This window comes from Pseudomonas sp. 43mfcvi1.1 (assembly GCF_900115935.1).
In the GTDB taxonomy this organism is placed as follows: domain Bacteria; phylum Pseudomonadota; class Gammaproteobacteria; order Pseudomonadales; family Pseudomonadaceae; genus Aquipseudomonas; species Aquipseudomonas bijieensis.
In genome coordinates this window covers 1-186,656 of sequence record NZ_UETT01000015.1, presented here as the reverse complement: position 1 = coordinate 186,656, position 186,656 = coordinate 1, and the positions used below count along the sequence as shown (strand labels likewise).

Here is a 186,656-nt window from a genome sequence, read left to right as displayed (position 1 = left end):
CTCGACGGCGGCCGTGGCACGGCGGGCACCCAGTTGCTGCCGGTGCACGATGACGGCCGTCCTGCCGATGACTTCGGTCGCCTGGGCGTGGCTCTCAAGGCCAAGGTGTCGAAGACCGAACTGAAGGTCGGCGAATGGATGCCAGTGCTGCCAATCCTGCGCTCCGACGATGGTCGCTCCCTGCCGCAAACCTTCCGTGGCGGCCAGGTGACCTCCACCGAAATCAGCGGTTTGACCCTCTACGGCGGCCAGTTCCGCGCCAACAGCCCGCGCAACGACGCGAGCATGGAAGACATGTCCATGAACGGCCGCGGCGCCTTCACGTCCGACCGTTTCAACTTCGGCGGCGGCGAATACGCTTTCAACGAAAAACGCACCCAGGTCGGCGTCTGGTACGCGGAACTGTCCGACATCTACCAGCAGCAATATTTCAACCTGACCCACAGCCAGCCCATCGGCGACTGGACCCTGGGCGCCAACCTTGGCTACTTCATCGGCAAGGAAGACGGCAGCGCGCTGGCCGGCGACCTGGACAACAAAACCGCGTTCGCCATGCTCTCGGCGAAATACGGTGGCAACACGTTCTACGTCGGCCTGCAGAAAGTCGGCGGTGATGACGCCTGGATGCGCGTCAACGGCACCAGCGGCGGCACCCTGGCCAACGACAGCTACAACTCCAGTTACGACAACGCCAAGGAAAAATCCTGGCAGTTGCGCCACGACTTCAACTTCGCCGCCGTCGGCGTGCCGGGCCTGACCCTGATGAACCGCTACATCAGCGGCGACAATGTGCACACCGCCACGGTCGACGATGGCAAGGAATGGGGCCGGGAAAGTGAGCTGGCCTACACCGTACAGAGCGGCGCGCTCAAGAGTCTGAATGTGAAATGGCGTAACTCGACGATGCGTCGGGACTACAGCACTAATGAGTTCGATGAAAACCGGTTGATTGTCAGCTATCCGATCAGCTTGCTGTAAGAGCCAACATGGGGTGGAGGCTGTACCGGTGTGGGAGCGAGCTTGCTCGCGATGGCGTCATCTCATTCAAGATCGATGCAAGCTGACCCGCCGCTATCGCGGGCAAGCTCGCTCCCACAGGGGGATCAGTGTCGGGCACAAAATTTGTACTCACTGAAGATCCAGTGTGGGAGCGGGCTTGCTCGCGAAGGCGGTGGTCCATCCAACATCATCGCCAACTGGCCCACCGCTTTCGCGAGCAAGCCCGCTCCCACAGGAATTAGCGGTGGATGTTAAGACCGGGATTCGACACCCAGCTCATCCCACACCGACTCGGCCAGGTGGAAGGTGGCGTTGGCCGCCGGAATGCCGCAGTAGATCGCGCTCTGCATGATCACTTCCTTGATCTCGCTGCGGCTCACGCCGTTGTTGGCGGCGGCGCGCAGGTGCAGCTTGAGTTCCTCATTACGGTTCATGCCGATCAGCATGGCGATGGTGATCAGGCTGCGGGTGTGGCGCGGCAGGCCCGGGCGGGTCCAGATGTCGCCCCAGGCATGACGGGTGATCATCTCCTGAAATTCGCTGTTGAACTCGGTCAAGGCATTGAGGCTGCGGTCGACATGGGCATCGCCCAGCACCGCGCGGCGTACCTGCATGCCTTCGTCGTAACGTTGTTTCTCGTCCACAAAAAACTCCTCAGGCTCGGCCAGAATCAAGCAGGAAATCCAGCACCCGGGCGCTGAACGCAGCGCCGGCCTGGACGTTGGACAGGTGCGCGGCATAAAACTCGGCGTACTCGGCGCCACTGACCCGCTCCTGGATAAAGTGCCCACCCGACGGCGGCGTCACAGCATCTTCAGTGCCGGCAATCACCAGCAGCGGCACCTGGATCGACGACAGTTGCTCGCGAAAATCGGCATCGCGCACCGCCGCACAGTTGGCCGCATAGCCCTGGGGCGAAGTGGCGGCGAGCATGTCAGTGATTTGTTTCACCGTCGCAGGCTGCGCCTCGGCGAAGTCTGGGGTAAACCAACGGGCAATCGAGGCATCGCGCAACGCCACCATCGCCGCCTTGCCATCACGCAGCACGGTTTCGATGCGCGGGTTCCATACCGAGGGGTCACCGATCTTCGCGGCAGTGTTGCACACCACCAGTTTATGTAGCCGCTCACCGGCATTGATCCCCAGCCATTGGCCGATCAACCCGCCCATGGACAAGCCACAGAAATGCACCTTGTCGATGCCCAACTGATCAAGCATCGCCAGCACATCGCGGCCCAGTTGTTCGATGCTATAGGGCCCTTCGGTGACCAGCGACTGGCCATGGCCACGGGTGTCAAAACGCAATACGCGAAAGTGTTCGCTGAAAGCCGGGACCTGCGCATCCCACATGTGCAGGTCAGTGCCGAGGGAGTTTGAAAGCACCAGCACCGGGGCCTCTTGCGGCCCGTCCAATCGGTAATTCAGATCGCCCTCGGCGAGTTTGACGAATCCCACAACAATCTCCTTTCAGGCGTTCAAGGCAAGGTGTTCGGCCACCGCTCGGGCGACCCAGGTCTGGGCCTGGCCGAGGTAGTGAGCGGGGTTGAGTAGATGATCGATTTCAGCAGCGGACAACTGTGCAGTGACCTGGGGTTCGTCCCCCAACACGTCCCGCAGATGCCGTTGTTCGGCCACGGCGCGCTTGCAACATTGCTCCAGCAGATGATGCGCCGTGTCGCGCCCCACCCGCTGGGCCAGGACGATGCTTACCGCTTCGGCCAGCACCAACCCCTGGGTCAGTTCCAGGTTGCGGGCCATGCGCGCCGCGTCGACTTCCAGCCCTTCGGCCAGCAATCGCGCCTGTTGCAAGGCACCGGATATCAGGCAGCAGATCTCCGGCAGGGTTTCCCATTCGGCGTGCCACAGGCCCAGGCTGCGCTCATGTTCCTGGGGCATGGCGCTGAACAATGTCGACAACAAGCCCGGCACCCGCGTCGCCGCACCGATCAGCACCGCCGCGCCCACCGGGTTGCGTTTGTGGGGCATGGTCGACGAACCGCCCTTGCCCGGCGCCGACGGTTCGAACGCTTCGCCAGCCTCGGTCTGCATCAACAGGCTGATGTCGCGGCCCAGCTTGCCCAGGCTGCCGGCGATCAAACCCAACACCGAGCCGAACTCCACCAGGCGGTCGCGTTGGGTGTGCCACGGTTGTTCCGGCAGGTTCAGTTGTAGTTCGGCAGCCAAGGCTTCGGCGATGGGCAAGGCGTGTTCGCCCAAGGCGGCGAGCGTTCCAGAGGCGCCGCCAAATTGCAGCACCAGCAAGCGTGGCTTGAGTTCTTTCAGACGTTGCCGACTGCGGGTGATCGCTCCCAGCCAACCAGCGATTTTCATACCCAGGGTCACCGGCGTGGCATGCTGCAACCAGGTACGCCCGGCCAGCGGAGTGGCGGCGTAGCGTTCGGCTTGGCGGGCCAGGGTGCCGGCCAGCTGGGCCAGTTCTGCCTCGATCAAGCCCAACGCCTGGCGCAGTTGCAGCACCAACCCGCTGTCCATCACGTCCTGGCTGGTTGCGCCCAGGTGCACGTAGCGTTCGGCTTCAGCATCCTCGGCGGCGATGCGTTTGCCCAACGCCTTGACCAGCGGGATCGCCGAATTGCCGGCACTGGCGATCGCTTCGCTCAAGGCCGAAAAATCGTAAAGCTGGGCACGGCAGGCCTGCTCAATTGGCGCCACCGCGCTCTGGGGAATCAAACCCACCCGCGCTTCGGCCCGGGCCAATGCCGCCTCGACGTCGAGCATGGCCTGGAGCCGGCCCGCATCGCAGAACACCTCGCGCATGTCGCGGGCGGTGAAGTAGGCATCGAACAGTTGATTGCCCAGTCGGTCGCTCATAAACAGTCCTTGGGAGCGCCGGCCTCAAGGGTCGGCGCAGTTGAGTCAAAGGTCGTGATGCAAGTATGCCGGTTGCTTGGGCAGGCGCAGGCTGAACAGGAACGCCACCACCATCATCACCGTGACATACCAATAAAAGGCGTTCTCCATGCCCTGTGCCTTCAGGCTCAAGGCGACGTACTCGGCCGAACCGCCAAAAATCGCATTGGCCACCGCGTACGCCAACCCTACTCCCAGCGCCCGCACTTCAGGTGGAAACATTTCCGCTTTCACCAAGCCACTGATCGACGTGTAGAAACTGACGATCGCCAGCGCCAACGTGATCAGGACGAACGCCAGGAACGGGCTGCTGATGCTTTTGAGGGTCAGCAGGATCGGCACCGTGCACAACGCCCCCAGGCCACCGAACCAGAGCATGGAATTACGCCGGCCGATCTTGTCCGCCAGCATGCCGAACAGCGGCTGCATGCACATATAGAGGAACAACGCGCCAGTCATGATGTAGCTGGCGGTCTTGGCGTGCAGGCCGGCGGTGTTCACCAGGTATTTCTGCATGTAGGTGGTGAAGGTATAGAAAATCAGCGAGCCGCCAGCGGTGTAGCCCAGCACGGTGATGAACGCGGCCTTGTGGTCGCGAAACAGCGCCGCGATACTGCCGGCGTCCTTGTTCTCGCGCATTTCCTTGCTGCTGGTTTCCTTCAGTGAGCGCCGCAGGAACAGGGAGATCAACGCAGCCAGGGCGCCCACCACGAACGGGATCCGCCAGCCATAGGCGCGCAGTTCGTCCTCGTTGAGAAACTGCTGCAGGATCACCACCAACGACACCGCCAGCAGTTGCCCGCCGATCAGCGTCACGTACTGGAACGAAGCAAAAAAACCACGCTGGCCCTTGAGGGCGACTTCGCTCATGTAAGTAGCGGTGGTGCCGTACTCGCCACCCACCGACAAGCCTTGTAACAGGCGTGCGAACAACAGCAGCACCGGCGCCCAGACGCCGATGTCTTTGTAGGTGGGCAGGCACGCGATGAGCAACGAGCCGAAGCACATCATCAGCACCGAAATCATCATCGAATTCTTGCGCCCGTGACGGTCCGCCACCCGGCCGAAAATCCAGCCACCGATGGGTCGCATCAGGAACCCGGCGGCGAACACACCCGCCGTGTTGACCAGTTGCACCGTGGGGTTGTCCGACGGAAAAAACGCCGGCGCGAAATAAATCGCACAAAACGCATAGACATAGAAGTCGAACCATTCGACCAGGTTGCCGGATGAGGCACCGACGATGGCGAAGATGCGCTTGCTGCGTTCTTCACCGGTGTAGTGGCTGATTGGGATGGTCATGGGCTATTCACTCGTTGGGGACTGGACAGAGTCTAGACACACTTCGTAACAGTCCCGTTCCACAGTATTGCATTGCCTGTGCCGCCGCCATGTGGGAGCGAGCCTGCTCGCGATGAGGGCGGCACATTCAATAATGGATGCAAGCTGACCCACCGCTATCGCGAGCAGGCTCGCTCCCACAGGTGTAATCACTCAGTAGTCGAAGAACACCGTCTCGGCATCCGTGCCCTGCAGGATCACGTTCCACTGATACACGCCCGAGGCATCGGGTTTGCTCACAATGGTGGCACGACGTTCCTCGGGCACGCAGGCCAACAGCGGGTCGGTTTCGTTGGTCGGCTCGCCATCGAAGTAGATGCGCGTCAGCAAATGCTTGACCAACCCGCGGGCGAACACCAGCACTACCAGGTGCGGTGCCTGGGTCGTGCCGCTCAACCCTGGCACTGTGCCTGGCTTGATGGTGGTGAAGCGAAAGCGCCCTTCAGCGTCCACCGGCACCCGACCGAAGCCTTCGAAATGCGGGTCCAGGGGCTTGTCCTGGTCGTCTTCGGGGTGGGCGTATTTACCGGCGGCGTTGGCCTGCCAGACTTCCAGCATGGCGTCGTTGACGAATTCACCATTGCCGTCGACCACCTGCCCGGTGATCGCCACGCGTTGGCCAAGGGTTTGGGCAACAGTCAGGTCTTCACGGTTCAGCCAGGTCAGGCCGATATGGTAGTAAGGGCCAACGGTGTGGGATGTGGTGGCGGTGAGCGTCATCTTATTTCTCCATCGGCGTGGCATCGCGGCCGCGCAAGACGATGTCCCAGCGGTAACCGAGGGCGTAGTGAGGGACGGTTTTTTCCAGGTCGAAACTGGCGATCAGGCGTTCCTTGGCGCGGGTGTCCGGCACGCAGTTATAGATCGGGTCGTAGGCCAGCAACGGATCGCCGGGGAAATACATCTGCGTCACCAGGCGCGTCAGAATGCTCGGCCCGAACAGTGAGAAATGGATATGCGCCGGGCGCCAGGCATTGTGGTGGTTGCCCCACGGATAAGCACCGGGCTTGATGGTCTGGAACTGATACCAGCCGTCGGCGTCGGTAATGGTGCGACCGGTGCCGGTGAAGTTCGGGTCCAGCGGCGCGTCATGGTTGTCACGGTCATGGTTGTAGCGACCGGCGGCGTTGGCCTGCCAGATCTCCACCAGGATGCCCGGCACCGGCTGGCCGTGCTCATCCAGCACCCGTCCGTGAATGATGATCCGTTCCCCCAACGGCTCGCCGGCATGCTGGGCGGTCAGGTCGTTGTCCTTCTCCTGCACGCGGTCGGCGCCTATGGTCGGACCGGTGATTTCCGACAGCGAGTGAGGCAGATACACCAACGGCTTGGATGGCGAGCGCAGGTTGGTGGACTGGTACGGCGGGTGCAGATACTCCGGCTGGGTGCCCGCTTGAGGGCGACGATAACCAGGCTTGTCAGTCATGTAGCATTCCTCGGTTTCTTATTAGTAGAACGACGCGTCAGACGCGTTCGATTGCCAATGCCAGACCCTGGCCGACGCCGACGCACATGGTCGCCAGGCCTTTCTTGCCACCGGTCTTTTCCAAGTGGTGCAGCGCCGTCATCACCAAGCGCGCCCCGCTCATGCCCAACGGATGGCCCAGGGCAATGGCGCCGCCGTTAGGGTTGACCTGCGGCGCATCGTCCGCCAGCCCCAGTTCGCGCAGCACCGCCAGGCCCTGGCTGGCGAAGGCTTCATTGAGTTCGATCACATCGAAATCGGCGACCGCCAGGCCCAGGCGCTCAGTGAGCTTGCGCACCGCCGGCACCGGGCCGATGCCCATCACCCGTGGCGCCACGCCGGCACTGGCCATGCCCAGCACTTTGCCCCGTGGCGTCAGGCCGTGTTTCTTCACCGCTTCGGCCGACGCCAGGATCAACGCCGCCGCGCCATCGTTCACACCCGAGGCGTTGCCGGCAGTGACGGTCTTGTCCGGGCCATTGACCGGTTTGAGTTTGCTCAAGGTTTCCAGCGTGGTGTCAGCGCGAGGGTGCTCGTCCTGCTCGACCACGGTTTCGCCTTTCTTATGAGCAATGCGCACCGCAACGATTTCCTCGGCGAAAAATCCTGCGGCCTGGGCCGCTGCCGTGCGTTGTTGGCTGCGCAGGGCGAAAGCATCCTGGTCGGCGCGCGACACGGCGTAATCGTCGGCCACGTTGTCCGCCGTCTGTGGCATCGCGTCCACACCGTACTGGGCTTTCATCAATGGGTTGATGAAGCGCCAGCCGATGGTGGTGTCTTCCAGTTTCATGTTGCGCGAGAACGCCGAGTCGGCCTTGCCCATCACGAACGGTGCGCGGGACATCGACTCCACGCCGCCAGCGATGGCCAAATCCATTTCACCGCTGGCAATGGCGCGAAACGCCGTGCCTACAGCGTCCATGCCCGAGGCACAGAGGCGGTTGAGGGTCACCCCGGGAATGCTCTCTGGCAGGCCTGCCAGCAACAGCGCCATGCGCGCCACGTTGCGGTTGTCTTCACCCGCCTGGTTGGCGCAGCCGAGGAACACCTCGTCCACAGAGCTCCAGTCCACCGATGGGTTGCGCTCCATCAGCGCCTTGATCGGCACGGCCGCCAGGTCATCGGCGCGCACAGCGGATAGACCGCCGCCAAACCGGCCGATAGGGGTTCGAATCGCATCACAGATATACACGTCGCGCATCAGGCTTCTCCCGGTGCCTGGCCGTGGGCCGCCGCGGTACGAGCTTCAAGATCGCGCAATGCGCGCAGCTCCACCTCGGTCGGTTCGGCGGTGGTTTGCACCTGGTCGGCGAAACGGATCGCCCACCCGGTGGCGGCAATGACTTGCTCGCGGGTCACGCCGGGGTGCAGCGCGGTGACCACGAACTCATGGCTGCCGGCTTCCGGCTCCATGATGCACAGGTCGGTGATGATGCCCACGGGACCGGCACCTGGCAGGCCCAAGCGCTTGCGCGAATCGCCACCCTCGCCATGACCGACCGAGGTGATGAAGTCCAGCTTGTCGACAAACGAACGTGCCGACTGCTTGAGGATGATCAACACGCTCTTGGCCGAACCGGCGATTTCCGGTGCGCCACCAGCACCCGGCAGGCGGACTTTCGGCTGATGATAGTCGCCCACCACCGTGGTGTTGATGTTGCCGAAGCGGTCGACCTGGGCAGCGCCGAGGAAACCGACGTCAATACGCCCGCCCTGCAACCAGTAGCGGAAAATCTCCCCGGTCGGGACGACGGTATCGGCGGTTTCCGCCAACTCACCGTCGCCAATGGACAACGGCAGCACGCTGGGCTTGGCACCGATCGGACCAGACTCGTAGATCAGCACTACATCCGGCGACGAGGTCAGCCGCGCCAGGTTGGCCGCTTTCGACGGCAGGCCGATGCCAACGAAGCATACGGCGTTGTTCTGCAAGCGACGCGCCGCGGCGACGGTCATCATTTCATTGGTGGAGTAAGTCATGATTTCACCTGCGAAGCGGCTGCCAGTCTGGCCTGGAACTCACTGAAATCCTTGGTGCCATGGATGTATTCATCGATCCATGCAGTAAACGTCTCACGATCCCGGGCGATCGGATCCCACGCCTGGTAGAAACGATTGTCACGTTCGGTGTAGCCATGGGCGTAGGACGGATGGGCCCCGCCCGGTACCAGGCACACGGCGCTCAACGCCCAGGTCGGCAGGACACAGGCGTTCATCGGCGCATTCAGGTCGTCGACGATTTCTTCCACGGTGACGATGCAACGCTTGGCGGCCAGGGCGGCTTCTTTCTGCACACCGAGAATGCCCCACAGCAACACATTGCCCTTGCGGTCGGCTTTCTGGGCGTGGATCACCGTGATGTCCGGGCGCACCGAAGGTACGGCGGCCAAGACTTCACCGGTGAAGGGACAGGTCACGCTCTTGATCAACGGGTTGACCTTCGGCAGGTCGGAGCCGGCGTAGGCCCGCAACACCGCGAACGGCAGGCCGGAGGCGCCAGCGACGTAGGCGTTGGCCAGGTCGGCATGGCTGTGTTCCTCGATCTCCAGCGGGTGCGGCCATTGTTTCTCCACTGCATCGCGCAGGCGGTGCAACGACCCGACGCCAGGGTTGCCGCCCCAGGAAAAAATCAACTTGCGAGCACAGCCGGCGCCGATCAACTGGTCGTAGATCAGGTCAGGCGTCATGCGCACCAGGGTCAGGTCTTTCTTGCCCTGACGAATGATTTCATGACCCGCCGCCGTCGGAATCAGATGAGTGAAGCCTTCGAGCGCGACGGTATCGCCGTCGTTGACGAATTGCTTCACCGCGTCGTGCAGCGAAAGGATTTCAGCCATGGGGCAGGCTCCCGTTTTCCAGTAGACCGACATGAAGAAAAAGGCGCGAGGTTAGGCGCCGGAGTGACTGAAGATTAAGCTGCGGGAAAAGGCCGAACAATCCGATAATCGACTGAGTGTTCGTTTATCGAACAGATTGTTGTTTGGCTATCGATTTTTTCAGACACTCCGACCTTGTGGGATCGAGCCGGCTCGCGATAGCGGTGTGTCAGCCACCGCATGTGGGGCTGACCCAACGTTTCGCGAGCAGGCTCGCTCCCACAGATCCATCACAGGACTCATAGTCCTTGGATCAGGTCGCATCCGCATGGCTGACCATGCCCTTGATCACCACCGCCGTGGTGGCCAGGGCCGCCGGGATCACCAAGGCAGTCAGGACCTGTTCGAAATTCCAGCCCAGGCCCAGCAGGGTCGCGCCCATCCAGGCGCCGAGGATCGCGCCGAAACGACCGATACCCAGCATCCACGACACACCGGTGGCACGGCCCTGGGTCGGGTAGAAACGCGCGGCCAGGGATGGCATCGCCGATTGCGCGCCGTTGACACACATGCCCGCCACCAGCACTAGCGTGGCGAGCAAGGTGATGTTGCCCAGGCTCTGCCCCACCGCGTAGGCAAACAGCCCGGCCATCAGATAGAAAAGGCCGATGACCTTGTGCGGATTGAACCGGTCCATCGCCCAGCCCACCCCGACAGCGCTCAACACGCCGCCAAACTGAAACAACGCACCGATAAACGCAGCCTGTTCCATGCTCGCGCCGCTGTCGCGCATCAGGGTCGGCAACCAACTGGTCAACAGGTAGACGATCACCAGGCCCATGAAATAGGTCAGCCACAGCAATAACGTACCGACGCTGTAGGTGCCGGAGAAAATCACCGCCAGCACGTTGCGGGCCTTCACGGTTTTCTGTTCCGGCACACTGAAGCTCGCCGCTTGGGCGACGATGGCCGGATCGATCGGCGCCAAGGTCTTGCGCACTTTGTCGCTGCCGCGATTGCGCACCACCAGGTAACGCGCCGACTCCGGCAGCCACAACAGCAGGACGACCGCCAGGATCAATGGCAGGATCCCGCCGATCAGCAACAGGCTGTGCCAGCCGAATGCCGGGATCAGCTTGGCGGAGATGAACCCGCCGCCGGCCATGCCCAGATTGAAGCCGCAGAACATGCTGGTCACCAACAGGGATTTCTTGCGCTCCGGGGTGTATTCCGAGAGCAAGGTGGTAGCGTTCGGCATCCCGGCGCCTAATCCCAGGCCGGTGAGGAAGCGCAACACCAACAATTGATCGACGCTGGTGCTGTAGGCCGACGCCAGGCTGAACGCGCCAAACAGCAGGACCGCGCCCACCAACACGACTTTTCGCCCGAAGCGGTCAGCCAATGGCCCGGAACCTAGCGCGCCGAAGACCATGCCGATCAGCGCGGCACTCATCACCGGGCCAAGGCTGGCGCGATCGATCCCCCAATCCTGGGACAGGGCCGGGGCGATGAAACCCATGGCCGCCGTATCGAGGCCGTCGAGGAAGACAATCAGGAAACAGAGAATCACCACCCGCCATTGGTAGCGCGAAATGGGCTGGGCATTGATGAAGGACTGCACATCGAGGCAGGAGCCTACGGAGGTCTGGGGCTGGTTCATTTTATTTTTATTCCACGCAAGAAACGCAGGCGAACGGACAGAGACCGGCGAAACTCGCCGGATGACGCTGCGCGACATTAATGAGGCCAGGCAAAGACCGTCAATTCATCGCCGCTGACTGTGTGCGTTTATCGAACAGCTTAAGTGAACAGCTGCGCGCTCAAGTCGCGACTGGCCCCCAACAGACCGGGCAGGAAGCGTTGTTCCAACTCATTGCGGCTGACCCGTCCGGCGTGGGTACTGACATTCAGTGCCGCTACCACCTGGCCGGAAGCGTCGTAGACCGGCACGGCAATCGAACGCAGGCCCTGCTCCAGTTCCTGGTCAACGATGCACCAGCCCTGCTGCCGTACCTGTTGCAGGCACTCAAGCAACGCTTCGGGGGTGTGCAAGGTCCGGCTGGTCTTGGCTTGCAGGTCGGCGTGGTCGAGGTAGTCACGCAACGATGCATCATCCAGGGCGGCCAGGAGAATCCTGCCCATTGAAGTGCAATAGGCTGGCAGACGCCCGCCAACCGATAGATCGACCGAAATCAGGCGCTGGGTGGTGGCGGACCGGGCGATATAGAGGATGTCGTCGCCTTCGAGCGTCGCCATGTTGCAGGCTTCGTGCAATTGTTCGCTCATGCGGTCCAGGTACGGCTGGGCGGAAACGGCCAGGGGCGTCGAGGACAGATAGGCGTGCCCCAGGGTCAGCACTTTGGGCAGCAGCGAATAGGTGCGCCCGTCCGTGGTGGCGTAGCCAAGCTTGATCAAGGTATGCAGGCAACGCCGGACGGCGGCGCGAGGAATTTCCGTGCGGTGGCTGATCTGGGCGATCGTCAGGTGCCGCTTGCGCTCCTGGAAGGCCTGGACTACGGCCAACCCGCGGGCCAGGGACGTCATGAAGTCGGGATCACCGGTCAGGGCCTGGATCCGTTTGGCCGGCGAGGCGACGATCGGTGGCGCGACTGAAGTGAAGGCATTGCGCAATTGGTCGTTCATGTCTGGTCCTTCCCCGGGAATGACGGCTATTACAAGCGGCTGCCTGACGGATCGACAAGAGCCGGACCGCCAACAGCGTTCGATTATCGAACCGACGACCGATAATCGCAATCCCGTCGCCAGCCGGCGAACTCGCGATAACAAGTTGAGCGACAGTGGCAGCGGTTTGAGGTGAAGAATGCGGGCGATATTGAACTTGTCGCCTTGAACGGTATCAGGATACCGGCACTCGCCAGCATCTTCTGAAACCTCATTGACACAAGTTTGGACATACAAACATCGACTCACACAACAGCAGGCCCTTTAAATTTTTCCCGATAGTGTTATTCAGCTAGACCGCTATAATGCAATTCAGCGACGGTGCGGCCAATCGACCGCTCCCATACGCAGGCGCCGTGGTTGATACCGTGGTGCCCGAAGCATCTTCAAGGATCGCTTCCCCTGTATTGGCAACAACACGAAGCCCTGATGCTACGTCAGCTGTCAGCTCTGGTGCCGTGGCCGTCTGCATGTCTACATGCAGTGCGTATCACCAGATTCAATTTCAATTAATTAGGTAGAACTGTGACGAAAGACGAACTGCGCGCGGAACTTGAGCGCCAGGAACAACGTTACAAGGAAGTTTACGGCGGGGAAATCACCACCTACGCCGCGCAACCTGAACCGGAACGCAAACCCTGGCGTAAGCGCGCCACCGTTCAGGACCAGGCCTTCACCCAGGAACTCCAGAAGATGGAAAAAGAACTCAAAGCCGAAGAGCAGTGACGCTCTGGGCCAGATGTTCTTGTGAAGAGGTCTCCGGTCGCCACCCAGGCTGGAAACCGTAGTGCACGCCCGCCATGAGCGGGCCGCCATCCTTTCCCCGCCCGACGGCTGGGACGCGTCTATGGCCGACCTTCTTTCAGATATTTCATACAACCGCGTGAGGCGCTCGTCAGCTTGCGACGATCCTGTTCGGGTGCGCTTTGCGCCCCTGAATCAAAGGGTTACGTACCCCGCGGAAAACCTGGCACCAGAGGCTTTCCTACAAATTATTTCGTTGAAGAATGTTACCGATGAGCAGGCAATGCATCGATTGCCAAGGTTTTCTGGCATAATCGCGCCCCCTTACGACCGGGTCAGAAAACCTTCATGATCGATTTATTCAGCGGACTGGATGCTTGGGTGCTTGTGAGCCTCTTGCTCGCCCTGGCTTTTGTCCTCGCCTTCGAGTTCATCAACGGCTTTCATGACACCGCTAACGCGGTTGCCACTGTTATCTACACCAAAGCCATGCCGCCCCATCTGGCGGTGTTCTTTTCCGGTGTGTTCAATTTCCTCGGTGTACTGCTGGGCGGCGTGGGGGTGGCGTACGCCATCGTTCACCTGCTGCCCGTGGAGCTGCTGATCAATGTGAACACCGGACACGGGCTGGCCATGGTGTTTTCGCTGCTCGCAGCGGCCATCACCTGGAACCTGGGCACCTGGTACTTCGGTATCCCGGCGTCCAGCTCCCATACCTTGATCGGCTCGATCCTCGGCGTGGGCCTGGCCAACGCGTTGATCAACGATATCCCGTTGGCCGACGGGGTGAACTGGCAGAAGGCGATCGATATCGGCGCCTCCCTGGTGTTCTCGCCCATGGCCGGCTTCCTGATCGCCGCCCTGGTGCTGATCGGCCTGAAGTGGTGGCGTCCGCTGTCGAAGATGCACAAGACGCCGGAGCAGCGCCGCAAGATCGACGACAAGAAACACCCGCCGTTCTGGAACCGCCTGGTGCTGGTGATCTCGGCCATGGCCGTCAGCTTTGTCCACGGCTCCAACGATGGTCAAAAAGGTATCGGCTTGATCATGCTGGTGCTGATCGGCATCGTGCCTTCGCAGTTCGTCCTCGACCTGAGCAGCACCACCTATCAAATCGAGCGGACCCGCGATGCGACCTTGCACCTGAGCCAGTTCTACCAGCGCAACAGCGAATCCCTGGGGGAATTCCTGGCTCTGGGTAAAAGCGTGGAAGGCGATCTGCCGGAGAAATTCCGCTGCAACCCGCAACAGACCGAACCCACCATCGACGCGCTGCTCAGCACCCTCAAAGGTGTGGCGGACTACCATTCGCTGCCGTCTGAAAGCCGTATCGAAGTACGTCGCTACCTGCTCTGCCTGGATGACACGGCGAAGAAGGTCGGCAAGTTGCCTGGCTTGGCCGCCCGTGAAAAAGACGACCTGAACAAGCTGCGCAAGGACCTGACCGGTACCACCGAATACGCCCCGTTCTGGGTGATCCTGGCGGTCGCCCTGGCGCTGGGCCTGGGTACCATGGTCGGCTGGAAGCGTGTGGTGCTCACCATCGGTGAGAAGATCGGCAAACAAGGCATGACCTACGCCCAGGGTATGTCGGCCCAGATCACCACCGCGTGCATGATTGGCATGGCGAACATCTTCAGCCTGCCGGTCTCCACCACTCACGTACTGTCCTCGGGCGTGGCCGGCACCATGGTCGCGAACAAGAGCGGCCTGCAAGGTGGCACTGTGCGCAACATCCTGCTGGCCTGGGTATTGACCCTGCCGGCAACGGTGGCGCTGTCGGCCGGGTTGTTCTGGCTGGCGTCCAAGGCCTTGGGTAGCTGATTCCAGTAGCTCACAAAAAAGGTGCGGTCCTGGCGGATCGCACCTTTTTTTATGCCCAACAGAAAACCCTGTGGGAGCGAGCCTGCTCGCGATAGCGGTGTGTCAACCACTATTCATATTGGCTGAACTGACACTATCGCGAGCAGGCTCGCTCCCACAGTTGTTGTGTGTGAAATAGAAAAATTTGCTGCTCAAAAAAAAGGGCGACCGAAGTCGCCCAAAATGCCTTGCGTGCTCGTTGTCGCTGGAAAGACCTACGGTTTTTTCCGCTTGTGTGCGTCTTTCCAGATGAATAATCCAAAGCCTGCGAAAAATACGAACATGAGGCCGACCGTCAACACCCCGGCAAACACCACATTATCGAAAAACATGACTGGCCTCCTGGTCTTGCCCCTGTTGCGATGGGTTCAAGTTAACCAATCAGGCCTGGATGAAAATTGACCGGGGTCAATAACGCCCGCAACGGGGCGAAAAGGAGGGGCAATAACTGATCTGCATCAATGGATCGAGGGGGTTCAGCGCTTTTTCGGTTTGTTTTTCGGCTTTTTCTTGGGCTTGCCCAAAGGCATGGCCTGTTCGAAAGCCTGACGGACTTCGTTAAGGCGTTTTTCATTGAGGTCGTGAACGCGCTTGGCGCGCTCGGCACTGAGGTCGATCAGCTTGTCGTCTTGGCTCATGGCGTGTGGGCATCGTGCAGTGAATTGCGGTGTGCCCATGATGCGTGCTGTTGGCGGCGTTGACCAGCCTGTGCGGGAGGGCAAACGCCTGAATCAGATCTGGATATCGACCCACAGGCCCTGGCGGGACTCTTCGTCTATCAGCGGCACCACCGGCACGGTGTTGTCGGCATTGAGTTCGGTACCCGGTACGGCCAGATGTTCTTCAGGGTCTTGATCGGCCTCGCGGCGGCGCCTTTGGCGCTCCTGCTGGCGACGCTGTTCTTCGCGCAACAGCAGCGCGGCCTCTTCCGGGTCGCGATTTTGCAGGTCGATGGTGCTTTCGTTAGAGCTCTGCTGCACCGGGACCACGGGCGGTATGTCCGGTCGCTGGCGAACCGGATCCTGTTGAGCGGTGATGGGTACGGCGCTCAAAGGGAGCATGGGTGGCAACATAAAGGTCTCCTGTCTTCAGGTTGTCGGCTAGGATAGTGGCAGCTTGAACCGCCGGTCTGAAACTTGTGACCCAGTTGGCATTGCTGCAATCCCCGGGGCCGAGCTTGTTTGATCGCAGGGCAAGCTTAAGTTCCGTGTCGTCGGTAATGAATCAGCGTGCGTAAATCCTTTGGTCTGAAGGTTCCTTCCGTTAAGATAACCGGCTTTTTCAAGGCGGGAGTCAGGCAGCATGGCGCAGCAGTATCAACCGGGGCAACGCTGGATCAGTGACAGCGAAGCCGAGCTGGGTTTAGGCACCGTTCTGGCACAGGACGGCCGCTTGTTGACCGTGCTCTATCCGGCCACTGGCGACACTCGCCAGTACGCGCTACGGAATGCGCCGCTCACCCGTGTACGGTTTTCCCCGGGCGATGTGATCACTCACTTCGAAGGCTGGAAAATGACCGTGCGCGAAGTCGATGATGTCGATGGGCTGCTGGTCTACCACGGCCTCAATGGGCAGAACGAAGTCGTCACCCTGCCGGAAACCCAGCTCTCGAATTTCATCCAGTTCCGCCTGGCCAGCGACCGTCTGTTCGCCGGTCAGATCGACCCACTGGCCTGGTTCTCCCTGCGCTACCACACCCTGGAGCACACCAGTCGCCAGTTGCAGTCTTCGCTCTGGGGCCTGGGCGGCGTACGCGCACAGCCAATCGCCCACCAGTTGCACATTGCCCGTGAAGTGGCCGACCGCATCGCACCACGGGTGTTGCTGGCGGACGAAGTCGGCCTGGGCAAGACCATCGAAGCCGGACTGGTGATCCACCGTCAACTGCTCTCCGGCCGTGCCAATCGCGTACTGATCCTGGTGCCGGAAAACCTCCAGCATCAGTGGCTGGTGGAAATGCGTCGGCGTTTCAACCTGCAAGTCGCGCTGTTCGACGAAGAACGCTTCATCGAAAGCGATGCCAGCAACCCGTTCGAAGACACCCAGTTGGCCCTGGTGGCGCTGGAGTGGCTGGTGGACGACGAGAAGGCCCAGGACGCGCTGTTCGCCGCCGGCTGGGACCTGATGGTGGTCGACGAAGCTCACCATCTGGTTTGGCACGAAGACCAGGTCAGCCCGCAGTACGCCTTGGTCGAACAGCTCGCCGAGACGATCCCGGGCGTGCTGCTGCTGACCGCGACCCCGGAACAACTGGGCCAGGACAGCCACTTCGCCCGCCTGCGCCTGCTGGACCCCAATCGCTTCCATGACCTGAAGGCCTTCCGCGCCGAGAGCGAAAACTATCGCCCGGTGGCCGAAGCCGTGCAGGAATTGCTGGACAAGGGCCGTCTCTCGCCCGAAGCCCACAAGACCATCCACGGCTTCCTGGGCAACGAAGGCGAAGCCTTGCTGACCGCCGTCAATGACGGCGATGTCGAAGCCAGTGCCCGCCTGGTCCGCGAATTGCTGGACCGCCACGGCACCGGCCGCGTGCTGTTCCGCAATACTCGCGCCGCGGTGCAGGGCTTCCCGGAGCGCAAGCTACACGCCTACCCGCTGCCCTGCCCGGACGAATACCTCGAGCTGCCGTTGGGCGATCATGCCGAGCTGTACCCGGAAGTCAGCTTCCAGGCCCAGCCGGACGCCAGCGAAGAAGAGCGCTGGTGGCGTTTCGACCCGCGGGTCGAGTGGCTGATCGACACGCTGAAAATGCTCAAGCGCACTAAAGTGCTGGTGATCTGCGCCCACGCCGAAACCGCCATGGACCTGGAAGACGCCCTGCGCGTGCGTTCCGGCATCCCGGCCACGGTGTTCCACGAAGGCATGAACATCCTGGAGCGCGACCGCGCGGCAGCCTATTTCGCCGACGAAGAATTCGGCGCCCAGGTGCTGATCTGCTCGGAAATCGGCAGTGAAGGCCGTAACTTCCAATTCGCCCATCATTTGGTGCTGTTCGACCTGCCGTCCCACCCGGACTTGCTGGAGCAGCGCATCGGCCGTCTGGACCGGATCGGCCAGAAACACACCATCGAGCTGCATGTGCCGTACCTGGAAACCAGCCCGCAAGCGCGCTTGTTCCAGTGGTATCACGAAGCCCTGAATGCCTTCCTCAACACCTGCCCGACCGGTAACGCCTTGCAGCATCAGTTCGGCCCGCGCCTGCTGCCCTTGCTGGAAGAAGCCGACGATGGCCAGTGGCAAGCGCTGATCGACGAGGCCCGCGCCGAACGCGAGCGCCTGGAGGCTGAGCTGCACACCGGCCGCGACCGTTTGCTGGAGCTCAACTCCGGCGGCGCGGGTGAAGGCGATGCGCTGGTGGAAGCCATTCTCGAGCAGGACGACCAGTTCACCCTGCCGATCTACATGGAAACCCTGTTCGACGCGTTCGGCATCGACAGCGAGGACCACTCGGAAAACGCCCTGATCCTCAAGCCAAGTGAAAAGATGCTCGACGCCAGCTTCCCGCTGGGCGACGACGAAGGCGTGACCATCACCTACGACCGCAACCAGGCGCTGTCTCGCGAAGACATGCAATTCATCACCTGGGAGCATCCGATGGTGCAAGGCGGCATGGACCTGGTGTTGTCCGGCTCCATGGGCAACACCGCCGTGGCGCTGATCAAGAACAAGGCCCTCAAGCCTGGCACCGTGTTGCTGGAATTGCTCTACGTCAGTGAAGTGGTAGCCCCACGCTCACTGCAACTGGGCCGCTACCTGCCACCGGCCGCCCTGCGCTGCCTGCTGGACGCCAACGGCAACGACCTGGCCGCCCGGGTCTCGTTCGAAACCCTGAACGACCAGCTCGAAAGCGTGCCCCGTGCCAGCGCCAACAAGTTCATCCAGGCCCAGCGCGACCAACTGACGCCACGGATCAACGCCGGCGAAGAGAAAATCGCCCCGCGTCATGCCGAACGCGTGGCCGAGGCCCAGCGCCGCCTGGCCGCCGATACCGACGAGGAACTGGCGCGCCTGACCGCCCTGCAAGCGGTCAACCCGACCGTGCGCGACAGCGAACTGGTGGCCCTGCGCCAACAGCGTGAGCAGGGCCTGGCGATGCTTGAGAAGGCCGCGTTGCGCCTGGAGGCGATTCGGGTGTTGGTGGCGGGCTGATTGCCGCAGCAACCCGACAAAAGGCCCGCAGCGATGCGGGCCTTTTTTTGTGGAACCTGCCATACACAGAACTGTTTAGACCGGAGACATGATCACTGTGGCGAGGGGATTTATCCCCGCTGGGTTGCGCAGCAACCCTCTGCGTTCTAACTAATGATCGTGTTGGTTGATGGATTATGGGGCTGCTGCGCAGCCCAACGGGGATAAATCCCCTCGCCACAAATACACGCGCCTCGGTGCCAGCCTCAAGGACTGTAATACCCCACCGCCACCAGGAAATGCCCGACCTTCTTCAGGTACGCGTGCTTGTCCTCGACCTTGCCGGTCACCGGGTTCTTCCAGCGATATTCATACTCCCCCACGTCCTGCTTGCCGATCATGGCCAGGATCGGTTCCCCCACTGGCTTGCCATCGGGGTCCTTGACCTTGGCGAAGTCGGTATTGATCAATCGCAGGTTGGTGCCGTGGCCGACATAGCGCCGGGTATTGAGATCGACGACAAAGACATACAAGTCATCCTGCAGATAACCGCCCTTAAGGGAGTTAACCGCCGTCAGCGTGGCTTTTTCGTTTTTCAGTAAATCGCTCGAAGCCTTGTCGAGCAAGGCCCTGGCCTGCTCGGCAGAGGCCCGTGGCAGGTAGTAGCCGACGGCCAGGATTCGCTCGCCGACGCGTTGGAAATACACATGCTTGCGCTCGACCTTGCCATCCGCCCAGTTCTGCCAACGGTACTCGGCTTGCTGGATGCCACTGGCCTCGGGGGTTTTCAAGGCGTCCTTGAAGGCTTTGCGCAGATCCGGTCCCAACACTTCGGAAACGTCTCGCCCGATCAGCGCCGAGGAAGGCCCGCCGCTGGCGAGCATCACACCCTGGGTGTCCACCACGAAGACGTAGCGATCCTTGTCGACGAATTCCCCTTGGCGACTGAAGGCGGCAAAAGCTTTGTCGCCGTTGTCGTGGTAATAGGCCAAGGCTTTCTCCAGCAGCGCCCGGGCCGCCTGGCCGTCATCAGGTGTCGCTGCATGAGCCTGTGCCAACCCCAACACAAGCATTACCCCCAGCCAGGCCATCCTGCGAAAAAAACCCATATACGCGCCCCTCGTTCTTGTTGGTATTTCAAGAGCGTAGACGGCGTGGGGTGATGTACGAGTATTCAGGGGATTGCTGGGGGAAATCAGTGGATATGGACATTGACTGAGATGGCGCTATCGCGAGCAAGCTCGCTCCCACACTGGACCGCGTTGGTGGGAGCGAGCTTGCTCGCGATGGCGGTGGCACATTCACCCATGATGCCACTGGCCCTGCGCTATCGCAGGCACGCTCACTTTCACTGGCTCACTGAGCCCGAGCGTTGAGCTGCTGCTGCAAATGCTGGATCTGCGCTTGCAAAGTGTTGATGTTACGGGTGACCTGGCCGCGAAAGGCGTCGAACTCGGCGGTGTTGCCGCCCTTATCCTGCTGGCTCTTGAGCACGATCACGTCCTGTTCCAGACGGTCGATGGCAGAATTGGAGGTGGCTCTTTTCAGGGCGGTGATGTCGGCGCCGATGCTCTTGAGCTGGGCATCCAGGGCACCGCCCTCGCCCTGGCTTTTCAGGGCGGTAACTTCAGTCGCCAGCGTCTTGACCTGGGCCTGGAGCTCCTTGTTGGCCGCTTGCAGTTGAGTGTTGGTGTTCTGCTGTTCAGAGGCCTGGGCAATGAGCTGGGCCAGTTCCTTGTCCAGGTCGGCGGACGGGCCGAAGGTGGCTTGCTGTTGCTTGTACTGCTCCAGCAGTTTGCTGTCGAATTGCCTGCCCTGATCCTGCAGCTTGCTTTCCAACTGCTTGATCTGCAGTTTCAAGGCCTCACTGTCGCTCATCACATTGGACTGACCGGCGACGACCTTGCCGGAAAACTCCTGCAGGCGCCCCGCCGCATCTTCACTGATCCGGGCGAAGCTTTCCTGGGTAGCCACCAATTGCTGCTCCATCATGGAAATCTGCTGGAAGCTCCACCAGGCCAGGAAACCGAACGCACACAGCAGCGCGCCGACCAATGCCCACAGCGGCCCGGTGCTGGGACCCTTGACCTTGGCCGCAGCCACGGGCGCCGGGCGCGCTTGCACGTGGGGCTGGCGGTTGGGCAGGAAATCATCGTCATCGGGAATGTCGGCCCGCATCCGCAGGCTCGGTACATCATCGAAGTCGTCGTTGGCATCGTTACGCATGGGCATGGATTCAACCTTTGAGAAACCGGTGATGGCGTGATGCGGCGAGTATAACCCCCTCGCCCGCCGCACCGATTGACCCCGAACATGACACTCGGTTCATGACGGGCCGATCAGCGGGCATTTTGGACCCTCCACCAAGCGCAAAATTCATCGAGGGCGGTCCACAGGCTGACTTGCGGATCGTAATCCAGATAATGCCGCGCCCGGCTGATGTCCAGGGTGAAACTTTTGTTCATGACCTGCATGCCCAGGCGCGACAGCGTCGGTTCGGGGCGGCCCGGCCACAGCTTGCAGAAACCTTCATTCAAGGCCGCGACACTGTAAGCCAAGCCGTAGGAACGATAACGCCGGACCTGTGGGACTTCCATCTGACGCATCACATAATTGACCACGTCCCATAGCGGAACCGGTGCCCCGTTGCTGATGTTGTAGGCCTTGCCCAAGGCTGAATCGGTCGCCAGCAGGCTGCTGAGCAATGCTTCATTGAGGTTTTGCACGCTGGTGAAATCCACCCTGTTCAACCCGTTGCCAACAATGGCCAGGCGCCCCTTGCGCTGCATTTTCAACAGGCGCGGGAAAATGCTCATATCACCGGCGCCGGTCACGAAACGCGGGCGCAGGGCCAGCACTTCGAGGCCGAATTCCTGGGCGCCGAAGACCTTCTGCTCGGCCAGGTACTTGGTGGCGGCGTAGGGGTGCTTGAAGCGCTTGGGCACTTGTTCTTCGGTCAGCCCGAGGTGATCACGGCCGTCGAAGTAGATGGACGGCGAGGACAGATGAACCAGGCGGCGAACCTTCTGCTTGAGGCAGGCCTCGACGACATTTTCCGTCACCTGGACATTGCCCTGGTGAAAATCCTGGTAGCGGCCCCAAAGCCCCACGGAGCCGGCGCAATGCACGACGGCCTCGACATCCAGGCACAAATCGCGGGCCAGCAGCGGGTCGCTCAGATCCCCTTGGACAAACTGTGCACCGCGCCGCACCAGGTGCTCCACGCTCTCGGCCCGGCGACCGTTGACCCGTACATCCAGGCCTTGCTCCAGGGCGAAACGCGCAAAGCGCCCGCCGATGAAGCCGCTCGCGCCGGTGACCAGAATTTTCATGAATGCTCCTAAGAAATGCGGTTACGAGCCTCAAGCTACAACCTGCAAATTAATCTGTGCGCTGCTTATTTAGTTGCAGCTTGACGTCTATTGCGGCTCCCAAGGCACCAGCCATTGCCGGGAGGATTGAATCAACTGTTCGGTCAATGAACCGAGCAACTGCCCGCCGTTGCGCCAATAATGCCAGTACAGCGGCACATCGATCGGTTTATCTGCCAACAACTCCACCAGCTCGCCTCGTTCCAGTTGCCCACGCACTTGCAGCTCCGGCGCCAGCCCCCAGCCGAGGCCGGCCTCGGCAAGACGGATGAATCCTTCGGACGACGGGCACAGATGGTGCTCGAAACCGCCCTCCACCCCCAGGGACGCGAGGTAGCGGTGTTGCAGGAAATCGTCCGGGCCAAACACCAGTGCCGGCGTATGGGCCAACTGATCAGCGCGCGCGCCATCGGGGAAATGCCTGGCTATGAACGCCGGACTGGCCAGGGCCCGATAACGCATGGCCCCCAGCAATACGCTGCGGGCGCCAGCCACAGGACGCTCACTGGCGCAAACACACGCCGCCACTTCGCCAGCGCGCATGCGCTTGAGGCCGACGGTCTGGTCTTCTACCACCAAGTCGAGCAACAGATGATGCCGGGCGCAGAAATCGCCCACAGCCGCTGCCCACCACGTCGCCAGGCTGTCGGCATTCAAGGCGATGCGCAGGCGTTCGGGCAGGCCCTCTTCATCCAGTGCCGGTACCAAACTTTGCAGGTCACGCTCTAACAGACGCACCTGTTGCACATGGTTGAGCAAGCGGCGACCGATCTCGGTCGGCGCAGGCGGCGTGGCACGCACCAGTACGGGCTGGCCGACCCGCGCCTCGAGCAGTTTGATGCGCTGGGAAATCGCCGATTGCGACAGCCCCAGTACCTGGGCGGCCCGCTCGAAACCGGCTTGCTCGACGACCGCCGCCAGGGCGGAAAGCAATTTGTAATCGAACATCAGTTTTCCTAATGAGCAATCAGCAAGATTGGTTTTTCTTATACAGCTTGCCACCGGAGAATGGCCAGCATTCAAGCATCGACGGGGGAGTAAAAATCATGTGGCAAAGCTACGTTAACGGACTGCTGGTGGCACTTGGGCTGATCATGGCCATTGGCGCGCAGAACGCGTTTGTGCTGGCCCAGAGCCTGCGTCGCGAGCATCACTTGCCGGTAGCGGCGCTGTGTATCACCTGCGATGCGTTGCTGGTCGCCGCCGGCGTGTTCGGGCTGGCGACCTTGCTGGCTCAAAGCCCGTTGCTGCTGTCGATCGCTCGCTGGGGCGGCGCGATATTCCTGCTCTGGTACGGCAGCCAGGCGTTGCGTCGGGCCTGCTCGAAACAGAGCCTGCAACAAGGGGAAAAACAGGCCGTGCGCTCGCTACGGGCGGTACTGCTCAGCGCGCTGGCGGTGACGCTGCTCAATCCCCACGTGTACCTCGATACCGTGTTGCTGATCGGCTCCCTCGGTGCCCAGCAAAGTGTCCCCGGTGCCTATGTGGTGGGGGCGGCCAGCGCCTCACTGCTGTGGTTCTTCACCCTGGCCTTCGGTGCCGCGTGGCTGGCACCCTGGCTGGCTCGTCCAAGCACCTGGCGGATTCTCGACCTGCTGGTGGCGGCGATGATGTTTACCGTGGCGGTGCAATTGATCGTCAACGGCTGATTATTCCAAACCGCTCTGGAACCTCTATCCCACACAGTTGTTGCGTGGTTATGCCGCACCCCCGGTGCTATGATCCGACTCCTGCGCCGCAAAGAGTACAAACTCCCCGGCGCTAGTCTGGCCGCCCGTGATCGGCCTTGCGCTCACCGCAACTGACCTGATTAGGAGAATCACCATGGCTTTCGAATTGCCGCCGCTGCCCTATCCACACGACGCACTGGCGCCGCACATCTCCAAAGAAACTCTGGAATTCCACCACGACAAGCACCACAACACCTATGTCGTGAACCTGAACAACCTGGTGCCAGGCACCGAGTTCGAAGGCAAGTCCCTGGAAGAAATCGTCAAGACTTCCTCGGGCGGTATCTTCAACAACGCCGCTCAGGTCTGGAACCACACCTTCTACTGGAACTGCCTGGCGCCAAACGCCGGCGGTCAACCAACCGGCGAATTGGCCGAAGCCATCAACAAGGCCTTCGGTTCGTTCGACAAGTTCAAGGAAGAGTTCAGCAAGACTTCCATCGGCACCTTCGGTTCCGGCTGGGGCTGGCTGGTGAAAAAGGCTGACGGATCCCTGGCCCTGGCCAGCACCATCGGCGCCGGCAACCCGCTGACCAGCGGCGACACCCCGCTGCTGACTTGCGACGTCTGGGAACACGCCTACTACATCGACTACCGTAACCTTCGTCCGAAATACGTCGAAGCGTTCTGGAACCTGGTCAATTGGGAATTCGTGGCCGAGCAGTTCAAAGGCAGCAAGGCCTTCGCCGCGTAAGTCGCGATGCCAGACAAAAGAACCCGGCACCGCGCCGGGTTTTTTTCGCCGGGTAAAAATGTCCGCAGGCAAAATACCTCGCGTCTGGAACCCAAGAAAAAATCCCTGGAGGCCTCAAGTTGCGGCCCCTTCCAACCGACACAATGGTCATAGAGCAAACACTCTGGAAAAAACGTACATCGGTCAGGTTTCAAGCGAAAACCCTTGTGTTTGATTGTCCCTTTGACTGCCATCACAGGATTGCCAATACTCATGGCAACTTGACGCTACCCGCACGGAACAAGGAACCACTCTTTGAAGCTGGAACTCAAGAACAGCTTGTCTGTGAAGTTGCTCCGGGTCGTGCTCCTCTCGGCATTGATCGTTGGCATGATCTTGAGCTGCGCCCAGATCGTGTTCGATGCCTATAAAACCAACCAGGCTGTCGCCAGTGACGCCCACCGTATCCTCGATATGTTCCGCGATCCTTCGACCCAGGCCGTCTACAGCCTGGACCGGGAAATGGGCATGCAAGTGATCGAGGGCCTGTTCCAGGACAAAGCCGTGCGCATGGCTTCCATCGGCCATCCCCGCGAAACCATGCTCGCCGAAAAAACCCGGCCCTTGCAGCACTCCGAAAGCCGCTGGCTGACCGACCTGATCCTGGGCAAGGAGCGCACTTACACCACGCAACTGGTAGGACGCGGGCCCTACAGTGAATATTACGGCGACCTGAGCATTACGCTCGACACCGCCACCTACGGCGAGGGTTTCATCGTCAATTCGGTGATCATCTTCATTTCCGGGATGCTGCGGGCCCTGGCCATGGGCCTGGTGTTGTACCTGGTCTATCACTGGCTGCTGACCAAACCGTTGTCGCGGATCATCGAGCACCTGACTGAAATCAACCCGGATCGCCCCAGCGAGCACAAGATCCCGCAGTTGCGAGGCCACGAGCAAAACGAGCTGGGCCTGTGGATCAATACGGCCAACCAATTGCTCGAATCCATCGAGCGCAACACGCACCTGCGCCACGAAGCGGAAAACAGCCTGCTGCGAATGGCCCAGTACGACTTTCTCACCGGCCTGCCCAACCGTCAGCAGCTTCAACAGCAACTGGACAAGATCCTGGTGGATGCCGGGCGCCTGCAACGCCGGGTAGCGGTGCTGTGTGTGGGGCTGGATGATTTCAAGGGTATCAACGAACAGTTCAGCTACCAGACCGGCGACCAGTTGCTGCTGGCCTTGGCCGATCGGCTGCGGGCCCACAGTGGCCGGCTCGGCGCCCTGGCGCGACTGGGGGGCGACCAGTTCGCCCTGGTCCAGGCCGACATCGAACAGCCCTACGAGGCCGCCGAGCTGGCCCAGAGCATCCTCGATGACCTGGAAGCGCCGTTCATCATCGACGACCAGCAAATCCGCCTGCGGGCCACCATCGGTATCACCCTCTTCCCCGAAGATGGCGACAGCACCGAGAAACTGTTGCAGAAAGCCGAGCAGACCATGACCCTGGCCAAGAGTCGCTCACGCAATCGCTACCAGTTCTACATCGCCAGCGTCGACAGCGAAATGCGCCGCCGGCGTGAACTGGAAAAAGACTTGCGCGAGGCCCTGGCCCGCGAGCAGTTCTCCCTGGTGTACCAGCCACAGATCAGTTACCGCGACCTGCGCGTGGTGGGCACCGAAGCCCTGATCCGCTGGCACCATCCCGAGCACGGCCTGGTGCCGCCGGACCTGTTCATTCCCCTGGCCGAGCAGAACGGCACCATCATCGCCATTGGCGAATGGGTACTGGACCAGGCTTGCAGTCAATTGCGCGAATGGCACGACCAGGGCTTCGTCGACCTGCGCATGGCGGTCAACCTGTCGACGGTGCAACTGCACCACGCCGAATTGCCACGGGTGGTGAACAATCTCCTGCAAATGTACCGGCTGCCGCCGCGCAGCCTGGAGCTGGAAGTCACCGAAACCGGCCTGATGGAAGACATCACCACCGCTGCCCAGCATTTGCTGAGCCTGCGCCGTTCCGGGGCGCTGATTGCCATCGATGACTTCGGGACCGGCTATTCGTCCCTGAGCTACCTCAAGAGCCTGCCGCTGGACAAGATCAAGATCGACAAGAGCTTCGTCCAGGACCTGCTCGACGACGAGGACGACGCCACCATCGTCCGGGCCATCATCCAATTGGGCAAGAGCCTGGGGATGCAGGTCATTGCCGAGGGCGTCGAGACAGTCGAGCAGGAAGCCTACATCATCGCCGAGGGCTGCCACGAAGGTCAGGGGTATTACTACAGCAAACCACTGCCGGCACGGGAATTGGGCGCTTATCTGAAGCAGGCCGAGCGCAGCAAGGTTTCCATCATCTGATTCCCCCCGCCCAGGCGCCTACAGACGCTGCCGAAAGGCAGCGATCCGCATCATTAAATAAGAAATATTTACAACCATAACCCTTTACACATAATGCAAATCTTTCGCATTATGTCGCAGTTTTTGCGCACCCTCGCGCCTGTCCCATCCATCACCGAAGCAGGATGTTCGCCATGATTCGTATGCCCCTGGCTACCGCCAGTCTGCTGGCCATCGCTATTTCCCTCGCCGGTTGCGGCGAAGGCAAAGACAAGGCCGCCGCGCCGCAAGCGCCAACGCCTGCCGCCAGCACCGCGGCACCGGTCGCCCCTGCTGCTGCCGGCAAAGTCGACGAAGCCGCCGCCAAGGCCGTTGTCGCGCACTATGCCGACATCGTCTATGCCGTCTACAGCGATGCCGAATCCACTGCGAAGACCCTGCAAACCGCCGTCGACGCGTTCCTGGCCAAGCCGAACGCCGAGACCCTGAAAGCCGCCAGGGCTGCCTGGGTCGCCGCACGCGTGCCGTACCTGCAAAGCGAAGTGTTCCGCTTCGGCAACACCATCATCGACGACTGGGAAGGCCAGGTGAACGCCTGGCCCCTGGACGAAGGCCTGATCGACTACGTCGACAAGTCCTACGAGCACGCCCTGGGCAACCCGGGCGCCACCGCCAACATCATCGCCAACACTGAAGTCCAGGTGGGCGAAGACAAGGTCGACGTGAAGGACATCACCCCGGAAAAACTCGCCAGTCTCAACGAGCTGGGCGGTTCCGAGGCGAACGTCGCCACCGGCTACCACGCCATCGAATTCCTGCTGTGGGGCCAGGACCTCAACGGCACCGGCCCTGGCGCGGGCAACCGTCCGGCTTCGGACTACCTGCAAGGTGCCGGCGCCACGGGCGGCCACAACGACCGTCGCCGTGCCTACCTCAAGTCCGTGACCCAATTGCTGGTCAGCGACCTGGAAGAAATGGTCGGCAACTGGAAGCCGAACGTGACCGACAACTACCGCGCCACCCTGGAAGCCGAACCAGCCGAAAGCGGCCTGCGCAAGATGCTGTTCGGCATGGGCAGCCTGTCCCTGGGCGAACTGGCGGGCGAGCGCATGAAGGTGTCCCTGGAGGCCAACTCGCCAGAAGACGAGCAGGATTGCTTCAGCGACAACACCCACAACTCGCACTTCTACGATGCCAAGGGCGTGCGCAACGTGTACCTGGGCGAATACACCCGCGTCGACGGTACCAAGATGACCGGTGCCAGCCTTTCGTCCCTGGTGGCCAAGGCCGACCCGGCCGCCGACACCGCGCTCAAGGCCGACCTGGCGGATACCGAGGCCAAGATCCAGGTCATGGTCGATCACGCCAACAAGGGTGAGCACTACGACCAACTGATCGCCGCAGGCAACACTGCCGGCAATCAGATCGTGCGCGACGCCATCGCCGCACTGGTCAAGCAGACCGGTTCGATCGAACAGGCTGCGGGCAAGCTGGGCATCAGCGACCTGAACCCGGACAACGCTGATCACGAGTTCTGATCAACGCGAGAAACAAAACCTGTGGGAGCGAGCCTGCTCGCGATGAGGGCATATCAGTCGACATCACGGTTGGCTGATCCACCGCTATCGCGAGCAGGCTCGCTCCCACAGTTGATTTCAGCTGTTCACAAAAGTGATGCCAGCCACAGACCCTGTGGGAGCGGGCTTGCTCGCGAAGACGTCGGCACAGTCGACATTGATGTAGCCTGACACTCAGCCTTCGCGAGCAAGCCCGCTCCCACAGGAACTTCGTTGTTTGTGGTTCATCGCTGCAATCCAGCAAGCCGCCCTTCGATAAATCGCCGTTCGGGCAGTTGCTGCGTCAGTTCGAGCGCACGTCGGTACGCGGCCCTGGCCTCGTCCACTTGCCCCAACTGCCGACAGAACTCCGCCCGTGCCGAATAGGCCAGGTGATAGTCAGTCAAATCCCCCCTGGCGAGTATCCCGTCAACGAGGCGCAAGCCTGCTTCCGGTCCGTCGCGCTTGGCCAGGGCGGCGGCGCGATTGAGCTCGATTACCGGCGACGGCACAGCCCGCAACAAAACATCATAAAGCCCGACGATCTGCGGCCAGTCGGTCTGCTCCGCCGTCGGCGCTTCGGCATGCACCGCCGCAATCGCCGCTTGCAGGCAGTACGGCCCGAACCGCCGGGTCTTCAGCGCGGCTTCCACCAACCCACAGCCCTCGGCGATCATCTCGGCGTCCCACAACGAGCGCTCTTGCTCATCCAGCAGGATCAGCTCGCCAGTCGACGACGTTCGCGCCGGTCGCCGGGACTCGTGCAGCAACATCAACGCCAGCAACCCCATGACCTCGGCCTCGGGCAGCAACTCCATCAACAAACGCCCAAGGCGGATGGCTTCGCGGGTCAGGTCTTCGCGAGTCAACTCAGCGCCCATCGACGCCGAATAACCTTCGTTGAACACCAGGTAGATCACCCGCAGCACGCTGTCCAACCGTTCCGGCAGCTCCGCACGAGACGGCACCTGGTAAGGGATCCCGGCATCGCGGATTTTCGCCTTGGCCCGCACGATGCGTTGGGCTATGGCCGCCGGGGCGGCGAGGAAAGCCCGGGCGATTTGCTCGGTGGTCAGGTCGCAGACTTCCCGCAGCGTCAGGGGCACCTGGGTATCAGCCGCCAGGGCCGGGTGGCAACAGGTAAAAATCAGCCGCAGGCGATCGTCTTCCACGTCTTCCTCACTCCATTGGCCCTGTTCCAGCTCTTCGAGCTGGGCGATCAACATCGGCCGGGACGCGGCGAAACGCGCGCGCCTGCGCAAACTGTCGATGGCCTTGAAACGCCCGGCAGACACCAGCCAAGCCCGCGGGTTGTCCGGCACACCGTCGCGCTGCCAGCGCTCGACCGCAATGAAGAAGGCCTCGTGCAAGGCTTCTTCGGCGAGGTCGAAGTCCCCCAGCAGGCGAATCAGCGTCGCCAGGATCCGCCGCGAGTCTTGCCGATAAACCTGCTCGACGCGCGCCTTGACCGTTTCGGCCGACATCAGTCGGGCATGCCTTGGGTAACCAGTGCCTCAAGCCGATCCAAGCTCTGGCCCCACCCCTCATGGAAGCCCATGGCTTCGTGCGCCTGACGGTCCTCCTCGCTCCAGTGCAGCGCACGGGCGGTGTAATGGGTTTTGCCGTCCACCTCCTCGAGCAGCACCTCTGCGGTCATGAAGGCCTTACCGGAGGGGATCCAACCGGGCACGAACGCATCGGTGAACACCAGGCGCCGCGGGGCGAGGATTTCCAGGAACACGCCCATGGTCGGGTATTCACTGCCGTCGGGCGCATGCATCAGGGTGCGAAACTGGCCGCCGACCCATAGGTCCATTTCGCACTCTGGCGTGGTCATGCCATGGGGGCCCCACCATTGGACCAGCAAGGCCGGCTCGGTCCAGGCGCGGAAAATCTTCTGGCGCGGGGCATCGATCACCCGGCTGATGGATAACGCGTAAGCGGCAGCTGCAAGGTTCATGAATGAAATCCTGTTTGTGCTTGTTGTTCAGGGGTTCAGTTGGCGAACCGGTCGTACTTCGACGCAGCCGACCCGGGCCGCCGGAATATTGCCGGCGACCTGGATGGCTTCGTTGAGGTCCTTGGCATCGATCAGGTAGAAGCCCGCCAGTTGCTCCTTGGTTTCGGCGAACGGACCGTCGGTGATCGACAGCTTGCCACCGCGCATGCGCACCGTGGTAGCGGTCTGCACCGACTCCAGGGCCTCGGCGGCGAGCATGCGCCCACTGCCTTGGATCGATTCGGCATAGGCCATGCACTCGGCGTCCTCCGGGCTGTCGGGCGAGTTATGCAGCGTGTGTTCGTTGCTATACACCAGGCATAGGTACTTCATGGAAGGCTCCGTGATCGAACTGATCAACTATGAACGGCTGGAAGACACTCGGCGAAAAAACCGACGATCAGGGTTGCAGGTCGAACAGCGCCGTACCGGCCATCGGATCGAACGGCGCGGACCAATGCTCATGGACGATCCGCCATTGCCCGGCTGCACGCTGGTAGCAGGCCGTCACACGCATCCAGCAGGCCTGTTCTTCGCCTTTGTCGTTGGTGCCGCCGCAATAGGCCAGCCAGTGGGCGAAGGCGATGTTCTCAGCCGGGGTGATCTTGACCTGGTGGAAGTCGAACTTGTGCGGGCCGGGGCACATTTCCATGCAGGCTTGCCAATGGGCCCGGTAAGCGGCCTTACCCTTGAATTGCAAGGCCTGGATGGCGTCGAACGAGACAATGTTCTCGTCGTAGAGCGCCATGACCTTGTCAACGTCCTTGGCCATGACGGCTTGGCGATAGGTGTCGATCAGGGCCTGGATCTGGGTTTCAGTGGCTTGGGTATTCATGGTGATTCTCCGCAGGTTTTTATTGAAGACACCCTTTGTCGTTTGGAGAAACAGCGAATCGACAACCCAACAAAAATAATTCAAGGAAAAAAATTCGCTAGAATCCAAGTCCTATTCTGCCGGCAGACAACGGACGCTTTTGTGACCGCTCAGCTCGTACCCTACGAAGACCTGACCCCGCTTCAACGCGAACAGGTCAGCGCCATCGAAATCCACCCCGAACAGATCAAGTTCGCCGGCGATATCCACGGTGCCCTGCACACGCTGCTGTCCAAGCCCGGCCCCGGGGTCAGGGGCTTTGCACTATTGGCTGAGCAGGTGCCGGTGGCCTTCCTGCTGCTCAAGCGCCCGCCGGTACTGCCCGCCTGGGCCAATGAACACAGCGCCACCCTGCATGCCCTGCAAGTCGACTATCGGGCCCAGGGCAAAGGTTATGGCAAGGCCTGCCTGCAGGCGCTACCCGCCGTGGCGCGAGCCGCCTGGCCGGAAATCCGCGGGCTGGAACTCTCGGTGGACGCCGACAACGACTCGGCCATCGGCCTGTACACCCGGCTGGGCTGGGTCGACAGTGGCGAGGCCTACAGGGGCCGCATCGGTTATGAGCGGCGGATGGGGTTGGTGTTTTGACCAAGGCATGACACTTCTGTGGCAGCGAGCGCGATAGCGGTGGCACATCCAACCTCAATGCAAGCTGGCCCACCCCAATCGCGAGCAGGCTCGCTCCCACAGGTTTCCCATTGCGCAAAAAGGGTGATGATCAGCTCGGCTTGAGCGGGATCCAGATCTCCAGGGTGCCTTGGCCGGTCCTGGGGTTGAAGTCTTCGCTGTAGCGTTCGAATTCCGGTGTGCAGGCCCCTTCATGACCGGACTGCGGTAACCACTCGCTCCAGATGTACTGGAAAGTTTGCGGCAGTGTCTTCAACGGGCCCCGATGTTCGAACACGGCGTAGCGCCCGGGCGGGATTTCGATCCAATGGTATTGTTCCGGCAGATCGTCGAGCCGGCTGATTTCCACGCCGGCAATGTATTCGAACCCGCCCTCCTCGTCCGGGTTGCAACACACACCGTAGGTCACTTCATCTTTCTGCCCTGGCACCTTGCCGAGCCAGGGCAGGAACTTTTCCCAAAGCAAAGGGATATCTTGGGCAGTGTCCTGGGTAAAACGAGCACCGAAGCCGGCGATGAGCTGAAAACGTCCCTGTTCAAAGCGTGGTTCGGCTGTGTAATCGCGTTTATGCTTTTCCATGCGGCAACACTCCAGCAAAACTTGAAGTCGGGCTTGGCAGTATAGAAGCCAAACGGTGATTGCCAGGGCCGTTTCGCTTATCAGATGCCAGGCAAGGCGCCGGCGACGGTTTTTCCTACAAACTCGTTGTAGCCAGAAACAATCACATACACCGCAAAATAACAGAAGATCGCAGCGGATGCCCAATAGGAGTAACGCAACAGTTTATCCCCCAACAGTCTGCCGCCCTGGGTCGCTGCCAGGCACAGAGCCGCACACCACAGCAGCCCGGCGCAGAGAAAACCGCTGAGAAACAGCGCCGAACTGAGCAAGGTCCCGCCACCCGAACGAGCGATCAACGTACCACCCACCGCCGCGAACCAGAGAATGGCACTGGGCGATGACATGGCCAGGAAAATCCCGCGAAAAAACTCCTGGCGCGAGGAGTTGCCCTGCACCTCGCCAGCCTCGGCCAGCACTGCGCTGTGATAGATCGCCGAATGGATCATCTTCGCCGCGAAATACAGCAACAGCACCGAGCCACCGAGCCACAACACCCAACGCACCGCTTCGTATTGCAGCAGCACGGTCATGCCGGCCAGGGCCAGGACCGCATAGACCAGGTCGCCCACGCAGGTGCCCAGGCCCAGGGCGAAACCCTGGAAATAGCCGCGCTGCATCGCCAGGGTGATCATCGCGATATTGGCCACGCCAATGTCCAGGCACAGGGAGAGACTCAGCAGGAAACCGCTGGAAAATTCCATCATTCATTCCGTTCGATTGGGGTGCGGCGAATTCAACTGCCCGCAGCCGTCATTGATGGCCGCGCGGCGAGGCCGACAGTGTCGTCGAAAATAGTTGCGCGCCGCTACTGGACAATTGGCCATCAGCGCCATTATCTTCCGCCACAGGCCACCGCAGTGGCCAACGTCGCTCGGACGGTTCCGGGCGCTCACGTATCTCGAGGCAACAATGGCCGAACAAGGTTCGCCGCGCCGCTTTGCGCGCATCGATCGACTCCCCCCCTATGTATTCAATATCACTGCCGAGCTGAAGATGGCTGCGCGTCGGCGCGGCGAAGACATCATCGACTTGAGCATGGGTAACCCCGACGGCGCCACGCCCCCGCACATCGTGGAAAAACTGGTCACCGTCGCCCAGCGTGAAGATACCCACGGTTATTCCACCTCCAAAGGCATCCCGCGCCTGCGCCGCGCCATTTCGCGCTGGTACAAGGACCGCTATGAGGTGGACATCGACCCGGAAACCGAAGCCATCGTTACCATCGGCTCCAAGGAGGGGCTGGCCCACCTGATGCTGGCGACCCTGGACCAGGGCGACACGGTACTGGTGCCCAACCCCAGCTATCCGATCCACATCTACGGTGCGGTGATCGCCGGCGCCCAGGTGCGTTCAGTGCCGCTGGTGCCGGGCGTGGATTTCTTCGACGAACTGGAACGGGCCATTCGCGGCTCGATCCCCAAGCCAAAGATGATGATTCTCGGCTTTCCCTCCAACCCCACCGCCCAGTGCGTGGAGCTGGACTTCTTCGAACGGGTCATCGCCCTGGCCAAGCAATACGACGTACTGGTAATCCACGACCTGGCCTACGCCGACATCGTCTACGACGGCTGGAAAGCCCCGTCGATCATGCAGGTACCCGGCGCGAAAGATATCGCGGTGGAATTCTTCACCCTGTCCAAGAGCTACAACATGGCCGGCTGGCGCATCGGTTTCATGGTGGGCAACCCGGAACTGGTCAGCGCCCTGGCGCGGATCAAGAGCTACCACGACTACGGCACCTTCACGCCGCTGCAAGTGGCCGCCATCGCCGCCCTTGAAGGCGACCAGCAATGTGTGCGCGACATCGCCGAACAGTACCGCCAGCGCCGCAATGTGCTGGTCAAGGGCCTGCATGAACTGGGCTGGATGGTGGAAAACCCCAAGGCGTCGATGTATGTCTGGGCCAAGATCCCCGAGGCTTATGCACATCTGGGTTCACTGGAGTTCGCCAAGAAGCTGTTGGCCGAAGCCAAGGTCTGCGTCTCGCCAGGGGTGGGTTTCGGGGAATATGGGGATGATCACGTGCGCTTTGCGCTGATCGAAAACCAGGACCGGATTCGCCAGGCTGTCCGTGGCATCCGTGGGATGTTCCGGGCGGATGGCTTGATAAACAAACCTGGCGCCTGAAACAAAACCAGGCTGATCAGCAGAAACAATGTGGGAGCGAGCTTGCTCGCGATGGCAGACAGACAGTCAATACTTGTGTCGACTGTCACACCGCTATCGCGAGCAGGCTCGCTCCCACAGTTGTTATGCGCTGCTGTAAGTCAGACCACCAGCGACAGCAACAGGATAAAGATCAAGCCCACCACGGACAGGATGGTTTCCATCGCGGTCCAGGTCTTGAAGGTTTCGGCCACGGTCATGTTGAAGTACTGCTTGACCAGCCAGAAGCCCGCATCGTTGACGTGAGACAGGATCAACGAACCGGCACCGGTCGCCAGGACCAGCAGCTCACGGTTCACGCCTGGAATCATCCCCACCACCGGCACCACGATCCCGGCACCGGTAATGGTCGCCACCGTCGCCGAGCCCGTCGCAATACGGATCACCGCTGCCACCAGCCAAGCCAGCAGGATCGGGGAAATCTGCGCACTCACCGCCATGTGACCGATCACATCGCCCACGCCGCTGGTGACCAGCATCTGCTTGAAGCCACCACCGGCACCAATGATCAGGATGATCGCAGCGGTCGGCGCAAGGCTGGCGTCCAGCCATTTGAGCATCTGGCTGGAACCGATGCCTTGTTTGTAGCCGAAGGTGTACAGCGACAACAACAGCGCCAGCAGCAAGGCCGAGATCGGGTGGCCGATCATGTCCATCCAGGCGCGGAAGAGGTTGCCGTCCGGCAGCGCCACGTCAGCGAAAGTCTTGAGCAGCATCAGGAATACCGGCGACAGCACGGTGATCAGGGTGATGCTGAAGCTTGGCAGCTCGGCGGAGTTCGTCTCGCGAGCCAGTTGGTCCACCAGTTCCTGATTCGGGTGACCGGGGATGTGCTTGGCAATGAACGTACCGAAGATCGGCCCGGCAATGATGGCGGTTGGCAGCGCGACGATCAGGCCATAGAGAATGGTCTTGCCGATGTCGGCGCCAAACACGCCAATCGCCAGCAGCGGCCCCGGGTGCGGTGGCACCAGGCCGTGGACCGCGGAAAGACCGGCCAGCAGCGGGATACCGATCTTGATGATGGACACGCCGGTGCGGCGCGCGACGATGAACACCAGCGGGATCAGCAACACGAAGCCGATTTCGAAGAACAGTGGGATGCCCACCAGAAACGCGGCGAACATCATGGCCCACTGCACCTTGTCCTTGCCGAAGGCGCGGATCAGGGTCTGGGCGATCTGATCGGCCCCGCCCGACTCGGCCATCATTTTGCCGAGCATCGTGCCCAGCGCCAGGATGATGCCGACAAAGCCCAGCACGCCACCGAAGCCGTCCTGGAACGCCTTGATGATGGTGCCGGTCGGCATGCCCGACGTCAGGCCGAGGAACGCGGCAGCGATGGTCAGGGCAATGAACGGGTGGAACTTGAACTTGGTGATGAGGATGATGAGTCCGATCACCGTGACCACTGCATCGAGCAGCAGGAACGTCTCGTGGGACATGCCGAACATGGGAGGTGTCTCCTGATTTGTTGTTGTTATTGAAGCAGTTATTGGTTAGCCGTCGGGGTAGCGCTATCTTTCTGACGCAAACTTTTGAAACTCAGCTGGCAAGCTTCAAACCATGGTCCAACCACCAGACGTAAGCCTGATGCGCCAGTTCATCCACACTGTGGCTGGACGCATCCAGAGCCAGGGTCAGGGGCTCGCCGACAGGGGATTGAAGGGTGGCAAACTGGCTGTCGATCAGGGTCGACGGCATGAAATGGCCGGGACGATGGGAAACGCGATCGGCGGCCACTTCGGGGGTCAATTCAAGGAATACGAAGCCCAGGCCTGGCAAGGCGCTGCGCAGACGCTCGCGATAACTGTGCTTGAGGGCCGAGCAGGTCAGCACCGGGCGCTCGCCCAAGGCATCGACACGGCGCAACTCGTCGCAGAGGCTGTCGAGCCAGCCGGCACGGTCGTCGTCGTTCAAGGGGATACCGGCGCTCATCTTCTGGATGTTGGCCGCAGGGTGGAACGTGTCGCCTTCGATGGCGGTGGCGCCGCTCAACTGGCACAGGGCCTGGCTGACGCAGGTTTTGCCGCAACCGGCAACGCCCATGATGACCAGGGCGGAGATGGGATTATTCATGTAACACCTCAGCGCGCAGACAGCGCTACCTTTGCCAGTTATGACACCGCAGCAAAAGCAGAAGTTGCCGACGCCTTCTTGTCATTTTTGTGGTTGCAGCATGTTCGTTCACGACGCCAACGGACGGGGCTCAGGCAAACCCCACTCACGCATTTGCAGACGCGTCGAGACAGCGCTACCTTAGTGCCTTGATTTTTGTTTGGCAAGCCGCCCTGATGACCGCCCCTAAAAACGATAAGAATACTCGCACCACTGGTCGCCCTACGCTCAACGAAGTCGCACGCCTGGCCGGTGTCAGCCCGATCACCGCCTCCCGTGCCCTGCGTGGCGTCAGCACCGTCGCCACTGAGCTGGTGGAAAAAGTCCGCCAGGCCGCCGTGGAGCTCAACTACGTCGTCAACCCCGCCGCCCGAGCCCTGGCTTCGGCCCAGAGCCATTCGGTGGTGGTGCTGGTGCCGTCGTTGTCCAACCTGTTATTCATCGACACCCTGGAAGCCATTCATCGGGTGCTGCGACCCAAGGGCTTCGAAGTGGTGATCGGCAATTACCACTATTCCCGGGACGAAGAAGAAGACCTGCTGCGCAACTACATGGCCTATCAGCCGCGTGGTTTGCTGTTGACCGGTTTCGACCGCACCGAAAGCGCCCGACGCATGATCGAGGCCAGCAATATCCCGTGCGTGTACATGATGGAGCTGGACCCTGGCGCGGGGCTCAACTGCGTCGGTTTTTCCCAGCTCAAGGCCGGCGAAACGGCGGCCGAGCACTTGATTTCCAAAGGGCGCAAGCGCCTGGCCTACATCGGCGCGCAACTGGATCAGCGCACCCTGCTGCGCGGCGAAGGCTTTCGTCGCGCCCTGCAGAGCGCCGGGTTGTATGACCCGGACCTGGAAGTGCTGACGCCGCGCCCGTCCTCGGTGGGCCTGGGCGGCGAGCTGTTCCTGCAACTGCTGGCCAGTCATCCGGACGTCGATGCGATCTTCTTCGGCAACGACGACCTGGCCCACGGCGCCTTGTTCGAGGCACTTCGCTGCGGCATCAAGATTCCCGAGCAAGTCTCGGTCCTGGGTTTCAACGACCTGCCCGCCTCGGCCCACATGGTGCCGCGCCTGAGCAGCATCAGCACCCCACGGGAAGCCATCGGCCGCCGCGCCGCCGAACAAATGCTGACGTTGATGGCTGGCAACCGCATCACGCAGCCGGTGGTGGACATGGGCTTTGAGCTCAAGGTCCGCGAAAGCACCTGATACCCACAAACGCGGTCGATCCATGCCGTCCGCCGGCAAGGGTTGGCCGCCCCGCCCGCCGACCGCCTGCGCACAACCCATGACACAGAGGCCTTGCGGCGACGGCACGGGAATTGCTCCTGCCCATCGCTCAGCCATTACCCACAGGTGTTCATCATGTTGGTCAGTGCAAAACAGCAAGCGATGGTCTTGCCGCTCAAACGCCCGGGCGAAGACCCCACCGCCGAAGCCGCCAGCGGCCTGCAAAGCGCCGCGTTGCAGGCGTTGCGCGATAACGTCCAGGCCCAGGCGAGCCAGGGCAGTGCCCAGGTCCGGGACTCCTTCACCCGACAAGCCACGCAACAGGTCAACGCCGCCACCGCCATCAGCGACAAGGTGGACGAGGCCTTCGCCAAGACCCGCGTACAATTGCAGACCGTGGCTTCGCCAACGGCCGAAGAAACCAAGGCGCTTGGCGGCTCCGCGACAGCAGCATTCAAGGACTACATGAGCAAGACGCCCGAAGAGCGCCTGCGCGACAGCATCCTGGAAGAAATGGGCATTACCGAGGAAGAGTTCGAGGCAATGCCGCCCGAGAAGCAGATGGCGGTCAGCCAGGAAATTGCCCAGCGTATGCAGGACAAGTCGGCGATGGCGCAAGTGGAAAAGGCCCAGGAAAGCCGCACCGACGACAAAATCTCGGCCACGGACATGTTTCTGGCTTCGCTTTGAGCCTCGACGCATTGCATAGCGTTTGAGCTGGGGTTAGCGCCCCAGCTCATCCTGAGGTCAATCAAGACGGTAGCGGTTCAATGACCGAACAGGTTCACCTTCTTGGTTTTTTTGTCGGCGCGTTTTTCATCGGCGGTCTTCGCCGGTTTTTTCTTTGCCGCTTTTTTTGAATCCATGCCTTTGGCCATGATACGTACTCCAGTCATACGGGATGTGAAGTCAGGTATACACCTATCGCCGCACTCGCGTTCTTTTATAATCGCCCTCCCCTTATCGCCCTCGACCCTGCCATGTCCGAAATCCACTACACACAGCTCCAAGAGCCGCTGTGGCCGCTGATGAACAAGTTTTACCGCACCCACCAATCCTCGATGAAAGCGGTTCGGGAAGCGCAGCTATGGGTGGCGCGGCGGGATGAAATCGTCGCCGCACTGTGCTTGCGACCGGTATCGGGCGGGCATTGGTTGACGGGGTTGTTGGTCGACCCGGCGTATCGCGAACAAGGGATTGCGGCGCGGTTGATCGCTGAAGCGGTGAAGGGTGTCGAAGGACCGGTGTGGCTGTTCTGCCACCCGGATTTGCGCGGCTTTTATGAGCGACGTGGTTTCAGCTTCGACCCTGAACTGCCCTATGCGATGGCTGAGCGTCTGAGCCGGTATGCGCGCAGCAAGCCGATGATTGCGATGGGGCTTGAGTCAAAAGTACTCTTCTGAAATTCAATACAATCCATTGTGGGAGCGAGCCTGCTCGCGATTCCGGTTTAACATCCAGCAGATGAGCTGACAGGTACACCGCTATCGCGAGCAGGCTCGCTCCCACAGGGGATGTGTGTGGTGATTTCGTCAGTCGTCCGCAGTCGGGTCCAGGTCGGGAAACATCACCTCGGTAAACCCGAACTTGCTGAAGTCCGTAATCCGCGAGGGGTACAAGCGCCCGATCAGGTGATCGCACTCATGCTGCACCACGCGCGCATGAAAACCTGAAGCGGTGCGCACGATCGGCTCGCCCTTCGGATCAAAACCTTCGTAGCGAATGTGCTGGTAGCGATCCACCGCCCCACGCAAGCCAGGCACCGACAGGCAGCCTTCGAAGCCCTCCTCCATCAGTGGACTCAGCGGGGTAATCAACGGATTGATCAGGATGGTCTGGGGCACTGCCTCGGCGTCGGGGTAACGCTCGCTGTGCTCGAAGCCGAAGATCACCAGTTGCAGGTCGACGCCGATCTGCGGCGCCGCCAGGCCGACACCGCCAACGCTTTCCATGGTCTGGAACATATCGTCGATCAATTGCCACAACTCTGGGCTGTCGAACATTTCGACAGGCACCGGCGGGGCGATGCGCAGTAGGCGTTCGTCGCCCATTTTCAGGATTTCACGGATCATGGTCGGGCTTCGTCAGGATGGGTGAGAGGAATGGAATGGTCGCGGCCCAGGCCCGACACATGCTGTTTTTCGTGCTCGCCCGCGCTCTTTTCGCCCGGGTTCTTGCCCTCGCTAGACATGTGTTCGATCACCGCATTCATCTCCGCGCCAAGCAACAGCACCGCCGAAGAAATATAGAAATACAGCAACAACACGATGATCGCGCCGATGCTGCCGTACATGGCGTTGTAGTTGGCAAAGGTCTTGACGTAAAACGCGAAGCCCAGGGAAGCGATGATCCACACCACCACCGCCAGCACCGACCCCGGCGTGATGAAGCGAAACTCCTGCTTGACGTCGGGCATCACGTAATAGATCAGGGCCACGGCCACCATCAGCAAGATCACGATCACCGGCCAGCGCACGATGGTCCAGAGCGTGACGATGAACTCCTCCAGGCCGACCTGGGCCGCGATCCAGCCCATCACTTGCGGCCCGAGCACCATCAGCGCCGCAGCCGCCAGCAGCATGCCGGCGATGCCGACCGTGTAGAAGATCGATAGCGGAAAGCGTTTCCAGGCCGGGCGGCCTTCCACCACATCGTAGGCGGCGTTCATCGCGCTCATCATCAGCCGCACGCCCGCCGAGGCGGTCCACAGGGCAATGACGATACCCACCGACAACAACCCGCCCTTGGATTGCTGGAGCTGGTCGATCACCGGGTTGACCTGCTCCAGGGCCTGGGGTGGCAGCACCAGCTCCGATTGCAGGCGCAGCCAGGAGAAGAAGTCCGGCAAGTGCAGGAAGCCGATCAACGCGATCAAAAAGAGAATGAACGGAAACAGCGAGAACAGCATCTGGTACGCCAATGCCGAGGCGTAGGTCGACATCTCGTCGTCGAGAAACTCGGTCACGGTACGCATCATCACACGATGCAAGGGTAAGCCTTTCAAGGCCGGGAACATCATGTGCGTCTCCTTTCGCCGCAAAAAAGGAAGGTCGCCTGGCGACTCACGGGTTTGCTATCCAAGACAAAAGTAACCTGTTTGGCGACTTTGGAACAATTTCCCCGGTGCAAGTTCGAGCCGACATGAAAACGGCCACCCGCAGATGGCCGTTTCAATCGATTTTTCAACAGGCCGGTTATGCCTCGTCAACGCCTTTCTTGACTGCATCCTTGGCCTTGCCCACGGTTTGCTGGGCTTCACCTTTTTTCTCCTGGACCACGCCCTCGGCGCGCATGCGGTCATTGTCGGTGGCCTTGCCGACGCCTTGCTTGATGTTGCCGACGGCTTCGTTGGCAACGCCCTTCACTTTATCGCTCGTGCTACCCATGATGTTTCTCCTGTGAACAACTGTACGAAAAGTCATTACATAAGGGTTGACCGAGGCCGTTTGCGGGGAGTTTCATTTTTTCAGCAGCGCATTTCATCGTCAGATGCAGGTTGCGCTTTATGTTTGCCGATCCACCCCCGAGAATGCCCCACGTATTCAGGCTGCGCCCTGAAGCTCCAATCTCGTAGGAACGTTATGAAACTCGATAAAAAGCAGGCCATCGCCCGCAGAAACCAGGAACTGGGCGGCGCCGTACTGGGCGTCAATAACTGCCACTTCAGCGAATTGAACCGCAATCGCAACATCTTCTGGTTCGATATCCCGGTGGCGCGCCTGGCCATCGGTCAATACGAATGGATTCATCTGTTGCTACACACGCCAGCCACCGATGAGCTGCTGCACCTGAAGGTGCCGACCGTGTTCCTGCGCGAGAAGATGGAAGGCCTGGAAGTGCGCAACCAGGGCAAGCGCAAGGCAGCCCTGAGCCTGGAACTGAGTGCCGACAAGGATTCCTACCTGCAAGACATGCGGCCCGGTGGCACCAACCTGGATTTTGCGCAGTTTCGGTTGTAGCGGGTAGCGGCGCAGGGGCTTAATCCCCTCCTCACAGGTTTTGTGCTTTGCAAGAAAAATCCGATACCTGACCAGGTGTCGGATTTTTTTATGCGTCTCGCTTGGGCACTGGAACTGCCCAACACCCTCGAACAGGCCCTTGAACAACCCTGCACCAGCAACGCGGTTCCCGCGCTGCGGCTCGTTCATTTCTCATCGTTGCGTCTGATACCAAACTGATACCGAGCTGATACCGCCGTGGCCTGTCGCCATGAGCGTCGTCGCCTCATATTGGCTCCACCCGATAAGGCCAAGACAAGGCATACATCTATCAATCCATTATTGGGCAGGAGCAAACCATGAATAACAAAATGGATATACCAGGCGTCCTCCAAGCCGCGGATTACAACAAGCTCAACGGCGATCTCGGCTATGGTCGAAACCGCCTCAGCGCAGCCCGGGCACCGGATGAACGCGTATTTGACCCGACCTCCGGCGCCGGCATCAAACGGCACACGGATACCCGACGCGAAGATTACTCATCGTTCTTCCAATCGATTCTGGACTATCGCCACACAACAAAGGCCGAATTCAATTCGAGTGCCAGCTACGGTGAATTTTCCGCCGAATTTCACCTCAACTTTGAAAAGAAATATACCTCTCACCAAGACAACACGGCCGCCGTGCGGACCCTGCGCCTCATCTTCGGCGGCGCGAAACTCGATGCGGTCTCGGACGCGGCGCTCTCGCCCAGGTTCAGCGAAGAAGTCGCCCGCCTGCCGACGGCGTTCACCCCCCAGGACGCGCATGAGTTCTATCGGTTCTTCGACCTGTTCGGGACCGACGTGGTGACCTCGATCACCCTGGGCGGCAATCTGTACTTCCAGGCCCTGGTGCAGAAATCCAAAGTGACGGAACTCGAAAAGATCAAGGTCGAACTGGAGGCCGAGTACGGCATCTTCTTCACGGCCGACGGTTCGATCGACGATACGGTCGAGCGCAAGCAATACATGGAGAGCCGCGACGCCTCGGTCACCACTGAGGGCGGCGACAACGACATCTTCTCCGACGTCATCTTCACCAAGCCGAAAAAGTATGACGGCAAGACGAACCAATGGATCGCTTCGGTGGGGAAAAAACCGGTAGTCGTCGGGCGAGAATTCAAGCCTGTCTACGCCTTCATTGCCGACAAGCAGCGGCGCATCGCGGCACAGACGGCCTTGGAACACTATAGGGGCCGCTCGCTGAGCGTCCATTCGACCTGGCGCTACAGCAGCCTCGACGTCGGCAACGTGACACGGCAAGCGCTTGCGAGCGGAGCCGTCGGCACGCCCGGGATCAAGGTGCGGGTGGTTGATCGCAAGACATTGCAGGGCCGGGAAGAGCATTTCGCAGCCCCCGCCATCGGTAGCGCCGTGTCCGACATCAACCAGTTCTGGAATACGTTCAAGTCCGGTGTCGAGTCCATGGGACTTGAGCACGCCATCGTACTGCTGGCGACGCAATTCTGGCCGCGGGAAAGCCGCTATAGCCCGCCGGATCACATCATTGCGTTCCTGAAGAATAAATGCGGCGGCTCGGAGGCGACACTGCATCGCTGGCGCGACGATTCCCTTCGCTGCGTGCCATGCCCCTATGCCGGAGCCAGCTATGGGCTGATCGGCTACGGCAACGGCACATCCCATGACAAAGGTGGGGATGTCTACGTGATCGGCTTCGGCGATCCGGAACGAACACTGCGCACGGAGCTGGAGATTGACGCCGACCTCTATACCACTGAAGACGGTACGGCGAAGTTCACTTGCAACGACATCTTCAAGGGGCAAGCCATCCCCTTCGTGAAGTTCCGCAGCCACCATTGGAACACCTGGCAGATCGCCGTCGACCCCCATGTCCCGGAGCGCATCACATTGGAAGACGATAGCGCGGGCGATGGCGCCAAGGCGCTGTGGTACGCGCAGCCGGCGGGGCCAAAATACGGCATGCACCCCTTCTATCTGATCAACGCCCAGACCTGCGGGGTTCTGCAATGGGACAGTGGCGGCGCGGCCCAGGAGAAGGAAGCCGTGTTGCGCCCCTTCGTGCCCAATCTCGATATCAACCTGTGGGACCTGCGCTACCCCTACATTTTGTGCCTGTCTTACCAGCCGAATTGGGACCTGCGCGCCTTTGGAGATCGGCGCGTGAAAGTGGCGTCTTACCGTGGCCAGGACACGGAAATGCGCTGGTCGCCAAGTAACGTCAGTCGTGTGCTCTGACCCCTATCTGAAACTCTATCTGAAAGGAGTATTGAAATGCCTAAGGGATACCAGTCGTTTCTGCAGAAATCGACCCGCACTACCTACTGCAGCAAAGAGAAATATGCCAATCACGACCTCTCTGCAGTATGGGTCGCCGCTGCACTGAAGCACTTTAAAATCGAGGCCTCGGACACCAAGGACTATAAATTCCCTCTCGACAGCCAGCCGGCCCGAGCCAAGATCTGGCCGGCCTGAACGCAAGTGTTCCAGGTGCCGTGAAGGAAGGAGCTGACCCGCCACTTCGTTCACCGGCGGGAATGTAAAAAACCCGGTTCTTGGCGGCAATGCCAGTCAGTCAAGTTGACTGGCATTGCCGCCAAGAACCGGGCTTTTCATTGGCAACGGTCTTACTTCTTCAGCCCCAGCTTCCTGAGCTCTTCGTCACGCAATTCGCGCCGCAGGATCTTGCCCACGTTGGTGGTCGGCAACGCGTCGCGGAACTCCACGGCCTTGGGCACCTTGTAGCCGGTGACGTTGGCGCGCATGTGTTCCATCACCTGTTCCTTGGTCAACGTGACACCCGGCCGTGCGACGATGAAGATCTTGATCGCCTCGCCGGACTTCTCGTCCGGGATGCCGATGGCCGCGCATTGCAGCACGCCCGGCAGGGTTGCCAACACATCTTCCAGCTCATTGGGGTACACGTTGAAGCCGGAGATCAGGATCATGTCTTTCTTGCGATCGACGATGCGCATGTAGCCGTCTGGCTGGATCACCGCGATATCGCCGGTCTTGAGCCAACCTTCGCTGTCGAGGATCTCGTCGGTGGCTTCCTGGCGCTGCCAGTAGCCCTTCATGACCTGCGGACCTTTCACACACAATTCGCCGATTTCGCCCAACGGCTGTTCGACGCCCGCGTCATTGATCACCTTGCACAGCGTCGACGGCACCGGAATGCCGATGGTGCCGACCTGGATGTTCTGGATCGGGTTGACGGTAGCCACCGGGCTGGTTTCGGTCATGCCATAGCCTTCGCAGATCGGGCAGCCGGTCACCGCTTTCCAACGTTCAGCCGCTGCCAGTTGCAGGGCCATGCCGCCGGACAGGGTGACTTTCAGTGCCGAGAAGTCCAGCTTGCGGAAGGCTTCGTTGTTGCACAGGGCCACGAACAGCGTATTGAGGCCGACGAAACCGCTGAACTTCCACTTCGACAACTCCTTGACCATCGCCGAAAGGTCGCGCGGGTTGCTGATCAGGATGTTGTGGTTGCCGATCAGCATCATCGCCATGCAATGAAAGGTGAAGGCATAGATGTGGTACAGCGGCAGCGGCGTGATCAGCACTTCGCAACCTTCATTGAGGTTGGAGCCCATCAGCGCCTTGCACTGCAACATGTTCGCCACCAGGTTGCGGTGGCTGAGCATCGCGCCCTTGGCCACGCCAGTGGTGCCGCCGGTGTATTGCAGCACAGCCACATCGTCGCTGGTGGGGTTGGCTTCGTTCACGGGTTGGCCATGACCTTTGCTCAGCACGTCGTTGAACTTGACGGCCTTGGGCAAGTGGTAGGCCGGGACCATCTTCTTGACGTACTTGATCACGCTGTTGATCAACAGGCGCTTGAGCGGCGGCAGCAGGTCGGCGACTTCGGTGACGATGACGTGCTTGACGCCCGTCTTGGGCACCACAGTCTCGGCCAGGTGCGCCATGTTCGCCAGGCACACCAGCGCCTTGGCCCCGGAGTCGTTGAACTGGTGTTCCATTTCCCGCGCGGTGTACAGCGGGTTGGTATTGACCACGATCAGCCCGGCGCGAATAGCACCGAACACGGCCACCGGATACTGGAGAACGTTGGGCAGTTGCACAGCGATTCGATCGCCCGGCTGTAAATCGGTATGCTGTTGCAGGTATGCGGCAAAGGCCCCGGACAACTCGTAGAGTTCACCGTAGGTGATCGTCTTGCCGAGGTTGCTGAATGCCGGCTTGTCGGCAAAGCGTTGGCAGGACTGCTTCAACACCGCCTGAATATTCGGATACTCATCTGGATTGATGTCGGCAGCAATCCCAGCTGGGTACTTATCCTTCCAAAAGTCTTCGATCATGGAAGCCCACTCCTCAGCAACGCGAATTCTCACCGCATTTGATGCGATTATTATTGGTGTGTTTATTGGTGAATCTGGCTTGAATCAAGGCCGAGAAGTCACAAAAGCGCGCCGAGAGTAGCAGCTTTGCCAAGGGTCGCCTAGAGCCAAAAGTGGGCCTAACGGTCATAAACATGACTCAAGAATGTGCAATGGTCACTTTTAGAGTAAAAATTCCAAAACTCACTAAATCGCTCTGAATACACAAACAGCTGTGGGAGCGAGCCTGCTCGCGATTGCGGTGTACCAGTCAACATCTCTGTCACTGATATACCGCAATCGCGAGCAGGCTCGCTCCCACAGGGTCTTCTACGGGACCTCTCTGGCGTCAGGCGATATCCCGCAACTCCCGTCGCAGGATCTTGCCCACCGGCGTCATCGGCAGCGATTCTCGCAACACGATGTGCTTGGGAATCTTGTAGCCGGTGAAATTCTCCTTGCAGTAGGCCTTGAGCTCTTCAAGGCTGACCCCGCTTTCGCGCGCCACCACGAACAGTTTTACCGCCTCCCCCGAGCGCTCGTCCGGCACACCGATCACCGCACAGTTGGCCACCTTGGGGTGGGCCATCACCACGTCTTCGATCTCGTTGGGGTACACATTGAAACCCGAGACGATGATCATGTCCTTCTTGCGGTCGACGATGCGCACGAAACCGTCCGGGTCGATCACCGCGATATCGCCTGACTTGAACCAGCCCTCACTGTCCAGCACTTCGGCCGTGGCCTCGGGCTTGTTCCAGTAGCCTTTCATGATCTGCGGGCCCTTGATACACAGCTCGCCGCGCTCGCCCAGGGGCTGTTCGACACCTGCGTCGTCGATCACTTTCATCAGCGTGCCTGGCACCGGCATTCCCACGGTACCTAGCCGGGACTTGCCGCCATAGGGATTGGCACAGGCTACCGGCGAGGTTTCGGTCAGGCCATAACCTTCGGTAATGCCGCAACCGGTGATCTGCTCCCAGCGTTCGGCGGTGGCCTTGATCAGCGCAGTGCCGCCAGAGTTGGTGACCTTGAGGTGGGAAAAATCCAGGGTTTTGAAATCCGGATGATCCATCAGCGCCACGAACAGCGTGTTGAGCCCCAGCAGCAACGAGAAACGCCAGTTCTTCAGTTCCTTGATGAAGCCGCCGATGTCCCGTGGATTGGTGATCAGCACGTTGTGGTTGCCGGTCACCATCATGCACATGCAGTTCGCCGTGAACGCATAGATATGATAAAGCGGCAGCGGCGCGATCATGACTTCCTGGCCTTCGCGCAGCAGTGGATGACCGTCATCGCCGAGCTGCCCCAGGCAAGCCCGCGCCTGTTGCATGTTGGCCACCAGGTTGCCGTGGGTCAGCATCGCGCCCTTGGCCAACCCGGTGGTGCCGCCGGTGTATTGCAGCACTGCAATATCATCGAGACCGACTTTCAGCGGCTTGATGCCCTGGCCACGTCCCAGGCGCAAGGCGCTCTTGAAGGAAATGGCCTGGGGCAGCGAATAGGCCGGGACCATTTTCTTGACCTTGCTCACCATCGTGTTGACCAGCCAGCCCTTGGCGCCGGGCATCAGGTCGCCCATCTTCGCTTCGATCAGGTACTGCAGGTCCGTATCGGGCAGCACCTCCTGGACCTTCTGCCCGAACATGTTCAGGTACACCAGCGCGCGAGCACCGGAGTCCTTGAACTGATGACGCATTTCCCGCGCGGTGTACAGCGGGTTGGTATTGACCACGATCAGCCCGGCGCGCAAGGCACCGAACACGGCGATCGGGTATTGCAGGATGTTGGGCATCTGTACCGCGATACGATCGCCCGGTGCCAGGTCGGTATGGGCTTGCAGGTAACCGGCGAAGGCCGCGCTGTAGCGTTCGAGCTCGGCATACGTGAGGGTTACCCCCATGTTGCTGAACGCCGGACGGTCGGCGAATTTCTTGCAGGAACGCTCGAACACCTCGACCACCGACTTGTAGCCCCCAAGGTCAACATCCAGGGGCACGCCGGCCGGGCGTTTGTCATTCCAGAAATCAGGCTGCATTGTTTTTGTCCTCTTTACCTGAGCGTATCCGGGCCGCTTCTGTGTCGCTTGCAGAGGCGGAGCTCTTGGGACACTAGCAGCTATGGCCAATCAGGCAAATATGGCGACCTGCGTCATAGATTGTGTGAATCTTCCTGCCTCGGTTCAGACGAGACGCAACGGATGCGCTATACAATGCTGCGACGCTGCGTCTGACCTTGTGCAAAGGAATCGCCATGATCCACCAAACGTTCTGGCTGACAGCAACCGACCATAGCCGCCTGTTCGTCAACCAGTGGTTGCCCGACACCGCCCCATTGACGGTGATCATGCTGGCCCACGGCATGGCCGAACACAGCGGTCGCTACGCACGCCTGGCCCAGGCGCTGTGCGACGCCGGCTACGGCGTCTGCGCCATGGATCTGCGCGGCCACGGCAAGACCGGCGAGCAAGCGACTCTCGGCCATTTTGCCGACGAGGACGGCTGGGCCAAGGTCGTGGGCGACCTGGCCAGCCTCAACCACCATATCGTCCAGCAATACCCCGATACCCCCATCCTGCTGCTGGGCCACAGCATGGGCAGCTACATCGCCCAGGGTTACCTGTTACATCACAGCGCCAGCCTGCACGGGGCGATCCTCAGCGGCTCGAACTTTCAGCCGGTGGCGCTTTACCGCAGCGCTCGCCTGATCGCCCGCTTCGAACGCTGCCGCCAGGGTGCCACGGGGCGCAGTGCCCTGATCGAGTGGCTGTCGTTCGGCAGTTTCAACAAGAAATTCAAACCCACGCGCACCCCCTTCGACTGGCTCAGTCGCGATCCGGCCGAAGTCGACAAGTACGTCCACGATCCGCTGTGCGGCTTTCGCTGCACCAATCAACTGTGGGTCGATCTGCTCGGCGGGTTGCAGCAAATCAGCAAAGCGTCCAATCTCGCCCAGATCGATCCGGGCCTGCCCCTGCTGGTGATCGGTGGCGAATGTGATCCGGTGAGCGAAGGCAAGCGTCTGAAGGATCTGGCTGACGCTCTGCGTGACGCCGGCAGCCAGCACCTGCAATTGACGATTTACCCGCAGGCCCGGCACGAATTGTTCAATGAAACCAACCGCGATGAAGTGACCGCCGATGTGCTGGCCTGGATAGCCCAGGCCCTGAGCCACAAACGGCCGCCACGCAGCGAGTAGGCTTGCAGCATTTTTCCTTTACTCTGTCACAGGATCTGAAACAGATGACCCAGGTTACCAACACCCCTTACGAAGCCCTCGAAATCGGCCAGACCGCCAGCTACAGCAAGACCGTCGAAGAGCGTGACATCCAACTGTTCGCGGCGATGTCGGGCGATCACAACCCGGTGCACCTGGACGCCGAGTTCGCCGCAGCGAGCATGTTCAAGGAGCGCATCGCCCATGGCATGTTCAGCGGTGCGCTGATCAGCGCGGCGGTGGCCTGCGAGTTGCCTGGGCCGGGCACCATCTATATCGGCCAGCAGATGAGCTTCCAGAAACCGGTAAAGATCGGCGACACCCTGACCGTGCGCCTGGAAATCCTGGAGAAAATGCCGAAGTTCCGTGTGCGCATCGCCACGCGCGTATTCAACCAGCGCGATGAACTGGTGGTGGACGGCGAAGCCGAAATCCTCGCCCCGCGCAAACAGCAGACCGTGACCTTGCCGACGTTGCCGGCGATCACAGTCGGCTGATTACCACCCTCTAAAGTGAATGAACTGTGGCGAGCCACTGTGTGGGAGCAAAGCTTGCTCGCGATGCAAGCGCCTCGGTTCCCTGAGAGACCGAGTCATCTTCATCGCGGGCAAGCCTTGCTCCCACATTTATGGCTGGTCTTCGCGCACCTGCACGCTCGCCGTCATCCCGGCACTCAGATTCACCCCTTCCGGCACCTTGTCCAGCTTGATCCGCACCGGTATCCGCTGGGCCAGGCGCACCCAATTGAAGGTCGGCTCGACCTCTGCCAGCAACTGCGCATCGGGGTTGGTGTTGCGGTCGGTAATGCCACGGCTGATGCTTTCGACATGGCCTTCCAAGGCATGGCCGGCACTCATCAGCCAGATCTTGACCGGATCGCCCACACGAATCCTGGGTAATTTGGTTTCTTCGAAATAGGCCTGCACATAGAACGTCGAGTCATCGATCAGCGCCATGACCGGCTGCCCGGCATTCACGTAGTTGCCTTCGGCCAGGCGCAGGTTGGTGATGTGGCCGTTGCGTGGGGCCAGGACCTGGCTGCGGGCCAGGTTGAGCTCGGCCACCTTGGCCTCGGCCTGGGCTTCGCGCAGTTCGCCTCGGGCGATGCCAGCGTTGATCTGGGCGTTTTCCCGCAGTTCGGCACTGATGGCCTGAGGCCCCAGGGCCGCGCGGCGACTGGCTTCGTGTTCGCGCAGGCTCAGTTGCTGCTGGCGCGTCTGGACCACCGCCCGGGCTTTCTCCAGCGCCGCCTCGAAACGCTCACGGTCGATACTCAGCAACACATCGCCGGCCTTGACCTGCTGGTTGTCCACAGCCTTGAGTTCGCGCACCCAACCCGACACATCGGGTGCAATCACCACCACGTCGGCACGGATCCGCGCATCACGGGTCCAGGGCGTGAGCATGTAGTACTGCCACAGGTGAAACCCGGCGAAGATCGCCACGGCCACCATGCACAGCGTGACGGCAACACGTACGGAGGTACGCATGTTCAACTCCTATAGCGGCCCGAGGACCACGGTAATAACGGTCAGGACACAGACATACAGGGCGCAGTCGAACAAGGCTTCATGCCAGATCCAGCGCCCGGCCGGCACCAGGCTGAGCAACAGGCGCAACGCGCCGGTCACCAGCAACGCCAGCACCACATAAATCAGGAACGGGCTGAGCAACACCCCGCCAATCGACCACTCACGCAAGCCCATGGCTGTGCTCCCGTCGTTCAGGTTCGTGCTGGTGGCACCAGGCGCGCCAGCTGTTTTGCAATTGCACCACCGCGCCCTGGGCCAGCTTCAAGGCGTCACCGGGTGGTTGGGTCGACAACACGTTCAGGAACTCCGTGCTCGCCGCAGCCAACGCATCGGCCTGGTCACCGGCCGGGCCGCGCTCGAGCACCTGCTCCAGCGCTTCGAAATAACGCCGCTGCGCCCGGGTATCGGGTACTTGGGCGACGGCCAGGCTCAGGCGCAGATGCAACAGCTCATCGCCAATGTCCAGGCCAAGCAAACCATCATCCCAACGGCTGCGCGCCTGCACCGGCAACTCAGGGTAATGCCGCGCCAACTGCAACAGCCGGTCGGCCATGCGCCCGCCGAACCAGCTCTCGGCACCACGCAGGCTGCGACGGGTCAGGCGCACCAGATCGTGGAGGGTCGCGGCCAGCAGACGGCGGCTGTGCCAGGCCGGATTGCGCAAAATCAGCAGGTTGAAAGCCAGCACCGCCGCGCCTACGCCAATCATCATTGCCTGGGCATTGTTGAAGAACGCCGCGACGTCGTATTTCATGGTATTGAGTGGTGAAACCAGCACGACAAAATGCAGGCAGAACGATGTCGCGGTGGCGAAGATCTGCGGCTTGGCCATACCCAGCGCACCGAAAAACAACGGTACGCCCATGGCCATGCAGAGCATCGCAAAACTGCTCCATTGCGGTAGCACGAGCTCACCGATCACAAATGCCGTCGGCACGGCCAACAGGATGCCCCGCAGAAAACTCATGCCGATCTGCGCGCCGTTTTCGCGACTGGCAAACAGGCTGCACACCACGCACGTCAGCACCAGCGCACCCGATGCGGCGGGCCAGGCGGTCGCCAGCCAGAAACAGGCGACCGCCAGGAATGCCAGGGCGCTGCGAGCACCGAAGACCATAGCCAGGGACAGATCACGATGGGGCGCCAGGGTTCGCGGCGGATCCGCCGCTTCCCTGCCCTCCTGTACCGCCGTCAAGGCGGCGCAGGCGGCCAGGGCGGTATCGAGCAACAAGGCGAACCGTGCCAGGCAGTAACTTTGCGCCGAGCTCATCTGGGGGTCGTGAGACGCATCCCATACCCGGGGGCGCAAGGCTTGCAAGGTCGCACTGTCGGCGTCGAGGGCTTGCCGCACCTCGTTCATCCACGGCTGGAGGGCCTGCGCCTCCTCGGGCTCAAGCTGTTTCCACTGCCGGCGCACCGAACGCGAAAGGCGCAGCAGCATCAGCAATTTCTGGCTCAAGCCGCTGATGGCCCGGGCTCGCTGTCGGCCACGGCTACCTTCGAACCAGGCATGCTCGCGCTGGGCATCCACCGCGACAATCCTGCCAAGAATTTCCAGCAAGCCTTTACGGGCCTGGGCATCGCCAGCCAGGGTGGCACGGGCGGCCTGCATGCCACTCTGCCAGGCAGCAAAAGCCTGGCCGGCCAACTGGCGCTCGACCCGCAACGGCCAGAGCAAGGCACTGGCCGCCGTGGCGCAGACGATGCCCAGGCTGATCTCAGTGCAGCGCGCCACCGCCTGGTCGAACACACTCAGCGGATGGGAAATGGCCGGCAGCGCAATAATCGCCACCGTGTAACCGGCCAACACGAATGAGTACGACCAGGCACTGCGCAGCAGCGTCGAACAGGCGGTGCACAACCCCAGCCAGAGCGCCAGGGCCAGCAGGAACAGCCAGGGCGCCTGGGCAAACAGGCCCATGAACAGCACCGACATGACGGTGCCCACCAGCGTGCCGACCAATCGCGCCAAGCCCTTCTGTACCACCATCCCGGACAGGGGCTGAGCGACGATGATCGCGGTCATCAGCGCCCATGACGGCTGCTCCAGACCCCAGCGCAACGCCAGCCACAACGCCAGCCCAGCGCCAAGCACGGTCTTGGTGGCGAACTGCAAAGCGAGGCGGTCAGGGGCAAACAAGGCCTGGAAGGTTATGGGCACGCGAAAAACTCTTTGGGGGACGCCAGTAACAATAGATGCAATGCGGGGAGATAGCCGATGCAATTATTAGCTAGCTACCTATTAAGAGTCCACAGCTGATTATTGTGGATTCAACAACACACTGTTTCTATCTGGCGCCACAACAGTGGTCACCTTGAGCCTGAGTCGTCCCCATAAAAAAACGCCAGGCAAGCTGGCGTTTTCTGGATCAGGACGCGTTATTTAGCTGGCACGTGCCTGGTTGCGCAGAGCCTTGACCTGGTCATGGTTGCGTTGCACACCGTGGTACTGACGCTCGACCAGGTCACGAATACCGACCAGGTTGTGCTTGGTGATTTTCTCCAGTGCTTCCTTGTAGGCCTTGAGCGCATGGTCCTCGCCACGCTCGGCTTCGTTGAGCACCGCTTCTTCATCCTTGCCGGTGAACATGGACTTCACGTCCACCCAACGACGGTGCAGGTCACCGGCGACGCTGGTGGAGGTTTCCGGATCGCCACCCAGCGAGCGAACGGCAGCTTGCAGCTCGGCCGCCGCGGTTGCGCAATCAGCGGCACGTTGAACGAACAGAGACTTGAGTTCCGGATGCTTGATGTCTTCAGCGCAGGTCTTGAACCCTTCCTGGCCATCTTTACTGGTCTCGATCAGGTCGTTCAAGACGGAGATGGATTCTTTGTTGATGTCAGTCATTTTTCAGTTCCTTTGCTTGGTGAATAGAAAACCTGCAAGGGATATTGCATCGGCCATGCCAGCCATCAACTCCACAAAAATTACTTAAAAATCAATAATTTAATTAACACCCTGAAATCTGTATCCGCGTTATTTGCATGATCTGTCATTTGGCCTGCATGCAGAATGCCTGTATTTTCCAAGTTGTTTGAATCAAGACGATTGCCATGAACCCGGAAAAGCTCGAACTGCTGGTCACGCGCCAGATGCCCTTCGGTAAATACAAGGGTCGAATCCTGGCTGACCTGCCTGGTCAATACCTGAACTGGTTCGCCCGCGAGGGTTTCCCTCACGGTGAACTGGGTGGTTTGCTGGCACTGATGCAGGAAATCGATCATAACGGACTGTCGGACCTGCTCGATCCATTGCGCGCCAAACACGGCAAACCCAAGCCTCGCCCCTGACCAGTTGAGCCCCCGTCATGCCCGAAAACACGCTACGCGCCCACGATGAAGCTTTCTGGCAGACGTTTGTCGGTCGCTACGATGTCGATCCCGCCGGGCCACTCAATCTGGAGAACGGCTACTTCGGCCGCATGTCCCGTACCGTGGTGGAGGAATACCAGCGCCATATCGAATTCATCAATCGGGGCAATTCGGTGTACGTGCGCCAGCATTTCGACCGTGGACACGGTGAAGCCATTCGTCAGCAGATCGCCCGGCTGATCCACGCTTCCCCCCAGAGCGTGGCGTTGGCCGGCAGCGCGGTGGATGCCTTGCAGACGCTGATTCGCAACTACAACGGTCTGAAGCCGGGCGACCAAGTGCTGATCTGCGATCTGGAATATGCCTCGGTCAAAAGCGCAATGCGCTGGCTGGCTCGCCAGCGGGGCGTGGAGGTGATCGAAATCGTCCACCAGCACCCTGCCAGTTTCGAAAGCCTGGTGGGCACTTATCGCGAAGCGTTCATTCGCTACCCGCGTCTCAGGCTGATGACACTGACCTACGTTAACCACCTCACCGGCCTGGTCATGCCGGTCCAGGCCATTGCCGAGAGCGCCCGGGAATTTGCCGTCGATATCATTCTCGACGGTGCCCACGCCCTGGGCCAGATTGATTTCGACCTGAGGAAGCTGGGGATCGAATTTGCCGGGTTCAACCTGCAGAAATGGATCGGCGGCCCTCTCTCCCAGGGCTTCCTGTACATCGCGCCGCAGCGGTTGGCCGACATCGCCCCGGACATGGACGAAGACAGCTACCCCTCCACCGACGTCCGCTCGCGCACGCCCCACAGCACGCCCAACATTCCTGCCTTGCTCACCCTGCCCCTGGTCTTCGAAGAACACCGGAGCCTGGGCGGCGCCTTGGCCAAAGGCGCGCGCCTGTGCTACCTGCGCGACCTGTGGGTGAATGCCGTGCGCGATGTGCCGGGCATCGAAGTCATGACCCCGGATGACCGGCGTCTCTATTGCGGCATCACGGCGATGCGCTTCACCGCCCATGTCGATCAACAGGCGATGGCCGATCGACTGCTCAATGAGCACGGGATCTTCACCGTGGTGCGCAATACCAGCGTCGGGCCGTGCATCCGCATAACCCCGGGGCTGATTACCTTGGCCAGTGATATCGAGCGGTTGACTGCGGCGCTGATCAGCCTGAGCCAGACATAGTTGTGGCGAGGGAGCTTGCTCCCGCTGGGCTGCGCAGCAGCCCCAAAAAGGCACGATGAGATTGACCTGGCGGACCGTGGTGACAGGTTTCAGGACTGCTTCGCAGCCCAGCGGGAGCAAGCTCCCTCGCCACAGGAAATCTGTGCCGGCACAAAAACCCGGGCAAAAAAAAACGGCGCGCCGACCAAGCGCACCGTAAAGCCGTAGAACACCCAACGAGGTTTCGGTAAAGCAATCAGTCCAGCAGCGCCAGGGCCTCGGCGGTGCATTCCTGGATGCGAGCCCAGTCGCCGTTCTTGATCCACTCCGGATCAAGCATCCAGCTTCCGCCCACGCACATCACGTTCTTCAACGCCATGTAGCTCTTGATGTTGGCCGGGCTCACGCCGCCGGTCGGGCAGAACTTCACTTCGCCGAACGGGCCGCCCAAGGCCTTGATGGCCGCGACACCGCCGCTGACTTCGGCCGGGAACAGTTTGAAGCGACGATAGCCCAGGCCGTAGCCCTCCATGATGCCCGAAGCATTGCTGATACCTGGCAGCAACGGGATCGAGCTATGGACGCTGGCCTCAAGCAAATCACGGGTGATGCCTGGGGTGACGATGAACTGCGAGCCCGCGACCTCGGCGGCCTCCAACATGTGACGGTCAAGCACCGTGCCCGCGCCGGTCACCAGTTCCGGACGCTGCTCGCGCAGCACCTGGATGGCCTTGAGGCCGTATTGGGAGCGCAGCGTCACTTCCAGCGCCGTCAGGCCACCGGCGGCCAGGGCATCGGCCAGTGGCAGGATGTCCTGTTCGCGGGCGATGGTGATCACCGGCAGGATCCGCGCCTTGGCGCAGAGGCTGTCGATCAGGGCAACTTTGTCCGCCATGGAAACGGTCGGGGATGGGTTTGTCATAGCGGCTGATCCTTGGTTCATGGGCACCAGTAAATCTCTAACGTAGGTTGCAAAAACGCGCGGATTGGCATTTCGGCGACATCGTCACCCGCCACCGCGGCGTTCAGAGTGGTCAATTTCGACTGACCGGAAATCGACAGCACTTTGTATTGCGCCGAAGCCAGCAAGGCGCGGCTCATGGTCAAGCGCTGGTGCGGCACGGTCGGTGCCAGCATCGGCCAGCAACGGCGCGTGCCGTTGGCATCCAGGGCTTGCGCCAGGTTCGGGCTGTCAGGGAACAGCGAGGCGGTGTGCCCGTCATCGCCCATGCCCAGTACCAGTACATCGATAGGCGGCAGCTCGGCCAGCAAACGATCGGCCTGCTCGGCAGCCGCTTCCAGGTTGGCGCTGGCGCTGTAGAGGCTGAGGAACTGGGCCTTGGCCGCGGCGCCTTGCAGCAGGTAACGCTTGAGCAGGCCGGCGTTGCTGTCAGCGTGTTCAACCGGTACCCAGCGCTCGTCGGCCAGGCTGACCACCACTTTGGACCAGTCCAATGCCTGTTTGGCCAGGTGCTGGAAGAACGCCACCGGGCTGCGGCCACCGGACACCACCAGGGTCGCCGTACCGCGCGCGTCGATCGCGTTGCGCAACTGCTCGGCCACGTTCAGCGCCAGGCCTTCGGCCAGCAGCACCGGGTTCTTGAATTCATGGGCGCTGACGCCCTGGGGCAGTTTCACTTCAGATATCGCCATACCACGACCTCCCATCCCGCGTGATCAGTGCAATGGAGCTCATCGGCCCCCAGGACCCGGCCGCATAGGGCTTGGGCGCATCGCCGGATTTTTTCCACCCGGCGATCAACTGGTCACACCACGTCCACGCGGCTTCAATTTCGTCTTTACGGACAAACAGGTTCTGATTGCCGTTCATGACTTCCAGCAACAACCGCTCGTAGGCATCGGGAATCCGTGCGCTGCGATAAGTGTCGGAGAAGTTGAGTTGCAGCGGACCGCTGCGCAATTGCATGCCCTTGTCCAGGCCCTGCTCCTTGGTCATCACCCGCAAGGAAATCCCTTCGTCCGGTTGCAGGCGGATGATCAGCTTGTTGCTGATCTGCAAACGCTGCTCGGGGGCGAAGATGTAGTGGGACGGTTCCTTGAAGTGGATGACGATCTGCGACAGCTTCTGCGGCATGCGCTTGCCGGTACGCAGGTAAAACGGCACCCCGGCCCAACGCCAGTTGCGGATGTCGGCGCGCAGGGCGACGAACGTCTCGGTGTCGCTCTGGGTGTTGGAGTTGGGTTCTTCGAGGTAGCCCGGCACCGCCTTGCCCTCGCTGTGACCCGCGATGTACTGGCCGCGCACCACCTGGGTGGTCAGGCCTTCCGGGCTGATCGGCGCCAAGGCCTTGAGCACCTTGACCTTCTCGTCACGGATGCTGTCGGCGGACAAATCGGCCGGTGGGTCCATGGCGATCAGGCAAAGCAGCTGCAGCAAGTGGTTCTGGATCATGTCCCGCAGTTGGCCGGCCTTGTCGAAATAGCCCCAGCGGCCTTCAATGCCGACCTTCTCGGCCACGGTGATTTCCACGTGGGAAATGTAATTCTGGTTCCACTGGGTTTCGAACAGGCTGTTGGCGAAGCGCAGCGCGATCAGGTTCTGGACCGTCTCTTTGCCCAGGTAATGGTCAATGCGATAGGTGCGGTTTTCCGGGAAGAACTGCGCCACGGCATCGTTGACCTTGCGCGAGGACTCCAGGTCCGAGCCGATGGGTTTTTCCAGCACGACCCGAGTGTTTTCGCTCAAACCGACCTTCGCCAGGTTCTCGCAGATCGCCCCATACACCGCCGCAGGGGTGGCGAAATAGGCAATGACCTGCTGGGTCGAACCGACCGCTTCGGCCAGGGCGACATAATCGTCGGCCTTGAGGAAATCCACGTGCAGGTAGGTCAATCGTGCCAGGAAGCGCTCGAGTACGGCTTCGTCCAGGTCTTTTTCACCCACGTAACGACGCAGCTCGGCGGCGATGAATGTCAGGTGCTGCTGCTCGCTACCGGGTTCACGGGCCAGCGCAATGATCCGCGTGTCCTCGTGCAACAATTGGGCGCCATCGAGCTGATACAGGGCAGGAAAAAGCTTGCGCAAGGCCAGATCGCCCAACGCGCCGAACAAGGCAAAGGTGCACGGTTCAACCGTAATCGAAGGCATGATGTTTGTTCTTTTATCAAGTTAAACTACAAATACCTTTTTTCAAGGTATCACTCAAGGAAAAATGTAGTAATAACCACAACATTTTTCGAAAATACCGATTCCGAGTGGTGGTCCGCCGGAGCCATCAGTAGGATAGGCCACCGCAAAGGGTCGTATCAAAGACCCGTCTTTCTAGGAATCTTGTATGGACCGCGTGCGAAATTTACTGGAACAGATCCAGAGTCGCCTTGAAGACCTGAACAAGGCTGAACGCAAGGTGGCCGAGATCATCCTGCTCAACCCGCAGCAGGCGACCCGCTTCAGCATCGCCGCCCTCGCCCAGGCCGCTTCGGTCAGCGAACCGACCGTCAACCGTTTCTGCCGCTCGTTCGGCGTCAGCGGCTACCCGGAGCTCAAGCTGCAACTGGCCCAAAGCCTGGCCAGCGGCGCCGCTTATGTCAGCCGTGCGGTGGAAGCCGACGACAACCCGGAAGCCTATACCCGGAAAATCTTTGGCAGTGCCATTGCCTCATTGGACAGCGCCTGCCAGGCCCTTGATCCCAATTTGATCAGTCGTGCCGTGGACCTGCTGATCCAGGCCCGGCAGATCCACTTCTTCGGCCTCGGCGCCTCCGCCCCGGTGGCGCTGGATGCCCAGCACAAGTTTTTCCGCTTCAATCTGGCGGTGACCGCCCACGCCGACGTGCTGATGCAGCGCATGATCGCCTCGGTGGCCCATACCGGCGAACTGTTCGTGATCATTTCCTACACTGGCCGCACCCGTGAGCTGGTGGAAGTGGCGCGCATCGCTCGGGAAAACGGCGCTTCGGTGCTGGGCCTGACCGCCGAAGGCTCGCCCTTGGCCAAGGCCAGTACCCTGAGCCTGAACATTCCGTTGCCCGAGGACACCGACATCTATATGCCGATGACCTCACGGATCATCCAGCTCACCGTGCTGGACGTGCTCGCCACCGGTATGACCTTGCGCCGAGGCGTGGACTTCCAGCCACACCTGCGCAAGATCAAGGAAAGCCTGAATGCCAGCCGGTATCCGGTGGGGGATGAGTTCAACTGATCGGACCTGAGTGCTTTATTGCCTGACAGGCCGTCATCGCGAGCAGGCTCGCTCCCACAACTGGATCTTTGGCGTTCACAAAACCCCTGTGGGAGCGGGCTTGCTCGCGAAGGGGCCAGCCGCCACACCAGAGATCCTGAGCTAAGCCCCCACCCACGCCTGCAAACTCAGATGCGCCCGCTCCCCCGGCGCCAGGCACAGGCTGTCGGTGCCGCCACTGGCGGCTTCGACGCAGACGAATTCGCTGACCTCATCCCAACTCACCCCCAGCAACGGCCGCGCGCCGGGATGCCAGACCACGGTGTCGGCGCTGTCACCGGTGTCGATGCACAATTCGCGCTGCCAAGCGTGGTCCTTGAGCTGCAATTCGCCCTCATGCTGAAACACCCGCTGACAACCGCCCTCGACGCGCAACTCGCCTTCCTGCTGACAAGCCGCACGGTTCAACTGGTCGTAACCCTGTGCACCTTCGAGCCCAGACAGCGCTACCTCACCAACGTCACCAATACGCCAGTAGGCGTGCAAAGCCTGGCTCAACTGGCACGGCAGGCTGTCCTGGTGCTCGGTGCTCAAGCGCAGTTCCATGCGTTCACCCAGGTCCGCATGCAGGTCAACCTGCCAGTCGCACAACTGCAATTGCCAATGCAGGTGCACACCCTCTTCGTCACTACGGCTGTCGAGCAGCTTCCAATCGATCAACCGCGCCCAACCGTGGGACGGCCAGGCGTTTTCGCTCGGATGGCGGCCATACCACGGCCAGCACACCGGCACCCCGCCGCGGATCGCCCCGACTTGCGGCCACTTGGCCGCGCACCACAACCAGGGCTTCTGGCCCTTGGGCTGAAAATGCAGCAACTGTGCGCCCTGACGACTGAACACCGCCTGGCACAACGGGTGATCGATCACCAACACGTCGCGCTGTCGATAGCGCTCCCAGGCGAACACCGGGCGCTCGCGCAAGGATCTGAAAAAGCGTTGTAGCGGATGCTCATGCATGGGCCGCAGTCCTGGAAATCATTGAGTTGCTCATCTGGTTGCAACGCGTTCTTTTTGTGGCGAGGGAGCTCGCTCCCGCTCGGCTGCGAAGCAGTCGTAAACAAGGCAAATGCGGTCAGGCTAAGGCACCGCAGTGAATGGCTTTGGGGTCGCTTCGCAACCCAGCGGGAGCAAGCTCCCTCGCCACAGGTTCTGCGCTAGCCAAACGCACACCCCAAAAAAAAGCGGACAGCCTTGGCCATCCGCAAATATGCGCACATAGAGAGGAGCTTATCGCAACAGCGTTAGAACACCGACTGAATTTTCAGGCCGGCCACCAGCGCGTTGTCCACTTCATCCACACCGCCTGGATGAGTGATGTATTGCAGGTTAGGACGTACGGTCAGCCAGTTGGTGACATGGATGCCGTAATTGAGCTCGTAGTTGTACTCAGTGCTACGCAACGGCGCGAACAGTGGATCGTTGTAGTCAGACACACCATTGGCAGCGTTGGTCAGCTCAGCGTTTTTCTTCACGTCTTCGTTGACATGGATACGGGCGAAGCCAATCCCGATGTCATCCTTGGGACGTGCGTCGAACGGCCCCTTGTACACGAACATCAGCGACTGGTAGTTGTCGACGACGTTGGTGTCCTTGTCGTGGAAGGTCGCATTGGCTGCGATGTTCAGGCCGCGGGAAGCGTCACCGTTGTGGGTCGTGAGTTGTTGCTGCGCCACGAACCAGTAGCCGTGCTTGCTGCTGTGGCTGCGATAGGCGTTACCGGTGGTCGCCGCATCGTCGCCGTTGTCGTCCTCACGGACGTCATCAGCCTTGGCCGTGCTCTTGTAGTAGCCGACACGGTATTCGCCCGGCAGGTTGTTGACCTTCGGCGACCAGACCAGCTCGACCGGAATGACGGTGCCCTTGGTACCACTGCCGCTGAGCTTGAAGCCGTTGCCGTGTTCCAGTTGCGAGGGGTTCTGGTTGTACGCACCGATCTGCGCATAGAACTCAGGCGTGATGTTGTACTTCACGCGGATCGCGGCCTGCATGACCGGCCAGTTGTACCAGATACCGGTCGCCCAGTTACCCACTTGAGAGCCGCAGAAGGCCAGGTTCTGGAATTCGCAAGGGAAGGTGTTGAAGTCTTCGCCTTCGCCGAAGTAACCGGCCTTGACGTCCAGTTTGTTATCGAGGAACTGGTGCTTGATCCACAACTGGGTCAGACGGACCATGTGACCCCGGCCATAGACTTCCTGAGAGGAACTCAAGGTCCCGGCACGCGGATCGCCGACACGGTCGTTGGAGATGTTCTCGCCATTACGATTGGTCAGCTGGATCTTGGCCTGGGTGTTATCCCAACCCCACAGCTTTTCCAGGTCCAGCGCTACGCCCAGGCCAAACTGGTCGGAGTAACGCGCGGTCTTGTCGTTGTTGTAGCCGCCATGCAGGTTGGCGCCCATTTCGCCGACGTAGTCGGCCTTGATGTCGATACCCTGCTCGATCAGCTTGGTCCGTTCGCCACCCCAGTCACCCGTCATCCACTGCGAATCGGCGCTGAACGCGTCGGCAGCCTGTGCGCTACCGACCAGCATCATCGCCGCAACGGCTGACAACTGGCAGATAAGCTGGGCGTTATTTTTCTTCTTCATCCCTACATCCTCGTCTTTATTGTTATTAACTGTTTTTATCTAACGCGGTTTACAACGATTGCGATGGGTGGTCCCCCACTCACCGCATACTCCTTTTCCTGTTGGAGCGGCTTGCTCCCACACAGGCCTCTCATCGGCCTTTGAACTGCGCGACGTTTGCGCTCCGGGCATCTGTTTGCGCCTGGCCGGCCACGCCCAGGCGTTCGCCGGACTGGGCATCGAACAGCAGCACTTTCGACGGATCGAATTGCAGCGTCAGGGTTTCTCCAACCTGCGGCGCCACGTCCGGCGCCAGGCGGCAGCAGACCTTGGTGTCGTTGAGGTTGACGAATACCAGGGTGTCCGGCCCGGTAGGCTCGGTGACCTGGACTTCGGCGCGGATGGTCGGCAAGCCATTGGGCTCGCTGCCTGCCAGCATGATCTGCTCCGGGCGCATGCCCAGGATCACTTCGCGGTCTTCCAGGCCGGCGTCCTGCATGCCCATCGGCAGCTCGCAACGGGCCTGGCCGCTGTCGAGCAGCGCCAGCAGGCGACCGTCCTTGCGTTGCAGGCGCAACGGGATGAAGTTCATCGGAGGCGAACCTATGAAACTCGCCACGAACAGGTTGGCCGGGTTGGTATAGATCTCTTTCGGCGTGCCGAACTGTTGGATGATCCCGTCCTTCATCACCGCCACTTTGTCGCCCAGGGTCATGGCTTCGATCTGGTCGTGGGTCACGTAGACCGTGGTGGTCTTCAGGCGTTGGTGCATCAGCTTCATTTCGGTACGCATCTCGACCCGCAGCTTGGCGTCGAGGTTGGACAGCGGCTCGTCGAACAGGTAGATCTTCGGCCGCCGCGCCAGCGCCCGGCCCATGGCTACACGCTGTTGCTGGCCGCCGGAAAGCTGGCCAGGCTTGCGGTTGAGCAGGTGTTCGATCTGCAGCAGCTTGGCCACGCGCGCGACTTCTTCGTCGATGGCAGCCTGGTTCATCTTGCGGATTTTCAGACCGAACTCGATGTTCTCGCGCACGCTCATGGTCGGGTACAGCGCGTAGGACTGGAACACCATGGCGATGTCACGATCCTTCGGGCTCATGCCGCTGACATCCTGGTCACCGATCATGATCGCGCCGCCGGTGATGGTCTCAAGGCCAGCGATGCAGTTCATCAGTGTGGACTTGCCGCAGCCCGAAGGTCCGACGAGGATCAGGAACTCACCGTCCTTGATCGACAACTCGATGTTCTTCAGGGTGTCCGGCAGGCCGGCACCATAGGTCTTGTTTACGTTGCGAAGTTCAAGCGTTGCCATGATTACCCCTTGACTGCGCCGGCCGTCAGACCGCGCACGAAATACTTGCCTGCGACCACATAGACCAGCAGGGTCGGCAGCCCGGCGATCATCGCCGCCGCCATGTCCACGTTGTATTCCTTGGCCCCGGTACTGGTGTTGACCAAGTTGTTCAGCGCCACCGTGATGGGCTGCGAATCACCACTGGAGAACACCACGCCGAACAGGAAGTCGTTCCAGATCTGGGTGAACTGCCAGATCAGGCAGACCATGATGATCGGGGTGGACATCGGCAGGATGATCCGCCGGAAAATGGTGAAGAACCCCGCACCGTCCAGTCGCGCCGCCTTCACCAGTGCATCGGGAATGCTGACGTAGTAGTTGCGGAAGAACAGCGTGGTGAACGCCAGGCCGTAGACCACATGCACGAACACCAGGCCCGTGGTGGTACTGGCCAGGCCCATCTTGCCGAGGGTGAACGAGGCCGGCAGCAGGACGGTCTGGAACGGCAGGAAGCAACCGAACAGCAACAGGCCGAAGAACAACTGCGAACCGCGAAAACGCCACATCGACAACACGTAGCCGTTCAAGGCACCGATGGCGGTAGAGATCAGCACCGCCGGGACGGTGATCTTGATCGAGTTCCAGAAGTAGCCGTCCACCGTGGCCCAGGCCTTGACCCAGCCGATGCCGCTGACCACGGTCGGCCAGCTCAGCAGGTTGCCGGTGCTGATGTCTTCCGGCGTCTTGAAGCTGGTCAACAGCATGACCACCAACGGCACCAGGTAAAGCAATACGGCGAGGATCAGCACCGCGTAGATCGCGATGCGGCTCAGGCTGATGGAAGGTTTGGCAGCGAGACTAGTCATGACGCTTGGTCCTCAGCTCGGAGTACAGGTAAGGCACGATGATTGCGAGAATCGCACCGAGCATCAGGATTGCACTGGCCGAGCCCATGCCCATCTGGCCGCGACTGAAGGTGAAGGAATACATGAACATGGCTGGCAGGTCGGAGGAGTAACCCGGGCCGCCGGCCGTCATCGCCGCCACCAGGTCGAAGCTCTTGATCGCGATGTGCGCCAGGATCATCACCGCACTGAAGAACACCGGACGCAGGCTCGGCAGCACCACTTTCCAGTAGATGCGCGGCATGCTCGCGCCATCGATCTGCGCGGCCCGGATGATCGATTGATCGACACCCCGCAGGCCGGCCAGGAACATCGCCATGATGAAGCCCGAGGCCTGCCACACTGCCGCGATCACCAGGCAGTACACCACGCGATCCGGGTCGATCAGCCAATCGAGGCGGAAGCCTTCCCAGCCCCAGTCCCGCAATAATTTGTCCAGGCCCATGCCCGGGTTGAGCAACCATTTCCAGGCCGTACCGGTAACGATCATCGAAAGCGCCATCGGGTACAGGTAGATGGTGCGGATGAAACCTTCGCGACGAATGCGCTGGTCAAGAAACACCGCCAGCAGCACGCCGATCACCAGGGTGATACCGATGAACATGCCGCCAAAGAGCACCAGGTTCTTGCTCGCCACCCACCAGCGATCGTTGTCCATCAGCCGCGCATACTGCGCCAGGCCTGCCCACTTGTAGTTCGGCAAGAAGGTCGAGGTGGTGAACGACAGGACGAACGTCCACAAGATATAGCCATAGAAGCCCACCAGAACGATGAACATGCTCGGCGCCAGCACCAGTTTTGGGAGCCAGCGCTGCAATGCATCGAACGGCGAGGCCTTGCTGAACACAGCAACAGAACTCATGGGAAGATCCAGTACAAGAGAAAAAGACTACAAAACATTCCCTTTGTGGGAGCGAGCTTGCTCACTCCCACAAAGGGACCGCGGCGCTAATTACTTGGCAGCCTGCACCGCTGCGCCCAGTTTCTTGGCGGCATCGGCAGGGTCGGCTTTCGGGTCGTTGATGTAGTTGGTCACCACGTCAAAGAACGCACCTTGTACCGCCAGCGTGGTCGCCATGTTGTGCGCCATGCTCGGCTGCAGGCCGCCGGACTTGGCGTCCGCCAGGAAGTCCTTGGCAGCGGTCTGGGCGCAGGAATCGAACCCATACTTGGCCATGTCGCCGAGCATGTCGTTGCGCACCGGGATCGAGCCCTTGTTGATGCTGAAGACTTTCTGGAAGTTCTCACCCAGCACGACCTTGGCGATATCCTGCTGACCAGCCGCAGTGCCTTTGTCTTTCTGCTTGAACACCGCCAGGGAGTCGATGTTGTAGGTGAACGCCTTGTCGGTCCCCGGGAACGCTACGCACTCGTAGTCCTTGCCGGCGACTTTCTTCGCGGCGGTCCACTCGCTCTTGGCCCAGTCACCCATGATCTGCATGCCGGCCTTGCCGTTGATGACCTTGGCCGCTTCCAGGTTCCAGTCCTGGCCCTTGCCGTCGGCGTCCATGTAGGTCGCGACTTTCTTCAACTCGGTCAAAGCCTTGACCATTTCCGGACCGGTCAGCGCCTTGTTGTCCAGGTCGACCAGGGCCTTCTTGTAACCATCGGCGCCCATGACCGAGAGCACCACGGCTTCGAACACGGTGCTGTCCTGCCAAGGTTGACCACCGTGGGCAAGCGCAATGAAGCCCGCGGCCTTGAGCTTGTCACCGGCGGCGTAGAACTCTTCGAGGGTGGTCGGGTTCTTGGTGATACCGGCTTTCTTGAAGACTTCCGGGTTGATCCACAGCCAGTTGACGCGGTGGATGTTCACCGGCACGGCGACGTAGTCACCGTCGTACTTCACGGTATCGGAGACTTTCTTGTCGAGCAGGCTGTCCCACTTCTCTTCTTTGGCGACGTCTTTCAGGATGTCGGTGTCGAGCAGCCCGGTGGACGCCCACTCCTGGATGTCCGGGCCCTTGATCTGGGCGACACCCGGTGGGTTGCCAGCCACGGCGCGGCTCTTGAGCACGGTCATGGCAGTGGAACCACCACCGCCGGCGACAGCGCCGTCCTTCCAGGTAAAGCCGTCTTTCTCTACCTGGGCCTTGAGCACATCGACCGCGGCTTTTTCGCCACCCGACGTCCACCAGTGGACGACTTCCACGGAACCTTTGGATTCGGCGGCAAGGGTGCTGACAGGGAATGCTGCGACGGGAAGCAGGGAAGCAAGAGAAATGACAGTAGCGAGGCGAGAAATCGCATTCATCTAGAAGTACCTTTCTTGTTGTTATGCATGCAAGTCTGGTGCTTGCGCTGCATGGATTCTAAACAGGGGAAATCCCTTCGCAGGTAACGAAGGGACGCGTAAATGTCACGACATGGTTACACAGGCGCGGGACTGGAAAGTTTCGCCAGGGCCGTGGCCATGCTCGGTGCCAGGGGCAAGCGCGGAATCAGCACCGCCTGCCAGGCGTGATACAGGTCCGGCTTGCCTGGCCAGATGTCGGCGCTGGGGCGGTTTTGCGGGTCGAGTTCGTGATGCCAACTGCCATTGCAGCGGTCGATGAAGTGTTTGTCACAGAACTCCCAGAAGCGCCGATACCAGGCTTCGTATTTTGCCTCGTCGGTACGCTTGAGCAAGGCGCTGGCGGCCGCCGCCGCTTCAGCGTGAACCCAATGCAGGCGATGGCGAACCACGGCGCGGTTGTCCCAGTCCAGGGTGTAGACGATGCCTGGCGCACCATCGACGTCCCAGCCATGGCGGCAGTTCTGGTCGAAGAGTTTCTGCGCGTCCTGGGCCAGCCAACCCGGGGTCAGCATGCCGATCTGCACCCGGGCAGCTTCAAGGTGCAACAGCAGCCGCGCCCATTCGAAACCGTGGCCGGGGGTGGTGCCGTAGGGGCGGAAACCGTCGGCGGGATTGTCCTGGTTGTACTCGCGCAAAGGTTGCCAATGGCGATCGAAATGCTCCACCACCAGGTAATCGTTGGCGGCGGCATGGCCGTGGATGACCCGTTCGACGATGTGCAGGGCGCGGGCCAGCCAGCGAGGATCATCGGTGGCATCGGCCAGGGCCAGGAAGGCTTCGGTGGCGTGCATGTTGCTGTTGGCACCGCGATAGGCCTCTTCGACGCTCCAGTCGCGACTGAAGGACTCGCGCAGGGCGCCCTCTTCTTCACTCCAGAAATGCGTGTCGATGATCCGCACCGCTTCGTCCAGCAACGCTGGCGCGCCGGGACGCTGGGCCACCACCGCGGAACTGGCGGCCAGGGCGACGAAGGCATGCAGGTAGGCAGCCTTGTCGGCGCCGTCTTCATCGGGTCGCGTCGTGGCAAACCAGCCACCGTGCTCGGCGTCGCGCAACGGGCCGCTGAGGGCCTGGATACCGTGATCCACCAGCTCGGCGAAGCCCGGCAGGCCCTGAATGTGGGCCATGGCGAAGCTGTGGGTCATGCGCGCGGTGTTCATGGTTTCGGCCCGGGCGTCGGCCGGCAGATGGCCGTGCTCGTCCAGGTTGCCAAAGCCGTCCGGCAGCTTCGAGGCCTTGGCGAACGCCAGCAGCCGCAAGCCTTCGTCGGCGAGCCAGCGCTGGTGGGCAGGCGCGTTCAGCCAACTGCTGAAGGCCGGTTGGAAGGTGTCCATCGGGAGGTACCTTTTTTGTTGTTTTGACGCAGGGAGTCTAAACAAGGGATGACGGGCGGCAGGTAACGAAAGGGACGAGTTATGTCACCGACTTGTGACATTTCCCTGGAGAGATGTATTGAGGTTCATGGCGCCATCGCGAGCAGGCTCGTTCCTACATTGAGCGCCATGGTGTACACAATTTTTGTGTCCACCACTGAACCCTGTGGGAGCGAGCCTGCTCGCGATGAACGATAACGCAGTCCAATCAATCCACACTGCGCGGCAACTGCAACGTCACCCGCAACCCACCCTCGCGCAGGTTCTGCAAGCTCACTTCACCACCATGGCTGTGGGCGATGTTGCGGGCGATGCCCAGGCCCAGGCCATAGCCCTGCTGTTGCCCGGCGAGGCGAAAGTGCGGTTCGAAGACTTGCTCCAGGCGCTGTTCCGGTACGCCCGGACCTTCGTCGTCGACGTGCAGGATGAACGCGGTTTCATCGTCATCGATATGCAGGTGGGCGTTCTGCCCGTATTTCAAGGCGTTGTCGATCAGGTTGCCTATGCAGCGTTTGAGGGCCAGCGGCTTGCCGGGATACGGTGCCAGCGCCCGGCCATCCTGGGTAACCCGGCCGTTGCCGTTGGGCGCCAGGTAAGGTTCGACCAGGCAATCGAGCACATGGTTGAGATCCACCGGCTCGATGTTCTCGTGAATGTCGGTGTCCTTGACGCATTGCAGCGCGCCTTTGACCAACAACTCCAGTTCGTCCAGGTCGCGGCCGAACTTGGCTTGCAGGTTTTCGTCCTCCAGCAGTTCGACCCGCAAGCGCAGCCGCGTGATTGGCGTGCGCAAGTCATGGGAAATCGCGCTGAACAACTGGCTGCGTTCAGTGAGGTAACGGCTGATGCGTTCGCGCATGGCATTGAACGCCCGCCCCACCTCCACCACTTCGCTGCCGCCGCCCTCGGCCACCGGCTCCACTTCGGCGCCCAGGGACATGTCCCGCGCCGCCCGCGCCAAACGCTTGAGGGGCCGGCTCTGCCAATGCACCAGCAAACCAATGAACAGCAGCAACAAGCTACTGGTGAGCACGATGAAACCGACCTGTTGCTTGGGCAGGTCTTGTTCTTCAAGGCTGGTGTAGGGCTCGGGCAGCAACGAAGCGATGTACAGCCATTCGCCTGGCGCCATCTGGATCTGCGTGACCAGCACCGGAGGGTTCACGGGCTCCAGGGTCAGGGCATAGTGAGCCCACGAGCGGGGCAATTCATCGAGCTTGAGCCCGGCGTTGAAAATCCGCAGGTCGTCGGGGCTGACAAAATTCACCGAGATATCGGCGTTACTGCCCAACGAGCGCCGCAGCACATCGTCCACTGCCTTGAGCACCGCCAGCTTGCGCGGCGTGACCGGCAGCACGTCCATGCCCAGGGGCTTATCGTTGAGCGTCACGACAAACCGCGTACCGCCCATGCTGCGCAACTGGTCCAGCACCAACGGCCGGTACGCCACGGGTAGCGAACGCAAGTAACTGACGCTGGCAGTCATCGAATGGGCCAGGCTGCGGGCGCTGGTGACCAGGCCCTCGAGCTGGGTGGCGCGCAGTTGCGAGACCCAGATCAGGCTGGACAGGGTCTGGGCGAACAGCACCACCAGCAAGGTCAGCAGTAGCATCCGTCCCAGCAATGAGCGCGGTAACGGCACCCGCCGAGCGACTTTCTTGACCCAATCAATGACCATTGCTGGCAACCACACTGGCCGCCAGTTGATAGCCGCTGCCACGCACCGTGCGAATCAGCCGCGGCGGCTTTTCGGTGTCACGCAGGCGCTGGCGCAGGCGACTGACCGCCATGTCGACGATCCGATCCAGAGGCATCAGGTCACGCCCACGGGTCGCATTGCCGATGGTGTCGCGATCGAGGATTTCCTGGGGATGGTCGAGAAACAACTTGAGCAGGGCGAAGTCGGCACCGGAGAGAATCACCTCTTCACCGTCAGTGTGGAACAGCCGATGGCTGACCATGTCCAGCCGCCATTCATCGAAGGCCAGCACTTCGCTGCCGGAGCGCTCCTGGCCGAACTGCGCCCGGCGCAGCAGAGCCTTGATGCGTGCCTGTAATTCACGCGGGCTGAAAGGCTTGCCCAAGTAATCATCGGCGCCCAATTCAAGGCCGATGACCCGATCGGCCTCGTCGGAACTGGCGGTGAGCATGATGATCGGCACATGGGCCTGGCGTGGGTGCTGGCGAACCCAGCGACAAAGGCTGAAGCCGTCTTCATCGGGCAGCATCACATCGAGGATTACCAGGTCGCTCGGCGCCTCGTTCAGCGCCTGGCGAAACCCGGCGCCGTCGGGCGTGGTACGCACGTGGAAACCCGCACGACTGAGGTAAGTGTCCAGCAGTTCGCGAATCTCCTGGTCGTCGTCGACCAACAAAATCGATTTGTTCACTGAACTCACGGGGCCTCGTCCTTGTTGTTTGGATTGCGGCGATTATGCCTGATGGATTAGGACTACAAACATCGCTAAACCATTGTGGGAGCGGGCTTGCTCGCGAAGGCAGTGTGTCAGACAACGAAAATATTGAATGACACACCGCCTTCGCGAGCAAGCCCGCTCCCACAGGAGACCACATTTCAACTTTAAACGGGGGCCGATTGCTCCAACGCCACGCCCGCGCCCATCAGGCCGGAGTACGGCGCAGTCACCAGCCAGACCGGAATGCCCTTGAAGTAGTCGCTCATGCAGCCCTTGTCGGCGAAGCAGCGGGCGAAGCCGCTTTCGAGGAAGAAATCGGCGAACCGCGGGATCACGCCACCGACGATGTAGACGCCGCCGCGCCCGCCCAGCGTCAACACGTTGTTGCCGGCCACGCGCCCCAGCCAGCGGCAGAACTGCTCGAGCACTTCCAGGGCAATGGGATCGCCAGCCAGGCCAGCTGCGGTGATGGACTCGGGAGTGTCGAGCACCGGCACATGGCCGTCCACCGCGCAAATGGCCCGGTACACCCGCGGCAAACCGCTGCCGCTCAGGGCAGTTTCGGCGCTGACGTGGCCGATCTCGTTGTAGATGTGCTGCCACAGCTGGGTTTCCCGCGGGCTGCTCATGGGCAGGTCGACATGGCCACCCTCCCCCGGCAACGCCGCGAAACGGCCTTCCCCCAGATCCAACAGCGTACCGACGCCCAGCCCGGTGCCCGGCCCGATCACCACCGCCGGACGCATCGGCTCCGGAGTACCTTCGCAGACGACCCGGTATTCATCGGGACGCAAACGGGTCATGCCCAGGGCCATGGCCGAGAAGTCGTTGACCAGCAACAGCTTCTCCACCTGCAGGGTCTTGCAGAACGCCAGGTTGCTCAGGCGCCAGTGATTGTTGGTGAACCGAAACTCATCGCCGCTCACGGGACCGGCCACCGACAGGCACACCGAACCGATGGCGCCCGGTTTCAAGCCCAAGCCGCTCAGGTAAACCTGGATGGCATCTTCAGGGCAGGCGTAATCCGCCGTCGCCAGCACCTGGATGTTTTCCAGGTTGTGGTTCTTCCACAACGCGAAACGTGCGTTGGTCCCACCGATATCACCGACCAAAGCCAGTTTCAATTAAGCGTCTCCAGGGCAGAAGTGAAGGCGCTGGCGCCCTGCTCCGCCGAGCTGAAGGCCATGCGCATGAAACCGAACAGCTCACGACCGGTGCCGATGTTGTTGCCCAACAGGCCCTTGGCCGGCGTGCGCGCGGCGAATTCCTCGGCGTCCACCTTCAATTCCAAGGTGCCTTTGACGCCATCGACGCGGATGATATCGCCCTCCTGCACCCGGGCCAACGCACCGCCGACATAAGCTTCGGGGCTGACGTGAATGGCCGCCGGGATTTTCCCCGACGCGCCGGACATGCGCCCATCGGTCACCAGCGCCACTTTGAAGCCACGGTCCTGCAACACACCGAGGAATGGCGTCATCTTGTGCAGCTCCGGCATGCCGTTGGAGCGCGGGCCCTGGAAGCGCATCACCGCGACGAAATCCTTCTCCAGCAAACCGGCCTTGAATGCATCGGCCAGGTCCTGCTGATCCTGGAACACCATCGCCGGCGCCTCGACAATCTGGTTTTCCAGGGCCACGGCCGAGACCTTCATCACCCCACGCCCCAGGTTGCCTTCCATCACCCGCAGGCCGCCTTCAGGCGAGAACGCGCGGGCTACCGGGCGCAGGATGTTTTCGTCGAGGCTTTCGATCGGGCCGTCGCGCCACACCAGCTCGCCATCCTCCAGGAACGGTTCCTGGGTATAGCGGCTCAAGCCATGACCGAGCACGGTGTTGACGTTTTCGTGGAGCAAACCGGCTTCCAGCAGTTCACGGATCAGGAACGACATACCGCCCGCCGCCTGGAAGTGGTTGATGTCGGCCTTGCCGTTCGGGTAGACGTGGCTCAGGGTCGGCACCACCTCGGAAAGGTCGGCCATGTCCTGCCAGGTCAACTGGATGCCTGCCGCCATGGCGATGGCCGGCATGTGCAGGGTGTGGTTGGTGGAGCCGCCGGTGGCGTGCAGCGCAACGATGGAGTTGACCAGCGAGCGCTCGTCGACGATCTCGCCGATGGGCATGAAGTTGCCGCTTTGCTTGGTCATGCGCGTGACCTGGAACGCCGCTTCGCGGGTCAGGGCATCGCGCAACGGCGTGTTCGGGTTGACGAACGAGGCGCCAGGCAAGTGCAGGCCCATCACTTCCATCAGCAACTGGTTGGTGTTGGCGGTGCCGTAGAAGGTGCAGGTGCCAGGGCTGTGGTAGGACTTCATCTCCGATTCCAGCAGCTCTTCGCGGGTGGCCTTGCCTTCGGCATAGCGCTGGCGCACGTCGGCTTTTTCCTTGTTGGAAATGCCCGAGACCATCGGCCCGCCCGGCACGAAGATCGTCGGCAAGTGACCGAAGCGCAGCGCGCCCATCATCAGGCCCGGCACGATCTTGTCGCAGATGCCGAGCATCAGCGCTCCATCAAACATGTTGTGGGACAGCGCCACCGCCGTGGAGAGCGCGATCACTTCGCGGCTCGGCAGGCTCAGTTCCATCCCCGCCTCGCCCTGGGTCACGCCGTCGCACATCGCTGGCGTACCGCCGGCAAACTGGCCGACCGAGCCGATTTCGCGCAGGGCTTTCTTGATCTGTTCCGGGAAGGTTTCGTAGGGCTGGTGGGCCGAGAGCATGTCGTTATAGGACGACACGATGGCGATGTTGGCGGCGTTCATCATCCGCAGGTGGTGTTTGTCTTCGGTGCCGCAACCGGCCACACCGTGAGCGAAGTTGGCGCACTGCAGCTTGCCGCGCATCGGACCATCGCTGGCTGCACCGTGGATCAATGCAAGGTAAGCCTGACGCGTGGCGCGGCTGCGGGCGATAAGCCGTTCGGTGACCTCAAGAACGCGGGGATGCATGTGTAGAACTCCAGGCTAACGGGTGTGGCGACCTGATTGTCTATGCTGGTCAAAAGCCCGCCGCACGCTGTGTAAAGGCGAGGCGGCAGACTGTTTATTGACCGTTCGGACCAGTTGATTCAGGTCACTCGTTGTAGATAAAACAAAATATTGCCACTAAAAAGGCTTGTTTTCTATTTTTATGCGAATAATCTTGTAATTCCAACAACAAATCGACGGCGGCGCAGTTAATGACTCTTCGAATCGCAATCAATGGTTTTGGCCGCATCGGCCGCAACGTCCTCCGAGCACTGTATACCCAAGGCTATCGTCGCGACTTGCAGATCGTCGCCATCAACGATCTGGGCGACAGTGCGATCAATGCCCATCTGCTCAAGTTCGACACCGTCCACGGCACCTTCGATGCCGAGGTACAGCATGATCACGAAAGCCTGACGGTCAATGGCGACCGCATCTCGGTCAGCGCCATCCGCAACCCGGCCGAACTGCCTTGGGCCGCTGAAAAAATCGACGTCGTGTTCGAATGCACCGGCCTGTTCACCGATCGTTCCAAAGCGGCGGCCCATATCAGCGCCGGCGCGCGCAAGGTGATCATCTCGGCCCCGGCCAAGGGCGCCGATGCCACCGTGGTGTATGGCGTGAACCACGACATCCTGCGCCAGTCCCATCAGATCATCTCCAACGCTTCGTGCACCACCAACTGCCTGGCCCCGGTGGCCCAGGTGCTGCACCGCGAACTGGGCATCGAAAGCGGCCTGATGACCACCATTCATGCCTACACCAACGACCAGAACCTGACCGACGTCTACCACAGCGACCCGTACCGCGCCCGTTCGGCCACCCAGAACATGATCCCGAGCAAGACCGGCGCCGCCGAAGCGGTGGGTCTGGTGCTGCCGGAACTGGCGGGCAAGTTGACCGGCATGGCGGTACGTGTACCGGTGATCAACGTGTCCCTGGTCGACCTCACCGTGCAGCTCAAGCGCGAAGCATCGGCCGAAGACGTCAACGAACTGCTGCGCCACGCCAGCCAGCATTCCAAGATCCTCGGCTACAACACCCTGCCGCTGGTCTCCAGTGACTTCAACCACAACCCGCTGTCGTCGATCTTCGACGCCAACCACACCAAGGTCAGCGGCAAGCTGCTCAAGGTACTGGCCTGGTATGACAACGAATGGGGCTTCTCCAACCGCATGCTCGATAACTGCCTGGCGTTGTGTAACGCCGAGTAATCCTCGCAGAGCCGGCCGCGCCTTGTAGTGTGGGAGCGAGCCTGCTCGCGATAGCGGTCTATCAGTCAACACTGTGCTGGCTGATACGACGCTATCGCGAGCAAGCTCGCTCCCACATTTGCTTCGGCGCCAATGAATGAACGCTTGACCCGCCCCGTAGATGATAAGCATTATCATCTACTCAAACCGGATCGGGCCCTACCGTGAGTCAATCGCGCTTTCATCACGTCTTCCTCGCCCAGCGCACGCCGCTGCTGCGCACCCTTGAGCGCATGGTCAGCAACCCCAGCACCGCCGAAGACCTGCTTCAGGAAACCTACCTGCGCGTGACCCGCGCACTGGGCGAACGCACGGTCGAACACCTCGAACCCTTTGTTTTCCAGACCGCCCGCAACCTGGCGCGGGACCATCTGCGTGCCCGGCGTATCCAGTCACGGACCTTGCTCGATGACGTGCCGCTGGAAGTCGTCCACAACGTCGTCGCCCCCCAGAGCAGTGCCGAGGACGCCGCCCACGCCCAGCAACTGCTCGAGCGCCTGAATGTCAGCCTGCAGGCCCTGAGCTCGCGACAGCAGCAGATCTTCATCCTCAGCCGCCTGCATGGCCACAGTTACCAGGAAATCGCCGAACGGCTGGGCGTGTCCCTGAGCACCGTGCAGAAGGAACTGAAACTGATCATGGCGATCTGTGTGGGTGTGGCGGAACGCAGCCACGGCGAGCAGTGACCTGCCTCACGCTTCAGGCCATGAACTGCCTACAGACTTGCCACTTGCTGCGTCCAACTTGTAGCTTGGGCCCGTGCCGCTAATACCGAGATCCTACTGTGACGGACAATCACCGCTCTGCTGAGCCGACTGCGACGCAGGAAACCGCCCATGCCATGGAACAGGCGCTGGACTGGCTGATCCTGCTGGACAACCCCAGCGAGGAACAGACGCGGCAGTTCCACGCCTGGCTGGCGGCCGATCCACGCCATGGCGAGGCGTTCGCCCGGGCCCAGGCGATCTGGAACGGCCCGCAGGTGATGGAAAGTGCCCGTCGACTCGACGCCGCGCCCAAGGTCACCGCACTGTCGCGCCTGCGTGCCCACTGGAAGCCCCTGGCCACCGCCGCCGTGCTGCTTCTCGGCCTGTTCAATTTCAGCGACCTGCCCCTGCGCTTGCAGGCCGACCACCTGACCGTGGTCGGTGAGCGCCAGCGCCTGCAATTGGAGGACGGCTCCCAGGTCCTGCTCAACACCGACTCGGCCTTCTCCAGCACGTTCAATGAACAACGGCACGTGGCGCGCCTGTACAAGGGCGAGGCGTTTTTCGAAGTGCCGGGCAACCGCAACTTGCCGCTGCAAATCGATGCCGGCCCCGTCACGGCCAGCGTCAGCGACACCACCTTCGCCGTGCGTTACCTCGACGGCGTGGCCCAGGTCCAGGTTCAGCGCGGCGATGTGGACCTGCGGGCCAACCGCAACGACACCCATGTACGGCTGTCCGCTGGCGAAAGCATCCGCATAGGTCCCAACGGCTTCGACCGCCCGGCCCGGCTCGATGCCAACACGGACCTGGCCTGGGTCCAGGGTCGGCTGGTGTTCGAGAACCGGCCACTGAGCCAGGTACTGGCCGAGCTGCGCCGTTACTACCCCGGCTGGATCATCAACAGCAACGAACAGTTGGCCAACGTTGCCGTGACCGGCAATTACCGCCTCGACCAGCCGTTGGACGTGGTCCGCTCGCTGGCCCATATCACCTCGGCGCGGCTCCAGGAGTTCCCGGCGCTGGTGATCCTGAACTGAATGAGAATTATTTTTACTCGATAGGCTTCGCTGGTTCGTCTCGTTATAGCCAATGCAATTGATTCGCATCCACAGATGTGAGTCTGCACCTATAACAGATGCGACACGGAGCGCTATCGATGTCCTCTCGCCTTACTTGCCGGTTTCTTGCCCCCTCTTGCACGTTGTCACTGCTCACCGCCGCCATCCTGATGGCCGGCACCGCACCGCTCGCCCTGGCCGCCGCCACGGTGCAACCCCCTGCACGCAACACGGGCGACTACACCTTTGCCATTGCCCGGCAGCCATTGGTCTCGGCCCTGAATGCATTCACCGCTGTCACAGGCTGGCAAGTCGGCATGCCGGCGGAACTGGCCGAAGGCGTCGCCTCGCCGGGGGTGAGCGGCTCGCTGCCACCAGACAAAGCCCTGGAGCGCCTGTTGGTGGGGACCAACCTGAGCTACCGCAAGCTGGGCGACAACAGCATCATCCTGCAAAAGCGCAGTACCGGCAGCGCGCTGGAGTTGCAACAGGTGACCATCAGCGCCACCCGCCAGGAACAGGACATCACCAGCGTACCGAGCACGGTCACTGTCCACGACCGCCAGGAACTGGACCGCAACAACGTCAACACCCTCAAGGACCTGGTGCGCTATGAACCGGGCGTATCGGTGGGCGGCGCGGGCCAGCGCGGCGGCATCAGCGGCTACAACATCCGCGGCATCGACGGCAACCGGATCCTGACCCAGGTCGACGGCGTGGAAGTACCCGATGGTTTTTTCAACGGTCCCTATGCCAAGACCCAGCGCAACTACGTCGACCCGGAAATCGTCAAGCGCGTGGAAATCCTGCGCGGCCCGGCCTCGGTGCTGTACGGCAGCAATGCCATTGGCGGTGCCGTCAGCTACTTCACCCTCGATCCGGATGACATCATCAAACCAGGCCAGGACGTTGGCGCTCGCCTGAAGACCGGCTACAGCTCCGCCGACGAGAGCTGGCTCAAGTCCGCCACCGTCGCCGGTCGCAGCGGGCCGTTCGACGGCCTGTTGCACTACAGCCAACGCGACGGTCACGAAACCGAATCCTACGGCAGCCACAACGGCACCGGCCTGGACCGTACCGCCGCCAACCCGGAAGACGTGCGCGCCAACAACGTGCTGGCCAAGCTCGGCTGGAACTACAACGACGACGCGCGCCTGGGCCTGGTCTACGAGAAATACAAGGACGACCGCGACACCGATCTGAAAAGCGCCTATGGCGGCCCCTACTCCAACGGCCGCCCCACAATCCCCACCTCCATGCTGCCCGGCGGCATGTACCAGTGGCGCACCGGCAACGACACCATCAGCCGCGAGCGTTTCGGCCTGGAGCACAGCTTCGCCCTCGACAGCCTGCTGGCCGACCACGTCAAGTGGAGCCTGAACCACCAGATCGCCAAGACCGACCAGAGCACCGCCGAGTTCTACTTCCCCATCACCCGCCAGGTGCTGCGCACCCGGGACACCCTCTACGAAGAAAAACAGTGGGTCTTCGACGCGCAACTGGACAAGGCCTTCAACGTCGCCGACACCGATCACGCCCTGACCTACGGCACCACGATCAAGCAACAGAAAGTCACCGGTTCGCGCAGTGGCAATGGCGTGTGCCTGGCGGTAGGCGTGGGTTGTTCAGCAGTGGGCGCCATCAGCACCCGGGACGTGCTGGCAAAAGCCAGTGATTTCCCGGATCCGACCATCGACACCTACAGCCTGTTCGCCCAGGACCAGATCAGTTGGGACCGCTGGACCTTCACACCCGGCCTGCGCTACGACTACACCCGCCTCAAACCTCACCTGACCGAGGAGTTCCTCAACACCGTGGACCCAACCAGTGGCGGTGAAGTCAGCGACAAGAACAAGACCTGGCACCGCGTCTCGCCCAAGTTCGGCATGACCTATGCCCTGACCGACCAGTACACCTGGTACGGACAGTACGCCGAGGGTTTCCGCACCCCGACCGCCAAGGCCTTGTACGGGCGTTTCGACAACCCCGGCGCTGGCTACAGCGTGGAGCCCAACCCCGACCTGGAGCCGGAAAAAAGCAAAAGCTACGAGACTGGCCTGCGCGGCCGTTTCGACGCCGGCTCGTTCGACGTGGCGGTGTTCTACAACAAGTACCGCGACTTCATCAACGAGGACGCCATCACCCCCGGCGCCAACCAGTTGACCTTCCAGAGCAACAACATCAAGCACGCCACCATCAAGGGCGTCGAAGCCAGGGGACGCCTGGAACTGGACGTGCTGGGCGCGCCAAAGGGCCTGTACACCCAAGGCTCGGTGGCTTACGCCTACGGACGCAACGCCGACACCGGCGAGCCGCTCAACAGCGTCAACCCGCTGACCGGCGTGTTCGGCCTGGGTTACGAACAGGAGCACTACGGCACCTTGCTCAGTTGGACCCTGGTCAAGAAAAAGGACCGCGTCGACGACAGCAACTTCAACTCACCCGATGGCGTGAGCAGCCAGTTCAAGACCCCGGGTTTCGGCATTCTCGACCTGAGCGGCTTCTACAAGGTGACCGACGACATCACCGTCAGCGGCGGTCTCTACAACCTCACCGACAAGAAGTACTGGCTGTGGGATGACGTGCGCGGCTACGACAGCGTCGGCGAAGCGGCGGTACTGAACCCCGCCAACCTCGATCGCCTGACGGCGCCGGGGCGCAACTTCGCGGTCAACCTGATCTGGGATATCTGACTCGGTTGCCCAGGCCAAACAAATACCCGTAGTGAGGAGGGTCATGTGGGAGCAAGGCTTGCCCGCGATGAAGGCCATGCGGTCTTTCCAGAGATCGAGGCGCCTGTTCGCGAGCAAGCTTTGCTCCCACAGCCCCTCGCCACACCGTTCTAATTCGAAGGAGTTTCCATGACCACACAACATCCCACTTCACGCTCCCAACGCCTGAACCAGATCACCCACGAGCCCCACAGCAAGCTCGACGCACTGGTCAAGGCCCACGCCCCGTTCGAAACCCCGGCCAGCTTCGCCCGCTTCGTCGTGGCCCAGTACCTGTTCCAATCGGAACTGGTGGCGCTGTACAACGATGCCGAACTGTCCACCCTGATCCCCGACCTGCCGGCCCGTTGCCGGGCAGAAGCGGCCAAGGCGGATCTGGCAGACCTGGACACCGAAGTCCCCACGCCAGTGACCGGAGCGGTGAAAAACCCGACCCTGGCCGAAGCCCTGGGCTGGCTGTTCGTCTCCGAAGGCTCCAAGCTCGGCGCCGCATTCTTGATCAAGCGTGCCGTGGGCCTGGGGCTGAGCGAAACCTTCGGCGCCCGGCACCTGGCGGAACCCGCTGGCGGGCGCGCCGAAGGCTGGAAAACCTTCACCCGCACCCTCGATGGCCTGGCCTTCACCGAGCAGCAGGAAGCCGAGGCGGACCAAGGCGCGCTGGATGCCTTCAACCGCTTTACGGTGTTGCTAGAGCATGCCTATGCGGTCGAGTTGGCCTGAAAATTCACCGCTGTCCCTTGTGGGAGCGAGCCTGCTCGTGATTGCAGTGTGTCAGCTCCAATGATGGCGCCTGACACACCGCTATCGCGAGCAGGCTCGCTCCCACGAGGACATGCGTATGCGTGAAAGATACTGATGAACCGTCCCACGAAACTCACCCAACTGCTCTTCGCCCTGCTCGCCTACACCAGCCTGGCCATCGGCCTGGTCGCCATCGTCGTGCCCGGCCTGCCGACGACCGAGTTCATCCTGTTGGCCGCCTGGGCCGCAACCCGCAGTTCGCCGCGCCTGAGCGCCTGGCTGGAGAACCATCGGTTGTTCGGGCCGATGCTGCACAACTGGCGCAACGGAAAAATCATCCCGCGCCGGGCCAAGCTCGGTGCCACCGCCAGCATGCTGTTCTGCGCCGGATTGATGCTGGTGATGCTTGACCACGGCTGGCCGGTTTATCTGGCACTCATGGGCATGGGCCTGGGCAACCTGTGGATCTGGTCGCGACCGGAACAGGTACAGGGCACTTGTTCCCGCTGGACCGCAAAGCAGCCCCCAACGGGATTTTGAACTATGATCGCCCTCTCGTACCGGAGGGCTTTCGATGTCAGTTCTGCTCACGTCCATGCAAGCCGCGCTTGGTTTGCCCACGACCCCGATCACCTTCACCGGCGACGGTGCCCTGTCCTCGGCGTTCGCCGTCACGGAACTGGCTTGCGCCAGCATCGCCGCGGCCGGCCAGGCCGCCGCCGAGCTCATCCACCAACAAACCGGCCGCCTGCCGCCCGTGGAGGTCGATCGGCGCCTGGCGTCGTTCTGGTTCTCCACCTCCCTGCGCCCCGTCGGCTGGAGCGTGCCGCCGATGTGGGACCCGGTGGCCGGCGACTATGCCAGCGCCGACGGTTGGATTCGCCTGCACACCAACGCGCCACATCATCGCCTTGCCGCGGAAAAAGTCCTCGGTACCTGCACCGACCGCGCCGACATGGCGGCCAGGGTGGCCCGCTGGAACAAGGCCGAGCTGGAGCAGGCGGTGGTCGACGCGGGCGGTTGCGCCGCCGAGATGCGTTCATGGCAGGCATGGCAAACCCACCCTCAAGGCCTGGCAGTCAATGCCGAGCCGCTGGTGCACCTGAGTGAAACGCCTGGAGAGCAGCGCAAGCCCTGGCTCGGCTCCGTGACCCAGCCACTGGCGGGCCTCAAGGTACTGGACCTGACCCGCGTACTGGCCGGCCCCGTCGCCAGTCGCTTCCTCGCGGGCCTGGGGGCCGACGTGCTGCGCATCGACCCACCGACCTGGAACGAACCCGGCGTAGTGCCGGAAGTCACCCTGGGCAAACGCTGCGCTCGCCTGGATTTGCACCAAGCTGAAGATCGCGTGGCATTCGAGGCTCTGCTCAAGGACACCGACATCCTCCTGCACGGCTACCGTGCCGACGCCCTGGAACGCCTGGGCTATGGCGCCGAGCAGCGCCGGCAGATAGCCTCGGGCCTGATCGACGTCAGCCTCAACGCCTACGGCTGGAGCGGCCCGTGGCAGAACCGGCGCGGCTTCGACAGCCTGGTGCAGATGAGCAGCGGCATTGCCGACGCCGGCATGGGCTGGAAACACACCGACAAACCGACACCGCTGCCGGTGCAAGCGCTGGATCACGGCACCGGCTATCTGCTGGCGGCCAGCGTCCTGGTGTTGTTGTCCCGGCGCCTGGCAAGCGGTCACGGCGGCTCGGCACGCTTGTCACTGGCGCGTACGGCGAAGCTGTTGATCGAGCGTGGCGCAGGGGACTCGACCCCATTGCGCGCCGAGGCCGCCGATGATCAGGGACTGCTGGTCGAGCAGACACCCTGGGGACCGGCCCATCGCCTGCAGGTGCCCTTGAAAATTACCGGGACACCGCTGCAATGGACCTTGCCGGCGGCTGAACTGGGTGCACATCGCGCGCAGTGGTGATAGCCGCCAACGCGAGCAAGACATTGTGGCGAGGGGATTTATCCCCGCTGGGGCGCGAAGCGGCCCCCCAAGAGCAGGTTAGTGATTTTCCTGGCACACCGAGGCGCCAGGTTTCAGGGCCGCTTCGCGCCCCAACGGGGATAAATCCCCTCGCCACAACGGCCGCCTCTAACCCGCCGCAAAGGTGACCTTCGCCTCACAGTGTCAAAAACCCACTGTACAACCCATAAGCCGCCAAGCCCGCCCCGGACATCACACACGCAAAGACGCCCTTCTCCACGTGAGTGAACAACGGCTGCCGCTGCTCACGCTTGGCCTGGGCAAACAGGATCACCCCCGGCGCATACAACAGCGCCGACAGCAGCAGGTATTTCACCCCTCCGGCATACAGCAGCCACACCGCATAACACAGCGCGACGCCACCGATGCACAGGTCTTTCATGCGCCGGGCCGAGGCCTGTTCATAGGTTTCCCCGCGGGCGCACAGCAGCACCGCATAAGCCGCCGACCATAGGTACGGCACCAGGATCATCGACGAGGCGAGATAGATCAGGCTGGTGTAGGTGCCTGCGGAAAACAGGGTGATCAACAAAAACAGCTGGATCATGCCATTGGTCAGCCACAGCGCATTGACCGGAGCATGGTTGGCATTCTCCTTGGTCAGGAACGCGGGCATGGTCTTGTCCCGGGCGGTGGCGTAGAGAATTTCCGCGCACAGCAACGCCCAGGACAGCAGAGCGCCGAGCAGTGACACCGCCAATCCGACACTGATCAGCAAGGCGCCCCACGGCCCGACAATGTGCTCCAGGACGCCAGCCAGGGACGGGTTCTGCAACTGCGCCAGTTCAGGCTGGCTCATGACCCCCAGGGACAACACATTCACCAGTACCAGCAGCGCCAATACCCCGAGGAACCCGATCACCGTCGCACGCCCTACGTCCGCACGTTTTTCTGCCCGTGCCGAATACACGCTGGCGCCTTCGATACCGATGAACACGAACACCGTGACCAGCATCATGTGCCGCACCTGGTCCATCACACTGCCCAGGTCCGGGCTCAGCACGCCCCAGATATCGCGGGTGAAAATCTCTGCCTTGAAGGCCACGGCGGCCATGACGATGAACATCAACAGCGGCACGACCTTGGCCACAGTGGTCACCAGGTTGATGAACGCCGCCTCCTTGATCCCACGCAGCACCAGGAAATGCACCGCCCACAGCAGCAACGATGCACACCCGATAGCCACCGGCGTATTGCCTTGACCAAACACCGGGAAGAAATAGCCCAAGGTGCTGAACAACAATACGAAGTAACCGACGTTGCCCATCCAGGCGCTGATCCAGTAGCCCCAGGCGGACGAGAAGCCCATGTAGTCACCGAACCCGGCCTTGGCATAGGCATACACGCCCGAGTCCAATTCCGGCTTGCGGTTGGCCAGGGTCTGGAACACGAAGGCCAGGGTCAGCATGCCGACGGCGGTAATGGCCCAGCCGATCAGCACCGCACCGACGTCGGCCCGAGCCGCCATGTTTTGCGGCAGGGAAAAGATCCCACCTCCGATCATCGACCCCACCACCAGGGCGACCAGGGCGCCAAGTGGCAACTTTTCAATCGGCTGCGACATGTTCTCTCACTATTAAATAAGTAAATAAAGCGACATAACGTTTTTGAATAACGTCACCCCCGCAAAGTCCAAAAGCTTATGTCCTGTCCATTATCCAAGACGTTAACTTAAAAGACCATGCGGCACGATTATTTCTGTCATGCAGGCAGCCTACAAAATAGTTGCGACTCAGTGAAAATCAACTAGCGTGAATAATCCCAAGGCGAGGAAAACTTCCAACACCCTCGCCGAAGCCGCACGAAACGGGCCTTCCAAGCACTACAGACACCCACGGACGCTGTTAACTTCTTCATTAACAATGGAATGTTGCCATGCACTGATCCAGATCAGCTATTCAACTTTCAAATCGACTTAGTCTGTTGACTCTCTTCTCCTGCGCTGGAGTCTCGCAAATGTCTGATACCCCCGCAAAACTTCGATTGGGTGCATTGGTTGCACTGGTGGTCGGCTCGATGATCGGTGGCGGGATCTTTTCCTTGCCACAAAACATGGCGGCCAGTGCCGATGTCGGTGCGGTGCTGATCGGCTGGGCCATCACCGCCGTCGGCATGCTGACCCTGGCTTTCGTGTTCCAGACCCTGGCTAACCGCAAACCCGATCTGGACAGCGGTGTGTATGCCTATGCCAAGGCCGGGTTCGGCGACTACATGGGTTTCTCGTCGGCCTGGGGCTACTGGATCAGCGCCTGGCTGGGCAACGTCGGTTACTTCGTATTGTTGTTCAGCACCCTGGGCTACTTCTTCCCGATTTTTGGTGAGGGCAACACCGTCGCCGCAGTGATTGGCGCCTCGGTGTTGTTATGGGCGGTGCATTGGCTGGTGCTGCGCGGCATCAAGGAAGCGGCGTTCATCAACCTGGTGACCACCGTCGCCAAGATCGTACCGCTGGTGCTGTTCGTGCTGATCGCGGTGTTCGCCTTCAAGCTCGATATTTTCACCGCCGACATCTGGGGCCTGAAGAACCCGGATCTGGGCAGTGTGATGAACCAGGTGCGCAACATGATGCTGGTCACCGTGTGGGTGTTCATCGGCATCGAAGGTGCGAGTATTTTTTCCGCCCGGGCCGAGAAACGTACCGACGTGGGCAAGGCCACCGTGATCGGTTTCATCACCGTGCTGCTGTTCCTGGTGCTGGTGAACGTATTGTCCCTGGGCATCATGACCCAGCCTGAATTGGCAAAATTGCAGAACCCGTCCATGGCCGCCGTGCTGGAGCATGTGGTGGGGCACTGGGGCGCGGTGCTGATCAGCGTCGGCCTGATCATCTCGCTGCTCGGCGCCCTGCTGTCCTGGGTGTTGCTGTGCGCCGAGATCATGTTCGCCGCCGCCAAGGACCACACCATGCCCGAGTTCCTGCGCCGGGAGAACGCCAACCACGTACCGGCCAACGCCCTGTGGCTGACCAATGCGATGGTCCAGCTGTTTTTGGTCATCACCCTGTTCTCGGCCAGCACTTACCTGTCACTGATCTACCTCGCCACCTCGATGATCCTGGTGCCCTACCTGTGGTCGGCGGCTTACGCACTGCTGCTGGCGGTACGCGGCGAGACCTACGAAAACGCCCTGGCCGAACGCCGCAAGGACCTGATCATCGGCGCCATCGCCCTGATTTACGCGATGTGGTTGCTGTATGCCGGTGGGGTCAAGTACTTGCTGCTCTCCGCCCTGCTCTACGCCCCCGGCGCGATCCTGTTCGCCAAAGCCAAGCACGAGCTGGGCAAACCGGTTTTCACCTCTGTCGAGAAGCTGATTTTCGCCGCAGTGATCGCAGGCGCCCTGGTGGCTGCCTATGGGCTCTACGATGGCTTCCTGACCTTGTAGCTGGCTGATTGTTTTAACTGGAGGATTTGTAATGACCACGGAAAAAGTGAAATACGGCGTTCATTCCGAAGCCGGCAAATTACGTAAAGTCATGGTGTGTTCCCCAGGCCTGGCCCATCAGCGGTTGACCCCGAACAACTGTGACGAGCTGCTGTTCGATGACGTGATCTGGGTCAACCAGGCCAAGCGCGATCATTTCGATTTCGTCACCAAGATGCGCGAGCGTGACATCGACGTGCTGGAAATGCACAACCTGCTGACCGACATCGTCGCCATCCCCGAAGCCCTCGACTGGATCCTGGAGCGCAAGATCACCGCCAACTCGGTGGGCCTGGGCCTGGTGAATGAAGTCGGCTCGTGGCTGCGCAGCCTGGAGCCACGCCATATCGCCGAATTCCTGATCGGCGGCGTCTCGGCCGATGACCTGCCGGACAGCTTCGGTGGCAAGACCATCCAGATGTTCCGCGACTTCCTCGGGCACTCCAGCTTCATCCTGCCACCGCTGCCCAACACCCAGTTCACCCGCGATACCACTTGCTGGATCTACGGCGGCGTGACGCTGAACCCGATGTACTGGCCGGCGCGCCGCCAGGAAACCCTGCTGGCCAGCGCCATCTACAAATTCCACCCCGAGTTCACCCAGGCTGACTTCCAGATCTGGTACGGCGACCCGGACCAGGATCACGGCAACGCCACCCTCGAAGGCGGCGACGTGATGCCCATCGGCAACGGCGTGGTGCTGATCGGCATGGGCGAACGTTCGTCCCGCCAGGCCATCGGCCAACTGGCGCTGAACCTGTTCAAGCACAAGGCCGTGGAACGGGTGATCGTCGCCGGCTTGCCGAAATCCCGCGCCGCCATGCACCTGGACACCGTGTTCAGCTTCTGCGATCGCGACCTGGTGACGGTTTTCCCGGAAGTGGTGAGCCAGATCGTCGCCTTCTCCCTGCGCCCAGACGAAAGCAAGCCCGGCGGTATCGATATACGTCGCGAGGAAGGCAGCTTCCTCGACACCGTCGCCTCGGCCCTCAGGCTGAAGGCGCTGCGAGTAGTGGAAACCGGCGGCAACAGCTTCGCCGCCGAGCGCGAGCAATGGGATGACGGCAACAACGTGGTGGCCGTGGAGCCGGGCGTGGTGATCGGCTACGACCGCAACACCTACACCAACACCCTGCTGCGCAAGGCCGGTGTGGAAGTCATCACCATCAGCGCCAGCGAACTGGGCCGGGGCCGGGGCGGTGGTCACTGCATGACCTGCCCGATCATCCGCGACCCGATCGACTACTGACCTTTGAGCCTGGACCGGCACCGCTCTCCATCCCACGGCAGAGACCGGCCCAGGGGATAACCGAACCCAAGGAGATCCAAATCATGGCTTTCAACATGCGCAACCGCAGCCTGCTGAGCTTGATGCATCACACCAACCGCGAGCTGCACTATCTGCTGGACCTGTCCCGCGACCTCAAGCGTGCCAAGTACACCGGCACCGAACAGCCGCACCTCAAGGGCAAGAACATCGCGCTGATCTTCGAGAAAACCTCGACCCGCACCCGCTGCGCCTTCGAAGTCGCGGCCCATGACCAGGGCGCCCATGTCACCTACATCGACCCGGTATCGTCGCAGATCGGCCACAAGGAAAGCATGAAAGACACCGCCCGGGTGCTGGGGCGGATGTTCGACGCCATCGAATACCGTGGCTTCGAACAGGAGATCGTCGAGGAACTGGCCAAGTTCGCCGGGGTGCCGGTGTTCAACGGCCTGACCGCCGAATTCCACCCCACCCAAATGATCGCCGACACCCTGACAATGCGCGAGCACAGCGACAAGCCGCTGCATGACATCAGCTACGCGTACCTGGGCGACGCGCGCTATAACATGGGCAATTCGCTGCTGATGATCGGCGCCAAGCTGGGCATGGACGTACGCATCGGCGCACCGAAAGCACTCTGGCCGCATCAGGACTTCATCGACCAGTGCCAGACCTTCGCCGCCGAAAGTGGCGGGCGCATCACCATCACCGAGGACCCGAAGGAAGCGGTCAAGGGCGTGGACTTCATCCACACCGACATCTGGGTGTCCATGGGCGAGCCAGTGGAAGCCTGGGATGAGCGCATCGAGCAATTGCTGCCCTACCAGGTCAACGCGCAAATGATGAAGGCCTCGGGCAACCCGCGGGTGAAATTCATGCACTGCCTGCCGGCGTTCCATAACAGCGAAACCAAGGTCGGCAAGGACATCGCCGCCCGCTATCCGAACCTGGCCAACGGTGTGGAAGTGACCGAAGAGGTCTTCGAATCCCCGGCCAACATCGCCTTCGAGCAAGCGGAAAACCGCATGCACACCATCAAGGCGATCCTGGTGTCGGCGCTGGCGGATATCTAGAACCTCATGCAGTTGCGGGAGCAAGGCTTGCCCGCAATGGCATCGCCCCGGTCCATCAGTTACACCGAGGTGTTTGCATCGCGGGCAAGCCTTGCTCCCACAGGCCAGCTTCCACAAGGGAACAGCATTGTTCGATCCATTTTTGAAAGGACAGCATCATGCGTATCGTCGTTGCCCTGGGCGGTAACGCCCTCCTGCGTCGGGGTGAACCCATGACCGCAGACAACCAGCGCATCAATATCCGTACCGCGACCGAACAGATCGCGAAGATCCACCCCGGCAACCAACTGGTCATCGCCCACGGCAACGGCCCGCAGGTCGGCCTGCTGTCGTTACAGGCGGCAGCCTACACCTCGGTCACACCGTATCCGCTGGACGTGCTCGGCGCCGAAACCGAAGGCATGATCGGCTACATCATCGAACAGGAATTGGGCAACCTGCTGGACTTCGAAGTGCCCTTCGCAACGCTGCTGACCCAAGTCGAAGTCGACGCCAACGATCCGGCTTTCAAGAACCCGACCAAACCGATCGGCCCAGTCTACGACAAGGTCGAAGCCGAAAAACTGGCCGCCGCAAAAGGCTGGGCCATCGCCCCGGATGGCGACAAGTTCCGCCGCGTGGTCGCAAGCCCCAGGCCCAAGCACATCTTTGAAATCCGCCCGATCAAATGGCTGCTGGAAAAGGGCAGCATCGTGATCTGCGCCGGCGGCGGCGGCATTCCGACGATGTATGGCGCCGACGGCAAGCTGCAAGGCGTGGAAGCAGTGATCGACAAGGACCTGTGCTCGGCGCTGCTGGCCGAACAACTGGAAAGCGATCTGCTGGTGATCGCCACCGACGTCAATGCCGCGTTCATCGACTTCGGCAAGCCAACCCAGAAAGCCATCGCCCAGGCCCACCCCGACGAAATGGAAAAACTCGGCTTCGCCGCCGGCTCCATGGGGCCGAAGGTGCAAGCGGCCTGCGAGTTTGCGCGCAACACTGGCAAGGTCGCGGTGATCGGTTCACTCTCGGACATCGACGCGATCGTCCAGGGCACGGCCGGCACCCGCATCAGCACGGCGACACCGGGCATCGCTTATCGATAACAGGAAACTTGTCGGGCAGATCCAGGGTCTGCCCTACTCCCATGCCTTCGAAGGAGAGTCGCTTATGGCCATGTTCGAACCCGGTCACCTGCACATGGAACGCCATGCACTGAACAAGGATGATTTCAGCTACAACCTGTGCATCGACTACAAGGTCGACCAGGACGAAAAGGAAGGCACAGGCATGTCGTTCCGGGTGCATGGCACCGTCGAAGACAAGCCCCTGGACGAGACGTTCTTCCTGGCCAAGGACCAGGCCTTCGACTTCGCCCGCCATGCCACGCGCATCGCCCAGAAATACGGCTTGCCCAAGACCGCCAGCATCGGCTCGATGCACAAGTATTACGACGAAATGTTCGAAGACGTGCGCAAGCAACTGGACGTCAAGCCGGGGGATCCGATGAAGCCTGAACACCTGGAATAACCCGGTTAAAAGACCACCCCAGTCCCCTGTGGAACTGATCTGTGGGAGCAAGGCTTGCCTGCGATGGCATCGCCTCGGTTTATCCGCTACACCGAGGTGTCTGCATCGCGGGCAAGCCTTGCTCCCACAAGCTCGCTTCCACAGGGGAGTATCAGCGATCTGAATATCGGGTTAAATGCAACACCTGCCTGGCTGGCATCCCACCACGGCTGACCTATGCTCAATGTAGTACCCCCGGGTATTCGTTCAGAGGTCACCGCCATGAACATCAAAACAAGAAGACGCCTCGCCATCTTCGTCACCTGCGCCGCCACGCTTGCGCTATATGGCACTGCGGCCTACCGGGTCGAGCAGGCCAGGCAACTGCCCCGTGAATACGCCAGTTGCAACTTCGAACGTTGCATCCCCCACAGTGCGACCCTGAACGCCCTGCGCTAAGGCGTGGTCAGTCGTCCTGTTGATCGGTCTTGAGCCGGTCCCGGAACGCCTTGGGCGAGATGCCGACGCGCCGGCGGAATAGCCGGGTGAAGTTGGTCGGGTCGGAAAACCCGAGCATTTCGGAAATCTCGTAGATGGTCATGCCGGTGTAGGTCAGCAGCCGCTTGGCTTCCAGCAACTGACGCTCGTGCATGATCTGCAACGCCGGTTGCCCCGCCAATTCCCGACAGGTGCCATTGAGGTGCGACACGGAAATGCCCAGGCGATGGGCCAGGTCTTCGACCTTGACGTGCTCGCGATAGGTTTCTTCCACCAACTGAATGAACCCGTTGAGGTATTCCCGGGCCCGTTGCGGGCGCTGGGCCTGGGTGTGGCGCTGCATCACCTGGCGGCTGACCCAGACCATGATCACGCTGACCAGTGCATGCATCAGCATTTCCCGGGCCGGTTGATGCCCCACGTACTCATTCTGCAAGGCGCTGAACAGGCTATTGAGGTACTCGGCATTCTCAAGGGCGGGGTAGCTTTCGGCCTGGGCCAGGACATTGACCGAATGCCCCAGTTGCGCTTGCAGGTGCGTGACCAGCGGTGCAGCCAGGGTCACCACGTAACCTTCCACATCCTCGGAAAAACGAAAGCCATGGACCGACAACGGCGGCAGGATCTGCACCGCCGGTTCGGTGAGTAGCGTGCGCCGGCCTTCGATCTCCAGTTCCGCCTGGCCCTTGAAGACAAACAGCAACTGGCACAGATCCGCATGCCGATGGGGTTTGATTTCCCATTGATGCTCGCGGCTGCGCTTGGAGATGGTTTCGCAATGCAACAGGTCCGGCGTCGGCCATTCCTGGCTTTCACCGTAGAGCTTGAACACCGGGATCGAAGGCAGGTCAGGTTTTTTCATAACGTGGATCCGGGCCTGGGGTGGCGGGCGATAATCGCACCAATTGGCGAAAAGAACAGGTATCGGCTCAGTTTTCCCCTTCAACTGACAGGTCCGCAAGCGAAAAATGTAGGCACTCGATTTCTAATAATCAACACCGACCCTGGTCGCGTGCTTCGTGCGAGTAATAAGAACAATGAAAACCCTCAAGACCCAAGTCGCTATTATCGGCGCCGGCCCCTCTGGCCTGCTGCTCGGCCAGTTGCTGCACAACGCCGGGATCGACACTGTCATCCTCGAACGCCAAACCCCGGAATACGTACTGAGCCGCATCCGCGCCGGTGTGCTGGAGCAAGGCATGGTCGAGCTGCTGCGCCAGGCCGGCGTTGGCCAACGCATGGACGCCGAAGGCCTGCCCCATGACGGCTTTGAACTGGTGCTCAACGATCGGCGGGTACACATCGACCTCAAGGGCCTGACCGGTGGTAAAAACGTCATGGTCTACGGCCAGACCGAAGTCACCCGAGACTTGATGGCCGCCCGCGAAGCCGCCGGCGCCCGGACCCTGTACCTGGCCAGCAACGCCCAGCCCCACGACATGCAAACCGAACAGCCCTTCGTGACCTTTGAGCATGAAGGGCAATCCTGGCGCCTGGACTGCGACTACATTGCCGGTTGCGACGGTTTCCACGGCGTGGCGCGACAGTCCATTCCTGCGGAAAAACTCAAGGTCTTCGAGCGCGTCTACCCGTTTGGCTGGCTCGGCGTGCTGGCCGACACGCCGCCGGTCCACGAAGAACTGGTCTACGCTCGTCACACCCGCGGTTTTGCCCTGTGCAGCATGCGCTCCAAGACCCGCACCCGTTATTACCTGCAAGTACCCGCCGAGGAGCAAGTGGCCGACTGGCCGGACGAGCGCTTCTGGCAGGAGCTGAAAAACCGCCTGCCCTTTGATCTGGCCGAAGCACTGGTGACCGGCCCTTCCATCGAGAAAAGCATCGCACCGCTGCGCAGCTTCGTGGTCGAGCCGATGCAATACGGACGCATGTTCCTGGTGGGCGATGCCGCCCATATTGTCCCGCCCACCGGCGCCAAGGGGCTGAACCTGGCGGCCAGCGATGTCAGCACGCTGTTCAACATCCTGCTCAAGGTCTATCGCGACGGGCGGGTGGATCTGCTGGAAAAGTATTCGGCCATCTGCCTGCGCCGCGTCTGGAAAGCCGAACGGTTCTCCTGGTGGATGACCTCGATGCTGCACCGCTTCGACGACGATGCCTTCAACCAGCGCATCAGCGAAGCCGAGCTGGAATATTTCGTCGACTCCGAGGCCGGGCGCAAAACCATCGCGGAAAATTACGTCGGCCTTCCTTACGAGGCTATCGAATAGCCGGCTACCGATTTAAACTGCGGGCCTTGTCTCATTCGCCTCTACGGCCCGCAGGTTCTGCCGTGACTCAGTTCAATACGCTCCAAGCCCCGAAGCCGGCCATCCGCAGCGTGCTGGTGGCGCTGATGCTGGCGATTTTCCTGGGTGCACTGGACCAGACCATCGTCGCCGTTTCGATGCCGGCCATCTCCGCCCAATTTGCCGACGTCAGCCTGCTGGCCTGGGTGATTTCCGGCTACATGGTCGCCATGACCGTGGCGGTGCCGATCTACGGCAAGCTCGGCGACCTCTATGGGCGTCGGCCGCTGATGCTGTTCGGCATGGGCCTGTTCACCCTGGCCTCGCTGTTCTGTGGCCTGGCGCAAAACATGGAACAACTGGTGCTGGCGCGGATTTTCCAGGGCATCGGCGCCGGCGGGATGATTTCGGTGAGCCAGGCGATCATCGGCGACATCATCCCGCCCCGCGAGCGTGGCCGCTACCAGGGCTATTTCAGCAGCATGTACGCGGTGGCCAGCGTGGCCGGGCCGGTGCTCGGCGGCTACATGACCGAATACCTGTCGTGGCGCTGGGTGTTCTGGATCAACCTGCCGCTGGGGCTCGCGGCCTGGTGGGTGGCCCGGCGCACCCTGGTCGGGCTGCCGGTGCCGCAACGCACGCCGATCATCGATTACTTGGGTACCGTGCTGCTGATCATCGGCCTGACGGCGCTTTTACTGGGGATCACCCAGGTCGGCCAGGGCCATGCCTGGCACAGCCAGGAAGTACTGGGGTTACTCGGTTGTGCGGGGGTAACGCTGGGGGTGTTCGCCTGGCACGAGCGCCGGGCTCGGGAACCATTGCTGCCAATGCACCTGTTCGCCAACCGCAGCGCGGTGTTGTGTTGGTGCACGGTGTTCTTCACCAGTTTCCAGGCGATTTCCCTGACCGTGCTGGTTCCGTTGCGCTTCCAGAGCGTGACCGGCGCGGGTGCCGATAGCGCGGCGTTGCACTTGTTGCCGCTGGCGATAGGGCTGCCGATAGGCGCGTACTTCGCTGGACGCCGGACCTCAATCACGGGGCGCTACAAACCGATGATCCTGAGCGGTGCCCTGCTCTTCCCGCTCGCCATCCTCGGCATGGCCTTCACCCCGCCCGCCGCGTTCTGGCTCAGCAGCCTGTTCATGCTGCTCTCTGGCATCGCCTCCGGCATGCAATTCCCCACTTCGTTGGTGGGTTCGCAAAACTCCGTAGACCAACAGGACATCGGCGTCGCCACAAGCACCACCAACCTGTTCCGCTCCCTCGGCGGTGCGGTGGGCGTGGCACTGATGTCGGCGTTGCTGCTGGCCCTGCTGCAGGATTCGAGCTTCGCCCAACTCGCGGGCACGTCGCTGATCGGCGAAGGGCATTCTGGCAGCGTCTTGCTGGATGGCCTCAACGCCGCCCCGGGGGAAGCGCAGAATGCCTTGCGCCAGGCATTGCAGGCGACGTTCCGGGACTTGCTGTTGATCAGCGCGGCGGTGTCGCTGTTGGGGCTGGCAGCGGCGGTGGCGATGCCTGATCGCTTGCTGCGGGGACGGGATGAAAAGGTTGGATAACCTGTAAGACACGATCTGTGGCGAGGGAGCTTGCTCCCGTTGGGGCGCGAAGCGGCCCCAAAAATGTTGCGGTCGCTGCGCAACCGAGCGGGAGCAAGCTCCCTCGCCACAAAAGCATTGTTGTCACAAAATCTCTTCAGGCCGTCGCCGCGACACCCTCCGGCATCACCTCCGCGCTCATCCCGTCCTTCATCCGCTTGGCATCGCGCACGAAGCAGCGTGACGCCAGGAACAGGAACACCATGGTCAGGAGCAGCGCCACCGGGATCAGGTACATCGCGTCGTGCAGGCCGATGGCCTTGAACGCTTCGGTCATCTGGTCGACACCCGCGGTTGCCATGGCCGTGCGGGCAAAGTAGTCGGACAAGCCGCCCACCACCACCGGCCCCAAACCGCCACCGAGCAAATACAGCCCGGCAAAGTACAACGCCATCGCCGTGGCGCGCAGGCGCGGTTCCACCACGTCCTGGATCGCAGTGTAGACACAGGTGTAGAAGTTATAGGCAAACAGCCAACCGACGCTGAACACCGCCACGAACACGCCGATTTCAATGCGCCCGGCATGCAGGGCCCACGCTGTGGTGACCGTCGAGATCGCCAGGCTGAACGCTGCGAACAGCAGCCGACCGTTGGGCACGCGCTGGTGGATCTTGTCCGCGACCCAGCCACCCAGGGTGAGCCCGAACAGCCCCGTCACACCCACCATGATCCCGGTGGCCACGGCCGCCTCGTGCAGCGGCATCAGGAAATAACGTTGCAGCATCGGCACCAGGAACGAGTTGCAAGCATAGGTGGCGAAGTTGAAGCACAGCCCGGCCAGCACCAGCCATAGGAAAGTGGGAATCGCCAGTACCCGGCGAACCGGCCTGTCGATCTTTTCCTGGGACACCTGCACGGTTTCCGCCGCGCCGCGCTTGGGTTCCTTGATGAAAAACATGAACACCGCCAGCACCAGCCCCGGCACCGCCGCAATGAAGAACGGCGCACGCCAGCTGTCGAACGCCTTGACCATCGCGCCAATGGTGAAAAACGCCAACAGCAGGCCCAGCGGCAGCCCCAGCATGAAGATGCCCATGGCCCGCGCCCGACGGTGGGCCGGGAACAGATCGCCAATCAGTGAGTTGGCGGCTGGCGCGTAGCTGGCCTCGCCGATGCCGACGCCCATGCGCACCACCAGGAACGCCCAGAAACTGCCCACCAGGCCGTTCACCGCGGTCAGTCCGCTCCAGGCTGCCAGGCCCCAGCCCATCAACTTGCTGCGCGAACCGGTATCGGCCATGCGCCCCAGCGGCAATCCCGCAATGGCATAAACGATGGTGAAGGCGGTGCCGATGATGCCGATCTGGAAGTCGCTGAGGCTCCACTCCATACGGATCGGCTCGATGATGATCGCCGGGATGGTGCGGTCGAAGAAGTTGAACAGGTTGGCCAGGAACAGCAGGAACAGAATGCGCCAGGCATTCGCCGCTTGGGTCGAGTTCTGCATGGGTCCGTCTCTTTATTGTTATGGGGGCAACGGCGAGGCATCCGAGCCCGAAGTCTGCAATCTAGACAGCGGCGCGTGGACTGTCTCCAATCATTCGCAAGGTTGATACCCGCCCATGGCGAGGGGCGTGTTTATTGATAGCGGTCAATTTCCTGTAACAATTGCCATCATTTTGCCCGTTCTTGATTAAAGATCGTCTCCAGGTGGCCGATTCAACCTATCAGGAAAGAATCTCCCGAGCGGCGCTCAGGCACAGTCCTGAACGCTCGGGCCGACCTTCGCGCCATCCAAGGACGCGAGCTCCCATCCGCGACGGTTCGATGACAGCGCTCGTCGAACCAACCAGTTCAGGCATATGGCGCACAATGACTTCCAAAAAAACAGCCACTGCGGTATCCGATCTGACCCTGAGCCCGGCCGCCAACGGCCCTGAAGTCTCGAAACCCTCGAGCAGCTCGCGTCCCCTGTCGACTCAGCAGTATCTGTATTTCACCGAAACCAACACCGATCGGATCCTCGACAACCTCGATGGCCTGCGCGACGCGGTGTTCCCGCGTCCGCCCCATCTGGTAGAAGACGAGAGCGACCGTACCCAGCAGGAATTCCCGTCGGTGTGCCTGATCGGCCTGGGGCGCTGCGGCTCCAACATTGCCCTGGACGTGGCCGAGCTGGTGTACAACGCCCGCAAGTTCTACCTCAACGAATTCAACGCCGAAGACAAGGCCTACAGCGACAAGGGCTACAGCCCCGCGCAGTGGATCCGCAACAATCTGCGCCTGGGCACCAGCAAGGCCAGCAAACCGGTGTTCCTGGTGGAACCGCTGGTAATGCTCGGCGACCTGGACAAGGACATCGCCGGGCGCATCCGCTTCTCGCGCAAGGGTGAGAAAAGCGGCTTTTTGCGCGACTACAGCAAAATGAAAATCATGGACCTGTCGGAAGTCCACGCCGGTGGTGCCGGTAACGCGCCGATCCTGGGCCAGTACCTGGCCAAGATCATCCTGAACAAGGACACCCAGCGCTTCTCCAGCCCTGACTGGAAAATGATCCACTCGTACCTGATCGACAGCTGCGGCATCAAGGCCAACCAGTCGCGCCTGTACTTCTCGATCTTCAGTGCCGGCGGCGGTACCGGTTCGGGCATGGCCTCGGAGTTCGGCCTGGCCCAGCAATACTCGTACATGAACAAGACGTTCGACACCAAGCCGATGGACGAACACGACAGCAAGAGCGGTCATTCCTTCGTCTTCGAACCGATCTTCACCAGCGGCATCTGCGTGCTGCCGAACATTTCCGACCACCGCAGCGAAATGTCCGAGGCCCTGCACATCAACGCCGGACGCCTGCTGTGCAAGTACCTGTCGGAAGAATGGGATTTCTCGTACAACTTCGCCAACGAAGACAGCAGCGAAGCCAGCGTCATGGGCCGCATCCGCCCGTGGAACGCGATGATGCTGATTTCCAACGACATCATGCGCTACGCCGAAGAAAGCGATGACGGCAACATCCAGAACATTGATGTCAATGCCATGGAGAAGCACGCCAACCAGTACATCTCCCAACAGATCTTCAACATCCTGACGGCCCAGGCGGTCACGACCGATTACGACCAGAACTACTTCAGGCGTGCCGGCATCGACATCGGCGAAACCATTCGCCTGGACGCCAACGACCTGTTCATGAGCCTGGCCGGGCCGGTAGCGATTGCCTACGCCGAATCCGTGGTCCCGGAAACCCCGGCGCCAAGCGGCGACAAGTTCAAGGTGTTCGAGAAAGAGCCACCACGCCTGAACATCGACGACCTGTTCTTCCGCTCCATCGACCTGCCGCACTTCAACAAAGTCACCCAGGCCATCGAAGGCATCAGCCTGTTGCCGATCGAATCCAAGCGCTACCGCGCCTCGCTGGAGCAGTACAAGAATTCCGGCTACGACGCAGCCGCCCTGCACGACCTGCACTTCTTCAAGAACTGCTCGTCGGTGGTGTCCATCGTCTCGTTGCCCAAGGACTACAAGCTGTCCTACATGGACCTGAACCGGCTCAAGACCCATCTCAACAGCCTGTTCCCCAACACGACCCTCAAGCGTTACGCGTTGGTGATCGGCGCCTCGGCCAACCTGTCGCTGACCACCCTGATCGCCAAGAGCCCGTGCCTGTCGGACGACTTCCTGACCCTGATCGTGGCCTTCATCAAACGCTGCTTCGCCCGCACCCCGTACCGTTTCGACGACACCCTGGACAACTCGATCCTGGACTTCATCATCAATGAAGACTTCGACGAAGAACGGATCGACGATCTGCTCAACGAATTCGAGAACCCGGCGAAGATCCTCGACACCAACTGGTACGCGATCAAGCCGATGTACGAGAAGAAATACCGCGAGCTGATCAATGACAAGGACAAGTTCGTCTCGATCAACGATATCCGCCTGTCCCGTGACTGCGTGAAGAAGTCCATCAAGTACCTGCGCGAGATCTACCGTCACCGCATTGGCAAGACCAAGGTTATTTCCCTTAATAACCATACTGGCAGGACTTATTGAGGTAGGCGCAAGAGCGCGTCGCCCCGAATCGCGAGCAGGCTCGCTCCCACATTTGATCGCGTTCTTCCTGAAGAAACTCGGTCTACTGTGGGAGCGAGCCTGCTCGCGATGGCGATCTCAAATACACTACACAACAACATCCAGAAACAATTAACCAGCCCCATGGCTGGTCCAGAAACTGTTCCCGTTACGTATACGTCACCCTCTCCTGTGGCGTTTCGCCACGGCAGGACGCCATCACGCTACTCACCTACACACTTTCATTCGACAGAAATCACGAACCAAGTTGGTGCACCGATCAGTTTGACGCCCTTTCCTGGATCATAATCCAGGGCGAAACCACCACCGCCCAAAGCTGCGGATCACGCTCCAGAAAATCCAGCGCCCGCGTTTCAGACAGCTTGGCGAGCTGGTCGGCGGCCAGCCAGGCAGCGACTTTGGTACCTTCGTCCTGGGCAACGGCTTCGGCGGCGGCGATCAAATCCAGTGCCGGATCGACCCACAATAGGGCACCCTTGGCAAAGAACGGCTCCAGCTCTTTCCAGGTGATGGATGCGGTTTCACCAAGCAGCTTGGCATAGAGGGTGCTAGGTTCTTGATTCATGGGACCTGTCCGGAAAAGAAATCGGCGCGAATGATAACGTCGGTGGTCTGGCAGAAAAACCCGGTAGTAATTGCAGCACCGATTGAAAAGCGCAGGAAAGCCAAGGATTGCCGATATGACCGGACAACCCCCGCCGCCATTCTGTCTTTTTCTTTCAATTAAGCGACACCCTCAGGTTTTGCCCCCAAGCGCCAGCTTCCCTTGCCAACAACCGGCGCTCTACACTGTACCGGTACAGTTGCCGGGGGCATTTCCGCGAGGGTATCCAAGATATCTGACCCGGTTCTGCTGCTACGGCGCCAGGACTATAAAAACTACAACAGCATGAGTGGAGCACTATGACTAAGGCTACTAAGCAGATTTCCAAACTGTTTGCCGCTATGGTTCTGGCCGGGGTTGCCAGCCATTCGTTCGCCGCCGACACCATCACCATCGGCATTGCCGGTCCGAAAACCGGTCCGGTCACCCAGTACGGCGACATGCAATTCATTGGCGCGAAACAAGCCATCAAGGACATCAACGCCAAGGGCGGCGTCGACGGCAAGATGCTCGAAGTCAAGGAATACGATGACGCTTGCGATCCTAAACAGGCCGTTGCCGTGGCCAACAAAGTGGTCAACGATGGCGTCAAGTTCGTCGTCGGCCACCTGTGCTCCAGCTCCACCCAGCCAGCTTCGGACATCTATGAAGACGAAGGCGTGATCATGATCACTCCGGCAGCCACCAGCCCGGACATCACCACTCGTGGCTACAAGATGATTTTCCGCACCATCGGCCTGGACAGCGCCCAGGGCCCTGCCGCCGGCAACTACATCGCCGACCACGTCAAGCCGAAAGTCGTCGCTGTACTGCACGACAAACAGCAGTACGGTGAAGGCATCGCCAGCGCCGTGAAGAAAACCCTCGAGGCCAAAGGCGTCAAAGTAGCCGTATTCGAAGGCCTGAACGCTGGCGACAAGGACTTCTCCTCGATCATCCAGCGCCTCAAGCAAAACAACGTCGACTTCGTCTACTACGGCGGCTACCACCCTGAACTGGGTCTGATCCTGCGTCAGTCCAAGGAAAAAGGCCTGAAAGCCAAGTTCATGGGCCCGGAAGGTGTCGGCAACGACTCCATCTCGCAAATCGCCCAGGACGCCTCCGAAGGCCTGCTGGTCACCCTGCCGAAGTCCTTCGATGCCGATCCGGCGAACAAGGCCGTCGTCGACGCCATCAAGGCCGACGGCAAGGATCCGAGCGGTCCGTTCGTGTTCCCGGCCTACTCCGCGGTCCAACTGATCGCCGAAGGCATCAAGGCCGCCAAGAGCGAAGACACTGCCAAGGTCGCCGAGGCCATCCACAAAGGCACCTTCAAGACCCCGACCGGCGACCTGTCGTTCGACGCGAAGGGCGACCTGAAGGACTTCCAGTTCGTGGTCTACGAATGGCACTTCAACAAACCGAAGACTGAAGTCTCCCCTCAGTAAGCCAGGCCTTACTGGTCAACAAGCCCACTGTGCGAGCAGTGGGCTTTGTTTTACGAGGTTTATGGGCCAGGCACCCGCGATCCGGGAGCTGGTTCACCTGAAAATCTTAAAACCGTCACCAGCGGTTCGCTGGCAAACGCTCGGGGCGAATGTGATCAGAGAACACAGCACCGGGCCGGAACATGACTCCACCAGTGAAATGCGTATCGGGTTTTTAGGAGCGCTGTAATGCCTGAGATCTATCATTTTTTCCAACAGCTGGTTAATGGCCTGACCATTGGCAGCACCTATGCCTTGATAGCCATTGGCTACACAATGGTCTACGGCATCATTGGAATGATTAACTTCGCCCATGGCGAGGTCTACATGATCGGTTCCTACGTGGCTTTCATCGCCCTTGCCGGGCTGGCCATGATGGGTATCGATTCACTGCCGCTGTTAATGACCGCCGCGTTCGTGGCGTCGATCATCGTAACCAGTGCCTATGGCTACAGTATCGAGCGCGTTGCCTACCGCCCCTTGCGTAGCAGCAACCGATTGATCCCGCTGATCTCCGCCATCGGCATGTCGATCTTCCTGCAGAACACCGTATTGCTGTCCCAGGACTCCAAGGACAAGTCGATTCCCAACCTGATCCCGGGGAGCTTCTCCTTCGGCCCGGGCGGCGCCGAAGAAGTACTGGTTTCCTACATGCAGATCCTGGTGTTCATCGTGACCCTGGTCGCCATGCTCGGGCTGACGCTGTTCATCTCCCGATCCCGCCTTGGCCGCGCCTGCCGCGCCTGCGCCGAGGACATCAAGATGGCCAACCTGCTGGGCATCAACACCAATAACATCATCGCCCTCACCTTCGTCATCGGTGCCGCGCTGGCGGCTGTCGCCGCGGTGCTGCTGAGCATGCAGTACGGCGTGATCAACCCCAACGCCGGTTTCCTGGTGGGCCTGAAGGCCTTTACCGCAGCGGTACTGGGTGGCATCGGCAGCATTCCGGGCGCGATGCTCGGCGGGCTGGTGCTTGGGGTGGCCGAAGCGTTCGGTGCCGATATCTTTGGCGACCAGTACAAGGACGTCGTGGCGTTCGGTCTCCTGGTCCTGGTCCTGTTGTTCCGGCCGACCGGCATCCTGGGCCGTCCGGAGGTTGAGAAAGTATGAACAAATATCTTAAACAGGCGCTGTTCAGCGCCGCGCTGGTCTGGGCCGTGGCCTTCCCTGTGCTGGGCCTCAAGCTGAGCATCGTCGGGGTCAACCTTGAAGTGCATGGCACCGGTCCCCTGACATTGAGCGTGATTGCCCTGTGCTCGGTGCTGATGTTCCTGCGGGTGCTGTTCAGCCAACAGGTCGGCACGCTGTTGCGCTCCAACCGCGGCCCGCTGGTTTCGCCCAAGGTCAGCCAGTTCCTGTCCCTGCCTCGCACCCAGCGCCAGATCATCATCGCGTTGATCGTGGTTGCGCTGGTCTGGCCGTTCTTCGGCTCCCGCGGCGCGGTGGACATCGCCACGCTGATCCTGATCTATGTCCTGCTGGGACTGGGCCTGAACATCGTGGTCGGCCTGGCCGGCCTGCTCGACCTGGGTTATGTGGGCTTCTACGCCGTCGGTGCCTACAGCTATGCGCTGCTGTCCCATTACTTTGGCCTGAGCTTCTGGATCTGCCTGCCCATCGCCGGGATGATGGCGGCCACCTTCGGCTTCCTGCTGGGCTTCCCGGTGCTGCGGCTGCGGGGCGACTACCTGGCCATCGTGACCCTGGGCTTCGGCGAGATCATCCGGTTGTTCCTGCGTAACCTCACCGACCTCACCGGCGGCCCCAACGGCATCAGCAACATTCCCAAGCCGACGTTCTTCGGGCTGAGCTTCGACCGCACCGCGGCCGAGGGCATGCAGACCTTCCACCAGTTCTTCGGGCTGACCTACAACCCCGTCAGCAAGGTGGTGTTCCTCTACCTGGTCGCGCTGTTGCTGGCCCTGGCCGCGCTGTTCGTCATCAACCGCCTGCTGCGCATGCCAATCGGCCGTGCATGGGAAGCGTTGCGTGAAGACGAAATCGCCTGCCGTGCCCTGGGTCTCAACCCCACCGTGATCAAGCTGTCGGCCTTCACCCTCGGTGCCGCTTTCGCTGGTTTTGCCGGTAGCTTCTTCGCCGCCCGCCAGGGCCTGGTGACGCCGGAATCCTTCACCTTCATCGAATCGGCGATCATCCTCGCCATCGTGGTACTGGGTGGGATGGGCTCGCAGCTGGGCGTGATCCTGGCAGCCATCGTGATGATCCTGCTGCCCGAAATGATGCGTGAATTCAGTGAATACCGCATGTTGATGTTCGGCGCCTTGATGGTGCTGATGATGATTTGGCGTCCTCAAGGTCTGCTGCCTATGCAACGCCCCCACATGGAGCTGCGCAAATGAGCCGCGAGATCCTCAAAGTCGAAAACTTGAGCATGCGCTTCGGCGGCTTGCTGGCGGTCAACGGCGTGGCCCTGACCGTGAAAGAGAAACAAGTGGTTGCGCTGATCGGACCGAACGGCGCGGGCAAGACCACCGTGTTCAACTGCCTGACCGGCTTCTACCAGCCCACCGGCGGCACCATCGTGCTGGACGGCGAGCCGATCCAGGGCCTGCCCGGCCATCAGATCGCCCGCAAGGGTGTAGTGCGCACCTTTCAGAACGTGCGGCTGTTCAAGGACATGACGGCGGTAGAGAACCTGTTGATCGCCCAGCATCGTCACCTGAACACCAACTTCTTTGCCGGCCTGTTCAAGACCCCGGCGTTCCGCAAAAGCGAACGCGAGGCCATGGAGTACGCCGAGTACTGGCTGGAGAAGGTCAACCTCAAGGAGTTCGCCAACCGTACCGCCGGGACCCTGGCCTACGGTCAGCAACGGCGCCTGGAAATTGCCCGCTGCATGATGACCCGTCCGCGGATCCTCATGCTCGACGAGCCGGCCGCCGGCCTGAACCCCAAGGAAACCGAAGACCTCAAAGCCCTGATCGGCGTGTTGCGTGAAGAGCACAATGTCACCGTGCTGCTGATCGAGCACGACATGAAGCTGGTCATGAGCATTTCCGACCACATCGTCGTGATCAACCAGGGCACGCCCCTGGCCAACGGCTCGCCGGAACAGATCCGCGACAATCCTGAAGTGATCAAAGCCTACCTGGGGGAAGCGTAAATGCTGCAGTTCGAAAACGTTTCCACCTTCTATGGCAAGATCCAGGCCCTGCACAGCGTCAACGTGGAGGTCCGCCAGGGCGAAATCGTGACGCTGATCGGAGCCAACGGCGCCGGCAAGTCCACCCTGCTGATGACGCTCTGCGGTTCGCCCCAGGCCCACAGCGGCAGCATCCGCTACATGGGTGAGGAACTGGTGGGCCAGGACTCGTCACACATCATGCGCAAGAGCATCGCGGTGGTGCCGGAAGGCCGTCGGGTCTTTGCCCGCCTGACCGTGGAAGAAAACCTCGCCATGGGCGGGTTCTTCACCGACAAGGGCGACTATCAGGAGCAAATGGACAAGGTGCTGCACCTTTTCCCCCGCCTGAAAGAACGCTTTACCCAGCGCGGCGGCACCATGTCCGGCGGCGAACAGCAAATGCTCGCCATCGGCCGCGCACTGATGAGCAAGCCCAAGCTGCTGCTGCTCGACGAGCCTTCGTTGGGCCTGGCGCCGATCATCATCCAGCAGATCTTCGACATCATCGAACAACTGCGCAAGGATGGCGTGACGGTGTTCCTGGTGGAGCAGAACGCCAACCAGGCGCTGAAAATCGCCGACCGGGCGTACGTGCTGGAGAACGGTCGCGTGGTGATGCAAGGCACCGGTGAAGCGCTGCTGATCGACCCGAAAGTGCGCGAGGCGTACTTGGGCGGTTGAGTCTGTCGCAATGAAAAAACGGCCTTCGGGCCGTTTTTTTTGGGGGCAAGCCTTGCTCCCACAAAAACCTACCCTCACCCCATTGGGTTTCGAAATAAAAAATCGAGAACCGCTGTAACACTTCCCCACGCCCCTTCTCTAGTTCAGCAGACCGGCGCTAACGCCGGTTCATTTCCCTGAAGAACTGGAGAATCACCATGACTGCTTCGACTCGCACCCTGTCCGCCACCGCCCTGATCCTGGCCCTGGGTTCTGCCCTGAGCATGACGGCCGTCTCGTCCGCCCACGCAGCCGACGACAACATGGAAAAATGCTTCGGCGTCGCCCTCAAAGGCATGAACAACTGCGCCGCCGGTGCCGGCACCACCTGCGCCGGCACCGCGAAAATGGACTATCAAGGCAACGCGTGGAAATCGGTCCCTAAAGGCACTTGCACCACCCTTGAAAGCAAGACCTCCCCCACCGGCTTCGGCCAACTCCAAGCGTTCAAAGCCAAGTCCTGATCGCATCTGCCTGAGGCCCACTGCCATGTCCACTGCGCTTTTCCTCGCCACTGATACCCGATTGCCGCCAAGGGCGGGTCTGGGGCTCAAGGCCGAGCATTTCCATGAAGTACTCCAGACCCAACCGGATCTGGGCTTCTTCGAAGTGCATGCGGAAAACTACATGGTGGCTGGTGGGCCGTTTCATCACTACCTGGGGCGGATACGCGAACAGTACCCGCTGTCGCTGCACGGCGTCGGCCTGTCGATCGGTGGCGAAGGGCCGCTGGATGTCACGCATTTGCGGCGCCTGGCCACACTGATCGAACGCTATCAGCCCCAGTCCTTTTCCGAACACCTGGCCTGGTCCAGCCATGGCCCGGTGTTCCTCAATGACCTGCTGCCCCTGGCCTACGACCAGGCGAGCCTCGACCGTGTCTGCGAACACGTCGATCAGGTGCAGTCCAGCCTCAAATGCCGGCTGTTGCTGGAAAACCCGGCCACTTATCTGACGTTCGAGGAATCGACCCTCGACGAACCTCACTTCATTGGCGAAGTCATTCGTCGCACCGGCTGCGGCCTGCTATTGGATGTGAACAACGTCTACGTTTCGTGCATCAACCACAGCCGCGATCCACAGGTCTACCTCGACGCCCTGCCCTTGCAAGCCACCGGCGAGATTCATCTGGCCGGGTTTGCCGAAGACGCCGACAGCCTTGGCGAGCGCCTGCTGATAGACGATCACGGGGCGCCCATCGCCAACGAAGTCTGGCAGCTGTATCGCAAGGCACTGGCGCGAACCGGGCCGGTAGCCACCCTGATCGAGCGAGACAACCACGTCCCTGCATTCGAGGTGCTGCTGGCCGAAGCGCGCCAGGCCGAGCGACTGCTAAGCGCCGCCGGAGCCCGGCCATGAGCCGCCAGAGCGAATTTGCCGCGGCCCTGCTCGATCCGCGCCAGGCCTGTCCGCCGGGCCTGATCAGCGCCAATGGCGCCGATTCCGAGAGCCGCTTCGCGGTGTACCGCAACAACGTGCTCAGCTCATTGATCAACGCCCTGGCCGACAACTATCCAGTGGTGACACAACTGGTGGGCGAGGAATTCTTCCGGGGCATGGCCGGTGTCTATGTCCAGTCGGCGGCACCACGGAGCCCGATCATGAGCGACTACGGTGCCGATTTTTCCGGTTTCATCGAACGTTTCGAACCCGCCGCCGGCGTGCCCTATCTCGCGGACGTGGCTCGCCTGGAACGGCTGCAAATCGAGGCCGGGCATGCAGCCGACGCCCAGCCCATGAGCGCGGAACAAGTCGTGGAATTACTGTCCTGCCCCACCCTCGCAGCGCATCTGAAGATCGCCTTCCACCCATCGCTGCGCCTGCTGAAATCACCTTTCGCCGTGGTCACGATCTGGGCTGCCCATCAACAAAAGCCTCTCGTAGCGTTCGAGCCGCGCGCCGCACAAAACGCCCTGGTACTGCGCAATGGCCTCGACGTGGAAGTGCTCGCGATCAGCCATGGTGCCCATGCCTTCATCACCTCCCTGCAGCAAGGCCTACCCCTGACAGCGGCAATCGAGCGCTACACCGACCTCGACCTGGAGCACCTCCTGGGGAGGCTCATCCGCCACCAGGCCATCACTGGCCTCCTATCTGAACAGGTAACCCAATGAACGCCCTGATTACTGGTTTCATTCAATGGCTGGAGAAAATCCCCCACAGCCTGATCGCCTTTATTGCCCGTTTCTCCATCGCCGCGGTGTTCTGGAAATCCGGCCAGACCAAAATCGAAGGCCTGGCCATCGACCTGTTCGACGGCACCTTCCAGATCGGCCTGCCGCATCTGGCGGACTCGACCATTCCCCTGTTCAAAAGCGAATACGCCCTGCCGTTGCTGTCGCCGGAACTGGCGGCGCATCTGGCGGCCTCTGCTGAACATGTATTCCCGGTGTTGATTCTGTTTGGCCTGGCAACACGTTTCTCGGCGATGGCCCTGCTGGGCATGACCTTGACCATTCAGCTGTTTGTCTACCCGGACGCCTACCCCACCCACGGCACTTGGGCAGCGGTATTGCTCTACCTGATGGCGCGCGGACCGGGGTTGCTGTCCATCGACCACCTGATCGCCAGGCGTTACACCCACTGACTAAACCCAGAACACCTGTGGGAGCGAGCCTGGTCGCGATAGCAATACTCGCTTCAATACAGTTGTTGGCTGACCCACCGCTATCGCGAGCAGGCTCACTCCCACAAGGTTTATTCAATGGGTTTGGACCATTATCACTTGAGCCGATCCAACGCCTCGCCACTGCGCTTGAACCAATCGATCAAGTAATCGGCCAACACCTGGGTGCGCTTGGGCAATCCGCCCTGGTACGGATGCACCAGGTACATCGGCATACGCCGAGTCTGGTAATCGCGTAGCACCCAGCGCAGGCGCCCGTCAGCCAATTCTTCATGCAGCAGATACGACGGCAGCCGGGCGATTCCGGCGCCGGCCAGGGCGGCTTTTTTCAGCAAGCTGTAGTGATTGCTGGCAAACGGCCCCGACACGCGGACCCGCAGCAGTTCGTGTTGCTGGTGATAGAGCCATTCTTCCCGGCCGCTGTAGTGGCTGTTGAGCAGGCAGCGGTGTTCGGCCAGGACCTGGGGGGTCGCGGGTTCGCCATAGTGTTCGAGATAGGCAGGGCTGGCGCAGGTCATTTCGTGCCACGCCAGCAACGGCCGGGCCACCAGCCGCTCATCGATGGCGGCGTCGGAGCGGATCGCCAGGTCGAAGCCGTCGCGGGTCAGGTCACGGTAACCGTTGTTGAGCTCCAGTTCGATCTGCACATCGGGATAGGTGCGAGCGAACTCCATCAGCAAGCCTTCGAAGAAGGTTTCGCCCAACGAAACCGGAACCGTCATACGCACCGGTCCAGAAACATCATCCTTCAATCGAGCCAATGCCTGACGTGCCCTTTCCACTTGCACCAGCAGCGCCTGGGCCTGGGGTAACAACGCCGCCCCTGCCGCCGTGAGGCTCAAGCGCCGGGTGGTACGTTGCAGCAACACCACCGAAAATCGGCTCTCCAACAGGCTGATGCGCTTGGACAACTGGCCTTTGCTGCAGCCCAACTGTTGGGCCGCCAGGGTGAAACTGCCGGCCTCTATCAACACGGCAAACGCCGCCAGGTCATCCATTTCGCTCATTGGATTGTTTCCAATTGAAAACCAAAGGTTGCCTATTAGCATGATTATCCAAGGAAAGAACCCCTCTAGACTGAAAACTCATTCAACCCATTGAGGAACAGCTCATGAAAATCCTGTTGATCGGCGCTAACGGCACCATCGGTTCGGCCATTGATAAAGAACTGTCGCCCCGCCACGAAATCATTCGGATCGGCCGCCACAGCGGTGAACTGCAGGTGGATATCAGCGACAGCGCCTCGATTCGCGCGCTGTTCGCAAAGACCGGCCGTTTTGATGCCCTGGTCTGCGCAGCGGGCAATGTCACCTTTGCCCCCCTGGCCGACATGACCGAAGACAGCTTTGCCCTGGGTTTGAAAGACAAGCTGATGGGCCAGGTGAACCTGCTGCTGATCGGCCGCGAATTCGCCAACGACGGCGCATCCTTCACCTTCACCACCGGCGTGCTCAGCCACGATCCGATCAAGAGCGGCGCGTCGGCGGCCCTAGTCAACGGTGCCCTGGACAGTTTCGTGCGCGCCGCGGCAATCGAGTTGCCACGGGGCTTGCGAGTCAACTCGGTGAGCCCGAACGTGTTGGTGGAAGCCATGGGCAAATACGCCCCCTACTTCCGTGGCTACAAACCGGTGCCAGCCGCCGATGTGGCATTGGCCTACGCCAAGAGTGTCGAAGGCCTACAAACCGGTCAGACCTTTCACGTGGGCTGACACCCCTTGTGATGCAGGAACAGTCTGAGTAACGTGGCGGCACTTGTCTGGAGACCCAATGATGCGTGCCGCCCGCTCCCTGCTGTTTGTCGCCCTCCTGCCGCTCTTTGCCGGCTGCCAATTGCTCGACGCCCCGCGCCAGAGCGTGTCCCACGCCGACCAGACGCGCATGCAGGGCGAACTCACGGCGGCCGATGGCAAGCTGGTGTTCCAACCATGCCAGGAACAGCGCCGCTACATCGTCAACGACAGCGGTGGTACCAGCGTGCTGCAACAGGCCGCCAGCCTGGCCGATGAACAGGGCAAACTGTTTGCCGATATGCGCGGTCGTATCGGCTCCAGCGCGGCGGCCGGCACCGATAGCCAGTTGGAGGTGGAGCAGCTGTATCGCCTGGAACGGTCGAGCACCGCATGCAATGACGAAAATTTCAGACTGTTGATCCTGCGCGCCGCCGGCCATGGCCCCGAGTGGAACCTCAAGGCCAGCGGCAAGGGCCTGGTGCTCGAACGTGAGGGCCAGCCGCCACTGGCGGTGCCTTACATGGAGGAGCAACTGGGTGATGGTCGCCTCAACATCAGCACCGAAGCCAACGGCCAGAAGGTCGAGCTCTGGCTGGCCACCCAGCGCTGCGTCGACAGCGTCACCGGCAGTGTGCAACACATGAGCGCCGAACTGCGGGTCAACGGACAGGTCCAGCGCGGCTGCGCCTATTTCGGCGGCGCGCGCAACGACTGACTCACAGGTTTTGGCTTATAATCGCCGGTTCACGCCCTGATGCAGTTGTGCATCCCGCGAACCGGACCCCGCCATGTTACGAATCACCGAACTCAAGCTGCCAATCGATCATCCCGAAGAAGACCTGCGCCCCGCCATCGTGCAACGCCTGGGCATCGCCAGCGATGATCTGCTCGATTTCACCTTGTTCAAGCGCAGCTACGACGCGCGCAAGAAATCCTCCGAACTGTGCTTCATCTACACCATCGACCTGACGGTGCACGATGAAGCCAGCCTGCTGCGCAAGTTCGCCGATGACCGTAACGTCAACGAGGCGCCGGATGTCAGCTACAAAGTGGTCGGCCAGGCACCAGCCGACCTGAGCGAACGGCCAATCGTGGTCGGCTTTGGCCCGTGCGGGATCTTCGCCGCCATGTTGCTGGCACAGATGGGCTTCAAGCCGATCATCCTCGAACGCGGCCCGGAAGTACGCCAGCGCACCAAGGACACCTGGGGCCTGTGGCGCAAAAGCGTGCTCAACCCCGAGTCCAACGTGCAGTTCGGTGAAGGCGGCGCGGGGACGTTTTCCGACGGCAAGCTCTACAGCCAGATCAAGGATCCGAAATTCCTCGGTCGCAAGGTCCTGCACGAATTCGTCAAGGCCGGCGCACCGGAAGAAATCCTCTACGTCAGCAAGCCGCACATCGGTACGTTCCGCCTGACAGGCGTAGTGGAAAACATGCGTGAGCAAATTCGCGCCCTGGGCGGTGAAGTGCGCTTCCAGCAGCGCGTCACCGATGTACTGATCGAGGACGGCCAGTTGGTCGGCGTCGAACTGGCCAGCGGTGAACGGATTCATTCCAGGCATGTGATCCTGGCCCTGGGCCACAGCGCCCGGGACACCTTCCGCATGCTCCACAGCCGTGGCGTGTACATGGAAGCCAAACCGTTCTCGGTGGGTTTCCGGATCGAACACCCGCAATCGCTGATCGACAGCGCACGCCTGGGCAAGTACGCCGGCCACCCGAAACTGGGGGCCGCCGACTACAAACTGGTGCACCACGCCAAGAACGGTCGCTCGGTGTACAGCTTCTGCATGTGCCCGGGCGGTACCGTGGTGGCCGCGACCTCCGAGCCGAACCGCGTCGTGACCAACGGCATGAGCCAGTATTCACGCAACGAGCGCAACGCCAACTCCGGCATCGTCGTCGGCATTACTCCGGAAGTGGATTATCCGGGTGGCCCACTGGCCGGGATCGAGTTGCAGGAGCGCCTGGAGTCCCACGCGTTCGTGCTCGGCGGCAGCAACTACGAGGCCCCGGCGCAACTGGTGGGCGATTTCATCGCCGGCAAGCCGTCCACGGCACTGGGCAGCGTCGAACCGTCCTACAAACCCGGCGTCTCCCTGGGCGACCTGGCCCTGGCCCTGCCGGACTTCGCCATCGAAGCCATCCGTGAAGCCCTGCCAGCGTTCGAGAAACAGATTCGCGGTTATTCGCTGCACGATGCGGTGCTGACCGGGATCGAAACCCGCACCTCGTCGCCCCTGCGCATTACCCGCAACGAATCGCTGCAGAGCCTGAACGTCAAGGGCTTGTTTCCCGCCGGTGAAGGCGCCGGTTATGCGGGCGGGATTTTGTCGGCGGGCGTGGACGGGATCCGGATTGCCGAGGCGGTGGCGCGGGATATCCTGGGGCTGGAGGCCTGACAGAAGCGTCCTTGTGAGGGCAATGCTGTTCACTCAAGGCCGAATTTGCTTAAGTGAACAGCATGACCCTGTGGGAGCGAGCCTGCTCGCGATGGCGGCCTGGCATTCAACACAGATGTTGACTGGTCCGCCGCTATCGCGAGCAGGCTCGCTCCCACAAGGGATTCCGGTGTTTTCAAGGTTCAGATATTCGCCCGCAACACACTCTCTGGCAACGCATCTCCCCTCTCCACACTCGCCGCCACGGCCGCCATCAGCCCGCTCAACTCATAGCCCTGGGCTTTGAGCCACGCGGGGTCGTAATAGGTCGTGGCATAGCGCTCGCCGCCGTCACACAAAATCGCCACGATCGATCCCGACTCCCCTGCCTCCATCATCTGCTTCGCGGCGATCAACGCACCGATCAGGTTGGTACCGCTGGAACCACCAACCCGTCGTCCCAAGCGCTCGGCCAGGTAATGCATGGCCGCCAGTGACAGGGCGTCCGGGACCTTGACCATCGCATCGATGACTTTGGGCAAGAACGACGCCTCGACCCGTGGTCGGCCGATACCCTCGATGCGCGAGCCGCAATCCATGCGCAGATTGGCATCGCCGCTGCGGTAGTAGTCGAAGAACACCGAACGCTCGGCGTCGGCACACAACACCCGGGTGCCGTGCTGGCGATAACGCACGTAGCGCCCCAGGGTGGCCGTGGTGCCGCCCGTGCCGGGACTGGAAATCAGCCAGCTTGGCTCCGGATGCCGCTCGAAGCGCATCTGCTGGAAGATCGATTCGGCAATGTTGTTATTGGCCCGCCAGTCCGTGGCGCGCTCGGCATAGGTGAACTGGTCGATGAAATGCCCGTCATGCTCGCGGGCCAGGCGTTCGGATTCGGCGTAGATCTGCGTCGGATCGTCCACCAGATGGCTCTGGCCGCCATAGAAGGCGATCTGTGCGATTTTTTCCCTGGAGGTGGTCGCTGGCATCACTGCAATGAACGGCAGGCCCAGCAGACGGGCAAAGTACGCCTCCGAAATGGCTGTCGAACCGCTGGAAGCTTCGATCACCGGCGCCCCAGGCTTGAGCCAACCGTTACACAACGCATAGAGAAACAGCGAACGGGCCAGCCGATGCTTGAGGCTGCCAGTGGGATGGCTGGACTCATCCTTGAAATACAGTTCGATGCCCGGCAGGCCAGGCAGCGATAGCGGAATCAGGTGGGTATCGGCGCTGCGCTGGAAGTCAGCCTCGATGATGCGGATCGCTTCGCGCGCCCACTGGCGGTGGTCGTTCATGGTGTTTTCTCACTGGATCGGTTCGACGCGGGGAACCTGACGGTCATGCAGGCGCGACTTTGGTCTCGGAAAAACCAGGCACAAGCTTAGGAAAAAACCGACAGCGCGCACAGGTACAGCTAAGGTCCAATATGCGCCGTAACTGCCCGACCGCGCCGTGCAGGCGTTGTAGCGTCATATAACAAAAAAGAATATAACTTTTGTTTTAACAACTAACAGTACGGGTTAGGGTGTGCCATCTTTTTGATTCGATGAATGGAGAGCGATCGTGGCTCTACGTAATTCTCTGACACGTTTTTTCCAGCTGGAGGCGGCCAGTGGCCTGCTGCTGATCGCTGCCGCCGTACTGGCCCTGGCCATCAATAATTCGCCGCTGTCCTGGCTGTATAACGGCCTGCTGGACACCCCGGTGGTGGCCCAGGTCGGCGCGCTGAAAATCGCCAAACCCTTGCTGCTATGGATCAATGACGGCCTGATGGCGATGTTCTTCCTGCTCATCGGCCTGGAGGTCAAGCGCGAGGTCCTCGACGGGCAACTGTCGAAACCTTCGCAAATCGTCCTGCCGGGCGCGGCGGCGATTGGCGGCATGGTGGTGCCGGCGCTGATCTACTGGTTCCTCAACCGTGACAATCCCCCCGCCCTCGCCGGCTGGGCAATCCCGACGGCCACCGACATCGCGTTCGCCCTCGGCGTGCTGGCCTTGCTCGGCAAGCGGGTGCCGGTGTCGCTCAAGCTGTTCCTGATGACCCTGGCGATCATCGACGACCTGGGCGCCATTATCATCATCGCCATCTTCTACTCCGGCGCCCTGTCGACCTTGTCGCTCATGCTGGCAGCTGCCTGCATCGCCGCATTGGTGGCGATGAACAGGATGGGCGTGGTCAAGCTCGGGCCCTACATGGTCGTGGGCCTGATCCTCTGGGTCTGCGTACTCAAGAGCGGTGTCCACGCCACCTTGGCCGGTGTGACCCTGGCGTTCTGCATCCCGCTGCGCACGAAGAATGCCGAATCTTCACCGCTGCTGAGCCTGGAGCATGCACTGCATCCCTGGGTGGCCTACGGCATCCTGCCGCTATTCGCCTTCGCCAACGCCGGCCTGTCCCTGAGTGGCGTCACCGTCGAAAGCTTCACCCATCACGTGCCGATGGGTATCGCGATCGGCCTGTTACTGGGCAAGACCGTCGGCGTCTTCGGCCTGACCTGGCTGGCCGTGAAAATCGGCATTGCCAGCCTGCCCGCCGGCGCCAATTGGGGTCAGGTACTGGGCGTGGCGATCCTGTGTGGCATCGGGTTCACCATGAGCCTGTTCGTCGGCTCCCTGGCGTTCGAGCCTGGCGTGAGTGACTACGCCGGCATGGATCGGATGGGGATTCTCACCGGTTCGATCCTCGCGGCGTTGTTGGGTTACGCGGTGACAGCGGCGTCCAGTCGCAAGCAGCCTGCATTGCCAAGCTGATTCCTGGCTGCCTGAGGGGTGCGTATATCCATTGCTGCGGTAACGGCTATGTACACCGCCCCGCCCCCGGAAACAAAGCCATAAAAAAACGGCGCCTTCCGTCCAGGACAAGGCGCCGTTTTCTCAAACAATTCCAGCTTAGTGGGATACGCGACTCGTACCATCCACAGTGGAAATACGAACCCGCTCACCCACACGGAACACCTCGTTTTCCTGAACCTGCTGCACATAGGCACGCATGCTGCCGTCATCTTCACGAACGGTGATTTCCACACCCTGGGTACGGGTCAGGCCTTCTTCGGTGGCGGAGCCGATCAGGCCACCGGCCACAGCGCCAATCACTGCGGCGACGATGCTGCCACGACCGCCACCGATGGCGCTACCGCCTACACCACCGACCACGGCACCGGCCGCACCACCGATAGGGGTCTTGGTGCCTTCGATCTTGACCGGACGCAGGGATTCGATGGTCCCCATGCGAATCGTCTGCACGCGACGCGCTTCGTCACGGGAATAGGAGTCACCGGTCAGGCTCGACTGACAGCCAGTGAGCAACATCGCCATCGTGGAAAAGGAAGCAACCAGCAAAACAGACTTACGCATAGCATCAACTCCAAAAGACAGGGATTCATTAAACTCCGCGACTTGACGCCTGTCACGGTCTCGCCGGGATAAAATTGTTTTCATTCAGGTGGGATACAGGCGCACCGGAAAAATTCACCCAACAGTAGCGCCAATTTCCAAAACCTGCGTCATCAACCCGGGGATTTTTCATGGATTATTTCATTATCGTCGCGATCACCGTGGCCGGCTTGTACTTCCACTGGTGGTTGTACGTACGGATCAAACGCTGGATGGACCGCGACCTGGCGCTGTCCCTGGCGGGGCAGGATGAACGGAAAAAGACCTACATGCTGCAACAACTGGCCCGCGCCCGGGAGCAAGGCATCAAGCGCCGGGACTTGCCGCAATGGCTTCAAACCGCTGCGGCAGGTTATCGCGGCTAAGGCGCCAGGCGCTCGCGAATCCAGTTCGTCCCTTGCAGACGATAGTTGAGGCGATCGTGCAGGCGGCTCGGACGGCCTTGCCAGAACTCGATGCGCTCGGGCAGCAAACGATAACCACCCCAATGCTCCGGGCAGTGCGGCTGGCTGTCGCTGAAACGTTGTTCGGTGGCCTTGAGCAAGTCGTCCAGCTCAGCGCGCCCTGAAATCACCCGGCTCTGGGGGGAAGCCCAGGCGCCGAGACGGCTGCCCAGCGGGCGAACCTGATAATAGGCGTCCGACTCCTGCGCCGTGACCTTGACCACTTTGCCTTCGATGCGCACCTGGCGTTCCAGGGCCGGCCAGAAAAACGTCATGGCCGCGAATGGATTCGCGGCCAGTTGCTGGCCCTTGGCGCTGTCGTAGTTGGTGAAGAACGTGAAGCCCAAGGCATCCAGGCCCTTGAGCAGCAGAATTCGACAGTGCGGTCGCCCTTGTGCATCCACCGTGGCCAGGGTCATGGCGTTAGCCTCAACCGGAGCCTGCTCGGTTTTCACCGCGTCGGCGAACCATTGGTGGAACAATGCAAACGGCTCGGCCGGGGCTTGTGCCTCGGTCAAGCCATCGCGGGTGTAGTCGCGGCGCATATCAGCCAGCGGTTGGGTCATGGCGCGTTCCTTGTGGTTAGCCCATCACTGCTTGGGAGTATCGGCGGCCGCGACTTTCTTGGTATCGGTGGCGGCTTTGGCCGGTTGGGGTTTCTTCGCCGCAGTAGTGGCCTTGGCTGGCGCTTTCTTCGCCGGAGCCTTGGCCGCGGCTTTTTTGGCCGGAGCCTTCTTGGCCGTTGAGGTCACGGCTTTTTTAGCCGCAGGCGCTGGGGTCGGGGCTGCGGGCTTCACGTCCTGGGCCGCCACCAGCGTCACCGGCGCAGGGGCCGGCATGTTGTACTTGCTCAGCAGCGCAACCATGGTGTTGGCCGGCGTGACCAGCAGTTCCACGCGACGGTTCAAGGCACGGCCTTCCACGCTGTCGTTGGCCGCACGAGGTGCCACTGCGCCCATGCCACGCAGCATCAGGCGATCACGTTGCAGGCCGCTGAGACGGAAAATCGCCGCCACGGACTGGGCACGCTCCTGGCTGAGCTTCAAGTTCGCAGGCGCGGCGCCCGAAGTATCGGCGTGGCCGAGGATCAGCACAGCGGTCTTCGGGTCGGCTTCAAGGATCTTCGCCACGCGTGTGAACGGGCCGAGGGTCACGGGCAGCAGCATGGCCGGACGGTCTGGGTTGAAGGAGCCGTCCACGGGCGCGGTAACCACCAACACGTTGTCGCGACGTTCGAGTTCGAGCTTGCTGTCCTTGATGGCTGTGCGCAGCTTCGGTTCGTAGTCGTCGAGCCAGGCCTGGGTGACTTTCGGATCGGGCATCGGCACCGCCTTGGCGGTTTCCTGGTCCTTGCCGCCGAACGGCCACCACCACTTGCCGTTGCTTTCGGCTTCGGCCTTGGCAACGGCCGGCGCCTTGGCTTCAGGCTTGTCTTGAGGCTTGACGTCATCTTTCTTCGCGACGTCAGCAGCGTCATCGGAAGAGAACGGCCACCACCAGTGCGTAGCGCTCTCGGCCTTGGCTTGCGGAGCGACGGCGGCCGGTTTCAGGGGCGCCGCGGGTGTCGTTTCCTTGGCTACCACCTTGTCGGAAGAGCCGAACGGCCACCAGCTACTGCCGGCCTCGGCATCATTTTGTGGGGTTTGTGCGCAACCGGTGATAGCGAAGCACAGCGCCAGAGCGAGGGTTTTATTCGATGACATTGGATATCCACAAAATGATCTAAATGAAAAAACAAAAGGCCATGTTCGGGCCGCATAAACAGACGCTTGGAAACTGAAAAGGACACGAGGTTCCGGTGTCCGCTGCCTTCAATGGCGTTTTACAGACAAGTGGCTAACACCCTCGCCAGGTTCTGCGCGCGCGGATCCATCAGCACATAAGGCCCGAGTGTGTTGGTCACGAAACCAAAGGCAACATCCTGTTCCGGATCGGCAAACCCGATGGAGCCTCCCGCCCCCGGATGGCCGAATGCCCGTGGGCCGAGGCCGTAGGTCGCGTTCGGTATATCCGGTTGATCGAGCATGCAACCCAGGCCGAAACGGGTCCGGGTCAACAGTGTCTTGTCCTCGCCGAGGCTGTGCTGGCGAGTCAGTTCGTCGAGCATTTCGCCTTCCAGCAGGCTGCCGTCCAACAGACCGGCGTAGAACCCGGCCAGGCTGCGGGCATTGCCGTGACCGTTGGCCGCCGGTTGCTGCATGCGTCGCCACTCCGGCTTGTTGGTGCTGGTCATGATCGACGGCGGGTTGGTGAAGGCCCGGGTGGTCATGGCCGTGGGCTCGCGCATCGTCACCTGCAACAGGCGCTGGGCCGCTGCATCCCCCACGTTGCCTTTGCCACGGGCAATGTGGGCCACGCGATGAAACTCCTCATCGGCCAGGCCGACATGGAAATCCAGGCCCAATGGCTTGGCAACGCGGGCCACGATGGAGTCCCCCGGGCCACGCCCATCGGCCCGGCGCAGCAGCTCGCCGACCAGCCAGCCATAAGTGATCGCCGCGTAGCCATGGCCTTCGCCCGGCGTCCACCACGGCGTTTCAGCGGCCAGGGCATCGACCATGGCTTGCCAATCATAAAGCGCCTCGGGCGGCAGCAATTCATGCAGAGCTGGTAGTCCAGCCTGATGGCAGAGCAACTGGCGCAGGGTGATGGATTGCTTGCCGGCGGCGGCAAATTCCGGCCAATAGCGGGCAACCGGGGCATCCAGTTGCAGCTTGCCCTCGGCTACCAGTTGCAAGGCAGTGACGGCGGTAAATGTCTTGGTGCAGGAAAACAGATTGGCGATGGTGTCGCTGTGCCAGGATTCGCTGCCATCCTTATCGGCGGTACCGGCCCACAGATCGACGACAGTCCGGCCACCCACTTGAATGCACAACGCGGCGCCACGCTCCTGGGGATCATCGAACAGCGCCGCGAAGGCTTCACGCACCGCCTCGAACTGAAGTTCATAATGGCCTTGAATCTGCACCCGCAACTCCTTTGAAACAAACACTTTTTAAAGTGCTGGCATTGTTTCAGCCATTCAGGCTTTTGGGAACCGCCGCAAGACGGCTGACCGGACTGACACAGCCCCCGTCAAGCAAATCACCAGAATCTAGGAAATCTCCCGCCGAAACGGTGGCAGCGCATTGAGGATCGCCTTGCCGTAGCGCTGGGTTACCAGCCTGCGGTCAAGCAAGGTGATGGTGCCGCGGTCCTCTTCGGTACGCAGCAAGCGGCCACAGGCCTGGACCAGTTTCAGCGATGCGTCCGGCACGGAGATTTCCATGAACGGGTTGCCGCCACGGGCTTCGATCCACTCGGCCAGCGCGGCTTCCACCGGATCGTCAGGGACGGAGAACGGGATCTTGGCGATCACCACGTGCTCGCAATAGGCACCGGGCAAATCCACGCCTTCGGCAAAACTCGCCAGGCCGAAGAGCACGCTGGAGTCCCCGCCGTCGACCCGCGCCTTGTGCTTGTTCAGGGTTTCCTGCTTCGACAGGTTGCCCTGGATGAACACCTGTTTGCGCCAGTCACGGTCAAGCCCATCGAACACGTCCTGCATCTGTTTACGCGAGGAAAACAACACCAGGGTGCCCCGCGAGCCTTCCACCAATTCCGGCAAGTCACGAATGATCGCCGCAGTGTGGGCGGCGGCATCCCGTGGGTCGGCCTTGAGGTCTGGCACCCGCAACACGCCGGCATCGGCGTGATGGAAGGGGCTCGGGACCACCGCGGTCACGGCTTTCTTCGGCAGGCCGGCGCGCATGCGGAAACGGTCGAACGTGCCCAGGGCGGTCAGCGTCGCGGACGTCACCAACGCACCGTAGGCCACGTTCCACAGGTTGCGCCGCAGCATTTCCGCCGCCAGGATCGGGCTGGCATTGACCTCGATGTCAAACAGCGAACCGCTTTCGGCCAGGGTCAGCCACCGGGCCATCGGCGGGTTGTCCTCCGGGTCTTCGGCGGTGAAGGCCGTCCACAGTTCCCAGTTGCCCTGGGAGCGGGACAACAGGCTGCCAAATAGCGGGTACCATTCCTCGGCCTGGTTGCTGGCGATGCCGATGTTGACCTCGCCATCCATGCCTTCCTTGAGCAGGTCGGTCAGGCGGGTGAACAGATCGGTCAGGCGGGCGAAGCCTTTCTTGAGCTCGATGCCCATTTCGCGCATGTGTTCAGGAATCACCCCGCCGACGAAGCGATGGCGTGGCCGCTCGCGGCCCTCGACGTCTTCGCCGGGCTTGAAGTCGGCCACTTGCTCGCAGGCGGTGAACATGAACTGCTGGTTCGTCTTGATTTCCCGCGCCAGCTCCGGCACTTGCTCGATGAACTTGCCCAGGTCACCCGGCAATGGATGCTGGGCCAGCAGTTTGGTGAGGTTCTTGGCGGTGGTTTCCAGCCAGTCGGCGGTGGAGCGTAGCCGGGTGTAATGGGCGAAATGGCCGATGGCCTTGTCCGGCAGGTGATGGCCTTCGTCGAATACGTAGATCGTGTCGCGCGGGTCCGGCAGCACCGCGCCACCGCCCAGGGCCAGGTCGGCCAGGACCATGTCGTGGTTGGTGACGATGACGTCGACCTTGCCCATGCCTTCGCGGGCCTTGTAGAAGGCGCACTGGCCGAAGTTCGGGCAATGGCGGTTGGTGCATTGGCTATGGTCTGTGGTCAGGCGCGACCAGTCGGCGTCTTCCAGGGCCGTGGACCAGCTGTCGCGGTCGCCGTCCCACTTATTGCCGGCCAGTTTCTCGATCATGCTGGTAAACAGCTTCTGGCTGGCTTCATCGACTTCGATCTTGAAGCCTTCTTCTTCGAACAGCTGGGCCGTGGCGGTCTGCGCCTGGCCTTCCTGGAGCAGCATGTCGAGCTTGGACAGGCACATGTAGCGCCCACGGCCCTTGGCCAGCGCGAACGTGAAGTTCAGGCCGCTATTGCGCATCAGGTCGGGCAGGTCCTTGTAGACGATCTGCTCCTGCAGGGCGACGGTCGCGGTGGCAATCACCAGGCGCTTGCCGGCGGCCTTGGCGGTGGGGATCGCCGCAAGGCTGTAGGCCACGGTCTTGCCGGTACCGGTGCCGGCCTCCACCGCCACGACGGCGGGCTCGCCACTGCGCCGGCCTTCGTCATCGGTGTCGATGTCACCCAGGACTTTTGCCACTTCGGCAATCATCAGGCGCTGGCCATATCGCGGCTTGAGGCTCTTGGCTTCGAGAAAACGCGAATAGGCGCCCTGGATCGTGGTTTTGAGTTCGGTGCTGATCATGAATGGTCGGGCGCTAAAAACGCTGGATAAATTTTCAGTGGTTCGGATCGGCGGCTATCATACCCCGCTAATGAATCCTGCGCAGAACGGAGTAACCCAATGACACCCTTTGCCCTTGTCTACACCCTGCATTTGCTGGCGGCCCTGGTTTGGGTCGGCGGCATGTTCTTCGCCTGGATGATCCTGCGCCCCGCCGCAATGACGGCACTTGAGGGCCCTGCCCGGCTCAAATTGTGGGTAGAAGTGTTTCAACGTTTTTTCGTCTGGGTCTGGGTGGCGGTGGTGCTTTTGCCGATCAGCGGTGTAGGCCTGATCCACGTGCGCTTCGCCGGCTTCGAAACCGCGCCGCGTTATGTGCAGATCATGATGGGCCTGTATGTGGTGATGGCGGCGCTGTTTATCCGCATCCAGGGCCTGCAACTGCCTTCGTTGCGTAACGCTGTGACTGCGCAGGATTGGCCGACGGGTGCGGCGGTGCTGGGGAGAATTCGCAAACTGGTGGGGATCAATTTGCTGATCGGGCTGCTGGTGGTGGCGATTGGCGCGGCGCGGCCGATGTTCTGAAAATATTGCACCTAACCCTGTGGGAGCGAGCTTGCTCGCGATGGCGGCACATCAGGCAATACTTGATCGACTGACCCAATGCCATCGCGAGCAGGCTCGCTCCCACAAGTCGGGATCAGATTTTCTTCAGAACCGCTGCACCGTCACCGCCCCCGCCGCGCCGGCAGGCCCCGGCTGGCCATCAGCACCCGGACGGCCGCTCTTACCGCCGTCAGCGGTATAGACCAGACAACCCTTGGCCTTGCCACCGACACCGGGTTTGCCGCCGTGCCCAGCCGCGCCACCGGCGCCGCCGTCCACCGTCACCTTGATCTGCTCGGCAGGATAGGCGCGGGGCAGCTCAAGACGCACCAGTGCACCGGCCGCACCGGGCTGGCCATCGCTGCCGTTGCTGCCGTCGGCCCCGCGACCGGCCGCCCCCCAGGTGCAACCTGGCGCCTGGCCATTGGCGCCGTCCAGGCCGACGAAACCCGGCGCACCGGTGCCACCACGGGCATCCACCGACAACAGCGGCGCATTCAAGGCATTGAAGCGCAGGTTCAGATCCCGCCCCGGCCGCGCCGCCTTGGTGTAGGTACCCGGTGCGCCGCGTGAAGTGATCTGGCTGCCTTCGGCCAACTCGGCCTGGGCCACCTTCATTTCCAATACCTGCTGCGCCGGCACGATGGCGATCCGTGCTTCACGTCCCAGGTGCAATTGGTCGACAGTCAGTTCCGTGACATTGGAAGGCACCAGCAGCGTGCCGTAGTCGGCCACGTCCAGCCGCTCCAGGGTCAGGGTACTGGTGGTGTTGGGCAGACGCATCAATGAATGGCTTTCGACCTGGACCACCTGGGCCGAAGCCCATGGGCATACGAATGCGGCGAGCAGACACAATTTACGCATGGGAAGCCTCTGGCGCGGTCGGGAGGGTTTGCAGATGGAAGATGCCGAACAGCAGCACTCTGAGGCGATCGCGGCCAGCCGAGGGACGGCCACGAAAACTGGCCCTGAACACCAGCAGTTCCAATAGATGGAGCGCCAGTAAAAACGCTGCGGCGAAATTGACCAGCAGATGCAACGGATGGACGAACGGCATGATCAGGTTGACCAACACCACCAACCAGAACAGTAGGGTCAGTAAACGCCCCAGCCCCCAAAACACCTTCATACGTCCCCCCCGATGAGTATTATTCTTTGGCCGCACAGTAACGGCATGCGCGCAGGATAAGCCAGAGGGCAAGGCAAATTTAATTTACCGCCGGCCAGCGACCGTCGAACCGCCCTCCTCGCGATCCGACGGCTCTGGCTCAGGGCTCAACGCTGGATATGCAGCTCGACCCGACGGTTCTGTGCCCGCCCTTCGTCGGTGTCATTGTCAGCCACCGGCTCGCTTTCGCCCTTGCCTTCACTGGTGAGTTTGTCGGGGGCCAGCCCCTGGGTCAGCAAATACTCGACGACGCTGCTGGCCCGACGCTCGGACAGCCCCTGGTTATAGGCATCAGTGCCGACACTGTCGGTGTGCCCCACCACCCGGATGCTGGCGACATTGGCATGGCTGAGTTTACCCATCAGCCCATCGAGTTGGCTTCGGGCTTCTGCGGTGAGATCGGATTTGTCGAAATCGAACAGCACCTTGCCGGCATCGTTAAGGGTGATGACTTCGGTGGCCGGTGCTTCAGGCTCGACCGGCGGGGCGCTGGCCGGGTATTGCGGCAGCGGGCAGCCGTGATGCTCGACGGGAGTATTGGCCGGCGTATCGGGGCAACGGTCGCGGCGGTCGAACACCCCGTCGTTGTCTTCATCGCCATCTTGGGCGTAGCAGATCAAACCACCGCCCAGCAGCCCCAACGCGGCGCCACCGGCGGCCCAGCCGCTGCTTTCGATGGCCCCCAATCCGCCACCGATCAAGCCGCCGATCAGGCTACAGATCGGCCAGGTGCGTTGATTGAGGGGGGCGCTGCCATCGCTGTGCGTGGCACAACCGGACAACACGCTGCTGGCCAGCAGCACCGGTAAGACGGCCTTGATAAGAACGTTCATGGTGAAGGCTCCTGTGTCACCGGCCCATACCGGTCACACAGGAGTAAAGACTGTCATCCGCCACTCTACAAGCCGCGGATGGCAAGGGTTTTAGCGATTTATCCGGATTTCCGTGCGACGGTTCTGGGCGCGTCCGTCGGCGGTCTTGTTGTCGGCCACTGGCTGGCTTTCCCCGGCACCACTCACCGAGACGAAACTGGCGCGAGGCACGCCTTGATCGACCAGGTAGTTCACCACCGAATTGGCCCGTTTCTCTGACAGGCGTTGGTTATAGGCATCGCTGCCGACGCTGTCGGTATGGCCGGTGACGCGCAATTGCGCGGTGGACGTTTCCTGTTTCAGCCGGGTGGCGACTGTGCTCAGGACCTCTTTGTCGCCCGGGGTCAACGTGGCTTTGTTGAATTCAAAGTGCACATCGCGGATCACGATGGTTTCTTCCTTGACCACTGCGGGTTCTTCAACCACCGGCGCTGGAGCGGGCGGTGGGCAACCGTCGGCATCGACCTGCACGCCCTTCGGTGTGCCCGGGCACTTGTCGCGGCTGTCCGGCACGCCATCGCCGTCTTCGTCGCCGTCGCCATGGGCCCAGCACCAGCCCGCCGCAACGGTGCCGGCCACCAGCGCTCCCGGGCCGATCCAGGAACTGCTTTCGATGGCGCCCAATCCCGCGCCGACCACACCACCAGTGGCCGCACAGATCGGCCAGTCGGTTTTCTGCAAACCTGCGCAACCAGTCAACACACTGGTTAGCAGAACCAGGGGTAACGCTGTCCGAACTATGCTCATTGGGTTTTCTCCTTGAGGGATCGGCTCTGCGCCGATTCAGGGGAGTAAAGACCCGTCTGCGGATCTGCGCCAGCCTGAGCAATCGCGGGTTTTCGCCCCGTGTTTGCGACGTTTGCGCCCATTCAGGGACAAACCGCTCTAGGCCAGGATGTCCGGGCAGGCTATCGTGACGCTTCTGACTGAGGAACTTCGATGACCGTTGCCATTTCTTCGCGTACGCCCCAGCAAGCCCTGGCGGCCGTGCTTGACCGTTATGCCCCGCAAAAACTGCTGTTGATCGGTGCCAGTGGCTTTCCCGCACTCGAAGCGTTCCAGCAGGCCCACCCCGACACCGAAGTGGTCCATGCCGGCCCAGGCGCGCTGCCGGCGGACGTGGCGGCGCGGCGTTTTGACCTGGCCCTGGCGCTCGATTGCCTGGAGCATTTGCCCAAGCGCGACGGTCTGAACCTGTTGGGCGGCATCCGCAATCTCAACGCCAGCCGTATCGCCGTGCTGGCAGACCTCAACGCCTGCGGCTGGCAAGAGACGGACTTTTTTTCCCTGGCCCTGCAAGCCAGCGAGCGATTCCAGCGCGAAGAGCAGGTGCTGACCCTGTTTACCTATGATCTGCTTGAATACAAGCAAGTCCCCGACTGGCTCAACTCGCGCTTTTGGGCCAACCCGGAAAACTTTGGAAAATATTGGTGGTAGCCGTGAACACAAGCCCGCACACACCCATTTGCCCCTGCGGCAGTGGCAACACACTGGACGCCTGCTGCGGCCATTACCACGACGGTCACCCGGCGCCTTGCGCCGAAGCCTTGATGCGCTCGCGCTACAGCGCCTACGTGCTGGGCCTGGTGGATTATCTGGTCGCCACCACCCTGCCCGCCCAGCAGCAAGGGCTCGATCGCCAGTCGATCAGCGAGTGGAGCGCCAACAGCACCTGGTTGGGACTGGAGGTGGAAAGCAGCGAAGTGTTCGGCGGGCAACCGGAGCACGCCTTTGTCACGTTCACGGCGCGCTGGCACGACGGCCAGGGGGAGCACAGCCACCGTGAACAATCTTCGTTCGTACAGAACAACGGGCGCTGGTACTTCATCGACCCGACCGTGCCAGTCAAGACTGGCCGCAACGACAACTGCCCGTGCGGCAGCGGGCACAAATTCAAGAAGTGCTGCGCCGGCTACTTCAATCGCTGACTTTTCGGAAACGTCCGACGCTCGTCCATCGGCCCATAGGGCTAGACTGGGGATAAACCAGAGGCACGGACATGACCCCACCATCACTCTTGCTGCGCATCACCTGCCTGCTGCTATTCGTCGGGCTCGGCGGCTGCGCGTCCTGGTGGGGTGAAGAAGCCCCTGAGCCACAAGTGCATCTGGTCAAGGTCGAGGTGGTGCGGGCCCGGCTGCTGGAACAGAAGTTCATGCTGCACTTTCGCGTCGACAACCCGGGCGACAGCGACCTGACCGTTCGCGGCCTGACGTATCGCATCCACCTGGGCGACCTGTTGCTGACCGAAGGTGAGCATGAACACTGGTTCACCGTACGCCCCAGACACAGTGCCTACTTCAAGGTGCCGATCCGCACCAACCTGTGGCCGCAGGTGCGGGATGTGGTGAAGTTGCTGGAGAAACCCCGGGAACAGATCCCCTATCGTCTGGAAGGTGAGCTGGAAACCGGATTATTCATCGCCCACTACGTGCACCTTGAGCGCAATGGCGTGATAATCGCCGCCGATTTTATTGCGGAGTAACCCCGATGACCCAGCAACCCCATGTCCACGGCCCTGATTGCAACCACGATCACGACCATCATCACGATCATGACCACGGCCACGTCCACGGCCCGAACTGCGGCCACGCCCACCAGGAACCGGTACGCAACGCCCTGAAGGATGTCGGCCGCAACGACCCTTGCCCATGCGGTAATGGCAAGAAATTCAAGAAGTGCCACGGGGCTTGAAGGTTCGGGCGCAGATAATCTTCGCCTGTTGAATCGCTATCGCGAGCAGGCTCGCTCCCACAGGGGGTCTGCGACGCTCGTAAGGCCGGGGCTCACCACCGACTTCTGTGGGAGCGGGCTTGCTCGCGAATGCGGCGGGTCAGTTGGCATTGATTAACCTGACACACCCTCTTCGCGAGCAAGCCCGCTCCCACAAGGGCATTGCGGTGAAGCGATATTCCATGATCAGTGCAGAATCCAGTGTGGGAGCGAGCCTGCTCGCGATGAGGCCGGCACTTTCAATGCCTGTCTATCAGACTGCCTCAAGAACCCGCTTCACACTGACCACCGTCGCATACTCGCCATGCAAGTTGCCCAGGGACATGGCGTGCACCTCGCCAGCCGAACGGGCATTGCCGAAATAGTCGGTCTTGTCGAAGGTAAAGCAGGCATCCTCGACCACCCACGTGTCGAACCCCAGATTACCGGCCGTACGCGCCGTGGACTCCACCGAGTTGTGCGTCGCCACGCCGACGATCACCAGTTGCCCGATGCCTGCCCTGCGCAGGTCTTCTTCCAGGGGCGTGCCACTGAACGCATCCGGCACCTGTTTTTGAATCAACCACTCCCCGGCCATCGGCTCGAACCGTGGCTGGACCTCCACGCCCGACTGTCCCGGCCAGAACACCGAATCCGGCGAGCGGGACAAGTGGTGGACATGAATCACCGGTCGAACCGTGTGCCGCCAGAAAGCCAGAAGCTCCAGCATCCGCAGTTCTGCCTCGGGGTTGTTGCGAGGGCCGAGCCTGGGGTGAAGAATGCCTTTTTGTTGATCGATGAGGATCAGCGCTGCGTTGATCTGTAGCTCCATGCCGATTTCCTCTTGCTCAGTCATTGAATTTCCACACTTGGGCATCACCTCTTCCTGACAGGCAAGCCCTCGAGCGAAAGAGCTTACCCGAGCCCTGGGTTTTGTCGCCAAATCAACAAATAACCCTCGCCCCCGCTTGCGCGCCCCCCTCCTGCTCACTAACGTAGCGCCTTTATTGCCGCCACCCCCTCCCGCAGGAGCTTTGCCATGGCCTCGCCAGCCTCTATTTCCTTCATCCCCCGGCTCGGCGTTGCCGCCGCGGTGGCCAGTGTGCTCGGTTTGAGCGGATGCCAGACCTGGAATGCCCAGGACACTGTCCCGCCCACTTCCGGCGTGCAGCCGCTCAAGGGGCTGGCGCAGAACGTCTCGGTCCGCCGCAATGCCACGGGCATGCCGCTGATCGAAAGCAACAGTTTTCATGACGCCCTGTTCACCCTCGGCTACGTCCATGCCAGTGACCGCATCACCCAGATGGTGACCCTGCGTCTGCTGGCCCAGGGGCGGTTGGCAGAGATGTCCGGCGCCGAACGGCTGGACGTCGACCGCTACATGCGCGCCGTCAACCTGAAGAAAAACGCCGATGAGCTGTACAAGGCGTCTTCGCCACGGCTCAAGCGCTTCTTCGAAGTCTATGCCCGCGGCGTCAACGCCTACCTGTTCCGCTACCGCGACAAGTTGCCGGCGGACTTGGCCGCCACCGGTTACAAACCCGAGTACTGGAAACCGGAAGACTCGGCGCTGATGTTCTGCCTGCTGAATTTCAGCCAATCGGCCAACCTGCCGGAAGAAATCGCTAGCCTGGTGCTGGCCCAGACGGTCACCAACGACAAACTCGCCTGGCTGAGCCCATCCTATCCGGATGAACAACTGCCCCAGGCCGAAGCCGACAAGCTTCAGGGCGTGCGGCTCAACGGCCAGATTCCGGGCCTGAACGAGATCAGCAAGGCCACCAGCCAGTTGGCCGGGCTGAACCTTTTGAGTGCTGCCTCTTCGAGTAACTGGGCCATCGCGCCGCAACGCAGCCGCAGCGGCAAGAGTCTGTTGGCCAGCGACAGCCATGGCCCGCTGGGCATGCCAGGACTGTGGAGCCCCGTACAGATCCGGGCGCCCAAGTACCAGGCGGCCGGGGTTTCCGTGGCGGGCATTCCGATGATCCTGGCCGGTTTCAACGGCAAAGTGGCCTGGAGCATGACCAGCGTGCTGGGCGATAACCAGGACCTGTTCCTGGAAAAAATCCGGCGCCAGGGCAACGGCTTGTCCTACGAGGCCAACGGCAAATGGCAACCGGCAATCGTGCGCAACGAAACCTATTTCATCAAAGGCCAGCGGCCGATTCGTGAAGCGGTGTTCGAGACCCGCCACGGCCCGCTGCTCAACAGCGCCCAGGGCCCGGCCATGGCCAACGGCTTTGGCCTGGCGTTGCAGATGCCGAGCCTGGGCGACGACAAGACCCTGGATGCCTTCTTCGACCTGTCCCGGGCACAAAACGTCGAGAAAGCCTCCGATGCCAGCCGGGAAATCCGCGCCATGGCCGTGAATATGGTATTCGCCGACGCCAGCAACATCGGCTGGCAAGTCACCGGTCGCTACCCCAACCGCCGCGAAGGCGAAGGCCTGTTACCGTCCCCAGGCTGGGATGGTCGCTACGATTGGGACGGTTACGCCGACCCGATGCTGCACCCGTACGACCAGGATCCGGCCCAAGGCTGGCTCGGCACAGCCAACCAGCGGGTCATTCCCCACGGCTACGGCATGCAGTTGTCCAACTCCTGGGCCGCACCGGAGCGTGGCGAGCGCCTGGCCGAACTGGCCAGCGCGGGCAAGCACGACTCCCGCAGCCTGACCGCCATGCAATACGACCAGACCACGACCTTCGCCGCCAAACTCAAGAAGGTCTTCGAAGCCCCGGGCATGTCCCAACCGCTCAAACAGGCGATCGAAGCCCTGCCGGTGGCTGACCGGGCCAAGGCCCGCGAAGCCTATACCCGCTTGATGGCATTCGATGGCCGGCTCAGCCCGACCTCCGCCGATGCGGCGATCTATGAGCTGTTCCTGCAGGAAAGCATGAAACAGATCTTCCTCGACGAACTGGGCCCGGACAGCAGCCCGGCGTGGAAAGCGCTGATCGCCAATGGCCAATTGTCCTACTCGGCCCAGGCCGATCATCTGCTGGCTCGCGAGGACAGCCCGTTCTGGGACGACGTGCGGACACCGCAGAAGGAAGACAAGGCCGTCATCCTGGCCCGCAGCCTCGCCGCGACCATCAGCGCCGGTGACAGCCAGTTGGGCGGTGACCACAAGGCTTGGCAGTGGGGCAAGTTGCATCGCTACGAGTGGAAGAACAGTAACGGCCAGATCGTGCGCGGACCGCTGCCGGCCGGTGGCGACGCCACCACGCTCAACACCGCGGCGTACGCCGTGGGGCAGGATTTCAATACCACCCTGGCACCGGCCATGCGTTTTATCGTTGACTTCGGCCAACCTGAACCGCTGATGATCCAGGACGGCACCGGCCAGTCCGGCAACCCGGTCAGCCCGAACTATGCCAATGGCATCGATCCGTGGATCAAGGGGCAGTATCAGAACCTGCCCTTGCAGCCGCAGAACTTCGATCGGGCCTATGGCAAGACGCGGTTGACCCTGGTGCCGGGCAAATAGACTCTCCACTGTGGCGAGGGGATTTAGCGAAACGTCGCACCGCCCCGCTGGGCTGCGAAGCAGCCCTGAAACCAAGCAACTCGATCTTTCAGGCAAATTGAGTTGGCTGATTTGGGACTGCTTCGCAGTCCAGCGGGGCGGTGCGACGTTTCGCTAAATCCCCTCGCCACATTTTTCCCTCCTGTCACCTGATCCTGTCCGCCAAAAATCCGATAGAACTTCCCCTCTCGCCTGAGCCTCTACCTGACAAGCCCATCGCCCCGGTGACTGCATGGATCTTGTCATTGCCCGCCCCGAAGGCCTGTACTGTCCGCCTGGAGATTTCTACATCGACCCGTGGCGCCCGGTCGAACGTTCGGTTATCACCCACGCCCACGGCGATCATGCCCGCAGCGGCAACCAACACTACCTGGCAGCGGCACCCGGCGAAGGCATTCTGCGCTCACGCCTGGGCCAGGACATCAACTTGCAAACCCTGCCCTACGGCGAGCGCTTGCGGCATCACGGCGTGACCTTGAGTTTCCATCCCGCCGGCCATGTACTGGGTTCGGCCCAGGTGCGGCTGGAATACCAAGGTGAGGTCTGGGTGGCATCGGGGGATTACAAGGTCGAGCCCGACGGTACCTGTGCGCCGTTCGAACCGGTGAAATGTCATACATTCATTACGGAATCGACCTTCGGCCTGCCCATCTATCGCTGGCAGCCCCAGGCGCAAGTCTTCGACGAGATCAACCAATGGTGGCGCGGGAACATCGCGGTCGGTCGCGCCAGCGTGTTGTTCTGCTATTCCTTTGGCAAGGCCCAGCGGATTCTCCACGGCATCGATGAAAGCCTCGGACCGATCCTGGCCCATGGCGCGGTGGAACCGCTGAACCGGGTCTACCGCGAGGCCGGCGTGCGGCTACCGCCGACGATCTATGCCGGCGACGTGAAGAAGAACGACCCGATCATGGGCCAGGCGCTGGTCATCGCCCCGCCCTCCGCCGGGGGGAGCAGTTGGATGCGCCGTTTCGGTGACTACAGCGACGCCTTCGCCAGCGGCTGGATGCGCCTGCGCGGTACACGTCGGCGGCGTGGCGTGGACCGGGGGTTCGTGCTGTCCGATCACGCCGACTGGCCCGGCCTGCTCTGGGCCATCGAACAGACCGGCGCCGAACGGGTAATGGTCACCCATGGCTCGGTCGGCGTGCTAGTGCGCCATTTGTGCGAGCAAGGCCTCGACGCCCAGGGTTTCATCACCGAATACGGCGACGATGAAGAAGAGCTCGGTGCCGACACCAGCGAGGGGGCGTCATGAAAGCCTTCGCCGAGCTGTACGCGGAATTGGACGCTACGACCTCCAGCAACGCCAAGCTTGCCGCCATGCAAAATTATTTCACCCTGGCCCCGCCCCAGGACGCCGCGTGGGCCGTGTATTTCCTTTCCGGTGGACGCCCACGGCAACTGGTGCCGGTCAAGATTCTGCGGGAATTGGCAGTGCAGGTGTCGGGCTTGTCGACGTGGTTGTTCGAAGAGAGCTACCAGGCCGTGGGCGACTTGGCCGAAACCATTTCGCTGGTATTGCCGGAATCGCCCCACAGCTCCGACGAAGGCCTGGCGCTGTGGATCGAGGAGAAATTGCTGCCGTTGCGCGGCGAATCGCCCGAGGTGTTGGCGCAGCGGCTGCCAGCATTGTGGGCACAACTGGACCGACCGAGCCTGATGCTGTGTATCAAGCTCATCACCGGCAGTTTCCGCGTCGGCGTATCCAAACTACTGGTAACCCGGGCCCTGGCCGGCATGGCCAACCTGGACAGCAAGCGGGTGGCCCAGCGCCTGGTGGGCTATACCGATCTGTCCCATCGTCCGACCGCCGCCGGCTACCTCAAGTTGATCGCCGCCGAATCCGCCGATGAGCACGCCCAGCGCGGCGGCCAGCCTTATCCATTCTTCCTGGCCCATGGGTTGTCCGCACCGGTGGAGCAATTCGACGCGCTGCTGGGGCCGGCCAGTGACTGGCAAGTGGAATGGAAGTGGGATGGCATCCGCTCCCAGGTGGTCAAGCGTGACGGCCAGCTCTGGGTCTGGTCCAGGGGTGAGGACCTGGTAACCGAGCGCTTCCCTGAATTGCAGGTGTTGGCCCAGGCGCTGCCCGACGGCACGGTCATCGACGGAGAAATCGTCGTGTGGAAAACCACCGAGCCGTTGACCGAAGACGCCTTCGACCCGGATGCGCCGCTGCAACCGGCGGTGCAACCCTTCGCCCTGCTGCAACAGCGCATCGGGCGCAAGACCCTGGGCAAGAAAATCCTCGAGGATGCGCCCGTGGTGGTGATGGCCTACGACCTGCTGGAATGGCAAGGCGAAGACTGGCGCAGCCGCCCCCAGGTCGAGCGCCGCGAGCAACTGGAAGCGCTGATTGCCCGCGCCCATAGCCCGGTGCTATTGCCATCGCCGATCGTCACCGGCCCGGATTGGTTCGACCTCGCCCGGCAACGCGAAGCCTCTCGCAGCCTCGGTGTCGAAGGCATGATGCTCAAGGCCCGCGATGCCCTGTACGGCGTCGGTCGGACCAAGGACATGGGCGTGTGGTGGAAGTGGAAGATCGACCCGTTCAGTGTCGACGCGGTGTTGATCTATGCCCAGCGCGGCCACGGTCGGCGCGCCAGCCTCTACAGCGACTACACCTTCGCGGTGTGGGACAACCCGCCGGGCAGTCGCGAACGCAGCCTGGTGCCCTTCGCCAAGGCGTATTCGGGGCTGACCGATGAAGAAATGCGCCAGGTCGACAGCATCGTGCGCAAGACCACCGTGGAAAAGTTCGGCCCGGTGAGCAGTGTCACGCCGACCCTGGTATTCGAGCTGGGCTTCGAGGGCATCGCCCTGTCCAAGCGCCACAAGAGTGGGATCGCGGTGCGCTTTCCGCGGATGTTGCGCTGGCGCCAGGACAAGCGCGTCGACGAAGCCGACACATTGGCAACGCTCCAGGACCTACTGAAATAGCAGGCACTCCCTTTGTGGCGAGGGGATTTATCCCCGCTGGGCTGCGAAGCAGCCCCAAAAAGCCTGAGATGAACAACCTGACACTCCGAGGCGGCTGACTGTTGGGTCTGCTGCGCAGCCCAGCGGGGATAATCCCCTCGCCACAAATAATTGCTCCCCCCATAGTGTTTCCCCAAACAACGCACGCTCCATCCCGGTGCGCTTTTTGATGTACGCTCACCCTCGCGCACCATCGCGTTCCGTCCACAGCCGTCCGTGCTTTTAAAACACTTGTTCGGCACTCTGGTTCGGAAATTGCTACCTTTATGCCGTCATACCGTTCTCGCCTTCACCGGTAACAATACTTACGCGCCACAAGCGCTCATATTGGTTTTAGGGATTGAATAATGAAAAAAGCACTGCTGACCCTTTCTGCACTGGCGTTGTGCATGGCCGCCGGCGTCGCCACGGCCAAGGAATACAAGGAACTGCGTTTTGGTGTCGACCCCTCCTACGCCCCGTTTGAATCCAAGGCCGCCGACGGCAGCCTGGTCGGTTTCGACATTGACCTGGGCAATGCGATCTGCGCGGAACTGAAGGTCAAATGCAAATGGGTCGAAAGCGATTTCGACGGCATGATCCCTGGCCTGAAAGCCAATAAGTTCGACGGTGTGATCTCTTCCATGACCGTGACCCCGGCCCGCGAAAAAGTCATCGACTTCTCCAGCGAGCTGTTCTCCGGCCCGACGGCGTATGTGTTCAAGAAAGGTTCAGGCTTGAGCGAAGACGTTGCCTCGCTCAAAGGCAAAACCGTCGGCTACGAACAAGGCACCATCCAGGAAGCCTACGCCAAGGCCGTGCTGGACAAGGCCGGCGTCAAGACCCAGGCCTACCAGAACCAGGACCAGGTCTATTCCGACCTGACCTCCGGCCGCCTCGATGCAGCGATCCAGGACATGCTGCAAGCCGAGCTGGGCTTCCTGAAATCGCCAAAAGGCGAAGGCTATGAAATCAGCAAGCCAGTGGACAGCGAACTGCTGCCGGCCAAGACCGCCATCGGTATCAAGAAAGGTAACACCGAGCTGAAGGCTCTTTTGGACAAAGGTATCAAAGCGTTACACGACGACGGCAAGTACGCCGAAATCCAGAAAAAACACTTTGGCGATCTGAATCTGTACAGCGGCAAATAATGCGCGGCGCCCATCCGGCCTCGGATGGGCGCTTTTCTCCTGCCAAAGGCCTCTTTCATGTTCGAACAACTCCTACAAAATCTGGGGCTCTCCGCCTTCAGCCTGCAGGGCTTTGGCCCGTTGCTGATGCAAGGCACCTGGATGACCATCAAGCTGTCGGCCCTGTCCTTGTTGCTGAGCGTCTTGCTCGGCCTGCTGGGCGCCAGCGCCAAGCTGTCCAGCGTCAAACTGCTGCGAATTCCTGCCCAGCTCTACACCACGCTGATTCGCGGCGTGCCGGACCTGGTGCTGATGCTGCTGATTTTCTACAGCCTGCAAACCTGGCTGACCTCGTTTACCGACTTCATGGAATGGGAATACATCGAAATCGACCCATTCGGCGCCGGGGTGATCACCCTGGGTTTCATCTATGGCGCGTATTTCACCGAAACCTTTCGCGGCGCGATCCTCGCGGTCCCCCGGGGCCAGGTCGAAGCCGCCACCGCGTATGGCCTCAAGCGTGGCCAGCGCTTTCGCTTCGTGGTGTTTCCACAAATGATGCGCTTTGCCCTGCCGGGTATCGGCAACAACTGGATGGTGATGCTCAAGGCCACCGCGCTGGTGTCGATCATCGGCCTGGCCGACCTGGTCAAGGCCGCCCAGGATGCGGGCAAGAGCACCTACCAACTGTTTTACTTCCTGGTACTGGCGGCACTGATCTACCTGCTGATCACCAGCGCGTCCAATTTCGTCCTGCGCTGGCTTGAACGTCGCTACGCCGCCGGAGCCCGGGAGGCGGTGCGATGATCGAACTTCTGCAAGAATACTGGCGGCCGTTCCTTTACAGCGATGGCGTCAACGTCACGGGCCTGGCCATGACCCTGTGGCTGCTCAGCGCCTCGCTGCTGATCGGTTTCGTGGTGTCGATCCCACTGTCCATCGCCCGGGTTTCACCCAAGTTCTACGTACGCTGGCCGGTGCAGTTCTACACCTACCTGTTCCGTGGCACGCCGCTTTATATCCAATTGCTGATCTGCTACACCGGCATCTATAGCATCGCAGCGGTGCGCGCCCAGCCATTGCTCGACAGCTTCTTCCGCGATGCGATGAACTGCACGATCCTGGCCTTCGCCTTGAACACCTGCGCCTACACCACGGAGATTTTCGCCGGGGCGATCCGCAGCATGAACCATGGCGAAGTCGAAGCGGCCAAGGCTTACGGCCTCACCGGCTGGAAGCTGTACGCCTACGTGATCATGCCCTCGGCCCTGCGCCGTTCGCTGCCGTACTACAGCAACGAAGTGATCCTGATGCTGCACTCGACGACCGTGGCGTTCACCGCTACCGTTCCTGATGTGCTGAAAGTCGCCCGGGACGCCAACTCGGCCACGTTCCTGACGTTCCAGTCGTTTGGCATCGCCGCGTTGATCTACCTGACCGTCACCTTTGCGCTGGTGGGCCTCTTCCGCCTCGCCGAACGCCGCTGGCTGGCCTTTCTCGGGCCGACCCACTAGGGCTTTTGTTCCAGGACACACACGCAAATGCGCCACCAGATCCATGACTTGCTGGGTCCCGTACCGGGGACCGCGCGCAAGATCCACAGCTTCCACTTCGGCCCGGAAAAAGCCGAGGGCAAGATCTACATCCAGTCGTCCCTGCACGCCGATGAACTGCCCGGCATGCTGGTCGCCTGGCACCTCAAGCAGCGCCTGGCCGAACTCGAAGCGTCGGGCCACCTGCGGCACGAGATCGTGCTGGTGCCCGTCGCCAACCCCATCGGCCTCGAACAGGTGTTGATGGACGTGCCCCTGGGCCGCTACGAAACCGAGAGCGGGCAGAACTTCAACCGACGCTTCGTCGACCTGAGCGAAGAGATCGGCAACGACATCCAGGACCTGCTCACCGACGATCCGCAGCACAACCTGATGCTGATCCGCACCAGCTTGCGCGACGCTCTCGCCCGGCAGACCCCAGGCACGCAATTGCAATCCCTGCGCCTGACCCTGCAACGGCTGGCCTGCGACGCCGACATGGTGCTGGACCTGCATTGCGACTTCGAAGCCGTGGCCCATCTCTACACCACGCCCGAAGCCTGGCCGCAGGTCGAGCCGCTGGCGCGCTACATCGGTGCCGAAGCCAGCCTGCTGGCGACCGATTCGGGTGGCCAGTCGTTCGACGAATGCTTCACCCTGCTCTGGTGGCAACTCAAGGAACGCTTCGGCGAACGCTACGAGATCCCCCTGGGCAGCTTTTCGGTCACAGTGGAATTGCGTGGCCAGGGTGACGTCAACCACGGGCTGGCGAGCCTCGACTGCCAGGCCCTGATCGAGTACCTGATCCGTTTCGGCGCCATCGACGGCGAACCGATGCCAATGCCCGAACTGCCCTACCCTGCCACGCCGCTGGCTGCTGTCGAGCCGGTGGCGACGCCCGTGGGCGGGTTACTGGTCTACAGCGCCCTGCCCGGCGAGTATCTGGAGGCGGGGCAACTGGTGGCGGAAGTCATTGACCCGGTCAACGACACTGTCACCCCTGTCCATTGCCGTAACGCCGGGCTGATGTACGCCCGCTCGCTGCGCCGCATGGCGACTGCCGGCATGGTCATCGCCCATGTCGCCGGCACCGAAGCCTACCGCAGCGGCTACTTACTTTCGCCTTGAGGATGCATGCTCCATGTACAAACTGACCATCGAAGGCCTGCATAAAAGCTATGGCGAACATGAAGTGCTCAAGGGCGTTTCGCTCAAGGCCAAGACCGGCGACGTCATCAGCCTCATCGGCGCCAGCGGCTCAGGCAAAAGCACGTTTTTGCGCTGCATCAACTTCCTGGAACAACCCAACGACGGCGCCATGAGCCTGGACGGCCAGCCGATCCAGATGATCAAGGACCGCCACGGCATGCACGTGGCCGACGCCAACGAACTGCAACGCATCCGCACGCGCCTGGCCATGGTGTTCCAGCACTTCAACCTGTGGAGCCACATGACCGTGCTGGAAAACATCACCATGGCGCCGCGCCGGGTGCTGGGTGTCAGCAAACAGGAAGCCGACGACCGCGCCCGTCGTTATCTCGACAAGGTCGGCCTGCCGGCGCGGGTTGCCGAGCAGTACCCGGCGTTCCTCTCCGGCGGCCAGCAACAGCGCGTGGCCATTGCTCGCGCCCTGGCGATGGAGCCGGAGGTGATGCTGTTCGACGAACCGACCTCGGCCCTGGACCCGGAGCTGGTGGGCGAGGTGCTGAAGGTGATCCAGGGCCTGGCCGAAGAAGGCCGGACCATGATCATGGTGACCCACGAAATGAGCTTCGCCCGCAAAGTCTCGAATCAGGTGCTGTTCCTGCACCAGGGCCTGGTGGAAGAAGAAGGCAGGCCGGAAGACGTGCTGGGCAATCCCACCAGCGAACGCCTCAAGCAGTTTCTCAGTGGCAACCTGAAATAAACCTTGTGGCAAGGGGATTTTGTGGGAGCAAGCTTTGCTCCCACAGGCCCCCTGCACTGACTCCCCATTAAACCTTTCATCGCTCGCCGTGGTCACTGAAGAAGGACTTTCAGGGCGCACACGGCAGGCATGGCGACATCCAACGACTTCGCAAACCAGTGGTTCAGCGCCCGCGGCTGGAAGCCGTTCGCCTTTCAGAAGCAGGTCTGGACCGCCGTCAAGCGAGGACAATCCGGTTTACTGCATGCCAGCACCGGTGCCGGCAAGACCTACGCCGTGTGGTTCGCCGCCCTCAACCGCTACGCCCGCCCCGCCCCACCGCCGGATAAACCGCGCAAACGCAAACCGCCGGCCGAGCCGCTCACGGTGCTGTGGATCACGCCAATGCGGGCGCTGGCTGCCGACACTGGCAAAGCCCTCGAAACGCCCCTGGCAGACCTGAACCTGCCGTGGAGCGTCGGCCTGCGTACCGGCGACACCAGTGCCAGCGAACGCGCCCGCCAGGGCCGGCGCCTGCCAACCGCGTTGATCACCACTCCCGAAAGCCTGACCCTGATCCTCGCCCGGGCCGATGCGCAAGTCGCCGTCTCGAGCCTGCGCATGGTCGTGGTGGATGAATGGCACGAGTTGCTCGGCAATAAACGTGGTGTGCAATTGCAACTGGCCCTGGCGCGCTTGCGGCACTGGCATCCCGAACTCATCGTCTGGGGCGTGTCCGCGACCCTGGGCAACCAGGCCCACGCCGAACAGGTATTGATCCCGCAGGGCAACCGGGTCAGCGTGCAGGGGGCCGACGGCAAGGCACTGCAGGTCGACACGCTGATACCCCCGGCCCTCGAACGCTTCCCTTGGGCCGGGCACATCGGCCTGAAAATGCTGCCCCAGGTCGTTGCCGAAATCGACGCCAGCAGCAGTTGCCTGGTCTTCACCAATACCCGGGCACAGTCGGAAATCTGGTATCAGGCGCTTCTTGAGGCGAGGCCCGATTGGGCCGGGCTGATCGCCCTGCACCACAGCTCGCTGTCGCGTGATACCCGGGACTGGGTGGAACAGGCATTGAAGGACGGCCAGCTCAAGGCGGTGGTCTGTACGTCCAGCCTGGACCTGGGGGTGGATTTCCTGCCAGTGGAACGGGTACTGCAGATCGGTTCGGCCAAGGGCGTAGCACGTCTGATGCAACGGGCCGGGCGCTCCGGCCACGCACCGGGGCGCGCCTCGCGGGTGACGCTGGTGCCGACCCACAGTCTGGAGTTGATCGAGGCCGCCGCCGCACAGGACGCCGTGGCCCAACGGCGCATCGAACCTCGCGAATCGCCCCACAAGCCGCTGGATGTCCTGGTGCAGCACTTGGTCAGCATGGCCCTGGGTGGCGGCTTCGTGCCCGATGAACTGTTTCGGGAAGTGCGCGGCGCCTGGGCCTACCGCGATCTCAACCCAGCCGAATGGGCCTGGGCCCTGGCTTTCGTACGTCATGGCGGCCTGTCCTTGACCGCCTACCCTGACTACCGACGGGTCGAGCCGGACGAACACGGGATCTGGCGCGTCCCCGACGCACGCCTGGCCCGCCGCCACCGCATGAGCATCGGCACCATCGTCAGCGATGCCAGCCTGCAATTGAAGTTCTGGAGCAAGGGCGGAGGCGGCAAGACCCTGGGCAGCGTAGAGGAAGGCTTCATCGCCCGCCTGCGCCCCGGTGACGGTTTCCTGTTCGCCGGGCGGTTGCTGGAATTGGTCCGGGTCGAAGACATGACCGCCTACGTGCGACGCAGCCAGGCCAAGAAAGCCGCCGTACCGCGCTGGAACGGCGGACGCATGCCGCTCTCCAGCGAACTGGCGGCCGCCGTCGTGGCCCGTTTGAGCGAAGCCGCCGCGGGCCGTTTCGAGGGCCCGGAGATGCAGGCCGTGCAGCCCTTGCTGCTGACTCAGCAACGCTGGTCCGGGTTGCCCACGCAAAGCACATTACTGGCCGAAGCCCTCAAGTCCCGGGAAGGCTGGCATCTGTTCCTCTACCCGTTTGCCGGACGCCAGGTTCATCTGGGTCTGGCCAGCCTGCTGGCATGGCGTGTCAGTCGGCAACAGCCGCTGACGTTTTCCATTGCGGTCAACGATTACGGCCTGGAGCTGCTCAGTGCCACGGCAGTGGATTGGTCGCAGTACCTGACCCCGGGACTGCTGAGCGTCGATCACCTGCTCGCCGACGTGCTTGCGAGCCTGAATGCCGGGGAACTGGCCCTCAGGCGCTTTCGCGAAATCGCCAGGATCGCCGGGCTGGTCTTCGCCGGCTACCCCAGTGCGCCGAAAAGCACCCGGCAAGTGCAGGCGTCCAGTGGGTTGTTCTTCCAGGTGTTCAAGCAATACGACGCCGACAATCTGCTGCTGGCCCAGGCTGGGGAGGAAGTCCTGCGTGAAGAATTGGATATCCATCGACTGGAGCAGACCTTGCAACGCCTCGATACCTTGACGCTGGACCTGCACGTGATCAAGCGCCCCACCCCACTCGGGTTCCCGCTGCTGGTGGAGCGGTTCCGGGAAAGCATGAGCTCGGAAAAGCTCGCCGACCGCATTCGGCGAATGGTCAGCGAGCTGGAAAAGACTGCCGATCGCGGTGACGCCTGATGCCAGCGCCCTATCCTGTCAGCCTGGCCGGAGAAGAACTCTGGTTGCTCCCGGAAAAAGCCCTGTACTGGCCCGCCCAGGAAACCCTGATGGTGGCCGACGTTCATTTCGGCAAGGCCGCCGCCTACCGCAGCCTCGGGCAACCGGTACCCCATGGCACCACCGCCAGCAACATCGCCGTACTCGATGCAATACTGGCCAGCCTGCCGTGTCGACAGTTGCTTTTCCTCGGGGATTTTCTCCACGGCCCGGGCTCCCACGCGCCCGGCACCTTGCAGGCCCTTGCCGATTGGCGTGAGCGACATCCGCACCTGGCCATGACGCTGATTCGTGGCAACCATGACAAACGCGCCGGCGACCCACCGTCAGCGCTGAATATTCGCGTCGTACCGGAGCCCCTGCTGCTGGGCCCTTTCGCCGTACAACACGAGCCTGACCCGCACCCCAGCCGCCATGTGCTGGCCGGTCACGTGCACCCGGTCTACCACCTGAGCGGCAAAGGCCGGCAACGCCTGCGCCTGGCCTGCTTTCGACTGGGCAGCGAGATCAGCCTGCTACCGGCCTTCGGTGCGTTCACGGGCGGCTATCGAGTCGAGCACGACAGCGATTGCAGGATTTTTGTCATCGGCGATAACGAAATATGGCCCGTCAACTGAAGCACGCTGTGCTATCGCTGCCGGGCCATCGTCTCATCAGGCAACAGGCGCAGGAGGCGGCTCATCCGGCAAGGTCGGTTCGCCGGGTTCAGTGGGATCGTTGGGTTGTTCGTTGGGAGTATCGGGATCGGGCTGGCCGGGAATGCCACCCGCCGCTTCGGCAGGATGGGCCAGCAATGACCAGGCCATGACGCCGATCTGATTGGGCTCAAGCCTTGCCAGTTCGGCACTGATTCGCGGATCGATCTTCATAGAGCAACTCCTGAGCGAAGGCCCGCTGCGCTGACGCACAAAAAACGGGCAGTACACGCAATAGAGTGCCTACCCGCCCAGGAATTCCAGCAGCTCGTCAGATTCAGGTACGCGGCAGCGTTACACCGCGCTGGCCCTGGTATTTGCCGCCACGATCCTTGTAGGACACTTCGCACTCTTCATCGGATTCGAGGAACAGCATCTGCGCCACACCCTCGTTGGCGTAGATTTTCGCCGGCAAGGTCGTGGTATTGGAGAATTCCAGGGTCACGTGGCCTTCCCACTCCGGTTCCAGCGGCGTGACGTTGACGATGATGCCGCAACGGGCGTAGGTGCTCTTGCCCAGGCAAATGGTCAGCACGTTGCGCGGAATGCGGAAGTACTCGACAGTGCGGGCCAGTGCGAAGGAGTTCGGCGGGATGATGCAGACATCGCTCTTGACGTCGACAAAGCTCTTCTCGTCGAAGTTCTTCGGGTCGACGGTAGCCGAATTGATATTGGTGAACACCTTGAATTCGTCGGCGCAGCGCACGTCGTAGCCGTAGCTGGAGACACCGAAGGAGATCAGCCGGTCGGCGCCTTCGCCACGCATCTGGCGCTCGACGAAGGGCTCGATCATGCCGTGCTCTTGCGCCATGCGGCGAATCCACTTGTCCGATTTGATGCTCATGGCGGTTTCCTGAAATAGCGAGGTGGAAAAAATACGTCCGGCATCTTACCGGGGCACAGGGCCGGGTTCAAAGCGTGACACGCAATTCTCGCCGATCCACCTTGATTTCCGGGTCCTGACGGCAATACCGCGCACCGCCAGTCACTAAATCCGAGAAACCTTCGCAAAGACCATTGGCACGTTCCGGAAAAAGGGTTAAGGTGGCGCCACTGTGCTGCTTGTGTCACTGAGAATCTCTACACGATATGTTGAATTTCGATCCAACCATCTACAAGAATTTTTCCTGCTCTTTGCACTCAGTCTCGGCCAGGGTTCTTCCTGAGTCGCAGTTATCTTTGTTCAAGGAGTTACACCATGTCTAATCGCCAAACCGGTACCGTTAAGTGGTTCAACGATGAAAAAGGCTTCGGCTTCATCACTCCACAATCCGGTGACGACCTGTTCGTTCACTTCAAAGCTATCCAATCCGACGGCTTCAAAAGCCTGAAAGAAGGCCAACAGGTTTCTTTCATCGCTACCCGCGGTCAGAAAGGCATGCAAGCTGAAGAAGTTCAAGTTATCTAACTTGTCCTTGCTTTAGTAAAAGGCCCCGCCCTCAAAAGCGGGGCTTTTTTGTGCCTGTCAGTTTTCTACTGTGCACAAAAAACTGTGGGAGCGGGCTTGCTCGCGAAAGCGGTGGATCAGCAACATCAACGTTGACTGACACACCGCTTTCGCGAGCAAGCCCGCTCCCACATGGGTTTGCTGGTTAGCCTGGGACTACCAGGTAACGCCAAACCCAGCCGTGTAGCGCGTCTTGCTCAAGTCGCTGTCTTCGGTACCCTCGATGACATCCTTCTCGGCCTTGAGGTTGAGCGACGCCCAATCGGTCACCTTATAGCGCAACCCGATCTCTGCGTCGTAAGCGTAATCCGCCACATCGGACAGCGGTTTGCCCACTTCGCCGTTGGTGAAGAACTCGACGCGCTTGCCAATCAGGTAGCGGTTGTAGTCCCACTTCATGGCGACGGAATAGAAGTTGTCCTTGCCGCCGTCACGGTATTCATAATCGGTGCGGTTCAACAGCGAACCCAGCGAGAACGCACCCAGCTCGTCATCCCAGAATTGATAGCCCGGACCGGTACCCACCACGCGCTGGCGCGCCAGGTCTTCGACTTTGTCCCGCTTGTAGTTCAGGCGGCCTTGCCAGAACCACTTGTCCGTCAGGAACCGGTCGAGGGAATACTCCAAGCGCCAGTTATCGGCGGAAACCACATCGTCCTGGAACTCACGGTTGTATTCGCCTTCGGCTGTGTGCCGCCATCTGCCGTGGCGTGCCGAGGTCTTGAAGTCGATGTCGTAATCGTCGGTATCGTTTTCCGCACGCTGGTAATCCAGCGCGGCATCGATATTGCCTTTCCACACCAGGTCCTCGACCACCGGCTTGGGCTTGAGAATCTGCTGGATACTGGCCAGCTCGACGGTCTTGGGCGCATCACCGTTGGCCAAAGTGACCTTGCCATCCTCGGCCGCCTGCAACGCCTTGGCTTTCTCGCCGGTATAGGCATCCTGCTTGACCAGGAGTTGCTGGTCACTCTCCAGGGTCTTGACCTGTTTCCAGTCAATGGGAATCGCACCGGCGTAATCGGTCTGGATCAGCAGCTTGCCGCCATCGAAAACGGTAATCTTGCCACTGAGTTTGTCCCCATTCTTCAACCAGACAGTGTCGGCGAGCAAGGGCGTAGAGGCGCTGGCAACAGCCAGGCATAGCAGGGTTCTAGACAACATAAGCGATAAAGGGCTCAAGTTTGCGGTGAAAAGGCGGCATTATCCCCCAGGATGACACCTCAGCAAGGACTGACCCGTGTATGGGTGATGAGTTCATTTCTCAATCAACCTTGTAGGAATTAATCTACAGACGGACACCCGAGGAGCCCCCCCAACGTGACTGATACCCCAGCGGATACCGAGAACGCTGCCCAAATCCGCCGCACCACCCTCTACCTGACCCTGGCACAAGTGCCGGCGGGCAAGGTCGTCACCTACGGCCAACTCGCCGAAATGGCCGGCCTGGGCCGTGCGGCGCGCTGGGTCGGGCGGACCCTCAGCCAATTGCCGAATGACACCAAGCTGCCCTGGCACCGAGTCTTGGGTGCCGGCGGTCGGATCAGTCTGCCGGTGGGCAGCTCTTCAGGAGATGAACAGCGCGCGCGCCTGCGCATGGAGGGAGTCAGTGTCCTGAACAATCGTGTTGATATTCAGCGCCATGGCTGGCGCCCGGTAGAGCACAGCGGTTAGAGTGCGCGCTTTGTTTTCGCAATTTTTGAGGCAGACTCCAGCCCATGCCCCGTAAAACCTGGCGCGCCGCCCTCGCCGCCTATGCCAGTCCCTCGACGCTCGTGCTGTTGCTGCTTGGCTTCGCCGCCGGCTTGCCCTACATGCTGGTGTTTTCCACGCTTTCGGTCTGGTTGCGCGAGGCCGGCGTGGCCCGCGAAACCATTGGCTATGCGAGCCTGATCGGCCTGGCGTATGCCTTCAAGTGGGTCTGGTCGCCGCTGCTCGACCAATGGCGCCTGCCGCTACTGGGCAAACTGGGGCGTCGCCGCTCATGGCTGGTGCTCTCCCAGGCCTTGGTGATCCTCGGCCTGATCGGCATGGGCTTTTGCGACCCACAAAAACACCTGTCCTGGTTGATCGCCATCGCCGTCATCGTCGCCTTCGCCTCCGCGACGCAGGACATCGCCGTCGACGCCTATCGCCTGGAGATCGCCGACGACACCCGCCAGGCCGCCCTCGCCGCCAGCTACATGTCCGGTTATCGCATCGCCGCGCTATTGGCCACCGCTGGCGCCCTGTTCTTCGCCGAAGGATTTGGCTCCACCGGCTTCAGCTACAAGCACTCGGCCTGGGCCGGTACCTACCTGCTGTTCGGCGTATTGATGGTCCCGGCGCTGCTGACCTCGCTGTTCATGCGCGAGCCGCCAGTGCCGCTGCGCACCCAATTGCAGGCCGGACGCTACACGTTCGTTCATCAGTTGGCGTCGGTGTTCGTGCTCATCGTGCTGTTGGTGTCAGTCCCGGCGATGTTCACCCAACTCTACAACACCGATTTCGCCAGCGTGCTGTTCGAGGGCGTCAGCCTGCTCGACCTGCTGCTCGAAGACCGTGCGTTCCTGCGGGCCATCCTCTACATCATCCTGACTGCCCTGTGCCTGTCGGCCATGGGTCGCCGTGGACTGGCCCCGGTGCTGACGCCGGTAAACGATTTCATCCTCCGCTACCGCTGGCAGGCCCTGCTGCTGCTCGGGCTGATCGCAACCTATCGGATGTCCGACACGGTCATGGGCGTCATGGCCAACGTGTTCTACATCGACCAGGGCTTCACCAAGGACCAGATCGCCAGCGTCAGCAAGATTTTCGGGCTGATCATGACCCTCGTCGGTGCCGGTATGGGCGGCCTGCTGATCGTCCGTTTCGGCATCCTGCCCATCCTGTTCATAGGCGGTGTCGCCTCGGCCGGCACCAACATCCTCTTCCTGATGCTCACCGACATGGGCGCCAACCTGAAGATGTTGATCGTCACCATCTCCCTGGACAACTTCAGCTCCGGCCTGGCCACTTCAGCGTTCGTCGCCTATCTGTCGAGTCTTACAAACCTGAAATTCTCCGCCACCCAATACGCCCTGCTCAGCTCGATCATGCTGTTGCTGCCGCGCTTGATCGGTGGTTATTCAGGGGTGATGGTGGAGAAGTTCGGTTATCACAACTTCTTCCTGATCACCGCCCTGCTTGGCGTGCCGACCCTGGTGCTGATCGCCCTGCACTGGTTCCAGGAGAACCGGCGCCAAGATTCGCCCCCGACCGAGGAACCGGCGCCCACCCGGCCCGCAGAAGAGTCGTAGGAAACTTCAGCAAACGCCGGGGAAACCGGCGTTCGCACCTGGCGACCGGCCACGCGCCTGTACGCCAGGGCATCTCGCCCGTACAATGCTCCGTCACTTCTCGTCATCAGCAACCGACAACGGCCAACCATGCGCACCAGTCAATTTTTGCTCGCCACACAGAAAGAAACGCCTTCCGACGCCGTCGTGATCAGCCATCAGTTGATGCTGCGTGCCGGCATGATCCGCAAACTCGCCTCGGGCCTGTACACCTGGCTGCCGATGGGCCTGCGGGTCATGCGCAAGGTGGAAGCCATCGTTCGCGAAGAGATGGACGCCGCCGGTTCCCTGGAAGTGTTGATGCCGGGCACCCAACCGGCCGAGCTGTGGCAGGAATCGGGGCGCTGGGAAGAGTACGGCCCTGAGCTGCTGCGCATCAAAGACCGTCACGGTCGCGACTTCTGTGCAGGCCCGACCCACGAAGAAGTGATCACCGACCTGATGCGCAACGAGTTGAGCAGCTACAAGCAGTTGCCGATCAACCTGTACCAGATCCAGACCAAGTTCCGTGACGAGATTCGTCCACGCTTCGGCCTGATGCGCGGTCGCGAATTCATCATGAAGGACGCCTACTCGTTCCATACCGACCAGGCCTCGCTGCAAGTCACCTACGACCGCATGCACCAGGCGTATTGCAACGTGTTCACCCGCCTGGGCCTGAAATTCCGCCCGGTTGAAGCCGACAACGGCTCCATCGGCGGTGCCGGCTCCCACGAGTTCCACGTACTGGCCGAGTCCGGCGAAGACGACATCGTCTTCAGCAATGGCTCCGATTACGCCGCCAACATCGAGAAAGCCGAAGCCGTGCCACGGGAAACCTCCCGCGCCGCGCCGACCGAAGAGCTGCGCCTGGTGGACACTCCGAACGCCAAGACCATTGCCCAGTTGGTGGAAGGCCACAACCTGCCGATCGAACGGACCATCAAGACCCTGATCGTCCGCGCGGAAGAAGCCGGCAAGCTGATTGCCCTGATCATCCGTGGCGATCATGAGCTGAACGAAATCAAGGCCGCCAACCAGCCTGGCGTCGCCAGCCCGCTGGTCATGGCCACCGACGCCGAACTGCGCGACGCCATCGGCGCCGGTGCCGGTTCCCTCGGCCCGCTGAACCTGCCGCTGCCGATCATCATCGACCGCTCGGTGGCGTTGATGAGCGACTTCGCCATCGGTGCCAACATCGATGACAAGCACTATTTCGGCGTGAACTGGGAACGCGACCTGCCGGTGCCAACCGTGGCCGACCTGCGCAACGTCGTGGCCGGCGATCCGAGCCCGGACGGCAAGGGCACCCTGGAAATCAAGCGCGGCATCGAAGTCGGGCACATCTTCCAGCTGGGTAACAAGTACAGCAAGGCGATGAAGTGCGAAGTGCTGGGCGAGAACGGCAAGCCGGTCACCCTGGAAATGGGTTGCTACGGCATCGGCGTTTCCCGCGTGGTGGCAGCCGCCATCGAGCAGAACAACGACGAGAAAGGCATCATCTGGAGCGACACACTGGCGCCGTTCCAGATTGCCCTGGTGCCGCTGCGCTATGAAACCGACCTGGTGCGTGAAGCCACCGACAAGCTCTACGCCGAATTGACGGCCGCCGGCTTCGAAGTGCTGCTGGACGACCGCGACAAGAAAACCAGCCCCGGCATCAAGTTCGCGGACATGGAACTGATCGGCATCCCCCATCGGATCGTCGTCAGTGACCGTGGCCTGGCCGAAGGCAACCTGGAATACAAGAGCCGCACCGAGGCCGAGCCGCAAGCGCTGCCGGTCGCCGACGTGCTGTCGTTCCTCCAGGCCCGTATCCGCCGCTGACACCAGATAGAGACGTCATGTTCAAGCGAAACACCTTAGGCCTCGGTGGCGCCGCCCTGTGCGGCGCCCTGCTGGTCAGCGGCTGTGCCAACCAGATGTCACAACGCAGCGAGCACGAAGAGCGGGTCGAGCGTAAATTGCTCGACCACAGCCTGCAGATCGACGTGGGCGAACCCAAGGTGCTCGACCTGCCCCAGCGGCGGGTGCGAATCAACGAGCAGAAGACCTTCGAAGTCACTGAGTTCGAGGTCACGCGCCATTACGATCGCTACACGCCGTACCAACCCTGGCGGGAGATTTACGAAATCCCCTTGGGTGCCGTGGCCGTGGTGGCCGGTGTCGGCGCGAACGTGGTCAATGTGTTCGCCCTCGGCAGCCTGCCGGACACCGTGACCCGTGACTGGATCAGCTATGGTTTCGCCGGGCTCAACCCATTCATGAACGTCCCTTCCCATGGTCGTGCCCAGCAGAACCTGGCGGGCATCGACGAAGTCCAGCGCGACAAGCGCACGGAACACTCGAGCCTGCCTTGGAGCGAACGCCCGGTGGAGGTCAAGGCCGCCCGGCAGACCTTCGAGCTGAGCACCGACCGTAACGGCGTGCTGCGCTTGAACCTGCTGGAAAGCCCGTTCGCCGAACAGGATCTGAGCCAGTTCGGCAAATTGCAGATCAGCGTGACGGATGCCCAGGACGAAGTGCACACCGACTCATCCCTGAGCATCAGCAGCACCTTGCGCAGCAAGCTGCTGGAAGCCCATGCGTTGATCTACGACGACCTGGAAGACGACGAAGTGAGCCAGTGGGTTCATCGAGTCAAGCGCCTGTCGGAGCTGGGACTGGAAGAAGAAGCCAGCGAACTGGAGCAGAGCCTGATCGAACTGACCCGCAATGATCCAGAGCTGCAAGCCGAATTCATGAAAGCGCTGACCAAGGATGGCGGGCGGCTGGTGGCGGATCCTGGCGTGAATTGAAATACCTCCTGCGGCAGGAGGTTGTGTGAAGGAGAGACCTGTGGGAGCAGGGCTTGCCCGCGAGGGCGGTCTCAAGGATGCCATCGCGAGCAAGCCTTGCTCCCACAGGATTCCCTTGCCACAAGGACCGCGCCAAGCAGGGCACTCATCGTCAGCCTCACCGCTCAAACAACTCCAACTGCTCGAACCCACCGCGCAAATCTTCCAACCGCACGCCTATCCCCAATAATCGCACCGGTTTACCACCGCGGTTGAACGCCTGGGTCAACAGCAATTGGTAACTGCCCAGGTCCCGCCCCGCCCCAGCCTGCTCCAGAGTGGTCTGGGTGAAGTCGTGGAACTTCACTTTGACGAACGGCTTGCCCGGCCGATAACTGCTGTCGATCCGCGCCATGCGTCCGCTGAGGGTTTCCATCAGTTCCGGCAGCTTGTCTAGACAGCTCACCAGGTCGGGCAGGTCGACATCGTAGGTATTTTCCACACTGATGGACTGCCGTCGGCTGTCGTTGTGCACCAGACGCTCATCGATCCCACGGGCCAGGCTCCAGAGCCGCTCACCGAAACTGCCGAATTCGCGCACCAGCGCCAACTTGTCCCATTGACGCAATTGCAGGCAATCGACGATACCAAGCCGGTTCAGCTTATCGGCGGTGACTTTTCCAACACCATGGAGCTTGCTGACCGGCAGGGCCGAGACGAAGTCCTCGACCTGGTCCGGGGTGATGACGAACAGGCCGTTGGGCTTTTTCCAGTCACTGGCGATCTTGGCCAGGAACTTGTTCGGCGCGACGCCTGCGGACACGGTGATGTGCAACTGGTTGGAAACGCGTCGGCGAATATCCTGGGCGATGCGGGTGGCGCTGCCACCGAAATGAGCGCTGGCGGAGACGTCCAGGTAAGCCTCGTCCAGCGACAGCGGCTCGATCAGGTCAGTGTAATCGCTGAAAATCGTATGAATTTCCCTCGACGCTTCCCTGTAGGCATCCATTCGTGGCTTGACGATAGTGAGATCCGGACAGAGCTTCAACGCGTGACCGGAGGACATGGCCGAGCGTACGCCATAGGCACGAGCCTCATAATTACAGGTGGCAATCACGCCCCGCCGATCTGCCGAACCACCCACCGCCAGGGGCTTGCCGGCCAGCCGCGGGTCATCGCGCATCTCGATAGCGGCATAGAAGCAGTCACAGTCGACGTGGATGATTTTACGTTGCGTCATAGAGAAGCGGAGTGTGCGACGAATCGGGTCACCAGTATCGCACTCGCACCTGTATATAGCACCAGTAGTTTGAAAGATCCTTCGCTCAGTAAGGAAAGCGCCTACATAAATTTATTTATTCAATCGCAGCGAATCATCCGATAGAGCGCCAGCCCTTGCCAGGCCTGCGTCACAGCGCTGTCACAATGCCCTTTACCAAGTCTAAGCGCTTGAAGCGGAACAGGTTTTTATGACGCCGGGGTTGACAGCAAGGCGATCCTCTGTAGAATGCCGCCACACAGACGCGGGATGGAGCAGTCTGGTAGCTCGTCGGGCTCATAACCCGAAGGTCGTCGGTTCAAATCCGGCTCCCGCAACCAAACATCAAGAAAGGCTACTCGAGAGAGTGGCCTTTTTTGTGCGTGCTCGTTTTTGACTACATGATCAGAGAGTCGCCGCCTGCGCCCCTCCACGCCCCCCCCAAGTTGTAGGACAATTCCCTTACATTCCGAGCATTTAGGAAGACCAGGTGTGGATCGCTCGTTTATTTGGCCCCATCGCCTTTTAACGGTTGACACTCGGGCGTTCGCCTGTAGAATGCCGCCACACAGACGCGGGATGGAGCAGTCTGGTAGCTCGTCGGGCTCATAACCCGAAGGTCGTCGGTTCAAATCCGGCTCCCGCAACCAAATATCAAGAAAGGCTGCTCGAAAGAGTGGCCTTTTTTGTGTCTGGCGAAAAAGACTTCATTACAAATGTTTTGTAATTATTTTCTGCCGCAGGGATTGGTAACTTGGCTGGATACCCCCATCCTGTCGCGCATAGCTCAAGAGGTGATTGATGCGCGCCCACTCGTCTGACCCGCAAGACTCCGCTACTGCGACACAACCGATCAAGGCCGAGCGACTGCGTTGGCTGGATCGGATCAGCCAGTACCGCCAGCCCATCGGCCTCGCCGTCACGCTGCTGCTGTTTGCGATTGCATTGATTGCCTGCCGCCACCTGCTGAGCGAGCTCGATCTGTACGCCCTGCACGACTCTATTCTGGAGGTGCCCCGGCCAGCCCTGCTCGGTGCGATCGCCGCCACGGTGGCCGGTTTCATCATTCTCCTGGGCTACGAATGGTCCGCCAGCCGTTACGCCGGAGTGACGCTGCCACCACAAACCATGGTCCTGGGCGGATTCACCGCGTTCGCCATCGGCAATGCCATTGGCCTGTCACTGCTGTCGGGCGGTTCGGTGCGCTACCGCCTGTATGCGCGTCATGGCCTGGGGGCCTCGGATGTCGCCCACATGACGCTGTTCGCCAGCCTGTCCCTGGGCTGCGCGTTGCCGCCGCTGGCGGCCCTGGCGACGCTCAGCAACCTGCCCGCCGCGTCCGCCGCGCTGCACCTGCCTGCGACTTTGCTGGGGGCCATTTCCGTGGCGGTGCTGCTGCTCACCAGCGTGTTGGCCATCGGCATTTACCGCCGGCGCCTGCCGGAACAGCCTCATCGGGACAGCCTGTTGGTCAAGGCCGGGCGCCGCACACTGCGCCTGCCGGGCCGACGCCTGACCTTCCTGCAACTGGTGATCACCGCGCTGGACGTCGCCGCCGCCGCCACCGTGTTGTATCTGTTGCTGCCCGAGGCGCCGCCGTTCGGCGCTTTCCTGCTGGTGTACCTGCTGGCGCTGGCCGCCGGGGTGCTCAGCCATGTACCGGGCGGTGTCGGCGTGTTCGAAGCGATCCTGCTGGCCGCGTTTGCCGACAAACTCGGCGCCGCCCCACTGGCCGCCGCGCTGTTGCTGTATCGCTTGATCTACGTGCTGCTGCCGATGCTGGTGGCTTGCGTATTGCTGCTGATCAATGAAGCGCAACGGCTGTTCCAGACGCGCCAGACCCTGCGGGCGGCATCGGGCTTCGCGGCACCGATCCTGGCAGTGCTGGTGTTCCTCTCGGGCGTGGTGCTGCTGTTTTCCGGGGTGACACCAGAAATCGACACCCGCCTGGAGCACATCGGTTTCCTGATCCCTCATCGGCTGGTCGACGCTTCGCACTTCGGTGCCAGCCTGGTGGGCGTGTTGTGCCTGTTGCTCGCCCAGGGGCTGCGTCGCCGCCTGTCGGCGGCCTGGATGCTGACCACTATTTTGCTGCTGGTGGGCGCCCTGCTCTCCCTGCTCAAGGGTTTTGACTGGGAAGAAGCCACGTTGCTGACTCTGACGGCCTCCCTGCTGGCGGTATTCCGGCGTTCCTTCTATCGTCCGAGTCGCCTGACCGAGCTGCCGTTTTCCCCACTGTTCCTGATCGCCAGCCTTTGCGTGCTTGGCGCGTCGATCTGGCTGTTGCTGTTTGCTTACCAGGACGTGCCCTACAGCCATCAACTCTGGTGGCAGTTCACCCTCGACGCCGACGCCCCTCGTGGCCTGCGCTCGCTGCTGGGGGCGGCAGTGCTGCTGGTGGTGGTGTCCCTGACCTGGCTGCTGCGCACCGCCCGGCCGGTGATCCATTTGCCGACCGCAGAAGAACTGGAGCGGGCCAAGACGATCCTCATGGCGTCTTCGCAACCCGACGGTGGCCTGGCCCTGACCGGTGACAAGGCATTGCTGTTTCACCCCAACGACGAAGCCTTCCTGATGTATGCCCGCCGTGGTCGCAGCCTGGTGGCGTTGTACGACCCTATCGGGCCAACCCAACAACGGGCCGAAATGATCTGGCAGTTCCGTGACCTGTGTGACATCCACCATGCCCGCCCGGTGTTCTATCAGGTGCGTGCCGAGAATCTGCCGTACTACATGGACATCGGCCTGACAGCCATCAAGCTGGGCGAGGAAGCACGGGTCGACCTCAAGCGTTTCGATCTCGAAGCCAAGGGCAAAGAGATGAAGGACTTGCGTTACACCTGGAACCGCGGCACCCGTGACGGGCTTTCGCTGGAGATCCACGAACCGGGCCAGGCACCGATGGATGAGCTCAAGGTCATTTCCGATGCCTGGCTGACCGGCAAGAACGTGCGCGAGAAAGGTTTTTCCCTGGGCCGTTTCAGCGACGACTACCTCAAGCACTTTCGTATCGCGGTGATTCGATTCGAAGGCCGCCCGGTTGCATTCGCCAACCTGCTGGAGACCCACAGCCATGATCTGGCCAGCCTCGACCTGATGCGCGCCCACCCCGAAGCCCCGAAGCTGACCATGGAGTTCATGATGGTCGGCCTCATCCAACACTATAAGAACCATGACTATGCCCGCTTCAGCCTGGGCATGGTCCCACTGTCGGGCCTGCAGCCGCGTCGTGGCGCGCCGCTGACCCAGCGCCTAGGCTCGATGGTGTTCCGCCGTGGCGAGCAGCTCTACAACTTCCAGGGGCTGCGCCGCTTCAAAGATAAATTCCAGCCTGACTGGGAACCTCGTTACATGGCCGTGCCCGCCGGACTCGATCCGCTGGTGGCGCTGGCCGATACTGCCGCCTTGATTGCAGGCGGCCTGACTGGACTGGTGAAACGCTGATGATGCAACGCTCCTGGCGATACGTAGTGGCCGCCCTGCTGGTGCTGGCGGTGATTCTCGGTGGCGGTTACTGGTACTGGAACCGCCCGGCCCCGCAACCCACCCTGGAACAACTGGCGCCCGCCGACGGCGTGGCAATGACCCGGGTCATCCCTGGCACCAAGCCACGTGCCCAGGTGCTGGTGGCGGTCAATGAAGACCAGAAGCTCAGCGACACCCAATTGACGACCCTCAGCCGCAGCGGCTCGGCACAGATCGTCCAGGTGATCCTGCCCAAGGACTGCATGCTGCAAGGCCGCGCCCTGCAAGCGGGCCTGCGGCAGCTCCAGGGGCCGGCCACGCTGGTTAGCGGCATCGGCCCTGGCGCCGTACTGGCCTGGCGCTGGCTGGCCGAGCAGAAAGACGACAAGGCCAAGGCCGTTTCGGTGGACCTGGCCCTGGAAAAACCCGGCTGCACGCACTTGCTGCCCAAAAGCGCGGCCCATGGCCACTGGCTGGTGGCGTGGAACGATAACCCTGACGACACCAGCGCCGGTTTCGTACGGGATCAGAAAAATGCCGAAACCAGCATCAGCGACTACGACATCAACCTGCCGCAAGTGCTGAACAACGAACTGCGCAAGATCCTGGTAGGCGCCGACAAGGGCAAGGGTGGCCTGAGCATCCCGGTGGTGGAAGTCCCAGCCAGCCAGGCGCGGGACACCGTAACCCTGTTCCTCTCCGGCGACGGTGGCTGGCGTGACCTGGACCGCGACGTGGCCGATGAAATGGCCAAGATCGGCTACCCAGTGGTCGGTATCGACACCCTGCGCTACTACTGGCAGCACAAGAGCCCTGAGCAGAGCGCGGTCGACCTGGCCGAACTGATGCAGCACTACCGTCAGATCTGGGGCACCAAGCGCTTCATCCTGACCGGCTACTCCTTCGGCGCCGACGTGCTGCCGGCCATCTACAATCGCCTGCCAGCCACCGAACAACAGCGGGTCGATGCGATCATCCTGCTGGCCTTCGCCCGCACCGGCAGCTTCGAGATCGAAGTCGAAGGCTGGCTCGGCAACGCCGGCACCGAGGCGGCCACCGGCCCGGAAATGGCCAAGCTGCCTGCCGAGAAAGTGGTGTGCATCTATGGCGGCGAAGAGGCTGACGAAAGCGGTTGCACCGACAAGACCGCCGTGGGCGAAGCCATCAAACTGCCTGGCGGCCACCACTTTGACGAAAACTACCCGGCCCTGGCCAAGCGCCTGATCGATGAGATCAACAAGCGCCAGAGCAAGCCTGCCGACCAGTAACCTGATGCAGGCTTAACGAGAAGCCCCTGCAGCCTTTACGGATGCAGGGGCTTTTTTGTGGTCGTTCGATTTGCACATACCCCTGTGGGAGCGAGCCTGTTCGCGATGACGGCAGCACAGTCAACATCACCGTCAACTGACCCTCAGCTATCGCGAGCAGGCTCGCTCCCACAAGGATTCATTAGCATCTTACATTTGGGTCGCCCACAAAAAAGCCCCCGCCGCCGCAAGGCAACGGGGGCTTCTTGCCCAGGCTTACATTTCGACCTGCGTTCCCAATTCAATCACCCGGTTCAGCGGCAGATTGAAGAAGCGCAGATTGCCGTTGGCATTTTTCAGCATGAAGGCGAACAGTATCTCGCGCCAGCGGGCCATACCCTCGAGCTTGGAGGCAATGACGGTCTCGCGGCTGAGGAAGTAGGTCGTGCGCATCGGACTGAAGTCCAGGTCATCCAGATGGCAAAGCTTGAGCGCCTGCGGGACGTCCGGCTCGTCGGTAAAGCCGAAGTGCAGGATCACCCGGAAGAACCCTTCGCCATAGGCGTCGACCTCGAAGCGCCGTTGCGGCGGCACCCGGGGGATATCTTCATAGACCACCGTCAGCAGTACGACTTGCTCATGCAGCACCTGATTGTGCAACAGGTTGTGCAACAACGCGTGGGGCACTGCGTCCGAACGCGCGGTCAGGAACACGGCGGTACCCTGGACACGGTGAGGGGGCTGCACGCGGATGCTGCTGATGAAGATCGGCAGCGGCAGCGCCCCTTCATCCAGGCGATCCACCAGCAACTGCTTGCCGCGCTTCCAGGTGGTCATCAGCACGAACAAGGCAATGCCGGCGATGACCGGGAAAGCGCCGCCCTGGATGATCTTCGGCACGTTGGCAGCGAAGTACAGGCCGTCCACCAGCAGGAAACCGAACAACAGCGGCACCGCCAGAAACGGCGGCCATTTCCACAACAGCAGGATCACCGCGGACACCAGGATCGTGGTCATCAGCATGGTACCGGTCACTGCCACGCCGTAGGCCGAGGCCAGCGCGCCGGAAGACTCGAAACCCAGTACCAGCAGCACCACGCCGACCATCAGCGACCAGTTCACCGCACCGATGTAGATCTGGCCCTGCTCGGCGCTAGAGGTGTGCTGGATGTACATGCGCGGGATGTAACCGAGCTGAATCGCCTGACGCGTCAGGGAGAACGCGCCGGAAATCACCGCTTGCGAAGCGATCACCGTGGCCAGGGTCGACAGGCCCACCAACGGGATCAGTGCCCAGCTTGGCGCCAGCAGATAGAACGGGTTGCGCGCCGCTTCCGGGTCACCCAGCAGCAACGCCCCCTGGCCGAAATAATTGAGCACCAGCGCCGGCAACACCAGGATGAACCAAGCCCGGGCGATCGGTTTGCGGCCGAAGTGGCCCATGTCGGCGTACAGGGCTTCGGCGCCGGTCAGTGCCAGTACCACCGCGCCAAGGATCGCCACACCCATGCCAGGGTGGACGACAAAAAAGCGCACAGCCCAGGCCGGGTTGATCGCATGCATCACTTCCGGTTGCTGACTGATGCCGTAAACGCCAAGAGCGCCGAGCACCAGGAACCAGGTGACCATGATCGGGCCAAACAGGATGCCAATCCGTGCGGTACCGTGGCGCTGGATCAGGAACAACCCCACCAGCACCACCAGCGACAACGGCACCACCCAGTGATCGATGCCTTCGAACGCCAGGCCAAGGCCTTCAATTGCCGAGAGCACGGAAATCGCCGGGGTGATCATGCTGTCGCCGTAGAACAGCGCCGCACCGATCAAGCCGCAGACCACCAGGAATGTCCGCAGTCGTGCCTTTCCCGCCGCCGCTCGCCGCGCCAGGGCAGTGAGCGCCATGATCCCGCCCTCGCCCTGGTTGTCGGCGCGCAGGACGAACATCATGTACTTGATCGACACGACCCAGATCAGCGACCAGAAAATCAGCGAGAGAATCCCCAGCACCCCATCGTGATTGACAGGCACGCCATAGGCACCGGAAAACACTTCCTTGAGGGTGTACAACGGGCTTGTGCCGATATCGCCATAAACCACTCCGACCGCCGCGACCAGCATGCTCAGCGGCTTCGCTGCCGAATGCTCGGCACCCGCCGCCTGACTACTTGCATGACCCATCCAACACTCCCGATTCCCAGACCTGTCTTCTTGAACGAAGCACTTTGTTTTGCTGAAGCAGCATGCGCTGTTTTACGTATTGTTACAGACGTTTCATTGACTGTAGCAATCGTCAGAACGCAAAGGCGCGAAGCATAGCGCAGCACTCGTCGCATTTCCCGGTATAAAGCTGGTCAAGTGCGTCGGCCATGGATAGAATTGCGCACTTTTTGATCAGAGGCGCGCCAGGCGCCCTGTCTCGGCAAGAGACGATCCCCCTACACCGAGGTTAGACATGTCCACCACTACCGCGCCAGCCAATCCGAAGGTTGGCTTCGTATCCCTGGGTTGCCCGAAGGCTCTGGTCGACTCCGAGCGCATCCTGACCCAACTGCGCATGGAAGGCTATGACGTAGTGTCCACTTACCAGGACGCCGACGTGGTGGTGGTCAACACCTGCGGCTTCATCGATTCGGCCAAGGCCGAGTCCCTGGAAGTGATCGGCGAAGCCATCAAGGAAAACGGCAAGGTCATCGTCACCGGCTGCATGGGCGTGGAAGAAGGCAACATCCGCAACGTGCACCCGAGCGTGTTGTCCGTGACCGGACCGCAGCAGTACGAACAGGTGGTCAATGCCGTCCACGACGTGGTGCCACCGCGCCAGGACCACAACCCGCTGATCGACCTGGTGCCGCCACAAGGCATCAAGCTGACCCCGCGCCACTATGCCTACCTGAAGATTTCCGAAGGCTGCAATCACAGCTGCAGCTTCTGCATCATCCCGTCGATGCGCGGCAAGTTGGTGAGCCGCCCGGTGGGTGATGTGCTCGACGAGGCCCAGCGCCTGGTCAAGGCCGGCGTCAAGGAATTGCTGGTGATCTCCCAGGACACCAGCGCCTACGGCGTCGACGTGAAATACCGCACCGGCTTCTGGAACGGCGCGCCGGTGAAAACCCGCATGACCGAACTGTGCGAAGCCCTCAGCACCCTCGGCGTCTGGGTCCGCCTGCATTACGTCTACCCGTACCCGCATGTCGACGAACTGATCCCGCTGATGGCCGCCGGCAAGATCCTGCCGTACCTGGACATCCCGTTCCAGCACGCCAGCCCGAAGGTCCTCAAGGCCATGAAGCGCCCGGCGTTCGAAGACAAGACCCTGGCTCGGATCAAGAACTGGCGCGAAATCTGCCCCGACCTGATCATCCGCTCGACCTTCATCGTCGGCTTCCCCGGTGAAACCGAAGAAGACTTCCAGTACCTCCTGGACTGGCTGACCGAAGCCCAGCTCGACCGCGTCGGCTGCTTCCAGTACTCCCCTGTCGAAGGCGCACCGGCCAACGACCTGGACCTGGACGTGGTGCCGGACGACGTCAAGCAGGACCGTTGGGACCGCTTCATGGCGCACCAGCAGGCCATCAGCTCAGCCCGCCTGCAAATGCGCATCGGCCGCGAAATCGAAGTGCTGGTGGATGAAGTGGACGAGCAAGGTGCCGTGGGCCGCTGCTTCTTCGACGCCCCGGAAATCGATGGCAATGTCTTCATCGACAATGGCAGCAACCTCAAGCCGGGTGACAAGGTCTGGTGCAAGGTGACCGACGCCGACGAATACGACTTGTGGGCTGAACAGATCGGTTGATCTGCCGCGCTTTACAGGCTGCTGCATGACCTGTGGGAGCCGAGCTTGCTCGCGATGGCGGTGTATCAGTCAGCATGAAATTTGGCTGACACGACGCCATCGCGAGCAAGCTCGGCTCCCACAGATGCTTTCACAAGCCGAAAAATTGAAAAGCCCTGCCTTGCGACAAGATGCGGGGCTTTTTTACGGCTATCGTATGAAGAAATCCGGGACATCCAGCACAAGGAACTGACGGGCATGCGCCAGCATTCGGTCATCCACACCCCCAAACCCAGCGATTATCAGGAACTGACCCAGGTCTGGGAGGCTTCGGTGCGGGCCACTCATGACTTTCTGCCGGACAGCTATATCGAGCTGCTGAAAAACCTGGTGCTCACCCGTTACCTCGATGCGGTCATGCTCATCTGCACCCGGGATACTCGCCAGCGAATCACCGGTTTCGCCGGTGTTGCCGCCGGCAAGATCGAGATGCTCTTCATCGACCCGCAACACCGTGGCCAGGGCCTGGGCAAACAACTGCTGCACTACGCCATGGAACACCTGAACGCCGATCAACTGGACGTCAACGAACAGAACCCGCAAGCCCTGGGCTTTTACCTCAAGCAGGGGTTCGAAGTGATTGGGCGCTCGGCACGGGATGGCATGAACCAGCCTTATCCACTGCTGCACATGCGCTACAAACAGCCCGACCTGAAGGCCCGACGCGGCTAAAAGCCACACGAGGCAAATGGACCCGCGATTAACCCGCGCCAGGCAGGTACAATGCCCACCCTCTTTTTGTTACGGCCCTGTCATGACTGACCCGATTCGTCTCTCCAAACGCCTCATCGAACTCGTCGGCTGCTCCCGTCGGGAGGCTGAGCTGTTCATCGAGGGCGGCTGGGTCACCGTGGATGGCGAAGTGATCGATGAACCGCAGTTCAAGGTCACTACCCAGAAAGTCGAACTCGACCCCGAGGCCAAGGCCACCGCGCCGGAGCCGGTGACCCTGCTGCTGAACGTCCCGGCAGGCACCGATGTAGACACTGCAATGGCCTCCCTTGGACCGCAGACCCTGAGCGAAGAACATCGCTTCGGCAAGCGGCCGCTCAAGGGCCACTTCCTGCGCCTGACCGCCAGCGCCGACCTGCAGGCCAACGCCAGCGGGCTGCTGGTGTTCACCCAGGACTGGAAGATCCTGCGCAAGCTCACCGCCGACGCCGCCAAGATCGAGCAGGAATACGTGGTCGAAGTCGAAGGCGAGATGGTCGCCCATGGCCTCAATCGCCTGAACCATGGCTTGAGCTACAAGGGCAAGGAACTGCCGGCGGTCAAGGCCAGCTGGCAGAACGAGAACCGCCTGCGCTTCGCCATGAAAAACCCGCAACCGGGTGTGATCGCACTGTTTTGCCAGGCGGTCGGCCTCAAGGTGGTCGCCATCCGCCGCATCCGCATCGGCGGCGTGTCCATCGGCAAGGTGCCGCTGGGCCAGTGGCGCTACCTGTCCGCCAAAGAGAAATTCTAATTTTCCGGCGCCCCGCAGAGCCGGGGCGCCCATTGCCGATTGATCAGGACTGCACACATGATTCACAACGACGTACTGCGCAGCGTGCGCTACATGCTCGACATCAGCGACAAGAAAGTCATCGAGATCATCAAGCTCGGCGGCCTGGAAGTCTCCCTGGCGGACCTGGCGGGCTACCTCAAGAAAGACGAGGAAGAAGGCTTCGTGTTCTGCCCTGACGAGGTCATGGCGCATTTTCTCGACGGTCTGGTGATTTTCAAGCGTGGCAAGGACGAAAGTCGTCCGCCGCAGCCGATCGAAGTGCCGGTGACCAATAACATCATCCTCAAGAAACTGCGGGTGGCCTTCGAACTAAAGGAAGACGACATGCACGCCATTCTCAAGGCCGCCGAGTTCCCGGTGTCCAAGCCGGAGCTGAGCGCGCTGTTCCGCAAATTCGGACATACCAACTACCGCCCTTGCGGCGACCAGTTGCTGCGCAACTTCCTCAAGGGCCTGACGCTGCGCGTGCGCGGCTGATCCCAGCCAATGACCCATACCGTCTCCCCCATCGGCTTCGTCCGCTCCTGCTTCAAGGAGAAGTTCGCCATCCCCCGCCAACCGCAACTGGCTCCGGCCGCGCGCGGTGTGCTGGAGCTGGTGGCGCCGTTCGACCAGGGTGATGCGGTGCAAGGGCTGGAGCAGGTCAGTCATGTCTGGCTGCTGTTTCTGTTCCATCAGGCCCTGGAAGACAAGCCACGGTTGAAGGTTCGTCCACCGCGCCTGGGCGGCAATAAGTCCATGGGGGTGTTCGCCACCCGCGCCACTCACCGCCCCAACGGCATCGGCCAGTCGGTGGTGAAGCTGGAACGGGTCGAAGCCGGGCGCCTGTGGATCTCGGGTATCGATTTGCTGGACGGCACGCCGGTGCTGGACATCAAGCCCTACGTACCCTACGCCGACATCATCGGCTCGGCGTCCAATACCATCGCCAGCGCAGCGCCGGAACTGATCCCGGTGCAATGGGCGGATACCGCCCTGCTACAAGCCCAAGATCACGCCACGCGCCTGGAAGAGCCCCTGGTGGAGCTGATCGAACAGTGCCTGGCCCAAGACCCGCGCCCGGCGTACCAGATTCCTACAGCCGAACGGGAATACGGCGCGCAGTTCTGGGACCTGGACGTTCGCTGGCATTACCCGCAGCCGGGGGTGATCCGGGTGCTGGAAGTGATTCCGGCGAAATCGTAACCGCCAGAAACGAAAAAGCCCGCGCTGCCTTCTTCAGGTAGCGCGGGCTTTTTTTGGCTGTCTGGACCGAGTCACGACCATCGCGAGCAGTCTCGCTCCCACATTTGATCTGCAGTGGACACGAGATTTGTGTTCACACAGGATTCATTGTGGGAGCGAGCCTGCTCGCGATGGCGATCATTCAGCCACCGCAGATGTCGAGGTTTACTTCTCTACAAACGCCCGCTCGATCAGGTAATCACCTGGCTCGCGCATACGCGGCGAAACGGTCAGGCCGAAGCTGTTGAGCACTTCGCTGGTCTCGTCGAGCATGCTTGGGCTGCCGCACAACATGGCGCGGTCGTCCTGCGGATTGATCGGCGGCAGGCCGATGTCGCGGAACAGCTTGCCACTGCGCATCAGGTCGGTCAGGCGACCTTCGTTCTCGAACGGTTCGCGCGTCACGGTCGGGTAGTAGATCAGCTTTTCACGCAGCGCTTCGCCGAAGAACTCGTTCTGCGGCAAGTGCTCGGTGATGAATTCGCGATAGGCGACTTCATTGACGTAACGTACGCCGTGGCACAGGATCACCTTTTCGAAACGCTCGTAGGTTTCCGGATCCTGGATGACGCTCATGAACGGCGCCAGGCCAGTGCCGGTGCTGAGCAGGTACAAATGCTTGCCAGGCTTGAGATCGTCCAGCACCAGCGTGCCGGTGGGCTTCTTGCTGATGATGATCTCGTCGCCTTCCTTCAAGTGCTGCAACTGGGAGGTCAGCGGACCGTCAGGCACCTTGATGCTGAAGAACTCGAGATGCTCTTCCCAGTTCGGGCTGGCAATCGAGTAAGCGCGCATGAGCGGGCGGCCGTTGGGCTGTTGCAGGCCGATCATCACGAACTGGCCGTTCTCGAAGCGCAGGCCCGGATCGCGGGTGCACTTGAAGCTGAACAGAGTGTCGTTCCAGTGATGAACACTGAGGACACGCTCGTGGTTCATGTTGCTCATGTACGGTGACTCCTGGGGAATGATGCCTGCGTCGTTAATTTGCGCAATTGCATCGCATTCTAATGGCGGCGACAATATCTGTTAAATGGATTATTAAGATAAGGGTTATCGGTTATATCGATATGCGATTTACTCTTCGTCAACTTCAAGTCTTCGTCGCCGTCGCTCAGCAAGAGAGTGTGTCCCGTGCCGCGGGCCTGCTCAATCTATCGCAGTCGGCCGCCAGCACCTCCATCACTGAACTGGAGCGCCAATCCAGCTGCCAGTTGTTCGACCGCGCCGGCAAACGCCTGAGCCTCAATGCCCTGGGCAAACAGCTGCTGCCCCAGGCCGTGGCGCTGCTGGACCAGGCCAAGGAGATCGAAGACCTGCTCAATGGCAAATCCGGTTTCGGCTCATTGGCGGTCGGCGCCACGCTGACCATCGGCAATTACCTGGCGACCCTGCTGATCGGCGGCTTCATGCAGCGCCATCCGGAAAGCCAAGTGAAGCTGCACGTGCAGAACACTGCCAATATCGTGCATCAGGTTGCCCACTATGAAATTGATCTGGGTCTAATCGAAGGTGACTGCAGCCATCCGGACATCGAGGTGCAGAGCTGGGTCGAGGACGAACTGGTGGTGTTCTGCGCCCCCCAACACCCGCTGGCCAAGCGCGGCCAGGCGACCATGGAGGAACTGACCCATGAGGCCTGGATCCTGCGGGAACAGGGTTCCGGCACCCGCCTGACCTTCGACCAAGCCATGCGCCACCACCGCAGTGCGCTGAACATCCGCCTGGAACTGGAACACACCGAAGCGATCAAGCGCGCCGTGGAGTCCGGCCTGGGCATTGGCTGCATTTCACGCCTGGCCCTGCGCGACGCCTTCCGCCGCGGCAGCCTCGTCGCGGTGGAAACCCCGGACATGGACCTGGCGCGGCAGTTTTATTTCATCTGGCATAAACAGAAGTACCAGACCTCGGCCATGCGTGAATTCCTCGAACTGTGCCGAGCGTTCACAGCCGGGGCCCAACGCAGCGACGAAATCGTGCTGCCGGCCATTGCCTGAGCCGCTACAACAGCACCACGCCCCAGACCAACGCGATCATTGTCAGGGCGACGAACTGGGCGGCGCTGCCCATGTCCTTGGCGTTTTTCGACAATGGGTGCAGTTCCAGGGAGATGCGGTCGATGGCCGCCTCCACCGCCGAGTTGAGCAGCTCCACGATCAATGCCAGCAGACACACGGCTATCAGCAGCGCCTGCTCGACACGACTGACGTTCAGGAAGAATGACAACGGAATCAGCACGACGTTGAGCAGCACCAACTGACGGAAAGCCGCTTCGCCGACAAAAGCCGCACGCAGTCCGTCCAAGGAATAGCCGGAGGCGTTGAGGATGCGTTTCAGGCCGGTCTGGCCTTTAAAAGGTGACATAGAGTGGGCAACTGATCGAAAAGGAGTGGAGAAGCTAATTCAAACCCGGTCAAAAAAGCGTGAACCGGAACACTAAGCCTGCGGTGAAATTGACTCAAGTTGTTGCAACAGCAAGGCTGCCTGGGTCCGGGTGCGCACGTTCAGCTTACGAAAGATCGCCGTGACGTGGGCCTTGATGGTGGCCTCCGACACGTTCAGCTCATAGGCAATCTGCTTGTTCAGCAGGCCTTCGCAGACCATGGTCAACACCCGAAACTGCTGCGGCGTGAGGCTGGCCAGCCCCTCGCTGGCGGCCTTGGCTTCCTCGGACACGCTCACTGCTTCGAACGCCTGGGGCGGCCAGCAGACATCGCCGTCCAGGACCGCTTTCACAGCCTTCTGGATCATCTCCAGGGAACTGGACTTGGGTATGAAGCCACTGGCACCGAACTCCCGGGCCTTGACCATCACCGAGGCTTCTTCCTGGGCCGAGACCATGACCACGGGGATCTGCGGGTATTGGCCGCGCAACAGCACCAGCCCGGAAAACCCATAGGCACCGGGCATGTTCAGATCCAGCAGCACCAGGTCCCAATCGGCCTTCGCCGTCAGTTGGACCTCCAGTTCCGCGATACTGGCCACCTCCGTCAACCGGACAGCCGGGCCAAGGCCCAGGGTCACTGCCTGATGCAACGCGCTGCGAAAGAGCGGGTGGTCATCGGCAATCAGGATTTCGTATGTGGCCATTTTTCCAATGATCCTGTTTTTAATGGCAGGCCCGATGCATTCGCGCCTCGCCAAGACAACTCAAGACACCGCCATGCAGCGGCATCCACAGGGGCACGTTCAACGCCAAACATGGCGTTTCAAACATCGGCTGCACCCGGGTCGGCGCCAAGCATGCCCAGCGAAGCCGGGGTGGTCAAGCAGCACGGCCGCCCCTGTGTCCAGTATGGGCCACTATTGGGCCAATACCGCCTGCGGTGTACCGATAAAGGCTTGCAACTGCGCGTGCGCCGGGGTCGACACGTTCACCTCCTGCTGCCCCTTGGCCCCCAGGTAATGCTGGCTGAACACATCGAAATAGGCGTCCAGGGCCGACGCGGCGTCGGTGTCCCCCGCCAGTTCCAGACACAACGCCGCCACTTCGGCGGTGCACAGGTGCTCGCTGCGGGTCGAACGGCGCAAGCGGTAGCGCGACAGTCTGTCGGGTAGCAGGCTCAGAATCGGCAGCCGGTCGAAATACGGGCTTTTACGGAAAATCTTCCGCGCCTCCGTCCAGGTCGCGTCCAGCAGAATGAACAACGGGCGCTTGGAATGATCGAGGTCAACCGTGTGGGTAACCCGCGATGGCTCGACGTATTCGCCAGGAAACACCAGGTACGGTTGCCATTGCGGATCGTTCAGCAATGCCAGCAGTTGTTCATCAACGTCGGTGCGCGACCAGATGAATGCATGATTGTCGCGCACCACATCGGCAATCAGCCAACCGGTGTTGCTCGGCTTGAACACTTCCTTGTTGGTCATGATCAGGCAGACCCCGGAGCGGGTCTCGACGCTAGGACGCCAGGCGCACAGGCAATGGCTCTCGATCACTCGGCAAGCGCTGCAACGGGGGGCGCGCCAACCACGGGCCTGGATCGGCTTGATTCCTTCGTCGATGCGCTGGTCGCGCAGGCGGGCTACGGCGTTAGGGGCATGATTCATCGTGGGTGACGCCGACAGACAGGAAAACTCGACACGAACGACACTCGGCAGGGCAATAAAGGCCGGCAGTCTACCAGAGCGCACGAGCCTGTACCGTCCACCCGGGCTCCCCTATAATTCCCGGCCACTGAACGCACAGTCATGTGATCGGTCGAACCACCAGTCACTGAACCAGGAGAGTTTCATGCTGCGCCTTATCGTCCCTACCGTTGCCGTTTTGCTGGCAACGTCCCTCAGCGCTCAGGCTGCCTCGCTGAAAGAACTCGAACTGAACAAGATGCTGCAGAACGTCGCCAGGGAAAGTAGCGTCGGTACGCCACGGGCGATCAACGAAGACATCCTCGACCAGGGTTACACCGTCGAAGGCACCGAGTTGATCAATCACCTGAGCGTGCAAAGCAGCCATGCGCAGAAAATGCGCGCTGACCCCAAGGCCGTGTATTTCCAGCTGGGCTCCACGGTGTGCACCAATCCGGGCTTCCGCAAGCTGATGGCCAAGGGCGCGACCATGCGCTACGAGTTCACCGAAGTTAAGACCAACCGCCCGGTTGCAACCGAGCGCTTCCAGGAATCGGACTGCCCGAAACCGGCCAAGACGAAGAAGTAATCAACCCAAGCGTGCGCGCCGCTGCTCATCGTCGGCGCGCAGTTCGGCTACCAGCGCTTGCAGATAACGCGAGCGCCAAGTCCGGCCTTCCAGCCGTCGGCAGCATTCCTCTTCAAGACTTACCTGATTGGCCTTAGCCGCTTCCAACAACGTCAGGTATAACTGCCTGTCGAGTTCCAGAGTCACCCTGGCCATCTCTCCCGCCTCCATGCCCTATCCGCTTCAGTCCATCGCCTGACGCCCAGCCCTGAGCGCCGAATTGCATTGGCACGCTTGTTATCAGTAAATCAGAGCGGCACGTAGCCAGTCGCTAATCTGACGAGCGGTGGGGTATTTCAGCGGTTGCCAACGGTCACTTTTGAGCGCCATGATCAGGGCTACGAAGATCAGCTAGATTCAGAAGTATCTTTTGTCATCGGGCAGAACGAGGCTGCCCTGCCAGTACCTTGCCGTGTGATTGTTTTCATCCAAGGGAAAAACGGAACCTGTTGGATGGCTTGATCGCTTTGTTGCAGACCGCGTCGAGCCAGGTCGAACGTCCAGGCACGGGCCTGGGCCGACAACGACACACGGAGTGTCGTGGCCCTGACGAATCTCTCGTTCGGGCCAGGGTTCTGTTAAGAAGGAGAAGTTGAATGCCTTACAAACCGAATGACCTGCTCAGTCGTCATTTTGAGAACCACGGCCACGACCTCACCCGCAAGGTCGAAGAGCAACTCAACCTGGTGTCCCCCAACAGCCCCAACCTCCCCATTTACCGCGACATGATCCTGACCGTGCTGCGCATGGCCCAGGAAGATCACAACCGCTGGAATGCCAAGATCACGTTACAGGCCCTGCGGGAACTGGAGCACGCCTTCCGTACGCTCGAACAGTTCAAGGGCCGGCGCAAGGTCACCGTCTTCGGCTCGGCCCGAACACCCATCGAACATCCTTTGTATGGCCTGGCCCGAGAGCTGGGGGCTGCGCTGGCCCGCTCGGACATGATGGTCATCACCGGTGCAGGCGGTGGCATCATGGCAGCTGCCCACGAAGGCGCGGGGCGTGACCATAGCCTGGGATTCAATATCACCCTGCCTTTCGAGCAGCACGCAAACCCGACCGTTGAAGGCACGCCGAACCTGCTGCCGTTCCACTTCTTCTTCACCCGCAAACTGTTTTTCGTCAAAGAGGCCGATGCACTGGTGCTCTGCCCCGGCGGTTTCGGCACGCTAGATGAGGCTCTGGAAGTCCTGACGCTGGTGCAGACAGGCAAGAGCCCGCTGGTACCGGTTGTCTTGCTGGATGTCCCAGGGGGCAAGTTCTGGCAAGGTGCCCTGGATTTTATCCGTGAGCAATTGGAGCAAAACCGCTACATCCTGCCCACTGACATGAAACTGATGCGCCTGGTGTACAACGCTGAAGACGCCGTGGAAGAGATCAACCAGTTCTACCGCAACTTCCACTCCAGTCGCTGGCTCAAGCATCAGTTCGTGATCCGCATGAATCACAAGCTAAGCGAACAGGCATTGCAGCAGATGCAGGCGGATTTTGCCGACCTGTGCCTGAACGACTGCTTCCATCAACATGAGTACAGCGGTGAAGAGCACGACGAGCCCCGCTTCAGTCATCTGACGCGACTGGCGTTTACTTTCAATGCCCGCGATCACGGCCGCTTGAGGGAACTGGTGGACTTCATCAATTTGCCGGAAAACTGGGCCCAACCCGCCCAAAAGCCCCATCCCCTCACGTGGGAGCCGATCAAGGTAACCTGAGCCCATAAAAAAACGGCCCGCTATCGAAATAGCGGGCCGTTTTATTTAATCGTCCATACCGCGACCGCTGAACAAGCGGTTGATCATTTCCATGGAGTAGCCTCGGTACGCCAGGAAACGCCCTTGCTTCGCGCGTTCTCGTGCATCGATAGGCAAATGCCCTGAGAACTTGCGCCGCCAGGTGTCCGTCAGTTGCTCCTGCCAATCGATACCGCTTTCGCGCAAGGCGAGTTCGATATCCGGGCGCTGCAAACCACGCTGGCCCAGCTCCTCACGAATGCGCAAAGGACCGTAGCCGGAGCGGGCGCGATAAGCGACGAAGCTTTCCAGGTAGCGGAACTCCGACAGCAGGCCTTCTTCAGTCAAACGATCAAGGGCCGTGTCGATCAACTCATCAGGCGCGCCACGCTGACGAAGTTTACGCGTCAGCTCGACTCGACCGTGCTCGCGTCTGGCGAGCAGGTCCATCGCGGTTCGCCGCACCGCGACGAGGGTATCGAGTACGGCGGTCATTGGATCGATCAGATGTCAGCGTCAGCCAGGTCGTCAGCGGTCTCGCGGTTGGCGACTGACTTGACGTCTGCCACTGGGCTCAGCAGCTTGTCACGCAGTTGCTTCTCGAGAGCCGCGGCAACTTCCGGATTATCTGCCAGGAACTTGGCCGAGTTGGCCTTGCCCTGACCGATCTTGGTGCCGTTGTAGGCATACCATGCGCCGGATTTTTCGACGAAACCGTGCAACACACCCAGGTCGATCATCTCGCCATTGAGGTAGATGCCCTTGCCATAAAGAATCTGGAACTCGGCCTGACGGAACGGCGAAGCCACCTTGTTCTTCACGACCTTGACGCGGGTTTCGCTGCCGACAACCTCATCACCTTCTTTCACCGCGCCAGTACGGCGGATGTCCAGGCGGACCGAGGCGTAGAACTTCAGCGCGTTACCACCAGTGGTGGTTTCCGGGCTGCCGAACATCACGCCGATCTTCATACGGATCTGGTTGATGAAGATCACCAGGCAGTTGGCATTCTTGATGTTACCGGTGATCTTGCGCAGGGCCTGGGACATCAGGCGAGCCTGGAGGCCCACGTGCATGTCGCCCATTTCACCTTCGATTTCAGCTTTAGGTACCAGCGCCGCCACGGAGTCGACGATGATCACGTCGACCGCATTGGAACGCACCAGCATGTCGGTGATTTCCAGGGCCTGCTCGCCGGTGTCCGGCTGGGAAACCAGCAGGTCATCGACGTTGACCCCCAGTTTGCCGGCATATTCCGGGTCCAGGGCGTGTTCGGCGTCGACGAAGGCGCAGGTCGCGCCGGCTTTTTGGGCCTGGGCGATCACGGACAAGGTCAATGTGGTTTTACCGGACGACTCAGGACCGTAGATTTCAACGATACGGCCTTTTGGCAGACCGCCGATGCCCAGTGCGATGTCCAGACCCAGGGAGCCAGTGGAGATGGAAGGAATAGCCTGACGGTCCTGATCGCCCATACGCATTACGGCACCCTTGCCGAATTGACGTTCGATCTGACCCAAGGCCGCAGCCAAGGCTTTCTTCTTGTTGTCGTCCATTAAAGTCCTCACGTAATCAATAAGGCCTGACGGCCAACACCTGTATAAGTAGCCAGTATTATTCCACAGCGTTCGAGGATCGCCTACCCCTGATTTGAGATTTCTACAGCGGCATGTTGCAGCAGCCCCTCTAGCGCGGCCTTCACCGTTTGTCGGCGGACCTCGTCACGGTTGCCCGCAAAGAACTGCTGCTCGCTGACGACCTTCTCGCCAACGCCCCAGGCCAGCCAGACCGTGCCCACCGGTTTGTTCGGCGAACCACCGTCCGGTCCCGCTATACCACTGACCGCCACGGCAAAACGCGCCAGGCTCTTGTGCTGGGCGCCTTGTGCCATGGCCTCGACCACCTCGCGGCTGACCGCCCCGACCGTCTCGAACAACTCGCTCGGCACGTTCAACTGCTGGGTCTTCTGACGATTGGAATAGGTCACGAACCCCGCCTCGAACCAGGCCGAGCTCCCGGGAATCCGGGTGATTGCCTCGGCAATCCCCCCGCCCGTACAGGATTCGGCCGTGGTCACATGGGCATTGAGCAATTGCAGGCGCCTGCCCAGTTCGGCGGCCAGTTCGGTAATGTCGTCCATGATGCTCTCCTGATTCGACACAATGGGGCCTACCGTACACGAGCAGCCGAAGCTTGCAAGGCTCGCCGGATTACCGACCCAGCGCTCTGATATAGGCCTGACAGGCCTGCAAGGCAATCAATCCGCGATCACCGGCGTCGGTGATGGCGATAATTCGTTGAGCATGCGCTGGGTCAAGTCGGGCTCTCGCTCCTCCATGAACCACGCCGCTGGCGTTGGTGGTGGCAGGCACTGCACAGCCGGCGGCAACATCATCGGCGTCGAGGAGGACTGACAGCCGGACATCGGCAGTAGCAAGGCGATCGCGCAGGCGATCCTGGTCACGTTGGGCATCGCTCAGGGCTCGGTAATGGGTTTGTTCGCTGGTGGAGAGTTGCTGCTCCAGAGCCAGTCGTTTGTCGGTTTCGTGCTGCTGTGCAATAGCGCTCGACAAGGTCAACTGACGCAGGGTTTCGGCCTGTAGCCTGGCCTGTTCCGCCAATGCCTTGCCGTAGCGCCAATCCTGGACTTTCCACGTTACACCGGCCGCCAACAGCAGAAGCATCAGCATGAACACCGGGGCGAACCTCATTACGACGGGGTTCATCCCAGCACCTTCAGCGCCTGTGTATAAAAGGCCCGACGCTGCGTCGCGCCGTTCTGGCCACCGTTGATCCGCTGCGTGATCTTGTCGAAAAGTCCCGCGTCAGCCAGAGCATTGAGCCCATGGACCGCCCAGAACCAGGCCGCCGAATGAGCGGCCCACCGTGGCTGCTCCAGCAACGCCGGCTCATTGACCAGGTCCAGGCCCAAGGCTTCGCCGCACGCCTGATAGTTAGCCCGACCGGTAATCTGAATCAAACCCCGGCCCCGGTACTTCTGACCATCACCGTCGGCTTGTGGACTGTTCCCCAGGCGCAGGGCCAACGGGCCGGTGTCATATTTCGACAGATAGGCATCATTGCCCAACTCACGCACGTAGCGCAGTTGACCGGACTCATGACCCACCTGGGCAATGAATGCGGCGACGCGCTTCGAGCCGATGACCTGATAACGGCCCATGGCTACGTTCAGCACAGGTGCAAAAACGCCGGCATTGGCGCCGGCGTTCGGGAGGATCTGTAGCAGTTGTGCCTGTGTGATGGGCATGGCGTTCTCCTTAACGCAATTGAAAGACATCGTCGAAAAATCGCTCATGGCGATGGCGGATGCTGAAATCGGCATCGTATTCAGAGCGAAACCGGACTGAACAAAAAGCAACAATTTCAGTCGATTAGTAGATCGTAACGTCGCGAATCACTTTGAGCGTGCCGATGGAAAAGCCGGAAGCCGGCCTTTATCCAAGCTGCCCCTCAACTGGAAAGCGACGTGTCCGAATAATCGTTGCACAAGCGATGACCTGAACATTAAGGAAGGACAAATGAGCAAGGAAACCTCAGATAGGTCATACACCAAGGATCCCCCCGCCGCCCCGTCCAGGCAAATCTCCCCTGATGAACTGAAGAGCGTAAAAAGCGGCCCTGTCTTTATTATCGCCTCAGGCAATTCGGCGAAGCATTTTCCTATCCATGAGTTTTCAGACATCCCGATGATCACCATGAATGGCGCCATATCGATGTTCACCCACACCGATATAAAACCATTCTTCTATGTCTGCTCCGACAATGATTTCCCGCGTCAGCAACCTGAGCTGTTTGCCACGGCCATGCGGCTCAGCGAACACGTCGCGTTATGGGAAGATCAATTCGAAGCCATTGAAACCCCGCCAAGCGGACGCTCCCTGAGCCTTAAAAAAGCCCCGAGGGCCTCCTTCTTGGCGACCTTGTTTGGCAGAGAAAAGTCGCTCGTCCGAAAAACATCTTTCCTGAGCAAACGCAGCAAAGACATCGGCTTCAGCAAAGACCTCGCCGCTGGCTGCTTCGATGCGCGAACCGTCATGTACCTTGCCCTGCAGGTCGCCTACCACCTGGGATTCAACAAGGTGTTCCTCGTAGGCTTCGACTTGAACCAGGCCGCAGGCCGATTTTATGAAACGGCCCAGATCAACCGGTCGCCCTGCGGCCTGGACCAGCACTATCACACCCGAATCCTGCCGTCCTTGAAGCTGATGGCGAACTCCGTCATCGATAGCCGTTTCCAGGTTTACAACTTATCCTCCACCTCCAGGGTTCCCACACACATCATCCCGAAAGTAAGCGTTGATGATGCGAAGCGAATACTTGCAACCTGAAGTCGCAACTCGTCCAAATAGACGCCCATCAAAAACCGCTCTCATGGGTGAACGTCAAGCCCTGGCATCCAGACAAGTCGCTTCAATGCTGCAGCGATAGCTTTTTTCCCGGTCACCGCTGGCAGTGACCTTGTCAATCGACCAGCGACCGCGCATGAAATCCGGCCAGGTAGGGTCCAACAGTACGATGCCTTCAGCAGATAATCCCGGATTGCCAGGGCATTCGATCGTCACCTTGAGGGCCTCGCGCATCATCCGCCGCACCTCGCCTTCGCCAGCGGCGCGGGCATCGTCGGCGCTCTGGAACCGTTGGCGCAGGGTCTTGAACGGCGCGAGGCCACTCTCCTCGACACGCACTTTGCCGGCCGCCGCGTCCCACCAACTGGTCTTGCAGCCCTGGTATTTCGCCCGGGCGGTTTCTTCCAGCTTGGCCGAGATAAAGGCGTTATCCCCCGGGCGATTGTTGGTGGTCACCGACAACTTTATCTCCGGCAAGACCTTGCCCGACAACGACTTCGCCTGACCGCGCCGAGCCAGCACATACAACTCGTTGATTGGCTTGGCGACGGCGTCATAACGGTGGGCCAGGCGCGTCAGGAACCCCATGTCGGTTTCGTTGGACTGGTCGACGTGCTCGATTTTTATCAGCGACAGATCCGGCGCGACACGAGGCGAAAAGCCGTGCCTGCTGGTCAATTGCCGAAACAGCGCCCCCAGGGTCGTCGGGCCATGGCTGACGGATCGGCGTTGCTTGAACCCGCTCTGGTCCGCCGCGCTGAACGGCGCGGCCATGGCCACCAGGACCATTTGCAGGGGAAACAGCATCGGCGTGCGTCGGGTAATGACGAACTCGCCTTTATCCACCAGCCCCGACTCCAGGTAACCGATCCGTAGGCCGATTTTTCCGCCCAGGCTGGGCAACCCTTCAAGCCCGTCCAGGCTGATCGTCAGCGTCAGTTGATCCGACTCGATCCCCGCCGCGTCGACGTGCGACCACTTGAGCAAGCGTTCGTTGAGCAGTGCCGCGTTCGCACCATAAATTTCCACCGCTGGCGTGAAACCCAATGACATGTTGCCTCCTTAATCCCAGGCCGAAACCGGTGTCGGTGCGACAGGCTTGAGATCCACTTCCGGCAGGATCACCCACACCCCGGCCGGCAAGACCGGGCCCCATTCGGCCAGCGTCGGATTGAGCAGCCAGAGCGCCTCTTCGGTGGAATCGTCGCAACGCTCCAACTCGCGGTACAGCAACAGATTCACCGAATCACCGGCGATGCTTCGAACCCTACGCATTGGCGAACTCCACTAATTCAATGACCCAGCCGACCACCATCGCGGTGCCGTCATCAATGATCTCGGTCTGGGTTTCCGTGACCTTGTTGATTTGCCACAGGCCCCAGTTGCGACCAATGCCATCAACCAACGGCACTGGGACGCGCTGCGCCTGCAATGCCCGCAGTTCATCGAGACGGTCCATGGCAATCGCGTACATCGACTTGCCGGTGATCGTCAGCCCTTGCAGGCCCTGGCCAACCTGACTGGACTTGGGTTTGCTGGTGAGGATGTCGATGCTCTTCCAGCCGCCGTCCGAGGTGCGTACCAGACTGTGGTACGCGAAGTTTCTCGACAGGCCAAAAATGAAACTGCCCAATGCCATTTGTTGGCGCATCACGTACCTCCATCGGTCAGGGCCGCGTCACTGCGCATGGCGAGTGTGTTGGGCATGGTCGTTAAGCCGAATTGGCCCGAGAGCTGCTGCACCACCAGGTTGGCCAATTGACTGGCGCTGGCCTGGTCCTGGCCGTTGATGTAGATGTTCGCGGTCATGGTGTTCTGTGCCGTGGTGGCCTGGACATTGGTCAGCGCCTTGGCGGCCTGATCCGGAGGGGGGAGCTTGTCGGCGGGCGTGGCGAGTTGGTCACCCAGCCAGGAGCCCGACTCTCCACCGATCCAGCTACCGGCCAGTCCGCCAACGACCGCGCCAAGTGCTCCGCCAATGGCGGTGCCGAGCGGGCCGAAAAAAGTACCGACAGTGGCTCCGGCGGTAGCGCCAGCCGACGCCCCTGCCCAGCCGCCGCCAGCGGTTCCGAGGCCAGCACCGATCATTCGAGCGTCGCCGCTCATCGCGCCTTCGACCACCTCGGGGGCGGCACTCAGCGCGAACGCCCCGGGTATAAAGCGGGTAACCGTGCGTATCGAAGCACCCACGCCGACCAGGGAACCGCTGGCACTCACCCCAGCTCCAACGCTCGCAGCCCCCAATACGCGCTTGGCCGCTTGGTTACTCAGCTCATCCGTAACCGCCTTGAGCAACGCACTCACCAGCGGTTTGATCGCTGCGGCGACAAGCACAATTGCCGCGGTGGCTTTAGGTGAGGACTCAGCCAATTCACTCATGCCATCGGCCAGCGAACCCAACGCCTGAAGCGAGCTATCCGCCACGGGCGCCAGGGCATTGCCCGTGGTCACCGACAGACGCTCAGCACGTGCACCCAAGACATTCCACTGGCCTTGCTGGGTATTCGACAGCGCCAACGCGTCCTGCCTTACCGACCCCTTATCACCCAACTGCGACGTGGCGTATTGGGCCGGGTCTTTCACTTGTCCGAAGGCTTCATTCACATCGGCCAGTTTCTGCGCCATGCGCAGCACCGATTCATCCCCACTGCCAAACAGCGAAGAAGCAAGGGTCAAGCGTTTATCAGCAGGTTGGGCGTTCAAGGCCGCGAGCACCGTCATCACCGTGCCAGACGTCGTGTCCTTGTCACGCAAGCCGCTCGCCACCGCGTTCGGCTCCAGGCCCAGTTGCTTCCAGGCCGCTTGCTCGGTGGCAGAGGCCCGATCCCCCTTGCCCAGGGCAGTCGTGAAGTGATCAAGCGCCACGCCGGCTTCAGCCTGTTGCGTGCCGGTATTGAGCAATGCCGCCGTCAACGCTGCCGCTTGCGCAGGAGCCAGGCCCGCCGTCGTCGCCGCCGCACCGTCACGCTGCAAGACGGCGCCGATGTCTCCCGGTTTCGCCCCACCGGGGATCTTGCTCAACTGGTTGATGGCATCCGCCAGGTCAAAGGCTTGAGCGCCGCTGAGCTTCATGGAGGTGCGCCAGCCGACCATCATCTCGGCGACTTCCATGGCCGGTTTTCTGAACGCCGATGCAGTGACACCAACATCACTGGCAAAGCGCAACAGTTCGAACTGTCGGTCCGATGCATGGGGCAGATCGCGACCGATGCCAGCACTGGCTGCCAGGCTTTCGATTCTCACCAGGTCAACCGCTTTGGTTCCGCCGGCTGCTACCAGCGGTGCGCGGGCGATCTGCTGAGTCGGCTCAGCCATCTCTGCGATCTGGCGAGGGGTAAACTGGGTGGCCAGCTTCAGATCGGCCATGGCCGAATCCATCGCTATCGCGGGTTTGAGCGACTCGGGTGGTTCGATACCGCCACCCGACTTGCCCTTTGGCTCATTGGCCGACTCGCCCTTGGCGCCGACGCCCATCGTTTGGGAGAACAATCGTTGCGCCGACAGCTTCACGGTCAGCGACTCGATCGCCGTGGTCAGCAGCCCGAGCTTGAGCCCGAGCGTTTCCAGCGCCAGATCGAGACTCGACAGCTGGTCCCTGGCAAACGCGCCCTGTGCCGACACGCCACTGGCGAGGCTGGTATTACCGAACGCCAGCCCACTCTCATTGAAGGCTGCGTATTTGAGCGAATATCTATCGTCCGCCATCCCGCTCTACTCCTGTTTCACGCCAAGGCGAGTGATCGCGATGTCGTAACGGCGCAAGGCCTTGCCGGCGTCCCACTCCAGGATTTCCGCCTCACTTACCGAGTAAATGAGCGGCACCACATCGAGAATCACTTCGATGTCGCGCTCCGAAAGTAGTCCGCCGGTTTGTTTAAAAAATCGTCGATGCGCACCTGAAGTTGCGTCCAGTCGGGCACGCTCAGCAGGTCCAGGTCGGGAATCATCAGGCCGGTGCAATGGGCGGTGATGAACTCGGCGCGTTCCTTGGCCGTCTTCAGTTTCTTCATCGCCTTGGCGGCACGCAGCACCGGCATTTCCAACGTCAGCGACGTCAGGCTGCGGCCCGCCACGTTCAGCGGTTGCAGCAGTTGCACCTGGTCGGGGTCGGTCTGCGGATCATCCAGAAAATACGACGCCGGGCGCGTGGACATGTCGTGCACGTACTGGGCAATGCTGACGTAGTCCGGGCGCTTGAGCTGATCCAGCTCCTTGACCGACAGGCCGGTGGCCAATTTGGCCAGCTCGAAAAACTGATCGTCTTCGTCATCGCCGGCACGGGCCAGGGCGTCTTTCTGCGCGGCGTAGAACAAGGGTTTGAGTTGGAGCTGCTCGATCTGCGACTCGTCGTCAGCGGTGATCGGCGAAAGCAGCTCATGTGTAGGAGGCATCCAGGACATGAAATCAGTTCCTTGGTGAATCAGGGGACAACCTGTGGGAGCGAGCCTGCTCGCGATGACGGAGGTACATTCAGCATCGAGATGTCTGATACACCGCTATCGCGAGCAGGCTCGCTCCCACAGGGGTTTTGTTCAGCCGGCTGGCGGGTGTTTAAGGCAACAGCACCGCACGGCGCGCATCGCCGAGAATGTCGACGCCGTTGAGCACGAACTTCTGGGTGCGCACGTCGATGTCGATCACCGGGACGCCGTTTTCCAGACGGTTGTAGGTGCGGCAGGACAGCTCAAGGTTGGTCTTGGGCTTCTCGCTCATTTTCAGCGGCGTCTCCTCGAGGGATTTCAACTTGCCGCCGACCGTGTGGTAAGTGAACCAAGTGTTGCCGTCCTGATCCTGACCGGCTTCACGAACGTTCAGCAGAATGTCGTCGCCCACGCTCACGCCCAGCGCCAGCATGATTTCCGGGCCGAGACCTTGCAGCGTCAACTTGGCCGTCAGCACCTTGCCGCTCTTGACCATTTCCTCGCCAATGAAACGGCCGCCACGCATATCTTCCATGTCGAATTCGATCTTCGGCGGGCTGAACTCTTCCACCGTCGCCGACAACGGCAGGCCTTGCAGGGTGGCCGCGATGGCCTGTCTTACGCGGTTGGTAAACATTAGAGAACGTCCTCCAGGAACTGCTCGATGATTTCATCGCGGGCATTGAGTTGATAAATCATGTGTTCGTTCGGCGCGTAGCGGCCGTAGTCGATGACCACGTACCAGGTGCCGTTCTTGTACTTCTCGACGCTGTTCAATTCCGGGTGCAGGTACACGCTGCCGCCGGGGATGGTTTCGTCGGCGACCAGGGTTTGCAGCCAGTCGTTGATGCGCTTGACCTCCTGGTCCATGAACGACTTGGTCAGGTTCTTGGCCATGGCCTTCTGACCGGCTTTCACCAGCTTGCGGCTGATGGCATCTTCCAGGCCGACGTAGCTGATGAACTTGCCGGTGATGGAGCGGTTACCCAGCAGCGAGAAGCCGCCGAGGATCGTGCGAGCGTAGTAGCTGACGCCGTAGCGGTTGAGCAGATCGCCTTCGGTGGAGGTGTCGAGGATGTTGTATTCGACGGTGCGCGAGACATCTTCGGCGTAGGTCACCTGGTTACCCGGGCTCTCCCATTGCTTGACCTTGGCCAGCGCGGCGATGGCCAGGCTCGACGGGGCCAGGAAGACGTTTTTCTTCGCCGCCTTGGAGTACACCGCCGGCATGTTGTGCACCACCAGGCAACGGTCGAAACCCAGGTCCGCGCCGCCCAGTTCCTGGCTGTAAGTCACTTGATCAGCGACCGAGGCGTCCTTGCCGTCGAGCACCACGCGCGCCTTGATGCGCTTGCCGAACGAGGCGAACTCGCTGGCTACGGCCTTGGTGCCGGTGAAGCCCGGCGCGCCGATGATGGTCAGGTCTTCAGCGACCCCGCTCAACGCGGCCAAGCCCAACTTGCGCCCGGTCTGCGCCTCGATGCCGCCGATGACGTTGTTCTGCGTGTCGGCCTGAGTCGCGCCCTCTTCGACGATGACGACGTAGACCGGCACCTTGACCACTTTGAGGATCTGGTAGACCGCCTGGAACAGCGTACCCGCCTCGGCACCGGTCGGGTCCAGCTGGGCCTGGGTGGTGAAGCTGTTGATACGGAACGGGGTGTTTTTCGGAATCAGCGGATTGGCATTCGGCGCGGTGCCGACCAGCCCGATGACGTTGTCACCCAGGCCACCCATGGCCTCGGGAGATTCAGTGGCATTGACGGTAATGCCGTTGTGCTCGAAGTTCAAAACCTCAGCCATGGTTATTCAGCCTTTTTGGTTGTGGCCTTTTTGGCCGGGGTGGATGCAGAAGCCGCTTCAGCGGCCTCGGTTTTTTTCAGCTCCAGACGACCAGCGCTGCGCAAGGCATTGGCCTCGACGTCGAGCAGGTCGAGTTCCTGGCCGACGCTCGACCAATGGCCGCCGCCGGTGGGGAACGGGAGGAGTACGGTGTAGGTTTGGCGGATAGACATTTACGAGAGTCTCCAGACGCAAAAAACGCAAAAGCCCCATAAAAGGGGCTTTGCACGAACGAAAAAAACCGCTTTCGCGGTGAGGGTTACTTCACGAAGACCGGCAGCTCAGGCCACACCAACTCGTCAGGATGTTCTGCCATTTCGGGAATATCTCTTAGCGCCTGACGGTAGGCGGTAACCTGGGCTAGCTGGGCAGCAGTAACGGGGTAATCCGGCAACTGGGTAAAATCAGTCGCTCGCAAAAGCTGATCACGACGGGTACGAACCGCAGCCCATTCAATGTCAGGCGTCGGCACCGCAAGCGGAAATCCTTCACTATTGTTTTCAGATGTATCAGACATGTTATTCCCTTAACTAAAGGCAACGGTTTCAGCCAACGACAACTTGGTTTTCAAATCGCCAAGTTTAAACAATCGACCATTTCCCACGCGCATGGTGTCAATACGTATCGTGGTGTAGTAAATACTTGGAACCAGAATGCGCATCACAATATTACCGTTCGTATCAACGTAACAAGCAGGTGTCATGTTGCCGAAAGTCGAAACATTTTGCAGTGTGCGAGTAGGTTGATAGCAATATCCGACGAGCGTTTCCTCAATAATTTTCGCCGTACCGTAACTGTAGCCTTTGATATTGAACCAGAACATTTCCGAATTTACGTTGATATTCAACGGAACTTTGAAATGTACATAGACGTTCGCAGTGGTGCCCAGGTCTGTCGCCGTAAAATCACCCTGCGCGCCAACACCTTGTGCACCGCCGGTGCCGGAAATAAATCCTTGCAGCAGGTTGCGACGAATAGTGCCGAGTGCTGCCGGATCCCCTTCAACGTCTTTGAGACTCCTCCATTCATTGAATTGGTCCAAAGCCGTGGCCATGGTCGTGTTGATACTGCCGATCTTCCCATTGACCACCGTGGTCAAGTTGTTGGCCGCTGTCACCAGCGACGCGATAGTGGTTTCCAGACTCACGTTTCAAGTTCCTTGTGCTATTGATTTATTTGGCTTCAAGCGTCATCACACGAAACATCAAACCGACATGCCGGGCCATGTTGTCGATGTTAGCCGTCGCCAGCGCGGCGATTTCCTCGCTCAACAGAATGTTCAGATCGTCAGACCCAACCACCACCGTGACGCTTTGCGCTGGCAGCGGTGAGATATCCAGTGTGAATTTTTGCAATACGCGCGCAGCAGCGGCTTTGTAAGTCAGCAACTTTCCAGCCACCGAGTACACGGCCAACAGCGTTCCGGTGGAGAGATAAAAACCGAATTCGCCGATCTCGTATTCATCAGGCCCGTCGAACAAGGCGGCCATTCTCAGTTGCCCTGGATCGAGGTCTTCGTAATCCACGATCGCCACGCGCTGCCGTTCATTGCGAAGCGCCGTTTCCGATCCGTTGGGATCGTAGCGAGCGGTACCGGCACCGATGTGAGTGATCTCACCTTTCAAGCCTTGGTTCTTTGCCTGCAACACTTCCGCCAGACCGGCGGAAGTGAAGCGAACCAAGCGCGTAATATCTTCTGTCATGGCTGCGCCCTGAGGTCGTAATCGTTAATGGTGTAGCGTTGGGAAATCCCAATGCCGATAAGCCGCGCACCGAGATCGAGTAGCGGCAGTGCCCCGCACAAAAACAGCTCACCGTCGCTCAGCGGTCCGTGCAAAACTGCCGCCGCTGCCAGGCCGCCGCCCGTTTGATGCACGAGGGTGATGGTGGCCTGGTCGCGCTCGCTCTTGGCGGCATTGATTCGCTGTATCAAGCGATTGTGATCACCACTGGCCCAGCCTTGACCGATGATGGCTTGCACATCAAAGGTGTAGGGATGGGCATTGGGTTGCTGTTCGTACCAGGCGGTGACGTGAGGCGTGAACCCCAGAGACTCGACTGCATGGTTCAGGGCCTGGCGAGTGCCAGCCTGGCGCTGGATCTGCCAGGACAGCGAAACCGTCAGACGTTTTTCCAGGTCGCTGGCGGCCGCATCCCACTCGCTGACGCCGCGATCCGCCGCCAGATAAGGCAGGAAAGCGGATGGGGTCTGATTCGCGTTCATCAACTCAGGAAACGGCGGATCAACGCGCTCGAGCAACCGGGCGAAGCCCAGATCGAGCGCCCTTTCCAGCGCCGAGCTGTTGGCCGGCAACAGGCTTGGGCGAGGTGTGTCGTCACTCATAACGTATCCACCTCGACCTCGACGCCCGTGCAGTACGGGGCTTGGAAAGCCGTCGTCACAATCGGCGCCAGCGGTTCGAGAATCTGCAACTGAACCGCGCCCGCACTGTGCAGCGTGTAGTCGATCCAGCTCGGGTCCACCCGACCTTCCAGGCGATGGCACGCCTCGGCGTACGCCTGCAATTGCTGCTCGGCAGCGACCTTGGTCAAACCTGAATCAGGACCGGCATTGATCTTCGCCACGACGCGGATTTTGTAGGGTTTGATTTGCGCGGCCTGGACGATGACCAGGTCGGTTTCCGGTCGCACATCAGGCCGGGCGAAATGCTGGCGAACGCCCTCGAGCAGCGCCTCGGACGGTGTGCCATTGCCCTCTCGGGACAGCACCGTGACCGTGACTTCGCCCGGCGCGGTACGGCGTCCGTTGCCGTCCTTGACCTGCGCCGCATGGCCATCCGGGTCGAAGGTGTAGGTGACCGTCACTACGCCCGCCGAGGCGTTTTCCACCTTCACCACGGGCCGTTCACCCAAGGTAAAAATCTCCCGTCGATACTGCATGCGCGAGCCGGCGGCCGGGGCATGGGGCGCCAGGTAATAGCGCAAGCGGGCATCGTCATCGCTCTCGTAGACCGGTGGAATGGGCGGGAACGCCGCCGGATCGCCGGGATCGAGCAACTGGCGCTCAAGGCCCATGTCCGCGAGGCGCGCATCGAGGTTGGTGCCGGTGGCCCACCACGCGAGCATCTGCTTGATGCGCGCGTTGTATTTGCGTTCGTGGGTTTGCAGCCGAACACAGAACGCCTCAAGGGCCAGGGTCAGCAGTTCGCTTTCGTTTTCCAGGCTGTTTACAAGCTTGGCCGCGCTCTCAGGAGAACGGGCACCGACGTACTCGAGCACGAAAGTCTTGAATTCGGCGAGCAGATCCTCGAACGCGTCGACGGTGACGATTGCCGGTTCAGCCAACTGGTTCTGGCCAGGTATCAACATGCTCATGTCACCACCTCGAAAGTCTGTTTGCGGTTTTTCCAGATGCCGGCGAAGCGCAACAACAAACCGGCGCCCTGTCGGCTGGCGACAATGACCTGCGGCTCGAAATCACCGATGCCATTGTCCGGGTTGTAGAACGCTTGGGCCGCGTGGCTCTGGGCCAGAATCAGCAAGTCATCGCCGAGGTTCTGCCCGAGCAATTGCGTGAGTGCACAGCCATACAAAGGGCGCTTCTGCCGCGTGCCCAACGGCGTGGTCAACGCCCGAGTGGCGCGCTGGACAAATTGCAGCCAGTCGTCGACCGTGGCGCCGGTATTTCGATCGATTCCAATCATGGGGAAATCTCTTATGCGGTACTGATGACACGTCCCTGGTGATCCACCACCGGGCCGCTCAGGTGCACACCGGAGGCGTCGAGCCGAATGCCGACGGCGCCCAGTTGCAAGTCGATAGCCTCGGGCGTCATCGCCAACCTCGCCGGGCCAATGCTTAATTGGAGCGACTCACGAGAACCGGTGAATGCCGCCGGACCGTTTTGCCAGTGCAGGACATGGCTGGCATGGTCGTAGCCGTTTTCCGTACCATCCTGATAGAGGCGACGCGTCAACGTGGCCTGGGTCGAGACGGGCGGAAACTGACCGCCGTTGAGGCCGAACAACGCCACCGCCTGCCCGCCGCCCTCGCCGCCGCCATGGTTCAGCAACAGGCACTGCTCACCCACGGACGGAATCCGCGACTCGCTCTGGGCGCCGGCGCTTGGGTTGAAAAAGCGGATCGCCGGGGTCAGCAAGCCGCCATGGCTGACCTTGCAGGTGTTGCTGGCCGCATCGACTTCCTGGCAAACACCGATACGGCAGAAACTCTCCGCACGCCGATGCAAGTCTTCCAACTCGGTTTCCATCTCGGCCAGACGCTCGATGATCGGCCCCAGATGCATCCGTAACAGCGCATCAAACATGGGTCAGCCCTCGAGTGCGGTGTATTGGTCTGGGTCGTCGATGTTCGAGACTTCCCAGGTGCGGGCAAATTTCGGGATGCCCAGCGGGTCCTCCAGCAGCGTCGGGCCGAGGTAGAGGGTTTGGCTGAAGGAAAGGGTCCAGGCGGTGTACGCCCGCGCCGGGTTAATGAACGTGGATGGCAGGCCATCGAGCTCCGTGGGCAGATCGCATTGATTGGCCGACAGCCCCCAGCGGTTATCCACAACCAGGTGTTTCAGCTCAGCGGCCAAGTCGCAGGCATCCCAGCCCGGAACAGCCATGACCACTTGCAGGGAAACCGTCAGGACATGGGCGATACGCCCGTCGTTGGCACGGTGGCCAGGCCCATCACGCTCAAGGGCAATCAGCACCCAGGGTTGGTCGTCGGTGCCATCGAAATCCTGGGGGCTGCCGATTTTCAAAGTGGGGTAAGTGGCGCGCAGCGTCTGGGCAACGGCGGCGAACAGCTGCGACGGTTTTTCGAGGACGGCAGGCATCAAGGCCTCCTGTTTTTTATGGCGGCACGAAGATCACCAGCGAGGGATCAGTGTTGGTCGGAACGGGGATCGCGCGGCGGCAGCTCACTGACGCCCATCCGCTTGGCGGCCCAGCGTTCGTAAAGACCGATGGCCACGTCCGCCCCGGCCATCGCCGTCAGGCAGCCAAAGGCACCAGCGGCCCAGATCGACAAGCCCATGGCGTACAACAGCATGATCGCCGAGACACCGCAGACCATGCAGGCGCCGGAACGCAGGGCCAGGCGACGTAGCAGCGACCAGCCTCGGGCGCCCTCCTTGTCGGCACGCCACATCTCGCCAGTCACCCCACCCACCAGGGCGAGCACGATGACCAGCCAGATCGGCATGTCCAGCAACGCTTGTTGCTCGTTTGTCATGTCACGCTTCCTGGGGGGTGAGGGATGAGTGCTTGGGGGCGGCGAGTCTTCGCAGGACAATCGTTGGCTTACAGTGGCTCAACGCTGACGTTGTCGATGAAGGCGAAGTGGGCGTAAGGGTTCTGCTCATTGGAGAACGCCAAAGTCGTTTGAGCCGAAGTGGCCGTGAAGTCATACGTGATGGTGCTCCACTCCACGGCAGTACCTTTGGCCGACGGCGTGTTGAAGGTGACACTTTGCCCCGCCACCTTGACCTGGATGGTGCCGTCGCCGGAGCGGCTGGCGTAGCGCGAATTACCCGCGCTGAAGGTCAATCGGTACTTGGCGCCGACCGTGGTGGTGAAGTTCTGCTGGATCCCCCCGCCGTTGCCGTAGACATAATTGGCCAGGTCGACAATCACAACGCCATCCGCAGCCACGGAACCTCCGATCGAAGCGGGCATATTGAAGTACTCGGCACCGGACAGAAACGTCGTCCAACCGGTGATGAAGTTGGCTTTCGCCGGGGTATCGAGGATGCAACTGCCGCTGCAGCCTGGCTGTTCGAAGCTGCCGTTGACCAGAAGGTTGGCGGCGCTCGCGTTGCTCCCAACGCCGAGCAGCGCAATGGAGAGCGACAGCGGGGCGACGTATTTCTTGAAACGATTCATGATTCACCTCTTGAGTTATTGATTGATCGCGCGCTTGATCAACAGCGCTCATCTCGCTCTCTGGCGATCACTCGAGGCTCAAGGGCCTTCACATGATTCAACGTCCCGCATCGGGCACATTTGATCTGGAGTTCGGTGTTCTCGCCCATGCGGGCAAGAAGCCTTTTGCAGCTACCGCATCTGAAATCCTTCAGCATTGAAAGCCCTCCATTGGCAGCGGTTTGAAGTGCCTTGCACGGACACTCCAAAAAGCCCGGTTGCCCAGGCATTTCAGTAATGCACTTGATCTTTCGACGTGCCTTTAATGGAACAGGGTTGCCGTCACTTTGGAGCAGCGCAGGTCGCGCCTTTGTAAGTCATGGTGTAGGTGTAGTGCCTGTCCCACGACAGCGGCAGCGCGCTGGGTGCCGACCATTCCGCGTAGTTACCCGACATTGAGCCAGCAACCACCAACTTACCCATGGCAATGGTCGCGAGATTATTGGCACTCCCTGCGCCTGGCATTGGCACACTCCCATTCCACTGGAGATCGTCCCCGTTCTGGAACCATGCGCCGTTCCAGCCAGCCTGCGAGCTTGAGTACCAGGTATTGTCCGCTTTGAAACAGATCGTCTGGTTGGCATAAAAACTACCGCCCGGAACATGGTAAGACGCGAATTGCCACGAACCGACAGGGGACGTTTCAGCCAGCGCATGGGTGACCTGGGCCGCCAGGACGGCTGCGATCAGAACACTGAATAGTTTTTTCATTGATCTACTTCCTTCAGGTAATGGTTTTGGGAGCGTTGATACAGAGGCATTCCAAAAAGCCCGGTTGCCCAGGCTTTCCAGTAATGCGCTTGATCTTTCGGCGCGACTGGCGCGGTACGGATCCATTCAAATTGTTCCTCCGGCCGCGGTCCCTGCCCGCCGGATAACTGCTTCTGGTGCTTTACGCTGCACACCCGGGTCAGTTGCCAACCCTCTGAACCGTTAAGGCCGGTTCATCGCTGCCTGTTGGTGGAACTAAAGAGCTTTGTTGCCAGCCGCTTTGTCGAGCGGCTTGGACACAGAATATGCATGAATGCATATACAGTCAATGCGTAAATGCATTTATTTATGCATTAAAAATGCGCAAGCGCATGAAAGCCTTGTAAGTACAGGGGTTGCGGGTTTTCAGGAGGCGAAAAAAAACCCGCACAGCGGCGGGTTTCATCTGACAGCGGAGAGGTTAACGGGCGTACATGCCCCACCAGAAGACGTGACCGAGGATGACGATTTGCTCATCCTGCATTTCCTGAAAGGTGTAGTCCTCATCCGGATGCTCGTCACGGTTGAAGCTACGCAGGCGGATGCCGGTGGGCAGGCGATAAAGCTGCTTCACTCGCAATTGGCCGTTATGGTTGATGGCGTAGAGGTCACCGTCGACGATGTCGCCGATCCCGCATTTGCCCGCATTCACTCCAACCGTGGCGCCGTCGCGCAGCACCGGCAACATGCTGTTGCCGCGCACCGTCACGCACTTGGCCTGGTCGAACTGCACACCGTTGTGGCGCAGGCTACGCTTGCCAAAGCGCAGGCTAGAGCGCTCGCTTTCCTCGATGACGAATCTTCCTGATCCAGCAGCCAATTCAACCTCACGCAGAAAAGGAACCGACACCTCGTCTTCTTCGACGGGTGTTTCGTCGTCCCACAGGCTTATGTCCTTGAGTTCGGAATGCGGCTCATCGCGGCGAGCATTGCCGGCGGGCACAACGTCCGCACGCCCGCGCAACTGATCGGTGCTCACGGCGAAGTATTCGGCGATCTTCGAGATGTGTTTATCCGAAGGATCGACGATCTTGCCGCTGAGGATCCGCGAGAGAGTGGACTGAGGCACGCCGGTACGCCGGTGAAGCTCCGTGGGGGAGATCCCGTGCTGATCGAGCAATGCTCTTAATACGGTAGAAACGTTGCGTTTTTGCATAACGCGCATGATGCTTGTTCTTTTTGCAGAAGACAAATGCTGTTTTGCATAAATAGGCAATACGCCTCACTTAAGCCTCATTTGATTCACTGTGGCGAGGGGATTTATCCCCGCTGGGACGCGAAGCGGCCCTAAATTCCACCCCAGGCGCACTAGCCACTTAGGGGCTGCTACGCAGCCCAACGGGGATAAATCCCCTCGCCACAGGAGCTTGGCTCCATATCTGATGCCCCTGCTGATCACATGGGGAATTCGCCCTACACGTCCCTAGGAAAAGACTTCAAATCCGTCCTTCAAAAGCGCAACACAAGGCTACGTTGCCTTGCGTCTCTGCCTACACCTACGCCAGAATCCGCCGGCTTGTGCGCTTTGGGGCCCATCGGTACTTTTGATCCTGTCACTGCCCATCAGTGATCGGGTTTAGTCGCTCGGTATTCCAAGGTGCTCATTGCTCCATTCAGTCAGGTACTTCTATTCCTGCACTTGATGGTAGCTGTGCGCAGGGCGCCCTCGGGCGCGCCGGTTTCTTGGATCCCCGGTCGACTAACCTGCGTACAGCTGCCACCCCTCGTTTAGTCGCGAGTGAGTGGTGGCTCAACTTCAAGGATCCATAGAATGCCGAAGAACACACCAAATCCCCCAGACGATCACATCTCCCGCAGCCAATCGGCCAACGCCAAAAAACTCGACGACGCGGCCACTCGTGCCCTGGACTATTACCTCAAACCCAAAGCAGACAAAGAAACCGGCGACACACCCGACACCCTTTTCATCATCGCCCCGAACATCGACGCCGAATGCCTGCTCGCCAACCTCAGCGAAACCCTGGCCTCGGCCAATGCCATGGTCAGCGACTTGGCATTCGACCTGAAGGGCTCGCGACGAAATATCGCCCTGGGGGTCCAGCAGATGATCGAGCTGAGCCAGTTGCTGGCGAATCGAGCATTGGATGTGGTTGAGGTGAGGTAAGCATTCATGATGCAGGCCGAGACCTGAGAGAAACCCGAGCAATCAATGTGGGAGCGAGCTTGCTCGCGATAGCGGTAGTCCAGTGACAACTAAGTTGTATTGGCTGCCGTCATCGCGAGCAGGCTCGCTCCCACATCTATGGTTATCCCCTTTTCTGCAATACTGTTTTTGATGCGTGGTTGGCTTGCTTTCATCTATCCGGCGTCTGAGTGGGGTTGTGGCCCCGCGCCTCGATGAGAATCGATGCCCGACGATCCTAATTAATTGGACGGCCTTTCAGCCGTGTGGGAGCTCAGGGTTGTCGTCAGGCCGGTTGGCCGTTCACGTCATCAGTTATCCAGCATCGCAAAACCAGGTGGGTGGTGCTCGGATGACAGCAGGGTCAGGTGTTCATCGCAGCTGGCCCTGCATCGAATTCAGTGTGGTGTGCCGCAATCGCCCAAGCGATCCTCGCCATCTTATTGGCCAGCGCGCAGACCACATGGTTGGAGTGATGGTGGGCCAACAGCTGCCGGACCCAGTCCGCCAGCCAGCCTCTTTGGCGCTCCAGCTGCATTAAGTAGACTCGGGCACACTGGATGAGCAGACGCCTCTGATTCCGATCACCGCGCTTGCTGATTCCCAGCAGTACCGTCTTGTCGCCCGTGGAATGCTGTTTGGGCACCAGCCCGATTGAGGCCGCATAGTTTCGCCCGCACTTGAACTGTTTACCATCGCCCAACTCAGCAGCCAGGGCGCTGGAGGTGATCGGCCCGACACAGGGCATAGTCATCAAACGAGCCGCCAGATCATCTTCAGCGGCCTGGCTCTCCACGTCCTTGTCCAGTGTCTTGACCTGCTCATCCAGGTGGTTGAAGTGCTCATGCAGCTTCATCAGAATTTTTTTGAAGCGTTCAGAAAGTGAACTCGCCTCCAGCCGCGCCGGAAGCTCTTTGATGGATTTGAAGCCTGGGGCCAGGCTGATGCCCACCTCCAGAAGGGCGGCATGAATCCGATTGGCGGTCGCGGTGCGGTCTTTGATGAACGAATCGCGGGTCGAGTTGAGCATGGCTAGCGCCTGCTGAGCTTGGTTTTTTGGCGGCACAAAGCGCATCGTTGGGCGAGTCGCTGCCTCGCAGATCGCCTCGGCATCAGCGAAGTCGTTCTTGTTGCTCTTCACGTAAGGACGCACGAGATGAGGAGCAATGAGCTTGGGCGTATGTCCCAGCTTCGCGACCTCCTGCGCCATGAAGTGGGCTCCGCCACAAGCTTCCATCACGACGGTGCAAGGTTCGAGATTCGCCAGGTGTTGAGCGAGCGTCACTCGAGTAAATTTTTTGCGATAAAGCTCATGACCACGATCATCTTGAGCATGCAGGTGAAAGGAGTGTTTTCCCAAATCGATGGCGGCAATAGCTACTTTGTTCATGGCAACA

General features: G+C 61.1%; 185 protein-coding genes and 2 tRNA genes. 85 read left to right on the top strand and 102 right to left on the bottom strand.

Annotation, left to right across the window (positions count from 1 at the left end; translation table 11 throughout):
* Positions 1 to 978: OprD family porin (locus tag DTP52_RS25300; RefSeq protein WP_109755795.1), on the top strand; the 978-nt coding region annotated here is incomplete at its 5' end.
* Between the two features lie 272 nt (positions 979 to 1,250).
* Here the strand turns inward: DTP52_RS25300 and pcaC are convergent.
* From pcaC to pcaR, 11 genes are all read right to left on the bottom strand, one after another.
* Entirely contained in the window at positions 1,251 to 1,643 is a 393-nt protein-coding gene (pcaC, locus tag DTP52_RS25295) for a 4-carboxymuconolactone decarboxylase (RefSeq protein WP_109755800.1), read from the bottom strand.
* Positions 1,644 to 1,653: 10 nt separating this feature from the next.
* The gene (pcaD, locus tag DTP52_RS25290; protein ID WP_109755794.1) at positions 1,654 to 2,454 is read right to left on the bottom strand and encodes a 3-oxoadipate enol-lactonase; all 801 of its coding nucleotides are present in this window, start codon (positions 2,452 to 2,454) and stop codon (positions 1,654 to 1,656) included.
* Between the two features lie 12 nt (positions 2,455 to 2,466).
* On the bottom strand, positions 2,467 to 3,831 hold the full coding sequence (locus tag DTP52_RS25285) for a 3-carboxy-cis,cis-muconate cycloisomerase (protein WP_109755793.1): 1,365 nt from the start codon (positions 3,829 to 3,831) through the stop codon (positions 2,467 to 2,469).
* Positions 3,832 to 3,876: 45 nt separating this feature from the next.
* Positions 3,877 to 5,172: an MFS family transporter gene (locus DTP52_RS25280; protein WP_109755792.1), complete on the bottom strand. Its 1,296-nt coding sequence runs from the start codon at positions 5,170 to 5,172 to the stop codon at positions 3,877 to 3,879.
* Between the two features lie 192 nt (positions 5,173 to 5,364).
* Entirely contained in the window at positions 5,365 to 5,931 is a 567-nt protein-coding gene (pcaG, locus tag DTP52_RS25275; protein WP_109755791.1) for a protocatechuate 3,4-dioxygenase subunit alpha, read from the bottom strand.
* A 1-nt stretch (position 5,932) separates the two neighbouring features.
* Positions 5,933 to 6,637 carry a protocatechuate 3,4-dioxygenase subunit beta gene (gene pcaH / locus DTP52_RS25270; RefSeq protein ID WP_109755790.1) on the bottom strand — a complete coding sequence of 235 codons (705 nt, stop codon included), beginning with the start codon at positions 6,635 to 6,637 and terminating at the stop codon, positions 5,933 to 5,935.
* Positions 6,638 to 6,674: 37 nt separating this feature from the next.
* Positions 6,675 to 7,880: a 3-oxoadipyl-CoA thiolase gene (pcaF, locus tag DTP52_RS25265; RefSeq protein WP_178082503.1), complete on the bottom strand. Its 1,206-nt coding sequence runs from the start codon at positions 7,878 to 7,880 to the stop codon at positions 6,675 to 6,677.
* Positions 7,877 to 8,659: a CoA-transferase subunit beta gene (locus DTP52_RS25260; RefSeq protein ID WP_176689584.1), complete on the bottom strand. Its 783-nt coding sequence runs from the start codon at positions 8,657 to 8,659 to the stop codon at positions 7,877 to 7,879. Before DTP52_RS25260 ends, pcaF begins: the two co-directional genes overlap by 4 nt.
* Positions 8,653 to 9,513 carry a CoA transferase subunit A gene (locus DTP52_RS25255; RefSeq protein WP_109755787.1) on the bottom strand — a complete coding sequence of 287 codons (861 nt, stop codon included), beginning with the start codon at positions 9,511 to 9,513 and terminating at the stop codon, positions 8,653 to 8,655. Before DTP52_RS25255 ends, DTP52_RS25260 begins: the two co-directional genes overlap by 7 nt.
* Before the next feature lie 292 nt (positions 9,514 to 9,805).
* Positions 9,806 to 11,152, bottom strand: a complete 1,347-nt coding sequence (locus tag DTP52_RS25250; RefSeq protein ID WP_109755786.1) for an MFS transporter — start codon at positions 11,150 to 11,152, stop codon at positions 9,806 to 9,808.
* A 140-nt stretch (positions 11,153 to 11,292) separates the two neighbouring features.
* A complete protein-coding gene (pcaR, locus tag DTP52_RS25245) occupies positions 11,293 to 12,135 on the bottom strand; it encodes a pca regulon transcriptional regulator PcaR (RefSeq protein WP_003184507.1) in 843 nt (280 codons plus the stop codon).
* A 564-nt stretch (positions 12,136 to 12,699) separates the two neighbouring features.
* Here pcaR and DTP52_RS25240 point away from each other — a divergent pair.
* Together DTP52_RS25240 and DTP52_RS25235 are read left to right on the top strand one after the other, a co-directional pair.
* Positions 12,700 to 12,900, top strand: a complete 201-nt coding sequence (locus DTP52_RS25240) for a hypothetical protein (protein ID WP_003198635.1) — start codon at positions 12,700 to 12,702, stop codon at positions 12,898 to 12,900.
* Positions 12,901 to 13,266: 366 nt separating this feature from the next.
* A complete protein-coding gene (locus DTP52_RS25235; RefSeq protein WP_109755785.1) occupies positions 13,267 to 14,742 on the top strand; it encodes an inorganic phosphate transporter in 1,476 nt (491 codons plus the stop codon).
* A gap of 254 nt (positions 14,743 to 14,996) precedes the next feature.
* On the opposite strand, the gene ccoM is transcribed toward DTP52_RS25235, so the two are convergent.
* From ccoM to DTP52_RS25230, 3 genes are all read right to left on the bottom strand, one after another.
* Positions 14,997 to 15,113: a cytochrome c oxidase subunit CcoM gene (gene ccoM / locus DTP52_RS31505; protein ID WP_025212288.1), complete on the bottom strand. Its 117-nt coding sequence runs from the start codon at positions 15,111 to 15,113 to the stop codon at positions 14,997 to 14,999.
* Between the two features lie 144 nt (positions 15,114 to 15,257).
* Positions 15,258 to 15,419 (bottom strand): hypothetical protein, encoded by a 162-nt coding sequence (locus DTP52_RS31240; protein WP_003184513.1) that lies wholly within the window; start codon positions 15,417 to 15,419, stop codon positions 15,258 to 15,260.
* Positions 15,420 to 15,512: 93 nt separating this feature from the next.
* On the bottom strand, positions 15,513 to 15,854 hold the full coding sequence (locus DTP52_RS25230) for an aspartate-semialdehyde dehydrogenase (protein ID WP_109755784.1): 342 nt from the start codon (positions 15,852 to 15,854) through the stop codon (positions 15,513 to 15,515).
* Between the two features lie 229 nt (positions 15,855 to 16,083).
* Here DTP52_RS25230 and rapA point away from each other — a divergent pair, with 229 nt between their 5' ends.
* Positions 16,084 to 18,930 carry an RNA polymerase-associated protein RapA gene (rapA, locus tag DTP52_RS25225; protein WP_109755783.1) on the top strand — a complete coding sequence of 949 codons (2,847 nt, stop codon included), beginning with the start codon at positions 16,084 to 16,086 and terminating at the stop codon, positions 18,928 to 18,930.
* 245 nt (positions 18,931 to 19,175) lie between these two features.
* Here the strand turns inward: rapA and DTP52_RS25220 are convergent, their stop codons facing one another.
* From DTP52_RS25220 to DTP52_RS25205, 4 genes are all read right to left on the bottom strand, one after another.
* Positions 19,176 to 20,018: a cache domain-containing protein gene (locus DTP52_RS25220; protein WP_109755782.1), complete on the bottom strand. Its 843-nt coding sequence runs from the start codon at positions 20,016 to 20,018 to the stop codon at positions 19,176 to 19,178.
* A 247-nt stretch (positions 20,019 to 20,265) separates the two neighbouring features.
* Positions 20,266 to 21,141, bottom strand: a complete 876-nt coding sequence (locus tag DTP52_RS25215; protein ID WP_109755781.1) for an ATPase — start codon at positions 21,139 to 21,141, stop codon at positions 20,266 to 20,268.
* Between the two features lie 107 nt (positions 21,142 to 21,248).
* A complete protein-coding gene (locus DTP52_RS25210) occupies positions 21,249 to 22,241 on the bottom strand; it encodes an NAD(P)-dependent oxidoreductase (RefSeq protein WP_109755780.1) in 993 nt (330 codons plus the stop codon).
* Between the two features lie 87 nt (positions 22,242 to 22,328).
* Entirely contained in the window at positions 22,329 to 23,228 is a 900-nt protein-coding gene (locus DTP52_RS25205) for a LysR family transcriptional regulator ArgP (RefSeq protein ID WP_109755779.1), read from the bottom strand.
* A 98-nt stretch (positions 23,229 to 23,326) separates the two neighbouring features.
* Between DTP52_RS25205 and DTP52_RS25200 the strand changes: the two genes are divergently transcribed.
* The 4 genes from DTP52_RS25200 to DTP52_RS25185 all read left to right on the top strand — a co-directional run bounded on the left by DTP52_RS25200 (position 23,327) and on the right by DTP52_RS25185 (position 28,567).
* Positions 23,327 to 23,929 (top strand): LysE/ArgO family amino acid transporter, encoded by a 603-nt coding sequence (locus tag DTP52_RS25200; protein WP_109755778.1) that lies wholly within the window; start codon positions 23,327 to 23,329, stop codon positions 23,927 to 23,929.
* A 175-nt stretch (positions 23,930 to 24,104) separates the two neighbouring features.
* Positions 24,105 to 24,704, top strand: coding sequence for a superoxide dismutase (locus tag DTP52_RS25195; protein ID WP_109755777.1), 600 nt, complete (start codon positions 24,105 to 24,107; stop codon positions 24,702 to 24,704).
* A gap of 294 nt (positions 24,705 to 24,998) precedes the next feature.
* A complete protein-coding gene (locus DTP52_RS25190; protein WP_109755776.1) occupies positions 24,999 to 27,050 on the top strand; it encodes a bifunctional diguanylate cyclase/phosphodiesterase in 2,052 nt (683 codons plus the stop codon).
* A 173-nt stretch (positions 27,051 to 27,223) separates the two neighbouring features.
* On the top strand, positions 27,224 to 28,567 hold the full coding sequence (locus DTP52_RS25185) for an imelysin family protein (protein WP_109755775.1): 1,344 nt from the start codon (positions 27,224 to 27,226) through the stop codon (positions 28,565 to 28,567).
* Between the two features lie 263 nt (positions 28,568 to 28,830).
* On the opposite strand, the gene DTP52_RS25180 is transcribed toward DTP52_RS25185, so the two are convergent.
* The 4 genes from DTP52_RS25180 to DTP52_RS25165 all read right to left on the bottom strand — a co-directional run bounded on the left by DTP52_RS25180 (position 28,831) and on the right by DTP52_RS25165 (position 31,419).
* Entirely contained in the window at positions 28,831 to 30,069 is a 1,239-nt protein-coding gene (locus tag DTP52_RS25180) for an RNA polymerase sigma factor (protein WP_109755774.1), read from the bottom strand.
* Positions 30,069 to 30,545: an SRPBCC family protein gene (locus DTP52_RS25175; protein ID WP_109755773.1), complete on the bottom strand. Its 477-nt coding sequence runs from the start codon at positions 30,543 to 30,545 to the stop codon at positions 30,069 to 30,071. Before DTP52_RS25175 ends, DTP52_RS25180 begins: the two co-directional genes overlap by 1 nt.
* A 27-nt stretch (positions 30,546 to 30,572) precedes the next feature.
* Positions 30,573 to 30,917: a YciI family protein gene (locus tag DTP52_RS25170; protein WP_003198606.1), complete on the bottom strand. Its 345-nt coding sequence runs from the start codon at positions 30,915 to 30,917 to the stop codon at positions 30,573 to 30,575.
* Positions 30,918 to 30,984: 67 nt separating this feature from the next.
* Positions 30,985 to 31,419 (bottom strand): nuclear transport factor 2 family protein, encoded by a 435-nt coding sequence (locus DTP52_RS25165; protein WP_109755772.1) that lies wholly within the window; start codon positions 31,417 to 31,419, stop codon positions 30,985 to 30,987.
* 141 nt (positions 31,420 to 31,560) lie between these two features.
* On the opposite strand from DTP52_RS25165, the gene DTP52_RS25160 reads away from it, so the two are divergent.
* The gene (locus DTP52_RS25160; RefSeq protein ID WP_109755771.1) at positions 31,561 to 32,046 is read left to right on the top strand and encodes an N-acetyltransferase; all 486 of its coding nucleotides are present in this window, start codon (positions 31,561 to 31,563) and stop codon (positions 32,044 to 32,046) included.
* A gap of 130 nt (positions 32,047 to 32,176) precedes the next feature.
* Here the strand turns inward: DTP52_RS25160 and DTP52_RS25155 are convergent, their stop codons facing one another.
* Together DTP52_RS25155 and DTP52_RS25150 are read right to left on the bottom strand one after the other, a co-directional pair.
* Positions 32,177 to 32,665: a GyrI-like domain-containing protein gene (locus DTP52_RS25155; RefSeq protein ID WP_109755770.1), complete on the bottom strand. Its 489-nt coding sequence runs from the start codon at positions 32,663 to 32,665 to the stop codon at positions 32,177 to 32,179.
* Positions 32,666 to 32,745: 80 nt separating this feature from the next.
* Complete coding sequence (locus DTP52_RS25150; RefSeq protein ID WP_109755769.1) at positions 32,746 to 33,408, bottom strand: LysE family translocator; 663 nt, start codon at positions 33,406 to 33,408, stop codon at positions 32,746 to 32,748.
* Positions 33,409 to 33,616: 208 nt separating this feature from the next.
* Between DTP52_RS25150 and alaC the strand changes: the two genes are divergently transcribed.
* On the top strand, positions 33,617 to 34,834 hold the full coding sequence (gene alaC / locus DTP52_RS25145; RefSeq protein ID WP_109755768.1) for an alanine transaminase: 1,218 nt from the start codon (positions 33,617 to 33,619) through the stop codon (positions 34,832 to 34,834).
* A 140-nt stretch (positions 34,835 to 34,974) separates the two neighbouring features.
* Here alaC and DTP52_RS25140 read toward each other — a convergent pair whose 3' ends face one another.
* Both DTP52_RS25140 and DTP52_RS25135 read right to left on the bottom strand, forming a co-directional pair.
* Positions 34,975 to 36,327, bottom strand: a complete 1,353-nt coding sequence (locus tag DTP52_RS25140; protein WP_109755767.1) for a GntP family permease — start codon at positions 36,325 to 36,327, stop codon at positions 34,975 to 34,977.
* A gap of 91 nt (positions 36,328 to 36,418) precedes the next feature.
* The gene (locus tag DTP52_RS25135) at positions 36,419 to 36,952 is read right to left on the bottom strand and encodes a gluconokinase (protein WP_109755766.1); all 534 of its coding nucleotides are present in this window, start codon (positions 36,950 to 36,952) and stop codon (positions 36,419 to 36,421) included.
* Between the two features lie 215 nt (positions 36,953 to 37,167).
* Here DTP52_RS25135 and DTP52_RS25130 point away from each other — a divergent pair, with 215 nt between their 5' ends.
* The 3 genes from DTP52_RS25130 (at position 37,168) to DTP52_RS25120 (ending at position 39,623) form a co-directional block, all read left to right on the top strand.
* The gene (locus DTP52_RS25130; protein ID WP_109755765.1) at positions 37,168 to 38,199 is read left to right on the top strand and encodes a LacI family DNA-binding transcriptional regulator; all 1,032 of its coding nucleotides are present in this window, start codon (positions 37,168 to 37,170) and stop codon (positions 38,197 to 38,199) included.
* Positions 38,200 to 38,355: 156 nt separating this feature from the next.
* On the top strand, positions 38,356 to 38,910 hold the full coding sequence (locus DTP52_RS25125) for a hypothetical protein (RefSeq protein ID WP_109755764.1): 555 nt from the start codon (positions 38,356 to 38,358) through the stop codon (positions 38,908 to 38,910).
* Between the two features lie 290 nt (positions 38,911 to 39,200).
* Positions 39,201 to 39,623 (top strand): GNAT family N-acetyltransferase, encoded by a 423-nt coding sequence (locus tag DTP52_RS25120; RefSeq protein WP_109755763.1) that lies wholly within the window; start codon positions 39,201 to 39,203, stop codon positions 39,621 to 39,623.
* 129 nt (positions 39,624 to 39,752) lie between these two features.
* Here the strand turns inward: DTP52_RS25120 and def are convergent, their stop codons facing one another.
* The 3 genes from def to DTP52_RS25105 form a co-directional block, all read right to left on the bottom strand.
* A complete protein-coding gene (gene def / locus DTP52_RS25115; RefSeq protein ID WP_109755762.1) occupies positions 39,753 to 40,292 on the bottom strand; it encodes a peptide deformylase in 540 nt (179 codons plus the stop codon).
* On the bottom strand, positions 40,289 to 41,239 hold the full coding sequence (locus DTP52_RS25110; protein ID WP_109755761.1) for a YihY/virulence factor BrkB family protein: 951 nt from the start codon (positions 41,237 to 41,239) through the stop codon (positions 40,289 to 40,291). The genes def and DTP52_RS25110 overlap by 4 nt, the downstream gene beginning before the upstream one ends.
* Positions 41,240 to 41,414: 175 nt before the next feature.
* Positions 41,415 to 41,606, bottom strand: a complete 192-nt coding sequence (locus tag DTP52_RS25105; protein ID WP_058545733.1) for a CsbD family protein — start codon at positions 41,604 to 41,606, stop codon at positions 41,415 to 41,417.
* 195 nt (positions 41,607 to 41,801) lie between these two features.
* On the opposite strand from DTP52_RS25105, the gene DTP52_RS25100 reads away from it, so the two are divergent.
* The 3 genes from DTP52_RS25100 to DTP52_RS25090 all read left to right on the top strand — a co-directional run bounded on the left by DTP52_RS25100 (position 41,802) and on the right by DTP52_RS25090 (position 44,653).
* Complete coding sequence (locus tag DTP52_RS25100) at positions 41,802 to 42,179, top strand: hypothetical protein (protein WP_030139341.1); 378 nt, start codon at positions 41,802 to 41,804, stop codon at positions 42,177 to 42,179.
* A 338-nt stretch (positions 42,180 to 42,517) separates the two neighbouring features.
* Positions 42,518 to 44,416: an MAC/perforin domain-containing protein gene (locus tag DTP52_RS25095; RefSeq protein WP_109755760.1), complete on the top strand. Its 1,899-nt coding sequence runs from the start codon at positions 42,518 to 42,520 to the stop codon at positions 44,414 to 44,416.
* A 36-nt stretch (positions 44,417 to 44,452) separates the two neighbouring features.
* Positions 44,453 to 44,653 (top strand): hypothetical protein, encoded by a 201-nt coding sequence (locus DTP52_RS25090; RefSeq protein WP_109755759.1) that lies wholly within the window; start codon positions 44,453 to 44,455, stop codon positions 44,651 to 44,653.
* A gap of 152 nt (positions 44,654 to 44,805) precedes the next feature.
* Here DTP52_RS25090 and fadD1 read toward each other — a convergent pair whose 3' ends face one another.
* Together fadD1 and fadD2 are read right to left on the bottom strand one after the other, a co-directional pair.
* A complete protein-coding gene (gene fadD1 / locus DTP52_RS25085; protein ID WP_109755758.1) occupies positions 44,806 to 46,497 on the bottom strand; it encodes a long-chain-fatty-acid--CoA ligase FadD1 in 1,692 nt (563 codons plus the stop codon).
* A 367-nt stretch (positions 46,498 to 46,864) separates the two neighbouring features.
* On the bottom strand, positions 46,865 to 48,553 hold the full coding sequence (fadD2, locus tag DTP52_RS25080; RefSeq protein ID WP_109755757.1) for a long-chain-fatty-acid--CoA ligase FadD2: 1,689 nt from the start codon (positions 48,551 to 48,553) through the stop codon (positions 46,865 to 46,867).
* Positions 48,554 to 48,768: 215 nt separating this feature from the next.
* Here fadD2 and DTP52_RS25075 point away from each other — a divergent pair, with 215 nt between their 5' ends.
* Both DTP52_RS25075 and DTP52_RS25070 read left to right on the top strand, forming a co-directional pair.
* Complete coding sequence (locus tag DTP52_RS25075; RefSeq protein WP_109755756.1) at positions 48,769 to 49,713, top strand: alpha/beta hydrolase; 945 nt, start codon at positions 48,769 to 48,771, stop codon at positions 49,711 to 49,713.
* A gap of 44 nt (positions 49,714 to 49,757) precedes the next feature.
* Positions 49,758 to 50,228: a MaoC family dehydratase gene (locus DTP52_RS25070; RefSeq protein ID WP_092166033.1), complete on the top strand. Its 471-nt coding sequence runs from the start codon at positions 49,758 to 49,760 to the stop codon at positions 50,226 to 50,228.
* Positions 50,229 to 50,357: 129 nt separating this feature from the next.
* On the opposite strand, the gene DTP52_RS25065 is transcribed toward DTP52_RS25070, so the two are convergent.
* From DTP52_RS25065 to DTP52_RS25050, 4 genes are all read right to left on the bottom strand, one after another.
* Positions 50,358 to 51,221 (bottom strand): HlyD family secretion protein, encoded by an 864-nt coding sequence (locus tag DTP52_RS25065; protein ID WP_109755755.1) that lies wholly within the window; start codon positions 51,219 to 51,221, stop codon positions 50,358 to 50,360.
* A gap of 9 nt (positions 51,222 to 51,230) precedes the next feature.
* Positions 51,231 to 51,437, bottom strand: a complete 207-nt coding sequence (locus DTP52_RS25060; RefSeq protein WP_003198565.1) for a DUF1656 domain-containing protein — start codon at positions 51,435 to 51,437, stop codon at positions 51,231 to 51,233.
* A complete protein-coding gene (locus DTP52_RS25055; protein WP_109755754.1) occupies positions 51,424 to 53,424 on the bottom strand; it encodes an FUSC family protein in 2,001 nt (666 codons plus the stop codon). Before DTP52_RS25055 ends, DTP52_RS25060 begins: the two co-directional genes overlap by 14 nt.
* 222 nt (positions 53,425 to 53,646) lie before the next feature.
* Complete coding sequence (locus DTP52_RS25050) at positions 53,647 to 54,111, bottom strand: PA2169 family four-helix-bundle protein (protein WP_109755753.1); 465 nt, start codon at positions 54,109 to 54,111, stop codon at positions 53,647 to 53,649.
* 206 nt (positions 54,112 to 54,317) lie between these two features.
* Here DTP52_RS25050 and DTP52_RS25045 point away from each other — a divergent pair, with 206 nt between their 5' ends.
* Both DTP52_RS25045 and DTP52_RS25040 read left to right on the top strand, forming a co-directional pair.
* On the top strand, positions 54,318 to 54,554 hold the full coding sequence (locus DTP52_RS25045; protein WP_027912035.1) for a DUF3820 family protein: 237 nt from the start codon (positions 54,318 to 54,320) through the stop codon (positions 54,552 to 54,554).
* A 17-nt stretch (positions 54,555 to 54,571) separates the two neighbouring features.
* Positions 54,572 to 55,759, top strand: coding sequence for an aminotransferase class V-fold PLP-dependent enzyme (locus tag DTP52_RS25040; RefSeq protein ID WP_109755752.1), 1,188 nt, complete (start codon positions 54,572 to 54,574; stop codon positions 55,757 to 55,759).
* Positions 55,760 to 55,994: 235 nt separating this feature from the next.
* Here the strand turns inward: DTP52_RS25040 and DTP52_RS25030 are convergent, their stop codons facing one another.
* From DTP52_RS25030 to zwf, 3 genes are read right to left on the bottom strand one after another with little or no spacing between them, the layout of a single operon-like run.
* Positions 55,995 to 56,660, bottom strand: coding sequence for a bifunctional 4-hydroxy-2-oxoglutarate aldolase/2-dehydro-3-deoxy-phosphogluconate aldolase (locus tag DTP52_RS25030; protein WP_109755751.1), 666 nt, complete (start codon positions 56,658 to 56,660; stop codon positions 55,995 to 55,997).
* 17 nt (positions 56,661 to 56,677) lie between these two features.
* Entirely contained in the window at positions 56,678 to 57,391 is a 714-nt protein-coding gene (gene pgl / locus DTP52_RS25025; protein ID WP_109755750.1) for a 6-phosphogluconolactonase, read from the bottom strand.
* Positions 57,378 to 58,847: a glucose-6-phosphate dehydrogenase gene (zwf, locus tag DTP52_RS25020; protein ID WP_109755749.1), complete on the bottom strand. Its 1,470-nt coding sequence runs from the start codon at positions 58,845 to 58,847 to the stop codon at positions 57,378 to 57,380. The genes pgl and zwf overlap by 14 nt, the downstream gene beginning before the upstream one ends.
* 196 nt (positions 58,848 to 59,043) lie before the next feature.
* Here zwf and DTP52_RS25015 point away from each other — a divergent pair, with 196 nt between their 5' ends.
* The gene (locus DTP52_RS25015; protein WP_170842276.1) at positions 59,044 to 59,904 is read left to right on the top strand and encodes a MurR/RpiR family transcriptional regulator; all 861 of its coding nucleotides are present in this window, start codon (positions 59,044 to 59,046) and stop codon (positions 59,902 to 59,904) included.
* A gap of 141 nt (positions 59,905 to 60,045) precedes the next feature.
* Here DTP52_RS25015 and DTP52_RS25010 read toward each other — a convergent pair whose 3' ends face one another.
* The 11 genes from DTP52_RS25010 to edd all read right to left on the bottom strand — a co-directional run bounded on the left by DTP52_RS25010 (position 60,046) and on the right by edd (position 73,742).
* A complete protein-coding gene (locus DTP52_RS25010; protein ID WP_109755748.1) occupies positions 60,046 to 60,900 on the bottom strand; it encodes a D-hexose-6-phosphate mutarotase in 855 nt (284 codons plus the stop codon).
* Between the two features lie 284 nt (positions 60,901 to 61,184).
* Entirely contained in the window at positions 61,185 to 62,531 is a 1,347-nt protein-coding gene (locus tag DTP52_RS25005; protein ID WP_109755747.1) for a carbohydrate porin, read from the bottom strand.
* Positions 62,532 to 62,661: 130 nt separating this feature from the next.
* On the bottom strand, positions 62,662 to 63,822 hold the full coding sequence (locus DTP52_RS25000) for an ABC transporter ATP-binding protein (protein WP_109755746.1): 1,161 nt from the start codon (positions 63,820 to 63,822) through the stop codon (positions 62,662 to 62,664).
* 2 nt (positions 63,823 to 63,824) lie between these two features.
* Positions 63,825 to 64,670, bottom strand: a complete 846-nt coding sequence (locus tag DTP52_RS24995; RefSeq protein ID WP_003198539.1) for a carbohydrate ABC transporter permease — start codon at positions 64,668 to 64,670, stop codon at positions 63,825 to 63,827.
* A complete protein-coding gene (locus DTP52_RS24990) occupies positions 64,663 to 65,571 on the bottom strand; it encodes a carbohydrate ABC transporter permease (protein WP_060738869.1) in 909 nt (302 codons plus the stop codon). The genes DTP52_RS24995 and DTP52_RS24990 overlap by 8 nt, the downstream gene beginning before the upstream one ends.
* A gap of 90 nt (positions 65,572 to 65,661) precedes the next feature.
* Positions 65,662 to 66,963 carry an ABC transporter substrate-binding protein gene (locus DTP52_RS24985; protein ID WP_109755745.1) on the bottom strand — a complete coding sequence of 434 codons (1,302 nt, stop codon included), beginning with the start codon at positions 66,961 to 66,963 and terminating at the stop codon, positions 65,662 to 65,664.
* A 116-nt stretch (positions 66,964 to 67,079) separates the two neighbouring features.
* A complete protein-coding gene (locus tag DTP52_RS24980) occupies positions 67,080 to 68,339 on the bottom strand; it encodes an AGE family epimerase/isomerase (RefSeq protein ID WP_109755744.1) in 1,260 nt (419 codons plus the stop codon).
* A 247-nt stretch (positions 68,340 to 68,586) separates the two neighbouring features.
* On the bottom strand, positions 68,587 to 70,056 hold the full coding sequence (locus DTP52_RS24975; protein ID WP_109755743.1) for an ATP-binding protein: 1,470 nt from the start codon (positions 70,054 to 70,056) through the stop codon (positions 68,587 to 68,589).
* Entirely contained in the window at positions 70,046 to 70,777 is a 732-nt protein-coding gene (locus tag DTP52_RS24970) for a response regulator (RefSeq protein WP_109755742.1), read from the bottom strand. Before DTP52_RS24970 ends, DTP52_RS24975 begins: the two co-directional genes overlap by 11 nt.
* Positions 70,778 to 70,959: 182 nt before the next feature.
* Positions 70,960 to 71,919, bottom strand: a complete 960-nt coding sequence (locus DTP52_RS24960) for a glucokinase (protein WP_109755741.1) — start codon at positions 71,917 to 71,919, stop codon at positions 70,960 to 70,962.
* Positions 71,916 to 73,742 carry a phosphogluconate dehydratase gene (gene edd / locus DTP52_RS24955; RefSeq protein ID WP_109755740.1) on the bottom strand — a complete coding sequence of 609 codons (1,827 nt, stop codon included), beginning with the start codon at positions 73,740 to 73,742 and terminating at the stop codon, positions 71,916 to 71,918. The genes DTP52_RS24960 and edd overlap by 4 nt, the downstream gene beginning before the upstream one ends.
* Before the next feature lie 230 nt (positions 73,743 to 73,972).
* Here edd and gap point away from each other — a divergent pair, with 230 nt between their 5' ends.
* From gap to DTP52_RS24920, 7 genes are all read left to right on the top strand, one after another.
* Entirely contained in the window at positions 73,973 to 74,974 is a 1,002-nt protein-coding gene (gene gap, locus DTP52_RS24950; protein ID WP_109755739.1) for a type I glyceraldehyde-3-phosphate dehydrogenase, read from the top strand.
* A gap of 203 nt (positions 74,975 to 75,177) precedes the next feature.
* Positions 75,178 to 75,699: an RNA polymerase sigma factor gene (locus tag DTP52_RS24945; RefSeq protein ID WP_109755738.1), complete on the top strand. Its 522-nt coding sequence runs from the start codon at positions 75,178 to 75,180 to the stop codon at positions 75,697 to 75,699.
* Between the two features lie 98 nt (positions 75,700 to 75,797).
* Positions 75,798 to 76,760, top strand: coding sequence for a FecR domain-containing protein (locus DTP52_RS24940; RefSeq protein WP_109755737.1), 963 nt, complete (start codon positions 75,798 to 75,800; stop codon positions 76,758 to 76,760).
* 119 nt (positions 76,761 to 76,879) lie between these two features.
* Positions 76,880 to 79,474 carry a TonB-dependent receptor gene (locus DTP52_RS24935; RefSeq protein WP_109755736.1) on the top strand — a complete coding sequence of 865 codons (2,595 nt, stop codon included), beginning with the start codon at positions 76,880 to 76,882 and terminating at the stop codon, positions 79,472 to 79,474.
* 168 nt (positions 79,475 to 79,642) lie between these two features.
* Positions 79,643 to 80,233: a biliverdin-producing heme oxygenase gene (locus DTP52_RS24930; protein WP_109755735.1), complete on the top strand. Its 591-nt coding sequence runs from the start codon at positions 79,643 to 79,645 to the stop codon at positions 80,231 to 80,233.
* A 135-nt stretch (positions 80,234 to 80,368) separates the two neighbouring features.
* Positions 80,369 to 80,794: a YbaN family protein gene (locus DTP52_RS24925; RefSeq protein ID WP_109755734.1), complete on the top strand. Its 426-nt coding sequence runs from the start codon at positions 80,369 to 80,371 to the stop codon at positions 80,792 to 80,794.
* A 34-nt stretch (positions 80,795 to 80,828) separates the two neighbouring features.
* A complete protein-coding gene (locus tag DTP52_RS24920; protein ID WP_109755733.1) occupies positions 80,829 to 82,175 on the top strand; it encodes a CoA transferase in 1,347 nt (448 codons plus the stop codon).
* A 196-nt stretch (positions 82,176 to 82,371) separates the two neighbouring features.
* Here DTP52_RS24920 and arcD (DTP52_RS24915) read toward each other — a convergent pair whose 3' ends face one another.
* Entirely contained in the window at positions 82,372 to 83,799 is a 1,428-nt protein-coding gene (gene arcD, locus DTP52_RS24915) for an arginine-ornithine antiporter (RefSeq protein ID WP_109755732.1), read from the bottom strand.
* Between the two features lie 392 nt (positions 83,800 to 84,191).
* Here arcD (DTP52_RS24915) and arcD (DTP52_RS24910) point away from each other — a divergent pair, with 392 nt between their 5' ends.
* From arcD (DTP52_RS24910) to DTP52_RS31235, 6 genes are all read left to right on the top strand, one after another.
* Positions 84,192 to 85,619, top strand: a complete 1,428-nt coding sequence (gene arcD / locus DTP52_RS24910) for an arginine-ornithine antiporter (RefSeq protein WP_109755731.1) — start codon at positions 84,192 to 84,194, stop codon at positions 85,617 to 85,619.
* Positions 85,620 to 85,650: 31 nt separating this feature from the next.
* The gene (gene arcA, locus DTP52_RS24905; RefSeq protein WP_109755730.1) at positions 85,651 to 86,907 is read left to right on the top strand and encodes an arginine deiminase; all 1,257 of its coding nucleotides are present in this window, start codon (positions 85,651 to 85,653) and stop codon (positions 86,905 to 86,907) included.
* A gap of 83 nt (positions 86,908 to 86,990) precedes the next feature.
* Positions 86,991 to 88,001 (top strand): ornithine carbamoyltransferase, encoded by a 1,011-nt coding sequence (locus DTP52_RS24900; protein ID WP_109755729.1) that lies wholly within the window; start codon positions 86,991 to 86,993, stop codon positions 87,999 to 88,001.
* A 158-nt stretch (positions 88,002 to 88,159) separates the two neighbouring features.
* A complete protein-coding gene (arcC, locus tag DTP52_RS24895) occupies positions 88,160 to 89,089 on the top strand; it encodes a carbamate kinase (protein WP_109755728.1) in 930 nt (309 codons plus the stop codon).
* Between the two features lie 64 nt (positions 89,090 to 89,153).
* Positions 89,154 to 89,513 (top strand): DUF5064 family protein, encoded by a 360-nt coding sequence (locus DTP52_RS24890; protein WP_109755727.1) that lies wholly within the window; start codon positions 89,154 to 89,156, stop codon positions 89,511 to 89,513.
* A gap of 261 nt (positions 89,514 to 89,774) precedes the next feature.
* Positions 89,775 to 89,951, top strand: coding sequence for a hypothetical protein (locus DTP52_RS31235; protein ID WP_162843733.1), 177 nt, complete (start codon positions 89,775 to 89,777; stop codon positions 89,949 to 89,951).
* Between the two features lie 7 nt (positions 89,952 to 89,958).
* On the opposite strand, the gene DTP52_RS24885 is transcribed toward DTP52_RS31235, so the two are convergent.
* On the bottom strand, positions 89,959 to 90,852 hold the full coding sequence (locus DTP52_RS24885; protein WP_003198494.1) for a helix-turn-helix domain-containing protein: 894 nt from the start codon (positions 90,850 to 90,852) through the stop codon (positions 89,959 to 89,961).
* Between the two features lie 175 nt (positions 90,853 to 91,027).
* On the opposite strand from DTP52_RS24885, the gene pobA reads away from it, so the two are divergent.
* Both pobA and DTP52_RS24875 read left to right on the top strand, forming a co-directional pair.
* A complete protein-coding gene (pobA, locus tag DTP52_RS24880) occupies positions 91,028 to 92,218 on the top strand; it encodes a 4-hydroxybenzoate 3-monooxygenase (RefSeq protein ID WP_109755726.1) in 1,191 nt (396 codons plus the stop codon).
* 62 nt (positions 92,219 to 92,280) lie between these two features.
* Entirely contained in the window at positions 92,281 to 93,798 is a 1,518-nt protein-coding gene (locus DTP52_RS24875; protein ID WP_109755725.1) for an MDR family MFS transporter, read from the top strand.
* 136 nt (positions 93,799 to 93,934) lie between these two features.
* On the opposite strand, the gene DTP52_RS24870 is transcribed toward DTP52_RS24875, so the two are convergent.
* Positions 93,935 to 95,284, bottom strand: coding sequence for an MFS transporter (locus DTP52_RS24870; RefSeq protein ID WP_109755724.1), 1,350 nt, complete (start codon positions 95,282 to 95,284; stop codon positions 93,935 to 93,937).
* 365 nt (positions 95,285 to 95,649) lie between these two features.
* On the opposite strand from DTP52_RS24870, the gene DTP52_RS24865 reads away from it, so the two are divergent.
* Positions 95,650 to 97,827, top strand: a complete 2,178-nt coding sequence (locus DTP52_RS24865; protein ID WP_109755723.1) for a hypothetical protein — start codon at positions 95,650 to 95,652, stop codon at positions 97,825 to 97,827.
* Between the two features lie 298 nt (positions 97,828 to 98,125).
* Here DTP52_RS24865 and DTP52_RS24855 read toward each other — a convergent pair whose 3' ends face one another.
* The gene (locus DTP52_RS24855; RefSeq protein ID WP_053119051.1) at positions 98,126 to 98,431 is read right to left on the bottom strand and encodes a DUF2288 domain-containing protein; all 306 of its coding nucleotides are present in this window, start codon (positions 98,429 to 98,431) and stop codon (positions 98,126 to 98,128) included.
* Between the two features lie 338 nt (positions 98,432 to 98,769).
* Between DTP52_RS24855 and DTP52_RS24850 the strand changes: the two genes are divergently transcribed.
* From DTP52_RS24850 to DTP52_RS24810, 9 genes are all read left to right on the top strand, one after another.
* Positions 98,770 to 99,897 (top strand): branched-chain amino acid ABC transporter substrate-binding protein, encoded by a 1,128-nt coding sequence (locus tag DTP52_RS24850; protein ID WP_109755721.1) that lies wholly within the window; start codon positions 98,770 to 98,772, stop codon positions 99,895 to 99,897.
* Positions 99,898 to 100,125: 228 nt separating this feature from the next.
* Complete coding sequence (gene livH / locus DTP52_RS24845) at positions 100,126 to 101,049, top strand: high-affinity branched-chain amino acid ABC transporter permease LivH (protein WP_109755720.1); 924 nt, start codon at positions 100,126 to 100,128, stop codon at positions 101,047 to 101,049.
* Positions 101,046 to 102,299 carry a high-affinity branched-chain amino acid ABC transporter permease LivM gene (locus tag DTP52_RS24840; protein ID WP_109755719.1) on the top strand — a complete coding sequence of 418 codons (1,254 nt, stop codon included), beginning with the start codon at positions 101,046 to 101,048 and terminating at the stop codon, positions 102,297 to 102,299. The genes livH and DTP52_RS24840 overlap by 4 nt, the downstream gene beginning before the upstream one ends.
* A complete protein-coding gene (livG, locus tag DTP52_RS24835) occupies positions 102,296 to 103,063 on the top strand; it encodes a high-affinity branched-chain amino acid ABC transporter ATP-binding protein LivG (protein WP_014336890.1) in 768 nt (255 codons plus the stop codon). The genes DTP52_RS24840 and livG overlap by 4 nt, the downstream gene beginning before the upstream one ends.
* Positions 103,064 to 103,765, top strand: a complete 702-nt coding sequence (locus DTP52_RS24830) for an ABC transporter ATP-binding protein (RefSeq protein WP_109755718.1) — start codon at positions 103,064 to 103,066, stop codon at positions 103,763 to 103,765. It begins immediately after the preceding gene.
* A 197-nt stretch (positions 103,766 to 103,962) separates the two neighbouring features.
* The gene (locus DTP52_RS24825) at positions 103,963 to 104,268 is read left to right on the top strand and encodes a DUF2282 domain-containing protein (protein ID WP_109755717.1); all 306 of its coding nucleotides are present in this window, start codon (positions 103,963 to 103,965) and stop codon (positions 104,266 to 104,268) included.
* Positions 104,269 to 104,293: 25 nt separating this feature from the next.
* Positions 104,294 to 105,163 carry a DUF692 domain-containing protein gene (locus tag DTP52_RS24820; protein WP_109755716.1) on the top strand — a complete coding sequence of 290 codons (870 nt, stop codon included), beginning with the start codon at positions 104,294 to 104,296 and terminating at the stop codon, positions 105,161 to 105,163.
* Complete coding sequence (locus DTP52_RS24815; protein ID WP_109755715.1) at positions 105,160 to 105,918, top strand: DUF2063 domain-containing protein; 759 nt, start codon at positions 105,160 to 105,162, stop codon at positions 105,916 to 105,918. The genes DTP52_RS24820 and DTP52_RS24815 overlap by 4 nt, the downstream gene beginning before the upstream one ends.
* Entirely contained in the window at positions 105,915 to 106,391 is a 477-nt protein-coding gene (locus DTP52_RS24810; RefSeq protein ID WP_109755714.1) for a DoxX family protein, read from the top strand. The genes DTP52_RS24815 and DTP52_RS24810 overlap by 4 nt, the downstream gene beginning before the upstream one ends.
* A 134-nt stretch (positions 106,392 to 106,525) precedes the next feature.
* Here DTP52_RS24810 and DTP52_RS24805 read toward each other — a convergent pair whose 3' ends face one another.
* Positions 106,526 to 107,437, bottom strand: coding sequence for a LysR family transcriptional regulator (locus DTP52_RS24805; protein ID WP_109755713.1), 912 nt, complete (start codon positions 107,435 to 107,437; stop codon positions 106,526 to 106,528).
* A 104-nt stretch (positions 107,438 to 107,541) separates the two neighbouring features.
* On the opposite strand from DTP52_RS24805, the gene DTP52_RS24800 reads away from it, so the two are divergent.
* The 3 genes from DTP52_RS24800 (at position 107,542) to DTP52_RS24790 (ending at position 110,564) form a co-directional block, all read left to right on the top strand.
* A complete protein-coding gene (locus DTP52_RS24800) occupies positions 107,542 to 108,141 on the top strand; it encodes a short chain dehydrogenase (RefSeq protein WP_109755712.1) in 600 nt (199 codons plus the stop codon).
* Between the two features lie 61 nt (positions 108,142 to 108,202).
* Positions 108,203 to 108,877, top strand: coding sequence for a COG3650 family protein (locus DTP52_RS24795; protein WP_109755799.1), 675 nt, complete (start codon positions 108,203 to 108,205; stop codon positions 108,875 to 108,877).
* A gap of 73 nt (positions 108,878 to 108,950) precedes the next feature.
* Entirely contained in the window at positions 108,951 to 110,564 is a 1,614-nt protein-coding gene (locus DTP52_RS24790) for an NAD(P)/FAD-dependent oxidoreductase (protein WP_109755711.1), read from the top strand.
* Positions 110,565 to 110,746: 182 nt separating this feature from the next.
* Here DTP52_RS24790 and DTP52_RS24785 read toward each other — a convergent pair whose 3' ends face one another.
* Positions 110,747 to 111,841, bottom strand: a complete 1,095-nt coding sequence (locus tag DTP52_RS24785) for a PLP-dependent cysteine synthase family protein (RefSeq protein WP_109755710.1) — start codon at positions 111,839 to 111,841, stop codon at positions 110,747 to 110,749.
* A 268-nt stretch (positions 111,842 to 112,109) separates the two neighbouring features.
* Here DTP52_RS24785 and nhaA point away from each other — a divergent pair, with 268 nt between their 5' ends.
* On the top strand, positions 112,110 to 113,297 hold the full coding sequence (gene nhaA / locus DTP52_RS24780) for a Na+/H+ antiporter NhaA (RefSeq protein ID WP_109755709.1): 1,188 nt from the start codon (positions 112,110 to 112,112) through the stop codon (positions 113,295 to 113,297).
* 138 nt (positions 113,298 to 113,435) lie between these two features.
* On the opposite strand, the gene DTP52_RS24775 is transcribed toward nhaA, so the two are convergent.
* Positions 113,436 to 113,900, bottom strand: coding sequence for a glycine zipper 2TM domain-containing protein (locus tag DTP52_RS24775; RefSeq protein WP_003184697.1), 465 nt, complete (start codon positions 113,898 to 113,900; stop codon positions 113,436 to 113,438).
* A gap of 170 nt (positions 113,901 to 114,070) precedes the next feature.
* Between DTP52_RS24775 and DTP52_RS24770 the strand changes: the two genes are divergently transcribed.
* Positions 114,071 to 114,304, top strand: coding sequence for a hypothetical protein (locus DTP52_RS24770; protein WP_109755708.1), 234 nt, complete (start codon positions 114,071 to 114,073; stop codon positions 114,302 to 114,304).
* On the opposite strand, the gene pdxH is transcribed toward DTP52_RS24770, so the two are convergent.
* From pdxH to dinG, 4 genes are all read right to left on the bottom strand, one after another.
* A complete protein-coding gene (gene pdxH, locus DTP52_RS24765; protein WP_109755707.1) occupies positions 114,301 to 114,948 on the bottom strand; it encodes a pyridoxamine 5'-phosphate oxidase in 648 nt (215 codons plus the stop codon). The two genes, DTP52_RS24770 and pdxH, sit on opposite strands and share 4 nt — an antisense overlap.
* 24 nt (positions 114,949 to 114,972) lie before the next feature.
* Positions 114,973 to 116,085, bottom strand: coding sequence for an OmpA family protein (locus DTP52_RS24760; RefSeq protein ID WP_109755706.1), 1,113 nt, complete (start codon positions 116,083 to 116,085; stop codon positions 114,973 to 114,975).
* Positions 116,086 to 116,204: 119 nt separating this feature from the next.
* On the bottom strand, positions 116,205 to 117,350 hold the full coding sequence (locus DTP52_RS24755; RefSeq protein ID WP_109755705.1) for a serine hydrolase domain-containing protein: 1,146 nt from the start codon (positions 117,348 to 117,350) through the stop codon (positions 116,205 to 116,207).
* Positions 117,351 to 117,476: 126 nt separating this feature from the next.
* Complete coding sequence (dinG, locus tag DTP52_RS24750) at positions 117,477 to 119,621, bottom strand: ATP-dependent DNA helicase DinG (protein ID WP_092329194.1); 2,145 nt, start codon at positions 119,619 to 119,621, stop codon at positions 117,477 to 117,479.
* 99 nt (positions 119,622 to 119,720) lie between these two features.
* Between dinG and DTP52_RS24745 the strand changes: the two genes are divergently transcribed.
* Positions 119,721 to 120,185, top strand: coding sequence for a CopD family protein (locus DTP52_RS24745; RefSeq protein WP_109755704.1), 465 nt, complete (start codon positions 119,721 to 119,723; stop codon positions 120,183 to 120,185).
* Positions 120,186 to 120,311: 126 nt separating this feature from the next.
* On the opposite strand, the gene DTP52_RS24740 is transcribed toward DTP52_RS24745, so the two are convergent.
* From DTP52_RS24740 to DTP52_RS24725, 4 genes are all read right to left on the bottom strand, one after another.
* On the bottom strand, positions 120,312 to 121,070 hold the full coding sequence (locus DTP52_RS24740) for a hypothetical protein (protein ID WP_109755703.1): 759 nt from the start codon (positions 121,068 to 121,070) through the stop codon (positions 120,312 to 120,314).
* The gene (locus tag DTP52_RS24735) at positions 121,063 to 121,335 is read right to left on the bottom strand and encodes a DUF1145 domain-containing protein (protein ID WP_109755702.1); all 273 of its coding nucleotides are present in this window, start codon (positions 121,333 to 121,335) and stop codon (positions 121,063 to 121,065) included. The genes DTP52_RS24740 and DTP52_RS24735 overlap by 8 nt, the downstream gene beginning before the upstream one ends.
* A 146-nt stretch (positions 121,336 to 121,481) precedes the next feature.
* Positions 121,482 to 122,207: an OmpA family protein gene (locus DTP52_RS24730; protein ID WP_109755701.1), complete on the bottom strand. Its 726-nt coding sequence runs from the start codon at positions 122,205 to 122,207 to the stop codon at positions 121,482 to 121,484.
* Positions 122,208 to 122,297: 90 nt separating this feature from the next.
* A complete protein-coding gene (locus DTP52_RS24725; protein ID WP_109755700.1) occupies positions 122,298 to 122,993 on the bottom strand; it encodes an OmpA family protein in 696 nt (231 codons plus the stop codon).
* A 192-nt stretch (positions 122,994 to 123,185) separates the two neighbouring features.
* Here DTP52_RS24725 and DTP52_RS24720 point away from each other — a divergent pair, with 192 nt between their 5' ends.
* The 4 genes from DTP52_RS24720 (at position 123,186) to DTP52_RS24705 (ending at position 124,940) form a co-directional block, all read left to right on the top strand.
* Positions 123,186 to 123,683 (top strand): DUF6231 family protein, encoded by a 498-nt coding sequence (locus DTP52_RS24720; protein WP_109755699.1) that lies wholly within the window; start codon positions 123,186 to 123,188, stop codon positions 123,681 to 123,683.
* A gap of 2 nt (positions 123,684 to 123,685) precedes the next feature.
* Positions 123,686 to 124,174 (top strand): YchJ family protein, encoded by a 489-nt coding sequence (locus tag DTP52_RS24715; RefSeq protein WP_162893798.1) that lies wholly within the window; start codon positions 123,686 to 123,688, stop codon positions 124,172 to 124,174.
* 71 nt (positions 124,175 to 124,245) lie between these two features.
* Positions 124,246 to 124,731, top strand: coding sequence for an LEA type 2 family protein (locus tag DTP52_RS24710; RefSeq protein ID WP_109755698.1), 486 nt, complete (start codon positions 124,246 to 124,248; stop codon positions 124,729 to 124,731).
* Positions 124,732 to 124,736: 5 nt separating this feature from the next.
* Positions 124,737 to 124,940, top strand: coding sequence for an SEC-C metal-binding domain-containing protein (locus DTP52_RS24705; protein WP_003198420.1), 204 nt, complete (start codon positions 124,737 to 124,739; stop codon positions 124,938 to 124,940).
* 292 nt (positions 124,941 to 125,232) lie between these two features.
* On the opposite strand, the gene DTP52_RS24700 is transcribed toward DTP52_RS24705, so the two are convergent.
* Positions 125,233 to 125,790 (bottom strand): cysteine hydrolase family protein, encoded by a 558-nt coding sequence (locus DTP52_RS24700; RefSeq protein ID WP_109755797.1) that lies wholly within the window; start codon positions 125,788 to 125,790, stop codon positions 125,233 to 125,235.
* 207 nt (positions 125,791 to 125,997) lie between these two features.
* Here DTP52_RS24700 and DTP52_RS24695 point away from each other — a divergent pair, with 207 nt between their 5' ends.
* The 10 genes from DTP52_RS24695 to pdeM all read left to right on the top strand — a co-directional run bounded on the left by DTP52_RS24695 (position 125,998) and on the right by pdeM (position 139,288).
* Complete coding sequence (locus tag DTP52_RS24695) at positions 125,998 to 128,448, top strand: penicillin acylase family protein (protein ID WP_109755697.1); 2,451 nt, start codon at positions 125,998 to 126,000, stop codon at positions 128,446 to 128,448.
* 271 nt (positions 128,449 to 128,719) lie between these two features.
* A complete protein-coding gene (locus tag DTP52_RS24690) occupies positions 128,720 to 129,745 on the top strand; it encodes a ligase-associated DNA damage response exonuclease (RefSeq protein WP_109755696.1) in 1,026 nt (341 codons plus the stop codon).
* The gene (locus tag DTP52_RS24685; RefSeq protein WP_109755695.1) at positions 129,742 to 131,430 is read left to right on the top strand and encodes an ATP-dependent DNA ligase; all 1,689 of its coding nucleotides are present in this window, start codon (positions 129,742 to 129,744) and stop codon (positions 131,428 to 131,430) included. Before DTP52_RS24690 ends, DTP52_RS24685 begins: the two co-directional genes overlap by 4 nt.
* Positions 131,431 to 131,816: 386 nt before the next feature.
* Positions 131,817 to 132,599, top strand: a complete 783-nt coding sequence (locus DTP52_RS24680; protein ID WP_109755694.1) for a transporter substrate-binding domain-containing protein — start codon at positions 131,817 to 131,819, stop codon at positions 132,597 to 132,599.
* 57 nt (positions 132,600 to 132,656) lie between these two features.
* Complete coding sequence (locus DTP52_RS24675; protein WP_109755693.1) at positions 132,657 to 133,385, top strand: ABC transporter permease; 729 nt, start codon at positions 132,657 to 132,659, stop codon at positions 133,383 to 133,385.
* Positions 133,382 to 134,092 (top strand): ABC transporter permease, encoded by a 711-nt coding sequence (locus tag DTP52_RS24670; protein WP_109755692.1) that lies wholly within the window; start codon positions 133,382 to 133,384, stop codon positions 134,090 to 134,092. The genes DTP52_RS24675 and DTP52_RS24670 overlap by 4 nt, the downstream gene beginning before the upstream one ends.
* A gap of 27 nt (positions 134,093 to 134,119) precedes the next feature.
* Positions 134,120 to 135,238, top strand: a complete 1,119-nt coding sequence (locus DTP52_RS24665) for a succinylglutamate desuccinylase/aspartoacylase family protein (RefSeq protein ID WP_109755691.1) — start codon at positions 134,120 to 134,122, stop codon at positions 135,236 to 135,238.
* Between the two features lie 13 nt (positions 135,239 to 135,251).
* Positions 135,252 to 136,016 (top strand): ABC transporter ATP-binding protein, encoded by a 765-nt coding sequence (locus tag DTP52_RS24660; protein WP_109755690.1) that lies wholly within the window; start codon positions 135,252 to 135,254, stop codon positions 136,014 to 136,016.
* A 129-nt stretch (positions 136,017 to 136,145) separates the two neighbouring features.
* Entirely contained in the window at positions 136,146 to 138,632 is a 2,487-nt protein-coding gene (locus tag DTP52_RS24655) for a ligase-associated DNA damage response DEXH box helicase (RefSeq protein WP_109755689.1), read from the top strand.
* On the top strand, positions 138,632 to 139,288 hold the full coding sequence (gene pdeM / locus DTP52_RS24650) for a ligase-associated DNA damage response endonuclease PdeM (RefSeq protein ID WP_109755688.1): 657 nt from the start codon (positions 138,632 to 138,634) through the stop codon (positions 139,286 to 139,288). Before DTP52_RS24655 ends, pdeM begins: the two co-directional genes overlap by 1 nt.
* 36 nt (positions 139,289 to 139,324) lie before the next feature.
* Here pdeM and DTP52_RS24645 read toward each other — a convergent pair whose 3' ends face one another.
* Both DTP52_RS24645 and dcd read right to left on the bottom strand, forming a co-directional pair.
* Positions 139,325 to 139,540, bottom strand: a complete 216-nt coding sequence (locus DTP52_RS24645) for a hypothetical protein (protein WP_109755687.1) — start codon at positions 139,538 to 139,540, stop codon at positions 139,325 to 139,327.
* A gap of 103 nt (positions 139,541 to 139,643) precedes the next feature.
* The gene (gene dcd / locus DTP52_RS24640) at positions 139,644 to 140,210 is read right to left on the bottom strand and encodes a dCTP deaminase (protein ID WP_003184751.1); all 567 of its coding nucleotides are present in this window, start codon (positions 140,208 to 140,210) and stop codon (positions 139,644 to 139,646) included.
* A gap of 354 nt (positions 140,211 to 140,564) precedes the next feature.
* Here dcd and DTP52_RS24635 point away from each other — a divergent pair, with 354 nt between their 5' ends.
* Positions 140,565 to 140,774: a cold-shock protein gene (locus tag DTP52_RS24635; protein ID WP_002554837.1), complete on the top strand. Its 210-nt coding sequence runs from the start codon at positions 140,565 to 140,567 to the stop codon at positions 140,772 to 140,774.
* A gap of 195 nt (positions 140,775 to 140,969) precedes the next feature.
* On the opposite strand, the gene DTP52_RS24630 is transcribed toward DTP52_RS24635, so the two are convergent.
* Entirely contained in the window at positions 140,970 to 141,977 is a 1,008-nt protein-coding gene (locus DTP52_RS24630) for a DUF481 domain-containing protein (RefSeq protein ID WP_109755686.1), read from the bottom strand.
* Positions 141,978 to 142,133: 156 nt separating this feature from the next.
* Between DTP52_RS24630 and DTP52_RS24625 the strand changes: the two genes are divergently transcribed.
* The 4 genes from DTP52_RS24625 (at position 142,134) to DTP52_RS24610 (ending at position 146,907) form a co-directional block, all read left to right on the top strand.
* The gene (locus DTP52_RS24625; protein ID WP_109755685.1) at positions 142,134 to 142,487 is read left to right on the top strand and encodes an MGMT family protein; all 354 of its coding nucleotides are present in this window, start codon (positions 142,134 to 142,136) and stop codon (positions 142,485 to 142,487) included.
* A 44-nt stretch (positions 142,488 to 142,531) separates the two neighbouring features.
* Positions 142,532 to 144,091: an AmpG family muropeptide MFS transporter gene (locus DTP52_RS24620; RefSeq protein WP_109755684.1), complete on the top strand. Its 1,560-nt coding sequence runs from the start codon at positions 142,532 to 142,534 to the stop codon at positions 144,089 to 144,091.
* A gap of 129 nt (positions 144,092 to 144,220) precedes the next feature.
* The gene (locus DTP52_RS24615; RefSeq protein ID WP_109755683.1) at positions 144,221 to 145,936 is read left to right on the top strand and encodes a proline--tRNA ligase; all 1,716 of its coding nucleotides are present in this window, start codon (positions 144,221 to 144,223) and stop codon (positions 145,934 to 145,936) included.
* A 17-nt stretch (positions 145,937 to 145,953) separates the two neighbouring features.
* Positions 145,954 to 146,907 carry a hypothetical protein gene (locus DTP52_RS24610; protein WP_109755682.1) on the top strand — a complete coding sequence of 318 codons (954 nt, stop codon included), beginning with the start codon at positions 145,954 to 145,956 and terminating at the stop codon, positions 146,905 to 146,907.
* A 157-nt stretch (positions 146,908 to 147,064) separates the two neighbouring features.
* Here DTP52_RS24610 and dinB read toward each other — a convergent pair whose 3' ends face one another.
* The gene (dinB, locus tag DTP52_RS24605) at positions 147,065 to 148,126 is read right to left on the bottom strand and encodes a DNA polymerase IV (RefSeq protein ID WP_109755681.1); all 1,062 of its coding nucleotides are present in this window, start codon (positions 148,124 to 148,126) and stop codon (positions 147,065 to 147,067) included.
* 282 nt (positions 148,127 to 148,408) lie between these two features.
* On the opposite strand from dinB, the gene DTP52_RS24600 reads away from it, so the two are divergent.
* The 4 genes from DTP52_RS24600 to DTP52_RS24585 all read left to right on the top strand — a co-directional run bounded on the left by DTP52_RS24600 (position 148,409) and on the right by DTP52_RS24585 (position 152,877).
* Positions 148,409 to 148,485: transfer RNA gene (locus tag DTP52_RS24600), tRNA-Met, on the top strand.
* 232 nt (positions 148,486 to 148,717) lie between these two features.
* A tRNA-Met gene (locus DTP52_RS24595) sits at positions 148,718 to 148,794 on the top strand.
* Positions 148,795 to 148,945: 151 nt separating this feature from the next.
* Positions 148,946 to 151,588: a bifunctional lysylphosphatidylglycerol flippase/synthetase MprF gene (mprF, locus tag DTP52_RS24590; RefSeq protein WP_109755680.1), complete on the top strand. Its 2,643-nt coding sequence runs from the start codon at positions 148,946 to 148,948 to the stop codon at positions 151,586 to 151,588.
* Positions 151,588 to 152,877 (top strand): virulence factor family protein, encoded by a 1,290-nt coding sequence (locus DTP52_RS24585; RefSeq protein WP_109755679.1) that lies wholly within the window; start codon positions 151,588 to 151,590, stop codon positions 152,875 to 152,877. Before mprF ends, DTP52_RS24585 begins: the two co-directional genes overlap by 1 nt.
* Positions 152,878 to 153,132: 255 nt before the next feature.
* Here DTP52_RS24585 and DTP52_RS24575 read toward each other — a convergent pair whose 3' ends face one another.
* Positions 153,133 to 154,974, bottom strand: a complete 1,842-nt coding sequence (locus tag DTP52_RS24575; protein ID WP_370873800.1) for a potassium transporter Kup — start codon at positions 154,972 to 154,974, stop codon at positions 153,133 to 153,135.
* Positions 154,975 to 155,308: 334 nt separating this feature from the next.
* Here DTP52_RS24575 and rimO point away from each other — a divergent pair, with 334 nt between their 5' ends.
* The 5 genes from rimO (at position 155,309) to tsaA (ending at position 159,380) form a co-directional block, all read left to right on the top strand.
* Positions 155,309 to 156,649 carry a 30S ribosomal protein S12 methylthiotransferase RimO gene (gene rimO, locus DTP52_RS24570; RefSeq protein WP_077505975.1) on the top strand — a complete coding sequence of 447 codons (1,341 nt, stop codon included), beginning with the start codon at positions 155,309 to 155,311 and terminating at the stop codon, positions 156,647 to 156,649.
* Between the two features lie 237 nt (positions 156,650 to 156,886).
* On the top strand, positions 156,887 to 157,360 hold the full coding sequence (locus tag DTP52_RS24565) for a GNAT family N-acetyltransferase (RefSeq protein ID WP_109755676.1): 474 nt from the start codon (positions 156,887 to 156,889) through the stop codon (positions 157,358 to 157,360).
* 82 nt (positions 157,361 to 157,442) lie between these two features.
* Positions 157,443 to 158,153, top strand: a complete 711-nt coding sequence (locus DTP52_RS24560; protein WP_109755675.1) for an rRNA pseudouridine synthase — start codon at positions 157,443 to 157,445, stop codon at positions 158,151 to 158,153.
* Between the two features lie 57 nt (positions 158,154 to 158,210).
* Positions 158,211 to 158,672 carry a DUF1456 family protein gene (locus DTP52_RS24555; protein WP_063322707.1) on the top strand — a complete coding sequence of 154 codons (462 nt, stop codon included), beginning with the start codon at positions 158,211 to 158,213 and terminating at the stop codon, positions 158,670 to 158,672.
* A gap of 9 nt (positions 158,673 to 158,681) precedes the next feature.
* A complete protein-coding gene (gene tsaA / locus DTP52_RS24550; protein WP_109755674.1) occupies positions 158,682 to 159,380 on the top strand; it encodes a tRNA (N6-threonylcarbamoyladenosine(37)-N6)-methyltransferase TrmO in 699 nt (232 codons plus the stop codon).
* Between the two features lie 204 nt (positions 159,381 to 159,584).
* Here tsaA and fpr read toward each other — a convergent pair whose 3' ends face one another.
* Positions 159,585 to 160,364, bottom strand: coding sequence for a ferredoxin-NADP reductase (gene fpr, locus DTP52_RS24540; RefSeq protein ID WP_003198368.1), 780 nt, complete (start codon positions 160,362 to 160,364; stop codon positions 159,585 to 159,587).
* Positions 160,365 to 160,486: 122 nt separating this feature from the next.
* Here fpr and DTP52_RS24535 point away from each other — a divergent pair, with 122 nt between their 5' ends.
* The gene (locus DTP52_RS24535) at positions 160,487 to 161,413 is read left to right on the top strand and encodes a LysR family transcriptional regulator (protein WP_162893797.1); all 927 of its coding nucleotides are present in this window, start codon (positions 160,487 to 160,489) and stop codon (positions 161,411 to 161,413) included.
* A gap of 4 nt (positions 161,414 to 161,417) precedes the next feature.
* Here DTP52_RS24535 and DTP52_RS24530 read toward each other — a convergent pair whose 3' ends face one another.
* From DTP52_RS24530 to DTP52_RS24520, 3 genes are all read right to left on the bottom strand, one after another.
* Complete coding sequence (locus DTP52_RS24530) at positions 161,418 to 161,780, bottom strand: diacylglycerol kinase (RefSeq protein WP_003184792.1); 363 nt, start codon at positions 161,778 to 161,780, stop codon at positions 161,418 to 161,420.
* A 72-nt stretch (positions 161,781 to 161,852) separates the two neighbouring features.
* On the bottom strand, positions 161,853 to 162,506 hold the full coding sequence (gene erdR / locus DTP52_RS24525; RefSeq protein WP_003198362.1) for a response regulator transcription factor ErdR: 654 nt from the start codon (positions 162,504 to 162,506) through the stop codon (positions 161,853 to 161,855).
* 213 nt (positions 162,507 to 162,719) lie between these two features.
* Positions 162,720 to 163,466, bottom strand: a complete 747-nt coding sequence (locus tag DTP52_RS24520; RefSeq protein WP_109755672.1) for a tRNA-uridine aminocarboxypropyltransferase — start codon at positions 163,464 to 163,466, stop codon at positions 162,720 to 162,722.
* A gap of 184 nt (positions 163,467 to 163,650) precedes the next feature.
* On the opposite strand from DTP52_RS24520, the gene DTP52_RS24515 reads away from it, so the two are divergent.
* Positions 163,651 to 164,073, top strand: a complete 423-nt coding sequence (locus tag DTP52_RS24515; RefSeq protein WP_109755671.1) for a quorum-sensing-regulated virulence factor family protein — start codon at positions 163,651 to 163,653, stop codon at positions 164,071 to 164,073.
* Here DTP52_RS24515 and DTP52_RS24510 read toward each other — a convergent pair whose 3' ends face one another.
* Positions 164,074 to 164,268: a hypothetical protein gene (locus DTP52_RS24510; protein ID WP_109755670.1), complete on the bottom strand. Its 195-nt coding sequence runs from the start codon at positions 164,266 to 164,268 to the stop codon at positions 164,074 to 164,076.
* A 440-nt stretch (positions 164,269 to 164,708) separates the two neighbouring features.
* On the opposite strand from DTP52_RS24510, the gene DTP52_RS24505 reads away from it, so the two are divergent.
* On the top strand, positions 164,709 to 165,827 hold the full coding sequence (locus DTP52_RS24505; RefSeq protein WP_109755669.1) for a TIGR00730 family Rossman fold protein: 1,119 nt from the start codon (positions 164,709 to 164,711) through the stop codon (positions 165,825 to 165,827).
* 45 nt (positions 165,828 to 165,872) lie between these two features.
* Here DTP52_RS24505 and recX read toward each other — a convergent pair whose 3' ends face one another.
* From recX to DTP52_RS24480, 5 genes are all read right to left on the bottom strand, one after another.
* On the bottom strand, positions 165,873 to 166,340 hold the full coding sequence (gene recX / locus DTP52_RS24500) for a recombination regulator RecX (RefSeq protein WP_109755668.1): 468 nt from the start codon (positions 166,338 to 166,340) through the stop codon (positions 165,873 to 165,875).
* 8 nt (positions 166,341 to 166,348) lie between these two features.
* A complete protein-coding gene (gene recA / locus DTP52_RS24495; RefSeq protein ID WP_003198351.1) occupies positions 166,349 to 167,401 on the bottom strand; it encodes a recombinase RecA in 1,053 nt (350 codons plus the stop codon).
* An 83-nt stretch (positions 167,402 to 167,484) separates the two neighbouring features.
* Entirely contained in the window at positions 167,485 to 167,985 is a 501-nt protein-coding gene (locus DTP52_RS24490) for a CinA family protein (protein ID WP_109755667.1), read from the bottom strand.
* A 70-nt stretch (positions 167,986 to 168,055) separates the two neighbouring features.
* Complete coding sequence (locus tag DTP52_RS24485; RefSeq protein ID WP_371925634.1) at positions 168,056 to 168,556, bottom strand: lysis system i-spanin subunit Rz; 501 nt, start codon at positions 168,554 to 168,556, stop codon at positions 168,056 to 168,058.
* A gap of 11 nt (positions 168,557 to 168,567) precedes the next feature.
* On the bottom strand, positions 168,568 to 169,113 hold the full coding sequence (locus tag DTP52_RS24480) for a glycoside hydrolase family 19 protein (RefSeq protein WP_109755665.1): 546 nt from the start codon (positions 169,111 to 169,113) through the stop codon (positions 168,568 to 168,570).
* A gap of 271 nt (positions 169,114 to 169,384) precedes the next feature.
* On the opposite strand from DTP52_RS24480, the gene DTP52_RS24475 reads away from it, so the two are divergent.
* A complete protein-coding gene (locus DTP52_RS24475; protein WP_233459544.1) occupies positions 169,385 to 170,194 on the top strand; it encodes a lipopolysaccharide biosynthesis protein in 810 nt (269 codons plus the stop codon).
* Between the two features lie 54 nt (positions 170,195 to 170,248).
* Here DTP52_RS24475 and DTP52_RS24470 read toward each other — a convergent pair whose 3' ends face one another.
* From DTP52_RS24470 to DTP52_RS24370, 21 genes are all read right to left on the bottom strand, one after another.
* A complete protein-coding gene (locus DTP52_RS24470) occupies positions 170,249 to 171,265 on the bottom strand; it encodes a contractile injection system protein, VgrG/Pvc8 family (RefSeq protein WP_109755664.1) in 1,017 nt (338 codons plus the stop codon).
* 9 nt (positions 171,266 to 171,274) lie between these two features.
* Complete coding sequence (locus DTP52_RS24465) at positions 171,275 to 171,487, bottom strand: tail protein X (protein WP_109755663.1); 213 nt, start codon at positions 171,485 to 171,487, stop codon at positions 171,275 to 171,277.
* Complete coding sequence (locus tag DTP52_RS24460) at positions 171,480 to 171,863, bottom strand: phage tail protein (RefSeq protein WP_109755662.1); 384 nt, start codon at positions 171,861 to 171,863, stop codon at positions 171,480 to 171,482. Before DTP52_RS24460 ends, DTP52_RS24465 begins: the two co-directional genes overlap by 8 nt.
* Positions 171,863 to 173,917 (bottom strand): phage tail tape measure protein, encoded by a 2,055-nt coding sequence (locus DTP52_RS24455; RefSeq protein WP_109755661.1) that lies wholly within the window; start codon positions 173,915 to 173,917, stop codon positions 171,863 to 171,865. The genes DTP52_RS24460 and DTP52_RS24455 overlap by 1 nt, the downstream gene beginning before the upstream one ends.
* A gap of 128 nt (positions 173,918 to 174,045) precedes the next feature.
* Entirely contained in the window at positions 174,046 to 174,612 is a 567-nt protein-coding gene (locus DTP52_RS24450; RefSeq protein WP_109755660.1) for a phage tail assembly protein, read from the bottom strand.
* Between the two features lie 151 nt (positions 174,613 to 174,763).
* Entirely contained in the window at positions 174,764 to 175,270 is a 507-nt protein-coding gene (locus DTP52_RS24445; RefSeq protein ID WP_109755659.1) for a phage major tail tube protein, read from the bottom strand.
* The gene (locus tag DTP52_RS24440; RefSeq protein WP_109755658.1) at positions 175,270 to 176,436 is read right to left on the bottom strand and encodes a phage tail protein; all 1,167 of its coding nucleotides are present in this window, start codon (positions 176,434 to 176,436) and stop codon (positions 175,270 to 175,272) included. Before DTP52_RS24440 ends, DTP52_RS24445 begins: the two co-directional genes overlap by 1 nt.
* A 2-nt stretch (positions 176,437 to 176,438) precedes the next feature.
* Positions 176,439 to 176,648: a hypothetical protein gene (locus DTP52_RS24435; RefSeq protein WP_109755657.1), complete on the bottom strand. Its 210-nt coding sequence runs from the start codon at positions 176,646 to 176,648 to the stop codon at positions 176,439 to 176,441.
* 86 nt (positions 176,649 to 176,734) lie between these two features.
* The gene (locus DTP52_RS24430) at positions 176,735 to 176,992 is read right to left on the bottom strand and encodes a tail fiber assembly protein (protein WP_109755656.1); all 258 of its coding nucleotides are present in this window, start codon (positions 176,990 to 176,992) and stop codon (positions 176,735 to 176,737) included.
* Positions 176,993 to 177,001: 9 nt separating this feature from the next.
* On the bottom strand, positions 177,002 to 177,622 hold the full coding sequence (locus DTP52_RS24425) for a hypothetical protein (protein WP_109755655.1): 621 nt from the start codon (positions 177,620 to 177,622) through the stop codon (positions 177,002 to 177,004).
* Positions 177,623 to 177,647: 25 nt separating this feature from the next.
* Positions 177,648 to 178,178 (bottom strand): hypothetical protein, encoded by a 531-nt coding sequence (locus DTP52_RS24420; protein ID WP_109755654.1) that lies wholly within the window; start codon positions 178,176 to 178,178, stop codon positions 177,648 to 177,650.
* Positions 178,175 to 178,819 (bottom strand): phage tail protein I, encoded by a 645-nt coding sequence (locus DTP52_RS24415; protein ID WP_109755653.1) that lies wholly within the window; start codon positions 178,817 to 178,819, stop codon positions 178,175 to 178,177. Before DTP52_RS24415 ends, DTP52_RS24420 begins: the two co-directional genes overlap by 4 nt.
* Positions 178,816 to 179,811 carry a baseplate J/gp47 family protein gene (locus DTP52_RS24410; protein WP_109755652.1) on the bottom strand — a complete coding sequence of 332 codons (996 nt, stop codon included), beginning with the start codon at positions 179,809 to 179,811 and terminating at the stop codon, positions 178,816 to 178,818. Before DTP52_RS24410 ends, DTP52_RS24415 begins: the two co-directional genes overlap by 4 nt.
* The gene (locus DTP52_RS24405; RefSeq protein ID WP_109755651.1) at positions 179,808 to 180,140 is read right to left on the bottom strand and encodes a phage baseplate protein; all 333 of its coding nucleotides are present in this window, start codon (positions 180,138 to 180,140) and stop codon (positions 179,808 to 179,810) included. Before DTP52_RS24405 ends, DTP52_RS24410 begins: the two co-directional genes overlap by 4 nt.
* An 11-nt stretch (positions 180,141 to 180,151) precedes the next feature.
* Positions 180,152 to 180,763, bottom strand: coding sequence for a phage baseplate assembly protein V (locus tag DTP52_RS24400; protein ID WP_109755650.1), 612 nt, complete (start codon positions 180,761 to 180,763; stop codon positions 180,152 to 180,154).
* 3 nt (positions 180,764 to 180,766) lie between these two features.
* Positions 180,767 to 181,279, bottom strand: a complete 513-nt coding sequence (locus tag DTP52_RS24395; protein ID WP_109755649.1) for a hypothetical protein — start codon at positions 181,277 to 181,279, stop codon at positions 180,767 to 180,769.
* A gap of 47 nt (positions 181,280 to 181,326) precedes the next feature.
* On the bottom strand, positions 181,327 to 181,677 hold the full coding sequence (locus tag DTP52_RS24390; protein WP_109755648.1) for a phage holin family protein: 351 nt from the start codon (positions 181,675 to 181,677) through the stop codon (positions 181,327 to 181,329).
* Positions 181,678 to 181,745: 68 nt separating this feature from the next.
* Positions 181,746 to 182,327 carry a DUF642 domain-containing protein gene (locus DTP52_RS24385; protein WP_109755647.1) on the bottom strand — a complete coding sequence of 194 codons (582 nt, stop codon included), beginning with the start codon at positions 182,325 to 182,327 and terminating at the stop codon, positions 181,746 to 181,748.
* Positions 182,328 to 182,365: 38 nt separating this feature from the next.
* Positions 182,366 to 182,524 (bottom strand): Com family DNA-binding transcriptional regulator, encoded by a 159-nt coding sequence (locus DTP52_RS24380; RefSeq protein WP_109755646.1) that lies wholly within the window; start codon positions 182,522 to 182,524, stop codon positions 182,366 to 182,368.
* A gap of 124 nt (positions 182,525 to 182,648) precedes the next feature.
* Positions 182,649 to 183,077, bottom strand: coding sequence for a hypothetical protein (locus DTP52_RS24375; RefSeq protein ID WP_109755645.1), 429 nt, complete (start codon positions 183,075 to 183,077; stop codon positions 182,649 to 182,651).
* Positions 183,078 to 183,537: 460 nt separating this feature from the next.
* A complete protein-coding gene (locus tag DTP52_RS24370) occupies positions 183,538 to 184,272 on the bottom strand; it encodes an XRE family transcriptional regulator (RefSeq protein WP_003198297.1) in 735 nt (244 codons plus the stop codon).
* A 615-nt stretch (positions 184,273 to 184,887) separates the two neighbouring features.
* Between DTP52_RS24370 and DTP52_RS24365 the strand changes: the two genes are divergently transcribed.
* Positions 184,888 to 185,241: a DUF6124 family protein gene (locus DTP52_RS24365; protein ID WP_109755644.1), complete on the top strand. Its 354-nt coding sequence runs from the start codon at positions 184,888 to 184,890 to the stop codon at positions 185,239 to 185,241.
* A 382-nt stretch (positions 185,242 to 185,623) separates the two neighbouring features.
* On the opposite strand, the gene DTP52_RS24360 is transcribed toward DTP52_RS24365, so the two are convergent.
* Positions 185,624 to 186,649, bottom strand: a complete 1,026-nt coding sequence (locus tag DTP52_RS24360; RefSeq protein WP_025569715.1) for an IS110 family transposase — start codon at positions 186,647 to 186,649, stop codon at positions 185,624 to 185,626.
* Positions 186,650 to 186,656 lie beyond the last annotated feature (7 nt).

Excerpts from the sequence above, each read along its gene's own strand:
- DTP52_RS25285 (WP_109755793.1), bottom strand. The coding sequence starts at position 3,831 with ATGAGCGACCGACTGGGCAATCAACTGTTCGATGCCTACTTCACCGCC.
- DTP52_RS25280 (WP_109755792.1), bottom strand. The coding sequence starts at position 5,172 with ATGACCATCCCAATCAGCCACTACACCGGTGAAGAACGCAGCAAGCGC.
- pcaG (WP_109755791.1), bottom strand. The coding sequence starts at position 5,931 with ATGACGCTCACCGCCACCACATCCCACACCGTTGGCCCTTACTACCAT.
- pcaH (WP_109755790.1), bottom strand. The coding sequence starts at position 6,637 with ATGACTGACAAGCCTGGTTATCGTCGCCCTCAAGCGGGCACCCAGCCG.
- DTP52_RS25255 (WP_109755787.1), bottom strand. The coding sequence starts at position 9,513 with ATGGCTGAAATCCTTTCGCTGCACGACGCGGTGAAGCAATTCGTCAAC.
- DTP52_RS25250 (WP_109755786.1), bottom strand. The coding sequence starts at position 11,152 with ATGAACCAGCCCCAGACCTCCGTAGGCTCCTGCCTCGATGTGCAGTCC.
- pcaR (WP_003184507.1), bottom strand. The coding sequence starts at position 12,135 with ATGAACGACCAATTGCGCAATGCCTTCACTTCAGTCGCGCCACCGATC.
- DTP52_RS25235 (WP_109755785.1), top strand. The coding sequence starts at position 13,267 with ATGATCGATTTATTCAGCGGACTGGATGCTTGGGTGCTTGTGAGCCTC.
- ccoM (WP_025212288.1), bottom strand. The coding sequence starts at position 15,113 with ATGTTTTTCGATAATGTGGTGTTTGCCGGGGTGTTGACGGTCGGCCTC.
- DTP52_RS31240 (WP_003184513.1), bottom strand. The coding sequence starts at position 15,419 with ATGAGCCAAGACGACAAGCTGATCGACCTCAGTGCCGAGCGCGCCAAG.
- DTP52_RS25230 (WP_109755784.1), bottom strand. The coding sequence starts at position 15,854 with ATGTTGCCACCCATGCTCCCTTTGAGCGCCGTACCCATCACCGCTCAA.
- rapA (WP_109755783.1), top strand. The coding sequence starts at position 16,084 with ATGGCGCAGCAGTATCAACCGGGGCAACGCTGGATCAGTGACAGCGAA.
- DTP52_RS25220 (WP_109755782.1), bottom strand. The coding sequence starts at position 20,018 with ATGGGTTTTTTTCGCAGGATGGCCTGGCTGGGGGTAATGCTTGTGTTG.
- DTP52_RS25215 (WP_109755781.1), bottom strand. The coding sequence starts at position 21,141 with ATGCCCATGCGTAACGATGCCAACGACGACTTCGATGATGTACCGAGC.
- DTP52_RS25210 (WP_109755780.1), bottom strand. The coding sequence starts at position 22,241 with ATGAAAATTCTGGTCACCGGCGCGAGCGGCTTCATCGGCGGGCGCTTT.
- DTP52_RS25205 (WP_109755779.1), bottom strand. The coding sequence starts at position 23,228 with ATGTTCGATTACAAATTGCTTTCCGCCCTGGCGGCGGTCGTCGAGCAA.
- DTP52_RS25200 (WP_109755778.1), top strand. The coding sequence starts at position 23,327 with ATGTGGCAAAGCTACGTTAACGGACTGCTGGTGGCACTTGGGCTGATC.
- DTP52_RS25195 (WP_109755777.1), top strand. The coding sequence starts at position 24,105 with ATGGCTTTCGAATTGCCGCCGCTGCCCTATCCACACGACGCACTGGCG.
- DTP52_RS25185 (WP_109755775.1), top strand. The coding sequence starts at position 27,224 with ATGATTCGTATGCCCCTGGCTACCGCCAGTCTGCTGGCCATCGCTATT.
- DTP52_RS25180 (WP_109755774.1), bottom strand. The coding sequence starts at position 30,069 with ATGTCGGCCGAAACGGTCAAGGCGCGCGTCGAGCAGGTTTATCGGCAA.
- DTP52_RS25175 (WP_109755773.1), bottom strand. The coding sequence starts at position 30,545 with ATGAACCTTGCAGCTGCCGCTTACGCGTTATCCATCAGCCGGGTGATC.
- DTP52_RS25170 (WP_003198606.1), bottom strand. The coding sequence starts at position 30,917 with ATGAAGTACCTATGCCTGGTGTATAGCAACGAACACACGCTGCATAAC.
- DTP52_RS25165 (WP_109755772.1), bottom strand. The coding sequence starts at position 31,419 with ATGAATACCCAAGCCACTGAAACCCAGATCCAGGCCCTGATCGACACC.
- DTP52_RS25155 (WP_109755770.1), bottom strand. The coding sequence starts at position 32,665 with ATGGAAAAGCATAAACGCGATTACACAGCCGAACCACGCTTTGAACAG.
- DTP52_RS25150 (WP_109755769.1), bottom strand. The coding sequence starts at position 33,408 with ATGGAATTTTCCAGCGGTTTCCTGCTGAGTCTCTCCCTGTGCCTGGAC.
- alaC (WP_109755768.1), top strand. The coding sequence starts at position 33,617 with ATGGCCGAACAAGGTTCGCCGCGCCGCTTTGCGCGCATCGATCGACTC.
- DTP52_RS25140 (WP_109755767.1), bottom strand. The coding sequence starts at position 36,327 with ATGTTCGGCATGTCCCACGAGACGTTCCTGCTGCTCGATGCAGTGGTC.
- DTP52_RS25135 (WP_109755766.1), bottom strand. The coding sequence starts at position 36,952 with ATGAATAATCCCATCTCCGCCCTGGTCATCATGGGCGTTGCCGGTTGC.
- DTP52_RS25130 (WP_109755765.1), top strand. The coding sequence starts at position 37,168 with ATGACCGCCCCTAAAAACGATAAGAATACTCGCACCACTGGTCGCCCT.
- DTP52_RS25125 (WP_109755764.1), top strand. The coding sequence starts at position 38,356 with ATGTTGGTCAGTGCAAAACAGCAAGCGATGGTCTTGCCGCTCAAACGC.
- DTP52_RS25120 (WP_109755763.1), top strand. The coding sequence starts at position 39,201 with ATGTCCGAAATCCACTACACACAGCTCCAAGAGCCGCTGTGGCCGCTG.
- def (WP_109755762.1), bottom strand. The coding sequence starts at position 40,292 with ATGATCCGTGAAATCCTGAAAATGGGCGACGAACGCCTACTGCGCATC.
- DTP52_RS25110 (WP_109755761.1), bottom strand. The coding sequence starts at position 41,239 with ATGATGTTCCCGGCCTTGAAAGGCTTACCCTTGCATCGTGTGATGATG.
- DTP52_RS25105 (WP_058545733.1), bottom strand. The coding sequence starts at position 41,606 with ATGGGTAGCACGAGCGATAAAGTGAAGGGCGTTGCCAACGAAGCCGTC.
- DTP52_RS25100 (WP_030139341.1), top strand. The coding sequence starts at position 41,802 with ATGAAACTCGATAAAAAGCAGGCCATCGCCCGCAGAAACCAGGAACTG.
- DTP52_RS25095 (WP_109755760.1), top strand. The coding sequence starts at position 42,518 with ATGAATAACAAAATGGATATACCAGGCGTCCTCCAAGCCGCGGATTAC.
- DTP52_RS25090 (WP_109755759.1), top strand. The coding sequence starts at position 44,453 with ATGCCTAAGGGATACCAGTCGTTTCTGCAGAAATCGACCCGCACTACC.
- fadD1 (WP_109755758.1), bottom strand. The coding sequence starts at position 46,497 with ATGATCGAAGACTTTTGGAAGGATAAGTACCCAGCTGGGATTGCTGCC.
- fadD2 (WP_109755757.1), bottom strand. The coding sequence starts at position 48,553 with ATGCAGCCTGATTTCTGGAATGACAAACGCCCGGCCGGCGTGCCCCTG.
- DTP52_RS25075 (WP_109755756.1), top strand. The coding sequence starts at position 48,769 with ATGATCCACCAAACGTTCTGGCTGACAGCAACCGACCATAGCCGCCTG.
- DTP52_RS25070 (WP_092166033.1), top strand. The coding sequence starts at position 49,758 with ATGACCCAGGTTACCAACACCCCTTACGAAGCCCTCGAAATCGGCCAG.
- DTP52_RS25065 (WP_109755755.1), bottom strand. The coding sequence starts at position 51,221 with ATGCGTACCTCCGTACGTGTTGCCGTCACGCTGTGCATGGTGGCCGTG.
- DTP52_RS25060 (WP_003198565.1), bottom strand. The coding sequence starts at position 51,437 with ATGGGCTTGCGTGAGTGGTCGATTGGCGGGGTGTTGCTCAGCCCGTTC.
- DTP52_RS25050 (WP_109755753.1), bottom strand. The coding sequence starts at position 54,111 with ATGACTGACATCAACAAAGAATCCATCTCCGTCTTGAACGACCTGATC.
- DTP52_RS25045 (WP_027912035.1), top strand. The coding sequence starts at position 54,318 with ATGAACCCGGAAAAGCTCGAACTGCTGGTCACGCGCCAGATGCCCTTC.
- DTP52_RS25040 (WP_109755752.1), top strand. The coding sequence starts at position 54,572 with ATGCCCGAAAACACGCTACGCGCCCACGATGAAGCTTTCTGGCAGACG.
- DTP52_RS25030 (WP_109755751.1), bottom strand. The coding sequence starts at position 56,660 with ATGACAAACCCATCCCCGACCGTTTCCATGGCGGACAAAGTTGCCCTG.
- pgl (WP_109755750.1), bottom strand. The coding sequence starts at position 57,391 with ATGGCGATATCTGAAGTGAAACTGCCCCAGGGCGTCAGCGCCCATGAA.
- zwf (WP_109755749.1), bottom strand. The coding sequence starts at position 58,847 with ATGCCTTCGATTACGGTTGAACCGTGCACCTTTGCCTTGTTCGGCGCG.
- DTP52_RS25010 (WP_109755748.1), bottom strand. The coding sequence starts at position 60,900 with ATGCATGAGCATCCGCTACAACGCTTTTTCAGATCCTTGCGCGAGCGC.
- DTP52_RS25005 (WP_109755747.1), bottom strand. The coding sequence starts at position 62,531 with ATGAAGAAGAAAAATAACGCCCAGCTTATCTGCCAGTTGTCAGCCGTT.
- DTP52_RS25000 (WP_109755746.1), bottom strand. The coding sequence starts at position 63,822 with ATGGCAACGCTTGAACTTCGCAACGTAAACAAGACCTATGGTGCCGGC.
- DTP52_RS24995 (WP_003198539.1), bottom strand. The coding sequence starts at position 64,670 with ATGACTAGTCTCGCTGCCAAACCTTCCATCAGCCTGAGCCGCATCGCG.
- DTP52_RS24990 (WP_060738869.1), bottom strand. The coding sequence starts at position 65,571 with ATGAGTTCTGTTGCTGTGTTCAGCAAGGCCTCGCCGTTCGATGCATTG.
- DTP52_RS24985 (WP_109755745.1), bottom strand. The coding sequence starts at position 66,963 with ATGAATGCGATTTCTCGCCTCGCTACTGTCATTTCTCTTGCTTCCCTG.
- DTP52_RS24980 (WP_109755744.1), bottom strand. The coding sequence starts at position 68,339 with ATGGACACCTTCCAACCGGCCTTCAGCAGTTGGCTGAACGCGCCTGCC.
- DTP52_RS24975 (WP_109755743.1), bottom strand. The coding sequence starts at position 70,056 with ATGGTCATTGATTGGGTCAAGAAAGTCGCTCGGCGGGTGCCGTTACCG.
- edd (WP_109755740.1), bottom strand. The coding sequence starts at position 73,742 with ATGCATCCCCGCGTTCTTGAGGTCACCGAACGGCTTATCGCCCGCAGC.
- gap (WP_109755739.1), top strand. The coding sequence starts at position 73,973 with ATGACTCTTCGAATCGCAATCAATGGTTTTGGCCGCATCGGCCGCAAC.
- DTP52_RS24935 (WP_109755736.1), top strand. The coding sequence starts at position 76,880 with ATGTCCTCTCGCCTTACTTGCCGGTTTCTTGCCCCCTCTTGCACGTTG.
- DTP52_RS24930 (WP_109755735.1), top strand. The coding sequence starts at position 79,643 with ATGACCACACAACATCCCACTTCACGCTCCCAACGCCTGAACCAGATC.
- DTP52_RS24925 (WP_109755734.1), top strand. The coding sequence starts at position 80,369 with ATGAACCGTCCCACGAAACTCACCCAACTGCTCTTCGCCCTGCTCGCC.
- DTP52_RS24920 (WP_109755733.1), top strand. The coding sequence starts at position 80,829 with ATGTCAGTTCTGCTCACGTCCATGCAAGCCGCGCTTGGTTTGCCCACG.
- arcD (WP_109755732.1), bottom strand. The coding sequence starts at position 83,799 with ATGTCGCAGCCGATTGAAAAGTTGCCACTTGGCGCCCTGGTCGCCCTG.
- arcD (WP_109755731.1), top strand. The coding sequence starts at position 84,192 with ATGTCTGATACCCCCGCAAAACTTCGATTGGGTGCATTGGTTGCACTG.
- arcA (WP_109755730.1), top strand. The coding sequence starts at position 85,651 with ATGACCACGGAAAAAGTGAAATACGGCGTTCATTCCGAAGCCGGCAAA.
- DTP52_RS24900 (WP_109755729.1), top strand. The coding sequence starts at position 86,991 with ATGGCTTTCAACATGCGCAACCGCAGCCTGCTGAGCTTGATGCATCAC.
- arcC (WP_109755728.1), top strand. The coding sequence starts at position 88,160 with ATGCGTATCGTCGTTGCCCTGGGCGGTAACGCCCTCCTGCGTCGGGGT.
- DTP52_RS24890 (WP_109755727.1), top strand. The coding sequence starts at position 89,154 with ATGGCCATGTTCGAACCCGGTCACCTGCACATGGAACGCCATGCACTG.
- DTP52_RS31235 (WP_162843733.1), top strand. The coding sequence starts at position 89,775 with ATGAACATCAAAACAAGAAGACGCCTCGCCATCTTCGTCACCTGCGCC.
- DTP52_RS24885 (WP_003198494.1), bottom strand. The coding sequence starts at position 90,852 with ATGAAAAAACCTGACCTGCCTTCGATCCCGGTGTTCAAGCTCTACGGT.
- pobA (WP_109755726.1), top strand. The coding sequence starts at position 91,028 with ATGAAAACCCTCAAGACCCAAGTCGCTATTATCGGCGCCGGCCCCTCT.
- DTP52_RS24870 (WP_109755724.1), bottom strand. The coding sequence starts at position 95,284 with ATGCAGAACTCGACCCAAGCGGCGAATGCCTGGCGCATTCTGTTCCTG.
- DTP52_RS24865 (WP_109755723.1), top strand. The coding sequence starts at position 95,650 with ATGACTTCCAAAAAAACAGCCACTGCGGTATCCGATCTGACCCTGAGC.
- DTP52_RS24855 (WP_053119051.1), bottom strand. The coding sequence starts at position 98,431 with ATGAATCAAGAACCTAGCACCCTCTATGCCAAGCTGCTTGGTGAAACC.
- DTP52_RS24850 (WP_109755721.1), top strand. The coding sequence starts at position 98,770 with ATGACTAAGGCTACTAAGCAGATTTCCAAACTGTTTGCCGCTATGGTT.
- livH (WP_109755720.1), top strand. The coding sequence starts at position 100,126 with ATGCCTGAGATCTATCATTTTTTCCAACAGCTGGTTAATGGCCTGACC.
- DTP52_RS24840 (WP_109755719.1), top strand. The coding sequence starts at position 101,046 with ATGAACAAATATCTTAAACAGGCGCTGTTCAGCGCCGCGCTGGTCTGG.
- livG (WP_014336890.1), top strand. The coding sequence starts at position 102,296 with ATGAGCCGCGAGATCCTCAAAGTCGAAAACTTGAGCATGCGCTTCGGC.
- DTP52_RS24830 (WP_109755718.1), top strand. The coding sequence starts at position 103,064 with ATGCTGCAGTTCGAAAACGTTTCCACCTTCTATGGCAAGATCCAGGCC.
- DTP52_RS24825 (WP_109755717.1), top strand. The coding sequence starts at position 103,963 with ATGACTGCTTCGACTCGCACCCTGTCCGCCACCGCCCTGATCCTGGCC.
- DTP52_RS24820 (WP_109755716.1), top strand. The coding sequence starts at position 104,294 with ATGTCCACTGCGCTTTTCCTCGCCACTGATACCCGATTGCCGCCAAGG.
- DTP52_RS24815 (WP_109755715.1), top strand. The coding sequence starts at position 105,160 with ATGAGCCGCCAGAGCGAATTTGCCGCGGCCCTGCTCGATCCGCGCCAG.
- DTP52_RS24810 (WP_109755714.1), top strand. The coding sequence starts at position 105,915 with ATGAACGCCCTGATTACTGGTTTCATTCAATGGCTGGAGAAAATCCCC.
- DTP52_RS24805 (WP_109755713.1), bottom strand. The coding sequence starts at position 107,437 with ATGAGCGAAATGGATGACCTGGCGGCGTTTGCCGTGTTGATAGAGGCC.
- DTP52_RS24800 (WP_109755712.1), top strand. The coding sequence starts at position 107,542 with ATGAAAATCCTGTTGATCGGCGCTAACGGCACCATCGGTTCGGCCATT.
- DTP52_RS24795 (WP_109755799.1), top strand. The coding sequence starts at position 108,203 with ATGCGTGCCGCCCGCTCCCTGCTGTTTGTCGCCCTCCTGCCGCTCTTT.
- DTP52_RS24790 (WP_109755711.1), top strand. The coding sequence starts at position 108,951 with ATGTTACGAATCACCGAACTCAAGCTGCCAATCGATCATCCCGAAGAA.
- DTP52_RS24785 (WP_109755710.1), bottom strand. The coding sequence starts at position 111,841 with ATGAACGACCACCGCCAGTGGGCGCGCGAAGCGATCCGCATCATCGAG.
- DTP52_RS24775 (WP_003184697.1), bottom strand. The coding sequence starts at position 113,900 with ATGCGTAAGTCTGTTTTGCTGGTTGCTTCCTTTTCCACGATGGCGATG.
- DTP52_RS24770 (WP_109755708.1), top strand. The coding sequence starts at position 114,071 with ATGGATTATTTCATTATCGTCGCGATCACCGTGGCCGGCTTGTACTTC.
- pdxH (WP_109755707.1), bottom strand. The coding sequence starts at position 114,948 with ATGACCCAACCGCTGGCTGATATGCGCCGCGACTACACCCGCGATGGC.
- DTP52_RS24760 (WP_109755706.1), bottom strand. The coding sequence starts at position 116,085 with ATGTCATCGAATAAAACCCTCGCTCTGGCGCTGTGCTTCGCTATCACC.
- dinG (WP_092329194.1), bottom strand. The coding sequence starts at position 119,621 with ATGATCAGCACCGAACTCAAAACCACGATCCAGGGCGCCTATTCGCGT.
- DTP52_RS24745 (WP_109755704.1), top strand. The coding sequence starts at position 119,721 with ATGACACCCTTTGCCCTTGTCTACACCCTGCATTTGCTGGCGGCCCTG.
- DTP52_RS24740 (WP_109755703.1), bottom strand. The coding sequence starts at position 121,070 with ATGCGTAAATTGTGTCTGCTCGCCGCATTCGTATGCCCATGGGCTTCG.
- DTP52_RS24735 (WP_109755702.1), bottom strand. The coding sequence starts at position 121,335 with ATGAAGGTGTTTTGGGGGCTGGGGCGTTTACTGACCCTACTGTTCTGG.
- DTP52_RS24730 (WP_109755701.1), bottom strand. The coding sequence starts at position 122,207 with ATGAACGTTCTTATCAAGGCCGTCTTACCGGTGCTGCTGGCCAGCAGC.
- DTP52_RS24725 (WP_109755700.1), bottom strand. The coding sequence starts at position 122,993 with ATGAGCATAGTTCGGACAGCGTTACCCCTGGTTCTGCTAACCAGTGTG.
- DTP52_RS24720 (WP_109755699.1), top strand. The coding sequence starts at position 123,186 with ATGACCGTTGCCATTTCTTCGCGTACGCCCCAGCAAGCCCTGGCGGCC.
- DTP52_RS24710 (WP_109755698.1), top strand. The coding sequence starts at position 124,246 with ATGACCCCACCATCACTCTTGCTGCGCATCACCTGCCTGCTGCTATTC.
- DTP52_RS24705 (WP_003198420.1), top strand. The coding sequence starts at position 124,737 with ATGACCCAGCAACCCCATGTCCACGGCCCTGATTGCAACCACGATCAC.
- DTP52_RS24700 (WP_109755797.1), bottom strand. The coding sequence starts at position 125,790 with ATGGAGCTACAGATCAACGCAGCGCTGATCCTCATCGATCAACAAAAA.
- DTP52_RS24695 (WP_109755697.1), top strand. The coding sequence starts at position 125,998 with ATGGCCTCGCCAGCCTCTATTTCCTTCATCCCCCGGCTCGGCGTTGCC.
- DTP52_RS24690 (WP_109755696.1), top strand. The coding sequence starts at position 128,720 with ATGGATCTTGTCATTGCCCGCCCCGAAGGCCTGTACTGTCCGCCTGGA.
- DTP52_RS24685 (WP_109755695.1), top strand. The coding sequence starts at position 129,742 with ATGAAAGCCTTCGCCGAGCTGTACGCGGAATTGGACGCTACGACCTCC.
- DTP52_RS24680 (WP_109755694.1), top strand. The coding sequence starts at position 131,817 with ATGAAAAAAGCACTGCTGACCCTTTCTGCACTGGCGTTGTGCATGGCC.
- DTP52_RS24675 (WP_109755693.1), top strand. The coding sequence starts at position 132,657 with ATGTTCGAACAACTCCTACAAAATCTGGGGCTCTCCGCCTTCAGCCTG.
- DTP52_RS24670 (WP_109755692.1), top strand. The coding sequence starts at position 133,382 with ATGATCGAACTTCTGCAAGAATACTGGCGGCCGTTCCTTTACAGCGAT.
- DTP52_RS24665 (WP_109755691.1), top strand. The coding sequence starts at position 134,120 with ATGCGCCACCAGATCCATGACTTGCTGGGTCCCGTACCGGGGACCGCG.
- DTP52_RS24660 (WP_109755690.1), top strand. The coding sequence starts at position 135,252 with ATGTACAAACTGACCATCGAAGGCCTGCATAAAAGCTATGGCGAACAT.
- DTP52_RS24655 (WP_109755689.1), top strand. The coding sequence starts at position 136,146 with ATGGCGACATCCAACGACTTCGCAAACCAGTGGTTCAGCGCCCGCGGC.
- pdeM (WP_109755688.1), top strand. The coding sequence starts at position 138,632 with ATGCCAGCGCCCTATCCTGTCAGCCTGGCCGGAGAAGAACTCTGGTTG.
- DTP52_RS24645 (WP_109755687.1), bottom strand. The coding sequence starts at position 139,540 with ATGAAGATCGATCCGCGAATCAGTGCCGAACTGGCAAGGCTTGAGCCC.
- dcd (WP_003184751.1), bottom strand. The coding sequence starts at position 140,210 with ATGAGCATCAAATCGGACAAGTGGATTCGCCGCATGGCGCAAGAGCAC.
- DTP52_RS24635 (WP_002554837.1), top strand. The coding sequence starts at position 140,565 with ATGTCTAATCGCCAAACCGGTACCGTTAAGTGGTTCAACGATGAAAAA.
- DTP52_RS24630 (WP_109755686.1), bottom strand. The coding sequence starts at position 141,977 with ATGTTGTCTAGAACCCTGCTATGCCTGGCTGTTGCCAGCGCCTCTACG.
- DTP52_RS24620 (WP_109755684.1), top strand. The coding sequence starts at position 142,532 with ATGCCCCGTAAAACCTGGCGCGCCGCCCTCGCCGCCTATGCCAGTCCC.
- DTP52_RS24615 (WP_109755683.1), top strand. The coding sequence starts at position 144,221 with ATGCGCACCAGTCAATTTTTGCTCGCCACACAGAAAGAAACGCCTTCC.
- DTP52_RS24610 (WP_109755682.1), top strand. The coding sequence starts at position 145,954 with ATGTTCAAGCGAAACACCTTAGGCCTCGGTGGCGCCGCCCTGTGCGGC.
- dinB (WP_109755681.1), bottom strand. The coding sequence starts at position 148,126 with ATGACGCAACGTAAAATCATCCACGTCGACTGTGACTGCTTCTATGCC.
- mprF (WP_109755680.1), top strand. The coding sequence starts at position 148,946 with ATGCGCGCCCACTCGTCTGACCCGCAAGACTCCGCTACTGCGACACAA.
- DTP52_RS24585 (WP_109755679.1), top strand. The coding sequence starts at position 151,588 with ATGATGCAACGCTCCTGGCGATACGTAGTGGCCGCCCTGCTGGTGCTG.
- DTP52_RS24575 (WP_370873800.1), bottom strand. The coding sequence starts at position 154,974 with ATGCTGGTCGCGGCGGTCGGAGTGGTTTATGGCGATATCGGCACAAGC.
- rimO (WP_077505975.1), top strand. The coding sequence starts at position 155,309 with ATGTCCACCACTACCGCGCCAGCCAATCCGAAGGTTGGCTTCGTATCC.
- DTP52_RS24565 (WP_109755676.1), top strand. The coding sequence starts at position 156,887 with ATGCGCCAGCATTCGGTCATCCACACCCCCAAACCCAGCGATTATCAG.
- DTP52_RS24560 (WP_109755675.1), top strand. The coding sequence starts at position 157,443 with ATGACTGACCCGATTCGTCTCTCCAAACGCCTCATCGAACTCGTCGGC.
- DTP52_RS24555 (WP_063322707.1), top strand. The coding sequence starts at position 158,211 with ATGATTCACAACGACGTACTGCGCAGCGTGCGCTACATGCTCGACATC.
- tsaA (WP_109755674.1), top strand. The coding sequence starts at position 158,682 with ATGACCCATACCGTCTCCCCCATCGGCTTCGTCCGCTCCTGCTTCAAG.
- fpr (WP_003198368.1), bottom strand. The coding sequence starts at position 160,364 with ATGAGCAACATGAACCACGAGCGTGTCCTCAGTGTTCATCACTGGAAC.
- DTP52_RS24535 (WP_162893797.1), top strand. The coding sequence starts at position 160,487 with ATGCGATTTACTCTTCGTCAACTTCAAGTCTTCGTCGCCGTCGCTCAG.
- DTP52_RS24530 (WP_003184792.1), bottom strand. The coding sequence starts at position 161,780 with ATGTCACCTTTTAAAGGCCAGACCGGCCTGAAACGCATCCTCAACGCC.
- erdR (WP_003198362.1), bottom strand. The coding sequence starts at position 162,506 with ATGGCCACATACGAAATCCTGATTGCCGATGACCACCCGCTCTTTCGC.
- DTP52_RS24520 (WP_109755672.1), bottom strand. The coding sequence starts at position 163,466 with ATGAATCATGCCCCTAACGCCGTAGCCCGCCTGCGCGACCAGCGCATC.
- DTP52_RS24515 (WP_109755671.1), top strand. The coding sequence starts at position 163,651 with ATGCTGCGCCTTATCGTCCCTACCGTTGCCGTTTTGCTGGCAACGTCC.
- DTP52_RS24510 (WP_109755670.1), bottom strand. The coding sequence starts at position 164,268 with ATGGCCAGGGTGACTCTGGAACTCGACAGGCAGTTATACCTGACGTTG.
- DTP52_RS24505 (WP_109755669.1), top strand. The coding sequence starts at position 164,709 with ATGCCTTACAAACCGAATGACCTGCTCAGTCGTCATTTTGAGAACCAC.
- recX (WP_109755668.1), bottom strand. The coding sequence starts at position 166,340 with ATGACCGCCGTACTCGATACCCTCGTCGCGGTGCGGCGAACCGCGATG.
- recA (WP_003198351.1), bottom strand. The coding sequence starts at position 167,401 with ATGGACGACAACAAGAAGAAAGCCTTGGCTGCGGCCTTGGGTCAGATC.
- DTP52_RS24490 (WP_109755667.1), bottom strand. The coding sequence starts at position 167,985 with ATGGACGACATTACCGAACTGGCCGCCGAACTGGGCAGGCGCCTGCAA.
- DTP52_RS24485 (WP_371925634.1), bottom strand. The coding sequence starts at position 168,556 with ATGAGGTTCGCCCCGGTGTTCATGCTGATGCTTCTGCTGTTGGCGGCC.
- DTP52_RS24480 (WP_109755665.1), bottom strand. The coding sequence starts at position 169,113 with ATGCCCATCACACAGGCACAACTGCTACAGATCCTCCCGAACGCCGGC.
- DTP52_RS24475 (WP_233459544.1), top strand. The coding sequence starts at position 169,385 with ATGAGCAAGGAAACCTCAGATAGGTCATACACCAAGGATCCCCCCGCC.
- DTP52_RS24470 (WP_109755664.1), bottom strand. The coding sequence starts at position 171,265 with ATGTCATTGGGTTTCACGCCAGCGGTGGAAATTTATGGTGCGAACGCG.
- DTP52_RS24465 (WP_109755663.1), bottom strand. The coding sequence starts at position 171,487 with ATGCGTAGGGTTCGAAGCATCGCCGGTGATTCGGTGAATCTGTTGCTG.
- DTP52_RS24460 (WP_109755662.1), bottom strand. The coding sequence starts at position 171,863 with ATGCGCCAACAAATGGCATTGGGCAGTTTCATTTTTGGCCTGTCGAGA.
- DTP52_RS24455 (WP_109755661.1), bottom strand. The coding sequence starts at position 173,917 with ATGGCGGACGATAGATATTCGCTCAAATACGCAGCCTTCAATGAGAGT.
- DTP52_RS24450 (WP_109755660.1), bottom strand. The coding sequence starts at position 174,612 with ATGTCCTGGATGCCTCCTACACATGAGCTGCTTTCGCCGATCACCGCT.
- DTP52_RS24445 (WP_109755659.1), bottom strand. The coding sequence starts at position 175,270 with ATGTTTACCAACCGCGTAAGACAGGCCATCGCGGCCACCCTGCAAGGC.
- DTP52_RS24440 (WP_109755658.1), bottom strand. The coding sequence starts at position 176,436 with ATGGCTGAGGTTTTGAACTTCGAGCACAACGGCATTACCGTCAATGCC.
- DTP52_RS24435 (WP_109755657.1), bottom strand. The coding sequence starts at position 176,648 with ATGTCTATCCGCCAAACCTACACCGTACTCCTCCCGTTCCCCACCGGC.
- DTP52_RS24430 (WP_109755656.1), bottom strand. The coding sequence starts at position 176,992 with ATGTCTGATACATCTGAAAACAATAGTGAAGGATTTCCGCTTGCGGTG.
- DTP52_RS24420 (WP_109755654.1), bottom strand. The coding sequence starts at position 178,178 with ATGACAGAAGATATTACGCGCTTGGTTCGCTTCACTTCCGCCGGTCTG.
- DTP52_RS24415 (WP_109755653.1), bottom strand. The coding sequence starts at position 178,819 with ATGAGTGACGACACACCTCGCCCAAGCCTGTTGCCGGCCAACAGCTCG.
- DTP52_RS24410 (WP_109755652.1), bottom strand. The coding sequence starts at position 179,811 with ATGAGCATGTTGATACCTGGCCAGAACCAGTTGGCTGAACCGGCAATC.
- DTP52_RS24405 (WP_109755651.1), bottom strand. The coding sequence starts at position 180,140 with ATGATTGGAATCGATCGAAATACCGGCGCCACGGTCGACGACTGGCTG.
- DTP52_RS24400 (WP_109755650.1), bottom strand. The coding sequence starts at position 180,763 with ATGTTTGATGCGCTGTTACGGATGCATCTGGGGCCGATCATCGAGCGT.
- DTP52_RS24395 (WP_109755649.1), bottom strand. The coding sequence starts at position 181,279 with ATGCCTGCCGTCCTCGAAAAACCGTCGCAGCTGTTCGCCGCCGTTGCC.
- DTP52_RS24390 (WP_109755648.1), bottom strand. The coding sequence starts at position 181,677 with ATGACAAACGAGCAACAAGCGTTGCTGGACATGCCGATCTGGCTGGTC.
- DTP52_RS24385 (WP_109755647.1), bottom strand. The coding sequence starts at position 182,327 with ATGAATCGTTTCAAGAAATACGTCGCCCCGCTGTCGCTCTCCATTGCG.
- DTP52_RS24380 (WP_109755646.1), bottom strand. The coding sequence starts at position 182,524 with ATGCTGAAGGATTTCAGATGCGGTAGCTGCAAAAGGCTTCTTGCCCGC.
- DTP52_RS24375 (WP_109755645.1), bottom strand. The coding sequence starts at position 183,077 with ATGAAAAAACTATTCAGTGTTCTGATCGCAGCCGTCCTGGCGGCCCAG.
- DTP52_RS24370 (WP_003198297.1), bottom strand. The coding sequence starts at position 184,272 with ATGCAAAAACGCAACGTTTCTACCGTATTAAGAGCATTGCTCGATCAG.
- DTP52_RS24365 (WP_109755644.1), top strand. The coding sequence starts at position 184,888 with ATGCCGAAGAACACACCAAATCCCCCAGACGATCACATCTCCCGCAGC.
- DTP52_RS24360 (WP_025569715.1), bottom strand. The coding sequence starts at position 186,649 with ATGAACAAAGTAGCTATTGCCGCCATCGATTTGGGAAAACACTCCTTT.